We start from the raw sequence: 230,686 nt of genomic DNA, 5'->3' as shown, positions 1-230,686 counted from the left end.
AGCGACATCAGCAGGGTGGTGACCACGACCTTGAGCTGGATGTTGCGCCGCCACAGCCGCATGACGGGCAGCAGCGGACGCCGCACCCAGCGCATGAACAGCCGAAGCACCGGACTGCCCTGGACACCGCCCTGGAGCAGCCCGCTCTCCAGGAACCGTCCCCAGCGGGAGCCCGCCGCCTTCCGGCCGACAGGCCGCCCCGCGCGGGCCCCGGACCTGCCGGGCGCCGAAGCGGCACTGTCACCCGACATGTCAGCTCGGCCCGGCCTTGTAACCGACACCACGGACGGTCACCACGATCTCCGGCCGCTCCGGGTCCTTCTCGACCTTGGAGCGCAGCCGCTGCACATGGACGTTGACCAGCCGTGTGTCCGCCGCGTGCCGGTAGCCCCACACCTGCTCCAGGAGCACCTCGCGGGTGAACACCTGCCACGGCTTACGGGCCAGTGCCACCAGCAGGTCGAACTCCAGCGGCGTCAGCGCGATCGACTGCCCGTCCCGCTTCACGGAGTGCCCCGCCACGTCGATGACCAGGTCACCGATGGCCAGCTGCTCCGGCGCGGGCTCCTCCGAACGGCGCAGCCGCGCCCGGATCCGGGCCACGAGCTCCTTGGGCTTGAACGGCTTGACGATGTAGTCGTCGGCTCCGGACTCGAGCCCCACGACGACGTCGACGGTGTCGCTCTTCGCGGTGAGCATCACGATCGGCACCCCGGACTCCGCCCGGATCAGCCGGCACACCTCGATGCCGTCCCTTCCGGGCAGCATCAGGTCGAGCAGCACCAGATCCGGCTTGGCCTCCCGGAACGCGGCCAGCGCCTTGTCGCCGTCGGCTACGAAAGACGGCTCAAAACCTTCACCACGCAGCACAATGCCGAGCATCTCGGCCAGTGCGGTGTCGTCGTCGACGACAAGGACTCGTCCCTTCATAAAAGGCATCATCCCATTCTCATAACGGTGAAGGCGGCGCAGGTGAGCAGGGTCACTGGCCAGTGACGATAGTCGTATGGGGTCACTACTGTCTGCCCTCGATCAGATGTCACGGCCCCTCTCCCCGCAGGACTCCGCAAGTCGAGGGGCCCGAGCCCGTGGATCAGGCCGACATCATGTCTCAGCCGATCGCCACTCCCCGCGACCTGTCACACATCTCCGCCAGCGCCTCAGCCGTCACCGGCGACACCACACCCTCCTCGGTGACGATCGCCGTGACCAGCTCCGGCGGCGTCACGTCGAACGCCGGGTTGTACGCCTGCGTCCCCAACGGCGCCACCGGAACCCCGCCGCCCGCGCCCGTCACCGGCACGTTGGGCGCCGCGACCTCGGTCACCTCGTACCCCGGCCGCTGCTCGACCTCGATCGACGCCCCGTCCGGGGTCTCCGCGTCCACCGTCGTCACCGGCGCCACCACGATGAACGGCACATGGTGATACCGCGCCAGCACCGCCAGCGGATAGCTCCCCACCTTGTTCGCCACCGAGCCGTCGGCCGCGATGCGATCGGCCCCGATCAGCACCGCGTCCACCTCCCCCGCCGCGAACAGCGAACCCGCCGCGTTGTCGGTGAGCAGGGTGTACGCCATACCGTTGCGCGCCGCCTCGTACCCCGTGAGCCGAGCGCCCTGCAACAAGGGGCGCGTCTCGTCCACCCACAGCCGCCGCAGCTGCCCCGCCCGGTGCGCCGCGAGCGCCACGGCGAACGCCGTCCCCTCCCCGCCCGACACCAGCGAACCGGAGTTGCAGTGCGTGAGGAGCCGGTGCCCGCCGCCGGGCAGCAACTCGTCCAGCAGCGCCAACCCGTGCTCGGCCATCCGGGCACTGGCCTCGGCGTCCTCCCGGTGCAGCTGCCGCGCCGCCGCCAACGCAGCCGCGGCGCCCTCCTCGGCGCCGGCCCCTCGGGCCACCGCCGCGTCGTATGCGGACCGGGCGCGGCGCACGCCGACGGAGAGGTTCACCGCAGTGGGCCGGGCGCCCGCCAGCGCGACCGCGGCCTCCTCCACGTCGAAGCCGCGCGCGGCGGCGAGCGCGACGCCGTACGCTCCCGCGATACCGAGCAGCGGCGCCCCGCGCACGGCGAGCGAGCGGATCGCCTCCACCAACGCGGGGGCGTCCGTACAGACCAGCTCGACCTCCTCGGCGGGCAGCCTCGTCTGATCGAGAAGGACCACGACCGGTCCTTCCGGGGGTTCGTCCCAGCGGATCGCCGGGATACCGGTCGGCTTGTCCTCGCGGGATTGCGCGTACTGATCAGCCATGCGGTCAGTCTGCCCGTTCTACGACGGACAATTGAAGGTGTGCGGCCCATACCGCGGCCGGTCACTAGGTGAACACCCCATGGCACGATGTCTGCCAACCTGCCGCCGCGACAGCGGACGGGCACCGTGAAGGAGCGACGATGAACGACACTCCGGGCTGGGCCTCGCCCGGATCCGCCCCGTCCAACGGGCAGGAGCCCGGCACGTCCGGCCCTGCCGAGCCGACCGACCGGCCCGCCCCCGCGCAGCCCTCGCAACCCGCGGACCAGCCAGGCCCCCAGGCGCCGCACCCCGGGGCGAAGTGGTCCAAGGAGCAGCCGCCACCGGCCCAGTGGTCCGCCCCCACCGGCCCGCAGAGTCCCGGCCAGACTCCCCCGCCCCCACCACCCGGCCCCGGCTGGGGCGGCACCCAGCCCCCCGGCGGACACGGCGGCGGGTACGGCAACTGGCGGGGCCCCGGCGGCTACGGCGGTTGGGGCGGCCAATGGGGCGGGCCCCCGCCCGCGGCCAAGCCCGGCGTGATCCCCCTGCGCCCGCTGGGCGTCGGCGAGATCCTCGACGGCGCCGTCTCCACCATGCGCACCTACTGGCGCACCGTGCTCGGCATCGCACTCACCGTCGCGGTCGTCACGGAGATCATCGTCATCCTGCTCCAGGGCTTCGTCCTGAGCGAGCAGACCAGCACCGATGCCCTCGAAGACCCCAGCGCCACCCTCGGCGAACTCACGCGCGCCATGGGCGACGCGCTGCTCAGCTCCGGTGTCATCTTCCTGATCACCCTGATCGGCACCGTCGCGGCGACCGCGCTGCTCACCAATGTCACCAGCCGCGCCGTCCTCGGCAAACCGGTCACCACCGGTGAGGCCTGGCGCGACGCGCGCCCGCGCGTGCTGAAGCTGTTCGGCCTGATCTTCCTGCTGCTCGTCATCGCCCTCGGCGTCGCCCTCGCGGGCGCCGTGCCCGGCATCCTCGTGACCCTGGCGGGCGGCGGCGCCGCCGGCGCCGCGCTCACCGTCCTGGGCAGCCTGTGCACCGGCATAGTCGCCCTGTGGCTGATGGTCCGCTTCTCCCTGGCCTCCCCGGCCCTGATGCTGGAGAAGCAGGGCATCCTGAAGTCGATGAGCCGCTCCAGCAAGCTCGTCCGCGGCGCCTGGTGGCGCGTGTTCGGCATCCAGCTGCTCGCCACGATCATCGCCAACATCGTCGCGGCGATCGTCGTCATCCCCTTCACGTTCCTCGCCGCGGCCCTCAGCGGCGACGGCGTCGGCGGATTCCTCGACGGCACCGGCGACTTCGGCTGGACGTTCCTGATCATCAGCGGCATCGGCTCCGTGATCGGATCGATGATCACGTTCCCGATCACCGCCGGCGTCACCGTGCTCCTCTACATCGACCAGCGCATCCGCCGCGAGGCCCTCGACCTCGAACTGGCCCGCGCAGCCGGTGTCCAGGGCTACGGCCCCGGCACCTCCGACGCCGCGCCCGGGAGCTGATGCGGTGAACCTGGCCGGGGGAGTCCTCACAGCCGCGCCACCGCTGCCACGCGCCGGCGACGCTGCCGTACGCGCCTGGCTGCGCGCCGGCGACCTGACTGCACGACCGCCGCACCGCACCGGCGGCACGTCCCTGCTGTCACTGCCTGGCTCCGACGACGAACCGCCGTTGACGATCCCCCGCGACCCGGCGCGGGAGGCGGCCCGCCGCGAGCTGTCCAAGCGCATGTACCACGAGGACGACCCCGGCCTGTTCCAACGCGCCCTCGACGCCTTCTGGGAGTGGCTCGGCAAGCTGCTCCGCCTCGCATCCGACGCGACCCCCGGAGGAACGCTCGGCCTCGTCGTCGTCATCGTCGCCGTCCTCGCGGTCCTGGGAGCCCTGTGGTGGCGCCTGGGTACCCCACGCCGCCAACCCGCCTCCTCCGCCACCCTGTTCGACGACCGCCCCCGCAGCGCCGCCGAACACCGCGCGGCCGCCGAGGCGCACGCCGCCCAGAGCCACTGGAACCTGGCCCTGCAGGAACGCATGCGTGCCATCGTCCGCTCGCTGGAGGAACGCGCCCTCCTCGACGCCCGCCCTGGCCGCACCGCCGACGAGGCAGCAGCCGAAGCGGGCCGCGCCCTGCCCTCCCACGCGGACCGACTGCACACCGCCGCCCGGGACTTCGACGACGTGACATACGGCGGACGCGCTGCAACCGAGACGTCGTACCGCCGCATCGCCGAACTCGACCGCGACCTGGAGCGCACCAAACCACAATTCACCAGCAGCAGCGCCCACAGCGCGGACCACAACACCCGCCAGGGAGCCGCCGGATGACCACCGAGGCCACGCTCCCTGCCACCTCGGCCTCGCGCACCCCACGCCAGGTGTGGACCCGCACGCGAGGCATCGCGCTCGCCCTCGTCCTCCTGCTGGCCGGAGCGATCGTGGTCGCCCTGGTCCGCTCCGACGCCCAACGCGGCAGCCTCGACCCGCGCTCCACCGCCCCCCAGGGCAGCCGCGCCGTTGCCGAACTCCTCGCCGACCGCGGCGTGTCCACCCGCGTCGTCACCACCCTGGAGGAAGCGCGCTCCGCAACCGCCCCCGACACCACCCTCCTGGTCGCCGTCCCCGACCTGTTGACGGACCGTCAACAGACCCTGCTGCGCTCCACGGTGGCCGAGTCCGGCGGACGGACGATCCTCGTCGCCGCGGGCAGCTCCTCCGTCGAGCAGCTCGCCCCCGGCGTCACCGCCGACCCCGCCACCAGCCTCCAGTCCACGCTCGAGCCCCACTGCGACTTCCCCGCCGCCCAGCGCGCGGGCGCCGCCGACACCGGCGGACTCCGCTACACCACCACCCACCTCGACGCCGACGAGTGCTACCCCAGCCAGCGCCTGGCAAGCCTGATCCGCGTCCCGGAGGCATCCGGAGCCGGCGACACCGTCGTCCTCGGCGCGCCCGACATCCTCTACAACGACCGCCTCGGCGAGCAGGGCAACGCCTCGCTCGCCCTCCAACTCCTCGGCTCCCGCCCGCATCTGGTCTGGTACCTCCCCTCACTGTCCGACGCCACCACCCCGGACGACGAGCGCGACTTCTTCGACCTGCTCCCCTCCGGCTGGCTCTGGGGCACCCTGCAGCTCTTCATCGCCGCCGCCCTCGCCGCCCTGTGGAGGGCACGCCGACTCGGCCCCCTCGTGCCCGAAAAACTCCCCGTCGCGATCCGCGCCTCCGAAACCGTCGAAGGCCGCGCCCGCCTCTACCGCAAGGCGAACGCCCACGACCGCGCGGCCGCCGCTCTTCGCTCCACCACCCGCACCCGCCTCGCTCCCCTCGTAGGCGTCCCCGTCGCTCAGGCGCACGCGCCCGAAGCACTGCTCCCCGCGCTGTCCAGCCACTTGCACGGCGACGGACAGTCCCTGCACACCCTCCTCTTCGGCCCGCCGCCCAGCGACGACGCGACCCTGATCGCACTCGCCGACCAACTCGACGCCCTCGAAAGAGAGGTACGCCGTCCATGATGGACCCGACCACTGACAACGCCGGGCAGACCGGGGACCCGGGCAACGCCCGAGCCGCCCTGGAGGCCCTGCGCGCCGAGATCGCCAAGGCCGTGGTCGGCCAGGATCCCGCCGTGACCGGCCTTGTCGTCGCCCTCCTGTGCCGTGGACACGTCCTACTTGAAGGCGTCCCCGGAGTCGCCAAGACGTTGCTCGTCCGCGCCCTCGCCTCCGCACTCGAGCTCGACACCAAGCGCGTCCAGTTCACCCCCGACCTCATGCCGAGCGACGTGACCGGCTCTTTGGTCTACGACACCCGCACCGCCGAGTTCTCTTTCCAGCCCGGCCCAGTCTTCACCAACCTCCTCCTCGCCGACGAGATCAACCGCACGCCCCCGAAGACCCAGTCCTCCCTCCTCGAGGCCATGGAGGAACGCCAGGTCACGGTCGACGGCATCCCACGCCCCCTCCCCGAGCCGTTCCTGGTCGCCGCCACCCAGAACCCGGTCGAGTACGAAGGCACGTACCCCCTCCCCGAAGCCCAGCTGGACCGTTTCCTCCTCAAACTCACCATCCCCCTCCCCTCCCGCCAGGACGAGATCAACGTCCTGACCCGCCACGCCGAGGGCTTCAACCCACGCGACCTGCGCGCCGCCGGCGTACGCCCCGTGGCGGGCGCGCCCGTCCTGGAGGCAGCCCGCGCCGCCGTCGCCAAGACCACGGTCTCCCCCGAAATCACGGCGTACGTCGTCGACATCTGCCGAGCCACGCGCGAATCGCCGTCCCTCACCCTGGGCGTGTCCCCACGCGGAGCCACCGCCCTCCTCGCCACCTCCCGTGCATGGGCATGGCTGACCGGCCGCGACTACGTCACCCCCGACGATGTAAAGGCCCTGGCACTCCCCACCCTCCGCCACCGAGTCCAGCTCCGCCCCGAGGCCGAAATGGAAGGCGTAACAGCCGACTCCGTCATCAACGCCATCCTCGCCCACGTCCCCGTCCCCCGCTGATGGCACTCACCGGACGCGCCGCACTCCTCGCGGCCCTCGGCTCCCTGCCCGTCGGCCTGTGGGACCCCAGCTGGACAGGCATCCTGGCCGTGAACGGCCCCCTGGCCATCGCCTGCGCCTGCGACTACGCCCTCGCGGCGCCGGTACGGCACCTGGGGCTGACCCGCTCCGGTGACACATCCGTACGCCTGGGCGAAACCGCGGACGTCACCCTCACCGTCACCAACCCGTCCGGTCGCCCCCTGCGCGCCCGTCTCCGCGACGCATGGCCGCCCAGCAGTTGGCAGCCGGGCACCGAGATCGCGGCTTCTCGCCACCGCCTGACGGTCCCCGCAGGCGAACGCCGCCGCATCACGACCCGCCTACGCCCCACGCGCCGCGGCGACCGCCAGGCCGACCGCGTGACGATCCGCTCCTACGGCCCCCTGGGCCTCATCGCCCGCCAGGGCACCCACAAGGTCCCCTGGACGGTACGCGTTCTGCCCCCCTTCACCAGCCGCAAGCACCTCCCGTCGAAGCTCGCCCGTCTCCGCGAACTCGACGGCCGCACGAGCGTCCTGCAACGAGGTGAGGGCACAGAATTCGACAGCCTGCGCGAGTACGTCCCCGGCGACGACACCCGCTCCATCGACTGGCGCGCCACAGCCCGCCAGTCCACGGTCGCCGTACGGACCTGGCGCCCCGAACGCGACCGCCATATCCTCCTGGTCCTCGACACCGGCCGCACCTCAGCCGGCCGAGTGGGTGACGCGCCACGCCTCGACGCCTCCATGGACGCAGCCCTGCTCCTGGCCGCCCTGGCCTCCCGCGCCGGCGACCGCGTCGACCTGCTCGCCTACGACCGCCGGGTACGCGCCCTCGTCCAGGGCCGCACCGCAGGCGACGTTCTGCCCTCCCTCGTCAACGCCATGGCGGCCCTAGAACCAGAACTGATCGAAACGGACGCCCGAGGCCTCGCAGCCACAGCACTCCGAACGGCCCCCCGGCGCTCCCTGATCGTCCTGCTCACCACCCTCGACGCCGCCCCGGTGGAAGAGGGCCTGCTGCCCGTCCTCCCTCAGCTCACACAACGCCACACAGTCCTCGTGGCTTCAGTGGCGGACCCTCATATCGCCCGCATGGCAACGTCTCGCGGACACCTGGAGTCGGTCTACGACGCCGCAGCCGCCGCCCAAGCCCAAGCGGAACGCCATCGCACCGCCGAACAACTCCGTCGACACGGCGTTACGGTCGTGGACGCGACGCCCGAAGAATTGGCGCCGACGCTGGCGGACGCGTATCTGGCCCTCAAGACATCGGGACGCCTGTGATCCCCGGCAGGGCATTCGGGAGCCCGGGGGCTCGGGCCCCTGAAAACTCCTGAAATGCAGAAAACCCCGCATCCGAAGATGCGGGGTTTTCTCAATAATTGTTCGGCGGCGTCCTACTCTCCCACAGGGTCCCCCCTGCAGTACCATCGGCGCTGTAAGGCTTAGCTTCCGGGTTCGGAATGTAACCGGGCGTTTCCCTCACGCTATGACCACCGAAACACTATGAAACTGACAACCGGAAACGGCTGTTCGTGGTTTCAGAACCAACACAGTGGACGCGAGCAACTGAGGACAAGCCCTCGGCCTATTAGTACCGGTCAACTCCACACGTTACCGTGCTTCCATATCCGGCCTATCAACCCAGTCGTCTACTGGGAGCCTTACCCCATCAAGTGGGTGGGAGTCCTCATCTCGAAGCAGGCTTCCCGCTTAGATGCTTTCAGCGGTTATCCCTCCCGAACGTAGCCAACCAGCCATGCCCTTGGCAGAACAACTGGCACACCAGAGGTTCGTCCGTCCCGGTCCTCTCGTACTAGGGACAGCCCTTCTCAAGACTCCTACGCGCACAGCGGATAGGGACCGAACTGTCTCACGACGTTCTAAACCCAGCTCGCGTACCGCTTTAATGGGCGAACAGCCCAACCCTTGGGACCGACTCCAGCCCCAGGATGCGACGAGCCGACATCGAGGTGCCAAACCATCCCGTCGATATGGACTCTTGGGGAAGATCAGCCTGTTATCCCCGGGGTACCTTTTATCCGTTGAGCGACGGCGCTTCCACAAGCCACCGCCGGATCACTAGTCCCGACTTTCGTCCCTGCTCGACCCGTCGGTCTCACAGTCAAGCTCCCTTGTGCACTTACACTCAACACCTGATTGCCAACCAGGCTGAGGGAACCTTTGGGCGCCTCCGTTACCCTTTAGGAGGCAACCGCCCCAGTTAAACTACCCATCAGACACTGTCCCTGATCCGGATCACGGACCCAGGTTAGACATCCAGCACGACCAGACTGGTATTTCAACGACGACTCCACACGAACTGGCGTCCGCGTTTCAAAGTCTCCCAGCTATCCTACACAAGCCGAACCGAACACCAATATCAAACTGTAGTAAAGGTCCCGGGGTCTTTCCGTCCTGCTGCGCGAAACGAGCATCTTTACTCGTAGTGCAATTTCACCGGGCCTATGGTTGAGACAGTCGAGAAGTCGTTACGCCATTCGTGCAGGTCGGAACTTACCCGACAAGGAATTTCGCTACCTTAGGATGGTTATAGTTACCACCGCCGTTTACTGGCGCTTAAGTTCTCAGCTTCGCCCCACCGAAATGGAGCTAACCGGTCCCCTTAACGTTCCAGCACCGGGCAGGCGTCAGTCCGTATACATCGCCTTACGGCTTCGCACGGACCTGTGTTTTTAGTAAACAGTCGCTTCTCGCTGGTCTCTGCGGCCACCCCCAGCTCCAGCAGCAAGTGCCGTCACCGGATGTGGCCCCCCTTCTCCCGAAGTTACGGGGGCATTTTGCCGAGTTCCTTAACCATAGTTCACCCGAACGCCTCGGTATTCTCTACCTGACCACCTGAGTCGGTTTAGGGTACGGGCCGCCATGAAACTCGCTAGAGGCTTTTCTCGACAGCATAGGATCATCCACTTCACCACAATCGGCTCGGCATCAGGTCTCAGACACATGCCAGGCGGATTTACCTACCTGACGTCCTACACCCTTACCCCGGGACAACCACCGCCCGGGATGGACTACCTTCCTGCGTCACCCCATCACTCACCTACTAACCGCTTGGTCCGGCGGCTCCACCACTCCGTGCTTGTCCGAAGACGCACACGGCGGTTTCACGGCCTTAGCATCACGATGCTCAGTGTTTGACGCTTCACAGCGGGTACCGGAATATCAACCGGTTATCCATCGACTACGCCTGTCGGCCTCGCCTTAGGTCCCGACTTACCCTGGGCAGATCAGCTTGACCCAGGAACCCTTAGTCAATCGGCGCAAACGTTTCTCACGTTTGTATCGCTACTCATGCCTGCATTCTCACTCGTCAACCGTCCACAACTCGCTTACGCGGCTGCTTCACCCGGCAGACGACGCTCCCCTACCCATCAACACCCTCGTTGGAGGTACATGTGTCAATGACACGACTTCGGCGGTACGCTTGAGCCCCGCTACATTGTCGGCGCGGAATCACTTGACCAGTGAGCTATTACGCACTCTTTCAAGGGTGGCTGCTTCTAAGCCAACCTCCTGGTTGTCTGTGCGACTCCACATCCTTTCCCACTTAGCGTACGCTTAGGGGCCTTAGTCGATGCTCTGGGCTGTTTCCCTCTCGACCATGGAGCTTATCCCCCACAGTCTCACTGCCGCGCTCTCACTTACCGGCATTCGGAGTTTGGCTAAGGTCAGTAACCCGGTAGGGCCCATCGCCTATCCAGTGCTCTACCTCCGGCAAGAAACACACGACGCTGCACCTAAATGCATTTCGGGGAGAACCAGCTATCACGGAGTTTGATTGGCCTTTCACCCCTAACCACAGGTCATCCCCCAGGTTTTCAACCCTGGTGGGTTCGGTCCTCCACGAAGTCTTACCTCCGCTTCAACCTGCCCATGGCTAGATCACTCCGCTTCGGGTCTTGAGCGCGCTACTGAAACGCCCTATTCGGACTCGCTTTCGCTACGGCTACCCCACCCGGGTTAACCTCGCAACACACCGCAAACTCGCAGGCTCATTCTTCAAAAGGCACGCAGTCACGAGACACAGCAAGCTGCATCCGACGCTCCCACGGCTTGTAGGCACACGGTTTCAGGTACTATTTCACTCCCCTCCCGGGGTACTTTTCACCATTCCCTCACGGTACTATCCGCTATCGGTCACCAGGGAATATTTAGGCTTAGCGGGTGGTCCCGCCAGATTCACACGGGATTTCTCGGGCCCCGTGCTACTTGGGTGTCTCTCAAACGAGCCGCTGACGTTTCGACTACGGGGGTCTTACCCTCTACGCCGGACCTTTCGCATGTCCTTCGCCTACATCAACGGTTTCTGACTCGTCCCACGGCCGGCAGACCGTGGAAGAGAGATCCCACAACCCCGCATACGCAACCCCTGCCGGGTCTCACACGCATACGGTTTGGCCTCATCCAGTTTCGCTCGCCACTACTCCCGGAATCACGGTTGTTTTCTCTTCCTGCGGGTACTGAGATGTTTCACTTCCCCGCGTTCCCTCCACACTGCCTATGTGTTCAGCAGTGGGTGACAGCCCATGACGACTGCCGGGTTTCCCCATTCGGAAACCCCCGGATCAAAGCCTGGTTGACGACTCCCCGGGGACTATCGCGGCCTCCCACGTCCTTCATCGGTTCCTGGTGCCAAGGCATCCACCGTGCGCCCTTAAAAACTTGGCCACAGATGCTCGCGTCCACTGTGCAGTTCTCAAACAACGACCAGCCACCCATCACCCCGGACCAACAGACCCGAGTGCACTGGGACCGGCAACTGAGGAAAGTTCATTCCCTCAGACACCCAACAGCGTGCCCGACACCCTCGCCCCTCCTCGTTCCGTTCCACGCCGAAGCAGTACTAGGAAGAGAAGCAGGTCAAGTGTGCCGAGTAGTCAACGTTCCACCCATGAGCAACCAGCATCAGACGTTCGCTGATGTACTGGCCTCTGAACCGGGCAAGCCCGGCTGAGAAGTGCTCCTTAGAAAGGAGGTGATCCAGCCGCACCTTCCGGTACGGCTACCTTGTTACGACTTCGTCCCAATCGCCAGTCCCACCTTCGACAGCTCCCTCCCACAAGGGGTTGGGCCACCGGCTTCGGGTGTTACCGACTTTCGTGACGTGACGGGCGGTGTGTACAAGGCCCGGGAACGTATTCACCGCAGCAATGCTGATCTGCGATTACTAGCGACTCCGACTTCATGGGGTCGAGTTGCAGACCCCAATCCGAACTGAGACCGGCTTTTTGAGATTCGCTCCACCTCGCGGTATCGCAGCTCATTGTACCGGCCATTGTAGCACGTGTGCAGCCCAAGACATAAGGGGCATGATGACTTGACGTCGTCCCCACCTTCCTCCGAGTTGACCCCGGCGGTCTCCCGTGAGTCCCCAGCACCACAAGGGCCTGCTGGCAACACGGGACAAGGGTTGCGCTCGTTGCGGGACTTAACCCAACATCTCACGACACGAGCTGACGACAGCCATGCACCACCTGTACACCGACCACAAGGGGGCGACCGTCTCCGGCCGTTTCCGGTGTATGTCAAGCCTTGGTAAGGTTCTTCGCGTTGCGTCGAATTAAGCCACATGCTCCGCCGCTTGTGCGGGCCCCCGTCAATTCCTTTGAGTTTTAGCCTTGCGGCCGTACTCCCCAGGCGGGGCACTTAATGCGTTAGCTGCGGCACGGACAACGTGGAATGTTGCCCACACCTAGTGCCCACCGTTTACGGCGTGGACTACCAGGGTATCTAATCCTGTTCGCTCCCCACGCTTTCGCTCCTCAGCGTCAGTATCGGCCCAGAGATCCGCCTTCGCCACCGGTGTTCCTCCTGATATCTGCGCATTTCACCGCTACACCAGGAATTCCGATCTCCCCTACCGAACTCTAGCCTGCCCGTATCGACTGCAGACCCGGGGTTAAGCCCCGGGCTTTCACAACCGACGCGACAAGCCGCCTACGAGCTCTTTACGCCCAATAATTCCGGACAACGCTTGCGCCCTACGTATTACCGCGGCTGCTGGCACGTAGTTAGCCGGCGCTTCTTCTGCAGGTACCGTCACTTTCGCTTCTTCCCTGCTGAAAGAGGTTTACAACCCGAAGGCCGTCATCCCTCACGCGGCGTCGCTGCATCAGGCTTTCGCCCATTGTGCAATATTCCCCACTGCTGCCTCCCGTAGGAGTCTGGGCCGTGTCTCAGTCCCAGTGTGGCCGGTCGCCCTCTCAGGCCGGCTACCCGTCGTCGCCTTGGTGAGCCATTACCTCACCAACAAGCTGATAGGCCGCGGGCTCATCCTGCACCGCCGGAGCTTTACAGAACCAAGGATGCCCAAGGTTCTCATATCCGGTATTAGACCCCGTTTCCAGGGCTTGTCCCAGAGTGCAGGGCAGATTGCCCACGTGTTACTCACCCGTTCGCCACTAATCCACCCCGAAGGGCTTCATCGTTCGACTTGCATGTGTTAAGCACGCCGCCAGCGTTCGTCCTGAGCCAGGATCAAACTCTCCGTGAATGCTTACCGGTAATCCGGTGACACACACGGGAGCGGAACGCCGGGAGGAATAATCCCGACGCTCACAGCGTCCTCGCTGTGTTTTTTCAAAGGAACCTCGCCTCGGTCATGATGACCGGAGACGGGGTATCAACATATCTGGCGTTGACTTTTGGCACGCTGTTGAGTTCTCAAGGAACGGTCGCTTCCTTTGTACTCACCGGAGATTCTCTCTCGCGGCTTTCCTCCGGGCGCTTCCCTTCGGTGTTTCCGACTCTATCAGATCTTTTCTCGATCCGATTTCCTCGGTGCTTTCCAGGTTCCGGCTTTCGCGTTTCCCTTTCCGGCGGTTCCGACTTTATCAGAGGTTTCCGGCCGAGTTGACCGACCGTCCATTCCGATTCATCGGGGAGCTTCTTCGAAAGCGATGTTCGTAGAAGCGGTAGGTCCTCAAGGTGCCGACCGGATGAGCTCCAGTCCAGGCAACTGTTTGAATCTACCTCCCCACATGGTCCGTGTCAACGGCTCCCGTGGGGCGAAGAGGAGACTAGCAGTCCCGCAGGCCTGTCCGCACATCAGGCCGCAGTCGGCATCGTGTCGCTGCGCTCGGCCGCGTCCAAGTCCCCCGTCTCGCCGACATGGGCGGCACGCCGTCCGAGCACGTAGACGTACGCGAGGAAGGCGAGCTCGGCGACAACGCCGATGGCTATGCGGGCCCAGGTCGGCAGGCCCGACGGGGTGACGAAGCCTTCGATGGCGCCGGCGACGAAGAGGACCAGGGCAAGGCCGATCGCCATGCCGATGGCAGCGCGGCCCTCCTCGGCGAGGGCCCTGCGGCGCGTACGTGGTCCTGGGTCGATCACCGTCCAGCCGAGCCGCAGTCCCGTGCCGGCGGCGACAAAGACTGCTGTCAGCTCCAGCAACCCGTGCGGGAGGACGAGACCGAGGAAGGTGTCGAGTCGGCCTGCCGAGGACATCAGTCCGAAGCCGATGCCCAGGTTGAGCATGTTCTGGAAGAGGATCCAGAGGACAGGGAGGCCCAGGAAGACGCCGAAGACCAGGCACATGGTGGCTGCCTGGGCGTTGTTGGTCCACACGCGCGCCGCGAAGGATGCCGCGGGGTGGGTGGAGTAGTAGCTCTCGTACTCGCCACCGGGGCGGGTGAGCTCGCGCAGTTCGCTGGGTGCAGCGATGGTGGCCTGGACTTCTGGGTGCGTACCGATCCACCAGCCGAGGAGCGCCGCGACGAGAGTCGACAGCAGAGCGGTGGGAACCCACCAGTGGCGGGATCGGTAGACGGCGGCTGGGAAGCCGTAGGCGAGGAAGCGGGTGACATCGCGCCAGGAGGCGCGTCGGGTGCCTGTCACCGCACTACGCGCGCGTGCCACCAGTTGGCTGAGGCGCCCCGTCAGCTGTGGATCGGGTGCGCTGGACTGGATCAGGGAAAGATGAGTGGCAGTGCGCTGGTAGAGCGCGACGAGTTCGTCGGTCTCGGCGCCGGTGAGGCGACGCTGGCGCCGGAGCAGGCCCTCCAGGCGGTCCCATTCCGCTCGGTGGGCGGAGACGAAGACGTCGAGGTCCATCGGTTTGCCTGCTCCTCGGCTGCTCGTCGGCGGGCCCGTCGTGAGTATCGGCTTGTCGTACTGCGATGCTCGGTGCCCTCAGCTTGGCAGACTGACGGTTCTCGGGGCAGGCCAGGGGAAGGACGACGGGCGTGAGTGAGCTGGTGACGGGCGAGGCGGTGGCTCTGGAGTTGCGCCCTGCGAGGTTGCCCAGCAGGGCGCTGGCAGTCCTGCTCGATCTGGTTGTGGCCCTTACCGCGTACATGATCGTGACCATGGTGCTGGTGATCTCGACGGCCTCCCTGGACGAGGCTGCTCGGATCGCGATCTCCATCGCAACGTTTCTGCTGGTTCTGGTGGGTGCGCCGATCGCCGTGGAGACGCTCAGCCACGGGCGGTCGCTGGGGAAGATGGCGTTCGGGCTGCGGGTGGTACGTGACGACGGCGGGCCGATCCGTTTCCGGCATGCGCTGGTGCGAGGGGCCATTGGCGTGGTCGAGATCCTGCTGACGCTCGGTGTCATTGCCTGTATCGCTTCGCTGGTGTCGGAGCGAGGGCGTCGGCTCGGGGATGTCTTCGCGGGGACTCTGGTCGTAAGGGAACGGATACCCACTGCCCGCATGCGTTTTGTGCCTCCGCCGCCGCCTTGGCTCGCCGGACGCTTTTCGGGGCTTGATCTGTCGGCGGTTCCTGACGGGCTGTGGCTGGCCATACGGCAGTACCTGACGCGGATGCAGCAGCTTGACCCCCAGGTGGGCGGTGCCATGGCGGAACGGCTCGCCGCCGATCTCGCGGAGCGGACGGGCGCTCCGGTGCCGCCGGGGATACCGGCGGCCGCCTATCTAGCGGCGGTGGTACAGGAGCGACAGGCGCGGGAGATCCGGCGTGCCCACGCGAACGGGGCTGCCGGCGCCCATGGGCCTGGCGGTGATGGGCAGTACGGGGGTGGCGCAGCGCCCTCGTATCCCTCCATCGCCACTCCTGCCACTCCTACCGCTCCGCCATCTGTCGGGCAGGTCTCTGCGGCAGCGCAGCCCCGATATGAAGCAGTGCAGTCCGACCGCCGTCCCGACAGCCCGGCGCAGGCGTCGCCGCCCGGGTCGCAGCAGAACGCGCAAGACGGGCAGTCGGCCGACACGGATCCTCCCGCGACCGGATTCGTGCCGCCCGCGTAATCCCGCCGAGGCCGCACAGTCCGGGCCTCGGTGCACTGCGTGAGTTCAGTGCCTCAGCTCCTTTCTAAGCCTTCTGGTCTCAGCCTTCTGGCCGTTCTCGGGCCGCTCAGCACGCCAAACCATCCCAACAACCCGACCGAGCCCGACCTCCACCTCCCCATCGGGCAGCCCGCTCACGAGAACACAGACGGCGGTGAGTCCAGGTCCTCAAGCTCGATGCCGGGAGCCGCGAGCACCACGTCTCCGGCGATGTGCACGACGTGCTGCTCGCCGGTATCCAGGGCTGTGACCTGGTACTCGTCCACGGTCAGGGGGTCGTTGTCAGTGCCGTGTGCTTCTCTTTTCAGCAGCGCCCAGGACTGGTCCACGGTGCGCGGGGCGAGGACCGGGTCTGTGAAGGCGACGAGGCGTACGCGGGTTGCGGAGCTGGAAGGGGTGAGGCGCAGCAGACGGGTGGTGGCGATGAGGAACGCGGGGGAGGTGCCGGTGAAGGCGTGGGCGCGCACATTGCCTTCTGTGGCATCGGTGCCGGTGGGGTCGGTACGGACCCAGGTGACGCCGTCGAGAGCGGCACCGCGCACCTGCCAGCCTGCCGCGTGGAGTTCGAGACGGATGGGGCGGCCGAGTTCGTCGAGGGCGAGGTCGACGGAGCCGCGGTGATCGCCCGAGGGGGTGGTCAGCTGGGAGACGTAGCGCCAGCCGGACGGGCCGGGGGCGCAGTGGAAGTGTTCTTCTGCGAGGGGGGTGTGATCGTGCGGATCGTGGAGCGAATAGCGGCCGCGGGGCATGAGGGTCCTGGGGTGTGACGGGCTGGCCGGTGCCGCGACAAGTCGGTGACAGCTGGTTCCGTGACAGCTGGTCCGGACAAAGAGGCAGGCCCCCGGCACGGGGGTGCGGGGGCCTGCCTCCAAGGACCTGCTGCTGAGCCGTGCGTCAGTGCACGGGCGCGCGGCTCAGCGGGCCGGCTGTGGACTCAGTAGCGGTAGTGGTCCGGCTTGAACGGGCCCTCGACCTTGACGCCGATGTAGTCGGCCTGCTCGGGGCGGAGCGTGGTCAGCTTCACGCCGAGCGCGTCGAGGTGGAGACGGGCGACCTTCTCGTCCAGGTGCTTGGGCAGCACGTAGACGTCGGTCGGGTACTCGTCGGGCTTGGTGAACAGCTCGATCTGGGCCAGGGTCTGGTCCGCGAAGGAGTTGGACATCACGAACGACGGGTGACCGGTGGCGTTGCCCAGGTTCAGCAGGCGGCCTTCGGAGAGGACGATGATCTTCTTGCCGTCCGCGAAGGTCCAGGTGTGGACCTGCGGCTTGATCTCGTCCTTGACGATGCCGGGGAACTTGGCGAGGCCGGCCATGTCGATCTCGTTGTCGAAGTGGCCGATGTTGCCCACGATCGCCTGGTGCTTCATCTTGGCCATGTCCGAGGCCATGATGATGTCCTTGTTGCCGGTCGTGGTGATGAAGATGTCGGCCTTGTCGACGACCTCGTCGAGGGTCGTGACCTGGTAGCCGTCCATCGCGGCCTGGAGGGCGCAGATCGGGTCGATCTCGGTGACGATCACGCGGGCGCCCTGCCCGCGCAGGGACTCCGCGCAGCCCTTGCCCACATCGCCGTAGCCGCAGACGACCGCGGTCTTGCCGCCGATCAGGGTGTCGGTGGCGCGGTTGATGCCGTCGACCAGGGAGTGGCGGCAGCCGTACTTGTTGTCGAACTTCGACTTGGTGACCGCGTCGTTGACGTTGATCGCCGGGAACAGGAGGGTGCCGTCGCGGTGCATCTCGTACAGGCGGTGGACGCCCGTCGTGGTCTCCTCGGTCACGCCGCGGATCTCGGAGGCCAGCTGGGTCCACTTTTGCGGGCTCTCGCTCACCGTGCGGGTGAGCAGCTCGAGGATGACGCGGTGCTCGTCGGACTCGGCGGTGTCGGGCGAGGGGACCTTGCCGTCCTTCTCGTACTCGACGCCCTTGTGGACGAGGAGGGTGGCGTCACCGCCGTCGTCCAGGATCATGTTGGGGCCGCCAGTGGGGGTGTTCGGCCAGGTCAGGGCCTGCTCCGTGCACCACCAGTACTCCTCCAGGGTCTCGCCCTTCCAGGCGAAGACCGGGACGCCCTGCGGGTTGTCGGGCGTGCCGTTCGGGCCGACGGCGATGGCGGCGGCCGCGTGGTCCTGGGTGGAGAAGATGTTGCAGGACGCCCAGCGGACCTGCGCGCCCAGGGCGACCAGGGTCTCGATGAGCACGGCGGTCTGCACGGTCATGTGCAGGGAGCCGGTGACGCGGGCGCCCTTGAGGGGCTGTGCCTCGGCGTACTCCCTGCGGATCGCCATCAGGCCCGGCATCTCGTGCTCGGCGAGGGTGATCTCCTTGCGGCCGAACTCGGCCAGGGAGAGGTCGGCGACCTTGAAGTCCTGTCGGTTCTCGACAGTGGTCATTACGGGCTGCTCCTCGGTGGTTGGGTCGAGGTGGGTACGGCTGATCTGCGCGGCGGCGGACACAAGGGTGCCCGAAGAGCACCCAGGCATGCCCGCGTGCGCGCAGCGCAGTCCGTCGGAGGCCCTCTCTCCCTCGGCCGGTCCACTGGGGACCGCCCGACCGCCATCAGCAGCGACGTCTGACTCCGTCCCAAGCTACACCGGGCGGTCCAGCCGCCCCCAGCCCACCTACGAACAATTCACGCCGATCAAGGCAACTGGTCACGGCGGGCAACGGAGTGCCGTGACGGCGGCGACAGTGCAGAAATGAAGGAGGGGATATTCAGCGACATAGAGGGACAAGCAGGGCTGTTCGCTTCGGGTGCGGGCCTTGGAGTGGTGGGGCGGGTGTTGCAGGATGCGGGGTGATCGGGGCATCCGGTCGAACGTGCGGGGCGTCCGGGACGACGTTCCGTGTGACGAACGTGTAAGGAGAACGACGTGACGAGTCCGGCCGGCCCTCCCCCCACGGGCGGCGGTGACGAGCGCGGGCAGCTGAGGCTGCTGGCGGTGACCGCGTGCCCGACCGGGATTGCACACACGTACATGGCGGCGGAGAAGCTCGCACAGACTGCCGAGAGCCGCGGTGTCGAGATGAAGGTGGAGACGCAGGGTTCCATCGGGGCTGAGAACGTCCTCGATGACAACGATGTCAGACTCGCTGACGGCATTATCGTCGCCGCGGACAAGGACGTGGATCTGAGCCGATTCGTCGGCAAGCGGGTCCTGACGGTCGGGGTCGCGGAGGGCATCCGGCATCCCGAGCGGCTGATCGAGCAGGTGCTCTCGGCTCCGGTGCACACCGGGAGGGGCGACGCCGCGGCGGAGTCGGCCGGTGGCGGCAAGGAGCGGAGCGTCGCGTACAAGGCGCTGATGAACGGGGTCAGTTACATGATTCCGTTCGTGGTGGTCGGCGGGTTGCTGATCGCGATCTCGCTCTCGTTGGGCGGGAACACGGATCCGTCCGGTGGTCTGGTCATCCCGGAGGACTCCTTCTGGATGGACGTGAACAACATCGGTGTCATCGGCTTCACGCTGATGGTGCCGATCCTCTCCGGCTATATCGCCTACGCGATCGGCGACCGGCCCGCGCTGGTGCCCGGCATGATCGGCGGTTGGATCGCCGACACCGGTGAGTTGTACGACTCCAAGGCGGGGGCGGGCTTCATCGGAGCGATCGTGACCGGGTTCCTCGCCGGGTATCTGGTGTTGTGGATCAAGAAGGTCCGGGTGCCGAAGTTCGTGCAGCCGATCATGCCGATCATCGTGATACCGATTGTGGCGACCTCGGTGCTGGGGCTGTTCTTCATCTATGTCATCGGCCGGCCGATTTCCTGGGTGTTCGAGCATCTGACCAGCTGGCTCGGCGGGATGACCGGTACGAGCGCGATCCTGCTCGGCGCGATCCTGGGGCTGATGATCGCGTTCGACATGGGTGGGCCGGTCAACAAGACTGCGTTTCTGTTCGGCGCGGGGCTCATCGCGACCGGCAACCAGGCCGTGATGGGCATGTGTGCGGCGGCGATCCCGGTGATGCCGCTGGGGCAGGGGCTCGCCACGCTGATACGTAAGCGGCTCTACACCGAGCAGGAGCGGGAGACCGGGCTGGCCTCGCTGTTCATGGGCTGCTTCGGCATCTCCGAGGGCGCGATCCCGTTCGCGGCGGCACGGCCGGCGCAGGTGATTCCGGCGAACATGCTGGGTGGCGCGGTGGCCGGTGCGGTCGCGGGGCTGGCCGGGGTGGAGGACGCGGTGCCGCACGGTGGGCCGATCGTGGCGGTGCTGGGTGCGGTGAGCGGGGTGCCGATGTTCTTCGTGGCGGTACTGATCGGAACCGCGGTGACCGCGGTGACGACTGTTGGCCTGGTCGGTATCGGCGAGCGCAAGCGAGGGCAGGAGGCGCGGCCCGGAGAGGCGCCGGGTGGGGGCGGGTTCGCCGCCGGGCCCGAGGCCGCGCTCGTCGGGGCGGGCGTGGCGACGCCGGGTGCGGGGGGCGTCGTATCCGGAGAGGCAGTGGCCAAGGCCCCGGCTTCGGGTGGGAGCCGGGTTGCCGAGCCGACGAAGGGCTCCCGTCCGGCGGAGACGGGCGGGTCCGGCGAAGCGGAGGCCGAGGCGTCCGGCGATGCACACACCTCGGAGGCAGAGCCGTCCGGCAGCCCACACGCTGCGAAGGCCGAGCCGGCCGGCAGTGCACACGCCGCGAAGACCCAGCCAGCCGGCAGTGCACACGCCGCGAAGCCCGAGCCGGCCGGCGATGCACACACCGCGAAGACCGAGCCAGCTGGTGATGCGCACGCTGCGAAGACCGAGCCTGCTGGCGATGCACACGCCGCGAAGGCCGAGTCGGCCGCCGGTGCGCATGTCGCGGAGGGCGAGGTCCTCTCCGGCTATCTGACCGGGCAGACCGTTCGGGTGCGGCTCGACGCGGCGGACAAGGACGCCGCCATCCGTGAGATGGCGGGGCTGCTGGGGCGGAGCGGCAAGGTTGCCGACGTGGACGAGCTGGTGCGGACGGCGCTGCGGCGCGAGGAGCAGGGCACGACCGGGCTCGGTGAGGAGATCGCGATCCCGCACGCCAAGACGGACGCGGTGACCGCGCCGGTCGTCGGTTTCGCACGGTCGGACGAGGGCGTGGAGTGGGGCTCGCTGGACGGTACGAAGGCGAGGCTCGTGTTCATGATCGCCGTACCCGAGGCTGCGGCTGGCGATGAGCATCTGCGGATTCTGGCGCTGCTGTCGCGGAAGCTGATGGACGCCGGGTTCCGGGAGCGGTTGCTGGCGGCGCCGGATGAAGGGGCGGTACTGGGCGTGCTGCGCGAGGTCGAGTAGCTGCGGCTTTTGTCGGGGCGGGCGGCGCCGAGTCCCGTACAACAAGCCCTGCACAACAAGCCGTACAACCGTACAACCCGTACAACCCGTACAACCCGCACGACAAGTCCTGCACAACGAATCGGGGGCCCGCCGAACACTCGGCGGGCCCCCGGGGCGTAATAACGCCGAAGAGGTCAGTGGCCGGGGGCCTGGGTCGGGCCGCCCGGCGTCGCTGCCCGGTCCGGGCCCTTGGCTGCCTCGGCCTCGCTGTAGATGTCCGGCTCCAGGTAGATGACGCGGGCGATCGGGACGGCCTCGCGGACGCGGGCCTCGGCGGCGTCGATGGCGGAGGCGATCTCGGTGGCCGTGCCGTCGTGGCGGACGGCGATCTTGGCGGCGACCAGGAGCTCCTCGGGACCGAGGTGGAGCGTGCGCATGTGGATGATGCCGGTGACCGTTTCGCCGTCGACGACCGAGGTCTCGATCTTCTTGACGTCCTCGACGCCGGCCGCCTCGCCGAGCAGCAGCGACTTGGTCTCGGCGGCCAGAACGAGCGCGATCAGGATGAGCAGGACGCCGATGCACAGGGTGCCGATGCCGTCCCAGACGCTGTCGCCGGTGATCAGGGCCAGGCCGACGCCGCCGAGGGCGAGGATCAGGCCGACCAGCGCGCCGAGGTCCTCCAGCAGGACGACCGGCAGCTCGGGCGCCTTGGCGTGGCGGACGAACTCCTTCCAGGACTTCCGGCCGCGCAGAACGTTGGACTCCTTGATGGCCGTCCGGAAGGAGAACGTCTCGGCGATGATCGCGAAGACCAGGACGCCGACCGGCCAGTACCAGTGCTCGATCTCGTGCGGGTGCTTGATCTTCTCGTAGCCCTCGTAGATGGCGAACATGCCACCGACGGAGAACAGGACGATCGAGACGAGGAAGGCGTAGATGTACCGCTCGCGGCCGTAGCCGAACGGGTGCTGCGGGGTCGCCTCGCGCTGGGCCTTCTTGCCGCCGAGCAGCAGCAGGCCCTGGTTGCCGGAGTCGGCCACCGAGTGCACCGACTCGGCCAGCATCGAGGACGAGCCACTGAAGAGGAACGCCACGAACTTCGCTACCGCGATCGAGAGGTTGGCGAGCAGTGCCGCCACGATCGCTTTGGTGCCGCCTGACGCGCTCATGTGTTCGCGTTGTCCCTTCGTACGCCGTCCACCAGGGCCTCGCCCGCTCGCGGGCTTTGCCGGTCCTTTGCCGGTGGGCCATTGTTGCAGCCCGGTCCGACAACGGCGCGCCAGGTCTCCACACCCGTTGGATCAGGCCACGACGGTCGCCCGGAACAACGTGCCCGTACCGGATACTTCGGCCTTTTCGCCTGCCGCTACGAAGACGGACTGGCCGGGCTTCAGCTCGTGCTCGCCCGTCCGGACCGAGCCCGCCGTGCAGAGCAGGATCTGCGGGGTCGCGCGTGTGAGGTCGTGGGTGCCGCCGCCCTCCGGGAGGACGTACCGCGACAGCCGGAACTCGTCGATGGGGGTCTCGTAGACCTCCTCGCCGTCCGGGGAGGCTTCGGGGCGCAGCACCCCGGGGTCGCTCGGCTCGAAGCGGACGATGCGCAGGAGTTCGGGGACGTCGATGTGCTTGGGGGTCAGGCCGCAGCGCAGGACGTTGTCGGAGTTGGCCATGATCTCCACGCCGAGGCCGTTGAGGTAGGCGTGGGGGATGCCGGCGCCGAGGTACAGGGCCTCGCCGGGCTGCAGGCGGACGTGGTTGAGCAGCATCGCGGCGATCACGCCGGGGTCGCCCGGGTAGTGGTGGGCGAGGTCGGTGTACGGGGCGTAGGCGCCGCCGAGACGCGCGCAGGCGGCGGTGGTCTCGGCGACCGTGCGGGCCATCTCCTCGGGGTCCGCGGTGAGGACGGCGGTGAGGACCTCGCGCAGCGCCGCGTCCTCGGGGTGGGCGTGCAGCAGGTCGACGTACGGCTTGAGGGAGTCGACGCCGAGGCCGTCGAGCAGGTCGGCGGCCTGGCGCGGGTCGCGGAAGCCGCACAGGCCGTCGAACTCGGTGAGCGCGCAGATCAGTTCCGGCTTGTGGTTGGCGTCCCTGTAGTTGCGGTGCGGGGCGTCCACGGGGACGCCCCGGCGCTCCTCCTCCTCGTAGCCGGCCCTGGCCTGCTCCAGGTCGGGGTGCACCTGGAGGGAGAGCGGGGCGCCCGCGGCGAGGATCTTGAGGAGGAAGGGCAGGCGCGGGCCGAACTTGGCCACGGCGGCCGCGCCGAGCGCCTTCTCGGGGGCGGCCGCGATGACGTCGACGAGCGTGCCGCGGTCGGTGCGCGAGGGTGCGCCCGGGTGGGCACCCATCCACATCTCCGCCTGCGGTTCGCCGCTCGGCTCGACGCCGAGCAGCTGCGGGATCGCGGTGGTGGAGCCCCAGGCGTAGGGGCGGATGGTGTTGTCGAGGCGGTCCATGCGGTTCTCTCTGCCGTTCTCAGTACGTAGACGTGCGTTCTCAGTACGTAGGACGTGCGTACGACGTTCGTACAACGTCGGTTTTCTTCGCGTACGGGCGCCGGTTCTCCTCGCGTACGGAGGTCGGGGCGTCCTGAGCCAGATCAGGCCCTCGAGGCGAGCGCCAGGTAAACGGCGGCGAAATCCGTGATGGCGATCAGTTCGGAGAGGGTCTCCAGTTCGCCACCGGCGTCCGGTTCGAGTTCGCTGATCGGCGTGTCGTGGCTGAGGGCCAGGTCACGGGCGCCGGGGGCGGCGGTGAGGCCTCCGATGGGGCGGTCGCGAAGCAGCACCACGCGCGCGTGCAGGGCGGGCGGCTCCTCCACGCGGTCGCGGAAGAAGTCGTCGGGGTCGGCGCTGGCGGCGAGCGGGCCGGCGAGCAGGGCGCTGTGCGCGGCGAGCGCCTCGGGGAGTTCGGCCACGACGGCGGGACGGCCGGACAGTTCGGCGAGCGCGGCGGCGAAACGGCGGCCGGCCGGGCCGGCGGACGTGCCCTCCGTCCAGATCACCGGGAGTGCGTCGGCGAGTTCGGCGGCGAGGGTCTTGGCAGGGTTGCTGTACGTCGCGATGGCCGGCCCGCAGCGTTCGGCGATGTGGTCGAGGCGGTCGGCGACCTTCTCCAGCGCGTCGGGCCCGGCGGTGAGCAGCCCGATGCGGTCCAGCAACGCGAGCAGCGGGGTGAGCAGCGCCCACAGGACGCCGGGGGCGGACGCGGCGAGGGGTTCGTCCTGCTCGTACGGGGCGGTCGCCATCGGTACGAAGAGGCCGTGGGCGGCGCCTGCGACGGCATCGGCGAGCGGGGTGCCGGCCGGGGCGACGGCGGCGACCGCGCAGCCGCGGCGGTAGGCCTGGTCGGCGAGCAGGGACAGGCCAGGTTCGGTGCCGTCCGGGGTGGCGATCAGCAGGAGGTCGACCGAGCCGGCCCAGCCGGGCAGCTCCCAGCGCAGGGCGCCCGCGGCGGGAGCGACGCCGGTGGGGGCGAGGCGGGTGACCGGGCTGCCGGGGCCGGCCAGCGTGCCGAGCAGGTCGGCTGCGTGGGTGGCGGCGGCGCCGGGGCCGGCGATGAGGACCGCGCGCGGCCGGCCGTCGGGTTTCAGCTCCCCGACTCCGGCCTCGGTGGCGTGCCGCGCGGCGGTGCGGACGCGGGCACCGGCCTCGGCGGCGCCGCGCAGCAGGCCGCGCTGGTCGGCCTCGGCGAGGCCCTCCGGGGAGTCGAGCAGCGATTCGTCGAGCATGGGCGGCAGCCTCCGAACGCCGGGTCGTCGGTTGTGCGGGCGGCGGGTCCTGTCCTGCGCGGGCCGGGCCGCGCGGGCGTCTACGGGGGTTTACGCCGGGCGGCGGGCCTCGTCGACGAGGAGGACGGGGATGCCGTCGCGGATGGGGTAGGCCAGGCCGCAGTCCTGGCCGGCGCAGATCAGCTCGGCGTCCTGCTCCGTGAGGGGGGCGTGGCAGGCGGGGCAGGCCAGGATCTCAAGGAGGCCGGCTTCGAGCGGCATGGGAATTCCTTCAGGGTGGGATCGGGTACGACGGTCGTGGGTTACGCCTGGTCAGGGTACCGCCGCAGGGGTCGCCGCGGCGGTGTTCCGGTGGGCCGGTGCTGCCATGTGCACGGCATTACCGTGTGGGGTGGGTCGGGCCGGCCGCAACACCCCAGGGAACCGCCTGACCAGCCACCGATCACCCGCACCCGGTCGACTCGCCGCGCGGCGCACAGTCCCGCCGCGGCGGCTGAACCCACCCCGGCGAAACTCAGCCCCTGATGATCGCGAGCGCCTCGTCGCGCACCTTCGCCATCGTGGCCTCGTCGCGCGCCTCCGCGTTCAGCCGCAGCAGCGGCTCCGTGTTGGAGGGGCGGACGTTGAACCACCAGTCGGCGGTGGAGACGGTGAGGCCGTCCAGGTCGTCCAGCGTGACACCCTCGCGGCCCTCGTAAGCGGAGCGGATCGCGGCGAGGCGGGCCTGCTGGTCGTCGACGGTGGAGTTGATCTCGCCGGAGCCGGCGTAACGGTCGTACTGGTCGACCAGGGAGGACAGGGGGCCCTCCTGACCACCGAGGGCCGCCAGGACGTGGAGGGCGGCCAGCATGCCCGTGTCGGCGTTCCAGAAGTCGCGGAAGTAGTAGTGCGCGGAGTGCTCGCCGCCGAAGATCGCGCCGGTGCGGGCCATCTCGGCCTTGATGAAGGAGTGGCCGACGCGGGTGCGGACCGGCGTACCGCCGCTCTCCTTCACTACCTCCGGGACCGTCCACGACGTGATCAGGTTGTGGATGACGACGCCCTCGCCGCCGTGCTTGGCCAGCTCGCGCGCGGCGACCAGGGCGGTGATCGCGGACGGCGAGACCGGGTCGCCGTTCTCGTCGACGACGAAGCAGCGGTCGGCGTCGCCGTCGAAGGCGATGCCGAGGTCGGCGCCCTCGGCGCGCACGCGCTCCTGGAGGTCGACGATGTTGGCCGGGTCCAGGGGTTGGCCTCGTGGTTGGGGAACGTGCCGTCCAGCTCGAAATACATCGGCACGAGGTCAAGGGGCAGGCCCGCGAAGACCGTGGGGACCGTGTGGCCGCCCATGCCGTTGCCCGCGTCGACAACGACCTTCAGAGGGCGGGTGGAGGTCAGGTCGACGAGCGAGCGCAGGTGGGCCGCGTAGTCCTCCAACGTGTCGCGCTGCGTGATCGTTCCCTGCTTCTCCGTCGGCTCGGGGGCGCCCGACTCGCTCCACTGCTCGGCGAGTTCGCGGATCTCGGTGAGGCCGGTGTCCTGGCCGACCGGGGCGGCGCCCGCGCGGCACATCTTGATGCCGTTGTACTTGGCCGGGTTGTGCGAGGCCGTGAACATGGCGCCCGGCAGGTTCAGCGCGCCCGAGGCGTAGTACAGCTGGTCGGTGGAGCACAGGCCGATCTCGGTGACGTCGACGCCGCGTGCCGCCGCCCCGCGCGCGAAGGCGCGCGACAGACCGGGGGACGAGGGCCGCATGTCGTGCCCGATCACGATCGCGTCGGCGCCGGTCACCTGGGCGAAGGCCGCCCCGAAGAGCTCGGCCAGCGGCTCGTCCCACTGGTCGGGAACGACTCCGCGGACGTCGTACGCCTTCACGATCTGCGACAGATCAGCAGCCACGGCCAACCCTCCTGGAAGTCCTATCGGTGACCCCAAACTACCCGCCCCCGCTGACAACGACCTGTGCTGACCGAAACTGGACTCCCAGCCGTAACCCTCAGGTCAGGGCAGCATCCAGCCGAGCACCGGTGAACTCTGACCGACCACGATCAGACACATCACGAGCAGCAGCGCCAGGCTCCAGGGCAGTACCTTGCGCAGCAGGTCCCCCTCGCGGCCCGCGAGCCCGACAGCGGCGCAGGCGATGGTGAGGTTCTGCGGGGAGATCATCTTGCCGAGGACGCCGCCCGAGCTGTTGGCGGCTGCCAGCAGCTCCGGTGACAGCCCCGACTCGCGCGCGGCGGTCACCTGCAGCGCCCCGAAGAGGGCGTTGGCCGAGGTGTCCGACCCGGACACGGCGACCCCGAACCACCCCAGGACCGGCGACAGAAACGCGAGCCCCGCGCCGGCGGCCGCGACGAAGTGACCAATGGTGGCCGCCTGTCCGGAGAGGTTCATGACGTACGCGAGGGCCAGCACGGAGGTCACCGTCAGGATCGCGAAGCGCAGTTCGTACACCGTCGCGAGCCACTCCTTGACCGCCACGCGCGCGTGCACCCCGATCACGACCGCCGTGCACACTCCCGCGAGCAGCACGAGCGTGCCGCCGGTGGACACGATCGGCCAGGTGAACACGTTGCCGCCGACCCGCTCCCCGTCCGGGTCGACGACGTCCAGGAAGGGCCAGTCGTAGGCCTGCGTCGCCCGGGCCAGCCAGTCCTTCACCACCGGGATCTGCGCCACCGAGAAGACGGCCACGATCAGCGCGTACGGCGCGTAGGCCCGCACGACCTCCGCGCGCGGGTCCTGCTCGTCCAACTCCTCGCTCCGAACGCCGGTCAGCACGGACGCGCGTACGGGCTCGGTGGCGGGTCTGCGCGCCTGCGGTACGGCGACCAGGGCGCCCGCGCCCGCCAAGGCGGCGGCGATGTCGGCGAGTTGCGCGGAGAGGTAGTTCGAGGCGGCGAACTGCGCGACGGCGAAAGCGATTCCGCACACCACGGCCGGGACCCAGGTCTCGCGCAGCCCGCGCCGCCCGTCCACGAGGCCCACCAGTACCAGCGGCACCACCAGGGCCAGCAGCGGGGTCTGACGCCCCACCACGGACGCGACGTCCTCCAGGGGCAGCCCCGTGACCTGAGCGAGCGTCACCACCGGCGTGCCCATGGCGCCGAAGGCAACCGGCGCGGTGTTGGCGACCAGCGCGACGATCGCGGCCCGTACCGGTTCGAAGCCGAGGGCGACGAGCATCACCGAGCAGATCGCGACCGGCGCGCCGAACCCGGCAAGCGCTTCCAGCAGGGCACCGAAGCAGAAGGCGACGACGAGCGCCTGGATGCGCGGGTCGTCGGACAGCCGCCCGAACGACCGGCGCAGGATGTCGAAGTGCCGGGTGCGGACGGTCATCCGGTACACCCACAGGGCGTTGACGACGATCCACAGGATGGGGAAGAGCCCGAACGCCGCGCCCTGGGTGGCGCTGGAGATCGTCTGCTCCAGCGGCATGCCGTACGCGAGCCAGGCGACGAGAACGGCCGCCAACAGGCCCGTGAGGCCCGCCAGGTGGGCCTTCATGCGGACGCCGCCGAGCAGGACCAGGACGATCACGAGGGGTAGGGCAGCCGCCAGGGCGGACAGGCTGAGTGAGTCGGCGACGGGCTCCAGTTCCTGCACGTACACAAACGCCTCCCCGGATTCCGCGATGCGGAAAGCGATTTCTCACGGGTGACGGAATGGTCGTGTCCGCGACAAGCCCGAGTCAATGGGGCGTGCAGCATTCAACAAAATGAGGGGGGACCGAACCAGGCGCTCAGTTGTCGGGCGAACGCAGAACCCGCAGGTGGCCGCGGCGCGCGACCTCCATCGGGTCCGCCGCGCGGCCACCGCCGCCGGCCTGCGCGGCGCGCTCCTGGGGCCGGGCGGCCTCGCGCACGGCGTTGGCGAGCGCTTCCAGGTCGTCGCCGCTGGGGCGGGCCGGAGCGGAGCCGTCGAGGAGCCGGACGACCTCCCAGCCGCGGGGGGCGGTGAGGCGCTCGGAGTGCTCGGCGCACAGGTCGTAGCAGTGGGGTTCCGCGTAGGTGGCGAGCGGGCCGAGGACCGCGGTCGAGTCGGCGTAGACGTACGTCAGCGTCGCTACGGCGGGACGGCCGCAAGCGGTGCGCGAACAGCGACGTACAGGGCTCACGACGTTGGACGGTACCGCACTCTTGAGCGGGCCGCGACGACTCTCCACCAGGTCACTCCACCGTGTCGTGCTGTGAATCGTCCCACAGGTCTCTTCCGACACACCCGGCTGACCTGCGCGGACACGCCTGCCCGGTGTCTCGTACGAACACGAAACCGGTCAACACCGCACACAAACACCACCAATTGCCTCGTGATCGCCGGTCTTGGAGGGATAAGGAATCGAGCCCAATCTTGGCTGGATTGGTCATCCTGCGACATGCCGTACGGAGGCGGGTGAAGGTCCGGAATGCCGTGTGGAGGCCGGGCACACGCCTCGCGCGAGGACTACGCTTCACCAGTGATGGACAACCGAGTACCGCCCCGCGCCGCCGCCCCCGGGCCCCGCCGCCGTGATCGTCACGGACGGGGCATGCGCGGTCCGATCGCGCCCCCTCAGGTGCCGCTCGCGGCGAGCCGTGCCGAGGCGTTCGCGGATCTGGTGCAGGACTCCGTGGAGCGCCTGGAGCGGCGGTGGCCGCAGCTTGCCGAGATCGATTTCCTCGTCCTCGAAGTACCGAGGCTGGACGGGCCCGGGAGGGCCTGGAACGACGAGGCGGTACCGCTCGGCGGCACGATTCCGGCCCGTGAGGGGCGTCCCGCGCGGGTCGTCGTCTACCGGCGTCCCGTCGAGATCCGCACCAAGGGCCGCGACGAGCGGGCCGCGCTGGTCCACGAGGTCGTGGTCGAACAGGTCGCCGAGCTGCTCGGTCTGACGCCGGAGACGGTGGATCCGCGGTACGGCGAGGACTGACCGGACGCGGCACGGGCGACCGGCGTCGCCTACTTCTGCAGCACCGACAGATCCTGCTCCGCCTCCGGTACGGCCACCATCCCCCGGTCGTCGGGCAGGGTCTGGACCGTGAAGGCCGGGACGTCACCCTGGGGCGCGGTAAGGGTCCGGGACGCGTAGACGAGGCCGCCCGACACCCGCTCCACCGTGAGCGCGTACGTTCCCTTCAGGCCGCTCGGCACCGGTACCTCGACGTCCTGCGTCGTGCCCGACTTGACCGAGTACGTCTTCGACACCGTCGTGCCTCCCTCGGTGCCCGCCGACGCCGTGACCTTGACCTGCGCCGACTCCCCCGGGGCGGCCAGCGACAGGGTCACGCCCTTCACGGTGTTGCCGGCCGACGTCGCGCGCGTGCCCACGGCTCGCGCGGCGGGGATGAACGCCGTCTCCTGGTCGTCGCCCTTCCCCCGCACCACCTGTACGGCGGCCACCACCGGCACCCCCTGGTCCGTGGGCGTCAGCACCAGTGACCCGGCCTCGCCACGCGTGACGTCCCCGAGGTCGACCGCCGTCGTACTGCCCGACTTCACGTGCAGGGTCTCGTGCCCGGCCGGCGTGATCAGCCCCGTCGGCGAGGCCAGCCGCACCTTGAGGTCCGCGTCGGCGTCCCCCGGCGTGAACGCGACCAGGCGCACCGCCGTCGCGTCCTTCGGAATGCCCGGCATCACCAGGCTGCCCGCCGGATCCGCGGCCGCCGACAGCCAGTCGCCGCCCACCTTGTCGTCCAGCGCCTGCACCGCGGCCCCTACCCGCCCGCTGCGGACGTTCACGTGGACGGTGAGGTCGGTCTCCTTGGCGTCGGTCAGCGTCGACAGCAGGATCGGCTCACTGGACCGGGGCGCGACCGTGATGCCCTCCCCCACCGTGGACTCCAGCGCCCCGTCCTTGCCGTACAGCTCGATGTCCACCACGGCGGCGGAGTCGTCCGGGTTGGTCAGGTGCACGTAGTCGGTGCGCCCGTCGGCCGTACTGGCCCCCGGGAACCAGAAGTCGGTGTCCGGCGCCGAGCAGTTGACCCCCAGCAGCCCGCGCCCGGCACCGGCCGCGACCTCGGTCGTCTCCTGCACGGTCCATCCGGGCGCGAACTTCCCCTCCGCCGTGCCGATCAGCGCGGGCGTGTCACTTCCCGAACTCTCCCCGGACGCGGGCGCGCCGGGCTCCTTCGGCTCCAGCACGGGCTTCCCGGCCTTGCCGCCACCGGCCGACCGCAGCTCGCCCTTCCCGTCGCTCCCCGTGCCCTCGGTGACCGGCGTGAAGGACGCGTACGTCGTCTCGGCGAGGTCGGACGTGCTGGGCGCGGGGCAGGCCAGGCTGGTGCGCTCAACCGGCAACTGGGCCGCCGCCTTGGCGGTGTCCGTGCCGGTCGCCTCCGGGGCGGACAGCGCCGCGAACCCGGTGACGGCGGCGAGCGCGCCGACACCGGCGATCAGGGACAGGGTGGTGCGGTTCACTGCTGACTCCCGTCGGGGCGCTCACTGCCGCTGCCATGCGGGCCTTGCTGCTGCGCCTGGTCGTACGTCGCGTCATAGCCCTGCGGGTACTGGTCGTACGTCTGCTCGTACGCGCCCGGCTGCGCCGAACCCCCGTACGCGTACGGGTCGTACTGCCCACCCTGGTAGGGGTCCGCCTGGTACTGGTCGTTCTGGTACGGCTGCCCGTACGCACCCGCCGGGTACTGCTGGTCGGCGCCCTGGTACTGCTCCCCGCCGTACGTGCCGTACTCGGCACCGGCGTAGCCGGCGGTGTCCCACTCTCCGTACGACGGCTGCTGGGGAACCGGCACCGGGGTCTCCTCCTGCGGAGGAGACGGGAACTCCTCGTCCCGGGCGGCCTCTTCGGCAGCGGCCTGGGCCCGCAGGCGGCGGGCGCGGCGGCCCTCCCCGGCGACGGCCTCTGCGGGGATCGCGGGCTCCTCGGGGAGGTCGTCGTCGACGTCGCGGCGGCGCCCGGGCAGGGCGAGCACGACGAGGACGACGGCGAGGAAGCCCTGCGCCCACAGCCAGGCGGTGTGGCCGATCGGGTCGTCGTAGGTGACGTCCAGCGTGCCGCCGCCGGTGGGGAGTTCGAAACCCTGGGCCCAGCCGTCGACAGTGGTGCGGGTGAGCGGCTTGCCGTCCACGGTGGCGGTCCAGCCGTCGGACGCGGTGTCCGCGAGGCGCAGGATCCGGCCGTCGGCGCCGGCGGGGACCTTGGTGTGGATCTCGACGGGTCCGGCGGCGACCGGCTGCGGGTCGCCCGAGCCGGAGGCCGGGACGATGACCGCGCGCGCGACCTGCCGGTCGACCCGCCACAGGGCGCTGCCGTCCTGCTGGCTGAGCCGGCTCAGGCCGGGTGTGGCGTCCAGGACGCGGCTGACCTCGCGGGGCGCGCCCTTGTGCACCAGGACGTAGCGCACGGCGAAGTCGCCGAGCTGGTCGGCCTGGTCGGCGCCGGAACCGGCGACGAGGTTGGCGACGACCTTGTCGAGTGCGGCGTTGCCGCCGTCGGCGGCGGCGAGTTCGGCGTCGCCGAGGCGGGCGCCGGAGCCGCGGACCAGGGTGTAGCCGACGTGGGCGGTGGAGTCGCTGTCGAGAACCAGGGTGCGGGCCTGGTCGCGGGTGCTGCTCTCCTCGGCGACGAACGCGGGCACCTGCACGGGGTCGCGCCGCTCCACCGGGCCGTCGGCGCCTCGGATCATCCAGCCGGCGGCGACGAGCAGCGGGCCCGCGGCCGAGGCGAAGACGATCAGCGCGGCGACCGGCTGGCGCCAGCCGAAGCTCTGCTCGGCCACACGCGCGCGTGCCCCGTCGGCGCCCAGCACGGCGGCCGTGAGGAGGGCGATGCCGTAGACGAGGGTCGCGGGTCCGGCCCAGGCGGAAGTGTTGGACAGCACCGCGAAGACGAGGCCCACCAGGGCCACCGCCCAGGCCGCCCAGATCCCCCACTGACGCTCGGTGCGCAGCAGGGCGGCCAGCGCGGCCAGCACGATGCCGATCAGCATCAGCCCGCTGACCGTGCCGGGCCCGCCCGGGCTCGCGCCGAGCAGGTCGAGGGCGGAGGCTGCCGAGTCGCCGTACTCCAGACCGGCTTCGCGGAAGAAGCCGAACGGCAGCAGGGACAGCGACCAGGGGGCGAGGACCAGCAGGGGGGTGCCCAGCTGAGTCAGGAAACGCAGGCCGTAGGCGGTGATGTCGCCGCGGCGCACGGCGAGCAGGCCGATGCCGAGGACCAGCGCGACGGGCCACACGATCGGCGTGAACGCGGTGGTGACCGTCAGCAGCAGGGCGTAGGCCCAGGTGGCGCGCCAACTGCCGCGCGCGCCCGAGGGGTTCGCGAGGCCGCTCGCCGCGAGGGCCGCGCGCGCGAGGAGCGGCAGCAGCACGGCGAGGACGGCGGTGCCGAGCCGGCCGCCGGCGAGGGCGCCGGTGGCGGCGGGCAGGAAGGCGTAGACGACGGCGGCCCAGGCGCGCAGCAGCCGGGACTCGACGAGCGGGCGGGAGGCGAAGTACGCGGTGAGCCCGGCCAGCGGCACCGAGCAGACCAGCAGCACCGTGACCGCGAGGCCCGTGGAGCCGAGCAGGACGGAGGCCAGCATCGCCACGAGCGCGAGGTACGGCGGCGCGGACGCGTCGCCTCCGGCGCCCACCGGATGCCAGGAGTCGAGGTAACGCGACCACAGCTCACCGGAGTCGGCGGGGGCGGGCAGCAGGGCGCCGCCCGCGAGGGAGCCGCCGCCGAGGAGTTCGCGGCAGGCGACCAGTGAGACGAACAGCAGCACCAGGAAGAGCATCGGGCCGGGGTTGCGGGCGATGCGCTTCAGCCGGGCGAACTGCTCGATCTCCAGGAAGTCGGCGTCGTCGCCGCCGGGCCCGGACTCGACCGCGCCGCCATGCCGTCCGGCGCCGGAGGTGACCTCCGGGTCGGAGCGGCCGATGACGCTGCCCGCCACCTGTTCGACCGTGGCCCGCACGGTCGCGCCGGGCGGCGGGAACAAGGGCCTCAGCTCGCCCTTGTCGACCATCGGCCGGCCACGCCGTCGGCGGCCCGCGACGATCCGCTCGGGCCGCAGCAGCACGCTCAGCAGACCCCGGATCTCGTCGACCGCCTGGCCCGGCACCTTGCCGACCAGATAGGCGACGGTCCGCAGCAGCGTGCCGAGGACCAGCCGCAGCAGCACCCAGGGCAGCGTGGCCGTGCGGGCGTTGACGAGCAGGGTGTAGACGGCGCCGGCCTTGTCGACCTTGTGTGGGGAGGCGGTGGTGCGGCCCGCGCAGTCGACGGTGCGGCGTTCGCGGGAGGCCGCCTCGGCGTGTCGTACGACCGCCTCGGGGGCGACGAGGACGCGGTGCCCGGCGGCGTGGGCGCGCCAGCACAGGTCGACGTCGTCACGCATCAGCGGCAGGCGCCGGTCGAATCCGCCGAGCTGTTCGAAGACATCGCGCCGGATCAGCATGCCGGCGGTGGACACGGACAGCACGGGCCGTACGTGGTCGTGTTGTCCCTGGTCCTGTTCGCGGCGGTCCAGGCCGGTCCAACGGCGCCCGGAGTTGGCGATGGTGACGCCGACCTCGAGGAGCTGCCTGCGGTCGTACCAGCCGCGCAGCTTGGGGCCGACGACGGCCACGTCGTCGCGGCCCAGTTCGAGTTCGTTCTCCACCACCCGCAGCAGCTCGGCCAGGGCGTCGGGGTCGGGGGCGCAGTCGTCGTGCAGCAGCCACAGCCACTGCACCGGCTCCCCGTGCGGCAGCTCGGGCATGTCGTAGGCGTCGTCGCGCCAGGTGCGCGTGACGGGGTCCCAGCCGCTCGGCCGCTTCAGGTAGGGCAGGTCCTCGGGGGTGAGGACGGGGGCGGTGCGGTTGGCCTCCTCGACGGCCTGGCCGAAGCCTGTTCGCCGGGCGAGGTGCAGCACGCGGTCGGGGCCGAGCGCGTCGGTGACCAGCTGGGCGGAGGCGTCGGCGCTGCCGGTGTCGGCGGCCACGACGTACTGAACCGGCCGCTCCTGGCCGAGCAGCCCGGCGAGCGCGTCGGGCAGCCAGCGGGCGCCGTCGTGGGAGACGAGGACCGCGGTCACCACATGACGCGGGAACTCTGGTGTGGCAGCGGCATCGTGATGGGCTGCCGTGTGGCTGTGCACGGACATCGAGGTACGGGCCCCGGTTCGGTGGACTGCGGTGGACACCTGTGCCGTATGGGGGCGGCGGGGTGTCTCGGACGAGCGACCACACTATCGGCTGCCCATGACGGCGGCCCGCCGCCTGTGGATAACCCACCCGCGACGGGCCGTTCGCCCCGTATGTACGAAGACGATGTGTGCCGTTCGGTCAGACGGCCGCCTTCTTCAGGCGTCGGCGCTCCCGTTCGGACAAACCGCCCCAGATGCCGAATCTCTCGTCGTTGGCCAGGGCGTACTCAAGGCATTCGGAGCGGACCTCGCAGGCGAGACAGACCTTCTTGGCCTCGCGGGTCGAGCCGCCCTTCTCGGGGAAGAAGGACTCGGGGTCGGTCTGGGCGCACAGCGCGCGCTCCTGCCAGCCGAGTTCCTCGTCCGCGTCGTCGACCAGCAGTTGCTGCACCAGCTCGGTCATGTGCGCCCCTCGTCTGTCTTTCGCGTCCCCGTGATGTAGCCGTTACCGATTCCGGCTGAACGACACGAGTGAAATTACAAGTGTGCTGCTCCGGGCGAGTCAAGCCGAGATCTGCTATTGAGCCCCTTATTCACTCTGCGGAACCAAGGCCGTGCGGAAAGTGTTCAAATCGCCATAAACCTTGACACGCTGTCGGGGCCCGGGAGGCCACTGGCCTCACTCAGACCCTGTACGGAGAAGGACGCCCAGTGGCTCAATCTCGTTCCGACGCGCGCATCGAAGCGAACCGGATCACAGTCGGATCACGGGATCGCAACGAGGCTTGCGCGCCCGGTTGTGCGCCATGTGTCCCGGTGAAGGCCTGAGCAAACCTTTCACCTGGGCGATGAACCGGAAGAGGTGAAACATGTCCCACATTTCGGGCGCCGAGTTGACAGTGACGGGTGTGAGCCGCTGTCCTTGTGGGCATGCTCGCGAACTTGGCGCCCACCTCGACCCGCTCCGCCGGGTCCTTCGGTGCTGCCCACGCTCGCTGTAGCTGTTGTTGCTGTCCCAGCTGTTGAGCCCAACGCGCTCCGGCTGCCCCTGAGTCCATCGCGACTCGGCTGCTGTTCCCCACGCCCGCACCAGGGCGCCCCTCCCGCCCGCGACCCGGGCGGACGGTACGTGACTCCCAGCCCCCCGCACTTCTCTCCGCCGAGGAACCACCGCACCCATGAACAGCGACAGCGACCTTCAGATCGCCGGCGACATCCTCGAAGTCCCGCACCTGCTCCAGGCCCCGCGCGAGCACCCGGCCACCGTCGCCGAGTTCGTCGGCCTGGCCCGCTCGATCGCCGCCGACCGCTCCCAGTGGGAGCACCTCGTCGAGTACGACGCCACCAGCCGCTGGTACCACCGGCTGCGCACCGGCCCCGGCTACGAGGTCTGGCTGCTGTCCTGGGTGCCCGGTCAGGGCAGCGGCCTGCACGACCACGGCGCCTCCTCCGGCGTCCTCACCGTCCTGGACGGCACCCTCACCGAGCGGACGCGGCGGGGCACGCGTGCGTTGGTGCCGGGCGCGCAGCGCGTGTTCGCACCGGGCTATGTGCACGAGGTGGTGAACGACGCCCTCGAACCGGCGGTCAGCCTGCACATCTACTACCCGGGCCTCACAGAGATGCCCATGCACACCACCCACCACTGCGAGGCCCGAGCTGTGACTGCGTGACGTGTTGTCGTAGCCGCCTGCAACACTTGCTCCCATGCGCATTGTGGTTCTGGCAGGCGGCATCGGCGGTGCCCGGTTCCTGCGCGGTCTGAAGCGGGCCGTGCCGGACGCGGACATCACCGTCATCGGCAACACCGGTGACGACATCCACCTCTTCGGGCTGAAGGTCTGCCCGGACCTCGACACGGTGATGTACACGCTCGGCGGCGGCATCAACGAGGAGCAGGGCTGGGGAAGAGCCGACGAGACCTTCCATCTCAAGGAGGAACTCGCGGCGTACGGCGTGGGGCCGGAGTGGTTCGGCCTCGGCGACCGGGACTTCGCCACGCACATCGTCCGCACCCAGATGATCGGCGCGGGCTACCCGCTGAGCGCCGTCACCGAAGCCCTGTGCGACCGCTGGCAGCCCGGCGTCCGCCTCATCCCCATGACGGACGACCGCGTCGAGACGCACGTGGCCGTCGAGCTCGACGGCGAGCGCAAGGCGATCCACTTCCAGGAGTACTGGGTACGCCTGCGGGCCTCGGTCCCCGCCGAGGCGGTCGTGCCGGTCGGCGCCGAACAGGCCAAGCCCGCGCCCGGCGTGCTGGAGGCGATCGCGCAGGCGGACGTCATCCTCTTCCCGCCCTCCAACCCGGTCGTGTCGGTCGGCACGATCCTCGCCGTGCCCGGCATCCGGGGGGCGATCGCCGACGCCGGGGTGCCGGTGATCGGCCTCTCCCCCATCGTCGGGGACGCGCCGGTGCGCGGGATGGCGGACAAGGTGCTCGCGGCGGTCGGCGTGGAGGCCACGGCCGCGGCGGTCGCCGAGCACTACGGCTCCGGGCTGCTCGACGGCTGGCTCGTGGACACCGTGGACGCGGGCGCGGTGGAGCGGGTCGAGACGGCGGGCATCCGCTGCCGGGCCGTACCGCTGCTGATGACCGACGAGGAGGCGGCTGCCCAGATGGCCCGCGACGCGCTGGCGCTGGCGGAGGAGGTGCGGGCCGCATGACCGGCTACCGGGTCTGGGCGGTCCCCGGCCTCCCCGAGGTGGCGCCCGGGGACGACCTCGCCAAGCTGATCGCCGCCGCCGAGCCGGGCCTGACCGACGGGGACGTCCTCCTCGTCACCTCGAAGATCGTCTCCAAGGCCGAGGGCCGGATCGTCCAGGCGGACGACCGGGAGGCCGCGATCGACGCCGAGACGGTACGGGTGGTGGCCCGGCGCGGGGCTCTGCGCATCGTCGAGAACCGCCAGGGCCTGATCATGGCGGCCGCTGGCGTCGACGCCTCGAACACCCCCACCGGCACGGTCCTGCTGCTCCCCGAGGACCCGGACGCGTCGGCGCGGACGATCCGTGAGGGCCTCCGGGACACCCTCGGCGTCAACGTCGGCGTGATCGTCACCGACACCTTCGGACGCCCCTGGCGCTCGGGGCTCACGGATGTGGCGATCGGCGCCGCCGGCGTGCGCGTGCTCGACGATCTACGTGGAGGCACAGACGCGTACGGCAATCCGCTCAGCGCCACCGTCGTCGCCACCGCCGACGAACTCGCCGCCGCGGGCGACCTGATCAAGGGCAAGGCGGCCGGACTGCCGGTCGCCGTCGTACGCGGCCTGCCGCACACGGTGGCCGAGGAGGACGGGGAAGGAGCGCGGGCACTGGTACGGGACTCACGTGACGACATGTTCCGGCTCGGCACGTCGGAGGCGGTACGCGAAGCGGTGACCCAGCGGCGTACGGTCCGGTCCTTCACGGACGAGCCCGTGGACCCCGGCGCGGTACGCCGGGCCGTGGCCGCGGCCGTGACAGCACCGGCGCCGCACCACACGACGCCGTGGCGTTTCGTCCTCCTTCAGACGCCCGAGTCGCGGACGGAACTACTGGACGCGATGCGAGACGCGTGGATCGCGGACCTGCGCCGGGACGGCAAGACAGCCGAATCCATCGCCAAGCGGGTGCGCCGCGGGGACGTCCTGCGCAACGCGCCGTACCTCGTGGTCCCCTGCCTGGTCATGGACGGCTCCCACACCTACGGGGACGCCCGGCGGGACGGGGCCGAGCGGGAGATGTTCGTGGTCGCCGCCGGGGCGGGCGTACAGAACTTCCTGGTGGCGCTGGCCGGCGAGCGGCTGGGCTCGGCGTGGGTGTCGTCGACGATGTTCTGCCGGGACGTGGTGCGCGAGGTGCTGCGACTGCCGGCGGACTGGGACCCCATGGGCGCGGTGGCGGTGGGCCACCCGGCGGAGCAACCACGACCGCGACCGGAGCGGGACGCGGGAGGGTTCATCGAGGTGCGGTGACCAAGACCCTCCGACGCCTACCCTCATAGAGCAGCCCTTCCTCCTCTACTCCCGGGATCACATTCGTGGCAGGACGTTTCGCTCCCCGGCCCACGCGTACGACGGTGCGCGGCGGGGAGGTCGCCGTACCCGCGGGCGTGCCGCGCCAGGTGGCACGGACGGCCGGCCGGGTCCGGACCTGGGCACCGGACGGACCACTGGACCTCGGACTCGTGCTCGGCCCGTTGCGGCGAGGCCCGGGGGATCCGACCTTCCGGACAACTCCGGACGGGTCGGTATGGCGCGCGTGCCTCACGCCGGCCGGACCGGGCACATTGCGGGTGTCGGCGCAGTCCGGGCAGATCCGGGGCGAGGCATGGGGCCCCGGCGCGCAATGGCTCCTCGACCAGCTCCCTGACCTCCTCGGAGCCTCGGACGACCCTTCCCTCTTCGCGCCCCGCCACCGCATCGTCGCTCTGGCCCGGCATCGGCGGCCCGGCTTGCGGCTGACGCGGAGCGGGCTGGTCCTGGAGTCCCTGATTCCGTCGATCCTGGAGCAGAAGGTCACGACCGACGAGGCGTATCGGGCGTGGCGATTGCTCGTACGGAAGTTCGGCGAGCCGGCGCCGGGCCCGGTGCAAGGCCGGATGTATGTAATGCCGGCGCCACGGACCTGGGCCCTGATCCCTTCCTGGGAGTGGCACCGGGCCGGCGTCGACGACAAACGGGCGTCTACGATCCTGCGGGCGGTACGGGTCGCTGCGCGGCTGGAGCAAGCGGTGGCGATGGAACCCGGGGCTGCTCGTGCCCGGTTGGAACTCGTGCCGGGCGTGGGGCCATGGACGTCGGCGGAGACCATCCAACGCAGCCACGGAGCTCCGGACGAGGTGACCGTGGGGGATCTGCATCTGCCGGGGATCGTAGGGTGGGCGCTGGCCGGGGACCGGGATGCGGACGACTCCGTGATGCTGTCCCTGCTGGAGCCCTACGCCGGGCAACGGCACCGCGCGGCTCGCCTGATCCTGCTGAGCGGGAGGGTACCGCCGAGACGGGCCCCGCGAATGCCTCGCGGAGACATCGGCCTGCTGTAAACGGCCCGGCGCAACAAGGCCCCGCCAGCTGCAGCCAAGCCCGGCACGTCACGCAGCCCGGCGCAACGGGTGCCACCCACGCCCACCCGCCCGCACCAGCGGGGCACGACTACCCGCAGCTACGCGCGCTGCAACCGACCCGAAGGGCGTCACGAAACCCAGCGCAACGGGTGCCACCCACGCCCACCCGCCCGCACCAGCGGGGCACGACTACCCGCAGCTACGCGCGCTGCAACCGACCCGCAGGACGTTACGCAGCCCGGCGCTGCGGGGTGCCGCCCGCGCCCACCCGTGCCGCCCTAGGCGGCACGACTGCCCGCGACTGAGCGGCACCAGGTGCCCGCGACTGAGCGGCACCAGTTGCCCGCGACTGAGCGGCACCAGTTGCCCGCGGCTGAGCGGCACCAGTTGCCCGCGACTGAGCGGCACCAGTTGCCCGCGGCAGGGCGGCGCCGCGGCCCCGCAGCCAGGAGGCATGTGCGGCAGCCACCACAGCGATAGCCGCACTCGCGTACGCACGGAAGGGGCCGTGTCGGGGGGTGTCCGCCCGCAGCGGTTGGCGCGTCAACCCGGCTGCGTTGGTGAGTGACCGATTCCGCGCCGTTCCGAGGACGGACACCCCCCGACACGGCCCCGCCCCACCACCCCGCAGATGGCGCTACCGCAACCCGCACCCACCCGAGCAGGCCGCCGCAGGCCCCCTACTGATCCGACGAGAACCGCACCGCACCCCCCGGAATCCGAGCATCGCACCACACCCGCGCCCCATCGCGGAGCTCATTGTCGGGCCCCACCACCGCCCCGTCCCCGATAACCGCGCCGGTCAGCACGGACCGCTGCCCGACCCGAGCCCGCGTACCTATGAGCGAGTCCGTGATGACCGCGCCCGGCTCGATCACCGCCCCCGGCAGAATCGTGCTCCCGAAGACCCGCGCCCCCTCCGCCACGAACGCCCCCTCGCCCACCACCGTGCCGCCGGCCAGTTTCGCGTCCGGCGCCACCCTCGCCGTAGGCAGCACCAGTCGGTCACCACACCGCCCCGGCACCGCCGGAGACGGCGCCCGCCCCAGCACCAGGTCCGCCGACCCACGCACGAACGCCGCCGGCGTACCCAGGTCCAGCCAGTACGTGGAGTCGACCATCCCCTGCAGATGTGCCCCCGCCGACAACAGATCCGGAAACGTCTCCCGCTCCACCGACACCGGCCGGCCCACCGGAATCGCGTCGATGACCGACCGCCGGAACACGTACGCCCCCGCGTTGATCTGATCAGTGACGATCTCCTCCGGCGTCTGCGGCTTCTCCAGGAACGCCGTCACCCGCCCCGTCCCGTCCGTCGGCACCAGCCCGTACGCCCGAGGGTCCGTCACCTGCGTCAGATGCAGGGACACATCCGCCCCCACCGACTCGTGCGTCCGCACCAACGCCCTGATGTCCAGCCCCGTCAGAATGTCCCCGTTGAAGACGAGCACCGGATCGTCAGGACCGGAGTGCAGCCGCGACGCCACGTTCCGGATCGCCCCGCCCGTACCGAGCGGCTCCTCCTCCGTGACGTACTCGATGTGCAGCCCCAGGGACGAGCCGTCCCCGAAGTACGGCTCGAAGACCTCCGCCAGATAGGACGTGGCGAGCACGATGTGCTCCACCCCCGCCGCCCTCGCCCGCGCCAACTGATGCGTGAGGAACGGCACCCCCGCCGCCCTGACCATGGGCTTGGGCGTGTGCACCGTGAGTGGGCGCAGCCGGGTGCCCTTGCCGCCGACCAGGAGGATCGCTTCTGTCACCTGTCGTCTCTGCTTCCTGCCGGGACCGGCCGAACTCTCTTTCGGCCGGCCAGTGTATGCAGACCGTTGTCCGGTGCCTTCGACGGCAGTACGCCCCACCGAAAGCCCCCCGCCACACCTCCCGACCCTCAGGGCCGCCCCTGGAGACGTGACGCATCCGACCGGACGGATCCGAGCTTGCCGTACAGAAGCCGTCCTGGGCAGTCCGTCAGGAAACCGTCCTTGTGACCGGAGATCACATTGAGTCGCACATTCGTACCCTTTTTATAGAGGTTGCCTCCTCCGGACTTCAGATATGTCTTGCCCCCCGGATCGCCTCCGAAGAGACCCAGCTTCCAGGCCGCCAACTGCCCGATGGCCTTCACCGTCGTCGCAGGCGGTGAGGCGGTGTTGAACGTGCCGAGAGCGGCGATCCCCATGCTGTCGTTGTTGAAACCGAGCGTGTGCGCCCCCATGACCGCCTTCGCCGCGCCCCCCGCACGCCCCTCGTAGATGTTTCCGCACTTGTCTACGAGGAAGTTGTAGCCGATGTCCCGCCAGCCGTTGCTCACGACGTGGTAGCGGTAGATACCGCGAATGACGGACGGGGCCTGCGCGCAGGTGTAGTTGTTCCCGGTCGCCGTGTGGTGCACGAAGGCCGCCTTGACCTGCTTCGTGTAGAGGAAACCCTTCTCCCGCAGACTCTCGTCCGCACCCCACCCGTGCCGCGTGGTGATGCGCGGTCGCGGGCCGATGTACGGCTGGGCCATCTGCTCCGCCGTCATGTCGGCGGCGCGCAGCACGAACAGCTCGTCCTCGGTGTCCGCCCGGCCCAACGCCGGGATCTCCGTGGCACCGAGTGGCGCGAGCAGGACGTTGGCCTCCGAGGCGGCGGCCGTTTCGGCACTGAGCGGGCCGGTGAGCGGGGGGTCGTCGTCGGTACGGCGGGCGGCGGTTGCGCCGGTGGCCGCCGGGCCGGGGTCCACGAGTTCGAGGCGGAGGCCGGAGGGAAGCGGCGCGGCCGTACGCGCGGAGCTCTCGGGCTGGACCCGCACCTCCACGCCGTCCGAGTCCCCCACCCACAACGGCGCCGTGGCGCCACGGAGGCGGCCGGAGGAGCTTTCGGGTGTGCCCGGGTCGGGGCCGTGGTCGGCGTTGTGGGTCTCCAGGTCCTGCCAGCCGGACCAGGCGCCGGTGCCGGCCGCGCGGGTACGGACCTGGACGCGGCCGTGGAGTTCGGTGTCGGGGTCGTCCCAGACGACGCCGAGGAGCGAGAACGGCCGTACGTCCCGAGGGGACAGCCCCTGCGCGCCCGACGCGCGGTCACCGGCCAGCGGGACCAGCGGGAGCGACTGGGTGCTGCCGGGGACATCGGACCGGTCGGAACGGTCGGAACGGTCGGCGGCGGCCTTCGCCCCCGCTCCGGCCCCCGCTCCCGCACTCGGTGCCGGTAACGCGTTCGCCATGGTCGTGGGCAGGGTCAGCGGTAGGGCGAGGGCGGCCGCACAGGTCACGCCGATGGAGGAAGCAAGGAATCCACGCATACCCCCGATAGTGGACATAGCGATACAGGTCTGTCCATCGGGGAATTGACACGCTGTCGGGGCGGATTCGCCCGATCCGGTGGCCCGGCCACTCGATGCGCCCCGGCCGCGCGCGTACGCTTGCGCAGGTGAACGCCACCGATCGCACCGCTGCCGACCTGCTGCGTTCCGCGCTCGCCGCGGACCCCGCGCGCCCCCTGGTCACCTTCTACGACGACGCCACCGGAGAACGGGTCGAACTGTCCGTGGCCACCTTCGCCAATTGGGTGGCCAAGACGGCGAACTTGATCCAGGACGGGCTGTCGGCCGAACCCGGCGACCGGGTGGCGCTGTTGCTGCCCGCGCACTGGCAGACGGCGGTGTGGCTGCTGGCATGTTCGTCGGTGGGCGTGCTCGCCGACATGGACGGCGATCCGGCGCGGGCGGACTTCGTGGTGGCCGGGCCCGGTCGGTTCGAGGACGGGCTCGCCTGCCGCGGCGAGCGGTACGCGCTGTCGCTGGCCCCGCTGGGGCGGCGCTTCCCCTCACCGCCGGAGGGCTACGCCGACTACGCGGTGGACGTGCCCAGTCACGGCGACCGGTTCGCGCCGTACGCGCCGGTGGACCCGGAGGCGCCGGCGTTGATCGTGGCCGGGGCGGAGTACACCGGGGCCGAGGTCGTGGAGCGGGCGGCGGCCGACGCGCCCGGGCTGGATCTGACGGGGCCCGGTTCGCGGCTCCTGTCCGCACTGCCGTACGACACCTGGGAGGGCCTCAGCGCCGGGCTGTACGCGCCGCTCGCCATCGGGGGGTCCGTGGTGCTGTGCCGGAACCTGGACCGACTGGACGGAGAGTCCCTGGCCAAGCGCATCGAGGCCGAGCGCGTCACGGCAACGGCCCGGTAGGCCCGCCGAACCACCCTCCCGAACCGGGCACCCGACCCTCCGGCCCCACCCGCCAGACCAGCCCCCAGAAGCCCGACACCCAAACCCCCGGCCCCCCTCACCGAACCACCCTCCCGAAACCGACGCCCCAATCCCCGCCCACCCCTCAGACCAACCCCCGAAAACCCAACGCCCCCAAACCCCGGGCCCCACCTGCCGAACCACCCCCGAAACCCGACACCCCACACCCCGGGCCCCACCCGCCGAACCACCCCCCGAAACCGACGCCCCAAACCCCCGCCCACCCCTCAGACCAACCCCCGAAAACCCAACGCCCCCAAACCCCCGGCCCCACCCGCCGAACCACCCCCCGAAACCCGACACCCCAAACCCCCGGCCCCACCCGCCGAACCACCCCGAACCACCCTCCCGAACCCCAACGCCCCAACCCCCCGCCCCACCTCTCAGACCCCCCGAAACCCAACGCCCCCACACCCCCGGCCCCACTCACCGAACCACCCTCCCGAAACCCCGGCACCCGCCCCCCACCTCACCCGTTCAGCCCACCCCCACCCGCGCCCGCATCCCATCCGGGTCATGGTCGTAACAGCAGTAAGGGCAGCGCACGACACGCTCGGACCGTTCGTACACGCTCGTACTCCATGAGGGGTGGATTCCGTCGTGAGGGACACCGCAGGCATGCCATCCGGGGGTCCGGACGACAACACGCCGGCGGGGGTTTCCGGGTCGGGCGCCGGGGCGTCGGCGACCGGCGACGGGCTCATACGCCGGCGCCGGCGGCGCCTCATGCGGTGCGGCACGGCGGGGGTCGCGGGGATCGTCGCGGCCGCGCTGGCCGCCGGGTGGATCGTGTACACCGAGCTCGACGGGAACATCACGCCCGACGAGGCCGCGGCAGCCGAACTCGCGCGCTACGAACGGGAGCGGCCCACCGCGCTGGTGCGGGGCGCGCAGAACATCCTGCTCATCGGGTCGGACACACGGGCGGGGAAGGCGAACCGCAAGTACGGGCGGGACACCGGGACCGAGCGGTCCGACACCACCATCCTGCTGCACCTGTCGGCCGGGCGCGGCAGCGCCACCGCCGTCTCGATCCCCCGCGACCTGATGGTGGACGTCCCGAGCTGCCGCCGCCCGGACGGCAGCCGCACCGACCCGGTGTTCGCGATGTTCAACTACGCCTACGAGACGGGCGGTTCGGCCTGCACGATCCGCACCGTCGAGCGGATGACGGACATCCGGATCGACCATCACGTGGTCGTCGACTTCAGCGGATTCAAGAAGCTGGTCGACGCCGTCGACGGCGTACGGATCTGCCTGGCCGAGCCGATCGTCGACAAGGAGGCCAAGCTGCGGCTGCCCGCGGGCGAGGTGACGCTCGACGGCGAGCAGGCCCTCGGCTACGTCCGCGCCCGCAAGTCCCTCGGCAACGGCAGCGACACCGACCGGATGGAGCGCCAGCAGCGATTCCTCGCGGCCCTGGTGCAGAAGCTGCGCAGCAACGACGTACTGCTGAACCCCGTGAAGCTGTATCCCGTCCTGGACGCGGCCACGTCGTCGCTCACCACGGACCCGGGACTGGCAAGTCTGCGTGGTTTGTACGACCTTGTCCGCGGCCTGCGTGCCATTCCCACGGAACGTGTGCAGTTCCTGACGGTGCCGCGGGAGTCGTACGCACGCAATGCCAATCGCGACCAGCTGATGGAGCCCGAAGCCGAGCGGCTCTTCGAGCGGTTGCGCGCCGACGCCCCGGTGGAGGTCTCCGGGAAGACCGTGCTGGATTTCAGCGAAAGCGCGTACGACGGGAGCGGGGGTGCGGATTCGCAGTCGAACGGTTACGGGGAGTACGCCCATTCCATCCTGTCCCCGGTTTCCCCGGCACCCACGTTCAGCGGGAAGACCGCCGCCGACAACGGCTGCCGGTAAAGCGCGCGCCAAGTCGGCGAACTTTCGTTCTGGGAAATGGGCGGATTGCCCAGTTGTAGGGACGTGGAATTTGTCACCGTCGTCGCTTGACGCTGAACTGGCCGGATAGTGTGAGCGCTTCGGTGCGTCCGTCCCCCGGCCACGCAGTCCCTTTCCGGGGTCGCGCACTGTGTACGAGGTTTGTACGAGACCGAGCGCCTCAAGGGGGAAGGCGCCGCGTGGCCCCGACGGAGGATTCAGACAACCGTGGACGCGCAAGGCCGTGGGCGGGCGGAGAACATCGATCCCGCAGACCAGTGGGTACTCAATCCGAACACCGGCGAATACGAACTGCGACTGAGCCCTTCCGCACCGCAGTCGACCGTTCCCGGCCCGCGCAGAGCGGGATCCCGTGGCTCCGGTGGAGCACCCCGCGCCCGTACGTCGGCCCCCGGCCGCGCGAAGCAGGACGCCCCGGGCCCTGAGGTCCCGGCCCAGCGCAGGCGGCGCGGCGCGCCCGCCGAACCCCCGCCCGGACGACGCGGCCGTCGGCCCGCGAAGAAGGCGAAGGCGAAGAAGGCCGTGCTGTGGACCGGCGGCACCATGGCCTTCGTCGTCCTCGCGGCCGCGGGTGCCGGATACCTCTATATCGAGCACCTCAACGACAACATCACCTCCGTCGCCGACGACGGTGCCAGCACCGGTGGCTTCCAGAAGGACAAGGCCATCAACATCCTGCTGATCGGCACCGACAAGCGCACCGGCGCGGGCAACGAGTCCTACGGCGACGCGGGCAGCCCCGGCCACGCGGACACCACGATCCTGCTGCACGTCTCCAAGGACCGCTCCAACGCCACCGCGCTCAGCATCCCCCGCGACCTCATCGTGGACATCCCGGACTGCCCGACCACGCAGGAGGACGGCAGCACCGAGGTGATCCCGGGCTCGACGGGCGTCCGTTTCAACACCAGCCTCGGCCAGGACGGACGTACGCCGTCCTGCACCATGCGCACGGTGACCGAGCTGACCGGGATTCAGCCGGACAACTTCATGGTCGCCGACTTCAACGCGGTCAAGACGCTGACCACGGCGGTCGAAGGAGTCGAGGTGTGCCTGGCCAAGGACATCAACGACCCCGACTCCAAGCTCAACCTGCCGGCCGGCACGCACACCATCGAGGGCGAGCAGGCGCTCGCGTACGTCCGTACCCGGCACTCGGTGGGCACCGGCGGCGACCTGAGCCGGATCAACCTCCAGCAGCAGTTCCTCAGCGCGCTGATGCGCAAGCTGAAGTCCAACGAAACGCTCACCAACCCGTCGAAGATGCTGAAGCTGGCCGAGGCGGGCACCAAGGCGCTGACCGTCGACTCGCAGCTGGACAGCATCGGCAAGCTCAAGGACCTCGGTCTGGAGCTGGGCAAGCTCGACACCAAGAACCTGACGTTCACCACCGTGCCGGTCATCGACAACCCGGCGGAGACGGTGAAGGCCACGGTCGTGCCCAACCCGACGACGGCACCGCAGGTCTTCCAGATGATCAAGGAGGACATCTCCTTCACCGAGGTCAAGGAGCAGAAGGCGAAGGAGGCGGCCGCGGTGGCCGCCCGGCTCAAGGGCAGCAAGGCCGACCCGTCCGAGGTGCGGGTGCAGATCCTCAACGGGGGCGCCCCGGCGGGCAGCGCGCAGGAGACCCTCAGCTGGCTGCAGAACGACGAGGGTGTCACCAAGTCCGAAAACGCGGGCAACGCCGACGAGGAACTGAGCAAGACCACCCTGGAGTACGCGCCCGAGCAGGCGGACCAGGCCCGCAGGCTGGCCGACATCATGGGCCTGTCCGGGTCCGCGATGAAGCCCGGCGAGAGCGTCGAGAACTCGCAGGGCCTGCCCACGATGACGCTGACGCTGGGCAAGGACTTCAAGGGCGCCGGTGTGTCGCTCACCGCTCCCACGAAGGCGCCGGAGGGCGTCGAGAAGTCCACGGCCGACAAGGTCGAGTGCGCCAAGTAGTGGATTGGGGGGTAACCCAACGGGTCCCTCGCGCGTCTGACTTGTCGCGGGGCTGACCCGTGTGTGCAGGCGCAGGGGTGGGAGGGCAGGCAGGTGGCGCAGAGCAGTGTGCGCGGGGACGTGCCGGCGGTGGAGGACACGACGTCCCCCGCCACGCGGACCGAGGAGGCCACGGACAGGACGGAGGCCCGCGGGCGGCACGGCGGCGGTGGGCGGCGCGGGGGGCGCCGCGGCACCGCACGGCGGCCGCGCAGGCGGCGGGCGCTGCGCTGGTCGGCGACGGTGCTGTCGGTGGTGATACTCGGCACCGCGGGCGCGGGCTACCTCTACTACCAGCACCTCAACGGCAACCTGGAGACCGGTCGGCGCAGCGGCGGTGACTCCAAGGCCGAGAAGCCCCAGCCGAACGCGGCCGGGCAGACGCCGCTGAACATCCTGCTGATCGGCTCCGACAGCCGGAACACGGCGGAGAACGTGAAGCTCGGCGGTTCCAGGAGCAGCGTCGGCAACAAGCCGCTCGCGGACGTGCAGATGCTGGTCCACCTCTCGGCGGACCGCAAGAACGCGTCGGTGGTGAGCATTCCGCGCGACACCCGCGTCGACATACCCGCGTGCACGGACCTGGAGACCGGCGACACCTACCCGGCGACCAACCGCATCATCAACGAGTCCCTCGCCCGTGGCGGCGCCGGCTGCACGCTGACCACCTGGGAGAACCTCACCGGGGTCTACATCGACCACTGGATGATGATCGACTTCGCGGGTGTGGTGAGCATGGCCGACGCGGTCGGCGGCGTCGAGGTCTGTGTGGAGCAGAACGTGTGGGACCGCCCCCTGCCCGGCGTGCCCGGCGGCTCCGGGCTGAAGCTGAAGGAGGGCAGGCAGAAGGTGCAGGGCAAGGAGGCGCTGCAGTGGCTGCGCACCCGGCACGCCTTCTACAGCGACGTGGGCCGGGCCAAGGCCCAGCACATGTACATGAACTCGATGATCCGCACTCTGAAGCAGCAGAACGCCTTCACGGACACCGGTCGGCTGACGGCCCTCGCCGAGGCGGCCACGAAGGCGCTGAAGGTCTCGGAGGAGATCGGTACGGTCAAGCAGCTGTACGACCTCGCCATGCAGCTGAAGACGGTGCCGACGAACCGCATCACCATGACGACCATGCCGACGGACACCGACCCGCAGAACGCCAACCATCTGGTGCCGGCCGGGGCGGACGCCGAGAAGATCTGGTCGATGGTCCGGGACGACGTGGCCTTCGACAAGAACGGCAAGCCGTCCTCGAAGAAGCCCGGAAGCACGGACGAGAGCAAGGAGAAGTCGTCCGGCGATCCCGCCGCCGCCGACTCCGAGATCGGGGTGCTGGTGCAGAACGGCACCCGGTCCGACGCCGAGGGCGCGGTCGACGGGCGGGCGAGCGCTCTCGCCGGCGCGCTGGTGGAGAAGGGCTTCGCGCGGGCGGCGGCGGACACGACGACCGCGCCGTCCGTGGAGAAGACCGTCGTCCGCTACCCGAGCGCCGAGCTGGAGGGTGACGCCCAGCGGGTCGCCAAGTCCCTTGGGATACCGACGAGTTCGGTGCAGAAGTCGACCGATGTCACGGGGGTCACGCTGGTCGTGGGCGCCGACTGGCGCACCGGTACGACGTACCCGAAGCAGCAGGCGCCACAGGCCGGGGACGTGCCGGAGTCGGCGGGCGCGATCAACGGGTCGGACCGCAGCCAGTGCATGGACGTGTACGAGCCCTACCGCTGGTAGGGCCCGCCCTCTGCAAGACGCTTACGCGGTGGCCGAGTCCCGCACGGCCGGCCGCCGCGACGCGATGACCCGCCTCGCCAGGGACCTGGGGCTGGTCAGGAAGCCGTACCCCCACGACATGTGCATCGTGGCGAGGGCGAGGGGGATCTGGAGCCGGGCCTTCAGGGGCAGGCCCTTGCCCGCCGGTACGGAGCCGAGGGCGATCGCCGCCAGATAGCCGCCGGGGATCACGAACCCCCACGGCGTGAGCGCGGCGCCCACGACCAGCCCGGCCGCGATCGCGCACACGGCGGTCGGCGGGGCGAGGTAGCGCAGGTTGATGGACCCGGCGTGGTAGCGGGCGACGACGTGCCGCCAGCGGCCGTAGTCCTTGTACTGCTTGGCCAGCGCCCGCACCGAAGGCCGGGGCCGGTACGACACCTTCAGCTCGGGCGAGAACCAGATCAGCCCGCCCGCCTCGCGGATCCGGAAGTTCAGCTCCCAGTCCTGGGCGCGGATGAACTCCTCGTTGTACCCGCCCTGCTGTTCGAGGGCCGCGCGGCGGAAGACGCCGAGGTACACGGTCTCGGCGGGCGCCGCCTGTCCGCCGGTGTGGAACGCGGCGTTGCCGACGCCGATCTTCGAGGTCATCGCCGCGGCGACGGCGTGCTCCCAGTCGTTCTCGCCCTCGGCGTGCATGATGCCGCCGACGTTCTGCGCGCCGGTCTCCTCCAGCAGCCGTACGGCGGTCGCGATGTAGTTCGGGGAGAGCATGCCGTGGCCGTCGACGCGGACCACGATCGGGTGCCGGGAGGCCTTGATCGCTGCGTTCAGCGCGGCGGGGGTCCGGCCGGTGGGGTTCGGGACCGTGTGCACGCGGGGGTCCTCGGCGACCAGCTCGGCGGCGATCTCGTCCGTGCGGTCCGTGGACGGGCCGAGGGCGATCACGACCTCCATCTCGCCGGCGTACTCCTGGGCGAGGATCGCGTGGACGGCGCCGCGCAGATGCCGCTCCTCATTGAGGACGGGCATGATCACGGACACGGCGGGGAGCTGCACGTCGGGCTTCGCGTTCATAGGGGGCTCACGTTACCGCGAACGGGGGACAGCGAGACGCCCCGCCCGTGGCGGTGCACCGGGCCACAGATCGTATGGGCCTACGGTGCTGATGATCCCACGTACGGCCGCAGCGCCCGCTCCAGCGGAGGTTTTTCCATGCCCGCCTCGCCGCCTCGGTCCCCGGCCCGTCCGCAGCGCCGCCCGCAGCCCCGCCCGGCGGTACGCCCGCCCGTACGGCGGAAAAAGCCGCGGTGGGCCATGCGGGCGATCACCACGCTGTCCGTGGTGATCCTCGCCTCGGCAGGGATCGGGCACGCGGTGGTCACCAGCCTGGACGCGGGCATCGCCCGGGTCGACCCGTTCAAGGACATGAAGAACCGGCCGCGCGCCGGGCACGGCATGAACGTACTGCTGGTCGGCACCGACGGCCGGGACAAGATCTCCCAGGCCGAGCGGCGCAAGTACCGCCTCGGCGGGGCGCCCTGCCACTGCACCGACACGATCATGATCGTGCACATCTCGGAGGACCGGGAGCGGGCCAGCGTGGTGAGCCTGCCGCGCGACTCCTACGCCGAGCTGCCCGCGCACATCGACGGCACCACCGGCAAGCGGCACGCGGCGCATCCGGTCAAGCTGAACGCGGCGTACTCGGAGGGCGGGCCGCAGCTGACCGTGCGGACGGTCGAGCACATGACACGCGTGAAGATCGACCACTATCTGGAGATCGACTTCACCAGCTTCATGCGGACGGTGGACGTGCTCGGCGGTGTGAAGATCTGCACCGCCCGCCCGCTGAAGGACTCCCACACCGGCCTGAACCTCCCCGCCGGCACGCACCGGCTCTCGGGCGGCCAGGCCCTGCAGTACGTCCGCGCCCGGTACGTCGACGGGGCGTCGGACCTCGGCCGGATGCAGCGCCAGCAGCACTTCCTGGCCGCGCTGATCGACCAGTCGACGTCGTCCGGGGTGCTGCTGAACCCGATGAAGTTCCGGGACGTGACACGGGCGGTGCTGGGCTCCGTACGCGCCGACAAGGGCTTCGGCACGGAGGAACTGCTGGACCTGGGCCGGGCGATGCGCAACTTCTCCCCGTCCTCCTCGGAGTTCGCGACGGTCCCCATCGGCCAGATGGGATACGCCGTGAAGGGCATCGGTTCGACCCTGAAGTGGGACCCCGTCAGGTCCGGCCGCCTCTTCCAGTCCCTGCGCGACGACAAGCCGCTGGCCGCCCATCGCCCCAGGGACACCTCGGTGCGCGTCGACGTGGCACCCCAGCAGATCCGCGTCCAGGTCCAGAACGGCACACCGACCCCGGGCCTCGGCCGCCGCGCGGACGCCGCCCTGGCGGCCATGGGCTTCAGCACCACCCGCCGGCCGACGAACGCCGCCACCAAGTCCGTACGCCGGACGGTCGTCGCCTACGACCCCCGCTGGGACCGCTCCGCGAAGTCCCTCGCGGCGGCCCTGCCCGGCAGCGAACTGCGACCGGTCAGGGGGCAGGGCGCGACACTCAAGGTGATCGTCGGCACGGACTACCGGCAGGTACGGAAGGTGAAGGCGAGGGATGTGCGGGAGGGGGAGTTCGGGGTGGTGCGGGGGGACGAGGTGAAGTGCTCGTAGATCGTTCGTGTCCGCCCGGATGGCGCGGCTCGGCGGGGAGGCGTACGACGGAAGGGCATGGGGTTCGACCACGGACCCCTTCCACCCCCCAGGAGGAGCCATGACCCAGCCCGGAACCATGACCGCGATGAGTAAGGCGATGCAGGACTGCGTGCAGGCCTGCATGTCCTGCCACTCCGTGTGCGAGGAGACCATGAGCTCCTGCATGCAGATGGGCGGGCAGGCCCAGATGCAGATCATGCGGGCACTGATGGACTGTTCCGAGATGACCCGCATGTGCGCGGACATGATGATGCGCCGCTCGCCGATGTCGGCCGAGATGTGCGCGATGTGCGCCAAGGCGTGTGACATGTGCGCCGAGGCGAGTATGTCCATGCCCGACGACCAGCAGATGATGCGCTGCGCCGAGGCCTGTCGCCGCTGCGCCGAGGCGTGTCGCGCGGTGGCGTGACCCCGCCGACGGGCCCTGGCGTCGCTCAGAGCAGCGGCGCCAGGGCCCGTTCCAGGTCGGCGGGTTCACGGAAGTGGACGGTCGCCATGCCGAGCGCGGCCGCCGCCCGAACGTTCTCCAGGGTGTCGTCCACGAACAGGCACCGGTCGAGCGGTACGCCCGTCAGGCCGGCGGCGATGCGGTAGATCCGCGGGTCCGGCTTGACCAGCCCGACCCGGGCGCTGCTGACGACGTGGTCGGCGAGATCGGACAGGCCGAGCGAGTCGAGGTCCGTCTCCAGGGTCACCGAGGCGTTGCTGACCAGGACCAGCGGCATCAGGGCCCGGATGCGGCGCAGTAGCGACACCACCGTCTCGTCGGCGTGGAAGGGCGCCTCGGCGAGCGCGTTGGCCAGTTCGAACGCCACCGCCTGCGGCGCGAGTCCGGCGAAGCCCGCCACGATCGCCTCGACCCACTCCCGCATGCCGATCCGGCCCAGCATCAGCGGCAAATCGGTCTCCGGTGCGAACGCCACCTTCATCGTGATGCCCTCGGCCAGCCCGGCGGCCCGCTCCAGGGCGGTCACCTCGGAGGCGTCGTAGAACCGGATCACGTTGTCGACATCGCAGAGCACCGCGTCGAAGGGCCGCCCGCCCCGGGTCTCAGTCACCCGAGACCGTGACCGTCTCGTCGTTCTTCAGCTGCTCGACGAGCGTCTTCACCTTGTCCTTGTCCCACAGCAGGTTGCCGCCGGAGCTGCCCGCGAGGGGCATGTTCATCGACTTGCCGTCGCCGCCGCTGACGCCCTTCATCGCCCAGAACATGTCCGCCAGGTCGAACAGGCCCATGTCCTTGTCGACGATCAGGGAGTCCAGGCCCGCCCCCATGGTCGGGTACAGCTTGAACGGGTTGAGGATCGTGCTCGGCGTGGCCACCTGGTTGGCGAGCGCGGAGAGGAACTTCTGCTGGTTCTTCGTGCGGTCCAGGTCGGAGCCGGCCAGCGCGTAGCGGGTGCGGACGAAGGCGAGGGCCTGCTGGCCGTCGAGGGTCTGCTTGCCTTTCTTCAGGTCCGCGCCGGACTTGGAGTCCTTGATGTCCTGCGGGATGTCCATCTCGACCCCGCCGACCGCGTCCACGATGTTCGCGAAACCGGCGAAACCGATCTCGACGTAGTGGTCGATGTGCAGTCCGGTGTTGAACTCGACGGTACGGACCAGCAGTTCGGGCCCGTCCTCGGCGTACGCCGCGTTCAGCTTCACGTGCCGGCCGGTGCCCTGGTACGTCTTGCCGGACTCGGAGCCGACGAACGTCGGGATCTCCACGTCCGAGTCGCGCGGCAGGGAGATCAGCGTCGGGGCGCCGCCGCCGGTGTGCAGGATCATCATCGAGTCCGTGCGCTTGCCCTCGGAGGACCCGGTGTGCAGTTCCTTCTTCTGCTCGTCGGTCATGCCCTCACGGCTGTCGGAGCCGACGATCAGGTAGTTCGTGCCCTCGCCCGCCTCCGGGCGGTCGATCACCTTCGACAGGTCGACCTCGCGCTTGAGCTTGGAGTCGGCCCAGAAGTACGTCCCTACGAGGGTGACCACCAGCACGGTCACCACCGTGATCGAGATCACCTTGATACGGCGCCGCCAGTTCGGCGCGGGCCGCGGCGCACGCCCGCCGTAGCCGTCGCCGGGTCCGCCGGGGCCCCGGCCGCCCGGGCTGCCGTAGACCTGGCCGGTGTTGTAGCCGCTGTCGTAACCGTCGTATCCCTGTCCGTCGACATACGACGGCTGCTGCGGAACTCCGTACGGCGGTACGGCCTGGCCGCCGCCGGGCGGTGCCGTCGGGCCGCGCCGCACCTGGCGCATCACGCGGGCGCCATCAGGCTGCGCGCCTGCGCTGCCGCGTCCGTACCTGGTGCCGCGGTTGTCGTCGGACCATCCCTGGGGCCAGTCATTCATGCGCCCCAGTGTGCAGGGCGCGGATGTGTGCCTTACAAGGTTCGGCGGAAAATCACAGCGGTGCTGTTGCGAAGCCGACACAAAATCCACGGCCTCCACCTCGGCATAAGGTGGAGGCCATGACAGACCAGGCCAGCGCCCCGGAGCCGGAAACCCCGGACACTCCGGACATCCCGGGTAAGCCCACCTCCGCGTCCCGGACCACTCTCAGCCACATCATGACCCACAACCACACGAACCTCCTGGGCACCGTGCACGGTGGCGTGATCATGAAACTGGTCGACGACGCGGCGGGCGCGGTGGCCGGCCGGCACAGCGGCGGTCCCGCCGTCACCGCGTCCATGGACGAGATGGCGTTCCTGGAACCGGTCCGCGTCGGTGACCTGGTCCACGTCAAGGCTCAGGTCAACTGGACCGGCCGGACCTCGATGGAGGTCGGCGTCCGGGTCCTGGCCGAGCGCTGGAACGAGTCCGCCCCGCCCACCCAGGTCGGCTCCGCCTACCTCGTCTTCGCCGCGGTCGACGCCGACGGCAAGCCCCGCCGGGTCCCGCCGATCATACCGGAGACGGAGCGCGACAAGCGCCGCTACCAGGAGGCCCAGATCCGCCGCACCCACCGCCTGGCCCGCCGCCGGGCGATCATGGAGCTGCGGGAGAAGCGGGCGGCGGAGGGGTTCGAGGACTGACGCGCGCGACCGCACATCGCTGCCGGCTTGCATGAATACCAAGATCATTTATGCCGGAACGGGAATATTTCCCGGTCGGCATAGACGAGGGGCGATGCGCTCCGTAGCGTCGTCGGGCGGGTCCCAACCGGGGCCAGACGAGAGGGGGCACCATGGCGCGCAGCGAACTGACGCGACTGACGGGCAGCTTGAACGGGCCCGACTGCGACGATGACGACTGCCCGAACGTCTACCGCACGGCTGACGGCTCCATCGTTGTCCAGGGGAACCTGTCCAACGCCTTCCAGCCGCCGGAGGGTGAGGCCCTGGTGGAAATCCCGGAAGCAGTACTCAGGGAGGCTGTGCGTGCTCTTGGATGGTGACGACTGGCGCAGGACGTTCGACGCGTACGAGCGTGAGGCATGGCGCTTCGAGGCCCAGCCCACCTACGCCATGCCCAGGGAGGCTGAGAACGTCGCTCGCTTCCTTCGCGGGGAGCCGAAGCCCGTTGACCACAATGCGCGGTGGCAGGAGCGCGTGCGCGGCTTCGTGGCGTCGGGGCGCACCATCGGGCGAGTAAGGATCGTTCGGCAGCCTTTGACGGACTACCAGCGATACCAATTCGCATGGGGAATTCCCGGCAACATCGAGGCCGGGGAAGACATCCGCATTCTGGACATAACCCGGGATGACTACGGCCTCCCCCTCTCAGGTGCCGACTGGTGGATGTTCGATGAGTCCAGAATCGTCCACTTGAATTACCGGCCGGACGGGACGCAGATCAATCGAGAGTTGTTCACGGGCGACATCACTCCTTACCTGGAGTGGAAGCGCGACGCCCTGGCTCACTCCGTACCGTTCGCTGAGTACGTGAAAGAAGCCGAGTGACATTCGAGCCTGAACAGCTAGGCCAGTCCAGGACTGACCTGGCAGAAAAGCTCCGCGAACTGCGCAAGCGAGCCGGTTTCACAGGGGACCGGCTCGCTCGGCGTTGCAACATGTCTCAGAGCCAGATCAGTAAGTTCGAGACAGGCAAGAAGACCCCGAAGATCGTGGACGTTGAGCGTATCCTTCAAGCGCTTGATGCTCCGCCTCAAATCGTGGCGGAGATTACGGCTCTCGCGCGCCTCGTGAATACCGAGTGGCAGGACAAGCGCTCTTCCTGGCGTCGCGGTATGGAGAAGCGGCAGGCGGAGTTGGCTTCACTGGAGTCCGAGGCTACGGAGCTTAGGTACTTCCTGCCCTCCATGATTACCGGTCTGCTAGCCACACCGGAGTTCATTCGCGCCAGCCTGAGTCACACGCCGGGCGATCCTTCCAAGACGGTGGCCCGCAAACTGGAGCGTCAGGCGGTCCTCTACGACACCTCCAAGTCATTTACCTTTCTCATTACCGAGCAGGCCGCAAGGTGGGCGATCGTTCCGGCCCCCGCTATGGCAATGCAGATCGACCGTCTCATATCACTGTCTCGGCTGCCGAATCTTCGCATCGGCGTCATACCGACCGGGACCGTCATGTCTCGCGGTCCCATGAACACGTTCACGGTCTATGACGGCCGGCTCGCCACGGTCGAGAACTTCACTGGCCGAATGGTCTTTCGGGATGCCCGTGACGTCTCCGAGCACCTGGCCGTGTTCTCACTCTTTGAAGGCCACGCCCACTTCGACGAAGAAGCAAGGATGCTGCTTCAGCAATGGGCAGAGGCTTACCGGTGATCTTTAGTCCAGAACGGGAATAACGCTCGGCGGAACCCTTCGCCCGGTAGATCATGGATACGTCATGAGCCGGGGAGGATTGATGGCGGATACGCAGAAGCCTCAAGGGTACGAGCTGATGGGACTGCCGCCGGAACCGAAAGCAGTACCTGGGTGCAGTGCCTGTCTCAGCATTTGTGTAAGCCGGGAGAATGCGCGATCCAGAGGCAACTTCAGCGCCACATCTGACGCAAACGTGGAACTGCGCCGACACCAGGACGAGGCGCACGCATCGTGAGCGGGGAAACCTACGCACAACTCTTCGCCGAACGGCCGTTGATGACGCTTCGGGTGTCACATGACTCCGGTCAGACGTGGGGTTCCGAGCGGGCCGTGTTCGCTACCGACGATCTCCCGCCCCTGATGACCACCCAGTGGCCGCCCTGCCAGTGCTGGCGTTGCATCGAACCCGGCAAGCGCTCAAGCCGCTGAGGCCAGTGGGGCCTAGTTCGTCCAGACGTGCGGCGGCCCCTGCACCGAGGGCTTGCAAGACCCTGGCCCGGATCGGCGAGGACGCCTGGGCCGCTGAACCGGCCCAGAGCTCGCCGGACCAGCCCTACCCCGAACGCCCCGCTCACCAGGAGCCCTCCGGCCGCCCGTGCGACGGTGACCGTACAGCGATCGCCCGCGCACGTATGGAGCCCGACATGGCCGATCTCCAGAACGACCTGCCCACTGAGGTCGGCGAGCTCGACGCCCTGTCCCTGGACCCCCCGTTCCCGGCGGGTCCGTACGCCCTCGTCGACGATGCGGACGCCGACCTGCTGGACCGTGCGCACGCCCTGCTCGCCGCCCACCCGGTCGCCGACGGCTACAGCGGGCTGCCGTGGGCACTGCGGCATCTGCCCTGGTACGACCTGGAGCTGGGCGAGATCGCCGTCGACACTGACGTCCCGCGGATGCGGCAGGGCCATGTCGGCGCGCTGTTCTGCTCGCTGCACCTGCCCGAGGGACTGGCCGCCGACCGGGCGGTCGCCGCGACCCTGGAGCAGCTGGACCTGGTCCGCACGGTGATCGGCAACCACCCCGAGGGCCTGCGCCTGGCCCGCACCGCCGGCCAGGTCGTCGACGCCCGCAACTGCGGCCGCACCGCCGTCCTGCTCGGCCCCGCCACCGCCGCCGCGCTCGACGACTCGGTGAGTCTCCTGCGCGTCCTGCACGCGCTCGGCCTGCGCATCCTGACCCTCACCGGCACCTCCTGGGCGAGCGAGGCGGGGCTGACCCGGTTCGGCGAGGAGGTCGTGCGCGAGATGAACCGCCTCGGTGTGCTCGCCGACCTCTCCGGCGCCTCCGAACGCACGATGGAACGCGTCCTCGCCGCCTCCAAGGCGCCCGTCCTGTGCACCCGCTCCGGCGCCCGCGCCCTGCGCCCCCACCCCGCCAACCTCCCCGACGACCTGCTGGCCGCGCTGGGCAGGGCGAACGGGCTGTGCCTGGTGCCGCTGACGGCGGAGCAGACCGGGCCGACGGTCCGGGACGTCGCCGACCACCTCGACCACGTCCGCACCGTCGCCGGGCCCGGCTGCGTGGGCCTGTCCGGCACCTACGACGCCGGCTGCGCCCATCCACAGGAGCTGACCGACGCCTCCTGCTACCCGCACCTCGTCGCCGAGCTGCTGCGACGGGGCTGGCCGAAGACCGACCTGGCGCTGCTGACCTGGGGAAACGTGCAGCGCGTACTGCGCACGGCGGACGTCACCGCCCGGGCGGCCCAGGAGCGACGCGAACCGTCGACGGCACGGATCGCGGAGCTGGACGGCTGATCAGGAAGAAGCAGGACGAAGGGCGACTCTCAATGTCAGGCGTGCTCGATCCGTCAGGTGTCCTTGGTCCGTCAGGCGTGCTCGCTCCGTCAGGCCTGTTCGACCCGGCAGAGACAGAACGGATGCCCCGCCGGGTCGGCGTACACCCGGAAGTCCTTGCTCTCGTAGTCCTCCGCGTCCAGCACCCGCGCGCCCAGCCCCAGCACCCGCTTCTCGGCCATGTCCACCCGCTCCCAGGTGGACCCGGCATCGAGGTCGATGTGGAACTGCTGGGCGTTGCGGTCGGCGCGCGGCCACTCCGGCGGCGTGTAACCGTCCACGCGCTGGAAGGCCAGCCGCGGACCGCCGGGGACCTGCAGGACGACCCAGTCGACGTCCGTGTCGTCCGGAGTCCCGCCCACGATCTCGGCGTAGAAGCGGGCGAGCGCGCGCGGGTCGGGGCAGTCGAGGACGACGGAATGGAAACGTGCCGCGGGTGCCATGGTGTTACCTCCCGGCTCAGCAGGCGCAGAGGCAGAACGGGTGCCCCGCCGGGTCGGCGTACACACGCCTACTGCGTGAGCGGTCCTCGGCGGCCGGCACCCGCGCGCCCGGCGCCGGCCCGCCCGCCTCGGCCGCGTCCAGGTCCTCGACCGTGAGATCCGGAACCGCCGCGAGCGCTCGGCGGACGGGCGCTTTGGCGGCGAAGGGCGCCTGAGGGACGCGCCGGTGGTGCAGAATGCGTGAAGACGTCGGTTCGGCCGACTGAGCCTCGGCCGAACCGGCGTCGCCGTGACGCTTATGCGGTGGGCCGCCCCATCGCCCGGTACGTCCACCCGGCCCGCCGCCACAGCTCCGGGTCGAGGGCGTTGCGGCCGTCCAGGATCACGCGCGACTTCACGACCTCGCCCAGCGCGGCCGGGTCCAGCTCGCGGAACTCCCGCCACTCCGTCAGGTGCAGCACGACGTCGGCGCCGCGCACCGCCGCCTCGGCGGAGTCGGCGTACCCGAGCGTCGGGAAGATCCGCCGGGCGTTGACCATGCCCTTCGGGTCGTACACCGTCACCTGGCCGCCCTGGAGGTGGATCTGCCCGGCGACGTTCAGCGCGGGCGAGTCGCGGACGTCGTCGGAGTCGGGCTTGAACGCGGCGCCGAGCACGGCCACCCGCTTGCCCAGGAAGGACCCGCCGCCGAGCGCCTCCCGCGTCATCTCCACCATCTGCCCGCGCCGCCGCATGTTGATCGAGTCGATCTCGCGCAGGAAGGTCAGCGCCTGGTCGGCGCCCAGCTCACCGGCGCGCGCCATGAACGCCCGGATGTCCTTCGGCAGACAGCCGCCGCCGAACCCGATCCCGGCCCGCAGGAACTTCTTCCCGATCCGGTCGTCGTACCCGATCGCCTCCGCCAGCTTCACCACGTCGCCACCCGCGGCCTCGCACACCTCGGCCATGGCGTTGATGAAGGAGATCTTGGTCGCGAGGAATGAGTTCGCGGAGGTCTTCACCAGCTCGGCGGTCGGGAAGTCGGTCACCACGAACGGCGCCCCGTCGGCGACCGGCGTCGCGTACACCTCGCGCAGCAGCTTCTCGGCCCGGTCGCCGCGCACGCCGACCACGATCCGGTCCGGGTGCAGGGTGTCCTGCACGGCGAAGCCCTCGCGCAGGAACTCCGGGTTCCAGGCCAGCTCGGCGTCCGCGCCGGCGGGCGCGTGCTCGGCGAGGTAGGCGGCGAGGCGGTCGGCGGAGCCGACGGGCACGGTCGACTTGCCGACGACCAGGGCGGGACCGGTCAGGTGCGGGGCGAGGGAGGCGAAGGCGGAGTCGACGTAACTCATGTCGCAGGCGTACTCGCCGTGCTTCTGCGGGGTGTTCACACAGACGAAGTGCACATCGCCGAACGCCGCCACCTCGGCGTAGTCCGTGGTGAACCGCAGCCGGCCACTGGACCCCTCGATCCCGGCGACGTGCTTGCGCAGCAGCTCCTCCAGCCCCGGCTCGTACATCGGGACCTCGCCGCGCCGGAGCATCTCGATCTTCTCCGGGACCACGTCGAGCCCCAGCACCTCGAACCCGAGTTCGGCCATGGCCGCGGCGTGCGTCGCGCCGAGGTATCCGGTACCGATCACGGTGATCTTGAGGGCCATGAGGGACTCCACTGGGTAGCGTCGGTAGTGCGGGGCCGAGCATAACCGTCGACCCTGACGGGCAACTTTCCCGCTGTCGTCAAGCTCACGTACCCCTGGCGTGGGCGGACCCCTAAAATTTGGGTTACTTAACGGTAATTAGCGCCAGCAGCATCACAGCGTCTTCCTTGGAGCGTGAGAGACCTTGGCCGGATCGGCTGACTTCGACCTGTACCGCCCGTCCGAGGAGCACGAGATGCTCCGCGACACCGTTCGCGCGCTGGCCGAGGCGAAGATCGCGCCGTACGCCGCCGCCGTGGACGAGGAGGCGCGCTTCCCGCAGGAGGCGCTGGACGCGCTGGTCGCCAATGACCTGCACGCGGTGCACGTGCCCGAGTCGTACGGCGGCGCGGGCGCGGACGCGCTGGCCACGGTGATCGTCATCGAGGAGGTGGCCCGCGTGTGCGCGTCCTCCTCCCTCATTCCCGCCGTGAACAAGCTGGGCTCGCTCCCGGTGATCCTCTCCGGCTCCGAGGCGCTGAAGAAGAAGTACATGACGCCGCTCGCCAAGGGCGACGGAATGTTCTCGTACTGCCTCTCCGAGCCGGAGGCGGGCTCCGACGCGGCCGGCATGAAGACGCGCGCGGTCCGCGACGGCGACCACTACGTCCTCAACGGCGTGAAGCGCTGGATCACCAACGCGGGCGTCTCCGAGTACTACACGGTGATGGCCGTGACGGACCCCGAGAAGCGCTCCAAGGGCATCTCGGCGTTCGTCGTCGAGAAGTCCGACGAGGGCGTCTCCTTCGGCGCTCCCGAGAAGAAGCTCGGCATCAAGGGCTCCCCGACCCGCGAGGTCTACCTCGACAACGTCCGCATCCCCGCCGACCGCATGATCGGCGAGGAGGGCACCGGCTTCGCCACGGCGATGCAGACCCTGGACCACACCCGCATCACCATCGCCGCCCAGGCCCTCGGCATCGCCCAGGGCGCCCTCGACTACGCCAAGGGTTACGTCAAGGAGCGCAAGCAGTTCGGCAAGCCGATCGCCGACTTCCAGGGCATCCAGTTCATGCTCGCCGACATGGCCATGAAGATCTCGGCCGCCCGCGCCCTGACCTACCAGGCCGCCGCCGCCTCCGAGCGCGGCGACGCCGACCTCACCTACCTGGGCGCGGCGGCGAAGTGCTTCGCCTCGGACGTGGCGATGGAGGTCACGACGGACGCGGTCCAGTTGCTGGGCGGCTACGGCTACACCCGCGACTACCCGGTCGAGCGCATGATGCGCGACGCCAAGATCACGCAGATTTATGAAGGCACGAACCAAGTTCAGCGGATCGTGATGGCAAGGAACCTGCCTTAGCAGGGTTTTTGCAGGTCAGCAACGCAGCCCCCGGGGTGATACCGGGGGCTGTTCAGGCCGAGCCCTGGACGGTCACCCGTCGAGCGACTCGATGGTGGCGTTGGACGGGGCGCGCGTCGCCTGGAGGTCGCGGGCCACGTCCTCCGCCGCGCCCAGCACGCGCACCGCGTTCTGCCAGGTCAGCTTGGCCAGGTCGGACTTGGACCAGCCGCGGTCCAGGAGTTCCGCGATCAGGTTCGGGTAGCCGGAGACGTCGTTCAGGCCCTCGGGGGTGAACGCGGTGCCGTCGTAGTCGCCGCCGATGCCCAGGTGGTCGATGCCGGCCACCTCGCGCATGTGGTCGAGGTGGTCGGCGACGGTCGCCACGGTCGCGAGCGGGCGCGGTTTGCGCTCCTCGAAGGCCCGGTGCACCTTCATCGCCTCGGCGGTGGTGTCGAGGTGGTGGAAGCCGTGCGCCCGCATGTTGTCGTCCGCCTCGGCCGTCCAGTCGACGGCGGCCTGGAGCACGAACTTCGGGACGAAGGTCACCATCGCGATGCCTCCGTTGGCGGGAAGGCGTTCCAGGACGTCGTCGGGGATGTTGCGGGGGTGGTCGCAGACCGCGCGGGCGGAGGAGTGCGAGAAGATCACCGGCGCGGAGGTGGTGTCCAGCGCGTCCCGCATGGTCGTGGCGGCCACGTGCGAGAGATCCACCAGCATGCCCTCGCGGTTCATCTCCCGCACCACCGCACGGCCGAAGGCCGACAGGCCGCCGACGCCGGGCTCGTCCGTGGCGGAGTCCGCCCAGGCCACGTTGTCGTTGTGGGTGAGGGTCATGTACCGAACGCCGAGCGCGTACAACGCCCTCAGCGTGGCGAGGGAGTTGGCGATGGAGTGGCCGCCCTCGGCGCCCATCAGGGAGGCGATACGGCCTTCAGCGCGCGCCGCCTCCATGTCGGCGGCCGTCAGAGCGGGCGCCAGATCGTCGGGGTACCGGGCGAGCAACTGCCGTACACAGTCGATCTGTTCCAGCGTCGCGGGCACCGCGTCGGGCAGGTCCGCGCGGACGTACACCGACCAGTACTGGGCACCGACCCCGCCCTCGCGCAGCCGGGGCAGGTCGGTGTGCAGGTGGGCGCCCTGGGGGGCGGCGATGTCGCGGGCGTCGAGGTCGTAGCGGACCTGCTCGCGCAGCGCCCAGGGCAGGTCGTTGTGCCCGTCGACCACCGGGAACTCGCGCAGCAGCTCCCGGGCCTCGTCCAGTGTCGTCATCGCCGTCCCCCAGTCTCGTGCCGTCACTTGCCGAAGCCGAAGCCGTTGCCCGCGCCCTCGACCTTGGCGCGCAGCCGCTTGCCCTTCTCGGTGGCCTGGTCGTTCAGCTCCTGCTGGAAGTCCCGCATCCGGCCGAGGAGTTCCTCGTCGTGGGCGGCGAGGATACGGGCCGCGAGCAGTCCGGCGTTGCGGGCACCGGCGACGGAGACCGTGGCGACCGGCACACCGGCCGGCATCTGCACGATGGACAGCAGGCTGTCCATGCCGTCCAGGTACTTCAGCGGCACGGGCACGCCGATCACCGGCAGCGGGGTCACGGACGCGAGCATGCCGGGCAGATGGGCGGCGCCGCCCGCCCCGGCGATGATCACCTTGAGTCCCCGGTCCGCGGCCTGCTCGCCGTACGTGACCATCTCGCGCGGCATACGGTGCGCGGAGACGACGTCGACCTCGTAGGCGATCTCGAACTCGTCGAGCGCCTGTGCGGCGGCCTCCATGACGGGCCAGTCGGAGTCCGACCCCATGACGATGCCAACAACGGGGCTCATTCGGTGATCGTGCCTCTCAGGTAGCCGGCAGCGTGACGGGCGCGGTCCAGCACGTCGTCGAGGTCGTCGCCGTAGGTGTTGACGTGGCCGACCTTGCGGCCGGGCTTCACGTCCTTGCCGTACATGTGGATCTTCAGCTGGGGGTCGCGGGCCATGCAGTGCAGGTACGCGGAGTACATGTCGGGGTAGTCGCCGCCGAGGACGTTGACCATCACCGTCCACTTCGCGCGCGGGCGCGGATCGCCGAGGGGGAGGTCCAGGACCGCCCGGACGTGGTTGGCGAACTGGGAGGTGATCGCGCCGTCCTGGGTCCAGTGGCCCGAGTTGTGCGGGCGCATCGCCAGCTCGTTGACGAGGATGCGGCCGTCGCGGGTCTGGAACAGCTCGACGGCGAGGTGGCCTACGACGCCGAGTTCCTTGGCGATGCTCAGCGCCATCTCCTCGGCCCTGAGGGCGAGGGACTCGTCCAGGTCGGGTGCGGGCGCGATGACGGTGTCGCAGACGCCGTCGACCTGCTGGGACTCGACCACCGGGTACGCCACGGCCTGGCCGTGCGGGGAGCGGACGACGTTCGCCGCGAGCTCCCGTACGAAGTCGACCTTCTCCTCGGCGAGGACGGGGACGCCGGCGCGGAACGGTGCGGCGGCCTCCTCGACCGAGTCCACGACCCACACGCCCTTGCCGTCGTAGCCACCGCGGACGGTCTTGAGAACGACGGGGAAGCCGTCGCCCTCGGCCGCGAACGCGGCGACGTCCTGCGGGTCGCTCACGATGCGGTGCCTCGGGCACGGCACGCCGATCGCGTCGAGCTTCGCGCGCATGACGCCCTTGTCCTGGGCGTGCTGAAGCGCGTCGGGTCCCGGGCGTACGGGGATGCCGTCCGCCTCCAGGGCCCGTAGGTGCTCGGTGGGTACGTGCTCGTGATCGAAGGTGATCACGTCACAGCCGCGTGCGAAGGCGCGCAGCGTGTCCAGGTCGCGATAGTCGCCGATCACGACATCGCTGACCACCTGCGCCGCGGAATCCTGCGGGGTGTCACTGAGGAGCTTGAACCTGATGCCCAACGGGATGCCCGCCTCGTGCGTCATACGCGCGAGCTGACCCCCGCCGACCATGCCGACTACCGGGAACGTCACGCCCCCAGGGTATCGGCCACGCGAGGTCGGCCGGTTTCCACCTCATTCGACGGCCGTGACGTCATACACAGGCGATCACAGAAGTGCGGTGGTTAGCATGGCCGGGTTGACGACACCGACCGACTGGGGGCCTGTACGACCATGGGACGTGGTTCCTCAGGGCTGGGCAGGCTCGTGCGGGAAGCAGCCAGGTTCGGGGCGGTGGGCGGAGCGGGTCTCCTCGTCAACCTTCTCGTGTTCAACCTGGTACGGCATGTGACCGACCTCCAGGTGGTGCGCGCCAGCGTGATCGCGACGGTCGTGGCGATCGCCTTCAACTACCTGGGCTTCCGCTACTTCACCTACCGTGACCGCGACAAGAGCGGCCGGACGAAGGAGCTGACGCTGTTCCTGCTGTTCAGCGCGGTCGGCCTGGTGATCGAGAACGGTGTGCTGTACGCGGCGACGTACGGGTTCGGCTGGGACAGCCCGCTGCAGAGCAACTTCTTCAAGTTCCTCGGCATCGGTGTCGCGACGCTGTTCCGGTTCTGGTCCTACCGCACCTGGGTGTTCCGGGCGCTGCCCGCCCGGGAGGCCGTGGCGAGCGCGGAATCGTTCCTGGAGGCCTCGGAGCCGGTACGGCCGCCGCAGCGGGCCCGGGTCTGACTCCGAGGGAGTCCTACCGGACCGTGCGCTCCTCCTGCGAGGACTTCTGCACCGGCGTGCGCGACAGGAACAGCCCGAAGACCGGCGGTTTGGCCTGGAGCATCTCCAGGCGGCCCCCGTCGGCCTCCGCCAGGTCGCGGGCGACGGCCAGGCCGATGCCGGTGGAGTTGCGGCCGCTGATCGCGCGCTCGAAGATGCGGGCGCCGAGGTCGGCCGGGACGCCGGGGCCCTCGTCGGTGACCTCGATGACGGCCTGGTTGCCGGTGACGCGGGTGCGCAGGGCTACCGTGCCGCCGCCGTGCATGAGGGAGTTCTCGATCAGGGCCGCCAGCACCTGGGCGACCGCGCCCGGTGTGCCCACCGCCTCCAGATGCCGTTTGCCGGAGCTGACGATGGCGCGGCCGACGCCGCGGTAGGCCGGGCGCCACTCGGCGAGCTGCTGCTGGATCACCTCGTCGAGGTCGAAGGTGACCGCGGAGCCGGTGCGTGGGTCGCGGCTGTTGGTCAGCAGCCGTTCGACGACGTCCGTGAGGCGTTCCACCTGCCCGAGCGCGATGGCCGCCTCCTCCTTCACGGTGGCCGGGTCGTCGGTGAGGGTGATCTCCTCCAGCCGCATGGACAGCGCGGTGAGCGGGGTGCGCAGCTGGTGGGAGGCGTCGGCGGCGAGGCGGCGCTCGGCGGTGAGCATGCGGGCGATGCGTTCGGCGGAGGCGTCCAGGACGTCGGCGACGCGGTCCAGCTCGGGGACGCCGTACCGCTTGCGGCGGGGCCGTGGGTCGCCGGAGCCGAGGCGTTCGGCGGTCTCGGCGAGGTCGGTGAGCGGTGAGGCGAGGCGGTTGGCCTGCCGCAGGGCGAGCAGCACCGCGGCGACGACCGCCATCAGCGCCACCGCCCCGATGATCAGCAGCGTCCGGCCGACCTCCCGGGTCACCGCGGAGCGCGGCTCCTGGACGGTGACCGTCTCGCCCTGCTCGCCCCGCCGGGTCGACTCGATGACGTCACCGGTCGGCTTCTCGCCGATCTCGATCGGCGGGCGGCCGGGCATGTGCACCACGGCGTAGCGGTCGTCGCCGACCTGGTCGACGAGGATCTCGGGGGTGATGTGCTCGTCGCCGAGGATCCGGCTGTCGACGATGCCGGCCAGCCGTACCGCCTCGGACTCCACCCGTTCCTGGGCGCTGGTGCTGATCGTCTTGGTCTCGACGATGACGAGGGAGACGCCGAAGACGGCGATCACGACGAGCACCACGGCGAGCGTGGACTGGATCAGTCGGCGGCGCATGTCCTCTTACCCGTGTATTACCCGCGTCTCACCCGGCGGGGCGTGGCGCGGTGCTAGCTCTTCTCGAAGCGGAAGCCCACGCCGCGCACCGTCGCGATGTACCGGGGGTTCGCCGCGTCGTCGCCCAGCTTCTTGCGCAGCCAGGAGATGTGCATGTCGAGGGTCTTGGTGGACGACCACCAGGTGGTGTCCCAGACCTCGCGCATCAGCTGGTCGCGGGTGACGACCCGCCCGGCGTCGCGCACCAGGACCCGCAGCAGGTCGAACTCCTTGGCGGTGAGCTGGAGCTCCTCGTCGCCCATCCAGGCGCGGTGCGACTCGACGTCGATCCGCACCCCGTGCGTGGCGGGCGGCTGCTGGGGCTCGGCGGCACCGCGCCGCAGCAGGGCCCGGACCCGGGCGAGCAGCTCGGCGAGCCGGAACGGCTTGGTGACGTAGTCGTCGGCGCCGGCGTCGAGACCGACGACGGTGTCCACCTCGTCGGCGCGCGCGGTCAGGATGAGGATGGGCACGGTGTGGCCTTCGGCGCGCAGTCGGCGGGCCACCTCCAGGCCGTCCATACCGGGCAGCCCGAGGTCCAGCACGACCAGGTCGACGCCGCCCTGGATGCCCGCGTCGAGCGCGGCGGGGCCGTCCTCACGCACCTCGACCTCGTAGCCCTCCCGGCGCAGTGCGCGCGCCAGCGGCTCCGAGATGGAGGCGTCGTCCTCGGCGAGCAGTACACGGGTCATGAGGTGATGGTAGTCCGCCTGTGGCCAGAGCCGGGGGGCTATGGGAAGGCCGGGATTCTTACCCTGGAGTGCGATGGTACGAACCTGGGTACATGGCGTGGGATTCTCGTAAGGACCTTGGAAAGGGCGACTGCGGTTCCCGCGACACCTGTGATCCCGATCTCAAGTCCTTCCTTTTCCGGCAGTGTCCTGCCGTATGGTGATTGGACGCCTGTAGCAACCAAGGGGACCTTTGGCAGACGTCTTGACGCCGAAGGTCGCTTTTGTGTGCGGGCCGGCTCCGGCCGGCCTTGAAGGAATGACCTCTGGCCGGGCCGCGCGACCGATCCGCCGGCGCCGGCCGTCCCCCACCGGGCGCGCATCGCTGTTTGAGCGCGTCCCGACCAGCAAGGATCGACCATGGCGTCCAGCCTGACGAAGGACTCGGCCTCCCCGGGCACCCCCGGTTCCGAGAAGACCTTCTTCGGCCACCCCCGCGGTATGGCCACGCTCTTCATGACGGAGATGTGGGAGCGCTTCTCCTGGTACGGAATGCGCGGCATCCTCGTCCTCTACCTGATCGCGGGTGTCCTCGACGGTCCCCTGGCGGGCCGGGAAGCCCTGGCCGCCTCGATCTACGGCGTGTACAACGCGGTCGTGTACATGGCCGCCATGCCCGGTGGCTGGGTCGCGGACCGCCTCTGGGGTGCCCGCAAGGCCGTGCTGGTCGGCGGCATCGTCATCGCTCTCGGTCACTTCACGCTGGCGATCCCCGCCGACGTGGCCTTCTTCTGCGGTCTCGGCCTGATCGCGATCGGCACCGGTCTGCTGAAGCCGAACATCTCCGCGATGGTCGGCGGCCTCTACGAGGGCCAGCCCAGCGCCCGCCGCGACGCCGGTTTCACGCTGTTCTACATGGCGATCAACATCGGCGGCATGGCCGCCCCGCTGGTCGTCGGCTACCTCGGCGAGAACGTCGACTGGCACCTCGGCTTCGGTGTCGCCGGTGTCGGTATGACCCTGGCCGTCATCCAGTACGTCCTCGGCGGCCGTCACCTCGGTGACATCGGCAAGGAGCCCGGCACCCCGGCCTCCCCGGAGGAGAAGCGCGCCGCGCTGCGCAAGGTCGCGCTCTGGGGTGGCATCGCCGTCGTCGCGCTGGTCGCGGACATCGCGCTGGGGACGTACGACATAGAGCACATCGTCAACGTGCTCGCGGTCCTCGGCATCGTCGTCCCGATCGTCTACTTCGTGACGATGTACCGGAACCCGGCCCTGAGCAGCGCGGACAAGCCGAAGATCCAGGCCTTCGCCTGGTTCTTCGCCACGGCCGTGCTGTTCTGGATGATCTACGACCAGTCCGGTTCGCTGCTGACGATCTTCGCGGACACCAAGACCGACCGCATGATCGGCGGCTGGGAGTTCCCGGCATCCTGGTACCAGTCCGTGAACCCGGCCATGGTCATCGTGCTCGCCCCGATCTTCGCCGCGGTGTGGGTGAAGCTGGCCCAGCGCAACCGTGAGCCCAGCACGCCCATGAAGTTCGCCCTGGCGATGCTCCTCATCGGTGGCTCGTTCGGCATCATGGGCCTGGCCGGCGCCGCCGCCGCGAACAGCGACACGGGCAAGGTCACCGTCTTCTGGCTGCTGAGCGTCTACCTGGTGCAGACCCTCGGCGAGATGTGCCTGTCGCCGGTGGGGCTGTCCCTGTCGACGAAGCTGGCGCCGAAGCAGTTCGTGGGCCAGATCATGGGTCTGTGGTTCCTGGCCACCGCGACGGGCAACGCCCTCAACGGCTGGACCACCAAGTTGAACGCTCCGCTGGGTGACGCCGTCTACTACACGATGTGGGCGATCATCGCCGTCGCGGCCGGGCTCGCCTTCATGGTGGCGGGGCGGAAGATTCGGGCCCTCATGGGCGACGTGAAGTAGCGCCGGCTCGAGTCGACGGGGCCGCTGGAATCCGGGTGGGTTTCAGCGGCCCCGTCGGTTTTGCCACCGTGCGCGGTTCTCCGCGCCCCTAGAGGCGTTGCTCAGCGCGTCCTTCGTTTTGGCATGAACGTGAACACCGCGCCGCCCAGCAGGACCGCCGTGCCTGCCACCAGGCCCAGGGCCTTCAGGGTGCTCTGGTCGTCGGCGCCGGTTTCGGCGAGGCCGCCGTCCGGGGTCGTGCCGCCGGATGACGAGCCGCCCGCCGAGCCGCCGCCCGAGGACGAGCCTCCTGACGCTCCGCCCTCCTGTTCCGTGGTGTCCAAGGTCAGCGAGACCTCGGTCTTCGCCGGCGTGCAGGTCGTCGTCGTGCCCAGGGCCTCGATCGTCAGCACGCCCGGCGACAGGGTGGACTCACCGCTCGCGCCCGGCTTGTAGGTGCCGGTCAGGTCGGGGATCTCGATCGGGTCGCCCGCCTTGATGGCCTCGGCGTTGGTGGGGCCCTCGACATGGACCGTGCCGGTGTCGGCGCCGCCGAGCACCACCTCCATCGACGGCTTGACCGAGTCCTTCGGGATCTCGGCGGGACTGTCCATCACCGACTTCTTGAACTGCACGGTGAGATCGAAACTCCCGCCGTTCCTACGGGCGTTGATCTGCACCGGCGAGGTGGCGTTCTTGTCCCCGATCGGCGTCTTGCACTCGTAGGGGACCTGGACCTCGTTGCCGGTGAAGTCGGTCTGGCCACTCGCCGTGGGGGCGGGGCTGGTGCCCGTCGGCGTGGTCGTCGGTGTGGTCGTCGGCGGCGTCGTCGGGGTCGGGGACCCGGTCCCCGTGGGAGTGGGGCTGCCCGTACCAGAACCCCCGTCCCCCGGCGTGACATTGATCGTCGCCGCCGACTTCACCGCTTCCTGCGGAGTGCACTTCGTATCCGTCGACATGGCGTTGATGGCGTACGCGTCGGGTGTGAGCGTCACCGCGCCGGGTGCCGTCAGTTTCAGGGTGCCTTTCATGGCGGACAGCACCATGGCGGCGCCCTTGGGAATCGGCGGATTCTCCCTCGGCCCCTGCATCGCGATGTCCGCGACCTGGGCGCCGGCCGCCTTCAGAGTGCCGCTCGGCTGGACCGAGTTGGCGGGCAGATCGACGATGTCGGGGTTCTTCGAGGCGGCCTGCACGAACGTCCAGACCACCTCCACCTCGTCGCCCACCTTCGCGGTCGCCGGCGCGCTGATGTCCACCGTCGTGGTGCCCTGCACCGGCGGCAGCCCGGAGATGGCGGGTGGGATGCACTCGGTCTTGTACGACACCTCGGCGGCCTGCGCGGGCACCGCGGCCAGGCCGAGCAGCATCCCGGCGCCGCCCACCAGCATCGCGAGGCCGGCCGGTGTGACTCTCCTTCGCGTTCTCACGTGGGTCCCTTTCTGAGCGGAGTCGTACGACTCGGCGGGCTGTCGTCGTGCGGTGCGGAGAGCCGACCGGCCGTGCCCGGATCGGCGTCCGGGGTGAACCACGGCAGGGTCGAGTTCGAGGGGGCGGGGTCAGGCTGACGAGGGGTCATACGGCGGACGGCGAGACGTCGGTGGCGGACGCCGCCCGGCCGGGGTGGTCGTACCCGGTCCACCACGGCCATCCCGGCACGGAACACGGCCGCCGGCACCACCAGGCACACCAGGACCCAGAACAGCGTCACGCCCCAGGGCCGCCCCACGGCCCACGGCTGCTCGGCGAGGACCTTCCCGCCGTACTTCAGCGAGACGGTGTAGTCCCCGTGCGCTCCCGCCGCCAGCTCGGCGGGCAGCCGGATCTGCGCCTTGCGGCCCGGTTCGATCGTGCCGCGCCACTGCCGTTCCTCCCACTCGGGCGCGAACACGCCGTGCGAGGTGCCGATCTGGAAGACGGGGTTTTTGACCGCCGAGGTGCCGACGTTGCCGACGGTGAAGACGAGGGTGCGGGCGGGGGGTGCGCCGAACCAGGTCAGCAGGCCGCTGGAGCCGTCCAGCCGGGTGTCGTTGAGCACCGAAAGACGTCCCCCGGCCGGTTCGGCGGGCAGCGGTTCGACGGCGTGCCCGGCGACCTGGAAGACCGCGTCGGCCTGCGCCTTCGGGCCGGTGACGGAGGCGACGTGCACGACACACGGGCACGGCACGGGCGGCTCGGCAACCGGCAGTTCCTTACGGAAGCGGCCCTCGGCGTCGGCGGTGACGGCCCGGCCGTCCGCGTTGGCGCAGGAGTTGGTGCCACCGATCACGCCCCGGGACGGCACGGACTGCCCACAGATCAGGATCATCAGCAGCGTCCGCTCCCGCCACCCGCTCCCGCTCACGGTGACCGAACCGCCGGTACCCGCCTGTGCCGTGGACAACTTCACGCTCGGCCCGTCCACGGCGACGGCGGGCAGGGGCACGACGAGGAGCAGCAGCAGCGCCGCGAACACCGAGACCGGAAACCGCATCCTCACCTCGCCGCTCCCGTCAACTCAACCTGCTCCCGCGCGGGTTCAGGCGCGGGTTCGGGGGTCGTACGGCGCCTTCGCCGTCGAACGACCGCCAGAGCCGCCGTGCCGACGACCAGGGTGCCGCCCGCCGCCGCCCCGACCCACGGCACGAATCGCGCCGACGCCCGCGCGGTGTCCCGCGCCCCGCCCGCCGCCGTCACCGTCAGCCGTACGTCGACCGCGTCCAGCGCGGGCCGGTCCGGCCAGGGTTCGGTGAGGTGGAGGCGGCGGCCCGGGGGGAGTTCGACGGGGAGGGTGCGCGGGGCGCGGTCGAGGAGGGTGCCGAAGACGCCGTCGACGTGCACGGCGAGGGTGGGGACGAGGTCGGTGGTACCCCGGTTGACAAGGTCGTACGTGATGCGGTCACCGCGCACCGCGACCCGCTCGACGGTGAGGGCGGACAGCTCGGGTCCGCCGATCCGGAGCAGCAGGGGTACGGCCTCGGACCTGCCGTCGCCGTCGCGTACGACGACCGTTCCCCGGCGGTCGCCGGGCGTGGCCCGGTCGGGCACGGTCACAGTGAACGGGATGTCGGCGCGGGTGCGGGCCGGGACGCGTATCTCGGCGTCGGCGAACGTGACCGGAACGCCGGTGCCGGTCAGCCGGACGGTGAGCGGGTGCCGTGTGCGATTGGTCACGGAGACCGTGTCCCGCAGGGCTGTGCCGGGCGCGCCCTCGGCGTAGAAGGAGGGCCGGCCGCCTCCGGCCGGCGCGACGGACCAGCCCTCGCCCGCCGCGGTCGCCGCCGGGGCGGCGCACAGCAGGGCGAGGAAGCAGAGGCACACGGCGTGGGCGGCGCGGGTGGGATACGACATCGGCGGCTCCAGCGGTCGTACTCCGGGGTGGTCGGCGGCGAACCGTCTGCTTGCGGCGGCTCAGCGGCGTACCCGCACCGGCTGGTTCCGGCGCGTCAGCCACAGGGCGCCCGCCGCACCCGCCAGCAGGATCGTTCCGCCGAGCGTGCCGAGGGCGATCGCGGAGTCCTCGGGGCCGGTCTGCGGGAGCTGCCCGCCGGAGTCGCCGCCACCCTGGGGCGCTCCCCCGCCGGCCGACGCGGTGACGTCGAGCGTGAGGGACGGCCCGGGGTCGTTGCTCGGGGTGCAGGTCGTCGTCGTACCGAGGGCCTTGATGGTGAGGATGCCCGCTGTGAAGGTGACCTTGCCGGTCTTCTTCGGGGTGTAGGTGCCCGACAGGTCGTTGATCTTGATGGGCGTGTTGGCGGGGATCGCGGCCTGGTTGGCGGGCCCGGAGACGCTCATCGTGCCGCTGTCGGCGCCGCCCAGCTGGATCGTGGCGCTCGGGTTCATCGCGCCCTTGCCGAGTTCGACCGGGCTGGAGGAGACGCCCTTCTGCCAGGACATCGTGATCTTGTAGCCGGAGCCGCTCCGGACGCCCTTGATGTCGATCGGAGAGACGGCACTCTTGTCGCCGATCGGCGTCTTGCACTGGTAGTTGACGTCGACGACCTCGGCGTGGGCTGCGGGAGCGGCCATCAGTACGGCCGCGCCGGCCAGGGCGGCGGCCGACGTGAGCGCGACGGTTCGCTTCTGGTACGACACGGTCCCCTCATTCCTGACGGCATATCAGATCGGGCCGTCAAGGTACGCCCGGGGGATGAGGAAGGAAGACGCGGGGCGTGTTGGAAGTGTGGGGATGTGAAACGCCCCACAGGGGCGCGGGGAACTGCGCGACCAGCCACGAACAACCCGCGGCCGACGAACAACCCGCGGCCGACGAACAACCCGCAGCCGAGGAACCACACAAGGCCGCGCGGCGCTTACGCGGGCGCCCCCAACTCCGCCCACACCGTCTTACCGGCGACACCAGGGGTCCGTACAACCCCCCAATCCAGACAAAGCCGCTGGACGATGAACATCCCATGCCCCCGGGCCGCCCGGCCCGATGCGGCGTCCGCGGCGCCGGCTGTCCCGCCCCCCGGTCGGAGACCTCGATCCGGATCACCTTGTTGTCGCAGGCGATGAACATCTCGTCCGGCCCCTCCGCGTGGAGACACGCGTTGGTGACCAACTCGGACACCACGAGCAGCACATCCTCCGCCGCGGCCCGCTGGTCCGCGGTCGCGGCGGGCAGCCAGCCCCACGCGTACAGCGCCTGACGGGCGAAGTCGCGGGCCAGCGGCACGACACCGCTCTCGCCGTCGAAGGCCAGCCTGCGGACCTGACGCGCCCTCGACGACACGGCTGCGTCCCCTTCGGGCGCCCCGGTCCCTGGAACGCCCCCCTCGGACGCCCCGGAAGCGCCGCCGGGCTCCGGGCCGCGGTCGCCCGGCGAGTAGGGCCGGGTGGTGCTCATCAGCGCTTCACCTCACCGATTCACCAGTTCACGATTCAAGAGTTCAGTTACGAATAGGTCGGTGCTCGGTACTCAGTGTCCGTGCGCCCAGTGCTGCGCGTCCGCGCGCTCGTCACGATTGCCGCCGACATGTTCAGGATGTCTCCTGCCCGACCGATCCAGGGGAACACCCCCCACTTCGGGACGGCCCGGCACTTCGGACACCCGGGGGCGCTCAGTCGGCCTCGTCCTCGCCGGACAGGGCGGCCTCGACCGTGTCGTGCACGGTGAAGACCGCCTCAGCCCCTGTGATTTCGAACACACGAGCCACCACGGGCTGCATCCCGGCCAGATGCACTCCGCCCCCGGCGTCCTCCGCCTTCAGGCGGGCGCCGAGCAGCACGTTGAGTCCCGTGGAGTCGCAGAATTCCAGCCGTGAGCAGTCCACGACCAGACGGCTGAAACCTTTGGCGAGGCATTCGTCGAGTGGTTCGCGCAACAGATCGGCGGTGTGGTGATCCAGCTCACCCGCCGGAGTCACGACGGCGCTGGAGCCCGCTTCCCGCACCTCCACCAGAAGCCGGCCCGACTGTGCGCTGCCGACCGTCCCGTGGTCCATGCCGTCTCTCTCTCCCGAGGTCGTGGCTGCTGACTGTCGCCCTCGAACACTACGCCTTCCCTACACCCTTCGACAGCCGAACATCCGCCCAGAAACGGACATATACCCACAGAACGCACTTGCGGTGGGCTTGCGAAAGCGGGTAGGGCTAGTAGAGACACGTAACCAACACGGCCGGCTTTGGAGGCGCCGCACACCGCAGTGCACGTACTGGCTTCGGCAGCCATATGCCGAGAACGATGGAGGACATCATGTCACCCCGGCTCGACGCATCGCATACCCGGACGGCGACGTCGACACCCCCTTCGGAACATCTGGATCCCATCGCGCAGGACAGCGAGACGTTCGCGGCCCACCAGGACGACCTCGGCGTCCAGGACGACGTACTGGCCGGACTTCCGGAGATCCCCCCGTACGACGAGGTCGGTCCCGTCGATGCGCGGGCCCTGTCCAAGACCCTCTTCGAGCGGCTGGAATCGCTCGAGGAAGGCACGCACGAATACTCCTACGTGCGCAACACGCTCGTCGAACTCAACCTCGCCCTGGTCAAGTTCGCCGCCTCCCGCTTCCGCTCCCGCAGCGAGCCGATGGAGGACATCATCCAGGTCGGCACCATCGGCCTTATCAAGGCGATCGACCGTTTCGAACTCAGCCGTGGCGTCGAGTTCCCCACGTTCGCCATGCCAACCATCATCGGCGAGATCAAGCGTTTCTTCCGTGACACCTCGTGGTCCGTGCGCGTCCCGCGCCGGCTGCAGGAGCTCCGGCTCGACCTGGCCAAGGCCGGCGACGAGCTGGCCCAGAAGTTCGACCGCGCACCCACGGTGGCGGAACTGGCGGAGCGGCTCGGGCTGTCCCACGACGAGGTCGTCGAGGGCATGGCCGCGTCCAATGCCTACACGGCCTCCTCGCTGGACGCGCAGCCCGAGGAGGACGACAGCGAGGGCGCCCTCGCGGACCGGATCGGCTACGAGGACCACGGGCTCGAAGGCATCGAGTACGTCGAGTCCCTCAAGCCCCTGATCGCCGAACTCCCGCACCGGGACCGGAAGATCCTCTCCCTGCGTTTCGTCGCCAACATGACCCAGTCGGAGATCGGCGAGGAGCTGGGTATCTCGCAGATGCATGTGTCGCGGCTGTTGTCGCGGACGTTGGGGCGACTGCGGAAGGCGCTGACGGTCGAGGAGTGAGCGGGGCTCCTCGGTAACGAGTTCCTTCATCACGGCTCGTCACGACTCATCACGGCTTTCTGTCCGGCGCCCTTGGGGGTGCCGGACAGTCGTGCTTGTGGGGGGGTGGACGGCCGGGCTTGTGAGGGTGCCGGACGGCCGTGCTTGTGAGGGTGCTGGACGGCCGGGCTTGTGAGGGTGCTGGACGGCCGGGCTTGGGGGCGGCGCCCGGCGGGGTGCCGGGCAGTCGGGCTTGGGGGCCGGGTGCGGCGCCCGGCGGGGTGGCGGACAGTCGGGCTTGCGGGGGTTGCCGGGCAGTCGGGCTTGGGGGTGGGGTGCGGTGCGGCCGGGTCCGGACATGGCCGGGCGCGGACGGGGGGAATCGTTGCCCGCGGGCCGGGCGGGGCGGAAATCTCGTGGCGTGACCACAACTGACGCTGTCAAAACCGCCGTGCCCCCGCTCGTCCGCTCCTTCGCCCAACTCTCCGGCCTGGACCCGGACCGCCCCGTCGTGACCCTGTTCAGCGGCGGGCTGGACAGCTCGTATCTGCTGCTCCGGCTGCGCCGGATGGGGCTGCGTGAGGTGCACGCCGTGAGCGTGGACATCGGCGAGGACGAGTCCGGCCCCTACAAACGCCGGGTGGCGCAGGCACTGGGCGCGCGGATCCATCTGCTGGACCGGCGGGCCGAGTTCGCCGACCGTTTCGTCGCCCCCGCCATCGCCGCGCAGGCCGTCTACCTCGGCATCCACCCGGTGAGCTCCACCCTCAGCCGCCCGCTCATCGCGCAGTCGGCCGTGGAACTGGCCCGCTCCCTGGGCGCCCAGGCCGTACTGCACACCGCCAACCGCTCGCAGAACACCCTGCGCCGGCTCAACGGAGCGCTGCGGCTGCTCGGTTACGAGGGCGCCTACGGCAGCCCGTACGACCTGGACCCGGTCACCCGCGACGACAAACTCGCCGCGCTGCGCGCCGCCGGGGTGGACCTGCTGGCCGGGCGGATCGTGAGCGGCGACTCCAACCTGTGGTGCCGTGAGTTCGAGTCCGGGATCCTCGACGATCCCGAACTGCACGAGGTGCCCGAGGAGATGTACGCCTGGAGCCGGCCCACCGTCGCGCCGGACGACTCCGAGCTGCTGACCCTCACCGTCGAGCGGGGCCGCCCGGTCGCGCTGGACGGCGAACCGCTGCCGCTGACCGAGCTGATCGAGCGGCTCAACCGGCGCGTCGGTGCGTACGGCCTGGGCCGCTACTCCGGTCTGGAGCACCTGGACCACGGTGAGAAGGTCCTGGAAATCCGCGAGATGCCGGCCGCCTGGCTGCTGCTGAGCAGCTACCGGCACATCGAGTCCGCCTGCCTGGACGCCGAACTGATCAGGGAGAAGCGGCACCTGGAGCAGGTGTGGGTACGGGAGGCGCTGGAGGGGCGCTGGTTCGGCGAACTGCGGCTCGCCGTCCAGTCGTTCGTCGACTCCTGTGCGCTGCGCACCAGCGGCAGCGTCACCTGGCGGCTGCGCGCCGGGGGCGCCGACACCCGCTCCATCACCGCCGGCCGGCCGCTGTATCTGCGGGCGCGCGAGGAGTGGGAGGACGAGGCAATCGCGGCCGAGTCCGCACCCTTCGCGCACCGCGCCGAGCCACTGCTCACGGCGGCTGCCTGAGCCCCCTTTCAACAGCGGCTCACGAATCCCTTCACCGACTCATGGGCCCCTTCACTGACACATGGGTCCCGACACCGACTTACGGATCCCTTCACCGACTCACGGGTCCCATCACCGACTCATGGGTCCCGACGCCGTCTTACGGATCCCTTCACCGACTTACGGAGTTCCCTCATGACCACCGCTCTCGCGCACCCCGCCGCCACCGACGCCGTCGCCGCCCTGTCGGGTCCCGGTGGGCATCTGATGCCGTCCGCCGCGCTGTCCTCGCTGGTCGGTGTGGACGCCGGTGACTGGGCACGGTTCGCCGCGCACTGGGACGAGCTGACGCTGGACACCCACATGGCCGACGGCGGCACCTACCGCTTCCGCCGCTACGGCCAGTTCGACCTGGACCCGGCCGCCGGTGAGCTGACGCTGCTGCCGCACGCGCCGTACCGCCAGGAGATGGACATCAACCCGCTCAACGGCGGCGTCGAACGAGTCTTCGACCCGCTGACGGAGTCGTTCACCGCGGACCCGCTGCTGCGGTCCGTGCTGGTGGCGCTCGGCCGGATCTTCACCGAGGTCGACGGCACCCCGCGGTGGAACGTCAAGCTCCACCCGTACCGGATCAGCGCGTCCACCGAGCAGGAGGGCCAGCCCGCGCCCGAGGGCCGTCACCGGGACGGGGTCACCTTCATCACCTCGCTGCTGATCGACCGGGTGAACGTCAGCGGCGGTGAGAGCGGGGTGTACGCCGACTCCGACGAGCATCTGCTGACCACCACCCTGTCCGAGCCGGGTGACCTGCTGCTGGGCGACGACCGCCGGACGCTGCACTCGGTGACGCCGGTACGACCGGTGGACGCGGCCCGGCCCGCACACCGTGACGTGCTGGTGATCGCGTACACCGCGCGCTGAGCACTAGCGTTCACCCTCGTGTCCGTATTCATATTCATAGGTTCGTATTCATAAAGGAGCGCCGATGAGCGTCACCGCGGCCGGGCGTGGCCGACTGACCGATCTTCCCGTCCTGCTGGTCGCGGTGGTGTGGGGCTCCAGCTACCTGGCCGCCAAGGGAGTCACCACGGCACAGACGGTGCTGGCTGTGCTGGTGCTGCGGTTCGCCGTGGTGCTCCCGGTGCTGGTGGTGGCCGGGTGGCGGCGGCTGCGGGCGCTGAGCGCCGCCCAGGTGCGGGGCGCGGGGCTGCTGGGGCTGATCCTCGCCGGGATCTTCCTGCTGGAGACGTACGGCGTGGTGCACACGTCGGCGACCAACGCCGGGCTGATCATCAGCCTGACGATGGTGTTCACGCCGTTGGCGGAGAGCAGAGTGCGGGGCACCCGGTTGCCGAGGTCCTTCATGGCGGCCGCGGGGCTGTCGGTCCTGGGAGTGGCCCTGCTGACGCAGGGGGCCGGGTTCACGGCGCCGTCCGGGGGCGATCTGCTGATGCTGGGGGCCGCCGTTGCCCGTACCGTGCATGTGCTCGCGATGTCCCGGATGAAGTCGGTGCGCGACGCGGACGCGCTGTCGCTGACCACGGTCCAACTGGGCAGCGCGGTGGTGGTGTTCGCCGCGCTGTCGACGCTGCCCGGAACCGGCGCGTCGCCGTGGGCGGCCGCGGCCGCCTTCGGGGCCTGGGACTGGCTGGGGCTGCTGTATCTGTCGGTGTTCTGCACGCTGTTCGCCTTCTTCGTGCAGATGTGGGCGGTGCGGCGGACGTCGCCGTCGCGGGTCAGCCTGCTGCTGGGGACGGAGCCGGTGTGGGCGGCGGCGGTGGGCATCGCCCTGGCCGGCGACCGTCCCGGGTGGCTCGGTCTCGTGGGGGCGGTGCTGGTGCTGGTGGGGACCGGATGGGGCCGCGCTGTGGCGGACCGGCGGCGGGACGGGGACGCGGCACGAACGAGTCCGCCTCCCGCTGACACGTCCCCGATCCCGGAACCCGCAGCACGCCCCGGCGGCTGAGCCGACCGGCGTTTCGGGAGGGCAGCCGGTGGGCGGGGTGGGGCGGATGTCCCGGTCGGGCTGTCGGAGGGTCGGGGCGGACGGTCCTGGTGGCTTGTCGGTCGGGATGGGCGGCTGGGGTCAGCTGTCCAGCCAGCCCAGGCGTACCGCGCTGGCTCCCGCCTGGAAGCGGCTTGCCGCGCCCAGGCGTTCGGTGAGTTCGGAGACGAGGCGGCGGACCGTGCGTTCGGAGACGCCGAGCTTGCGTGCCATCGCCTCGTCGGTGAGGCCGCCCGCGAGCATCCGCAGCACCTCGCGGTGCCGACCCTCCGGGCGCCACTCCCCGTCCGGCCCGGCCGGCACGTCGCTCAGCGCGTTCGCCGCCTCCCAGCAGTGCTCGAAGATCTCCCGGAACACCCCGACCAACGTCTCGCCCCGCAGAATCACCGCCGCGATCCCGTCCTCGCCCGCCGGCGGCGCCGGCACGATCGCCGTCGAGCGGTCCACCACGATCAGCCGCAGCGGCAAGGTGTGCGCGGTGCGCACCTGCGCCCCCGCCGCACTCAGCCGCCGCAGATACGACGCCATGTGCGGCACGGCCGCCGCCGCTCCGAGGTGAACCGTCCGAACCCGCACCCCACGCCCCAGCGCCGCCAGGTCCCGTTCCAGGCCCGCCTCCACCATCTCGGCGGGCAGCGCGCGCCCCGGGTGCAGCGACAGCACCTCCTCCTCGACGCGCCGCGCCACGTTCTCCAGCGCTGCCGAGACGTTCGCGGCGCCGGTCACCACCTCCATCCGTACGGAGAGCAGCTCACGCGCGTGCACCGGCTGGAAGTCGGCAAGGATCCGGGTGAACGCCGACCGCGTCTGCTGTACGGAGTGCAGCAGGGCGGCGGTGTTGCGCTCCTCCTCGGTGAGCAGGTTGCGCAGCGCGGTGTCGGGCGACAGCGCCGTCCAGCCGTTGCGGTTGTCCGGCGCGGGCACGAACAGCCGTAGCCGACTGAGGAGTTGGAGCGCCTCGGCGAACTCGGTGTCGCTCCAGCCGTACTGCCCCGTCACGGTCTCCCGGCGCCAGGTCGCGTCGTCGAGCGCGACGCGGTACAGCTCCTGGGCACGCTCTCTCACATCCACGGAGTCCCCCCGATCCATGTGCCCCGGCGCCCGCTCCCCCGTCGACCGCCGAACGGATCTTAGGAAGGCGCCCCTGACCTGGCCAGACGCGGTCCGCCATACGGACGCGGCAGCCGTGCCGAAGCAGAGGCGGAGGGCGACGGTGCCGAGGGGCGCGACGCGTCCGGGCCTGGCCATGACCGGTCCCGGAACCCCCTCAGGCGTAGCCGACGGTGATCGGCCCGGCACATCCTGAACGCACCGCACGCCGACAACCTGGAGGTTTCCGTGCCCACCGTTTCCGTGCCCACCGTTTCCGTGCCCACCGTCCTCCGTACCCGTACGGCCCGTACGGCCCGTACCGCTCGTACCGCTCGTACCGCTCTTCGCGCAGTCCTGCCCGCCGCCCTCGCCGCCCTCGTGCTCGGCGCGGCGGCTGTGGGCGCGCCGGAGGCCGGTGTGGTCGTCGCGGCCGGCTCGTCCGACTCCCTCATCTGGGGCTGACCGTCGTGCCTGCACCGGTCGTCGCCGTCGTCGCCCCCCTGACCGGACCGCACACCCCCTCGGGGGCGGTGCTGCTCGCCGAGGTGGAGCGGATCCGCACCACTGCCCCGGGGACGGCCACCTGGCAGGTGCACCATGAGGCCGAGGGCGTCGGAGAGGCGGTCGCCGACGGCGCGTACGCGGCGGTCATCGGGCACGCCGACCCACTCGTCGCCGAGGCAGCCACCGTGGCCTACGAGCGGGCGCACCTGGCCTGCCTGCTGCCGTTCGTCCGGGGCCGCGCGCCCGCGGTGAGCTGGGCGGCGGACGGCACACGCCTCGCCCGTACCCTCGCCGAGAGCGCGGCGGCGCTGGGAGCGGCGTCGCTCACGGTGGCGTACGAGGAGAGCACCACGACAGACGAGGCGGGCGGCGCGCCGCCGGCCGAGGAGGTCGTCGCCCGCGCGCGGGAGGGCGGGATGACGGCGTGCACCGCGTCGGCGGCCGACGCCCCGAGCAGCGACGCGCTCGTCCTGCTCGCCCCACAGGACCGGCTGCCGTCGCTGCTGCGGTCGGTGGGCCACGGCCGGTACCGGGCCGTGCTCGTCGTCGCGGACTGCGGGATGCCGTCGTTCACCGCGCTGACGGACGCGGCACGGGGGCTGCCCGTGTGGGCCGTGCACGCGGAGCTGTGCCGGGTCCGCCGGGCCCGGGTGGCCATCACCGCGCTGAACGACGCCCTGACCGGCCAACCGGCGCTGCGGGGGCCCCGGTTGGCCGCCGCCGTCATGGCGCGTTCGGCCCATCTGCTCGGCGCGGGTGGGGGTGTGCTGGGCGAGGGACTACGGGTGTCACGGCTGTCCGCGGTGTGCCCGGTCCGGACGGCCGTACCGGAACCGGAACCGGTGCCGGTACCGGAGCCGGGGCCAGAGCCGGAGCCGGAGCCGGTGTCTGCGGCGGCCCTGGTCGCCTGACATCTGATCGCCTGACAGCGGTGTCTCAGACGACCTGACAGCGGCTTCTCAGACGACCCGTGCGCCCCGCCGCCACACCTCGGTCACCAGCGGCACGCCCGGCCGGTAGGCGAGATGGACATGGCTGGGGGCGTCGAGGAGGGCCAGGTCGGCGTAGGCGCCGGGGCTCAGACGGCCGATGTCGTCGCGGCGCAGGGCGCGGGCGCCCCCCGCCGTGGCGGACCAGAGGGCCTCGTCGGGGGTCATGCGCATGTCCCGTACGGCGAGGGCGATGCAGAACGGGACGGACGACGTGAAGGACGAGCCCGGGTTGCAGTCCGTCGACAGGGCCACGGTGACGCCCGCGTCCAGCAGACGGCGGGCGTTCGGCCACTCGGCGCGGGTGGAGAACTCGGCGCCGGGGAGGAGGGTGGCGACCGTCCGGCTGTTGGCCAGGGCGTCGACGTCCTCGTCCGCGAGGTGGGTGCAGTGGTCGGCGGAGGCCGCGTCCAGTTCGACGGCGAGCTGTACTCCGGGCCCGTACGTCAGCTGGTTGGCGTGGACGCGGGGGTGCAGGCCCTTCGCCTTGCCGGCGGTGAGGATCGCGCGGGCCTGGTCGCCGTCGAAGGCGCCCTTCTCGCAGAAGACGTCGATCCAACGGGCGTACGGCGCGCAGGCGTCGAGCATCTCGCCGGTGACCAGGGCGACGTAGGCCGCCGGGTCCTCGGCGTAGTCGGGGGAGACGATGTGGGCGCCGAGGTAGGTGACCTCGTCGGTGTGGGCGGCGGCGATGCGCAGGGCGCGGGCCTCGTCCTCGACGGTGAGGCCGTAGCCGGACTTGGTTTCGAAGGTCGTGGTGCCCTGGCGGAGGGCTTCGGCGAGGTAGCGGGTGAGGTTGGCTTCGAGTTGGGCGTCCGTCGCGGCGCGGGTGGCGGCGACCGTGGTCCGGATGCCGCCCGCGTTGTAGGGGCGGCCGGACATACGGGCGTTGAACTCCTCGGTGCGGTCGCCCGCGAAGACGAGGTGGGAGTGGGAGTCCACGAAGCCCGGGATCACCGCACGGCCGCCGGCGTCGACCCGATTGTCAGTGGCGGGTGCTTTGCTTGATTCACCGGTCCACGCGACGCGGTCGCCGTCGATGACGACGGCCGCGTCCCGGACCAGGCCCAGGGGGGATCCGTCACCGAGGGAGGGGTCGTTGGTGACCAGCGTGGCGATGTTGGTGATGACGGTGCTGCTCATGATGTCCTCGCGAGTGGCCGGGCTGGGGGCGTTGGTCAGGCACGCAGGGCGTCGACGGCCCGCGCGAGTGCCTGCGGCACATCGGGTACGAGGGTGTGCGCCCCGTCGCGTACGACATGCCGCCCGCCGACGACCGTATGGCGTACGTCCGCTGCCGTCGCGGCGAATACGGCCGTCTCGGCGCCCAGCCTGGGCAGCGGCCCCGCTGTTCTGACCGAGTCGAGCGCGATCGTCGTGAAGTCGGCGAGCGCGCCGGGCTCCAGGCTGCCCGCGTCCGCCCAGCCGAGCGCGGCATGACCGTCCGCCGTGGCGGCCCGCAGCAGGGCGGCGGCCGTCCAGTGGCCGCGGGTGCGGGTGCGCAGCCGCTCGTTCAGCTCCATCGCGCGCGCCTCTTCGAGCAGGTCGATGACGGCGTGGCTGTCGGAGCCGAGGGAGAGGGGGGAGCCTTCGTTCTGGAGAGCGGCGGCGGGTCCGATGCCGTCGGCGAGGTCCCGCTCGGTCGTCGGGCACATGCAGGTGCCGGTGCCGCTGCCACCGATGAGGGACATGTCCTCGGCGGTGAGGTGGGTGTTGTGGACGCCGGTGGTGCGCGGTCCGAGCACGCCGTGCAGGGCGAGGAGCTGCGTCGGGGTGCAGCCGTGGACTTCCCGGCAGGCGTCGTTCTCGGCGGTCTGCTCCGACAGGTGCACATGCAGCGGGGCCCGCCGTTCCTCGGCCCACTGCGCCACGGTCGCCAACTGGTCTGCGGGCACGGCCCGTACGGAGTGGATCGCCGCCCCGATCCGTGCGTGATCCCGTTCCTTGAGAACTGAACAGCGTTCGGCCCATGCCTCAGCCGTCCGGTCGGAGAACCGCAGCTGGTGGGTGTTGGGCGGCTGTCCGAAGCCGGAGGAGAGGTAGCAGGTGTCGAGGAGGGTGATACGGATCCCGGCTTCGGCGGCGGCCGCGATGAGGGCCTCGCCCATGGCGTTGGGGTCGGCGTAGGGGGTGCCGCCGGGGGCGTGGTGGACGTAGTGGAACTCGCCGACGGCCGTGACGCCGGTGAGGGCCATCTCGGCGTAGACCGCCCTGGCCAGCGCGTGGTACCTGTCCGGGGTGAGCCGGTCGGCGGTCGCGTACATGACCTCGCGCCAGGTCCAGAAGGTGCCGGAGCCGACCTGGACGGTGCCGCGCAGGGCGCGGTGGAAGGCGTGGCTGTGGGCGTTGGCCAGGCCCGGGAGGGTGAGGCCGCGGAGGGGTTCGGCGCCCGGGGGCGGGGTGTCCGTGCCCTGGTGAACGGCGGTGATCCGGCCGTCCTCGACGTCGACGGCGACACCCGGCTCGACATGGGTGCCGAGCCAGGCGTGCTCCAGCCAGTACGTCCGTGTCACGTGCGGGCCAGCCCTTCCAGTACGTCGGCGAGTGCGGTGACTCCGGCCACGCAGTCGTCCTCGGCGGCGAACTCGGCCGGGGAGTGCGAGACGCCGGTGGGGTTGCGCACGAACAGCATGGCGGTCGGGATCGTCCCGGACAGGATTCCGGCGTCGTGTCCGGCGCCCGTACCCAGGACGGGGACCTTGAGGTCGGTGTCCTTCCCGAGGATGCGGGCCAGTTCGTCGCGCAGGGCGTGGTCGAACTCGACGACCGGCGTGAACGACTCCCGTACGACGTCCAGGTCGACGCCGTGCGCGTCGGCGTACTCGCGGGCCGCCTGCTGGATGCCGGTGACGACGGTGTCGAGAGTGTGCTGGTCGGCGGCGCGGGAGTCGAGCCAGCCGCGCACCAGGGAGGGGATGGCGTTGACGCCGTTGGGCTCGACGGCGATCTTGCCGAAGGTGGCGACGGCGTCCGCGAGCCGGGCCTCACGGCGGGCGGCGAGGACGGTCTCGGCGTACGACAGCATGGGGTCGCGCCGGTCGGCGAGCCGGGTCGTGCCGGCGTGGTTGGCCTCGCCCCGGAAGTCGAACCGCCACCGCCCGTGCGGCCAGATGGCGCTGGCGATGCCGACCTGGTCGCCGGACAGGTCGAGCGCGCGGCCCTGTTCGACGTGCAGTTCGACGAAGGCACCGATGCGGGCGAGCCGTTCGGGGTCGGGGCCGATGGCTTCGGGGTCGTACCCGGCAGCCTCCATGGCCTGCGGGAGCGTGATTCCGTCGCCGTCGGTCAGCCGGTGCGCCTGCTCGACGGTGAGCTGCCCTGCGGCGAGGCGCGACCCGACACAGGCGAGCCCGAAGCGGGCGCCCTCCTCGTCGCCGAAGTTGACGATGCCGAGGGGCTTGCCGAAGCGCACGTCGCGGCCGCGCAGTTCGTCGAGCGCGGCGAACGAGGACACGACCCCGAGGGGCCCGTCGAAGGCCCCACCATCGGGGACGGAGTCCAGATGCGACCCCGTGACGACGGCGTCCCCCTGGGCGGGATCGCCCAGCCAGGCCCACTGGTTGCCGTTGCGGTCGACCTCGTAGGCGAGCCCGCGTGCCTCGGCCTGCGCCCTGAACCAGTCCCGGCACTCGGCGTCGGCGCCGGTCCAGGCGTAGCGGCGGTAGCCGCCGGAGGCGGAGCTGCGGCCGATCGGCAGCAACTCCGCCCACATGCTGTGGAAGGTCACGCCTGGTCACCCTCACGCATCGGCACCCGCACGCCCCGCTCGGACGCCACCGACTGCGCGATGTCGTAGCCCGCGTCCACGTGCCGGATGACGCCCATCCCGGGGTCGTTGGTCAGCACCCGGCGGACCTTCTCCCCGGCCAGCGCCGTGCCGTCGGCCACGGTCACCTGGCCGGCGTGGATGGAGCGTCCCATGCCGACGCCGCCGCCATGGTGGATGGACACCCAGGAGGCGCCCGAGGCCACGTTCACCATGGCGTTCAGCAGCGGCCAGTCGGCGATCGCGTCGGAGCCGTCGAGCATGGCCTCGGTCTCCCGGTAGGGCGAGGCCACGGACCCGCTGTCGAGGTGGTCGCGCCCGATGACGATCGGCGCGGCCAGCTCCCCGCTCGCGACCATGTCGTTGAAGCGCTCACCGGCCTTGTCGCGCTCGCCGTACCCGAGCCAGCAGATCCGGGCGGGCAGGCCCTGGAAGTGCACCCGCTCCCCGGCCATGCGGATCCAGCGGGCGAGGGACTCGTTCTCGGGGAACAGGTCGAGGATGGCCTTGTCCGTCTTGGCGATGTCGGCGGGGTCGCCGGACAGGGCCGCCCAGCGGAAGGGGCCCTTGCCCTCGCAGAACAGCGGGCGGATGTAGGCGGGGACGAAGCCCGGGAAGGCGAACGCCCGGTCGTATCCGGCGAGTCGCGCCTCGCCGCGGATCGAGTTGCCGTAGTCGAAGACCTCGGCGCCGGCGTCCATGAAGCCCACCATCGCCTCGACATGCCGGGCCATCGACTCACGCGCCCGCGTGGTGAAGCCGGCCGGGTCCTTCGCCGCGTACGACGCCATCTCGTCGAAGTCGACGCCGAGCGGCAGGTAGGACAGCGGGTCGTGCGCCGAGGTCTGGTCGGTGACGATGTCGATGGGGGCGCCCATGGCGAGCAGCTGCGGCACGAGTTCGGCGGCGTTGCCGAGCACGCCGATGGACAGCGGGCGGCGCGCGTCGCGGGCCTCGGTGGCGAGCTGGAGGGCGTGGTCGAGGGAGTCGGCCTTGACGTCGAGGTAGCGGTGCTCGATACGGCGGTCGATGGCCCGCGGGTCGCAGTCGACGCAGATCGCCACACCGTCGTTCATGGTGACGGCGAGCGGCTGGGCGCCGCCCATCCCGCCGAGCCCGGCCGTCAGGGTGATCGTCCCGGCCAGCGAACCGCCGAACTTCTTCGCGGCGACGGCGGCGAAGGTCTCGTAGGTGCCCTGGAGGATGCCCTGGGTGCCGATGTAGATCCAGGAACCGGCGGTCATCTGCCCGTACATGGTCAGGCCGAGGGCCTCCAGGCGGCGGAACTCCTCCCAGTTGGCCCAGTCGCCGACGAGGTTGGAGTTGGCGATGAGCACCCGCGGCGCCCACTCGTGGGTCTGCATCACGCCGACCGGGCGGCCGGACTGGACGAGCATCGTCTCGTCCTGCTTCAGCCCCTTCAGGGTCCGCACCATGGCGTCGAAGGACCGCCAGTCCCGCGCCGCCTTGCCGGTGCCGCCGTAGACGACGAGCTTGTCGGGGTGCTCGGCGACCTCGGGGTCGAGGTTGTTCTGCAGCATCCGCAGGGCAGCCTCCTGCTGCCAGCCCAGGGCGCTCGGCTCTGTACCGCGCGGCGCTCGTACGGGGCGGGGTCCTGACATGGTCTGCCTCCCTGATGACTGCTCTCTCGGAGCTCGCTGCGGACTGTTGCTGCGGGATGTAGCTACGGCAATGTTGCTGCGGTTATTCATATCCTGACGAGATGAATAGAGCTAGTCAATAGCGGCGTCCCCCGACACGGCACCGCCGCGGATGTTTGGCTGGATGTATGGGCTCAGGCATCGACAGGACGGGGGACGACGTGCACGACGTTCATGAAGGTCAGGCGGGCGGCGCCGAGCGGTCGGTGCGGCGCGACGAGGCGGTGCGGGCCGCCGTGGAGCAGGGGCTGCTGGGGCCGGACACCCCCATCGCCGGGCTGCTCGACGTCACCGGCATCCGGGAGTCGGCGGCGCGGTTGCGTGCGGCGTTCGACGCGGTGGTGGCGCCCGGCACGCCCGTGCTGCACGCCTTCGCGGTGAAGGCGACCCCGCTGGTGCCGGTGCTGCGGCTGCTGCGTGACGAGGGCATCGGCGCGGAGGTGGCCAGCCCCGGCGAGCTGGCGCTGGCCCGGGCGGCCGGGGTGGCGCCGGAGCGAACGGTGCTGGACTCGCCCGCGAAGACCCCGGCGGAGCTGCGGGAGGCGCTCGCACTGGGGATCGCCGTCAACGCGGACAACCCGCAGGAGCTGGCCCGCATCGACGCCCTGATGCGGTCGGCGCCGAGCCGCTCCCCCATCGGGCTACGGGTGAATCCGCAGGTCGGCGGCGGTTCCATCGAGGCGCTGTCCACCGCCACGGCGACCTCGAAGTTCGGGGTGGCACTGCGGGACGAGGGGGCGCGCGAGTGGGTGGTACGGGCGTACGCCGAGCGCCCCTGGCTGACGCGGCTGCACGCGCACACCGGGTCGCAGGGCATCCCGCTGTCGCGGATGAGCGAGGGGGTGGCGGCGACGCACGCGCTGGCGGAGGAGATCAACCGGCGGATCGGGCGGCCGCAGGTCGACACGATCGACATCGGCGGCGGACTGCCGGTGAACTTCGCCTCGGAGGCGACGACACCGACGTACGCGCAGTACGCGCGGATGCTGAAGGAGACGGTGCCGGGGCTGTTCGACGGGCGGTACGGGCTGGTGACCGAGTTCGGCCGGTCGCTGCTGGCCAAGCACGGGACGGTGGTGGCGCGGGTGGAGTACGCCAAGAGCGCGGGCGGGCGGCCGGTGGCGGTGACGCACGCGGGCGTGCAGGTGGCGACGCGGACGGTGTACGCGCCGGGGTCGTGGCCGCTGCGGATCGCCGCGTACGACGGCAAGGGGCGGCCGAAGGAGGGGCCCGCGGTGGTTCAGGACGTGGCGGGACCGGCGTGCTTCGCGGGCGACCTGCTGGCCGAGGGGCGCGCGCTGCCACTGCTGGAGCAGGGCGACTACGCGGCGGCGCTGGACACGGGCGCGTACTACTTCGCCCACCACTACGCGTACAACTCCCTCGCCCGGCCGGGCATCTACGGCTTCGCCCCGGACGGGGCCGGTGGCGTGGCCTTCGCGACCGCGCGGACCGCACAGACGATCGACGAGATCGTGGCCGAGTCGGGCGGGGCGCACGCGGGCACGCTCACCGCGCTGCCCGAGCGGTGATCAACTCGCCTGCACATGGCGTCAGTTGACCCACCCTAGTCACTCGTCGCATGTTCCACTGGAAAATGCCAGAACGCTCACCTCTCGCACACACGTTGCGTAGTCTCAGGGTCACTCAGCCGAACCCAGGCAGGAGGGGAGTCCAGGGTGCCCGGAATCGACGAGTGCTTACTGGAGGCCATGCGGCTGCCCGGAGCCCGAGGAGCCGCACTGGTCGACTGGACGAGCGGACTGGCCCTGGGCACCGTCGGCGAGCCGCCCGGCGGCGACCACGAGGCGGCGGCCGCCGAGGCCGCTGAGCTGGCCCGGCTGGCCGCCGAACAGCGGGCGTTCGCACCGGGGGACGCCGAGGAGGGGGAGGCCGATCCGCCGGTCGAGGACCTGATCCTCAGCAACCGGGACAGCTACCACGTCCTGCGGTTCGTGCGGACGTCGTTCGACAGCAGCGTCTTTCTGCACCTGTGGCTGGCCCGGGCGGACGGCAACCTCGCACTGGCCCGGATCCGGCTGGGCGAGACGGCCGGACGGCTGGTGCTGGGATGACCATGGTCGGCACCACCCCGCCGCCGAGACTGCCGGTACGGGAAAAGACGGTCCGGCACCGGGCCGGCGGCGTCTCCCCGATGCTCACCCGCCTCGCCGCCGAGCGCGCCACCGGCGTCCTGGTCCGCGCGACCGGCACCCTGTACCTCGCCGAGGGGCGGGTCGTGCACGCCGAGAGCCCCCTCGCACCCGGTCTCGACGTGCTCCTGACGGCCCACGGCACGCTCGACGCGCAGGCCTGGCAGGACGCCGTCGACCGGGCCGACGAGCCGGACACCGCCGACCGCGTCCTCCTCGACGGCGGCCGAATCGCCCCGGGCGCGCTGGAGTTGTGTCACCTCAGCGCGCTGTACGACGCCGCGTACTTCGCGCTCGCGCCCAGCAGCACCCCGGGCCGCTTCCGGTACGGCACCACTCACTGGCTCGGTTCCGTGCACCCGGTCCCGGTCGGCGCCGTCGAACACGAGACGCTCCGCCGCCGCGCCCTGCTGCACCGCATCTGGCCGGACCCGACGACCGACAGCGCGCCCCTGGAACGCCTCGACACCGCCGCCGCCCCGGCGGTCGCACCCCGGCAGAGCGCGGTGCTGGCCCGCGTGGACGGCCTGCGCACGGCGGCGGACATCGCCCGCGACCTGGGCAGACCGGCCTTCCACACCCTGGTGGCCATACGCCGCCTGGCAGCAGCCGGCCTGGTGGCCCCCCGCCCGGCACCGCCGGACACGGACGCCCCCTGGCCGAAGCAGCCCCGCCCGGCACCACCCGGCACGGACGCCTCCTGGCCGAAGCAGCCCCGCCCGGCACCACCCGGCACGGACGCCCCCTGGCCGAAGCAGCCCGAGCACCCGGACCCGGACCCGGGCCCCGGTGCCCCCACCCCGCCCGGCCACCCCGCCCCCACAACCCCGGCCGACATCACACCCGTCGGCCCCCACTCCGCCCAACACTCCGCCCAACACCCGGCCCAACAGCCCGACATCGAACTGCTGAAGAGGGTCAGGGATGCGCTGGAGGCCCTTTGAGCGGCAGCAACCGCGACAGCCCGCACGCCGGCCGACGCCACCACAGCCGACGCCACCGCACCAGACGCCACCGCACCCCACGCCGCCCGCACCCACACCCCGACAACCGCCTCGACCGCCCGCCGAGAGGAGAGCCCTGATGGCGGTGGAACCCCCGATCCTCGACGAACTCCGCCGGCTGAGAGCCCGCGTCCCCCAACTGACCGGCGCCCTCGCCGCCAGCGTGGACGGCCTGGTCATCGCCCACGACACCCCCGGCGTCGAACCGGAGGGCCTCGCCGCGCTCACCGCCGCCGCACTCGGCGTCGCGGTCCGGGTCACGGACGCGACCGGCCGGGGCGAGCTGCGTGAACTGCTGGTCCGCGGCGTCCGCGGCTACGTGGCGACGTACGCCGCGGGCCACACCGCCGTACTGACGCTGCTCGCCGAGGACCGCGTCAACGTCGGCCGACTGCACCTGGAGGGCCGCCGCACCGGCGCCCGCATCGGCGAGCTGGTCGACAGCCTGCCCCCGGCCCCGCCCGTTCTCCCCGCCAAGCCCGCGACGGCCCCCACCACCCGCCAGAAGCCCGTCCGCCGAACTCCCCGCACCCCCACGAACGCACCCACCACCACGGAAAGTTGAGAGGAACCCAACCACCATGGCCAACACCGAGACCGCCCTGAAGGAAGCCCTCGCCTCCATCGAAGGCGCCACCGGAGTCGCCCTCGTCGACTACACCAGCGGCATGGCCCTCGGCACGATGGGCGGCAGCAAGAGCTTCGACCTCAACGTCGCCGCCGCGGGCAACACCGACGTGGTCCGCGCCAAGATGCGCACGATGGAACACCTCGGGCTCAAGGCCCAGATCGAGGACATCCTGATCACGCTGTCGGACCAGTACCACCTGATCCGCCTCCTCAGCGGCCGCGGCGGCAACGGACTCTTCCTCTACCTCGTCCTGGACGCCAAGCGCGCCAACCTCGCGATGGCCCGCCACCAGCTGCGCCGAATCGAGGAGCAACTCGAAGTCTGAGGCCCGCCGCTCAGACCAGCGCGGCGGTGCGGCGACGGGAACCGCCCGGCGCCGCGTCGCCCGCCGCGATGCCCGTGCTGCGGAAGGCCTTCACGGCCTTGCCGACCGGACGGCCCCCGCCACCGCCCAGGCCCCCGCTCAGCCAGTCGACGCGCACCCACAGCAGCTCCTCGGCGGCCCGCTCGCGCCGCCCGAGCCACGCCGCCTTCAGCCACAGCCCCACACCGCACCCGGCGAGCAGCATGCCGCCCGCGGCGGGCACGGCGAAGGAGCCGCCCAGCGCGGTGAGGAAGGCGAGCAGCAGCCACCAGCGGTGCCCGCGCCGCCAGTTGCGCACGGTCACTGCGCGGTCCTGGAGCACGTCCTGCTTGGCGGCGCGGGCGGCGCCGCGGGCGAGGGCGACATACCGTCCGCGGCGCGCGTACGCCACGAGGGCCGCCGCCAGGATGAACAGCACGGCCCCGGCCATGACGCCGATCCGGCGCCCCGTCAGGCCCGGCACCAGTACGCCGATGCCGGCCGCGAACACGCCCAGCCACCACAGTGGTGCGGCCCCGGCCCGTACGACGCAGGCCACCCGAGCCAGCCCCTGTCCTCCGCGCACCACGTTCAGCCTCCCGTCTCACGTGTCCAACGTTGCCTCAGGTCTGAAAACCTCAGAACCCTTAGACCTCTAGAACAGGCACGCTAGCGAGGCAAGGTGAGACGAGTCTGAGAAGCCGGCGGCGGCAACGTCACTCCACGAACAGCCCCCGCGCCGCCGCCCGCGCGTCGAACTCCTCAAGCCGGGCCTGCGCGTCCGGCAGGTCGTCGCACATCGCCTCCAGCAGCACCCGCCCCAGCAGCATCGGCGCGCACGCCGTGTCGAAGGCGAGCCCGGTGCCGACGGCGGCGGGCAGCAGCAGGTCGGACACCTTGGCGACCGGCGCGAAGGCCGAGTCGGCGACGGTCACCACCGTCAGCCCGGCCTCCTTCGCGTAGGCCAGGGTGTCCACGACCTCCCGGGGATGCCGGGGCAGCGCGAAGCACAGCAGCGCCGAGGCGCCCGCCCGTGCGGCGCCGTCGATCCGGTCGTGGATCATCGTGCCGCCCTCGTTGAGCAGACGTACGTCCGGATGGACCTTGGCGGCGAAGTACGCGAAGCCGTAGGCCTGGGAGGCGGCCGCCCTGAGGCCCAGCACCGGCAGCGGGCGGGAGGCGGCCAGCAGCCGCCCGGCGTCCTGCACGGGCCGGGGGTCGGCGAGCAGTTCGGCGAGGTGCTTGAGGTTCTCGATCTCGGCCTCGACGGCCTGCTGGTACTCGTTGTACGACGCCGCGTCCGCCGGTTGTTCGACGGGCGCGACCTCGCGCAGGTGCCTGCGCAGGGCGGGGTAGCCGTCGAAGCCGAGGGCGACCGCGAAGCGGGTCACGGACGGCTGGCTGACCCCGGCCAGTTCGGCCAGCTCGACGCTGGACAGGAACGGCACGTCGGCGGCCCGCCGCACCATGCTGTGCGCGATACGCCGCTGGGTCGGTGTCAGCCGGTGCCCCTCGAACAGCGCCTGCAACCGCGCCGCCGGGCTGTCCGGCACACCCGTGTTCGTGTCCGCGCTCATGACGTGCTCCCCCTCCAGATGTCCGTGAACCGGTCGAGCAGTTCGGCGGCCAGCGTGACGTCGTGCGTGAGCGGCCGGTCCGCCGGGTCCGCGTCCAGCACCGACTCGGCGAGTTCCAGCGCCCGGCCCGCCGGGAGGTCCGGTTCGGGCCGCAGGTCGCGCTGGCGCAACGCCCGTACGGCGGCGACGAGTTCGCAGCCGACGACGAGACGGTACGCGCGGCACGCGCGCAGTGTCTGACGTGCGGCGAGCGAGGCGAAGCTGGCCTGTTCCTCGACGCCTCGGGAGAGTACAGCGTGGCCGAGCGACGCGGGCGCGGAGAAGGCCCGCAGATCACCGAGGGCGGCGCCGGCGGCGTACTCCAGGATCATCACCCCGGAGGAGGCGGGCTCGTGGTCGGCGAGGAAGGGGCGCAGGCGGGTGAAGGCGGGCTCGTTCAACGTCGACAGCCGGGACGTCGACAGGCGGGCGACCTGCGTTATGGCGAGCCTGAAGTGGTCCAGGGCGAGGGCGAGTTGGGCCTGGTAGAAGCCGCCGTGGTGGTAGGCGGCCATGTCCTCGGGGGAGATCAGCGGGTTCTCGGCGGCCGCGTTGATCTCGACGGTGAGGACGTCTTCGAGGGCGTCGGCGGCGTCGTGCGCGGGGCCGTGGATCTGGGGCAGGCAGCGGAAGCCGTACGGGTCCTGGATGCGGCCGAGCGGCGGGTGCGGCCGATCGGCGGCGCCGATCAGCTGCCGCATCCGGCGGGCGACGTCGGCCGTGCCGCGGTGCGGGCGGGCGGCGTGCACGGGCGCGGCGTACGCCTCGTGGGAGCCGTCGACGGCGAGCAGGGACAGCGCGGCGACGACCTGGGTGGCGGCGAGCAGGCCCCGCAGTTCGTGCAGGGCGAGCGCGGACTGGCCGAGGGTGAGGGCGTTGCTGCTGATCAGCGCGAGCGCGTCGTTGTTGTCCAGCGGCTGCGCCTCGGGCGCGCCGACGCCCCGCCAGGGGTGCTCCCCCGCCAGCGCCAGGCCGACCTGCGCCAGCGCGGCGATGTCGCCGGTGCCGACCGACCCGAACTCGTTCACCACCGGGTACGCCCCGGCCGTCAGCGCCTCGCACAGCGCGGTGACGACGGAGGGCCGCAGCCCTGCGCCGCCCGCCAGCAGCTGGTTGGCGCGTATGGCGAGCATGGCCCGCACCTGCCGGGCGGGCAGCTCCTCGCCGATGGCGCCGGCGTGGCTGCGCAGCAGCCGCAGTCCGTGCGCGGCGGCGTCCTCGGTGGGCACGGGCTCGTTCCGGTTGGCGCCGACGCCGGTGGAGCGGCCGTACACGCGTCCGGTCGCGGCGATCATGCGGGCGGCGTCCCAGGACTCCTCCGCGCGCTTCAGCGCCTCGGTCCCGGGCACCGGCCGTGCGTGCCCGTCGGCCAGCCGGACGACGTCCGCGACACCCGCCCCACGCCCGTCGAGGACCACGAGGTCCGTCGCGGCACTCTCCGGGGCGTCCACGATTCGAGACGACATCACGCGCGAACCCTCCTCAATCCGGACACTTGATCTTGCCCACCGGTCATCCGTAACCACGGATTAACGTCGGAGCATTGACAACCTATTCAGACACCAAGAACTCTGCATGACGTTATACAGGCCGGGCAAGGGACATCTCATGATCCAGTTCGACGCGGTCCACAAGCGCTTCCCCAACGGCACCACAGCAGTTCACGACCTCACCCTCCGGATGCCGGAAGGCGGCGTGACCGTGCTCGTCGGATCCTCCGGTTGCGGCAAGACGACCACCCTGCGGATGATCAACCGGATGGTCGAACCGACCTCCGGCACCATCCGCGTCGGCGGCAAGGACGTCCAGCGGCAGGACGCCGCCGAGCTGCGCCGGTCCATCGGCTACGTCATCCAGCAGTCGGGCCTCTTCCCGCACCGCACGGTGCTGGACAACATCGCCACCGTGCCGCTGCTGCTCGGCTGGGGCCGCCGCAAGGCCCGCGCGAAGGCGGCCGAACTCCTCGAAACCGTCGGCCTGCCCGCCGAGACCGGCCGGCGCTACCCGCACCAGCTCTCCGGCGGCCAGCAGCAGCGCGTCGGCGTCGCCCGCGCGCTGGCCGCCGATCCGCCCGTGCTGCTGATGGACGAGCCGTTCGGCGCGGTCGACCCGGTGGTCCGCACCCAGCTCCAGGACGAACTGCTCAGGCTCCAGAAGGAGTTGAGCAAGACCATCGTCTTCGTCACGCACGACATCGACGAGGCCGTCCGCCTGGGCGACCGCATCGCGATCTTCCGCACCGGCGGCCACCTCGTCCAGTGCGCCCCGCCCGCCGAACTCCTCGCCCGTCCCGCCGACGACTTCGTGGCGGACTTCCTCGGCGCCGAGCGCGGCCTGAAGCTGCTCTCGCTCAGGGCCCTGGCGCCCGTCCCGCAGGGCGCGGCACCGGAAGGCGGCACCTGGACCCTCGTACTCGACGAGGCCCGCAGGCCCCTGCACTGGGCCGCCGACGACACCCGGCTCCCCGTACGACCACTGCGGGACACCGACTCCCTGCTGTCCGCGCTCAACGAGTCGGTCGCCTCCCCCACCGGCCTCGTCGCCCGCGTCGACGCGGACGGCGTCCTCACCGGCGTCTCCTCCCGCGACGACATCCACGAGCACGCGAACCGGGCGCACGGCGAGGTACTGGCCGCATGACCATCGACTGGTCGTGGATATCCGACCACACCGACGACCTCACCGCCCTGACCGTCTCCCACCTCCAGGCGGCCCTCACCGCGGTCCTCCTCGGACTGCTGATCTCGCTCCCGCTGGCCGTCGTGGCCCACCGGATCCGCCCCCTGCGCGGCTTCCTGCTCGGCCTGTCGAACGTCCTGTTCACCATCCCGTCGATCGCGATCTTCGTGCTGCTGCTCCCGGTCAGCGGCCTGACCCGCACCACCACCGTCATCGGCCTGACGATCTACACCCTGGTCGTCCTGCTCCGGAACACCGTCGAAGGCCTGGACTCGGTCCCGACGAAGACCAAGGAAGCGGCGCAGGCCATGGGCACCCGCCCCCTGCGCACCCTGCTCACGGTCGAGTTCCCGCTGGCCCTCCCCGTGATCATGGCGGGCGTCCGCATCGCCACCGTCATGTCGATCTCCCTCGTCTCCGTGGCGACCTACATCGGCGACGGCGGCCTCGGCCAGCTCTTCACCGACGGCTTCCAGCGCAACTTCCCGACCCCGGTGATCGCGGGAGTGGCCCTCACGCTGCTCCTCGCGGTGGTCGCGGACGCGCTGCTGGTGGCCGTGCAGTACGTACTGACCCCGTGGACGAGGCGGCGAGCCTGAGATGTACGAACTCCTCACGAACCTCGGCACCTGGCTGACCAGCGGCGAACAGTGGTCGGGCCCGGACGGCATCGCGCACCGCCTGGCCGAACACCTCCAGTACTCGTTGCTGGCCACCCTCATCGCCGCCGCGATCGGCCTCCCGCTGGGCCTGCTCATCGGCCACACCGGCCGGGGCGCCTTCCTCGCCATCAACCTGGCGTCCTTCGGCCGCGCCCTGCCCACCGTCGGCCTGGTCGTGCTGGTCTTCCTGGCCAGCGGCCTGTCCATGTGGCCGGTGTACGTCGCGCTGGTCGCCCTCGCGGTCCCGGCGATCGTCACCAACACGTACGCGGGCATGACGGCGGTGGACCCCGACGTCCGCGACGCCGCCCGCGGCCAGGGCATGCGCGGCCACCAGGTACTGCTCCAGGTCGAGTTGCCGCTCGCCCTGCCCCTGATCATGACGGGCCTGCGCCTGGCACTCATCCAGGTCGTGGCCACGGCGACCATCGCCGCGTACGTCTCCTTCGGCGGCCTCGGCCGGTACGTCTTCGACGGCCTCGCCCAGCGCGACCTGGTGCAGGTGCTCGGCGGCGCGGTGCTGGTCGCCGTCGTCGCCATCGCCCTCGACCTCGCGCTCTCCGCCCTCCAGCGCGCCCTCTTCCGACACCGCACCGCGTAGGGAACCCCGACATGAACCGTCGTACGCTCCTCGGCGGCCTGTTCGCCGCAGGCTCCGTCACCGCCCTCTCCGCCTGCGCCGGCGGCATCACCTCCCTCGAAGGCGAGGGCACCACCACCTCCGGCGGCGGCTCCAGCAAGGGCGGCCTCACCATCGGCACGGCCAACTTCACCGAGAACCAGGTGCTCGGGTATCTGTACGCGGCCGTCCTGGAGGCCGCCGGGGTGAAAACGACCGTCCGCCCCAACCTCGGCACCCGCGAGATCCTCATCCCCGCCATCCGGGGCGGCGACATCGACCTCCTCCCCGAGTACCAGGGCGCCCTGCTGCACTACGTCGACCCCAAGGCGACGGCGACGGAGGAGGGCGAGATGCAGAACGCCCTCACCATGGCTCTCCCCGCCGGCCTCCAGGTGCTGCCGTACGGCAGGGCGGAGGACTCGGACGCCTTCGCGGTGACCCGGGAGACGGCCCAGAAGTACGGCCTGACCTCCCTGGCCGACCTGAAGAAGCAGAACGGCAGGCTGGTCATCGGCGCGGCGCCGGAGGTGAAGAAGCGTCAGGTGGGGGTCGTCGGCCTCAAGGACGTATACGGCGTCGAGTTCAAGGAGTTCAAGTCACTCGACTCCTCCGGACCACTGGTCAAGGGCGCCCTGAAGAAGGGCGACGTCGACGTGGCCAACCTCTTCACCACCGACACCGACATCCAGGAGAACGACTGGGTGGTCCTGACCGACCCGAAGAACCTCGTCCCCGGCCAGCACGTCGTCCCCCTCATCGCCGACCGCAAGGCCGACTCGACGGTCCGCAAGGCGCTCGCCGAACTCGGCAACGTCCTCACCACGGCCGACCTCACCGAGCTGAACCGCCAGGTCGACAAGGACAAGAAGGACCCGGAGGAGGTGGCGAACGCCTACGCCGAGCGCAAGGGCCTCGCGGCGACCGGCTGACCCGTCGCCGACACGGGGGCTAACCCCAGTGCGGTCGGCGTCCGCGCTGCCTACCGTGAAGGGCATGAGCGGAATGGACGCGCGGGACACCGAGCTGAAGAGGGAACTCAACGCCACCCTGCAGGCGCGCAGGGAACTGGGCGAGGAGTACGAGTCCGCGCTGGTCGACTCGTTCCTGGAGAAGGTCGATCAGCGCATCGACGGGGCCGTGGAGCGCCGGCTGCGGCGGCAGCTGGCCGAGCAGCAGATGGTGGTGGCCCGGGACTCGCGGTCGTCGAAGCCGACGGACTCCTGGGGCGAGCGCTTCGGCTTCGGCATCGTCTCGCTGGTCCTGGCGGTGCCGCTCTCCGCGATCGGCGGCGGCGTGGCCGACCTGCCCGGCCTGCTCGTCGCCTGGGCCGGCATCGTCGGCGTCAACGCCTTCCAGGCCGCCCGCGTCAACCCGGGGCTGTTCGGCAGGCGCCGCCATGCGAACAAGGACAGCGACTGGGAAGACTGACCCCGGAGACACAGCGGGGGAAAAAGCTATGCGCGGGGACCGCCGCACCCCCGTTGCCGGGGGGCGGGACGACGGCGGTCCCCGCGAGGGACGCGGGCCGGGTCAGGGCCAAGCCTGCGCGTCCGTGGCGTCCATGGAGGTCCGGGAGCCGCTCCGGAGGTCCTTGGCGCCTTACGGGCCGGCCTGGGCGGGGAGCCGCTCCCGCCCTGCCGACACCCACTAATGTGCAGGACCCGTGTTAAGCGGGTGCTGCGCGAACGTGACGCGCTCGTACCACTTCCGAGAAGACCAACAAACGCGCACGTCACCGCAAGTTCGCCGCCAACATGGCCCGTTCACCGGCGGTTTGCCGCTACTTCGCGGTCTTGGCGAGGAAGGCCAGCAGGTCCTGCCGGCTGATCACACCCTTCGGCTTGCCCTCCACGAGGACGATCGCCGCGTCCGCCGTACCGAGCACGGACATCAGGTCCCCGACCGACTCGCCGGAGCCGACCTGCGGCAGCGGCGCCGACATGTGCTTCTCCAGCGGGTCGTCGAGCGAGGCGCTCTTGGTGAACAGCGCGTCCAGCAGCTCCCGTTCGACGACCGAGCCCACGACCTCGGCGGCCATCACGTCCGGGTGACCGGCGCCCGGCTTGACGATCGGCATCTGCGAGACGCCGTACTCGCGCAGCACCTCGATGGCCTGGCCGACCGTCTCGTCCGGGTGCATGTGGACCAGGGACGGCATGGCGCCGCCCTCCTTGTCGTTGAGCACATCGCTGACGCGGGCGCTCGGACCGGTGTCCTCCAGGAAGCCGTAGTCGGCCATCCACTCGTCGTTGAAGATCTTGCTCAGGTACCCGCGTCCGCTGTCCGGCAGCAGTACGACGACCACATCGTCCTCGCCGAGCCGCTCGGCGACCCGCAGCGCGGCGACCACGGCCATCCCGCACGAGCCGCCGACCAGCAGTCCCTCCTCCTTGGCGAGACGCCGGGTCATCTGGAAGGAGTCCTTGTCGGACACGGCGACGATCTCGTCGGCGATCGTCCGGTCGTACGCCGTCGGCCAGAAGTCCTCACCGACGCCCTCGACGAGGTACGGCCGCCCGGACCCGCCCGAGTACACGGAACCCTCGGGGTCGGCGCCGACGACCTTGACCCGGCCGTCGCTGACTTCCTTCAGGTAGCGCCCGGTCCCGGAGATGGTGCCGCCGGTGCCGACGCCGGCCACGAAGTGGGTGATCTTCCCCTCCGTCTGGTCCCACAGCTCGGGGCCGGTCGAGTGGTAGTGGGACAGCGGGTTGTTGGGGTTGGAGTACTGGTCCGGCTTCCAGGCGCCCGGCGTCTCGCGCACCAGCCGGTCGGAGACGTTGTAGTACGAGTCCGGGTGCTCCGGCGCGACGGCCGTCGGGCAGACGACGACCTCGGCGCCGTACGCCCGCAGCACGTTGATCTTGTCCGTGGACACCTTGTCGGGGCACACGAAGATGCACTTGTAGCCCTTCTGCTGCGCCACGATCGCCAGCCCCACCCCGGTGTTGCCGCTGGTCGGCTCCACGATCGTGCCGCCGGGCTTGAGCGCGCCGCTCTCCTCCGCGGCCTCGATCATGCGCAGCGCGATGCGGTCCTTCACGGAACCGCCGGGGTTGAAGTACTCGACCTTGGCCAGGACGGTCGCCCTGATGCCCTTGGTCACGTTGTTGAGCCTCACCAGCGGGGTGTTGCCGACGAGACTGATCATCGAGTCGTGGAACTGCACCGTTGTCTCCGGATGCTGCAGAAGAGGTGGTCGTGGTAGCGCCAGCCTATGGCCTGGCACCGGCGTTCACTCGCCGTTGAGATTGGCGGGGGCTCGCTTCGGGGCAAGGAGTGGGTGTACGGGTGCGAGGAGGTGTCGGCGACGCATGACCAGGATGTCGAGGGCGAGAGTGGCCCGGCGCATCGCAGCCGGTGCGGCGTACGGCGGTGGCGGCATCGGCCTGGCCGGTGCGGCGGTCGTCGGCCTGGTGCTGGCCGAGGTGCAGCTGGCGCGGCGCCAGGTGGGCAACGGTTCGACGCCGTACGTGCCGAACGCGAACGGGCGGTACGGACGTGCGTACGACACCCCGGCCGTCCCGCCCCTCCTGCTCACCCTGCTCGGCGACTCCACCGCCGCCGGCCAGGGCGTCCACCGCGCCGGCCAGACCCCGGGCGCGCTACTCGCCTCGGGCCTCGCCGCGGTCGCGGAGCGCCCCGTCGACCTGCGCAACGTCGCCCTGCCCGGCGCGATGTCCGACGACCTGGACCGCCAGGTGACGCTGGTCCTCGCGGACCAGGACCGGATCCCCGACATCTGCGTGATCATGGTCGGCGCGAACGACGTCACCAACCGCATCCCGCCCACCCGCTCGGTGCGCCACCTGTCGGCGGCGGTACGGCGCCTGCGCACGGCCGGCGCCGAGGTGGTCGTCGGCACCTGCCCCGACCTGGGCACGATCGAGCCGGTGCAGCAGCCGTTGCGCTGGCTGGCCAGACGCGCCTCCCGCCAGCTGGCGGCCGCCCAGACGATCGGAGTCGTCGAGCAGGGCGGCCGCACGGTTTCGCTGGGCGACATGCTGGGCCCCGAGTTCGCCGCGAACCCGCGCGAGCTGTTCGGCCCGGACAACTACCACCCCTCCGCCGAGGGCTACGCCACCGCCGCGATGGCCGTCCTGCCCACGGTCTGCGCCGCCCTGGGCCTGTGGCCGGCGGAGGAGGAGCGCCCCGACGCCACCCGCCGCGAGGGCTTCCTGCCGGTGGCCCGGGCGGCGGCGGAGGCGGCCTCGGAGGCCGGTACGGAGGTCACGGCCGCCATGCCGACGGGCCCGCGCGGGCCGTGGGCCCTGCTGAAGCGCAGGCGCAGGCGGCGGGTGACGGAGGCGGAGCCGTCACCGCAGCCGTCGTAGCGCCGACTCCGGCGGTAGAAAAGCAAGCGCTTAGAAAATTGCGGTCCGTGTCACACCACGACACCAGTGACCTCGCGCATACGTACGGGTAACTTCCCAACCAGCCCTGCCCATCCCGTACGCCAATGGAGCCGTGATGCCCGAAGCCGTGATCGTCTCTGCCGCCCGCTCCCCCATCGGCCGCGCCTTCAAGGGCTCCCTCAAGGACCTGCGCCCCGACGACCTCACCGCCACGATCATCCAGGCAGCCCTCGCCAAGGTCCCCGAGCTGGACCCGAAGGACATCGACGACCTGATGCTCGGCTGCGGCCTGCCCGGCGGCGAGCAGGGCAACAACCTCGGCCGGATCGTCGCCGTGCAGATGGGCATGGACCACCTGCCGGGCTGCACGATCACCCGCTACTGCTCCTCGTCGCTCCAGACCTCCCGCATGGCCCTGCACGCCATCAAGGCCGGTGAGGGCGACGTCTTCATCTCGGCCGGCGTCGAGACGGTCTCCCGCTTCGCCAAGGGAAACTCCGACAGCCTGCCCGACACGCGCAACCCGCTCTTCGCCGACGCCGAGGCCCGCACCGCCGCGGTCGCCCAGTCCGAGGGCTCGACCTGGCACGACCCGCGCGAGGACGGCCTGGTCCCCGACCCGTACATCGCGATGGGCCAGACGGCGGAGAACCTGGCCCGGCAGTGGGGCGTGACCCGCCAGGAGATGGACGAGTTCGGCGTCCGCTCGCAGAACCTCGCCGAGGAAGCCATCAAGAAGGGCTTCTGGGAGCGCGAGATCACCCCGGTGACGCTCCCCGACGGCACGGTCGTCAGCAAGGACGACGGCCCCCGCGCCGGCGTCACCCTGGAGGGCGTCGCGGGCCTGAAGCCGGTCTTCCGCCCCGACGGCCTGGTCACCGCCGGCAACTGCTGCCCCCTCAACGACGGCGCCGCGGCCCTGATCATCATGTCCGACACCAAGGCCCGCGAGCTGGGCCTGACCCCGCTCGCCCGGATCGTCTCCACCGGCGTCTCCGGCCTCTCTCCCGAGATCATGGGCTACGGCCCCGTCGAGGCGTCCAAGCAGGCCCTCGCCCGCGCCGGCCTGACCATCGACGACATCGACCTCGTCGAGATCAACGAGGCCTTCGCCGCGCAGGTGATCCCCTCCTACCGCGACCTGAACATCCCGCTGGAGAAGCTGAACGTCAACGGCGGCGCCATCGCCGTCGGCCACCCCTTCGGCATGACCGGCGCCCGGATCACCGGCACGCTCATCAACTCCCTGCAGTGGCACGACAAGCAGTTCGGCCTGGAGACGATGTGCGTCGGCGGTGGCCAGGGCATGGCGATGGTGATCGAGCGCCTCAGCTGACCCTCGTACCCCCTGGGTGACCGGCACACCACCCGCCGTCACGCATTGGCCCAGAACTCCGCAATCACCGGGGTTCTGGGCCGTTTTGTGACCCAATCTCCCCCAGGATGTGACCTATCTCCCTCGCCACAGGGATCACCGCAGGTCAGAGCAGTTCCAGCCGAAACACCTGACGCAAAGTCCTGTCCGTTTCGTGACGTTACGCACTGACAGCTGGTTAGTTCACCCATCAAGCTGATGTAGGAAGTCGGGGGTCGACCTTGAACCGGGAGTACGTCAGTGAGCGCCATGCCGATCGCCTTGCTGGTCACCACGGCCGCCACGGGCGCCGTGGGCGTAGCCGTCCTGCGCACCCTCATGCAGTTGCGCCGCCAGGTCGCGGCCCTGCACACGGAACTCGCCGAAGGCCGCGCCGCCGCCCGCAAACTGCTGCCCGCCGCCCGCACCGCCGCCGACACCGAGGAGATACGCGCGGCCGTGGCCGAGGCGCTGGCCGAGGAGCGGGAGCGGGAGCTGGCCGAGGCGCGCGCCTTCTGGGCCGCCCAGGAGGCCCGTGACGTCTCCGACGCGCCCTCGCTGCTGGGCGGCCTGACCGACCACGACCTCTTCCTCCCCCGGCAGGCCGACTTCGCGGGCCTGGAGCCGTTGGAGCCGGTGACCGAGCCCGGCGCCGAGCCGGACGAGTTCGCCGGCGAGTCCCCCGAACTGGCCGCGGCCCGCCGCCGCCACCCCTCCCACCCCGACTTCACACCGACCCCGTCACCGGTCGTGGGCGACCACGAGCGCACGGTGTCCATCCTGGAGGAACTGGCCGCGTCCGGCGTCGAACTCACCGACGTCCGCCCCGGCCCGCTGGGCACCCTCGACGTCTACGTCTTCGCCGACGGTACGACCCTCTGCATGACCCCGGGCCACCGCGAAACCGCCGAACGCCTCGCCGCGGCCCTCCGCTCCGGCGAGACCCCGGCCCTCCTGGGCGGCTCGGGCCTCTCGGGCGCGTACACCCTGACGTTCACGTGCGGCGGGGAGACGGTGTACATCCTGGCGGACAGGGTCATAGCGTCGTTCTAGAACGCAGAGCAGGGCGACGCCATCAGGGGCGCGGGGAACTGCGCGAGCAACCCGCCACGCACCCGCACCCGCGACCAAGCCGTCACACCCCTGCCCGCTTCTGCGCCTCCCCCACCACCCGCACGGCCTCCTCCACCTCAGCCTCACTCGTCAGCACAACGGCCAGATCCCGCCCCGCGACACTGATCTGGTCGGCCGCCGCGAACATCCCCGCATCCGGCATCTCCCGAGGCTCGCTCCCCGGCGCCTCCACCGACTGCGCCCGCCGGGCCAGCTCCCTGGCCAGCGCCAACGCCTCAGCGGCAGCGCCCCGCTGCAACCGACTCTGCGGCGCCGCCCTCAACCGATCCGCAAATTGATCAACCGCACTGATCAGACGCGTCGTATCAACCACGCCGGCAGGCTACCCGCACTGTTGCCAACAGACGAACGCTCAGGCACGGTGACCTGAAGGACCGGCTTACACCCGATTGCTTCCGGAGGCGCCGATGTCCCAAGTCTTCTCCGAGGAGACCCATCGCAATCTGCTCGCCCGTATCCCCCACTGCACCGGTCGTGAAGTCGCCGACTGGCTGCGCACCGTCGAAGAAGGGCCCGCTCTCCGCTTCGAGGAGAAGGTCAGCTGGCTGCGTCACGAGTACGACCTCGCGTACGGCCACGCCAAGGCGATCATCCACGAGTACGACCTGAGGAGGGCCGCGCGCAAACTGCTCTGAGCGCGCACAGAGACAGCGAAAAGGGCCCCGGGTGAACCCGGGGCCCTTTCATGCGTTCACGCGTCGGCGTTCAGCAGCGCAGCGCCGCTCAGTCGTCGCCGCTGAAGATGGCGACCAGGCGCAGCATCTCGATGTAGATCCACACCAGCGTCATGGTCAGACCGAACGCGGCCAGCCAGGACTCCTCGCGCGGCGCACCGTAGGCGATGCCGTCCTCGATCTGCTTGAAGTCGAGGGTCAGGAAGAACGCGCCGAGCACGATCGCGATGATGCCGACGATCGCACCGAGCGGGCCCATGCTGCGCAGACCGCCGTCCTCGGCGACACCGAAGGCGACCAGCAGCAGGTTGACGGCCATGACCAGGACGAAGGCGATGGCGATCGCCATACCGATCCGGGCGTACCGCGCGGTGACGCGGATCCAGCCGGCCTTGTAGATGAGCAGCGTGGCGCCCGTGACCGCCATCGTGCCGAGCACCGCCTGGAAGGGCGCGCCGGACCAGCGGCTGTTGAACATCTCGCTGAACACGCCGAGGAAGACACCCTCGAACGCGGCGTAGGACAGGATCAGCGCGGGCGAGGCCTTGCGCTTGAACGACTGGACCATCGCCAGGACGAAGGCGATGAGCGCGGCGCCGATCGCCAGGCCGTAGCTGCTGGACGACACCGGCAGCAGTGCCCAGGCGAGGACGGCACCGACGACGACCGTGCCGAGCGTCATCGCCGAGCGCATGACGACGTCGTCCATCGTCATCCGGCCGGTGCCGGCCGGAGCCTGCGGCGGGGCGCCGTACTGCAGGTCCTGCTGCGCGTACGGGTTCTGGGCGTAGGGGTTCTGCGCGTACGGGTTACCGGCGCCGGGCTGGGCGTACGGGTTGCCCTGGGTGCCTACAGCTGCGCCCCCGGCCTGCGGCGCGGTGTTGAAGCCCGCGTAGCCGTTGTCGCGGCTGAACCCCCGTCGCGAGAAGACCGGGTTGCTGCTCCTCATTTCACTCCTCCATGGCCACCCTGCGTGGCTCTGGCCCAAGAGTAATGGACAGGCAAAAGAATCACCCTAGTGCTTGGGGAGGATCTTTCCCCCTCGTGCTGCGCAACACGCTAGCCGGGTGCGTGATTCCCGCCAGCGGAGGGCGTCATTCCTGACGAACTCGGTACATGGCCGGAACCGGCCGGTGATCAAGCCTCACAGGTGAGCGGGGGTCAGTGCAACGGGAACCCCGTGTAGGCCTCGGCGAGGTCGGTCTCCGCGGCCCGCGAGGTGGCGATCCGTTCCAGCCGGGCGAGCTGGAGCCGGTCCTCGAAGGGGCTGGCGTCCGGGGCCCGGTGCAGGAGCGTCGTCATGTCGTACGAGAACCGCTCGGCCTGCCAGACGCGGCGCAGGCAGGTCTCCGAGTAGGCGTCGAGCAGCTCGGCCGAGCCCGTCTCCTTATGGTGTGTCAGGGCCCGCGCGAAGGTGACGACGTCACCGACGGCCAGGTTGAGGCCCTTGGCCCCGGTCGGCGGCACGATGTGCGCGGCGTCGCCGGCGAGGAAGAGCCGTCCGTGTCGCATCGGCTCGTGCACGAAGGACCGCATCGGCGTGACCGACTTCTGGGTGATGGGCCCGCGCCGCAGCCGCCAGTCGTCGGCGGTCTCGAAGCGTCGCTCCAGCTCCGCCCAGATCTCGTCGTCGTCCCACTCCTCGGCGTCCGTGCCGTCCGGCACTTGGAGGTAGAGACGGGACACGGACGTCGACCGCATGGACAGCAGGGCGAAGCCGCGGTCGTGCCGGGCGTAGACCAGCTCGTCGTGCGAGGGCGGTACGTCGGCGAGGATGCCGAGCCACCCGAACGGGTACGTCCGTTCGAACACGCGGGACAGCGAGGCCGGCACCGCCTTACGGGCGACGCCCCAGAAACCGTCGCATCCGACGACGTACTCGCACTCCAGTACGTCTTCCCTGCCCCCGTGCCGGAAACGCACGCGCGGCCGCTCGCTCTCCGCGTCCTCGACCGCGAGTGCCTCCGCCTCGAACAGCAGCGGGCCGCCCTCCTTGGGCTGCAGGGCGATGAGGTCCTTGCACACCTCCGTCTGCGCGTACACCATCACGGACCGGCCGCCGGTCAGGGCGGGGAAGTCGACGCGGTGGCGGCGTCGGTCGAAGCGCAGTTCGATGCCGTCGTGGCGCAGACCCTCCCGGTCCATCCGCTCCCCGGCCCCGGCCGCGCGCAGTACGTCCACCGTCCCCTGTTCGAGGATCCCGGCCCGCTGCCGCCGTTCGACGTAGGCCCGGTCGCGGCATTCCAGCACGACCGAGTCGATCCCGGCGTTGTGCAGCAGCCGCGCGAGCAGCAGGCCGGCCGGGCCGGCTCCGATGATGCCGACGGTGGTGCGCATCGGGTGTTCCCTTCGGGTGGGCGACACTGCCACGTTTCCTTGTTCGTCGAGTGAAATTTACTTCACAAGCGTCGTATGAGGTCCGAGTCTGCGTCGGCGGGCCACGGGTGTCAACGGTCGAGCGCGAAAGCCCCGTGCCCAGCACGAGCCGCGTGGAATCCAGTACCCGGCTTTTCGCTGCCCGGCGCCTTGTTTTCTTTCCGGAGGACGAACAGACCCCCGGCTCCCCAGCACAGGGGACGGGGGTCGGCCAGACGGCGTGGTGCCCGGAGCCGGACTCGAACCGGCACGCCCGCGAAGGGGCAGCGAGGTTTAAGCTCGCCGTGTCTGCGTTCCACCATCCGGGCAGGCCATGGGCTCCGCGTCGAGGTCCCGAGCCTATCGGGATACATCCCCCGAACAGCGGAAGCGCGGACCGATGTTGTCTTATTTTATTGACGTCTGAGGGCCCATCAGCACTCGGCACGCGCCGTCCGCACTTGCCAGTAGCCTTGCGTGCGAGAGTCGGCCGCGCATGCGGAATGACGGAATTTCACCGCCCGAACGAGGGGGCTCCACCTGTTCTCGACAGCTGCCCCCGTCCGGGATCCCGTAGGGCCCGTCCGTCATCCCCAGGTATGAGTCGGGCGCCCGCAGTCCGACCGCAGTCTGTCCCCGGAACCGGAACAACGGCTGACTACACGACGCCGGACGGCCGAGACGATGGAGCACGTCCCAAGCACAACCCGTCGTCCCGACAGGAGCGCCACCCCGTGACCACCACACCCGTCGCCGGCCGGACCACCACCGTGGCCGCGCGCGCCACGGATCTGTCGAAGATCTACGGACAGGGCGAGACCCAGGTGGTCGCCCTGGACCGGGTCTCCGTCGAGTTCCGGCAGGCCGAGTTCACCGCGATCATGGGCCCTTCAGGCTCCGGCAAGTCCACCCTCATGCACTGCGTCGCCGGCCTGGACACCTTCTCCTCCGGTTCGGTGCGCATCGGCGACACCGAGCTGGGCTCCCTGAAGGACAAGCAGCTCACCAAGTTGCGCCGCGACAAGATCGGCTTCATCTTCCAGGCGTTCAACCTGCTGCCGACGCTGACCGCCCTGGAAAACATCACCCTTCCGATGGACATCGCGGGCCGCAAGGCCGACAAGCAGTGGCTGGACTCGGTGATCCGGATGGTGGGCCTCGCCGACCGGCTGAGCCACCGCCCCTCCCAGCTCTCCGGCGGCCAGCAGCAGCGTGTCGCCGTGGCCCGTGCGCTGGCCGCCAAGCCCGAGATCATCTTCGGCGACGAGCCGACCGGAAACCTCGACTCCCGTTCCGGCGCCGAGGTGCTGGGCTTCCTGCGCAACTCCGTACGGGAGTTGGGGCAGACGGTGGTGATGGTGACCCACGACCCGGTGGCGGCGGCGTACGCGGACCGGGTGGTGTTCCTCGCGGACGGACGGATCGTCGACGAGGTGTACGGGCCGACGGCGGACTCGGTCCTCGACCTCATGAAGCAGTTCGACGCCAAGGGCCGCACCAGCTGACGACCGCTCACCCTTCGACCCCGGACTGAGACTTCCCATGTTCCGTACCGCCTTGCGCAACGTACTCGCGCACAAGGCCCGGCTCCTGATGACCGTGCTCGCCGTGATGCTCGGCGTGGCCTTCGTGTCGGGGACCCTGGTCTTCACCAACACCATCTCCGACGCCTTCCAGAACAGCTCCGCCAAGGGCTTCGACCACGTCGACGTGGCCGTGACGCCCGAGTACCAGGACAGCGAGGGCAACCAGGTCGGCAAGAGCGCCGAGCTCACCGACGCGCTGCTCGACAAGAGCGCGAAGGCTCCGGGCGCCGCCGGCGCGATCGGCGTCGTCACCGGCTTCACCGCCATCGCCGACAAGGACGGCAAGCTGATCGGCGACGGCTTCCAGTCGCAGGGCGGGAACTACTGGGGCGACAAGGACCCCCGGTATCCGCTGAAGTCCGGCAGCGCACCGCAGGGCAAGAACGAGATCGCCATCGACTCGGAGACCGCACGCCGCGCCGGCTACGAGGTGGGCGACACCCTGCGCCTCTCGGTCGACGGCCCGGTACTGACGCCGAAGATCACCGGCATCTTCACCACCGACGACGGCAATGTCGCCGCCGGCGGCAGCCTCGCCCTGTTCGACACGCCGACGGCCCAGCAGCTGTTCGGCAAGACCGGCACGTACGACGAGATCGACGTCCAGGCGAAGCCGGGTGTCACCCAGGCCGCGCTGAAGTCCGCGCTGGACAAGGCGCTGCCGAAGGACCTCGTCGAGACCACCACCGGCAAGACGCTCGCCGACGACCAGGCCGAGCAGATCGCCTCCGGCATGAGCGGCATGCGCCAGGGCCTGCTGGTGTTCGCGGGTATCTCGCTCTTCGTCGGCACGTTCATCATCGCCAACACCTTCACGATGCTGGTCGCCCAGCGCACCAAGGAGCTGGCGCTGCTGCGGGCGGTCGGCGCCTCGCGTCGGCAGGTCACGCGCTCGGTGCTGATCGAGGCGTTCGTGGTCGGCACGGTCGCCGGCGTCACCGGTCTGGTCGCGGGCATCGGCATCGGGGCCGGGCTGCGGTCGCTGATGGGCACGCTGGGCGCCACCGTGCCGGACGGGCCGCTGGTCATCACCCCCGGCACGATCGGCTCGGCCCTCGCGGTGGGCATCGTCATCACCATGCTGGCGGCGTGGCTGCCGGGCCGCCGGGCGGCGAAGATCCCGCCGGTCGCCGCGATGAGCAGCCTGCACGCGCAGGCGACCACCAAGTCGCTGGTGCTGCGCAACACGCTGGGCGCCCTGATCAGCGCGGCGGGCGTCGCCACCGTCCTGGCCGCGACGACGATGAACGGCTCGGACGGCCAGGCGCCCATGGGCCTCGGCGCCGTCCTGCTGATCATCGGCGTGTTCATCCTGACCCCGCTGCTGTCCCGCCCGCTGATCGCGGCGGCGGCTCCGGTGCTGCGGATCTTCGGGGTGTCGGGCAAGCTGGCCCGGCAGAACTCGGTGCGCAACCCGCGTCGTACGGCCGCTACGGCCTCCGCGCTGATGATCGGCCTCACCCTGATCACCGGCATGACGGTGATGGCGGGCAGCCTCCAGAACGGCATCGACAAGATGGCGACGGCGGCGATCCGCGCGGACTACGTCGTGTCGATGGCCAACGGCAACCAGCTCTCGCCGGACGTCGAGAAGGAGCTTCAGCGGGTCGACGGCGTCACCGACATCAGCTCGCTGAACAACGCGATCTCCCGAATCGACGGCGAGACGGAGTTCCTGACCGGGGTCAACGGCGCCGCGATCGGCAAGCTCACGGACCTCAAGGTCGACGACGGCTCCTTCACGGTCGGCGGCACCAAGGTCGTCGTGGACGCGGACACGGCCGAGTCGAAGGGCTGGAAGGCCGGTTCGGACTTCACCGCGCACTTCGAGGACGGCGAGGCGCAGCGGCTGACGGTCGCCGGGGTCTACGAGGGCAACGAGCTGATCAGGGGCATCCTGCTCGACAACGCCGTCGTCACCCCGCACCAGGAGGACAACTTGGCCATGCAGATCATGGTGAAGACGTCCGACGGGGCCTCCGACGCGACGAAGGACAAGCTGGAGAAGGCCCTCGGCGCCAACCCGGCGATCAAGGTTCAGGACAAGAAGGACCTCTCCAACGAGATCGCGCAGATGTTCACGCTGATCCTGAACATGGTCTACGGCCTGCTGGCCATGGCGGTGATCGTCGCGGTCCTCGGCGTCATCAACACCCTGGCGATGAGCGTCTTCGAGCGCTCGCAGGAGATCGGCATGCTCCGCGCGATCGGCCTGGACCGCAAGGGCATCAAGCGGATGGTCCGCCTGGAGTCCCTGGTGATCTCCCTGTTCGGCGGCGTCCTCGGCATCGGGCTCGGCGTGTTCTTCGGCTGGGCGGCCGGTGAGCTGCTGGGCACCCAGATGGCCACGTACGAACTGGTCCTGCCGTGGGGCCGGATGGCGCTCTTCCTGCTCCTGGCGGCGACGGTGGGCGTCCTGGCGGCCCTGTGGCCGGCCCGCCGGGCGGCCCGCCTGAACATGCTCACGGCGATCAAGTCGGAGTAGTTCGTCAGGGCGTACGACGATCAGGGCCCCGCTTCCTTCGGGAGGCGGGGCCCTCGGTCGTTCAGACGGTCCAGGTGCGCGAGCGCAGCGGCATTCCGGAGGCGCCGGAGTCGGGGGTCCGCACGGCCAGGACCTGGTTGACGCCGATGCGGTTGCGCTCGAAGGACAGCGCCGAGGCGGCCATGTACAGCCGCCAGACGCGGGCGCGGCCGGGGCTCGTGAGCCTGACCGCGCGGGCCCAGTCGGCCTCCAGGTTGGCGACCCAGCGGCGCAGGGTGAGGGCGTAGTGCTCGCGGATCGACTCCACGTCGCGCACCTCGAACCCGGCGCGTTCCAGCTGGGTGACGGTGGCGCCGATGGGCTGCAGCTCGCCGTCGGGGAAGACGTAGGAGTCGATGAACTCGTCGACGTGGTAGGCGGACTCGTCCTGCTGCGGCCGGCGCGCGATCTGGTGGTTGAGCAGCCGGCCGCCGGGGGCGAGCAGGGCGTACAGATCGCGCGCGTACCGCACATAGCGTTCGGCGCCGACGTGTTCGGCCATGCCGATGGAGGAGATGGCGTCGTACGGCCCGTCCTGGACGTCCCGGTAGTCCTGCACCCGGATCTCGACCCGGTCGGTCAGGCCCTCGTCGGCGACGCGTTTACGGGCGTACGCCGCCTGCTCCTGGGACAGGGTGATGCCGACGACGCTCACGCCGTGCTCGCGGGCGGCGTGGATGGCCATGGAGCCCCAGCCGCAGCCGACGTCGAGGAGGCGCTGACCGGGGGTCAGGGCGAGTTTGCGGCAGATGAGTTCGAGTTTGTCGCGCTGGGCGGCCTCCAAAGTGCCGTCGGGGGCGGGCCAGTAGGCGCAGGAGTACACCATGGACGGCCCGAGGACGATCTCGTAGAAGTCGTTGCCCACGTCGTAGTGGTGGCTGATGGCGCGTTTGTCGCTGCGGCGGGTGTGCAGCTGGCCGCGGCTGCGGCGGACCTCCTCGACGGGCGGGGCGGGCGGCAGTGGGGGCCCGGCGAGTCTGAAGAGCCCGCGCACCGCGGCGCGCACCTCGGGGTCGCGCAACGCCTGGGCGAGGGTTCTGGCGTCCTCGCCGCGCTCCCAGATCAGCCCGGCGAGCTGTTCGAGCACGGCGTACAGGTCGCCGTCCACGTCCAGGTCGCCCGCCACCCAGGCGCGCGCGAGGCCGAGTTCGCCCGGTTTGAACAGCAGACGGCGCAGGGCGCGGCGGTTGCGCACGACCAGCGTGGGGGCTTCGGGCGGACCGGCCTGCGAGCCGTCCCAGGCGCGGATACGGACCGGGAGCGGTGCTCCCACCATCTGCTCGAGCAGGCCCTTCAGCCGCGACGCGGCGTCAGCCATGGCGCACACCTCCGTGACAGCGATCCCGGAATGTCGGTCACCACGTAAACACCAGAATGCCCGCGACGCCGTCCCGCCACGGCGTCACGTTTGGGCAAATTGTCAGAGCACCCGGGCGTCGCTGTCCAGAACGGCGTCGGCATCGCGGTCCGTGTCAAGTCCCGAGTTTCCCTGTCACGAAAGGCAGTGGCATGACGGGCCTCGGGCGGCGGGCCCTAATGGACGTATCCGCTTCCCCTACTTCTTACGGATGTGAACAGCCATGACTCGTCTTTCCCGCTTCCAGCGCTTCGCCCTGCTCACCGCTTCGACAACGGTGATCACCGGAGGAGCCCTCCTTCCGGGCACCGCGTTCGCCGCCCCGGCGCCGCAGGCCCCGAGCATCGCCGTGGCGGAGGCCGAGGCCCGATGGGCGGAGACCAAGGACGCTCCGAGCGGCATCACCGCCGAGCTTCCCGCGAAACCCAAAGCCGAGAAGGTACCTGGTGGCCATACGTACATAGCGACGACCGACTCCGCTGTCGCTCAGTTCACGGTCATCGACGCGGACGGTGTCGATCAGAACGATCTCGACTTCGTCCTCAAGGGCTACCTGTTCGGCTACAACGAGACCGTGGAGTCCCCCGACGAGAAGATCAAGAGCACCAACCTTCGTACGGGGACCACGGCTGACGGCCATCACACGCTCCACGCCGACTTCACCGCCCCTGACGGCACCGTCGGCAGTATCGGCCTGATCCACACGGGCGACTATGTGGTCCAGGTCGCGACGATCGGCTTCGACGTAGAGCCGGACACCGTGCGAGCGGACTACAAGCAGCTCCTCGACAGCGTCCAGCTGCCCGCCGACAAGGAGCCCGGCCGGGCTACCTGACCGGCAAAGCCCTCGGAGCGCACACACGCCGAAGGGGCCGCCCGCACCACGGATGGCGGGCGGCCCCTTCGGGGTGGTGATGACAGGCCCGAGGGTCAGGAGGCCTTGGCCTTTTCCTCGGTCTTGGTCGCGGCAGCGACCGGCGCCGGCTTCGCCGCCTCGTAGAACTCCTCGCGCGGGGACTCCAGCGCGCCGAGGGCGACGACCTCGCGCTTGAGGAACATGCCGAGCGTCCAGTCGGCGAAGACGCGGATCTTGCGGTTCCAGGTCGGCATCGCCATGCCGTGGTAGCCACGGTGCATGTACCAGGCGAGCCGGCCCTTCAGCTTGATCTTCATCTTGCCCATGACGATCATCGCCACGCCCTTGTGCAGGCCGAGACCCGCGACCGCGCCCTTGTTGGCGTGGCTGTACTCCTTCTGCGGGAAGCCCCGCATCCCGGAGACCACGTTGTCGCCGAGCACCTTGGCCTGGCGCAGCGCGTGCTGGGCGTTCGGCGGGCACCAGGCGTTCTCCACGCCGGCCTTGCGGGCGGCGATGTCGGGCACCTGGGCGTTGTCGCCCGCGGCCCAGATGTAGTCCGTGCCGTTGACCTGAAGCGTCGGCTCGCAATCGATGTGACCGCGCGGGCCGAGCGGGAGGCCGAAGCGGGACAGCGCCGGGTTCGGCTTGACGCCGGCCGTCCAGACGATGGTGTTGGCGTCGACCTCGAGGCCGTTCTTCAGCACCACGTGACCGTCGACGCAGGAGTCCATGGACGTCGAGAGGTAGACCTCCACGCCCCGGCTCTCCAGGTGCTCCTTGCCGTACGTGCCGAGCTTGGGCCCGACCTCGGGAAGGATCTTGTCGGCGGCGTCGACGAGGATGAAGCGCATGTCCTCGCGGGACACGTTGGTGTAGTACTTGGCCGCGTCCCGGGCCATGTCCTCGACCTCACCGATGGTCTCCGCACCGGCGAAGCCACCGCCGATGAAGACGAAGGTGAGCGCCTTGCGGCGGATCTCCTCGTCGGTCGTGGAGTCGGCCTTGTCGAGCTGCTCGAGGACGTGGTTGCGCAGGCCGATGGCCTCCTCGATGCCCTTCATGCCGATGCCCTGCTCGGCGAGGCCGGGGATCGGGAAGGTCCGGGAGACCGCGCCGAGCGCGACGACGAGGTAGTCGAAGGGCAGCTCGTACGCCTCGCCGACCAGCGGGGAGATGGTGGCGACCTTGCGGTCCTGGTCGATGGTGGTGACCCGGCCGGTGAGGACCTCCGCCTTCGGCAGCACGCGTCGCAGCGGGACGACGACATGGCGCGGGGAGATGTTGCCGGCGGCGGTTTCGGGGAGGAAGGGCTGGTAGGTCATGTACGACCGGGGGTCGACGACCGTGACGGTCGCCTCGCCGTAGCGCATCTTCTTCAGGATGCGCCGAGCGGCGTACAGGCCTACGTACCCACCGCCTACTACGAGGATCCTGGGACGCTCCGTGGTGCTCATGGCATCGAGTATCCACCCGTCCCCGAGGGGGAGCTCGTGCGCCCCTTCACAAGCATCTCCAGGGCCTGTGCTACACTCCCCGGCCCGCGTGACGCAGGTCATGGTCATCGACGGGAACCACGGCGCGATGCGGCCCGTTGTCAATGCCGCGTGAGCTGCCTCTCTGGCTCGCGGAAGCCCTTGTGAGTGGACGGAAGCAGGCTCCGGGGAGGGGTCTTCGTAGCCTCCTTACACCTCCCGTCCGGACACGTTCAAGGGCCTGTTCATCCCTCGGAAGGACCAACCGGCACCTATCCGTAGTCCCACAGGGCCGAATTCCTTGTGAAGAACTTCACGAACTTTCTTGAGCGGGCAGCCGGGAGGGATGGGCGAGGGGCCTGAAAGTGCCTCTCGGAGCGCTCATACGCTAGCCGACCTGCTCAGCCGATAGCTACCGATCGGTAGCAAACGAGACCCGGACCACCCCGCGGACACGCCCCGCGTCGCCCGCCGCGGCCCCCGTCACCCGGTAGCCACGCTCCGCGCGAAATTCGCCAGAACCGTGCATAGCGTGCAGGCATGATCACCTCACAGAAGGCCCTTCTGCGGGCCACTTCGCGCATAATTTCGGTCGGCGCTGCCCTGGGCATCGCTCTTGGCGTGGGCGTCGTGACGGCCGCATCCGCTGCGGCGGCCACACCCGTCCACCACGTCACCACGAAGGCCACGGCCGTCGAGTCGAGTCCAACTCGACACAGTTACGGCGGAGGCGGCGACGAGGAATGCACCGGCATCCTCGTCCTGCTCTGCAACTGACGGACCGCACAGGCCGAAACGAACGGCCCCGGTTCCTCTCCACGAGGAACCGGGGCCGTTCCGCGTCACGGCGGGTCAGCCGTGCGCATCCGCTTCCGCGTCCTGCGTCACCCGCCCGCCGCAACGGAGAACGCGATCCCGTCGAGGATGTCGTGCTCGCTGACGACGACCTCCTCGGCGCCTATCCGTTCCATGATCGACAGCAGTACGAGGGCCCCGGCGGCGATCACGTCGACGCGCCCGGGGTGCATGGACGGCACCGCCGCCCGCTCGGCGTGGGTGGAGTGCAGCAGCCAGTCGGTGATCTCGCGGACCCGGTCGCGGGTGACCCTGGAGTGGTGGATGCGGGTCGAGTCGTACTCGGGCAGGTCCTGGGCGATCGCCGACACCGTGGTGACCGAACCGGCCAGCCCCACCAGCGTCCTGGCCTCGCGCAGCGGAACCGTCTCCTCGGCGAGGTCGAGAGCCGCCTCGATGTCGGCCCGCATCGCCGCGATCTGCTCCTCGGACGGCGGGTCGGAGACGACGCCGTCGCGGACCAGGTGGCGCTCGGTCATCCGCACACAGCCGACGTCCACGGAACGCGCGGCGCGGACGTGCTCCTCGCCGACGACGAACTCGGTCGACCCACCGCCGATGTCCACGACGAGGTAGGGCCGGTGCAGGTCCGCACGCCCCGCCAGCTCCTTCGTCGCGCCGGTGAAGGAGAACTCGGCCTCCTCGTCGCCGGTGATGACCTCGGGCTCGACGCCGAGGATGTCGATGACCCCGCGCACGAACTCGTCCCGGTTCTCGGCGTCCCGGGAGGCGGAGGTGGCGACGAAACGGACCCGCTCGGCGCCGTGCTCCTTGATGATCGCGGCGTACTCCCGGCAGGCCGCGAAGGTCCGCTCCAGCGCCTCGGGGGCGAGCCGTCCGGTGCGGTCGACGCCCTGGCCGAGCCGCACGATCGTCATCCGGCGGTCCAGGTCGACCAGTTCGCCGGTGGCCACAGCGCCGGAGGCGCTGTTCAACACTGTCGCGTCGGCCACGAGGAGCCGGATGGAGTTCGTACCGCAGTCGACGGCGGCCACACGGGTCATTTGTCGTCCTCCTCGGCCTCGGCGTCGGCATCGGAGTCCACGGGCCGCGCGGCGAAGTAGCCGGACTCGTCACCGTCGACTTCCCAGCCCTCGCCCTGCGGCGGCCCCGCGAGCGTCACGCACGGCCCCTTGCGCCACCACTCCGGCAGCATGGCCAGCGCCTCGTCGCCGAGCGGGTTCACGCCCGGTCCGGCGGCCAGGCTGTGCGCCACGAGCACGTGCAGGCACTTCACCCGGTCCGGCATGCCGCCCGCGCTCGGGAAGCCCTTCAGCTCCTCGATCTCGTCCCGGCGCCGGATGTAGTCCTCGTGCGCGACGCGGTACGCGGCGGCGAGTTCCGGGTCGGTCTCCAGCCGGGCCGTCATCTCCTTCATCACGCCCTCGGCCTCCAGCGTGCCGATGGCCGACGAGGCCCGCGGGCACGTCAGGTAGTACAGCGTCGGGAAGGGCGTGCCGTCGGGCAGCCGCGGGGCCGTCTCCACGACGTCCGGCTGCCCGCACGGGCAGCGGTGCGCGATGGCGCGCAGCCCGCGCGGCGGCCGCCCGAGCTGCTGCTCGAAGGCCTCGACGTCCGCGTCGGTGGGCTCGGTGCGCGCGGTGGGCGGCGGGGGCGTGTCCATGTCTGTACGAGAGTCTTTCTGTCTTTGTCTCTGGTCGGCGTCACTGGTCGGCGGCATCGGACTTGTCGACGCCGTCCCAGACGTTCGCGTACCAGGGGCGGTCGGCCGCCTCCGAGTCGGCACGCGACTGGCGTGTCGCGTCCGGGTCGATCACTACGTAGCCGGTCTCCCCGGGCATCACATAATGCAGCCGCTGCCGGATCTGCTGCTCCGCGTACGCGTCGTCCTGCCAGCGTGCCTTGAGGTCGCGCAGTTCCTCGACCCGCTGCTGGGCCTGCTGCTTCTCCCGCCGCAGGTCGGCGATCTCGGCGCGCTGGGCGACGTACTGCCTTATCGGATAGGCGAGGGCGACGACCAGCGAGCAGACGACGAGCGCGAGCAGTGCGGCGCGGCCGGTCAGCCGGGAGCGGCGGGCCTGGCGGCGGGTCTGGGAGCGGTAGACGCGGGCCGCCGTCTGTTCGCCGAGCAGCCGGATCCTGGTCGCGGTGGAGAAACGGTCCCGGTCCTTCACGGCCATCTGGTTTCCGCCTCCCGTCCACGCGCGTACGTCCCCGCACACGGTACGGGACCGAGTACGGGGACGTACGTACGACGCTTCCTACGAGGCGGTGATCACTCAGCCCTTGAAGCGGGGAAAGGCCGAGCGGCCCGCGTACACCGCGGCGTCGTCGAGGATCTCCTCGATGCGCAGCAGCTGGTTGTACTTGGCGACACGCTCGGAGCGGGCCGGGGCGCCGGTCTTGATCTGGCCGCAGTTGGTGGCGACGGCGAGGTCGGCGATGGTGACGTCCTCGGTCTCGCCGGAGCGGTGGGACATCATGCACTTGAAACCGTTGCGCTGGGCCAGCTCGACGGCGTCCAGGGTCTCGGTCAGCGAGCCGATCTGGTTGACCTTGACCAGCAGCGCGTTGCCGGCGCCCTCCTCGATGCCGCGGGCCAGGCGCTCCGGGTTGGTGACGAACAGGTCGTCACCGACGAGCTGGACCTTGTCACCGAGCTTGGCGGTGATGGTCTTCCAGCCCTCCCAGTCGTCCTCGAACAGCGGGTCCTCGATGGAGACCAGCGGGTACGCGTCGACCAGCTCGGCGTAGTACTCGGTCATCTCGGCGGCCGAGCGCTCCTTGCCCTCGAAGACGTACACGCCGTCCTTGTAGAACTCGGACGCGGCGACGTCGAGGGCGAGGGCGATCTGCTCGCCGGGGGTGTAGCCGGCCTCCTTGATCGCCTCCAGGATGAGGTCGAGGGCGTCGCGGTTGGAGCCGAGGTTCGGGGCGAAGCCGCCCTCGTCGCCGAGGCCGGTGGCCAGGCCCTTGTTCTTCAGGACCTTCTTCAGGGTGTGGTAGACCTCGGCGCCCCAGCGCAGGGCCTCGGAGAAGGACTCCGCGCCGATCGGGGCGATCATGAACTCCTGGATGTCCACGTTGGAGTCGGCGTGCGAGCCGCCGTTCAGGATGTTCATCATCGGCACCGGCAGCAGGTGCGCGTTGGGGCCGCCCAGGTAGCGGAACAGCGGCAGGTCGCTGGCCTCGGAGGCGGCGTGCGCGACGGCCAGCGAGACGCCGAGGATGGCGTTGGCGCCGAGGGAGCCCTTGTTGTCGGTGGCGTCCAGGTCGAACATGGCCTGGTCGATCAGGCGCTGCTCGGTGGCGTCGTAACCGACCAGCTCCGGGCCGATCTGCTCGATGACGGCCAGGACGGCCTTCTCGACGCCCTTGCCGAGGTAGCGGTTGGGGTCGCCGTCGCGGAGCTCGATGGCCTCGAAGGCGCCGGTGGAGGCGCCGGACGGGACGGCGGCACGACCCGTGCTGCCGTCGTCGAGGCCGACCTCGACCTCGACCGTGGGGTTGCCTCGGGAGTCCAGGATTTCCCGGGCTACGACGACGTCGATGGACGGCACGAGCATCTCCTTCGTGGATGTGACGCGGTTCAGCAGGACCGCAGCGGCTCTGCGAGACGAGCCTAACCGGCTCCGTGCGATCGGCCAGCCGGTCGCCCATCTCGTGGACGGAACCGAGAGTAAATTGTTTCCGAACGGAACAAAGACGTCGATGCACAACGGTGACATAAAAAGCCCCGCCCCGGTGCGTACGGGGGAACACGCACCGGGGCGGGGAGCCCGTGGGGACGGGGGGACCCTCACGGGGGTCTGTCCCTCGGACCGTATCTGGACCCGTATTACTTCAGGTGCAGCTGCTGGCCCGGGTAGATGAGGTCGGCGTCCTCGACGATGTCCTTGTTCAGCTGGAACAGCTTCTCCCATCCGCCCTTGACGTCGTGCTCGGCGGCGATGGTGCTGAGGGTGTCGCCCTCGACGACCTTGTACTCGCCGTCACCCTTCTCGACCTTCTCGCCGGTCGGGGTGGTGACCGTCTCCTTCGCGGCGGGGCGCTCCTGTGAACGGGAGGCCGACTGCTGCTCGGTGGCCCGGGAGGCGGTGTCCTCGGACGAGGTGTCGGTGGAGCCGCCGCCGGCGTAGGCGGCGTTCGACAGGCCCTTGCCGCAGACCGGCCAGGCGCCCTTGCCCTGACCCGCGAGCACCTTCTCGGCGATCTGGATCTGCTGCTCCTTGGAGGCCTGGTCGGCCGTGGCGGCGAACTGCGTGCCGCCGTACGCGGCCCAGGTCGAGGCGGAGAACTGCAGACCGCCGTAGTAACCGTTGCCGGTGTTGATGGACCAGTTGCCGCCGGACTCGCACTGGGCGACGGCGTCCCACTCGGAGGCGGTGGCTGCGGAGGCGCCGCCGGCCGCCATCAGCGGGGCGGCGACGGCGGCGGCGCCGGTGACGCCGACGGCGGCGATGGCGCGAACGGCCTTGGACGGACGACGGTGCTTGCCCTTGCTGGAAAACAGCATGGTTGGATCCCCTCACCGACGCCTGCGAGGTGAGCTGTCGGGTTCGGGCCGGATGAGTTGCCCGGCCACACCTCCGTAGAAGGCATGGCTTCACCCCAAGCCGGTGCCGGCGCTGAGTCGCCTCAACTGCCGGGCCCGGCACTTACCTTGGGTCCCCCGCTCCTGCCTACGGCGCTTGACGCGACGACTGTTCCCGGGCAGCCGCTGGCAGGATTCGGCGTTGCGGCAACCGGGGCTCGCGTTGGCGAGCGGTCATGACCGTAGACACGCGATCGGCGGAATTTCAAAGACGATCAGGGCTTCTGAGACTCATCCCACACTTTCGCCAAAACGGACATTCAGCGCGAAATGTGACGTGAACTCCCGCTGTTCGTGGGCGATTTCCCGCGACCGCTAGTCGCCCGACTCGACGCCGACATCGAGCGTCTGACCGGGGAGGATGCGGTCGGGGTCGGTGCCGAGGGCGTCCTTGTTCTCGGCGTAGAGCGCGGACCATCCGCCTTGCACACCAAGGGAGTCGGCGATCCCCCAGAGGCTGTCGCCCTCCCGGACCGTGTACGAACCGTCGACGGCCGCACGGGTGGTGGCCCCACCGCGCGAGGCGTGCCGCCCTGAGGATTCGACGGTACGACCGTCGGCCGCACCCTCGTCCGCACTGTGCCCGCGGTGCTTGCCGGAGCCGAGGAGAGCCCCCGTGTCGGTGAGGCTGGAGGTGTTCGGCGAGGTCGACGACACGCCAGGAAGCAGGGAAGTTGAGGGGGATTCGCCCGATTCGGGGGATTCGCTGGAGCCGGGGGACGTGGCGGATCCGCTGGGCCCGGAGGAGGGGTCGGACGGAGAGGTGGTGGGGGTGGCGGGGGTGGCGGAGCCGGAGGGTGAGGTGGATTCGCCCGATTCTGTGGGTTTGGTGGAATCTGTGGGTGCATCGGATCTGCTGGGCCCATTGGAACTGTTGGCCCCATTGGAGCTGTTGGAGTCGTCGGTCCCGTTTGAGTCGTCGGAGCTGCCGGTGTCGCCGCCGTAGGAGCTGCCGGATGAGTTGGACAATCCAAGCGAGTTGGACAGACTTCCTGAATCGCTGGATCTCGTATCCAACGGCGTACTCGACGCATCACCGGCCACGCCGGTGTCGACGCGGGCCGCCGAGGAGTCCGTGTCGAGCCCGACGAGCGGACCGCAGGTCGCCCACGCGCCGACGCCCTGGTTCGCGAGGACCTTCTCGGCGACGGCGATCTGCTGCGAACGGCTGGCCCGGTCCGCGCTCGCCGCATAGGTGAGGCCACCGTACTTCTCCCAGTCCTCCTGGGAGAGTTGCAGCCCGCCGAAGTACCCGTTGCCCGTGTCCGCGCTCCAGGAGCCACCGGTCTCGCACTCCGCGACCCGGTCCCAGGTCGTCCCGCTGGCCGCACTCGCGCCGGTGGCGCCGAGGAGGGGGATGGCGATGGCGGAGCCGGTCACACCGGCCGCGACGACGAGAGCGGGTGCCTGGCGGGGGCGACGGTGACGACCGTTCCCGGAGAGCATGCGGCGGCCTTTCGCGAGACAGCAGGGACCTGCGCGGCGGGTGATGCGGGGGGCCGCGCTGATGGGTGAACGTATCGGCAGTCGATCACTTGTCACAAGTTAATGCCGCGCAGATCACGTGAAGATCACAGAGTTGAGTGCGTGTCATGTTTACGCTGGTCCCCGGGGTTTGTGCCGCGCCTTTGTGTTGCCCGGGTTTGTGCTGTTCCTTTGCCCTGGGGTCGTGGCGCGCCTTTACGCCCGGGTTGTGTCGGGCGGCTCGCCCGGGTTGTGTCGGGCGGCTCGCCCGGGTTGTGTCGGGCGGCTCGCCCAGTTTGTGTCGGGCGGCTACGGAACGGGCGTGAACTCCACCGGCAACGTCCGCAGTCCGCGCATGATGAGCCCGCCACGCCACCGCAAGTCGCCCGGATCCACCGCGAGTCGCAGGTCCGGGAGGCGGGTCAGGAGGGTGGCGAGCGCGGTCTGGCCCTCCAGGCGGGCGAGCGGCGCGCCGAGGCAGTAGTGGATGCCGTGGCCGTAGCCGAGGTGCTGGTTGTCACGGCGGGCGAGGTCGAGGGTGTCCGGGTCCGCGAACCGCTCCGGATCCCGGTCGGCGGCCGCGAGTACGACGAGGACGGGGTCGCCGGGTGCGATGTCCTGACCGCCGATGGTGAGCGGCTGTGTGGCGAACCGCCAGGTGGCCAGCTCGACCGGGCCGTCGTAGCGCAGGAGTTCCTCCACGCCGGTTTCGAGCAGGGCGCGTTCGCCGTCGGCGAGGGACCGCTGGAGGCGGGTGCGTTGCTCGGGGTGGGTGAGGAGGGCGTAGGTGCCGTTGCCGATGAGATTCACGGTGGTCTCGAAACCGGCGAACAGCAGGATGAAGGCCATGGCCGCGGCCTCGTTCTCTGTGAGGTACTCGCCGTGGTCGGAGGCGCGGATGAGGCCGGAGATGAGGTCCTCGCCGGGGGTGGGTTCGGCGGGAAGCGACTCGCGCTTGCGGTGGATCAGTTCGGAGAGGTAGCCGCGCATCATCTTCACCGACCGCGCGACACCGCCCCGGGGGCCTCCGCCGTGCCGGATCATCATGCCCGCCCAGTCCCGGAAGTCGTCCTGGTCCTCGCGGGGGACGCCGAGCATGTCGCAGATGGCGTAGATGGGAAGCGGGAAGGCGAACTCGTGGATGAGATCGGCGGAGCCGCTGCGGGCGAACCGGCCGATGAGGTCGTCGGTGAGCTCCTGCACACGGGGGGCGAACTCGGCGACACGGCGCGGTGTGAACGCCTTCGAGACGAGCCGCCGCAGCCGGGTGTGGTCCGGCGGGTCGATGTTGAGCAGATGCGTCATCAACTCGGCCTTGCGCTCGCCGGGGATACCCGTCTTGCCCTTGGCGTGCGCGGGCTCGTCGTGATGCGCGGGATTCTTCGACAGCCGCTGGTCGGCCAGGGCCTGCTTGGCATCGACGTAACGGGTGACCAGCCAGGCCTCCACCCCGCTGGGCAGCTTCGTCCTGTGCACGGGGGCATGCTCACGGAGCCAGGCGTAGGCGGGGTAGGGGTCGCTGGCGAACTCCCAGGTGAAGAGCTCGGGCGCGGGAGCGCCGTGGGCGCCGGGGTGGAGGTGGTCGGTCACTCCTCGACGGTATCCACAGTCGGGTGCGCCTCGGCGTCCTGGTGGTCCGCACCGACCTCCCGTAGCGCCTCCGAGGCCACCCCTTCGGCCGCCCTGATCGCGTCCCGGTAGGCCCGGGCCGCCGCCCGCAGTGCCGCCTCCGGGTCCACGCCCTCCGCCTCGGCGCGTATCGCGAGCGTGAGCAGCTCGTACCCGATGCCCGGGCCCAGGGGCGGCGGCACGTCCAGTCCCGCTGTGCGCACCCGGGACGCCAGCTTCGCCGCGAGGGCCAGGCCGGGCTGGTGCAGCGGGATGCCCTCGGTCACCGAGGTCCGTTGCTTCTCCTGGGCTTTGGTGCGCAGCCAGTGTTCCTTGACCTCCTCGGGGGTGGAGGCGGTCTCCTCGCCGAAGACGTGCGGGTGGCGGTGGATGAGCTTGGCGACGATGGTGGCCGCGACGTCGTCGATGGAGAAGGGGGCGTCCGGGTCCTCCTCGGCTATCCGGGCGTGGAAGACGACCTGGAGCAGCACGTCGCCCAGTTCCTCGCGGAGCTCGTCACGGTCGCCGTCCTCGATCGCCTCGACGAGTTCGTACGCCTCCTCGATGCCGTACTTCGCCAGGCCCTGGTGGGTCTGCCGGGACGACCATGGGCACTCGGCGCGGATGCGGTCCATGACCTGGACGAGGTCGAGGAGGCGGGCGCCGGGCAGGTCGTAGGAGGCGGGGAGCAGCTCCAGCTCCGGCATACGCAACCGCCCACCGCCGGCGAGCCGTGCCAGACCGTCCGTCAGGGCCGGCTCGCCCTCGCCGGTGGCGACGACGACCACGGTCCGCCCGCCGGCGCACACGTCGACCAGCTCCTCGGCGGTCGGGGCGGTCTCCTCCACCGATATCCCCGCCTCCCGCAGATACGGCAGCTGGGGGTGCGCCCCGTCCGCGCACAGCACACGGTCGGCGGCGTGCAGCGCCTGCCAGGCGGGCCAGGAGAGCAGGCCGGGGGCGACGCGGTGGCTGGTGGTGAGCAGGACGATACGGCCGGGGCTGTCGAAGCTGGTTGCGTTCACGATCCGAACGTAACCCACGGCGCCGACAAGGCCGTGAGTTATCCACAGGTGGGGGTGCGATCATCGGATGAACGGTGTGCGAGGTGGTGAGCGGTGCGTGGGGCAAGGACGTCCGCCGCCCCGCTACTACGCCGTCCGCCGCCCCGCTACTACGCCGTCTGCTGCCCCTGCCCCGTCGTGATCTCCCGGACCCACGGCGTCTCCGCGTCCACGCGGCTGCTCTTCTGGACGTCCCAGCTGCCGTATCGCGGGTTGAGGTCGACGTTCAGCTTCTGGGAGGCATCGGAGAGGGCCTTCCAGAAGGCCGGCTGGCTGGTGTCGGTGCCGAGCTTCGCGGCGAGCTTCTGCGCCTCCAGCTGGAGGCGGAGGTTCTCCTCGAGGCGCTGCGGAGCCACGCCGTACTGCTGCAACCAGGTCGTCTCCAGCGCCTTCGCGCCGCCGACCTGCTCCTCCAGGCCGTCCCGCATCTCCTGGACCTCGCTGCGGCTGACGGAGATGCCGGCGTCCTGGGCGGCGCGGTGCAGCACCCGGTCGAGGACCATGCCGTGCAGGGTGTCGCGGGTCAGGCTGCCGGTCTTGGCGATCACCTGCGCGTACTGCGCCTCGCCGCTCACCGCCGCCCGCTGCGCCTCGCGCACCTCGTTGACCCTGGTCTCCAGCTGCGCCACGGTGATCCGCTGGCCGCCGACGACGGCCGCCGCGCCCGGATGCGCATCGTTTCCGCATGCGGTGAGGACGGGCGCCACGGCGATGGCGGCGGACAGGAGGAGCGCGGTGCGGCGACGGCGGTGCAAGGGAGCCTCCCGAGGAGATTGCAATAACAGGTGCGGCGCGCAGCGCCTCCACCAGGGGTGGTGGTCGGGCGACGGGCGGGCGCACAAAGTCTTGCGGTGATCGATGGTAGGCAGCAGCCCAGCTTTGGCCAACCCATTCGACCAACGATTCACCAGGACTTCGGGCACCGCCGCGCCACTCGGCCGCAGGGGGACTACCCGCGCACCTGTCCCAGCCACTGCAACGTCCGCCGCACCTCCACCGCCAGCGGATGCCCCGGCCCGTTCAGCCGTTCGACGTCGTGCAGCAGTCTCACCAGCGTGTCGTGCGCGGCGGCGCGGTCGCCGAGGGCGAGCAGGAGGTGCCCCATGCGGCGGCGGACGTCGTGGGCGAGCTCGGGGTCGCCGGAGACGTACTGGTTCTCGTAGTACGGCAGCAGCGCCCGGTACGCGGCGAGCGCCGCCGCCGGTTCGCCGAGCTGTTCGAGGCACTGGGCGGCCTCGTAGCGGAACCGCAGGGACTGCGGGTCGGCCTGGCCGGCCTCGGCGGCGCGTTCGTCGGCGAGGCGGCGCAGTTCGGGCAGCGCGCGCCGGTACTGGCCGTCGTCCATGAGCGTGGCGGCGTACTGCTTGCGCAGCGTGCGCACCACCGGGGAGTGCTCGCCGTGCTGCTCGGCCGCGGTCGGCAGGATCGCGCCGAGGATGTCGACGGCCTGGGTGATACGGCCCTCGCCGAGGAGTCGCTTGACCTCGTCGACGGCGCTCGCGACGTCCGGTTTCTCGGTGACCGGCGCCACGGGGGCGGGCTGGGGCGCGGGCGTGCGCGCGCGGTCCGGCCAGGGGGCGTGCGGGCGCAGGAAGGGGCGCGTGGGGTCGAGAGGCGCACCGCTGGGGATCCCGCGCGCGGGCAGCAGCAGCGCCAGGTCCTCGTACACCTCCTGCGCGGAGCCCGGCCGGTGCTGCGGGTCCTTGGCGAGCAGCCGCAGGACCAGCGCTTCGAGCGCCTCGGGGACCTCGGGGCGGATCCGGCGCACGGGCGGCGGCGGCTCGTACAGATGCCGGTGCAGCACCCCGAGCGCCGTCGAGCCCGCGAAGGGCACCTCGCCGCTGAGGAGCTCGTGCATCAGTACGCCGAGCGCGTACAGGTCCGTGTACGGGCCGACCGCGCCGCCCATCGCCTGCTCGGGTGCCATGTACGCGGGCGAACCGATCGGCGAACCGGTGTGCGTCAGGCGCGTGGTGTCGGTGTCCATGACCGAGGCGACGCCGAGGTCGAGGACCGTGACCGTGCCGTCCTGCTTCACCATCACGTTGCGCGGCTTGAGGTCGCGGTGCACGATCGGCACGGCGTGCACGGCGCTCAGTACGGCGCACAGTTGCGCGGCGACCGCGACCGCCCACTGCCAGGGGTACGGGTCGTGCTCGGCGAGATGGTCGGAGAGGTCGGCGCCGTCGACGTACTGCATGACGAGGAACAGTTCCTCGCCCTCACTGCCCGCGTCGTGCACGGTCACCAGCCCCGGGTGGTCGACCTGCGCGGTCACCCGGCACTCGCGCACGAAGCGCCGCCGCAGTTCGTCGGCCTCCTGACCGGCCACCTTGTCGGGGCGCAGCAACTTCACCGCCACGCGCCGGTCCAGCCGCCGGTCGTACGCCGTCCAGACCTGGCCCATGCCGCCCTGCCCGATGAGCGTGGCCAGTTCGTAGCGGCCGGCGACGACACGTCCTGTCGTCACGGTCACCTTCCGCCCTCGTGTTCGCCGTCGCGCTGACCGCCCTGCTTACGCAGGTAGTCGCTGAGCTCGTCCAGTTCGGCCCGCACCTGGTCGATGCGCGCGGGCGCGGGGCGCTGTGGCGGCGGGGTGGGGGGTGTCTGCGGCACGGTGGGGGGTGTCTGCGGCACGGTCGCCACGCTGCTGTACGGCGTCGGCGACTGCGGGTAGCCGTACCCCTGGCTCGGCGGCGGCACGTACCCGCCGCCGCCGTGACGGAGCTGGTGGAAGTGGCGTATCTCAGCGGCGAGGTAGTACGCGATCATCGCCACCAGTGTGCCCAGCAGCAGCGCTACGCCGATCCAGCCGCCCGCGGTGTGGATCTCCTCGCCGGGTTCGGTGCCGAGGAGCACCATGGCGAGGATGTCGATGGCCAGCACCGCCACGAACAGACCCCAGTCCAGCGACCTGCGCGTGACGATGGCCAGGCGCAGCGGCATCGTCCAGGTCAGGAAGCCGAGGCTGAGGATGGAGATCACCACGAACAGCACACGCACGAGCACCAGCCACGCCGTCGGGGGCGGCTGCTTCACCGGCTGCGGGTAGCCGTGGCCATGCATGACTGCTCCTGGTGCCTGAAGTGCTCGTACGGATCGACCGGCGTCGGGCAACGCCAGTCGTGTGATGGTCGCTTCGAGCGTATAGGTCGACACCGACAAGCGGTCCCGGGTTGCACCGAACCGTTGTCACACTGATCACTTCGTACGACCCCGGCGGCGCGGCGGGGCCAGGTGGGTGGCGTCGGAGGGGGTAAGCGGGAGCGGCGGGTGGGTGTGAGCGACGGGGGTGGTTACTCAGGCGCGACCGTGCCGTCCGTCAGGCCGTCGTACATCCCGCGTACGAGCTGTTCCCCGAGGCGGCTCGCGTGCCTGAGCACCCGCTCGAACTCGTCGAGGGCTCGGAACCGGGCACCGTAGCGCCGCTGTTCGTCGAGCGCGAGCCGGGGCAGTTGCAGGCGGCGTACGTCGAGGCGGGTGGCCGTGGAGGCGTAGCTGCTGGCCTGGCGGTTGTTGGCGGTGCCGCGCAGGAACCCGGCGAGGAACCACGGATCGAGCGCCGTGGGATCGGGGCGCAGCAGGACGAGGTTGCGCCCCAGGGCGGCGCCCCCCGTCGCCTCGTCGATGACGCGCGCCACCGCGCCCCCACCGAGCACCGGCACGACGACGTCCCCCACCTCCGTCAGCACGGCCTCCTCGTCGCTCTCGGGAAGCGTGCCGGAGGGTGCCGTTCCGGCGAGGACGTCGTGGTCGGTGAGCACGGGCACGCGCGCGTGGCCGCTGTTTCCACCGGTACGCATCACCAGCGCGCCCCCGCGCGCGAGTTCCCCGACGGTGGTGAGCGGCCAGCGCGCGGGCGATGCGGTGTGCGTGGGCGATGCGGTGTGCGGGGGCGGCGGGGTGAGGCCGACGGTCAGTCGGAGGGTCTCGCCGAGGCGCTCGCGCACCACCGTGAGTTGCTCGGCACCGTCGGCCGCGGTGGGCGGCGGCAGGTGCCGGGCCGGGGCGAAGTCGACGTCGTCGTCCAGGAGTTCGATGACCGGCACGGAACGCGCCAGCCCCGGCCGCTCCGCCAACGAGCCGGCCCGGTCGAACTCCCGCCAGGCGTCGAGTACCGCGTCACGCACGGCCCGCCAGTCCGGCCCGCCGCGCCCCTCGGTCGCGAACTGCCCCGCGTCGGCAAGCAGCAGCTCCGGCTGCGCAGGTGCCTTCTCGGGCCTGCGCAGTACCCAGAGGTGCAGGGGGATGTTGTACGGCGGTGCCGCCCCGACCGGCAACGCGATGACGGCGCGCAGCGCCCCGCGGCGCAGCAGGTCGGCGCGGATACGACGGCCGGAGCGGCGGGAGGTGGCGGCGGGCGGCATGAGCAGCACGGCGGTACCGCCGTCCGTCAGCCGCGCGAGCGCGTGCTGCACCCAGGCCAGCTCGGACTCGGTGCGCGCGGGGAAGCCGTACTCCCACCGGGGGTCGTACGCCAGTTCGTCATGCCCCCAGTTGCGCTCGTTGAACGGCGGATGACACAGGACGGCGTCGGCGTGCAGCCCGGGGTGGGCGTCGGCGCGCAGGGTGTCGCCCACGGCAGCGCGGACCGTGGCCCGCCCGTGCAGCGCGAGCCGGAGCGCGGTGAGCGCCGCGAGGTCGGGGGCGCTGTCCTGGGCGTACATCTCCTGGTCGGGGGCTGCGGCGGCGGCGCGCAGCAGGGCGCCGGTGCCGCAGGCGGGGTCGAGGACGGTGCGGGCGGGGCCGGCGAGGTCGGCCATGAGGCGGGCGAGTTCGGTCGGGGTGAGCGTGTACTGGCGGGGGTTGGCATCGAGGTGCCGACCGAGCAGGAACTCGAAGGTCTGGCGGGCGCCCAGCTCGGCGGCGAGTTCGGCGGCGCCGCGGAGGAGGGGGGCGGAGGGGAGGAGGGCGGGGCCGTGGGGGATGTGAACGGCGGGGGCAGTGTTCACAGGGGGCGGAGTGTTCACGCCGGGCGCGGTGTGAACCGCTGATGTGGCGTTCACAGGAGTATCAGCATTCACACTGACTGACCTCGTCGCGCCGCCGTGAACCCGTCGCCCACCGAACCGAGGCACGAGCATCTGCTCCAACGCCCCCGGCAGCATCGCCGCCAGCCGCTCGTCGGAACCGGCGCTCACCTCCAGCCACACCGTCGGCCGGTCATGGATGAGCAGCAGTACACAGCCGGCGTGCGTGAGGGCGACGACCGGGCCCTCGGGGTGGCCGACGAGGTGTTGCCAGACCCGCTCGCGTAGGGGGACTTCGGCGAGTTTGCCCTGTCGGCGCAGCCAGGCCTCTACTTCGCCGAGGGCGAAGGCAGGGCTGGTCTCGGTGCCGCCGACCGGTTTGGGGAAGTCGGCGTGGCGGCGCCGCCAGTTGCTCACGGCGGCCCGGCCGACGCCGGCGAGCCGGGCGATTCCGGCGGCGGTCACCTCTGTCGCGTTGTCATGCACCCGCGTGACTCCCCTCGTCCGGTGCTCGTCCCCAGTGCTCGTCCGGTGTTCATCCGGTGCCTGAGGCCGAGGATAGCGGCGTTGCGGAAGATCCATGCGTTCACGCCGTGTACCGGCCCGACCCCGTGAATCGTGTTGACTCGGTTCACAAGCTCTGCTCTTATTGACCCCGCGAACGGATGAACTGCCAGACGGGGCCAGTCAACACGCATCGGGGAGGGGTACATCCATGGGCATGGCGGGGAAGATCACGCTCCGCATCATCCTGGGGGTCGTCGTCATCGGGGCCGTATCGGCGAACGCCGGTGACGGCAGCGGCGGCGACTCCAGCGGCGACAAGGGCGGCTCTTCGGCGTCCGCGGAGCGCACGTCCGCCGGCGAGCGGGGCTCGGGTGCCGCGAAGGCCGCCGAGGAGAAGGCCGCGTTCGCGGGGGACGGCGACTTCCAGGTCGGTACCGACGTCAAGCCCGGCACCTACCGCACCACCGGCAACACCGACGGCATCTGCTACTGGGAGCGCGCCAAGGACGCCGAGCACTCCGTGGACTCGATCATCGCGAGCAACCGCGTGAACGGCACGGCCGTCGTCACGATCAGCGCTTCGGACGCGTACTTCAAGACGTCCGGCTGCCAGGACTGGGAGAGGACCGGCTGACCCTGGTCGCCACGGGGGCGTGCGCGGCGCAGCGGGTCAAGTGCTCCGCGCCTGAGCCGCCTTCCACGCAACCCTCCGCGCGCCCCGCCACCAGCGGGCTCCGAGGCGCGCCGCTGCGCGCCACAACGCACCTGGCGCGCCCACCACCCGACGCGCTCCCCCACCTCACACGCGCCTGCCACCCGACGCACTCCCCCCACCTCCACGCGCCCCCGCACCTCCACGCGGCCGCGTCTCGACACGCCTCCGCACCTCACTCGGCTCGCGTCTCAACATGCCTCCACACCTCCACGCGGCCATCTCTCCACGCACCACAACCACTCCGCAAAACCCACCCAAGGCGCCTCTCACCACGCGCCCCCTCATCACAACCGAGGAACTCCCATGCGTCGTACCACCCTTGCCGCCCTCTGCCTCGCCGCCAGTGCCGCCGTCGGCCTCACCGCCTGTCTGCCCGGACAGGGCGATGCGGACAGCAAGTCGAGCAGCTCCGCCGGGGCCGACGGCTCTGGGACGGCGGGCGGGACGAAGGAACCGTTCGCCGGGCTGACCGGCAGTGAGATCGCCGACCGGGCCCTCGAAGCCACGACTGCCGCCTCGTCCCTGCGCGTGACCGGTGACATCCCCGACGACCAGACCGGCGGCACGATCCACCTGGACATGGCCCTGAACAAGCGGAGCGAGTGTGCCGGCAGCATGCGTCTGGGCGAGGGCAAGGCCGATCTGATCAAGACGGGCGACACCATCTACATGCGGTACGACGAGGCGTTCCTGCGTGCCCAGAGCGGGGGCGAGGCAGAGGCGGAGGTCGACGCGGTGGTGGACATGCTGGCCGGGAAGTGGACGAAGACGTCCGCCAAGGGCGAGGACGCCATGGACATCGCCGGCTTCTGCGACCTGGACACGATGCTCGGCGGCGCCGAGGACGTGAACTCGGACGCGGCCCGCGGAAAGACCACCACCATCGACGGCACACCGGCGATCACCCTGCGGGAAAAGGACGGCAAGGACCGTTACACGGTGTATGTCGCCACCGAGGGCAAGCCGTATCTGCTGCGGATCGACAGCACGTCCGTCGGCGACCGGAGCACCCTTGCGTTCAGCGACTACGACAAGCCGGTGCCGGCGCAGAAGCCCTCCGGCGAGATCCTGGACCTCGACGAACTGGGCTGAGCCGCCCGCCCGAGCCAAGGCCGACCGACGAGGGGTCCCCGATCCGGGGGCCGACCGATCCGGGACCGCCCCCCCCCCGGCCCGGCTGGGTTCAAATGGCGTGCCGCATCCACACGTTGGGCTCGACATACACCGCGTACCCGTGCTCCGGTTCGCACCGCACCGGCACCAGCGCCCCCGGTACCTCGATGTCACCCGCCGTGTCGAAGGGCAGCCCGGTCCAGCGGCGCCAGTCCTCCAGCGGGGCGGCTACCGTCATCGACGCCGGTGCCACGGAGTGGAGGGTGGCACCGGCTCGGGCGTGCACGCGCAGCCAGGGGTCGTACGGGAGCCCGTCGGGGCGCACGCGGCGGGCGTACTCCTCTATGGGCGTACGGGGTTCGAGGTGCTTGGCACTGGGGCGGACGGGGGCGACGACCTCGCGGTAGCCGAGGGCGTGGGCGTTGTCGCGCATCGCCGCGACCATCCGGCCGGACAGGCCGAGCCCCTGGGCGTGCGGGGCGACGACGATCGAGATGGCACTGACCGTGTCGGGACGGACTCCGTGGCGCAGGTCGGAGAACGCCCACACGAGCACCTCGTCCCAGCCCCGGGCAGGCAGTTCGCCGCGACCTTCGACGGCGAGTGCGAAGGGCACGCTGTGCGCGTGCGCGACGACCTCGCCGTGCTCGTCCTGCGCGAACTGCACGTACTGCGGCAGTTCGGCGGCGATCCGCGGGTAATGAGCGTTGCCCACCGGGTCGTTGACGACGAACTCAGGCCAACTGTCGGCCATACCGAGCACCTGGTCGACCATGTCAGGTCGCTCGGCGAGGCTGGACATCTTCAGCTCCATGCCTCAACGCTAAGCCGCCTCCCCGCCTCCCCGCCCGGCGAGCCACCCCCTCAGTCCGCGCGGAAGCGCGGCGGCGCCTGTGTGGGATTGCCGCCGGTGGGCAGTCGTTGGCCGGGGCAGTCGGAGAGGACTCTCGTCATCGCGGACTTCTCGGCGGACGTCACCCACAGCCCGTACTTCTTCTTCACGGCGACCTGCGCGGCCACGTACGTGCAGCGGTAGGACCGGTTGGGCGGCAGCCAGGTCGCGGTGTCGCCGTCGCCCTTGGCACGGTTGGTGCCTGCGTCGACGGCGATGAGGTTGAGGGGGTCGTTCGCGAAGGCTATGCGTTTGCTGGGGTCCCACTTCTGGGCGCCCTTCTGCCAGGCGTCGGACAGGGCGACCACATGGTCGATGTCCACCTGGCTGCGGCCGCGCACGAAGGTGACGTCCCTGCCGCTGTACGGGTCGGGGTCCAGGCTGCCGGAGGCCACCTTGCAGCTGCCGTCCCTGAACTCCACGTCGTCGAGGTCCCGTTTGAGTATGTCGTCCCGGGTGTCGCAGCTGTTGGAGTCGGTGTCCGCCCAGGGTGAGCCGAACCGGTCCCGGTCGTACCCCGTCCTCGGCGCACGCCCCTTCACGGGCAGCGACTCCACGGCCGCGAGGGCCGCGCCCCCGTCGGCCGTTCCCTCGGGACCACCCTTCCCGGTGGTCTGCTCTGTGCAGCCGGCCACGGCGAATAGCGCCACAGCCGCGGCGGCCGCCGCCCCGCCCCTCAGACGCATCACGGTGCGCCCTCCCCCTTGCCTTGCTCGTTCCGCCCCGCGTTCAGCCTGCGCGCAGGCGAGTTGTGCCTGGTGCCACGGTAGCTGCCGAGAGGTCCAGACCATAGCCTGCCTTAATGCGCATACCTCTCATCTCCGGCGTATCGTCGGTTTTGAGTCACCTCCGGAAGGAGCTCTGGATGGGCATCTTCGACAGGTTCAAGAACAGGGCGGCGCAGGACAAGGCCCGGAAAATGTCCGATGCCGCGGAGAAGAAGGCCAACGAGAAGACGGGCAACAAGTACGAGGGCCAGGTCGACGACGCCCAGCAGAACATCGAGGGCAGGCTCGGCATGGACCGCGACAGGCCCGACCAGCCGTAGGCGGGAGACTCACGGAGGACGCCTGTGCCGACCGCGCGGGGCTCGACGCCCCGGCGGCGGCCTGCTGAGCCACCTCGGAACAGAAGCCGTCCGCGACCCCCACCATCCGCGGGCGGCTTCACATCTCGCCTGTCCCGCCTCAGACCTTCCCGATCCCCAGCGTCGTCTCCGACGGCAGCAGGCCGGAGCCTATGACCGCGACCCAGTAGTCGCCGAGCAGTTCGGCAAGGCGGGTGGCGGCCTCGGCGCCGAGGGAGTTCCAAGGGGCGGCCGCCAGTTGGTCGGTGTGATGCTCGACCTGCCGGCGCAGGGCCCTGCCGGCCTCCGTGGCCGTACCGTCCTTGTCCGTCAGCCCGCGGGACGCCAGGCGTTCGCGTGCCGCCGCCCACTCGTCGGCGCTCCAGCCACGGCTCGCGAAGCGTTCGACGGAGGCGGCGCGTATCGCGGCGAAGGACACGAGGGCCTCTGCCCCATCGAGGCCGGCGACGAGCAGGGCGGCGAGGTGGCCGTCGCCACGGTGTTCACGAAGGATCGTCGCCGCGAGCCACAGCTGAAGATGCGGGGCGTCCGGCCAGGGCAGCGCGGCATTGGCCGCGGCGAGCGGGCGGCCCGCTGTGTTCGCCGCCTGGGCCGCGCTCCGGGCGAGGGCGGCGGCTTCCGCCAGGTCCGGGCTGTGCAGGCGATCGCCGAACAGCGTCCGGTACGCCCGGTCGATCGCCCGCTCCCGCGCCGCGAGCACGGACTCGGGGCTTGCGATGGTCCATGCACGGTCGATGTGGTCGGCGACCATGCCGGGGGCGAAGCTGTAGAAGGCCGAGGCAGCGGCGCGGCTGCCGACGGGACCCAACGGTGCGGCACGGAACGGGAAGTAGCTCGGCCAGCGTTCCTCTGTGGCGTATCCGAGCGCAGCGGCCTCCTCGAACGCCTCCGGCGCGTAGTACAGCACCGCGTGCAGCGGCTCCAGCAGATGCCACAGCTGCCGTACCCGCGCGGGCTCGACCCCGCCTGCATCCGTACCAGCCACCTCATCGACGTGCTTCGACATGACATGACCCCCGTATCACTCACGCGACAGAACTAGACAGTGCCAAGATTGCCGGAACGCCCGCGAACTTGTCAATGGCTAGATCGTGCGTACGCTGCTGACCATGACAGAAAAGCCCCCTCGCCCCTACCACCACGGCGACCTGCGCCGCGCCGTCCTCACCGCCGCGCTCGACGTCATCGCCGCCGACGGCCCCTCCGCGCTGAGCCTGCGTGACCTCGCCCGCCGCGCCGGTGTCTCGCACGCCGCCCCGGCCCACCACTTCAAGGACCGCACCGGCCTGCTCACGGCCATCGCCGCCGAGGGTTTCGGGATGCTCGCGGAGACGATCAGGGACGCGGCCGACCTCAAGGACGCGGGCGTGCGCTACGTCCGCTTCGCCCGCGAGTATCCCGCCCACTTCCAGGTGATGTTCGCGCCCGATCTGATGCGCGCCGGCGACCTGGAACTCACCACCGCCCGTGCCCTCGCCGGTGACGCCCTGCGCGAGGCCGTCACCGCAGTGAGCCCCGACGACCGCGGCACCGACGCCCGCCTCGCCGGTATCGCCGCCTGGTCCCTGGCCCACGGCTTCGCCACTCTGCTCCTGGGCCACAACCTGGACGACCCGGTGGGCGACCGGGACCCCGAGGAGGTGTTCCGGACGCTGGCGACGATGCTGTTCCGCTCCGCCTGACGGCAGGGACCTGGACGTACCTGACGGCAGGGACCTGGAGGAGAGGGGGCCCGTTCCGGCAGCCGCTCGGCGAGCCCTGCGCCCCTGAACCCCAGGCCCCCCGAACCTACGACCCCAGAATCGACGCCAGGAACTCGCCGACCCAGCCCAGCAACTCCCGCCCGACCAGCGGCTTCCCGCCCACCTTCGCCGTCTTCGGACGCGGCACCAGCACCTGGTGCACAGCCGGCTTGATGACCGTCCCCGGGTAGAGCCGCTTGACCCGCAGCTCCTGCGACTCCCGCAACTCCACCGGCGCGAAGCGGATGTTGTTCCCCTGGAGCACGATCTCGCCCACGCCGCACGCGCGCGCGAGCATGCGCAAACCGGCCACGAGGAGCAGGTTCTCCACCGGCTCGGGCAACTTGCCGTAGCGGTCGACGAGTTCCTCCCGTACGGCCTTGATGTCCTCCTCGGAGTTGGCGGAGGCGATCGAACGGTAGGCCTGCAGGCGCAGCCGCTCGCCCGGCGCGTAGTCGTGCGGGACGTGTGCGTCGACCGGCAGCTCGATCTTGACCTCGAGCGGCGGCTCCTCCTCGATCTCGCCGGTCTCCAGCTGGCGGCGGTAGTCCGCGACCGCCTCGCCGACCATCCGGACGTACAGGTCGAAGCCGACGCCCGCAATGTGGCCGGACTGCTCGCCGCCGAGGAGGTTTCCGGCGCCGCGGATCTCCAGGTCCTTCATGGCCACGTACATGCCCGCGCCCATCTCCGTGTGCTGGGCGATGGTGGCGAGCCGCTCGTGGGCGGTCTCGGTCAGCGGCTTCTCCGGCGGGTACAGGAAGTACGCGTACCCGCGCTCACGGCCACGCCCGACGCGCCCGCGCAGCTGGTGCAGCTGCGACAGACCGAAGGTGTCGCCGCGCTCCACGATCAGTGTGTTCGCGTTGGAGATGTCGATGCCGGACTCGACGATCGTCGTCGACACCAGCACGTCGAACTTCTTCTCCCAGAAGTCGACGACGACCTGCTCCAGCGCCGACTCCGACATCTGCCCGTGCGCCGTGGCGATGCGCGCCTCGGGGACGATCTCGCGCAGCCGGGCCGCCGCGCGGTCGATGGACTCGACCCGGTTGTGGATGTAGAAGACCTGGCCCTCGCGCAGCAGTTCGCGGCGGATGGCCGCGCCGATCTGCTTCTCCTCGTAGGGGCCGACGAAGGTCAGCACCGGGTGCCGTTCCTCCGGCGGGGTGGTGATCGTCGACATCTCGCGGATGCCGGTGACCGCCATCTCCAGCGTGCGTGGGATCGGGGTGGCGGACATCGTCAGTACGTCGACGTTGGCGCGCAGTTTCTTCAGCTGTTCCTTGTGCTCGACGCCGAACCGCTGCTCCTCGTCGACGATGACCAGGCCCAGGTCTTTGAACTTGGTCTCGGAGGAGAACAGGCGGTGCGTGCCGATGACGACGTCCACCGAGCCCTCCCGCAGGCCTTCCAGGACCCCCTTGGCCTCGGTGTCCGTCTGGAACCGGGACAGCGCTTTCACGCTCACCGGGAACTGCGCGTACCGGTCGCTGAACGTCCCGAAGTGCTGCTGCACCAGCAGCGTCGTCGGTACGAGGACGGCCACCTGCTTGCCGTCCTGGACGGCCTTGAAGGCGGCGCGGACCGCGATCTCCGTCTTGCCGTAGCCGACGTCGCCGCAGATCAGGCGGTCCATCGGGACCGACTTCTCCATGTCGTCCTTGACCTCGGCGATGGTGGTCAGCTGGTCCGGCGTCTCCGCGTACGGGAAGGCGTCCTCCAGCTCGCGCTGCCACGGGGTGTCCGGCGCGAAGGTGTGCCCGGGGGCCGCCATCCGCGCGCTGTACAGCTTGATCAGGTCGGCCGCGATCTCCTTGACGGCCTTCTTCGCGCGTGCCTTGGTCTTCGTCCAGTCCGCGCCGCCCAGGCGGTGCAGCGTGGGCGCCTCGCCGCCGACGTACTTGGTGATCTGCTCCAGCTGGTCGGTGGGGATGTAGAGGCGGTCGCCGGGCTGGCCGCGCTTGGCGGGGGCGTACTCCACGACCAGGTACTCGCGGGTGGCGCCCTGCACGGTCCGCTGCACCATCTCGATGTAGCGGCCCACGCCGTGCTGCTCGTGGACGATGTAGTCGCCCGGCTCCAGGGTGAGCGGGTCGATGGTCTTGCGGCGGCGGGCGGGCATGCGGGCGCCGTCGCGGCCGGCCGCCTTCTGCCCGGACAGGTCGGTCTCGGTGAGCACGGCCAGCTTGAGTGCCGGGTCGACGAACCCGTTGTCGATCGAGCCGCACGCCACGTGCACCACCGACGGGGAGATGCTCCCCAGGTCGGCATCCAGCCGGGCCGCGATGCCCTCGCCGCCGAGCACCTCCACCGTACGGGCGGCGGGGCCGTGGCCCTCGGTGACGAAGACCGTGCGCCAGCCGTCGGCGAGCCACCCCTTGGTGTCGGCGAGCGCCTTGGCGGTGTCGCCGCGGTAGGTCTCGGGGGCGTGCATGCCGAGCTTGAGCGTGTCCGCGTCGAGCTCTTCGTCTGCGGCGAAGGGTGAGACGGACCACCACATCATGTCCAGCTCGCGGGCCCGGTCCCGGACGGCCGCGATGGACCACAGGGAGGCCGCGCCGACGTCGATGGGCGCCTCGCCGCCGCCGGCGGTGGCCGCCCAGGAGGCCTGCAGGAACTCCTGCGACGTCGCGACGAGATCCGCCGCACGCGTGCGTACCCGCTCCGGGTCGCACACGACGGCCATGGCGCCCTTCGGCAGTACGTCGAGCAGCAGCTCCATGTCGTCGACGAGGACCGGTGCGAGCGACTCCATGCCCTCCACGGCGATGCCCTCGGCGATCTTGCCGAGCAGCTCGCCGAGCTCCGGATGCTCTTCGGCGAGGGCATGCGCGCGTGCGCGTACGTCGTCGGTGAGCAGCAGCTCACGGCACGGCGGCGCCCACAGCCCGTGCTCGGCGACTTCGAGGGAGCGCTGGTCGGCCACCTTGAAGTAGCGGACCTCCTCGACGTCGTCGCCCCAGAACTCGATGCGCAGGGGGTGTTCCTCGGTGGGCGGGAAGACGTCGAGGATCCCACCGCGTACGGCGAACTCGCCGCGCTTCTCGACCAGCTCCACGCGCGCGTACGCGGCGGCGGCGAGGGCGTCGACGACCTGGTTCAGGTCGGCCGTCTGCCCGGTCCTCAGCGCCACCGGCTCCAGGTCGCCCAGGCCCTTGACCTGCGGCTGGAGCACGGACCGCACGGGTGCTACGACGACGGAGACCGGGCCGGTCTCGGGGTCGTCGAGGCTGGGGTGGGCCAGCCTGCGCAGCACGGCGAGGCGGCGGCCCACGGTGTCGCTGCGGGGGCTGAGCCGCTCGTGGGGGAGCGTCTCCCACGCCGGGTACTCCACGACGCCCTCCGGCGGCAGCAGCGACCGCAGGGCCGCCGCCAGGTCCTCCGCCTCACGTCCGGTCGCCGTCACCGCCAGCACCGGGTGGCCGCTGTCGCGGGCCAGCGCGGCCACGGCGAAGGGGCGGGCCGCCTGGGGGCCGACCAGGTCGACGTGCATCCGGTTGCCGTCCGTGGCCGCCTTGATCGCTTCCGCGAGTGCGGCGTCCTTGACGACGGCGTCGAGCAGACCGTGCAGGCTCATGGGGGGGTTTCCGTCCGGGATGACAGGGGCTGGCTGATGGCAGACGTGGGCAACGCGAACCACCCGACACGCGGGGCGGGCCGGGGGTCTCCAGAGTACGTCGCCGCCGCCGCTGCCACTCGGGAGAGTGAACACGCCGGCGGCCCGCACCCTGACCGACGGCGGCGGCCCGGCGCCCTGGAGTCCGCTGACTCCCGGCGCCGGGCCACTCCCCCGCAACCCCCGTATGCGGTGGCTACTCGGTGGCGATGGCGTTGAGGACGTTCATGCGGCCCGCCCGGAAGGCCGGTATCAGGGCGGCGAACAGGCCCACGAAGGCCGAGCCGACGAACACCGCGCCGATGGTCGGCCAGGGGATCTCCAGCACGTTCAGCCCCTCCAGGGCGAGCAGCTGCTGCGCCGTGGCGCCCCAGCCCATGCCCAGCCCCAGGCCCAGCAGGGCACCGAAGAGGGCGATCACGACCGACTCCAGGCGGATCATCCGGCGCAGCTGCCGGCGCGAGAGGCCGATCGCCCGCATCAGGCCGATCTCCCGGGTCCGCTCGACCACCGACAGGGCGAGCGTGTTCACGACGCCCAGGATCGCGACGATGATCGCGAGGGCCAGCAGGCCGTAGATCATGTTGAGCAGCTGCCCGATCTGGTCCTTCAGGGCCTCCTTGTAGTCGGTCTGGTCCCGGACGGTGTACTGCGGGTAGTCGTCCAGAGCCGCCTTCAGCGCGGTGTACGCCGCGGTCTCCTGGCCGTCCTTCGCCGAGACGAACAGCAGCGAGTCGAGCGGCATCTTGTCGGCCGGGACGTACTTGGCGAGGGTGTCGATCGACGTGTACATCGCGCCCTGGTCGATCACCGCGTCGCTGCTGGTGATCGCCCGGACCGTCAGCTGGGCGGTGGAGCCGTCCTTGAAGTCGACGGCGACCTTGGAGCCGAGGCTGATGCCATGGTCGTTGGCGTACTCCTCGTGGACGGACATCGAGTCGGGTCGGTAGGCGTCGGCGAGGTTGCCCGCGACGGTCTCGACCCGCAGGTCCTGCGCGTACGTCGGGTCGGCGGCCGTGATGGCGGTGCCCTTGGACGTCTTGCCGTCCGGGGTCTTGAAGTCGGCCTTCATCCACTTGTACTCGGTGACGCGGCCCACACTGTCGGCCGCCTGCACGGCCTCGACCGCCTGCGGGGTGATCAGCTGCCCGCTGTCGGACTGGACGATGAAGTCCGTACCGACGCTCTTGTCGAGTTCCTCCGTCGCCGAGGCGACCATCGAGGAGCCGACCACCGACAGGCAGGCCACCAGCGCGAGCCCGATCATCAGCGCGGCGCCCGTGGCGCCGGTGCGGCGCGGGTTGCGCAGCGCGTTGCGCTCGGCCATCCGGCCCACAGGGCCGAATATCCGCAGCACGATCGCGCCGAGCACCCGGACCACTCCGCCCGCCAGCAGCGGGCCGATGACGACGAAGCCGAGCAGCGACAGCACCACGCCCGCGCCCAGCCACAGGGCACCCTCGCTCGCCTTGTCGGCGGCGGCCGCCAGGTACAGGCCGAACCCGCCCGCGCCCGTCAGCAGCAGGCCGAGCACCGCCCGGACGACGCCGGCCTTGGCGTCGGCCGGGGCGCCCGCGTCGCGCAGCGCGGCCATCGGGGAGATCTTTCCGGCGCGGCGGGCCGGCAGGTAGGCGGCCAGGACGGTGACCACGACACCCAGGACGAGGCCGACCGCCGGGGTGGTCCACACGACCGTCAGGTCGTCCGTCGAGAGGTTCATGCCCATGGCGCCCATGAGCTGCATCAGCCCCACCGCGAGCCCCACGCCCGCGCCGACGCCCAGCACGGAGCCGACGACGCCGAGCAGCAGCGCCTCGATCAGCACGGAGCGGTTGACCTGCTTGCGGCTCGATCCGATGGCCCGCATCAGGCCGATCTCACGGGTGCGCTGGGCGACCAGCATGGAGAACGTGTTGATGATCAGGAAGACGCCGACGAGGAAGGCGATCCCGGCGAAGCCGAGCATCGCGTACTTGATGACGCCCATGAACTCCTGGACGTCCTTCGCGTTGGCGTCCGCGACCTCCTTGGCCGTCTGCACCTTGTAGCCGCCGTCGAGCGCGGTGGAGACGTTCTTCTTCAGCTGGGCGTCGCTGATGCCGGCCGCGGCGGTGACGTTGACGTTGGTGTACACCCCGGTCTCACCGACCAGGGTCTGCTGGGCGGTCTTCGTGTCGAGGTAGAAGATCGCGGCACCGGGGTTGGTGACGGTGAAGTCGGCGATGCCGGAGACCTTCGCCCGGTGCGTGCCGACGGCGGTGATGATGCCGATCTCGTCGCCCAGCTTCAGGCCGTGCTTGTCGGCGGTGTCCGCGTCGACCATCACCTGGTCGGCGCCTTTGGGCGCGGAACCGGAGGTGATGTCCATGGTGCGGGCGTCGTTGGAGTTCCAGTTGCCGACGATGGTCGGCCCGCCGCTGGTCGGGGAGAGGCTGTCCTTGTCGGCGTCGATGACGGTCACCGACGTCGAGAAGACCGTCCCCTCCGCCGACTTCACACCGTCCGCCTTGCCGACCTCGTCGACGACGGAGGCCGGCATGACCGGCGGCTTGCCGTTGTCCGCGGTGGTCTCGCCGGTGTCCGACGAGTCCTTGGCGCTGACCGTGACGTCCGAGGCGGTGGCCGCGAACAGCTTGTCGAAGGTCGTGTTCATCGTGTCGGTGAACACCAGCGTGCCGCACACGAAGGCCACGGACAGCAGCACGGCGACGGCCGACAGGGCCATGCGCCCCTTGTGCGCGAGGAAGTTGCGCATGGAGGTCTTCAGCACGGTCATGACGTGCGCCCCCGGGCGTCGAAGTCCTTCATGCGGTCCAGGACGGCTTCGGCCGTCGGCCGGTACATCTCGTCGACGATCCGGCCGTCGGCGAGGTAGAGCACCCGGTCCGCGTACGACGCGGCCACCGGGTCGTGCGTGACCATCACGATGGTCTGCCCCAGTTCGTCCACGGACCGGCGCAGGAAGCCCAGCACCTCGGCGCCCGCGCGCGAGTCGAGGTTTCCGGTCGGCTCGTCACCGAAGATGATCTCCGGCCGTGCGGCCAGCGCCCGCGCCACGGCGACGCGTTGCTGCTGACCGCCGGAGAGCTGCGTCGGCCGGTGCTTGAGCCGCCCGGCGAGCCCGACGGTGTCCACGACCCGGTCCAGCCATGCCTTGTCGGGCTTGCGGCCGGCGATGTCCATGGGCAGCGTGATGTTCTCCATCGCGTTCAGCGTCGGCAGCAGGTTGAACGCCTGGAAGATGAACCCGATCCGGTCCCGGCGAAGCTGCGTCAGCTTCTTGTCCTTCAGGCCGGTGATCTCGGTCTCGTCGAGGTAGATCTTCCCGCTCGTGACGGTGTCGAGTCCGGCGAGGCAGTGCATCAGTGTGGACTTGCCGGACCCCGAGGGACCCATGATCGCGGTGAACTGGCCGCGGGCGATGTCCACGTCGACATGGTCGAGGGCGACGACGCGGGTCTCCCCGGCCCCGTATGCCTTGACGACCTGCCGCGCCCGCGCGGCAACGGCCGTACGTTCTCCAGTGCCCCCGTGCCTGGGAATGGTTACAGCCGATGTCACCGTATGTCTCCTATGTCGGTCAGCAGTTGGCCTGTAAGGACTCGTACGAGCACGTCGGGCTCGCCGGGACCGTCGGGCTCGTACGAAGTCGTGCGAAGTGGTACGCGATGAGTCTCGCCGCAGGAGGGGGCGCGGCTCGATGGTGTACAGCCCCCTCTTTCACTGAGGAAAACCCCACCCCCGAAAGTGCGGTGCACCGCCCCCGACAGCCCTCCCGGCGGCGCCCCCAGCGGCGTAAAGCCAGGTTAAGGACAGCCTGGACGCCCCTCGTCCTCCGCCGGGACGAACCCTCCCCGAGCCGTAGTACGGAGAACCCCCTAGGGGCAGTCCTCCCCCGGGCGGAGTCCGTCTCAGGGTCGGTCCCCCCTGCGGCCCACTCAGGCTGCGCCCTGCCGTCACGTGAGGGTCAAGTGGGAAGCTGTCGCACGGCAGATAGGTGCAAGGGGAAGGAATCTGCGTGGGCAGCACCAGACCCGCCGTGCATGGCACGGCACGGCGCGCCGCAACCGACAAGCGGGGAGCGGTCGTAGCGGCACTGATGCTCTCCATGGCTCTGGCGGCACTCGACTCCACCGTCGTCTCCACGGCCGTACCGCAGATCGTCGGCGACCTGGGCGGTTTCTCCGTCTTCTCCTGGCTGTTCTCCGGCTATCTGCTCGCCGCCACCGTCACCCTCCCCGTCTACGGCAAGCTCTCCGACACGTTCGGCCGCAAACCGGTCCTCATCGCGGGGGCGTCCGTCTTCCTCCTCGGCTCCCTGCTGTGCGCGCTCGCCTGGAACATATGGGCACTGATCGTCTTCCGCATCGTCCAGGGTCTGGGCGGCGGCGCCCTGCAGGGCACGGTCCAGACACTCGCCGCCGACCTGTACCCGCTGGAGGAACGCCCGAAGATCCAGGCCAGACTCTCCACGGTGTGGGCGGCGTCGGCGGTCGCCGGCCCGGCCGTCGGCGGAGTCCTCGCCGCGTACGCGGACTGGCGCTGGATCTTCCTCGTCAACCTGCCGATCGGCGGACTCGCCCTGTGGCTGATCGTCCGTCACCTGCACGAGCCGCAGCGCGAGACGGCCGCACGCGCGCGTGTGGACTGGTGGGGGGCGCTGGCCGTGTTCGCCTGCGGCGGGGTCCTGCTCACGGCGCTGGTGCAGGGCGGAGTGGCGTGGCCGTGGCTGTCGGCGCCGTCGCTCGCCCTGCTGGGTACCGGACTGGCGCTCGTCGCGCTCCTCGTGGTGATCGAACGCCGGGCGGCCGCACCGATCATCCCGGGCTGGGTCTGGCGCCGCCGTACGATCGCCGCGGTCAACCTCGCGCTGGGCGCACTGGGACTGCTCATGGTCGCCCCGGCCGTCTTCCTGCCGACGTACGCCCAGACCGTGCTCGGCCTCGGCCCGGTCGCCGCCGGGTTCGTGCTCAGCGCGTGGACGTTGAGCTGGCCCGTCTCGGCGGCGTTCAGCCAGCACGTCTACCGCCGGATCGGCTTCCGGGACACGGCCGTGCTCGGCATCGGCGCGGCCACCCTGATCCTGCTCGCCTTCCCCTTCCTGCCCTACCCGGGCGAGGCCTGGCAGCCGACGCTCCTGATGCTCCTCCTGGGCGCCGCGCTCGGTCTGTTCCAACTCCCTCTCATCGTCGGCGTGCAGTCCACCGTCGGCTGGTCGGAACGCGGCACGGCCACCGCATCGATCCTCTTCTGCCGGCAGACCGGCCAGACCATCGGCGCGTCCGTCTTCGGCGCCGTCGCCAACGGCGTCCTCGCCGGCCGCCTCGGCAGCGCGGACCTCGACGCCGTCGCCCACGGCCTCGACACCGGCACCGCGTCCGAGGCGACCCGACGGGCCGTCGCGGACGCGGTCCACGCCGTGTACCTGGGCGCGGCGTGCGCGGCCGCCCTCGCCTTCCTGGTGCTGCTGGTACTGGCGCCGCGCCGCTTCCCGGTCATCGACCAGCGCTGAGCAACACCCGACCGGTTGTCGCGGCGGCTCGATACGCCGGACTGCGGCAGGGACTGACGGCGCGCCAAAAGTCGGAGTTAACGTCGGTAACAGCGCAGGTCATTCACGGTTTGCCGAAGTAAGCGCATACCGACCACTCAGTTTGGCCAAAACGCCTCGCGTTCATGGCCCGCCGAGTAGCGTGCGTGGCCCGCCCCCCCCACCTCCCTGCGGTCCGCCGCCACGGACCCGAGCCGCGCAAGGAGCACGGGATGTCCCACGACCCGTTTTCGTCGTACCCGCGCCATCCGTCGTATCCGCCGCCCGACCACTCCTTCTCGCCGCTCTCCCCCGACGTCGCACCCGCGTCCCCGACGTACCCCACCTACCCCTGGCAGCCGGAACCGCAGCCCGAGCCCGCCACGCGGCGTGCGCCGGTGCACGCGCCGCTCGGGCACCACAGCGACCTGCGCGTCCTTCGCAGCGCCTACCGCTGGCAGCGGCGGGTGGCGACGCTCACCGCGCTCGGGTACTTCACGCTGTTCCTGGTGCTGTCGGCGTTCGCGCCGGGGTTCATGACGGCCGAGGTCGCCGGTGGACTGCCGGCCGGGCTGCTGCTCGCGCTGGCGCAACTGCCGGTCACCTGGCTGGCGATCGCGCTGTACGAGCACACCGCGCGTGTGCGGGTCGATCCGCTCGCGGACCGCATCCGCCGACAGGCCGCGCTGGACGCCAAGCGGGGTGCGCCACGGTGACGGGGTTCAGTGAGTCGGCGGAGACGATGTCGCTGGTCGCGTTCACCGTCGTCGCCACGATCACGCTGCTGCTGTGCGTGATGACCGGCCCGGACCGGGACGACCTCGACGAGTTCTACACCGGCTACAGCTCCCTGTCCCCGATGCGCAACGGACTGGCGATCGCCGGTGACTACATCTCGGCGGCCACCGTGCTCGGCACGGGTGGGGTGATCGCGTTGTACGGCCATGACGGGATCGTGCTGGCGCTCAGTACGGCGCTGTCGCTGATGCTGCTGATGTTCCTGCTGGCGGAACCCCTGCGCAACGCGGGCCGTTTCACGATGGGAGACGCCTTCGCACGCCGTATGCCGGGGCGGTGTGTGCGGGTGACCGCGTGTGTGGTGACGCTGGCCGCGCTGTTGCCGATGATGCTGGTCCAGCTCGCCGGCACAGGACAGTTGATGGCCTTTCTGCTGGGGCTTTCGGGCACGGAGGTGGAGACGGGCTGCATCGTCGGGCTGGGCGCCCTGATGATCAGTTACGCCGCGATCGGGGGGATGAAAGGGACCGCACTCATCCAGATTCTGAAGATGGTGATGCTGCTCGGGTCGGGCGCGGTGGTCGCCGTACTGGTGCTGAACAAGTTCGACTGGGATCCCGTCGCACTGTTCGACACGGCGGCGGAGCGGAGCGGGGTGGGCGCCGCGTTCCTCTCCTCCGGGCTGCAGTTCGAGGGCGGGCCGTTCCCCCGCCTCGACATGATCACCGCCGAGTTGTGCGTGGTGCTGGGCGGCGCCTGCCTGCCGCACGTCACCATGCGCATGTACACCGCGTCCAGCGCCCGTCAGGTACGCCGGTCGATGTCCTGGGCGGTGTCCAGCGTCGCGGTGTTCGTGCTGATCATCACGGTCGTCGGCATCGGCGCGACCGCGCTGATCGGCCGCGAGGCCATCGCCGGCGCCGATCCGCAGGGCAACTCCGCCTATCTGCTGGGCTCCCAGGCGGCGTTCGGACCGGAGGTGACCGCTGCGGAGACGTTCCTGTTCACGGCGGTCACCACCGCCGTCTTCCTGACGGTGCTCGCCTCGGTCGCCGGGATGATCCTCGCCTGCGCCAACTCCCTCGCCCACGACGTCTTCGCCGGCCGCGTCCAGGACCTGTCCGCCCGCCGCGAGATGACGCTGGCCCGCCTCTCCGCCGTCGCGATCGGCATCCCGACGATCCTGCTGGCCACGCTGGTCCAGCACCGCAGCCTGCAACCTCTGGTGACGCTGTCCTTCTCCCTGGGCGCCTCCGCCATCGCGCCCGCCCTGGTCTACGGCCTCTTCTGGCGCCGCTACACCCGCACCGGCCTGCTGAGCACCCTCATCGGCGGCTCCCTCGCGGTGGTGATCCTGATGCCGGGCACCAACCTGGTCTCCGGATCGCCCGTCTCCGCCTTCCCCGAGGCCGACTTCACCTACTTCCCCTTCACGACGACGGGCCTGGTCTCCGTACCCCTGGGCTTCGCCTTCGGATGGCTGGGGACGATGGTTTCCGGCCGGCGCAAGGCGGAGGAGCAACGGCGGCAGTACGAGGCGGTGGAGGGGTGGATTCTGGCCGGGGCGGTACGCAGGAAGAGCTGACCGCACCCGGGGACACCCCGGCGGCGGTCACTCCGCCGGGGCGTGCCCTCCCGTCAGTTCCGCGAGGCTGTTGCCTACGCAGTCCATGTGCGCCTGCACGTCGTCCCGGCGCTCCGCGTGCTCCCGCAACACCCGCTCCGTCTCACAGGCGATACGGTCCTCATGCAGCCGCGCCTCCGCGAGCACCTCGGCGGCCAGCACCCGCGCCTCCTCCTGCTGACGTCCGACGGCCTGCTCGGCGTCGGCGAAGTCCTGCGTCGCCTCGGACAACGCGGCCTCCGCGCGCGCGAACCGCTCGGTGTACGGCGCGCCGAGGGCGGCGACGCCCTCCACGACCTCGCGTTCCGCCACGGCCCAGCGCTCGACGTGCTCCTTCTCCTGCTCGGCCAGCATCGCGTCGGTGCGCTGCCGGACCTCGCGCAACGCCGAAAGCGCCTCCGTGCGCCCCTCCTTCACCTCACGCCGGGCAACGACGCGGATCTCGTCCGCCTCGGCCTGCGCCGCGAGCAACCGGTGACGGGAACGTTCCTCGACCTCCGCCAGCAGCGCGTCCGCCTCGTCCTGCGCCGCCCGGCGCACGCTCTCGGCGTGCGCTTCGGCCTGCGCAAGCTGTTCGTGCGCCTCGCGCCGCGCGCGCTCCCGTACCGCCGCCGCTTCCTCCTGCGCCATCTGGAAAAGGCGCCGCGCGCCCTCCCCGAGCGCCTCGTACGTCTGCGGCGGAAGCTCGGCCAGCGTCTCCCGCAACCGCTCGGCCTCCTCCTCCATCTCCCTGGCGAGGACGGTGAGGCGGGCGGCTCGCTCCCAGGCGGCGTCACGATCCTCGGACAGGGCGTCGGCGTACGCATCGACCTGGTCGGGGCGGTAACTGCGCCCGCGGACTGTCACGAAGCCATGCGGCGACACGGATGCGCTGCTCATTCCGGAACCCCTCGCGAGCGACGTTGATTCAGCGCATATTTTGATGTATCGGACATAAGCGGTCATAATCTGACACTCCGTAGCCGACACTCGTATGCAGAACGGTCGGGCATCCGGAAAGCAGAAAGGCCGGGCCAGGTCACGCGACCTTCAGTTCGAGTGGTCGTTGCAACACCCCAGTTCAGGGGTGGCAATGGACTTCGAGATTCGTGGGGACCGGACGGCTCAGGGGCCTGTGAAGCTGAGCCGGGAGCGGACGGAATACTCCCGGCTCGTGCAACAGGGCTACAGCAACAAGGAAGCTTGCCGGCTGGTCGGTATCGACGAGCGGACCGGCAGAAAGTGGCGTAACGGCCGCAGCGCCGACCGTAGGCAGAAGGCGGCACCACCGATCAACGCGGTGGTGCCGCCTTCTGGTCCGTCCCGGTATCTGCGTGAGGCCGACCGGATCTACATCGCTGACCGGCTGCGGGAGAAGGCCACGCTCCGGGCGATCGCGGCCGAGCTGGGCCGTAGCCCGTCCACCGTCAGCCGCGAGATCCGCCGTAACCGGCATCCGGGCAACGGCCAGTACCGGCCGCACGCCGCCCAGGCCCGCGCCGATGCCCGCCGGCCCCGCCCCAAGCCGGGAAAGATCAGCCGGAACCGTGAGCTGCGGGACTTCATCCAGGACCACCTGCATCTACGGTGGAGTCCGGAGCAGATCTGCCAGGCTCTGCGGGCACAGTTGCCCGAGCGGCCGGAGATGCATGTGGTCCACGAGACGGTTTACCAGGCTCTCTACGTCCAAGGACGCGGAGAGTTGCGCCGTGAGCTGGCCCGCGCCCTGCGGACCGGTCGCGCCCGGCGCAAGCCGCGTCGCCAGGCCCAGCAGCGCCAGCCACGGTTTTCCACCCCCATGGTGATGATCAGCGAACGGCCCGCCGAAGCGGAAGACCGGGCCGTGCCCGGCCACTGGGAAGGCGACCTCATCATCGGCAAGGACGGTAAGTCGGCCATCGGCACCCTGGTCGAGCGCGCCACCCGCTACGTCATGCTCCTGCACCTGCCCGGCGACCACGGCGCCGAGAGCGTCCGGGACGTGCTGGTCACCACGGTCCAGACCCTGCCCTCGCACCTCACACGGTCCCTGACCTGGGACCAGGGAAGCGAGATGGGCGCCCACGGCGCGTTCACCGTCGCCACCGGCATCCCGGTCTACTTCTGCGACCCGGCCAGCCCCTGGCAGCGAGGCTCCAACGAGAACACCAACGGCCTGCTGCGGCAGTACTTCCCCAAGGGCACCGACCTCTCGGTCCACACCCGCAAGCACCTGGACGCCGTGGCCGCCGAACTCAACGGTCGCCCACGCAAAACGCTCGGCTGGGAAACCCCAGCCGAGCGCCTGCATAAACTGCTCGCGGCCTGATCAACACGACCACGTGTTGCGACGACCCCTAGAAAGCACCGACCAGGCCCGGCCCTTCCCGCAGCGGATGTCAGTTCGGCATACGCCTCACAGCAACCCGTCCCACATCTGCTCCAGCAGCACCGACCACCAGCTCTCCGGCGAACCCAGCGCCGCCGGATCGAGCGAGGCCAACTGGGCCTGGAAGTCGACGGTCCAGCGGCCCGCCTGCTCCTGGTTCAGCCCGAACCGCAGACGCCACATCCGGCCGAGCAGCGCCAGACAGCGCACGAACTCCGGCAGCCCGGTGTTCACGAACTGCGGCGGCACCGGCGCACCGCCGGGCCCCGCCTCCACCGGCACGGCCACGATGTTCGCCGTGCCGTACTGCACACAGATCGCCTTGCCGAAGTCGCTGCCCATGACGAGGTACGACCCCGCGTCCGACGCCGGCTGCACCCCCCGCTCCTGCGCCAGCTCGGCGAGCGTCGGCACCGGCCGCCCCGGCTGCGCCTGCGCCCAGAAGAACGGCCCCATGTCCAGCGGCAGGCCGGCCGCCACCAGCGTGTGCGCCACGACCGGCGGCACGCCCTGCCGGGACACCGCCGCCTGCTCGAACCGGAACACGCCCGGCCCGAACGCCCCCGCCAGCTCCTGCGCCACACCCTCCGGCGGAATCGGCGGCACCGGCTGCACCGGCGGCAACGGCGCACGCACCGGCGCGGGGCGCGCGGGACCGTCCGCCACCTGATGCAACTCACCATGGTGCGCGAGCAGTTGCCGCATGCCCTGCTGGCGGCTCGCGTGGTCCGTGCCGTACGGCGCGATGCTCGTGATCCGCGCCTGCGGCCACTGCTCGCGGATCATCCGCGCACAGTACGCGCCCGGCAGCTCGCACGACTCCAACTCGGTGTGCAGCTCCAGCACCTGGTCCGGCGGTACGTTCATCGCCCGCAGCTCATGGAAGATCTGCCACTCCGGGTGCGGCGTACCCGGCGCCGAACGCCGGATCAGCTGCTGCTCGGAACCGTCCTGCGCGCGGTAGCGCAGTACGGCCTGATAGCCCGGTCCGACGGTCGGCTGACCCTGGTGCGGGTAGCCGTACGCAGGCGGCTGACCGGGAACAGGCTGCCCCGGCATCGGCTGCTGACCGGGCGCCGGCGGAGCGACAGGCGGCGGCATCGCGCCCGGCGCCTGCGGCATCGGCTGCGGGGCACCCGGAGGCATGCCGGGGACACCCGGGGCCTGCGGGGGCGGGGGCGTGCCGGGGGCGCCCACGGGGGGCGCGGCCAGCACGGTCTCCGCGTGGTGTACGGCACCATGCGCGCCCCCAGCGGAGCCGTGCGCGCCGGGCACGCTCGGCGGCTGAGGCGCACCCGGGGCACCTGGCGCACCCGGGGCACCCGGGGCACCCGGAGGCTGAGGCGCGCCCGGAGGCTGCGGTGCACCCCCACCCGGGCCCGTCTGACCGGGGTCGGCCAGCATCGTCGCGGCATGGTGGACACCGCCGGGAGGCGTACCGCCCGGCGTGCCCGGAGTTCCCGGCGGGTTCACAGGCCCGGGCGGAGTCGGGGTACCCGGCGCCTGCGGTGCGCCCGGACCGGCCGCAGGTCCCCCAGGGCCGTCGGGCCCGAGGGACGACACAAGCTGAGTGGGCACGTACGCGCCCGCCGACGCCCCCGGCGTACCCGGCGCGCCGGGCGGCGGAGGCGTACTCCCCGGGCGCGCACCCGGCGTGCCTGGAACTCCGGGCGGCGGGGGCGGCGTCGCGCCTCCGCCCCGCCCACGACGCGGCGGAGGCGCCGCCTTGCTCGTCGCGGCATCGGCGATGTCCCCGGCGTTCGGAGCGAGCGGCCGCCCCCCACCGGCCGACGGCTGGGGCGCACCCGGCGCCTGCGGATAGCCGTACGCCGGGCCACCCGGGCCACCCGGGCCACCTGGAGCACTTGGAGCACCTGGGACACCTGGAGCACCCGCCGCACCCGCCGCACCCACCGCACCCACCGCACCCGACGACGGCGTACCCGGCACCGGCGGAGGCGTCGGCGTACCCGGCACCGGCGTACCCGGCACCGCCGCACCCCCCGAACCACCCACAACACCCTGCGGGTACCCATACGTCGGCGCAGGCGGCGCCTGCGGAGGCGTACCGCCCACCGACGAGCCCCCCTGCACGGCGCCCGCGCCCGGCGTACCCACCGCCTGCGAGCTCACTCCCTGCGAGCCGGCCCCCCGCGAGCCCGTCTCATCGACCGCCGGCGCAACCGCCGTAGGCGGAAGCTGGCTGCCCCCCGCCATCAACGCCGTCTGCGCCTCCGGAGGCGCCACCGGCGACTCCTCCTCATCGGCCCCACTCAACGGCGGCGCGAAAACCGTCGCCGGCAGCGGCACGGAACGATCCTCACCGGCATCGGCGTTGGTATCCGTCCCGGCCCACGGAGTCGCGCCCGCAGGCACCCCCGGCGCACTCCCCGCCCCGGACTCCGACGACAACGCCCCGTCAGCACCACCACCAGCAGCAGGCCAAGCGGCCCCACCACCAGCACCAGCGCCACCACCACCAGCACCACCACCAGCACCAGCACCAGCACCAGCACCAGCACCAGCACCAGCACCAGCACCAGCAGGCCCACCCTCACCGCCACCGGCCCCAGCAGAAGCAGACGCCCCCCGCCGATCCGGAATCCCCAGCTTGTCGGCCGCTTCCTGCAACCACTCCGGCGGACTCAACAAGAACGACGTCTGATTCAGATCCACCCGCTCCGCACCCGCCGGTGCCGGCGACTCGGACGCCCCGTCAGGACGCCCGTACTCCTCCTCGTACCGCCGAACGACCTCCCCCACCGGCAGCGACGGCCACAACGTGGCCTCCCCGCTGTCCCGTGCGATCACCAGCCGCTGCGTGCCCCCGTCCGAACGCGGCCCGTCCGCGCGGTCCTCGGCCCACACCACGAACCCGAGCTCGAACTCCCGTACCCGCACCTCGCGATGCTGGTACGACGGCACATCCCCGTTGATCCACTCCTCGGCGCGCTCCTGCGCCTGCGCGAAGGTCACCATCGTCAGCTCACTCCCCCGCAGACACCGAGGACGAGACGTCGACCGCCCGCGCGAACCCGCCGTCCACCATCAGATTCGCCACCGTCTCCAACTCCGGCGGCGACCCCGCCAACCGCGACAGAAAGACGTCGAAGTCCTCACCGCACGGCAGCAACAACCGCTCCACCCGCTCCGCGGGCGACCACGAAGGATCGACATCCCGCGCGTCGTCGTACGCGCAGAACCACACCGAACCGATCCGCTCGCCCTTCACCTTCACGGCCAGCAGACCACCCTGCACAAACCCAACACCCAAGTAGTCCTTGGTCAGATGGTCCCGCAGGCACTTGTTCACATACACCAGGTCATTGACCGCCGCCTCGTCCCGCACCGTGAAGAACGGCTGGTCGATCAACAGCCCCAACTCCGCGTCCAGCGCGGTCCCGACGGGCGCACACCCACCCGCCGCCTTCAAGAACGAGCGGTACGCGCCCGGCAACCGGTACCCGAGGTCCTCCTCGACCCCCTGCACCTGCGTCTCTGTCACCGCCAACCCCGACTTCGGCAACCCGAAATGCGCCGGCCGCGTCTCCTGAAGCGGTCGCGTCCCCCGCTTCGCCTGCTCCACCGCCGCCGTCGCGATCCCACCGTGATGCCGCAGCAAGGCCTTCACCTCGACCGGCACCAACTCCAGCCGCCGCGAACCCGCCACGTGATGCCACGTCCACCCGTGCGGGGTCGCCACCGGCACCACCGTGTCCCACAGGTCGTGCCCCGACGCCGACAGCACCGCGTTCGCCGACACGTAGTCCGTCAACCGCAACTCGTCCACACCGAAACCCGCCGGCGGCTCCGCGATCTCCGCGACCGCACGCGCATAGGGCGAGAAGTCGGGGTAGCCGCGCTCGTCCACCCGTACCCCTCTCGGGTGACGGGCCGCCCGAACCGGATCCGGGAAATGCACGACCTGCCCGGCGTAGGCCGCGTTCGGCGGCGCGGCTTGCTGCCCGAGCCGACCTGTCGTCATGGCGGTTGCCCCCTGCGGCACTCTGGTACGACCCGTAGCGAACCCTTGGACCCCTTGGAACCCTTCGGCCCACTACGCCCCGTATCGACTGTCTCCAACGCGTTGACCGCGCATCGTGGTGCCGACAGCCTATGCGGTACGACGAAACCGGTCACCGGCGCACGTCACAGCACCGGAAACCCTCACTCCGCCCACGGTGACCAGCCGTCACCCCACCGTGACAGCCCTACCGATCCCGGGCGTGTCGCAGCGCCCCAGCTTCCGCACCGGCCACGGCATTTGGCACTCTGTGTCCGCCGGGGGGATGCACGGGAGGGGAAATACGATCATGAACGCGACGCAAACGGGACCACACGCCAGCACATCCGGCGACCCGCGCATCGGCTGGAGCGCCACCGACACCCGCACCGCGCCCACCCTCCGCCACCGCCGCGACGGCATACTCCCGACCGTCGCCGCCGCCCTCTCCGTCCGCGGCGCCACCCTCACCGGCACCGCCGCCCGCGGCGACCAACCCCCACCCCTCCACCACCTCGTCCAGGACTTCCTGGACACCCTCACCAGCGCCCAACGCGACCGCTTCACCGGCCGCTGCGCCGAAGCCATCCTCATCTCCCGGCACATCACCGCCGCCGACGCCGCCCGCAGCAAACGCGCCGCCCGCAAACCCATGACCAACGGCGAAGCCCGCAAAGCGCTCAAACAGGCCAAACTCACCGCCCGACGCATCCGCGAGGACGGCGACCCCCTGCACGGCGGCTTCGCCACCCCGTGCCGCGCCTGCACCGCCCTCAGCGCCCACTTCGGCGTCCGCATCGTCGACCCCGCGGCAACAGACGACTGACCCGCATCACAGACACACACGCACGCACGACGAACGAAGGGCAGATGCACACCGACCGCACCTCGACCACCCGCTTCGCCGTACCCGTCGACGCCGCCCTGCGCGCCGCCGGCTGGCAACCCGGACGCTGGGACATCAAACAAGCCGAGATCTGGGCCGACACCCTGCGCGACCACACCTCACCGGCGGGCCACCGGCATGCCGTCTTCCCCGCCGCCGTCGAGGCCTGGGCCGAATTCGGCGGCCTGCACATCACCCCCACCGGCCCCGGCCGCCAGATCGCCCCCGCCACCCTCCACCTCGACCCGCTGCACGGCCTCCACATGGCCCGCACCCTCGGCGACCTCGGCCGCGCCCTCGACACCGAGGTCAGCCCCCTCGGCGCCGAACCCGACACCCAGGCCCTCCTCGCCATCGACACCGAAGGCCGCGTCTACGCCCTCGACCACACCGGCGACTGGTACCTCGGCCCCGACATCGACAAAGCCCTCACCGGCCTCGTCTCCGGCATGGCACCGGTACGCCTGACAGCAGGCTGAGACCGTCTCCCCACGACTTTCCTACGCCGCCGAAAGCCAGGCCGCCGGGCCTACACCGCCGGAAGGCATGCCGCCCGACCTACGACGCCGGAAGCCAGGCCGCAGGAACCTGAGCCGCCGGACCCACGCCACCGAAAGCCAGGCCGCAGGAATCTGAGCCGCCCGACCGACGCCACCGAAAGCCAGGCCGCAGGAACCTGAGCCGCCCGACCCACGCCACCGAAAGCCAGGCCGCCGGAACCTGAGCCGCCCGACCCACGCCACCGGAAGCTTCAGCGCCGGCTCTACGCCGCCGGAATCACCGCCGACACCCGAAAACCCCCCGCGTCCGTCGGCCCCGACACAAACACCCCACCCAACCCGACGACCCGCTCCTTCATCCCCACCAGCCCATTGCCCCCCGAAGGCAACCGGGCCGAGGACGCGGACGCGGCCTCCGGCGGCGGCTCGTTCTCCACCTGCATCGCGATCTCCGACACCCGATGCGCGAGCCGCACATGCGTCTTCGCCCCCGCCGCATGCTTGTGGACGTTCGTCAACGCCTCCTGCACCACGCGATACGCCGTCTGCTCCACCGCCGGCGCATACGCCCGCGCCTCCCCCTCGACCGACAGATCGACCACCATCCCCGCGGCAGCCGACTGCCCGATCAACTCATCCAACTCGGACAGACAGGGCCCGTCCCCCACCGAGCCCTCCTCGTCCGCGGCCGCCCGCGAAGCCGCCGCAGCGGCAGCCGCGGCCGCGCCCACCGCCGCCAACGGCACCGAGGCACGCTCACTCCGCCCCGCGCCACCGTCCCCACTGCGCAGCACCCCGAGCATCTCCCGCAACTCGGTCAACGCCTGCCGCCCCATGTCCCCCACCAGCGCGGCATTCCGCACCGCCTTCTCCGGATCCTTCCGAGCCACGGCCTGCAACGCGGCGGCATGCACCACCATCAGACTCACCCGATGCGCGACCACGTCATGCATCTCCCGCGCGATCCGCGTCCGCTCCTCGTTACGCGCCCACTCGGCCCGCTCCTCCGCCCGCTCAGCGAGCAACTGAAGCTCCCGCTCCAAACTGTCCGCCCGCTCCCGGAGACTCTCCATCAGCCGGCGCCGAGCACCCACATACAGGCCCAGCAGCAACGGCGGCGCGGTCACACCGAGAGAAGCGGTAATGGAAATAAAGGGGACAAACCACTCCCCGACGCCGACATCCCCCCGCGTCATGTCCTGCTGCGCCCGTACGAACGTGACCACCAGCGTGCCCACCAGCGACATCCCCGCCAGTGCCGCGATGATCCGGCGCGGCAGTTCCGACGCGGCGAGCGTGTACAGGCCGACAACCGTCAGCAGGAAACCCATCTGCGCCGGCGAGATCGCGATCGACACCAGGACGACGGCAATCGGCCACATCCGACGCAGCAGCAACGTCGAACCGGCGAGCACTCCGAAGACCACCCCCGCGGCCATCGGAATCCCCGCGTCCCGCGCGAACGGCACCCCCTCGACACCGCACTCCACCGCGGACAGCAGCGCAAGCGTCCCGTCCAGCACCGCACTACGCCATCGCGCCCACCACCACGGCCCGGTCAGGCCCTCGGCGCGCTCTTCCCCCGTCGTGGTCATGCCTCCAGCCTACGGGCGGTGGCCTTCGCTTTTCCGGCGAGTTTCGACGACTTGGCCACACCACACTCCGTATCCGAACAACAACGAAATCGACCGGAATCCCTCGAACTACTGAACCCAGAACGTTCACCCCTGGAATTGACCATTCCGGCCGGACGGTATGCGCATGGCACATTCCAACGGCAAGTACACGGACTTCGAGGGACTTCGAGAGCGGGCGGTGGCGCTGCGGCGGGCGGGACTCAGCCGTCGCCAGATCCGCGACCGGCTGCGCGTCGACAACAACGACATCCTCAACCGGCTCCTGGAGGGCGAGCCGCCCCCGGCATGGACGAAGCGACCGAACGCGAAGGACGACCTGCGCGAGAAGGCGCGCGAGCTCCGACTTAAGGGCTGGACGTACGACCAGATCCAGGTGGAGCTGGGGTGCTCGAAGAGTTCGATCTCGCTGTGGGTACGGGATCTGCCGAGGCCGGAGCGCCGCGATCCGACGGAACAGGCGAAGTTGGCGGCGCGGAAGCGCTGGGAGCACGAGTTGGCGGTGCGGGACGAGCGGCGCAGGCAGACCAAAGAGACCGCGGCAGCGGAGATCGGGGAACTATCGGACCGCGACCTGTTCCTCACAGGGGTCGCCCTCTACTGGGCGGAGGGCACGAAGGACAAACCGCATGCTCGACGCGAACGCATCGTTTTCGTCAATAGCGACCCGAACATGATCCGCCTCTTCCTGGCCTGGCTCGCCCTGCTCGAAGTCAGGCGCGAACACATCACCTACCACCTGATGATCCACGAATCGGCCGATGTCGAGGCGGCCGAGCAATACTGGGCGGACGTCGTTCAGGCGGAACGCGGCACCTTCGGCAAGACGACCCTGAAACGGCACAATCCGAAGACGGTGCGCAAGAACACCGGTGGCGACTATCACGGCTGCCTCGTAGTCACCGTGCGCCAGAGCGCAGAGCTGTACCGTCGCGTCGAAGGCTGGTGGTACGGCATAGTAGGGGCTGCCACCGCATCCGATCTACGAATTCGGACATAGCGGCAATCCCGGGTCGTCTAAGGGCAAGACGTCAGATTTTGGTTCTGATCATGGGGGTTCGAGTCCTCCCCCGGGAGCACATGCTCAGTTCGGGCCCTGACCGCCCACACCCCCGGTCAGGGCCCGCTCTCATCTCCCCCCACACCCACCCCGGTATCCTGCGGTTGTCCACACCCCCTCCACAGCCGAAGGGCATCCCGTGAGCGCCATTCGCCCGGCAGCCGTCGTCGTACTCGCAGCGGGTGAGGGCACCCGTATGAAGTCGGCCACACCCAAGGTCCTGCACGAGATCTGTGGCCGTTCCCTGGTGGGCCATGTGCTCGCCGCCGCCGGTGAGTTGAAGCCCGAGCACCTCGTCGTGGTCGTCGGGCACGCCCGCGAGAAGGTCACCGCTCATCTCGCCGAGGTCGCCCCGGACGTGCGCACCGCCGTCCAGGCGGAGCAGAACGGCACCGGTCACGCCGTCCGGATGGGCCTGGAGGAGTTGGGGGGTGCCGTCGACGGGACCGTGGTCGTCGTCTGCGGTGACACTCCCCTCCTGACCGGCGAGACCCTCAAGAACCTCGCCCGTACGCACTCCGAGGACGGCAACGCCGTCACCGTGCTGACCGCCGAGGTGCCGGATGCCACCGGGTACGGGCGGATCGTGCGGGACCCTTCCTCCGGGGCGGTCACCGCGATCGTCGAGCACAAGGACGCCACTGACGAGCAGCGGGTCATCCGGGAGATCAACTCGGGGGTTTTCGCGTTCGACGGGCAGTTGCTCGCCGATGCGCTGAAGAAGGTCCGGACGGACAACAGTCAGGGTGAGGAGTATCTGACCGACGTCCTCGGGATCCTGCGCGAGGCCGGGCATCGCGTCGGCGCCTCGGTGGCCGGTGATCATCGTGAGATCGCCGGGATCAACAACCGTGTGCAGCTCGCCGAGGCCCGCCGGATTCTCAACGAGCGGCTGCTGACCGCCGCCATGCTGGCCGGCGTCACTGTCGTTGATCCCGCCTCCACCTGGGTCGATGTGACCGTGTCCTTCGAGCAGGACGTCGTCGTGTATCCGAACACCCTGCTGCAGGGGTCCACGCGTCTCGGCGAGGGTTCGGAGGTCGGGCCCAACAGCCGGCTGAAGGACACGCGTGTCGGTGCCGGTGCGCGCGTCGACAACACGGTGTCCGACGGGGCGGACGTCGGGCCGGAGGCGAGTGTGGGGCCGTATGCCTATCTGCGTCCGGGGACGCGCCTCGGGCGGAAGGGCAAGATCGGGACGTACGTCGAGACGAAGAACGCGTCGATCGGTGAGGGCACGAAGGTGCCGCATCTGTCGTATGTCGGTGACGCGACCATCGGTGAGTACACGAACATCGGTGCCGCGAGCGTGTTCGTGAACTATGACGGCCAGGAGAAGCACCACGCGACTGTCGGGTCGCACTGCCGCACTGGTTCGGACAACATGTTTGTGGCTCCTGTCACGATCGGGGACGGCGCGTACACCGCTGCCGGGTCCGTGATCACGAAGGATGTGCCGCCCGGTTCGCTGGCCGTGGCCCGTGGTCAGCAGCGGAATATCGAGGGTTGGGTGGCTCGTAAGCGTCCGGGGAGCGCGGCGGCGAAGGCGGCTGAGGCGGCGTCCCGGGAGCCGGAAGGCGAAGGCTGACCGGAAACAGGTGCGTCTGGGACGGCGTACCGTGATAAGTGCACACCCGCACCCCACCAGCTGAGACGACGTATCTCGTCCGGTGGAGACGTCGTGTCGACACCCAGCTGAGACACCTCTGAGGAGACAGTGCTGTGACCGGGATCAAGACGACCGGCGAGAAGAAGTTGATGTTCTTCTCCGGCCGCGCCCACCCCGAGCTTGCCGAGGAGGTCGCCCACCAGCTGGGTGTCGGGGTCGTCCCGACGAAGGCCTTCGACTTCGCGAACGGTGAGATCTACGTCCGGTATCAGGAGTCGGCGCGTGGCGCGGACTGTTTTGTGATCCAGAGCCACACGGCTCCGATCAACCAGTGGATCATGGAGCAGTTGATCATGATCGACGCGCTGAAGCGTGCGTCGGCCCGCTCCATCACGGTCATCGTGCCCTTCTACGGTTACGCACGGCAGGACAAGAAGCACCGTGGGCGTGAACCGATCTCGGCGCGTCTGATCGCCGACATGATGAAGACGGCGGGTGCGCACCGGATTCTGACCGTCGATCTGCACACGGACCAGATTCAGGGCTTCTTCGACGGGCCGGTGGACCACCTGTTCGCGCTGCCGCTGCTGGCCGACTACGTGGGCGCGAAGGTGGACCGGGAGAAGCTGACGGTGGTCTCGCCGGACGCGGGCCGGGTGCGGGTCGCGGACCGCTGGTGCGACCGGTTGGGTGCGCCGCTGGCGATCGTGCACAAGCGGCGTGACAAGGATGTGGCGAACCAGGTGACCGTCCACGAGGTCGTGGGTGAGGTCAAGGGTCGTGTGTGTGTGCTGGTCGACGACATGGTCGACACCGGCGGCACGATTTGCGCCGCTGCGGACGCGCTGTTCGCGCACGGTGCCGAGGACGTCATCGTCACCGCCACGCACGGTGTGCTGTCGGGTCCGGCGGCGGACCGGTTGAAGAACTCCCGGGTGAGTGAGTTCGTGTTCACGAACACGCTGCCGACGCCGGGTGAGCTGGCCCGGGACATGGACAAGATCACGGTGCTGTCGATCGCGCCGACGATCGCGCGGGCGGTGCGTGAGGTGTTCGAGGACGGGTCGGTGACGAGCCTGTTCGACGAGCAGTGAGCCGCTAGCTCTGCTTGATCGATTTTTCTGCGGCCTCCCCCGCCGAGTATTCTGTTGCAGTTGCTCGGCGAGGGAGGCCGTGGTCCGTTCTGGGACGGGGTACGGCGTCCGTTATCGACGCGCTCTTCGTAGCAGGCCGTTCGTGGCCGGGTGACCACGTCCGTTCCTAGTTCCTACGAGGAGTGATCTGTATGTCCGAGGTGAAGCTCAGCGTCGAGACGCGCAAGGAGTTCGGCAAGGGTGCCGCGCGTCGTATCCGTCGTGACAACAAGGTTCCCGGTGTGCTGTACGGCCACGGTTCCGAGCCGCTGCACCTGACCTTCCCGGGCCACGACCTGCTGCTGGCGCTGCGTACGCCGAACGTTCTGATCTCGCTGGACATCGACGGCAAGACGAACGAGCTGGCGATCCCGAAGTCCGTGCAGCGTGACCCGCTGAAGGGCTTCCTGGAGCACGTCGACCTGCTGCTGGTGAAGCGGGGCGAGAAGGTCACCGTCGAGGTTCCGGTTGTCGCCGAGGGCGAGCTGGCGCCGGGTGGCAACCTGCTGGAGCACGTGCTGAACGCGCTGCCGGTCGAGGCCGAGGCCACCCACATCCCGGAGAGCTTCACGGTGTCGGTGGAGGGTCTGGAGGCCGGTGCCTCGGTCCACGCCAAGGACGTCAAGCTTCCGAACGGCGTGACGCTGGCCGTCGAGGAGGACGCGGTGGTCCTTCAGGTCCTGGCCGCGCAGGCCGAGGAGGCCGCGGAGGGCGAGGCGGCCGAGGGCGAGGGCGAAGAGGCTTCTGCCGAGGCCTGATCCTCAGCTTTTTCGTTTCGTCAGCCGCTGTTCCCTCCGGGGGCAGCGGCTGGCGCGTATCAAGGAGACATGGACGACGTGACGACCGACGCGGGTGCCCCCTGGCTGATCGTGGGGCTGGGGAATCCGGGGCCCGAGTACGCGATGCACCGGCACAACGTGGGGTTCATGGTGGCCGATCTGCTGGCGGAGCGGATCGGGGGCAGGTTCAAGCGGGCGGGCAAGGCGCAGGCGCAGGTCGTCGAGGGCCGGATGGGTCCGCCGGGGCCGGCGAACCGCCGGGTGATCCTGGCGAAGCCGATGTCGTACATGAACCTCTCCGGTGGCCCGGTGAACGCGTTGCGCGACTTCTACAAGGTGCCCCTCGCTCATGTCGTCGCCATCCATGACGAGCTCGACATCGGCTATGGCACGCTGCGGCTGAAGCTCGGTGGTGGGGACAACGGGCACAACGGGCTGAAGTCGATGACGAAGGCGATGGGGCCGGACTATCACCGGCTGCGGTTCGGGATCGGGCGTCCTCCGGGGCGTATGCAGGTCGCCGACTTCGTGCTGAAGGACTTCTCCTCCGCCGAGCGCAAGGAGCTGGACTACTTCGTGGACCGGGCGGCGGATGCGGTGGAGTGTCTGGTGTCCGAGGGGCTGGAGCGGGCGCAGAGCGCCTACAACTCCTGATCAGCCCTACGACTCCTGATCAGCCCTACGACTCCTGATCAGCCCTACAACTCCTGATCAGCCCTACGACTCCTGATCGGCCCTACAACTCCTGATCCCGGACAACTCCCCACTTGTCTCCCACCCCGGTTGACTGACCGTGCAGGCATGGCCAAGGATCGCCGCCATGCCTTCTGCCGTCGTCTCCAGTCAGGGCGCGTTCGTCGCGCTGCGGTTCGGGCGGCTCGCGGCGATGGGTGTCGTCGCGGCGCTGATACTGATCGCGGGGGTGTGGGCGTCCTGGAGTTCCGCCCAGTACGTGATGCTCACCAAGGGGCGGGAGAGCGGGACGATCAAGGTGACCGGCTGCGGGGACGCCACCTGCTCCGGCCCGTACACGCCGATCTCCGCGGGGTCGCAGGCCCGTGACCGGGTCGTCATCGAGAACACGGCCGCCGTGCGGGACGGGCAGACGTACACCGTCGTGATGAAGCCCGGCGGCAGTGAGGTCGTGCGGTCGGGGCCCGGTGGGGTGCTCTACTCCTGGGTGCCGCTGGGTGGGGCGCTGTTGCTGGCCTCGGTCGTGGTCGCGGGCGGGCTGAGGCGGACCCGGGCGGCCTGGGTGCTGGCGGGCTCGGGGTTCGCGCTGATCACCGCCGCCTTCATCGCCGTATGACCGCCTTCATCGCCGTACAAGCGTGCCCCCGTGTTCGTCCGAAGCACGGGGGCACGCTCATGTCCGCGGGTGTCAGCCGGTGTTGCGCAGGCCGGCCGCCACGCCGTTCACGGTCAGGAGCAGGGCCCGGGCGAGCAGCGGGTCCGGCTCGGCGCCCGTCGCCGCCGCGTCGCGCTGGCGCTTGAGGAGGGCGACCTGGAGGTAGGAGATCGGGTCCAGGTAGGCGTCGCGGATGGTGAAGGTCTGCTTCAGTACCGGCTGGGCGTCGAGGAGTTCGTCCTCGCCGGTGATCCGGAGGATCTCGCGCACGGTCAGGTCGTGTTCGGCGCGGATGGTGTCGAAGACGTGCTTCAGCTCGTCCGGGACGAGGGTGTCGACGTAGTGGCCGGCGATCCGCAGGTCGGTCTTGGCCAGCGTCATCTCGACGTTGGAGACGAAGTTGCGGAAGAAGTGCCACTGCCCGTACATCTCGTCGAGCACGGTGTCCAGGCCCGTCTCGCGCAGCGCCTTCAACCCCGACCCGACGCCGAACCAGCCGGGGACGATCTGCCGGGACTGGGTCCAGCCGAACACCCACGGGATGGCCCGCAGGCCGTCGAGCCCGGCGCCGGAGTCGGGCCTCCTCGAAGGCCTCGAACCCAGGTGCAGGTCGGCGAGCTGGTCGACGGGTGTGGAGGCGAAGAAGTACGCCGGCAGGTCCGGGTCCTCCACGAGCCTGCGGTACGCGGCGTGCGCGGCGTCGCTGACCACGTCCATGGCGGCGTCCCAGCGGGCGAGGGCCTCGACGGACTGGCGGGGTGCGGTGTGCAGGGCGGAGGCCTGCAGGGTGGCCGCGACCGTCAGTTCCAGGTTCTCCCGGGCCAGGGACGGGATCAGGTACTTGTCGGAGATGACCTCGCCCTGCTCGGTCACCTTGATCTCGCCCTCCAGGGTGCCCCAGGGCTGGGCGAGGATCGCGTCGTGGGTGGGGCCGCCGCCGCGGCCGACGGTGCCGCCGCGGCCGTGGAAGAGGCGCAGGCGGACGCCGTAGCGGTGGGCGACGTCGCGCAGGCGCCGCTGGGCGCGGTGGATCTCCCACTGGGAGGTGGTGATGCCGCCGAACTTGGAGGAGTCGGAGTATCCGAGCATGACCTCCTGGACGTCGCCCCGGAGCGCGACGAGGCGCCGGTAGGACGGGTCGGCGAGCATGTCCTCGAGGATGGTGTCGGCGGCCTTGAGCTCGTCGGTGGTCTCCAGTAGCGGCACGATGCCGATCCTGGCCCAGCCGGCGTGCAGGTCGATCAGGCCGGCCTCGCGTGCCAGCACCGCCGCCGCGAAGACGTCGTCGGCGCCCTGGCACATGGAGATGATGTACGACTCGATGACCTCGGGGCCGAAGACCTCAAGGGCCTTCTTGACCGTCTGGAAGACGCCGAGGGTCTTGGCGCCGGCCGCGTCGACGGGCGCCGGGGTGGGCGCCAGCGGCCTCCTGGAGCGCAGCTCCTTGGCGAGCAGCTTCGTGCGGTAGTCGCGCGGCATGTCGGCGTACCGCCACGACTCCTCGCCGAGCCGGTCGAAGAGCTGGCCGAGGGCGTGGTGGTGGGCGTCGGCGTGTTCGCGTACGTCCATGGTGGCGAGCTGGAGGCCGAAGGCGGACAGCGTGCGGATGGTGCGGTCCAGGCGGCCGTCGGCGAAGAGGCCGCCGCGGTGCTCGCGCAGGGAGGCCTGGATCAGCTTGAGGTCGTGCAGCAGCTCGCTGGTGCCGAGGTAGTCGCGGCCGGCCTCGTGCGGGATGCCCTTGGCGAGGCGCTGCTTGGTGTTCTCCAGCTTCTGCCGGATGCAGGTGGCCTTGAGGCGGTAGGGCTCCTCGGCGTTGAGGCGCTTGTAGCGGGGGCTGATCTCGGGCAGGCGTTCGAGGTCGGCCTGGAGGGATTCGAGGAGTTCCTCGGTGGCTCCGGTGTAGCGGATGGAGTTCGACAGGAAGCCGCGGAGTTCGTCGATCATCTCCAGGGCGTCGTTGATGCCGTGTTCGTGCTGGAGGATCAGCACCTCCCAGGTGACCTCGGGGGTCACGTTGGGGTTGCCGTCGCGGTCGCCGCCGATCCAGGTGCCGAAGGTGACGGGGCGGGTGTCGTCGGGGAGCTTGACGCCGACGCGCTCCAGTTCCGCCGTCAGGTCCTCCAGGACGTCGCCGACGGCGCCGGCGTGCAGCTCGTCGAGGTAGTAGATCGCGTTGCGGGCCTCGTCGGCGGGTTCGGGGCGTACGACGCGCAGCTCGTCGGTCTGCCAGACGAGGTCGATGTTCTCGGCCAGTCGGGTGTCGTGGCGGCGGCGGTCGGAGTCGATGACCGGGGTATCGAGGAGCTTGGCGATGCGCCGGAGCTTGTTGAGGACCGAACGGCGGGCGGCCTCCGTGGGGTGGGCCGTGAACACCGGACGAACATTGAGGTGGCGGACGGTCTCCCGCAGGTGCTCGGGGTCGGCGTCCTTCAGCCGGTCGGCGGTACGGGAGAGCAGACCGCCCTCGGCGGCGCGCTTGGCGCGCAGTTCGCGGCCGCGGTGCACCTGTTCGGTGACGTTGGCCAGGTGGAAATACGTGGAGAAGGCGCGGACCAGCTTGGCCGCGGTCTCCAGTTCGGTGCCGCGCAGCAGCTCGGCGGCGGCCTCGCCGTCCTCGCGGGTGAGGCGGCGTACCTTCTCGACGAGTTCCAGCAGCTCAGGGCCCTCCTGGCGGACGAGCGTCTCACCGAGGAGGTCGCCCAGCCGGCGGATGTCGGCGCGCAGCTCGGGGCTGGTCGTCGTGGTCTGGTCGTCGGCACTGCTCACAGGTGCGGCTCCTTGCAGTGTTGAAGCTCGTCTGAAGCTCGTCTGAAGCTCGTCTGGGAGGGAACCCGGTGACCGTCGCACGGCTGGCGCCGCATTACGGGCCGGACTTCCGGGGAAGGAATCAGAGCGGACCGCGCTGTCCGACCGACTCCAGGATATGTGTCGGCCGGGACGCGCAGTCTCGCGGGCTCTTGCCGCCGGGCGACGCGCTGCCATACTTACGACGCCGTAGGTTACGGAACCGTAGGGAGGTCTCGTCCGAGCCGTACACCCGTTTCCGCTACCCCTCGGCACCTGTCTCAACCCACGACCCCACAGGGGACGCACCCATGACCACGAGCTCCGATGTGATCGACGACGCCCCGAAGTCGACCTCGCAGGCCACCGCCGACCGTCTTCCGCCCGGGTCCGCCACGCTCGGCGGCGACCGAAAGGGTTCTCTCGAGCAGGGTGCGCTCCTGCTCTTCATCATCGTCCCGTTCCTCGCGCTGATCGCGGCGGTCCCGCTGGCGTGGGGCTGGGGGGTGAGCTGGCTGGACCTGGGTCTGCTGGTCTTCTTCTACTTCCTTGGCTGCCACGGCATCACGATCGGTTTCCACCGGCACTTCACCCACAGTTCGTTCAAGGCCAAGCGGCCCCTGAAGATCGCGCTGGCGATCGCCGGGTCGCTGGCGGTCGAGGGCCCCCTGGTGCGCTGGGTGGCCGACCATCGCAAGCATCACCAGTTCTCCGACGCGGAGGGCGACCCGCACTCCCCGTGGCGGTACGGCGAGACCGTCCCGGCCCTGATGAAGGGCCTGTGGTGGGCGCACATCGGCTGGATGTTCGACGAGGAGCGCACCCCGCAGGACAAGTACGCGCCGGATCTGATCAAGGATCCGACGCTGCGGGCGATCTCCCGCCAGTTCATCGTCTGGACGGTGGTGTCGCTGGCGCTGCCGGCGCTGATCGGCGGTCTGGTGACGATGTCCTGGTGGGGCGCGTTCACCGCGTTCTTCTGGGGGTCGCTCGTGCGGGTGGCGCTGCTGCACCACGTGACCTGGTCGATCAACTCGATCTGCCACGCGGTGGGCAAGCGGCCGTTCAAGTCGCGGGACAGGTCGGGCAACGTGTGGTGGCTGGCGGTGCTGTCCTGCGGTGAGTCCTGGCACAACCTGCACCACGCCGACCCGACGTCCGCGCGGCACGGGGTGGAGCGCGGCCAGATCGACTCCTCCGCCCGGCTGATCCGTTGGTTCGAGCTCGCCGGGTGGGCGTACGACGTGCGCTGGCCGTCACGCTCGCGTATCGATTCCCGCCGTAAGTCCGGTGGGGACGGCGCCCGGCGGGGGAGGGAAACCGCCGAGGCGGCATGATTGACGCCGTGGCGACCGACTCCAGCAGCACCCCCAGCAACGACAAGCCGCGGCGTGCGCGCCGTACCCGTATGACCGGTGCGGAGCGTCGCCAGCAGCTGCTGGAGATCGGTCGCACCCTCTTCGCCGCGAAGGGCTTCGAGGGCACGTCGGTGGAGGAGATCGCCGCGAAGGCGGGGGTTTCGAAGCCGGTGGTGTACGAGCACTTCGGCGGCAAGGAGGGGCTGTACGCGGTCGTGGTGGACCGCGAGATGCGGCGTCTGCTGGACATGGTGACCAGCTCGCTGACGGCGGGCCACCCGCGCGAGCTGTGCGAGCAGGCGGCGTTCGCGCTGCTGGACTACATCGAGGAGTACACGGACGGTTTCCGCATCCTGGTCCGTGACTCGCCCATCCCCCAGTCGACGGGGTCGTTCGCGTCGCTGATCTCGGACATCGCCACGCAGGTGGAGGACATCCTGGGCCGCGAGTTCAAAAGCCGCGGCTTCGACCCCAAGCTGGCCCCGCTGTACGCCCAGGCGCTGGTCGGCATGGTCGCGCTGACCGGGCAGTGGTGGCTGGAGGTGCGCCGGCCGAAGAAGGCGGAGGTGGCGGCGCATCTGGTGAATCTGGCGTGGCACGGGTTGGACGGGCTGGAGCAGAAGCCTCGGTTGATCGGGCACCGGAAGAGCTGAGCGCTCCGCTGAGGTGCCGGGATGCGGTTCGTGTCTGTCCGCGGCTCCGTGGTGGCTGGTCGCGCCCGCGCGGCGGAGTCGCACATTGATGCGGCCCCGCGCCCCTTTTCCCGGCGCTGCCGGACCGGCGTGCCCTTTGGTCCGCTCTGGTCTGGTCCGCTCTGGTCTGGTCCGCTCTGGTCTGGTCCGCTCTGGTCGTCATGGCTCCTTGCGGGCGACTGCGAAGATGCGGCGGAAGGGGAAGGGCGTGCCGTGTGCTCGCGGGGGATAGGCCTCGCGGAGGGCGCTGCGGTACTCGTCCTCGAAGGCCCGCGCCGCCTGGGTGTCGTCGGCGAGGGCGGTGAGGACGGGGCGCAGGCCGGTGCCCTTCACCCAGTCGAGGACCGGGTCCTCGCCGGTGAGGAGATGGATGTACGTGGTCTCCCAGACGTCGGCCGTGCAGCCCAGGGCGGTGAGGCGTTCGAGGTAGGCCTCGGGGGTGAGGACGGCGTCGTCGTGCCGCAGGGTGCTGGCCAGGCGGTCCCGCCAGCGCGGCGAGGCGGCCAGTTCGCGCATCAGCCGGTGGCTGGGGGCGTCGAAGTTGCCGGGGACCTGGAAGGCGAAGGTGCCGCCGGGGACGAGCCCGGCGATCCAGTCGGCGAAGCGGTCCGCGTGACCGGGGATCCACTGGAGCGTGGCGTTGCTGAGGATCAGGTCGTACGGCTCACCGGGCGCCCAGGTGCGCACGTCGGCGTGGGCGAAGTCGAGGCGTCCGGCGTCCGCGTGCTCGGCGCGGGCCCGCTGGAGCATCTCCGGGGAGTTGTCGTAGCCGGTGACGTGGGCGGTGGGCCGGCGGGCGGCGAGCAGCGCGGTGAGGTTGCCGGGGCCGCAGCCGAGGTCGGCGATGCGGGGCGGGTCCGTGGGCAGGTCCGGGACCTGGGCCAGGAGGTCGGTGAAGGGGCGGGCACGGTGTCCGGCGTGCCGGAGGTACTGGGAGGGGTCCCAGGTGGGGTCGGCCATGCCCTCAGCTTGACAACCCCGGTATCTCGACGTCAAGAGACTTCACGTCGACACAACCACTACACTGATCGCCATGGAGGACGAGGTCGATCGGCTGGTCGCAGCGTGGCGCCGGGAGCGCCCGGACCTCGACGTGGAACCGCTTGAGGTTCTCAGCCGGGTGAGCCGGCTGGCCCGGCACCTGGACCGCGCGCGGCGGCTGGCCTTCTCCGAGCACAATCTGGAGCCCTGGGAGTTCGACGTCCTGACGGCGCTGCGTCGGGCGGGGACGCCGTATCAGCTCTCGCCGGGGCAGTTGCTGACGCAGACGCTGGTCACGTCGGGCACGATGACGAACCGTATCGACCGTCTGGCGAAGAAGGGCCTGGTGGAGCGGCTGCCCGACCCGAGCGACCGGCGGGGTGTACTGGTCCGGCTCACGGACGAGGGCCGGGACCGGGCGGACCAGGCGCTGGCGGGGCTGCTGGATCAGGAACGTGCGATCCTCGCGGAGCTGTCTCGCGCGCAGCGGATTGAACTGGCGGCGCTTCTGCGTCAGTTGACCGCGCCGTTCGACAATATCCCCGGGTAGGCGCGGCGCGGGCCTGGTCGTTCGTCGTGTGCGGGGCGGTGGGGGCTGGTCGCGCAGTTCCCCGCGCCCCTTTGCGGCGTTGTCCGGCCGGATCCGGTCAGGTGCCTCGCCGACAGCACTGCGCTCGGTCGTTTGTCGGGTGCGGGGCAGTGGGGGCTGGTCGCGCAGTTCCCCGCGCCCCTTTGCGGCGTTGCCCTGCCGAATCCGGTCAGGTGCACGCACCTTCAGCACTGCGCTCGGTCGTTCGTCGTGTTCGGGGCAGTGGGGGCTGGTCGCGCAGTTCCCCGCGCCCCTTTGCGGCGTTGCCCGGCCGGATGCGGTCAGGTGCCCGCGCACCCTTTGCGGCGTTGTCCGGCCCGATCCGGTCAGGTGCCCGCGCACCCTTTGAACGGCCTTGTCCGGACGGATCCCGTCAGGCGCTGTTGCTTTCTTCTGGTGTGAGGCGGGCTGTGGGGCCCAGGTCGACCGGGCCCACGCCCGCCCGGCGGGCCAGGGCTACGGCGGCGAGGGTGGAGTGGACGCCGAGCTTGCCCAGGACGTTCTGCATGTGGGTGCGGACGGTGTGCGGGGAGAGGTACAGGCGCTCGGCGACGGCCTTGCGGCCCAGGCCCGCGACCATGCAGCGCAGCACCTCCCGCTCGCGCGGGGTGAGGGACTCCACCAGGCGTTCGCTCTCGGTGCGATGCCTGCGCGCGGCGGTCAGCTCGCGCAGGACGCCGGTGAGCAGGGCGGGCGGCAGATGCGTCTCGTCGCGCAGCACGCCCCGGATGACGGTGAGCAGCCTCGACAGCGAACAGTCCTTGGCGACCCAGCCGCTCGCCCCGGCCTGCAGGGCCAGCGCGGCACGCCGGGGATCGTCCTTCTCGGCGAGTACGACGACCCGCACCCCGGGCTGCGCGGTACGGACCCCGGCGACCAGGGAGATACCGTCCACCACCCCGTCCACGCCGCCCTCCTGCACGGGCACGGCGGGCCGTATCCCGGGGACGTTGCCCCCCAGGTCGGCGTCGACGAGCAGCACGTCGAACCGGCGGCCCTCGGCGGCCGCGCGCTCCAGGCTGCGCAGCGCGGCGGGACCGCTGCCGGCCGCGGAGACGTCGACGTCCGGCTCGGCGGCGAGCGCCGCGGCGAGGGACTCGGCGAAGATGCGGTGGTCGTCGACGACCAGGACTCGGATGCGAACCACGAAACCCCCTTCCCCGAGCTCTCGAAGAGCAGGGGAACGCCCATGGACGGGAGCCGGTGACCGGTGCGGGTACGACGCCCTGAGCAGTCCTGGGTTGTTGTGCCTGCCGTTCCCCCAGGACGGGGTCGCCGCAGCCGCACGGCCGCCGCCGTGCAGAAACTGCTACCCCCACTTCGGGCGTCGTACCCGACTTGTCTCGCCCCCTGAACAGCACCGGCCCCCACCGGTGCTGTTCATCAGAGTACGGACGGGGGGCAGGAGCGGAAGGTAATTTGCAGAACTGGTTGTCCGGCGCGTTTATGGTGAGCCGCATGTTTCGTATTGAGACAGAAGTCGACAGGACCCGGCGCGATCTTCTCCGTTCCCGGCTCCGCGACACCAATACGGCAGCCTCCCCCGTCCTGCGCGCCCTGCGCGGCACCCCCGCCGCGCGCGAAGCCCCCCTGCACATCTGGGCGTTGGACAGCGCCGACGACCTGGCGGGCGGCTTGGTCGGGCACACCTGGACGACGTGGCTGCACGTGACGTACCTCTGGGTCGACGAACGTCACCGTGGTACCGGCCTGGGCTCCCTCCTGCTGGCCGAGGCGGAGCGCGTGGCCCGCGAGGAACGCCGCTGCACCGCCGTGCGCCTGGAGACCTGGGACTTCCAGGCGCCGGACTTCTACCGGAAGCACGGGTACGAGGTGGTGTGCGCGATCCCCGACTACCCGCCCGGCGTCACGGAGTTCACACTGACAAAGCGCCTCGGCACGGACTGACCGCAGCCGCCCTACCGCAGCCGCCCTAGCGCACCCGCCGCGCCCCCGCCGAAGGCACCGCCTCGAACACCCGGGGCGCCGTGAAGCCCGCCGCCGCGAACGCCTCCTCCACCGCCTTGGTGACGGTGTCGACGTCAGTCACCTCCGCCAGCACGATCGCCGAGCCGCCGAAGCCGCCGCCCGTCATCCGGGCGCCGAGGGCCCCGGCCGACAATGCGGTGTCGACGACCAGGTCCAGCTCCGGGCAGGAGATGCGGAAGTCGTCGCGCAGGGACGCGTGCCCCTCGGTGAGAACCGGGCCGATCGCCCGCGTCTCGCCCGACTCCAGCAACGAGACGACGCGTTCGACGCGCTCGTCCTCCGTGACCACGTGCCGCACCAGCCGGCGGACCTCCTCGTCGTCGCCGAGACGGTCCAGCGCCGCGTCCAGCTCGGCGTACGGGATGTCGCGCAGGGCGTCGACGCCCAGCAGGGCCGCGCCCTTCTCGCAGCCGACCCGGCGCTTGCCGTACTCGCCGGTGCTGTGCTCGTGCTTGACCTGGGTGTCGACGACCAGCAGGCGCATGCCCTCGGCGGCGAGGTCGAAGGGGATCTGACGCTGGGAGAGGTCGCGGGTGTCGAGGAACAGGGCGTGGCCGGCGGTGCAGCAGGCGGCCGCGGTCTGGTCCATGATGCCGACCGGGGCGCCGACGTAGACGTTCTCGCCGCGCTGGCACAGCCGGGCCAGCTGCCAGCCCTTCAGGCCGAGGTCGTACAGATCGTTCAGGGCCAGTGCGACGACGACCTCCAGCGCCGCCGACGACGACAGGCCCGCGCCCGCCGGGACCGTCGAGGTCAGGTGGATGTCGGCGCCGGTGACCGGGTGCCCGGCCTGCACCAGGGCCCAGACGACACCCGACGGGTACGCCGTCCAGCCCTGGTCGGACTCGGGCTCCAAAGCGTCCAGGCGGAGCTCCACGACGCCGCCGTCGACGTCCGCCGAGTGCAGCCGCAGCACACCGTCGTCCCGGCGGGACACCGCCGCGACCGTGGTGTGCGGCAGCGCGAACGGCATCACGAAGCCGTCGTTGTAGTCGGTGTGTTCGCCGATGAGGTTGACCCGTCCCGGCGCGGCCCACACGCCCTGCGGCGCGGCCCCGTACAGCTCCTCGAACTGCTCGGCCACAACCCGTGCGGCAGCCTCGCTCATACCCTGACCCCTGACTCTTGCGTACGTTCTACTTGCCGCGCCGCTGCGCGAACTCCCAGGCGTCGGCGACGATCCCGGCGAGGTCCGCGCGGGACGGGTTCCAGCCGAGCCGCTCGCGGGCCGCCCGCGCCGACGCCACCAGCACCGCCGGGTCGCCGCCCCGGCGCGGGGCCACCACCTCGGGGATCGGGTGGCCGGTGACCTGCCGGACCGTCTCGATGACCTCGCGGACGGAGAAGCCGTTGCCGTTGCCGAGGTTGCAGATCAGGTGCTCGCCCGGGACGGCCGCCTCGACGGCCAGCAGGTGCGCCTCCGCGAGGTCCGCGACGTGGATGTAGTCGCGGACGCAGGTGCCGTCCGGCGTCGGGTAGTCGTCGCCGTAGATGGAGATCGCGTCGCGCCTGCCCTGGGCCACCTGCAGGACCAGCGGGATGAGGTGCGACTCGGGGTCGTGCCGCTCGCCGAACTCGCCGTAGGCGCCGGCGACGTTGAAGTAGCGCAGCGACACCGCGCCCAGACCGTGCGCCGTCGCCTCGCCCGTGATCATGTGGTCGACGGCGAGCTTGGAGGCACCGTAGGGGTTGGTCGGCGCGGTGGGCGCGGACTCGACGATCGGCGTCTCCTCCGGCTCGCCGTACGTGGCGGCAGTCGACGAGAAGACCAGCTTGCGCACCCCGGCCGCACGCATCGCGGCGAGCAGCGCCATGGTGCCGCCGACGTTGTTGTCCCAGTACTTCTCCGGCCGTACGACGGACTCGCCGACCTGGGAGAAGGCCGCGAAGTGGAGCACCGCGTCGAACGACGAGTCCAGCCACTTGGCGGCGTCGCGGATGTCGCCCTCGATGAAGGAAGCACCGGAGGGCACGCCCTCGCGGAATCCGGTGGACAGGTTGTCGAGTACGACGACCTCGTGGCCGGCCTCCAGCAGATGCTGGGCGACCACGCTGCCCACGTATCCCGCACCACCGGTGACCAGGTACTTCCCGCTCATCAACTTGCTACCTCTCGCAGTCGCTCGGCCGCGCGCTCCGGCGGCACGTCGTTGATGAACACGCTCATGCCGGATTCGGAACCCGCGAGAAACTTCAGCTTGCCGGAAGTACGGCGGATGGTGAAAAGCTCCAGGTGGAGCGCGAAGTCGTCACGGCTGACGCCCTCGAACTCCTCCAGCTGGCCGAACGGCGCCTGGTGCCAGGCGGCGATGTACGGCGTCGGAGGCTCACCCTCACCGAAGATACGGTCGAAGCGCCTCAAGAGTTCCAGATAAACCTGGGCGAACTCCGACCGGGCCCCCTCGTCGAGCGCGAGCAGGTCGGGCACCCGGCGACGCGGGTACAGGTGGACCTCGTACGGCCAGTGCGCGGCGTACGGCACGAAGGCCACCCAGTGTTCACCCTCAAGGACGACCCGCTCGCCGGCGAGCTCGCGCTCCAGGACGGCGTCGAAGAGGTTCTCCCCGCCCGTGGCGTCCTTGTGGGCCGCGAGGGACCTCAGCATCAGGGCGGTGCGGGGGGTGGTGAAGGGGTAGGCGTAGATCTGCCCGTGCGGGTGACCCAGGGTCACACCGATCTCCTGACCCCGGTTCTCGAAACAGAAGACCTGCTCGACGGAGGGCAGATGGGACAGCTCCGACGTACGGTCCGTCCACGCGTCCAGGACCAGCCGGGCCTGCTCCTCGCTCAGATCCGCGAAGGACGCGCGGTGGTCGGACGTGAAACAGACGACCTCGCAGCGCCCGGAGTCCCCGGCCAGCGAGGGAAAGCGGTTCTCGAAAACGACCACGTCGTACGACGAGTCCGGAATCTCACTCAGCCGCTCCCCCTGCGACGGGCACAAGGGGCACTCATCGGCCGGCGGGTGGTAGGTCCGCCCCTGGCGGTGCGAGGCGACCGCGACCGAGTCGCCCAGCAGCACATCGTGTCGGATCTCGGAGGTCGTCACGGTCCGCTCCAGCGGACGGCGGTCGACCGCGTCACGCACGGCGTCGTCACGCAGGTCGTAGTAGATCAGCTCACGACCGTCGGCCAATCGGGTCGAGGTCTTCTTCACCGCGGACTCCCCATTCCGAGCCACCCACCCATCCAACAGAACTCAACACACCAAAACACAACTCACCACGTCAGTCAACATCACAATCAATCAAAGCTCCACAACAGAAGTGTTCAATTAGCGAACGCCCAGGCGTAGGTTCCGCTCCGGATCAGTTCACGCAACGAAGCGAGTGCGTATGGAAACCCCCACATATCTGTCCGCAGAGCTACGGCTCCCCACCAACTGGCTCGACTACACGATCCTCGGCATCTACTTCGTCGTCGTCCTCGGCATCGGCTTCGCCGCCCGCCAGTCGGTCAGGACCAGCCTCGACTTCTTCCTCTCCGGCCGCTCCCTGCCCGCCTGGGTCACGGGCCTCGCGTTCATCGCGGCCAACCTGGGCGCCACCGAGATCCTCGGCATGGCCGCCAACAGCGCGCAGTACGGCGTCTACACCACCCACTGGTACTGGATCGGCGCCATCCCCGCCATGGTCTTCCTCGGCCTGGTGATGATGCCCTTCTACTACGGCAGCAAGGTCCGCTCGGTCCCCGAGTTCCTGCTCCTGCGCTTCGACAAGTCGGCGCACCTGCTCAGCTCGATCCTGTTCGCCTTCGCCGCCATCCTCATCTCGGGCGTCAACCTCTACGCCCTCGCCATCGTCGTCGAGGCACTGCTGGGCTGGCCGCAGTGGCTGGCGATCGTCGTGGCGGGCTTCTTCGTCCTCGCCTACATCACCCTCGGCGGCCTCTCCTCCGCGATCTACAACGAAGTCCTGCAGTTCTTCGTGATCCTCGCCGCCCTGATCCCGATCACGGTGCTGGGCCTGAAGAAGGTCGGCGGCTGGGACGGCCTGTCCGACACCCTCACCGCCAGCCACGGCGACGACTTCATGACGGCCTGGAGCGGCACGGGCATCGGCGACGCCAACCCGCTCGGCGCGAACTGGCTCACCATCGTCCTGGGCCTGGGCTTCGTGCTCTCCTTCGGCTACTGGACCACGAACTTCGCGGAGGTCCAGCGCGCCCTGTCCGCCAAGAACCTCTCCGCCGCCCAGCGCACCCCGCTGATCGCCGCGTTCCCGAAGATCTTCATCGTCTTCCTGGTGATGATCCCCGGCCTGGTCGCCGCCGCGCTGATCCCCCGGTTCGGCACACCCGAGTCGGGCTACCAGTACAACGACGCCATCCCGTACCTGATGCAGGACCTGCTCCCCAACGGCGTCCTCGGCATCGCGGTGACGGGCCTGCTGGCGGCGTTCATGGCAGGCATGGCGGCCAACGTGTCATCGTTCAACACCGTCTTCACCAACGACATCTGGGCGCGCTACGTAGTCCGGGGCCGCGACGACACCTACTACGTCCGCTTCGGCCGCATCATCACGGCAGTCGGCGTCCTGGCCTCCATCGGCACGGCGTTCCTGGCGGCGTCCTTCTCGAACATCATGGCGTACCTCCAGACGCTGTTCTCCTTCTTCAACGTCCCGATGTTCGTCGTCTTCATCATCGGCATGTTCTGGAAGCGCGCGTCGATGAAGTCGGGCTTCTGGGGCCTCCTGGCAGGCACCACAGCGGCAATGATCAACTACTTCGTCATCTACAAGGAGGGCATCATCGACATCCCCTCCGACCAGGGCGCCAACTTCGTCTCCGCGATCGCGGGCTTCGTCGCCGGCGCGGTAGTCATGGTGGCGGTCTCCCTCTTCACAGCCCCCAAGCCCATGGCCGACCTCCAGGGCCTCGTCTACGGCACCCGCTCCCCCGGCATGGCCGAGCCGCCCGCCGAGGGCGACGACGCCTGGTACCGCAAACCGGCACTGCTCGGCTGGGGCGCGGTAATCCTGGCCGCCGCCTGCTACATCCCGTTCTCTTTCTGACCGCGGGAGGATCGAGAAAACCATGTCAGAGCACCACGAGTACTCCGAACGTGACGTCCAGCGCGAAGTCACCGAACTGGAGAGCAAGTCCGCGACGGCCGCCCGCCTCTTCGACATCCGCCGCATCATCGGCGGCCTCTTCGTCGTCTACGGCGTCATCGTCACGATCGTCGGCCTCACGGACGACCAGGCGGCGATCGACAAGGCCGAAGGCGTCAACATCAACCTCTGGACAGGCCTGGGCATGCTGCTCCTAGGCCTCTTCTTCCTAACCTGGCTAAAACTCCGCCCCACGGCTCCGCCACCCCCACCGATCACTCCGGAGGACACCCCCAAGGAGTAACCGCAGGCCAGTCCCCGCCCCACCCGCTGACCCGCCCCCGGCACTGCGGCTGAGGCCGGGGGCGTGGCGCAACCCGGCGCAACGGGGTGCCGCTGCGCCCACCCGTGCCGCCACGGCGACAGCGCACTCGCCCACGCACGGAAGGGGCCGTGTCGGGGGGTGTCCGCCCGCAGCGGTTGGCGCGTCAACCCGGGCACCTTTGTAGATGACCGATTCCGCGCCGTTCCGAGGACGGACACCCCCCGGCGCGGCCCCGACCCACCACCCGGCGCCAGGCGCTACAGCACCCCGCACCCACAACCACAGGCCGCCGCAGGCACGGCACCCTCACCCCTCACCCCTCACCCCTCACCAGCCCCACGCGCCACCGACCCCGCCCGATCCAGCAACCCCGTACGCGCAGCCAACGCCGCCGCCTCCAACCGCGACCCCACCCCCAACTTCATCAGCACCCGCTGCACATGCGTCCGAGCAGTCGACGGCGCGATCCCCATCCCCGCGGCGATCAGCCGCGTATCCTCCCCGTCCGCCACCCGCACCAACACCTCCACCTCCCGAGGCGTCAGCATCTGCAACAACCGCTGCCCCTCATCATCCGGCTGCGCCGCAGGATTCAGCAGCTCCCCGAACGCCCCCTGCAACAACTGCGGCGCCACCGCCGCCTCCCCCGCCCGCGCCTTCATGATCGCCCGCTCCACCCCCTCGATCCGCTCGTCGTGCCGCACATAGCCGGACGCCCCCGCAGCGAACGCCGCCGCGATCCCCCGAGGACTGGGCACCGGCCCCAGCACCAGCACCGCCACCTGCCCCCGCTCCCGCTTGACCCGCACCACAGGATCGAACGCCCCCGCCTCCGCCGGCGTGGCCGTCCCCCACAGACACACCTCCGGCGCCCGCGCGATCACCAGCTCCGCCGCCCCCGCGGCCGGCGCCGCCGCGGCCAGCACCCGGTGCCCCCGCAGCTTCAGCGCCGAGGCCAACGCCTCGGCGAGCAATCGGTGGTCGTCGACCACCATGAGCCGCACTCCCATCGAGCAACCCCCCAGTCCCCCCAATGGACGCCCACTATGGATGCCCAAAGGTCCCCACGGACAGACCCAGAACAAACACCGAACACACCACGTACAGCCCCCCGGACGACAGCCCCCCGGCTTCGACGCCCGTCATGACCCCGGAAGCTACACGCTTGTTCGACGTCGCGCTGCCCCTACTCGTGAGAAGTGCCCCAGATCGCCGAAATTCCTCTCATTCCAGGGTGTTGAGGGGCGTTGAACCGAACGCCCCTCAGCCCCCAGCCCCCAACCCCTCAGCCCTTCACCCCGAACGCAATGGCAAGGTACTTGTCCCCCGAACTCGACCCACTGGCATACACCTCGGACATGTACAACCGCCCCTGCGAGTAGAGCACTTCGCCGTACCCCGGCTCCTTCCCCGACTCCACGTCCCGCACCGAATCGGTCCCCGGGTTCTCCATCAGCTTGACCTGCTCGAAGCTACCGCCGTCAATGCTGACGATCTGCCCACCCTTGTCGTACGGCCCGCTCTTGTACGCGATCACGTTCCCGCCGTCCATCCGCAACGGCGTCATCGTGTACCCGTCCCCCGCGTCCGCCCGCTGCCCGGTCTGCTTCCCGCTCGCCAGATCGAACACGACGACCGAGTTGGTCCGGCCGAGGTCACCGGAGCTGTCCTGCTCCTCCGTCGGCACATACAGCCGGTCGTTGCCGACCGCCAGCCCCGAGCACTCCTCGATCCGCGAGATCCCGTCGCACTCGGCGGCATAGGAGTCACCCGGCGCCGAGATCCGCGCCCGCAGCTTCCCCGTCTTGTTGTCGACGGAGAAGAAGTCCGAGATGCCGCTGCCGTCCCCGGCCGAGTCACCCACGTCGGCCGCCACCACCAGCGGATCGGTCGACACCACACTGGCGTACTCGATGCCCTTGGCCATCTTGTACTCCGAGATCACCTTCCCGGACTTCGGGTCGATGGTCTGGATGTGAATCTCCCGCGCCTCGAACTGCCCGCACTTGCGCACCGCGACCAGCTTCGCGCCCCCGCCGTACCCGGCGTCGTAGCAGGTGTCCGCGGGCTTCGGCGTCCACAGAGACTTGCCGCTGCTGATGTCGAACGCGGCACCGCCACTCGTGCTGCCCACGGCGACCGTGCTCCCGCTGACGGTGACGTTGTCGAAGTGGATCGGCTGGTCACCGGACGTGGCGATCTCTGTCCACAGCTTCTTGCCCGCGTTCAGGTCGATCGCCGCGACCTGGCTGCACCCCTCGGAGGAGTTCTTTGCGGGCATCTTGGGCTGGAAGACGACGGCCGTCCTGCCGTCCGCGGTCACGTGCTGAGTGGCCTCGCACACCGGCCCGGGCAGCGGAATCGTCCACAGCTTCGTGCCCTTGTCCCGGTCGTAGCCGACGATCTCGGCGACACCGGTCTTGGCGTACACCTTGTCGGTGAGCCAGGAGCCGGTGACGACGACGGAGTCGTCCTTGTCGACCTTGGGCCGCGGAATCTGGAACAGCACCTCGGAGTTCGGGTCGGCCGGCACCTTCTCGGTGCCCTTGGACGGGCCCTCGGCACCGCCCTTGCCGTCGCCGGTTCCCCCGCTGGAGCTTGCGGTGTCGTCCTTGCCGCCCGCACCGGACGACTTCGAGTACCAGACACCCCCGCCGATGATCAGCGCGATCGCCACGACGGCGGCCACGATGATGGCCACCTGCGCGTTGAACTTCCGCCCACCGCCCGCCTGCCCGGGCTGACCCGCCTGCGGGTGCAGCGGCACGGTCGGCTGCTGGTAGCCGTAGCCGGGCTGCTGCCCGTACGGCCCCGGCGGCTGCGGCGCCCCCGGATAGCCGTACCCGGCCTGCTGCGGAGGCGACGGCGGGGCCTGCGGATACCCGTACCCGGGCTGCGGCTGCCCCTGAGGCGGCTGGGGATATCCGTAACCGGCCCCCGGCTGCTGCGGCGGCCCGGGCGGCGTACTCGGCGGCTGCGGCGCACCGAAGGCGGGCGGCTGCTGCGGCGGCTGGTCCTGGGGCTGGGGCTGGGGCGAGCCGAACCCACCCCCCTGCGGGGGCTGGTTGGGCGGCGGGGGCGGCGGCTGGGTCATGACGTGGGTACCTCGGGGAGATGGGGACGGAACGAGTGGGCGGGGCGCGTCACTTGCCGTAGGCGAGCATGAGCTTCTCCTTGGCCTCGTCCTCGCCGGACAGCCGGGTGGTGGAGATGTAGAAGCGGCCGTCCACCCACGCGATGTCCCGCGAGAAGAAGCCGTCCTCGACCTCCGCCGCGCTCGTGGGGTTCTGCAGCAGCTTCGTCGGCTGGTGGCTACTGCCGGTCGTCGGCACGGACACGATCTGGCCGCCCGCGTCGTACGACGGCTCGACGTACGCGATGAGCTTCCCGCCCTCGACCCGCAGCGGCAGCATCGTCTCGTCGGCGGGGGACTTCACCCGCCACTTCTCCTTGCCGTCGGCGAGGTTGATCGCGACGACCTCGTTGGCGCCGCCGGTGGCCTCGGTGGGCAGGTAGAGGGTGCCGGCGTCGGCGGCGACGCCCTTGCAGCCGGTGAGGTTGCGCTGGAGCACGGACCAGCCGCAGTCGGGCGCGAAGTCCTCGTCGACCTTGACCTGGGAACGGAAGGCGCCCTTGGCGTCCAGGGTGGAGATGTTCCAGGCGTTCTTGTCCTCGTTGGTGCTGTAGACCACCAGCGGGTCGAGGGAGTACGTGCGCATGACCCGCCAGCCCTTGTCGAAGGCCCGGGTCCACTTGACCTTGCCGGTCCTCGGGTCCAGCTCCTGGATCTCGTCGTGCTCGTTGTCCGTGGCCGCGCCGCAGGACGCGACGGAGACCAGTCGGCTGCCGCCCGCGAACGCGGTCGGGAAGCAGGCGTCGCCGTACTTCTTCTTGTCGAACAGCTTCTTGCCGTTGGTGACGTCGTACGCCGTGCCGGACTGCGAGCGGCCCACCATCAGCGTGTTGCCGGCCAGGGTCAGCTCGACGGTGAGCGTGCTGTCGAACAGCGCGCCGTCCTCGACCTCGCCGCTCCAGCCCTTCTCACCGGTGTTGAGGTCGATCAGCTGAAGCTGGTTGCACTCCGCGCGGCTGCTGGAGCCGTTCTTGTACGCCACGACGATCTTGTCGTCGGCCGTCTTCTGCTGGGTGACCGCGCAGATCTCCTGCGGGAAGGCGATGGTTTCCCAAGTAGGGTTGCCGTCGCCGACGTTGTAGGCGACGAGCTCCTTGTACGCGGCCTTCACCGCCGTCTTGTCGGTGATCCACATGCCGGGGGCGTTGGCGCCGGAACCGGGCGCGTCGGGCGCCTCCTTGTACCAGAGCACCCGCGCCTCGCCCGGCTTGCGGCCCTCGTTGAGGTTGTCCGGGTCGGCGCCGCCGTCGCCGCTGCCGTCACCGGGGTTGACCGGGGCGTCGGAGGCTGAGGGCTTGGCGTCGTCGCTCTGCTCGGCGACCGGCTTCTTGTCGTCGCCGCCGCTGGTCACGGCGTAGACGGTGCCGCCGATCACCAGCAACGCGGCCACCGCGGCACCGACGGCCAGGGCGGGCTTGCCCCGGAAGGGGTTGCGCGAGCCGGAGCCGGGGGGCGTGCCGGGGGCGCCGGGGTACTGGGGCTGCGGGTAGCCGTAACCGGGCTGACCGTACGGCCCCGGCGACTGCGGCTGACCGTACGGGCCCGGGGTGTTGTACGGCCCCGGCTGCTGGGGCTGCCCGTACGGACCGGGCTGCTGCGGATAGCCGTAACCCGGCTGCGGCGGGCCCTGCGGGGGCTGCGCCGGAGGCTGGGGCGGCGGTGGGGGTGTGCCCTGCCGTGGGTCCTGCGGCGCACCGAAACCGCCGGCCTGCCGCGGATCCTGCGGAGCGCCGAAGCCGCCGGCGGGCGGCTGGTCCTGTGGCGCGCCGAAGCCGCCACCCGGCGGCTGATTGGGTGGCTGGGTCATCAGCGGTTCCCCCTTGTGACCGATGTGGCGCCGCGCCCGACGGCGCTCCGTTTCCGCCACACCCATGCTTCTCAGACGGCCCTTTGTATCACCCGGCACCGACAGAGCACCGGGCCGGATCCGCCCCTGTTCCCAAGGGAGGACCGGCCCGTGATGCCCTCGTTACGCTCCTTCACGCCCCCTTCACGGGGTTTACGCGTCCTCGGCGAGTTCCAGCCAGCGCATCTCCAGTTCCTCCCGCTCGCCCGCCAACTGCCGCAGCTCGGCGTCCAGTTCGGCGACCTTCGCGAAGTCCGTGGCGTTCTCGGCGATCTGGGTGTGCAGCTTGGTCTCCTTCTCGGAGATCTTGTCCAACTGCCGCTCGATCTTCTGGAGTTCCTTCTTCGCGGCCCGCTGGTCGGCCGCGCTCTTCTCGGCCACCGGCTTCGCGGCAGCCGCCGGGGACGCGGCGGCAGCGGCGGCCTCCTCCATCTTCCGGCGCCGCTCCAGGTACTCGTCGATCCCGCGCGGCAGCATCCGCAGCGTGCCGTCGCCGAGCAGGGCGAACACCCGGTCGGTGGTGCGCTCGACGAAGAACCGGTCGTGGGAGATCACGATCATCGAGCCGGGCCAGCCGTCGAGGACGTCCTCCAGCTGGGTCAGCGTCTCGATGTCGAGGTCGTTGGTCGGCTCGTCGAGGAAGAGGACGTTCGGCTCGTCCATCAGCAGCCTCAGCAGCTGCAACCGGCGCCGCTCGCCGCCGGACAGGTCCCCCACCGGCGTCCACTGCTTCTCCTTGTTGAAGCCGAACGTCTCGCACAGCTGCCCCGCGGTCATCTCGCGGCCCTTGCCGAGGTCGACGCGCTCCCGCACCTGCTGCACGGCCTCCAGGACCCGCCAGTCCGGGTCCAGCTCGGCGACCTCCTGGGAGAGGTAGGCGAGCTTGACGGTCTTGCCGACGGCGATCCGCCCGCCCGCCGGCTGCTCCTCGCCCTGCGTCCGCGCCGCGTCCGCCATGGCGCGCAGCAGCGAGGTCTTGCCGGCGCCGTTGACGCCGACCAGGCCGATGCGGTCGCCGGGGCCGAGCTGCCAGGTGACGTGCTTGAGCAGCACCTTGGGTCCGGCCTGGACGGTGATGTCCTCCAGGTCGAAGACGGTCTTGCCGAGCCGGGACGAGGCGAACTTCATCAGCTCGCTGCTGTCCCGGGGCGGCGGAACGTCCTTGATCAGCTCGTTGGCGGCCTCCACGCGGAACCGCGGCTTCGACGTACGGGCGGGCGCGCCGCGGCGCAGCCAGGCCAGTTCCTTGCGGACCAGGTTCTGCCGCTTGACCTCCTCGGTGGCGGCGATCCGCTCGCGCTCGGCGCGGGCGAAGACGTAGTCGGAGTAGCCGCCCTCGTACTCGTGGACCGCTCCGCGCTGGACGTCCCACATGCGGGTGCAGACCTGGTCGAGGAACCAGCGGTCGTGGGTGACGCAGACCAGCGCCGAGCGGCGCTCGCGCAGATGCCGGGCGAGCCAGGCGATGCCCTCGACGTCGAGGTGGTTGGTGGGCTCGTCGAGGACGATCAGGTCCTGTTCGTCGATGAGCAGCTTGGCGAGCGCGATCCGGCGGCGCTCACCGCCGGAGAGCGGGCCGATGACGGTGTCGAGGCCCTGCGGGAAACCGGGCAGGTCGAGTCCGCCGAACAGGCCGGTGAGCACGTCCCGGATCTTGGCGTTGCCCGCCCACTCGTGGTCGGCCAGGTCGCGGATGACCTCGTGGCGGACGGTGGCCTCGGGGTCGAGGGAGTCGTGCTGGGTGAGGACCCCCATGCGCAGGCCGCCGGAGTGGGTGACGCGGCCGGTGTCGGCGTCCTCCTGCTTGGCGAGCATCCGGATCAGGGTCGTCTTGCCGTCGCCGTTGCGGCCCACGACGCCGATGCGGTCCCCTTCGGAGACGCCGAGGGAGATGCCGTCGAGCAGGGCGCGGGTGCCGTACACCTTGCTGACGTTCTCGACATTGACCAGGTTGACGGCCATTTCGCTCCTGCTCGCGGGGATCGGTCAGCCTCCCAGCCTAACGGTCGAAGGAGGCTGACCGATCCGCGCAGGTCAGCGGGTGGCTGCCAGGCGTACCTCGGTGAGGAGGTCGTACATGGTCTGCCCCGGGCAGTCGGTCTGGAGCCAGTCGCGGTGGCCGCTGACCAGCGGCACGTCCCTGGTCACGCCGTTGACCGGGTTGACGAAGGTGGTCCTCGCCCGCGGGTCCAGGCCCTTGAAGCGGGCGATCACCTTGATCAGCCGGGTGAGGGAGGCCTTGGCGGCGTGCGTGGGGCCCCGGGTGTCGAGGGTGCCGAGGAGGGCGATGCCGAGGTTGCCGGAGTTGAAGCCGGCGGTGTGGAAGGCGGTGACGAGCCTGCCGTCCGGGTCGAAGGCGGGGATGCCGTCGTCGCCGGAGTAGCGGCCCTCGTAGATGACGCCGGCCTCGTCGATCAGGAAGTTGTAGCCGATGTCGCCCCAGTCGTTGGTGATCGCGTGGAACTCGTAGATGCTCCGCACGGTGGCCGCCGGGTCGGGGTCGGCGTTGGGGGTGGCGGTGTGGTGGACGGTGATCGTCTGCAACGGGTAGTACTGCTCGGGCGAGTTGACCTTGCCGTCCTTGTAGCGCTTGGACTCGTCGGCGCCCCAGGCCGGGCGGGAGAGACAGCGCACGCCGCGCAGGCGCGTGGGCTGCGACGGCACCTCGAAGGTGCGGTCCGGCCCGTCGGTGGGGTCGATGGCCAGGGAGCGGACCCGTTTGGCGCCCCTCGGCGCCTTCACCTCGTACGAGGTGGCCGCCCCGGCCGGGACGAGTGCCGTACCGCCGTCCTCGACGGTGGCGCAGCCGGCGGTCAGCGGCTGCCAGGAGCCGTCCGGGAAGCGGATCCCGGCGCCGTCCCGGTCGCCGGTCCAGCGGACGGCGACGTAGGAGGCGGCGAAGGGGAGGGAGTCGGTGCCGGTGGCGGCGGCGGTGCGGGTGGCCGGGAAGGTCTCCGGGGTCGTGCCCGGCTCCGGGTGGGGGGTGGGGGTGTCGGGTTCGGTGGCCGCGAAGACCGCCGGGGTCAGCGCGGTCCCGGCGGCCACGGCTCCGGCGGCGCCGAGCATGCCGCGGCGGGAGAGGGGGTTCTGCCTGCGGTGGGAGGAGGCTTGAAACACAAAACAAAGCTATTGACCGCCACAGCCCCACCAGCACCACAACTCTGCCAACTCCTCGTGGAGATCGGGCAAAGGAGATCAACCGGCGTTTGACTCACGCCCCGCCGAGCACCTTCGCCCCCGGCACCGGCCCCGACGCCGTGCGCACCGTCCGGCACGTCCCCGACGCGCGCAGCACCTGAGCCACCCGCGCCGCGGACTCGGGGTCCCGGGTGAGGAACGCGGTGGTCGGGCCGGAGCCCGAGACCAGCGCGGTGAGGGCGCCTGCGGCGCGACCCGCCGCGAGGGTGTCGGCGAGGGCCGGGAAGAGGGAGAGGGCGGCGGGCTGGAGGTCGTTGGAGACGGTGGCGGCGAGCGCGTCGGGGTCGCCCTTGGCGAGGGCGTCGATGAGGTCCCGGGAGGCGACGGGCTCGGGGATGTCCGTGCCCTCGCCGAGCCGGTCGAACTCCCGGAAGACCGCCGGGGTGGACAGCCCCCGGTCCGCCATCGCGAACACCCAGTGGAAGGTGCCGCCGGCGTCGAGCGCCGTCAGCCTCTCGCCCCGCCCGGTGCCGAGCGCCGCCCCGCCGACCAGGCTGAACGGCACGTCACTGCCCAACTCGGCGCAGATGTCGAGGAGCTCGTCGCGGGACGCGCCCGTGCCCCACAGCGCGTCACAGGCGAGCAGCGCACCCGCGCCGTCCGCGCTGCCGCCCGCCATGCCGCCGGCGACGGGGATGTCCTTGGCGATGTGGATGTGGACGTCGGGGGTGCGGCCGTACCGCTCGGCGAGCGCTTCGGCCGCGCGGGCCGCCAGGTTCGTACGGTCGAGGGGGACCTGGTCGGCGTCGGGCCCCTCGCAGGTGACCCGCAGCTCGTCGGCCTCGGTGACCGTGACCTCGTCGAAGAGCCCGACCGCCAGGAAGACGTTGGCCAGGTCGTGGTAGCCGTCGGGGCGGGCGGCGCCGACCGCGAGCTGGACGTTGACCTTGGCGGGGACGCGTACCGTCACGCTCACTGTTTGCTCTCCGCGATCCGTGCGAACTCTTCGACTGTCAGGGACTCTCCGCGCGCCTGCGGCGAGACGCCCGCCGCGACGAGCGCCGCCTCGGCGGCCGCCGCCGACCCGGCCCACCCGGCGAGGGCGGCCCGCAGGGTCTTGCGACGCTGGGCGAACGCCGCGTCGATCACGGCGAAGACCTCGCGCTGGGAGGCGGTGGTCTTGATCGGCTCGGCGCGGCGGGTGAGCGAGACGAGCCCGCTGTCGACGTTCGGCGCGGGCCAGAAGACGTTGCGGCCGATGGCGCCGGCCCGCTTGACCTCGGCGAACCAGTTGGCCTTCACCGACGGCACGCCGTACACCTTCGAACCGGGCGGCGCCGCCAGCCGGTCGGCGACCTCGGACTGCACCATCACGAGGGTGCGCTCGATGCTCGGGAAGGTGTCGAGCATGTGCAGCAGGACGGGGACGGCCACGTTGTACGGCAGGTTCGCCACCAGCGCGGTCGGCGCGGGGCCGGGCAGCTCGGTGAGGTGCATCGCGTCGGAGTGCACCAGCGCGAACCGGTCGGCGCGCGCCGGCATGCGCGCCGCGATGGTGGCGGGCAGCGCGGCGGCGAGTACGTCGTCGATCTCGACGGCGGTGACCCGGTCGGCCACCTCCAGCAGCGCCAGCGTGAGCGACCCGAGCCCCGGCCCGACCTCCACGACCACGTCGTCGGGCCGGACCTGCGCGGTGCGGACGATACGGCGGACGGTGTTCGCGTCGATGACGAAGTTCTGGCCGCGCTGCTTGGTGGGCCGGACGCCGAGGGCTGCCGCGAGTTCACGGACGTCGGCGGGGCCCAGGAGGGCGTCGGGGGTGGGGCTGCTCACGGCGACAAGCCTAACCGTGGGTCACCGATGCAACCGCGCCCCGCAGTGTGGCCAGGGGCTGGTCCCGCGTCGGGTGTACAACTTCTTCGCCCGGTACGTCTGTTCCGCCGCCGAGGCGTCCTGGGGGCGGCCGGTGCCGCCGAGGCTGCGCCAGGTCCCGGGATCGAACTGGTAGAGGCCGCCGTACGTCCCCGAGGAGTCGACGGCGTCGGGGCGGCCACCGGACTCGCAGGTGGCGAGGCCCTGCCAGTCGAGATTGTCGGCGCCCCGGACGGAGGCCGGCAGCGGCTTGGTGCCGACCTTCACGATCCGCGCGGTCGGCTCACGCACCAGCTCGGTCCTGAGCCTGCGCGGCTTCTGCCGGACCCCGTTGACGGTCCGCACGGAGTACGTGACCCGGCGCAGCCCCGGCTGCCCCGCCTGCTCGACCACCTCGGTGCCCTTGAACACCGTCGGGTCCTCGATCCGCCGCACCTCGAACGGGATCTCCTCCTCGCGGGTCTCGTTGCCGCCGGTGATCCGCAGCACGGTGACCGTCTGACCGTCGCGCGGGAAGCTGTCCTGCGGGACGGAGGTGGTGTCCTGGCCGCGCAGGGTGATCCCGGCCTCCTCGACAACCTCGCCGACGGTGGCGGCGTTGGTGCGGATGGTGCGGGCCCGGCCGTCGGCCATGACGGTGACCGACCGCTCGGTGCGCACATCGAGCGCGAGACCGGCACGTCCGATGCGCTGGGAGCGCGAGGTGGACAGGTAAGCGCCCTCCGCTCGCACCCCGAGCTGTCTGAGCGCCCCCTCGACCGTCCGCGCCGTCGTCCACACCTCACGCCGGTGACCGTCGAGGGTGAGCCGTACGGGACGGCCGTAGTGCACGGCGATCTCGTCGCCGCTGTCCAGCTCCGTGCCCTGCGCGGGCGCGACCACGTCGTGCGCGCCGACCTCGACGCCCTCCTCGGCGAGCAGCTCACTGACGTCGTCGGCGAAGGTGTGCAGGCGACGGGGCTCGCCGTCGATGTTCAGCTCGACGGCCTTGTCCTCGGCGACGAAGGCGGTGGTACCACCGGCGAGGAACGCGACGACCAGCGCCCGCGGCAGCAACCGGCGCACGGAGACGTCCGAGCGCTCGGCGAACCGCCCCCTGCGCCGGCGTGCGGCACGCCGGTCCACTCGGGGGCGCGCGACGGACGCGGGGGCCTCCGGCGCGCTCTGCCGGGGCAGCAGGACTTCGGCCGTCTCATAAGCGGGCCGGTAGGTGTCCACGTGCGAGTCATATGAGTCATACACGTCGTACACGTCATACACGTCAGGCTCGGAATGAGCGGCATGGGCCGCATAGGCCGCATATGTGGTGCCGTAGGGCAGTGTCGGCGCGCCGTGCACGTCGAACCCGCCGTGGACCGGCGAGGGCTCATACGTCTCGAAGGTCTCGTACGACTGGTCGGTCCCGTATGTCTCGAACTGCGAGTTGCTCACGCCGACACGCTCCAGGGGGCCGGAGGGGTCCAGGGGGGTCCGGATCGGGCCCCCAGAACCTAGCGGAGCGTTCGTCACTCTCCAAAGCGACTCGACTACACAGAGTGGGGCGTGTCGTGGGTCAGTAACCGAAGGCGCGCGCCGTGTTCGCGCCGAGTGCGGTGGCCATCGCGTCCTCGTCGATGCCGCGCACGGCGGCCATCGCACGCACCGTGACCGGAACGAGATACGGGGCGTTGGGCCGTCCGCGGTAGGGCGCGGGCGTCAGGAAGGGCGCGTCGGTCTCCACCAGGACCAGCTCCAGCGGGGCCACGGCCAGCGCGTCGCGCAGGTTCTGGGCGTTCTTGAAGGTGACGTTGCCGGCGAAGGACATGTAGTACCCGGCGCGGGCGCACACCTCGGCCATCTCGGCGTCCCCGGAGTAGCAGTGGAACACCGTCCGCTCCGGCGCGCCCTCCTCCTTCAGGATGCGCAGCACGTCCGTGTGGGCCTCGCGGTCGTGGATGACCAGCGCCTTGCCGTGCCGCTTGGCGATCTCGATGTGCGCGCGGAACGACCGCTCCTGCGCCGCCTTGCCCTCGGGCCCGGTACGGAAGTGGTCCAGCCCCGTCTCGCCGACCGCTTTCACGTGGGGCAGCGCGGCCAGCCGTTCGATCTCGGCGAGCGCCTCGTCCAGCGCCGCGTCCCCGCCGGGCTCGCGCGCCCCCTGCCGGGACCAGCCGTCGGGGTCGCCGTGGACGATGCGCGGGGCCTCGTTGGGGTGCAGCGCGACGGCCGCGTGCACGTTCTCGTACGCCGTCGCCGTCTCGGCCGCCCACCGGGAGCCGTTCACATCGCAGCCGACCTGCACGACCGTGGTGACACCGACCGACGCGGCCTTCGCGAGGCCTTCCTCCACCGTGCCGGACTGCATGTCGAGGTGCGTGTGCGAGTCGGCGACGGGCACGGCCAGGGGCGGCGGGAGGGGCGGTGCGGTGTTCTTGCCGGAGGTGGGCTCGGAGGAGGGCATGCCCCGATCCTACGAAAGGGGCACGCCCCACCGTTCAGCTCGCCCGGCGCTGGAACGCGTGCAGCAGATCGGACAGATGCCAGTGGTGCCGCTGGCGGGGGACCGCCGACACCTCCACCGGCGGAGGCGGCTGCTGCTGCCGTCGCGCCGCGTCGCGCGCCGACGACACCCGGCCCGGCCGCATGATCCGCACGACGTGACCGCCGCACCGGGCGCACGCCGGCCGGCTCAGCGGCGACGGCACGACCCGCCCGTCGGCCACGTACAGGACGAACTCGTGGCCCTCACCATCGACGTGGTGCTCTATCTCGTACGACTGCTCCCACCCGTGCCCGCAGCGCATGCAGGCGAAGGAGTACGACTCGTTCACGACGGCGGTCGCCCCGTTGCGAAGGCCGGTCTGCCCTGTGATCTCGCTCATACCAGCTCCTGTGGTCCGCTGGAGGAACGGTTTCCGTTCCGCCACCCAGTGGACTGCTGAACGAGCCCGAAAGCACGGGATCTGTCCAGTAATGGACGGGACTTGGACGTCCCTTGCCGAACGCCCCGGCACCCTTTACCGGCGGTTGGCACAACACCCTCAGGGGCGCGGGGAACTGCGCGCCAAGCCACAAACCCACCCGCACATCACAACGCACGTTTCGCGGCAACCACAGCATCAAAGACAACCCGCTTGGGAACCCCCGCCTCCACAGCCACCGCCGCGATCGCCTCCTTACGCCGCTCCCCCGCCTCCTCCCGAACCCGCACCCGCCGCACCAACTCCTCCTCGTCGACGACCTCCGCACCCCTCTCCGGAGCCCCCTCGACCACGACGGTGATCTCCCCCCGCACCCCCTCGGCGGCCCACGCCGCCAACTCCCCCAGCGTCCCCCGCCTTACCTCCTCATACGTCTTGGTCAGCTCACGGCACACAGCCGCCCGCCGCTCCACCCCGAATACCTCGGCCATCGCGGCGAGGGTGTCATCGAGCCGATGCGGGGCCTCGAAGTAGACCAGCGTCCGCCGCTCGCCGGAGACCTCCCGCAGCCGCGACAACCGCTCCCCCGCCTTGCGCGGCAGAAACCCCTCGAAGCAGAACCGGTCCACCGGCAGCCCGGACAGCGCCAGAGCGGTCAGCACGGCGGAGGGCCCCGGCACGGCGGTGACCCGGACGTCCCGCTCCACCGCCGCCGCCACCAGCCGGTACCCCGGGTCCGACACCGACGGCATCCCGGCATCCGTGACGAGCAACACACGCGCGCCCCCCACGAGCTCCTCGACAAGCTCCGGCGTACGCGCCGCCTCGTTCCCCTCGAAGTACGACACGACCCGCCCCTTGGGGGTCACCCCCAGCGCCTGGGTCAGCCGCCGCAGCCGTCGCGTGTCCTCGGCGGCGACCACGTCCGCCCGCTCCAGCTCCTCGGAGAGCCTCGGCGGCGCGTCCGCGATGTCGCCGATGGGGGTGCCTGCCAAAACAAGGGTTCCTGTCACGTTTCCATCCTCGCAGGGGCGGTCCACGGGACTCCCACAGAAGGGTTCCCTACGATGGCGCGGTGACCAGTACCGCGTCCTCCACGGACATCCGTCAGGACCAGGCCCCCCACGAGCCGCGGCCCTCGTGGCAGCAGCGGCTGCGCCGTTTCGGATACGCGCCGGCCGGACCACGCGGCGACGTCCGGGACCGGCTCGTGCCGCCGTACGCGGAGCCGAGCCCGCGGATGTGGGCGGCGCTCGGCATCGGGTATCCGCCGGCCGAGCGGATCACCCGCTGGTCGGGCTGGGTCGGGCCGCTGCTGGTGACGCTGTTCGCGGGGGTGCTGCGGTTCTGGAACCTGGGCAGCCCGAAGGCGGTGATATTCGACGAGACGTACTACGCCAAGGACGCGTGGGCGCTCGTCCACCGCGGGTTCGAGGTCAACTGGGACAAGAACGTCAACGACCTCATCCTCTCCTCGAACGGGAACGTCCCCATCCCGACGGACGCGGCGTATGTCGTGCACCCGCCGGTCGGCAAGTACGTCATCGGGCTCGGCGAGCTGATGTTCGGGTTCAACCCGTTCGGCTGGCGCTTCATGACCGCCCTGCTGGGCACGCTGTCCGTCCTTCTCCTCTGCCGGATCGGCCGCCGTCTGTTCCGCTCCACGTTCCTCGGCTGCCTGGCGGGCGCGCTGGTGGCGGTGGACGGGCTGCACTTCGTGATGAGCCGCACCGCGCTGCTGGACGGCGTGCTGATGTTCTTCGTGCTGGCGGCGTTCGGCTGTCTGCTCGTGGACCGGGACCGGGCGCGCGCGAAACTGGCCGCCGCGCTGCCCGTGGACGCCGAGGGCCGGGTCCGCCCGCACGCGCACACGGCGGAGCACACGCGCATCGGCCTGCGGCCGTGGCGGCTCGCGGCGGGCCTGATGCTGGGCCTGGCCATCGGCACCAAGTGGAACGGCCTGTACATCCTGGCCGCGTTCTGCGTGATGGCGGTGCTGTGGGACGTCGGCGCCCGGAAGGTGGCGGGGGCCCGGCACCCGTACAAGGCGGTGATCAGGCGCGATCTGGGCTGGGCGTTCCTGTCGACGGTCCCGGTGGCGATCGTCACCTACTTCGCGTCGTGGATCGGCTGGATCCTCTCCCCCAGCGACGGCTCGGGCGGCTACTACCGCAACTGGGCGGCGACCGACGGCAAGGACAGCGCCTGGTCGTGGCTGTTCCCGGACTGGTGGCGCAGCCTGTGGCACTACGAGACCCAGGTGTACGAGTTCCACGTCGGCCTGTCCTCGCCGCACACGTACCAGTCCAACCCGTGGAGCTGGATCGTCACCGGCCGACCGGTCTCGTACTTCTACGAGTCCCCCGCCCCCGGCACGGACGGCTGCCCGGCGGACGCGGGCGAGAAGTGCGCGCGCGAGGTACTGGCGCTGGGCACGCCGGTGCTGTGGTGGGTGGGCTGCTTCGCGCTGCTGTACGTGCTGTGGCGCTGGTTCTTCCGTCGTGACTGGCGGGCGGGCGCCATCGCCTGCGGCATCGCGGCCGGCTACCTGCCCTGGTTCCTCTACCAGGAGCGGACGATCTTCTTCTTCTACGCCGTGATCTTCGTGCCGTTCCTCTGTCTGGCGGTCGCGATGCTGGTCGGCGCCCTGGTCGGCCCACCCGGCTCCACCGACACCCGCCGCGTGGCCGGCGCCACGGGCGCGGGCGTCGTCGTCCTGCTGATCGCCTGGAACTTCATCTACTTCTGGCCGATCTACACCGGTCAGACGATCCCCATCGACGACTGGCGTTCACGGATGTGGCTGGACACATGGGTCTGAACACATACGTGGGGCTAACAATCTGAGAAACTCCCGCCCCGTTCGTCACGGCGCGCGCTTAGAGTGCGGAGGTCTGTGACCGGGGAGGGGGCGCATCGTGCGCAAGGGGGTCAAGGCTGCCGTCGTCGGCAGTGTGTTCGCGGTGATGGTGGGAGGGGCCGGGTACGGCGCCTACAACTTCGTCTCCGCACTGAGCGGTGACGGCGGAACGGCGGCCGCGAGCGAGCCGGACCCGGTGCGGACCGGGCCGCCGAGCAGTGCGGAGGTTCAGGAGACGTCCCGCGCGTTCTTCACGGCCTGGGAGCAGGGCCAGGGTGTTAAGGCGGCGTCGTACACGGACTTCGCGGAGGCGGCCGAGCCCGTGCTGACGTCGTTCGGGCAGGACGCGCACCTCACCGACGTGAAGATCACGCCGGGCGCGGCGCAGGGCCGTACCGTGCCGTTCTCGGTGAAGGCGACGGTGTCGTACGACGGGAAGTCCAAGCCGCTGGCGTACGAGAGCCGGCTCACCGTGGTGCGCGGGGAGACCACCGGGCGGGCGCTGGTCGACTGGGAGCCGTCCGTCGTGCACCCCAGCCTGAAGGACGGTGACATCCTTGTCACCGAGGAGGCGGCGAGCCCGCCGATCGAGGCGGTGGACCGCAACGGCACCGTGCTGGCGAAGGACAAGTACCCCTCCCTCGGCCCGATCCTGGACGAACTGCGCGCCCGCTACGGCGACAAGGCCGGCGGCACGCCCGGCGTCGAACTCGCCGTCCGGCACACCGCCACCGAGGCCGCCGACACCACCCTGCTCACCCTCTCCGAGGGCGAGCCCGGCAAGCTGCGCACGACGCTGAGCGCGACCGCGCAGGCGGCCGCCGAGAAGGCGGTCGCGCAGTACGACGAGTCCTCCGTGGTCGCCGTCAAGCCGAGCACCGGCGAGATCCTGGCCGTCGCCAACAACCGGGCGGACGACTGGAACGCGGCCTTCCTCGGTGAGGTGGCGCCCGGCTCGACGATGAAGATCCTCAGCGCGGCGATGCTCATCGACAACGGGCTCACCAGCATGAACGGTCCTGCGCCCTGCCCGGACTCGGCGATCTCGGAGAGCCAGACGTTCCACAACCTCACCGGTATGACCCCGAACGAGAACGCCACCCTCTCGGAGAGCTTCGCGCGTTCCTGCAACACCGCCTTCATCAAGTTCGCGGACGAGGTGCAGGTGGACTCCCTGACCCGGGAGGCGCAGGAACGGTTCGGTATCGGCCGCGACGACTGGAAGGTCGGCGTCCCCTCCTTCGACGGCTCGGTCCCCGCCGCCGGCGGCCCGGACACCGCCGCCAACCTGATCGGCCAGGGCCAGGTGCAGATGAGCCCGCTGAACATGGCGTCGGTCACGGCGACCGCGATGACGGGTGCCTTCCGGCAGCCGGTGATCGTGCCGCAGAGCCTGGACGGACGTGAACTGGCCAAGGCGCAGGGGCTGTCGGGGAACACCGTCGCCCAGCTGCGCGCCATGATGAACCGCACCGCCACCAGCGGCACCGCCGCCTCCGTGATGTCCGGGCTGCCCGGCAGCATCGGTGCGAAGACCGGGTCGGCCGAGGTCGACGGCAACGCCAAGGCGGACAGCTGGTTCACTGGCTACCGCGACGACATCGCCGCGGCGGCCATGGCCCAGCAGGGCGGTCGGGGCGGCGAGGCGGCGGGCCCGATCGTGGCGGCCGTGCTGCGCGCGGGTGGCTGACGTCACCCGCACAGGCGGGGACTCTAGGGTGGTGCCGTCGTTGGGGACTGTGAGGACCACGAGGCCGGTACGGCCGTAGGGCCGCGCCTCGTAGGGGCGGACCCGGGATTGCGCGGAGGATCGGGAAGCAGTGGGCAAGAGAAGGCGCGTCGCCGAGCGACGGAAGACGAGGCCCGCCGTGATCGGCGGTGTGATCGCCGTGGTCGTGGGCGGCGCCGGCGTCGGTGCCTACGCGCTGTTCGGCACCGGGGCCGCGGCCGAGAACGGCACGTCCATCGCGGCCGACGGCGAGCGGGAGAAGTCGGTGAAGACCGGTCCGCTGTCGGCGAAGGAGGTCACCACCGCCGCCCAGGCGTTCCTGACGGCCTGGCAGCGGGGCGAGACGACCGGCGCGGCGGCCGTCACCGACGACGCCACGGCGGCGAAGACACTGCTGGCCGCCTACGCCAAGGACGCCCACATCGAGAACCTCACGCTCACCCCGGGCGCGCGCACGGGCGACACCGTGCCGTTCACGGTGAAGGGCACGGTGTCGTTCGAGGACGTCAGCAAGCCGCTGACGTACCGGAGTTCACTGAAGGTCGTCCGCCGGGCCGCGGACGGCAAACCGCTGGTCGGCTGGCAGCCGTCCGTGCTCCATCCCGACCTGCGCGAGGGCGACCGGCTCGTCACCGGCGAGGCGGGCACGCCGCCGGTCAAGGCGCTGGACCGGGACGGCGACGAGCTGACCACCGAGCGGTACGCGTCGCTGGGGCCGGTGCTGGACGGGCTGCGCGAGAAGTACGGCAAGACGGCCGGCGGCAAGGCCGGCGTCGAGCTCCGGGTGGTGCGCGGCAAGGACTCTCAGCAGCAGAAGCTGTCCGACAAGACGGTCCTGGAGCTGAGCGAGGGCACGCCGGGCGAGGTGAAGACGACGCTCAGCGCGAGCATGCAGACGGCCGCGGAGAAGCAGGTCGCCTCCCGCGCGCGTGCCTCCGTGGTCGTACTGCGGCCGTCCACGGGCGAGATCCTGGCGGTCGCGAACTCCAACCCCGGCTTCAACACCGCGTTCCAGGGCTCGCTGGCGCCCGGCTCGACGATGAAGGTCATCACGTCGTCGCTGCTCATGGAGAAGGGCCTCGCCTCGCCGGACGAGGAACATCCGTGCCCCAAGTACTTCTCGTACGGCGGCTGGAAGTTCCAGAACGACGACAAGTTCGAGATCAAGGGCGGCACGTTCAAGGCGAGTTTCGCCCGGTCCTGCAACACGGCGTTCATCAGCCAGGCGCCCGAGCTGGACGACGACGACCTGACCAAGCAGGCGCAGCAGGTGTTCGGCCTGTCGCTGAACAACTGGGCGGTCGGTGTGCCGACCTTCGACGGTGCCGTGCCGGTGCAGTCGGCCGCGCCGATGGCGGCGTCGCTCATCGGTCAGGGCGGGGTGCGGATGAACCCGCTGAACATGGCGTCGGTGTCGGCGACGGTGAAGGCGGGCGTCTTCCACCAGCCGTACCTGGTCGCCCCGTCCGTGGACGACCGCACACTGGCCACGGCCTCGCGCACGATGTCCGGGGACACGCTGGCGAAGCTGCGCGAACTGATGGCCTACACGGCGGCGTACGGTACGGCGGCGGAGGCGATGGCGGGGGTCACCGGTGACGTCGGCGCCAAGACCGGCTCCGCGGAGGTCGACGGGCAGAAGAAGCCCAACGGCTGGTTCACCGCGTACCGGGGCGATCTCGCCGCCGCCGGTGTCGTCCAGTCGGCCGGGCACGGCGGGGAGACGGCGGGGCCGATCGTGGCGGCGCTGCTGAAGCAGGGCGGCTGACGGCGGCTTCCGGTCAGCCGCGTACGGGGGTGGGGGCGGCCATGTAGGTGCGCCGCAGGAAGCGGATCAGCGCCTTCATGTCGAACTGGACGACCGCGGTCCCCTGCGGGGAGTGGAACTCGATGACGGCCTGCACCCGCCCGCACGGCCAGACCCGGACATCTCCGGAGCCCGCCGGGGCGCGCAGGCCCTGTTCGAGGAGGTCCCGGGAGAAGGTCCACTCGTGCGGGCCGGGCAGGCCTATGCGGACCGCGCGCGGGTCCTGGTCCGGGTCGTAGCGCAGAACGACCGGAATCGCTCCCCGCTCGTCCAGTACCTGGACATCGGCGTCCGTGACGATATGGGCTCGCGCGTACTGCTCGACTACGGACATCGGGCGACCCCTTACCGTGCGTGACCTGTGCGGAAACTGTGAATCCGTTTCCCATCCAATGTCCCATATTTCCTGGCTTACGCCCGCTGGAGACTCTTATCTCATCTTCACAACGGGGACCGGCTCGCTCTTGCAAAGCGTTCGCATTAAGCCACATCATCGAACCGTGCATGTACCTGACGGATTCATCAACGCCCCGACCTCCGCCGTGGCCGGAGTCGTCGCCGCCGGCGCCATCGCCGTGAGCCTGCGCGGCGCGCGCCGGGAGCTGGACGAGCGGACGGCGCCGCTGGCCGGTCTGGTGGCGGCGTTCATCTTCGCGGTGCAGATGCTGAACTTCCCGGTCGCGGCCGGGACCAGCGGCCATCTACTCGGCGGCGCCCTCGCCGCGATACTCGTCGGCCCCTACACAGGCGCCCTCTGTATATCCGTCGTCCTGCTGATGCAGGGCCTGCTCTTCGCCGACGGCGGCCTGACCGCGCTCGGCGTGAACATCACCGACATGTCGGTCGTCGGCGTCGGCGTCGCCTACGTCGTCTTCCGCGCCCTGGTGAAGGTGCTGCCGCGCACCCAGCGGTCGATCACCGCCGCCTCCTTCGTCGCCGCGCTGATCTCGGTGCCGGCCGCCGCCCTCGCCTTCACGGCGTTCTACGCGATCGGCGGCACCACCGACGTCGCCATCGGCAAGGTCGCCACCGCCATGGTCGGCGTGCACATCCTGATCGGCATCGGCGAGGCCGCGATCACCGCGCTGACCGTCGGCGCCGTCATCGCCGTACGCCCGGACCTCGTGTACGGCGCCCGCGATCTGCGCCGACCGCTCAAGCTGCGGGTGGGCGGCGAACTCGTCGACGCCCCGGCACCCGAGGCGCCCGCGCCCGCCGCCCGGACCCCGCACCGCACCCTGTGGATCAGCGGCCTCGTCACCTCCCTCGTCCTCGCCGGGATCGTCAGCTTCTACGCCTCCGCCAGCCCCGACGGCCTGGAGAAGGTCGCCGAGGACAAGGGCTTCGCGGAGTCCGCCGAGGACCACCACTACGCCGACGGCCCGCTCGCCGACTACGGCGTCAAGGACGTCGACAACGCCCGCCTCTCCGGCGGCCTGGCCGGTGTGATCGGGGTGGGCGTGACCGTCGTCGCGGGCAGCGCGGTCTTCTGGGCGGTGCGCCGGCGCCGTATCGACGAGGCGCCCGACGCCTCGCCCTCCAGCACGAGCGTCTGACATGGGTGCGGGGCACGCCCACAAGCTCTACCGGCGGGCCTCGTCACCCGTGCACGCCCTCCCGCCGCACACCAAACTCGCCGCCACCTTCGCCTTCGTCGTGGTCGTGGTCTCCACGCCACGCGAGGCGATGTGGGCGTTCGGGGCGTACGCCGTACTGCTGGGCGTGGTCGCCGGGTTCGCGCGCGTGCCCCCGCTGTTCCTGCTGAAGCGGCTGCTGATCGAGGTGCCGTTCGTCGCGTTCGCCGTGCTGCTGCCGTTCGTGGCGGAGGGCGAGCGGGTCGAGGTGCTGGGCATGTCGCTGAGCGCAAGCGGACTGTGGGGCGCCTGGAACGTGCTCGCCAAGGGCACCCTGGGCGTCGCCGCGTCCGTCCTGCTGGCCGCCACCACCGAACTGCGGGAGCTGCTGCTCGGCCTGCAACGGCTGAAACTGCCGCCGCTGCTGGTGCAGATCGCGTCCTTCATGATCCGGTACGGCGATGTCATCACCGACGAGATGCGGCGCATGCGGATCGCCCGGGAGTCACGCGGGTTCGAGGCACGCGGCCTGCGGCACTGGGGCGTGCTCGCGAAGTCGGCGGGGGCGCTGTTCATCCGCTCCTACGAGCGCGGGGAGCGCGTGCACCTGGCGATGGTGAGCCGGGGGTACGCCGGCGTCATGCCCGTGATCGACGAGGTGACCGCGTCCCGGGCGCAGTGGTCGTACGCCCTCGCCCTGCCGTGTGCCGCCCTGATCGTGTGTCTGCTGGGATGGGTGCTGTGACTGACGTTTCCCTGGAGGTCTCGGGCCTCGCCTTCGCCTACCCCGACGGGCACCAGGCCCTGTTCGGCGTGGACTTCCGCATCGAGCGCGGCGAGCGGGTCGCGCTGCTCGGGCCGAACGGTGCCGGGAAGACCACGCTGGTGCTGCACCTCAACGGCATCCTCGGCGGCGGTACGGGCTCGGTGCGGGTCGCCGGGCTGCCCGTGGACCGCACCCACATGGCCGAGATCAGGCGCCGGGTCGGCATCGTCTTCCAGGACCCCGACGACCAGCTCTTCATGCCGACCGTCCGCGAGGACGTGGCCTTCGGACCGGCGGCGGCCGGACTGAAGGGGGCGGAGCTTCAGGCGCGGGTGGAGCGGGCGCTGGAGCAGGTCGGGATGGCGGAGTTCAGGGACCGCCCGCCGCACCATCTGTCCTTCGGGCAGCGCCGCCGGGTGGCGGTCGCGACCGTGCTGGCGATGGAGCCGGAGATCCTCGTCCTGGACGAGCCGTCGTCCAACCTCGACCCCGCCTCACGCCGCGAACTCGCCGACATCCTGCGCTCCCTGGACGTGACCGTGCTGATGGTCACGCACGACCTGCCCTACGCCCTCGAACTGTGCCCGCGCTCACTCGTCCTGAGCGAGGGCGTGATCGCGGCGGACGGCCCGACCGGCGAACTGCTCTCCGACGACGCCCTGATGCGCGCCCACCGCCTGGAGCTGCCCTTCGGCTTCGACCCGCGCTCGGTGCCGACGGGCGCGTGACCCGGCGCCGATCGGGGTTACCCCGGGTTGCTACCCCCTGGTAACAACAGCCGGACTGCTGGCCAGTACCTTGTGCTCGATGTAGTTGCCGGGTTCACGTTTTTTCCTGGGGGAGGCCACCTTGACCGACGAGGGCACCGCTGTCGACACCCGTCCGAGGAAGATCATGTACGTCGCCGAGGCCACCTCGCACGGCGGCCGTGAGGGCTATGTCACCAGCCAGGACGGGCAGATCGAGCTGAAGGTGGCGATGCCGCCGGAGCTGGGCGGTGACGGCAACGGCACCAACCCCGAGCAACTGTTCGCGGCCGGCTACAGCACCTGCTTCCACAACGCCCTGATCCTGGTCGGCAACCGGTCCGGCTACGACCTGACCGGCTCCACGGTCGCCGCGAAGGTCGGCATCGGCCCCAACAAGCAGCGCGGCTACGGACTCGCCGTCGCCCTGAGCGTCTCCCTGCCGGTCCTGGACGCGGACATCGCGGCGAAGCTGGTGGACGAGGCCCACGAGGTGTGCCCGTACTCCAACGCCACCCGCGGCAACATCGACGTCACGATTCTGCTGGGTTGAGTCAAACCGGCCGAAACAAAGGAATCGCAGGCTGTCCGTGCACGTTGCACCCACTGTCGCGGGTGAGTGAAGTGAACGGAGTACGGACGTGGACGTGAACGGCACAGTGGCCGACGGCTTCGAGCCGGTCAGGGAAGCGTTCATACGGAACTTCGAGGTGCTCGGCGACCGGGGCGCCGCCGTGACCGTCTACCGGGACGGGCGCAAGGTCGTCGACCTGTGGGGCGGCACGAAGGACGTCGACGGGACGGCGCCCTGGGAGCACGGCACCGCGCAGATCGTGCGCTCGGCGACGAAGGGCGTCGCCGCCGCCGTACTCCTGCTGCTGTGTCAGCGGGGCGAGCTGGACCTGGACGCGCCGGTCGGGGAGCTGTGGCCGGAGTACAAGGCGGCGGGCAAGGAGCGGACGCTCGTACGGCATCTGCTCGCGCACCGGGCCGGGGTGCCGGTGCTGGACCGGCCGCTGACCGTGGCCGAGGCCGCCGACCCGGACCTCGGCGCGGCGGCGGTGGCCGCGCAGGCGCCGGTGTGGGAGCCGGGGACCGCGCACGGGTACCACGCGCAGACGTACAGCTGGCTCGTCGGTGAGGTGGTACGGCGGGTCAGCGGGCGTTCGGTCGGGCGGTGGATCGCCGACGAGATCGCCGGGCCGGTCGGGGCCGAGCTGTGGCTCGGGCTGCCGGCCGGTGAGACCGCGCGCGTGGGGCGGGTCGGCAAGGTCGAGGCGCCGGAAGCGGCGAACGGGCTGAGGACGCGGCCCAAGCGGGCGGTGTCCGACGCGTACGCCGACCCGGACTCCGTCACCCGCCGTGCCTTCGCCGCGATATCCCCGCTGCCCGACGAGAACGACCCCGTCTACCGGGCCGCCGCCCTGCCCGCCTCCAACGGCATCGCGACGGCGGACGGACTCGCCCGCTGCTACGCCGCGCTGATCGGCGAAGTGGAGGGCGGGGTACGGCTGTTCACACCGGAGACGGTGGAGCTGGCGCGCGCGGAGGAGTCGGCGGGGCCGGACCGGGTGCTGGTCGTCGGCACCCGCTTCGGGCTCGGCTACATGCTGCACGGCAGCGCGTCCCCGCTGCTGTCCCCCACGTCGTTCGGCCACCCGGGGCGCGGCGGCGCGCTCGGCTTCGCGGACCCCGAGTCGGGTGTCGCGTTCGGCTATGTCACCAACGGCTTCCGCAAGAGCGTGACGGCGGATCCGCGGGCGCAGGCGCTGGTGGGGGCGCTGCGGGGAGTGCTGTCCTAGTAGTGCCTGGTCAGGTTCAGTCACTGGTGGCGTGTCCGTTTGATCGGGTGTGTCGTTGACCTGTTGTGATGGGTGGGGAGCTGGCCGCGGTCCGGTGCGATCTGGAGGACTTCGCGGCAGAGATGTTCGAGCCGTTCTCGCGGGCGGATCAACGCCGGTGGGGCCAGGTCTATCTGCGGGGCCTGCTGCTGGACGGCCGGCGCAAGTCGGTGGAACCGATGGCCGCCCGGCTGGGCGAGGACGGCAACCGGCAGGCCCTGGCGAACTTCATCACCACCAGCCCGTGGGACGCGGCGCATGTCCGCGCTCGCCTCGCCTGGCGGATGCAGCACGTGATCAAGCCGACCGCGCTGATCGTCGATGACACAGGCTTCCTCAAGGACGGGGACGCCTCGGCCTGCGTGGCCCGGCAGTACACCGGAACCGCGGGCAAGGTCACCAACTGCCAGGCCGGGGTGTCCCTGCACCTGGCCTCCGACGACGCGTCGGCTGCTGTCGACTGGCGTCTGTTCCTGCCCGAGAGCTGGGATCCCGCCTCGCCCAAGGCCGATCCGGGCAAGGTGGCCCGCCGCACCAGATGCGGCATCCCCACCGACGTCGGACACGTCGAGAAGTGGCAGCTGGCCCTGGACATGATCGACGAGACCAGGTCGTGGGGCATCGACGTCCCGCTCGTCGTCGCCGACGGCGGCTATGGCGATACCGCAGCTTTCCGCCTCGGCCTGGAAGAACGCGGGCTCGACTACGCGGTCGGCATCTCCACCACGACCACCGCCCACCCGGAAACGGCACGGCCGCATACCCCGCCCTACGGCGGTCGCGGACCCCGGCCCCAGCCGGTCTATCCCGAGGCGGCCAAGACGGTGAAGAAGCTGGTCATCGAGGCCGGCAAGCAGACAGCCCGGCCGGTGCAGTGGCGGGAAGGCTCCCGCCCGGGCAGCGGCCGCAGCGGCGTGAAGCGCATGTACTCCCGCTTCGTGGCCCTGCACGTGCGGCCCGCCGGACGCGAGATCCGCAAAGCCTGCGACGGCCCGGAGCTGCCCGTCTGCTGGCTGCTGGCCGAATGGCCCGCCGACCAGCCCGAACCCGTCCAGTTCTGGCTGTCCAACCTGCCCGCCGACACCCCACTGGCCACCCTGGTGCGCACCGCGAAACTGCGCTGGCGCATCGAGCACGACTACCGCGAGATGAAACAGGCCCTCGGCCTGGCCCACTTCGAAGGCCGCACCTGGCGAGGCTGGCACCACCACGTCACCCTCGTCTCCGTCGCCCACGCCTTCTGCACCCTCCAGCGCATCACCCGGTCCCCAAAAGAGACGGCGTCGGCCTGAGCCTCTACAAGGTCGCCCGCGAACTGCAGCTACTCCTCGCGGTCTGGACCGGCGCCTGCCCCACCTGTCACCGCAACATGCCAGAACCGATACCCACCTGACCAAGCACTACTAGGGCCTGTTGCGAAAGTGGCCTCGTCGCCCGGAGGGCGGCCGCGCGGCGTCCGGTGCGTGCTCTCGGCGTGCCGGGCGTCGCGCGGCAGAGGCCACTTTCGCAACAGGCCCTAGCGGGTGCCGGCGAGGGCTTGGCGGTACCAGGGGGCGCATTCCTTGAACGCCTCCATGAAGGGGGCTCCCGGGTCGGTGCTCAGCAGTGACCACAGGGCGCTGCTGTCGTACCAGCGGTCCACGGTGACCAGTGCCAGCGGGCGCCGGGCGCCGGGGCCGTGGGCGTCGAGTCGGTGCAGGGCCTCGTCGAGGGTGATCTCGCCGGTGGGCAGGGGCAGGTCCAGGGCCCCGCAGACGGTCGTGAGGAGTTCGCGCAGGGTCACCGGCTCGGGGTGCGCGGCGTGCAGGACGCGGCCCGCGGTCGGTGTCGGCTCGTGGGGCGCGAGGGCCAGTTCGGTCAGGGCGCGGGCGAGGACGGGCGCCGAGATCAGGGACAGGCGGGAGTCGGCGCCGTTCACCCAGTGGGGCAGGCGGCGCAGCAACCGCGCGAGGCCGGGGACGACCCAGGTGTCGCCCTCGCCGTAGACGAGGTACGGGCGTACGACGGTGCCGCCGGCGGCCAGGACCAGTCGCTCGCCGGCGAGGCGGGTCGCGCTGGTCGGGGAGACCGGCGCCTCGGTGATACGGCCCTCGCGCTCGCCGCGGTGCGGTCCGTCGCCGTACACGGCGGCGGTGCCGAGTTGCACGATCCGGCGTACGCCCGCCCGGGCCGCCTCGGCGAGGAGGGCGCGGGTGCCCTCCTCGTTGACGGTCCGGCACTCCTCGGGGGTGCCGCCGATGCGGGAGGCGAGGTGGAGGACGGTGGTGACGCCGTCGCACAGTCCGTGCAGCGAGGCGGGGTCGGCGAGGTCGCCGTGCGCGGTTTCCAGGCCGCCGCCGGTGGCGTCGGGGCCGGGGCGGTGGTGGGTGAGCAGGCGGAGGGCGGGGCCGTCGGGGGCGGCGGACGCGGTCCGCAGGAGGGGGACGACATGCGAGCCGATGAAACCGGTGCCGCCGGTCACCAGTATGCGTTCGGGGCTCAAGTGCGGCCTTCCGCCGGGGATCGGTGATCAGAAGTGTCGTGGCGTCACTTTTCTACAGGGACGGCGCGATGAGCAAGCGGCCCCGGATCCCCGGGTTCTCCCGGGACCCGGCACGGCAGCCGAGGGCGTGACGGCCCGTCTTCGCGGAAGTCGACCCGCTCCGGACGCCGCCACGCCCCTGGGTATCGGCGGTTCGGCCGTGAGGAATGCCGGTCAGACGTGAATCGGGTGGGACGTGCGCCCCGACGCCGAGTCGATCTCGTCGTGCGCCTTGGTCAGCAGGCGCATGGCGAGTTCGTTCAACGCCCTTGCCCCGGCGATCTCCTCGCCGACCCTCGGCTGATTCGCGTCGGTGTGGTGCCTGCTGGCCTGTCCGTGGGCCCGCACCTCGGAACCGTCGGGCAAGCGCACCAGCGCCGCCGCCTTCGTGTGGGTGTCGTCCTCCTGGAACTCGAGCTCGACATGCCATCCCACAGTGGTGTGCATCATGATGATCACCTCCGGATCACCTGGACTCCAGGATCATCTGCTCCCGGGATCACCTGTCTCCGGGATTGCTTCCAGGGTGCTCCTTGACTGCCCGACTTGTCGCGTTCCCGGCGCTCTTGCCGTGTTACGGACCTGCGGACGCCGCCGCGACCACGGCCGCCGTTCACTGCCGTGGGGCACCAAGGCGGCATGCGCTGTTGCCTGACCGCTCCCCAAGCCGCCCGCTCAGCCCTCGCATCCCTCTCCGCGCTCCCCGCTCCCCACCACGTCCTGCGCTCCGCCGCCCTCGTCACTCCCGTCGTCCTGCACGCCCTGCGCACCCGGCACTCCGGCCCAGTCGCCGCCGTCCAGTTGGAACTGGTCACGCTGGCCGAGGACCACGCCGTGCTCACCTGGTTCACCGGCGTACCCGGCACCGACGACGGGCTCGGCCAGATGATCCCGGCGATCACCGAGGGCGAGGTGGTGTACGGCACCCACCCGGCCCGACTGAACCGGGTCGCCGGCGAGGACCGCCCGACCGCTCACCACCAGGTCGAGCTGACCGGCCTGGAGCCCGGCCAGACGTACTACTACCAGGCCCGCTCCCGGGGCGTCCCCGCCACTCCGACGCCCCTGCACCTGGCCGGCGGCAACGCGGTGGGCACCTCGCCGCACGGCCTCGGCACTCCCGCGGGCCCCTACTCCTTCACCACACCCCAGCCCCCACCGGGCCGCCATCTCCTCTCGATCGCCCTCTGCAACGACCTGCACCTGGGCGAGACGACGGCGGGACTGGTGGCCGGACTCCCCCTCCTGCGCGGCGTCTCGCAGGCGCCGGGCCGGGCCCCTTACCCGGAGATCATGAGCCGGGCGGTGGTCGCGGAGGCCCGGCGGCGCGGGGCGGATCTGCTGCTGGCCGCCGGGGACATCTCGGCGGGCGGCGCGCCCGGCGACCTGGCGACGGCGAGGCGCATCCTGGACGGTTTCGGCGTGCACGGACGCGACTACTTCGTCGTACGGGGCAACCACGACCGCGCGGGCCCCGAGGACGACCCCTTCCACAGGGCGTTCCTCAGCGCCCCCGGGGATGCCACGTACTTCGCCCATGAGGTGGGCGGCCTGCGGATCATCGGCCTGGACACCTACGAGAAGGCGGGCAGCGGCGCCGACGCGGGCGGGATGGGGGCGGAGCAGCTGGCGTGGCTGCGGGCGCGGCTGCGGCAGGCGCGGGAACAGCCGACGCTGGTCTTCGGCCACCATCCGCTGACGGTACGGCACTCCCTGTTCCCGGTGAGCGCCGGCCAGCGCCTGGCCCGTCGGCAGGCCCGGGCGATCCTCGCGGCCTACGCGGCGGCGCGGGGCGTCTTCCTGCACCACGCCGGCCACACCCACCGCAACAAGCGCACGGTCCTGGACGAGGCGCCGCACGTGACGTTCCAGGAGGTCAGCGCGGTGAAGGACTACCCGGGCGGCTTCAGTCTCCTCCGTATCCACTCGGCCGGTTACGCCCTCAACCACTACACGCCCCGCGACACCCCGGCCCGCGTCTGGGCGGAACGCAGCCGCCGGATCGCGGGCGGCCTGTGGCCGCACCACGCCCTCGGCCACTCGGTGACGGACCGCAACAGCGTCGCGGCCCACGACCTCTCGGGCATCACCCGCCCCAAACGTGACGCGTTCACCTCATATCTTGCTCAAGTTCCCTTCCCCTCTGATCGGTTCAGGTGTTCTGATCAACCTGACCACACCGGCCCTCACCTGGGGCCGAACAAGCAACTGCAAGGTCGCTAAGCGTTCCGTCCCTGAGGAGAGTGCCCCATGGGCCGTTACGCCACGGCGCCCGCCCTGCTCGTCCTGATGTTCACCGCAGCCTGCTCGGGAGCCGGCGCCACGCAATCGGCGCTCGACCTGCCCGCCGATGCGGAGATTCTCATACCTGAGACCAGGGGCGGCGGCAGCACTGACCTGCCTGTTTTCAAACCAGAAACAGACGTATACACCATCTATGCCACCTGCACCGGCAAAGGCAGGATGACAATCGTCGACCGCAACAATCCGGGGGACGACCCCAGCAAGATCGGTTGCAACGGGCCTATCACCGTTGGGCGAGTCTTTACGGAAATCACCACCCAGAAGCTCTCTGTCCAGATACGCGGTGGCACCGCCAATTGGACACTTGCCGTTGTGTCCGGCGAGCACCCCGTGTGACGGGCACGGGGATTTCCCGGTAGCCCGGGTGGTTGGGCCTTGGGCGGGCGACTCAGCCGAGCATGAGGCCGATTCCCACCACCACCAACCCCGCGGCGGCGATCCGCGCCGCCCCGAAGCGCTCCTTGAAAACCACGGCACCGATGGCCGCGCCCACGATGACCGAGGACTCGCGCAGGGCGGCGATGGGCGCGAGTTCGGCGCGGGTCTGCGCCCAGAGGATCAGGGCGTACGCGCCCACGGACAGCGCGGCACCCAACAGCCCCAGCCCGAGGAACGGCCGCAGGCGCGCGACGGTCTCCGCGCGCCAGACGCACACCGCGTACGCCGGTATCACGACTCCCTGCACCGCCATCAGCCACGCCACATACCCGAGCGACGACCCCGACGCCCGCACGCCCAGCCCGTCCACGACGGTGTACACGGCGATGGACAGCCCGGTCGCCAGCGCCGCGCCGATCGCCCGCCAGTGGGGCTGCCGCCCGCGCAACCCCCACAACGCGGCGCCGGTCAGCCCCGCACAGCTCACCGCGATCCCGGCCACGACCCATCCGTCGGGCACCTCGTGCGCGAAGACCGCGGCCAGCACGGTGACGACGAGCGGCGCACTGCCGCGCGCGATCGGATAGGCCTGCCCGAAGTCACCGAGCCGGAAGGACTTCATCAACAGCGCGTAGTACGCCATGTGCACCGCGGCCGACAACAGCAGATACGGCCACGCCCGCGCCGCCGGCACCGCGACGAACGGCAGCAGCGCGAGCCCGATGACCAGGCCACCACCCGATATGAGCGCGAACCCGACGAGCTTGTCGGTGATGCGGTGGGCGATGGCGTTCCAGCTCGCGTGCGTCACCGCCGCGAGCAGGACGGCCGCGGTGACCAGTGGGGTCACGCAGTGCGCTCGCGGACGTCCACGAGGGTGCCGCCGGCGTGGGTGATCAGCGCCTTGGGTTCCATGGGGAAGACGGTGTGCGGCGTTCCGGCCGCCGCCCACACCACGTCGTGGTCGAGCAGCGAGCGGTCCGCGAGCACCCGCGTCCTGCTGCGATGCCCGAACGGCGGCACCCCGCCGATGGCGTACCCGGTCGTCTCCCGTACGACGTCGGCGTCGGCCCGCGTGACCTTCCCGGCGCCGAGCTCCTGCCGCACCAGCTCCACGTCGACCCGGGACGCCCCGTCCATCAACACCAGCACGGGAACCCCGTCGGCGGCGAAGACGAGCGACTTGCAGATCTGGCTGAGCTCGCACCCGATGGCCGCGGCGGCCTCGGCGGCGGTACGGGTGGCGTCGGGAAACCGGCGGATCCGCGCCTGCAGCTCACTGAGCCCGAGGGCGTCGAGCGCGGCGGCGAAACGGGGATGGGCACTGCTAGTGGTCATGAAGGGCACGCTAGCGACCCGTGTACGGCACATGCGACTGAGTTAGGCCGACCCACACGCTGAGCAGCTGCTCCGCGCGCCCCCGCCGATACGCCGTGGCGCTCCCCGATCATGGCCGATATGTCCCGTTACCTGTTCGACAACACCGACGCGCGCACGCCCGACCGCTTCTCCGTCCTGGAGTCCTGCTACGACCCCTTCTCGCGCCGCCAACTCCAGCTCACCGGCCTCGCGCCCGGCTGGCGGTGCCTGGAGGTCGGCGGAGGAGGCGGTTCACTGGGCGACTGGCTGGCCCAACAGGTCGGCCCGGGCGGCGAGGTCACCATCACCGACCTGGACCCTCGCTGGGCACAGTCACGCCCACACCCTCCCCAGGTGCGCCTCCTCCGCCACGACATCGTCAACGACCCGCTCCCGGGCGAGGGCTACGACCTGATCCACGCCCGCCTGGTCCTGCTGCACCTGCCCGAACGCCTGGACGTCCTGGACCGTCTGGTGGCGGCACTCCGCCCCGGCGGCCGGCTGGTCCTGGACGAGTTCGACTGCACCTGGACGCCGATCCTGGCCGCCCCCGACGAGGAATCGGCGTCCCTCTTCCAGGACCTCCATTCCGCCCTCCTCACCCAACTGGAGAAGGCGGGTGCCGACGTACGGTGGGGCGTGCGCACGCATGCCGCGATGACGAAGGCGGGCCTGCACGAGGTCACGTCCATGACGTACGGCGAGTCCTGGGCGGGAGGCGGCAAGGGCATCTCCTTGCACCGCGTGAACATGCAACAGGCGAGGGAGGGCCTGCTGGCGGACGGCGTCACGGAGGCCCAGCTGACCCGCTTCTACGCGCTGCTGGACGACCCGGCGTTCGTCGTCAACTCGTACCCCCTGATCAGCACGCGGGGCCGGGCGTAGGCCAGTCGGAGACGTGCGTCAAGAAGTCCGACCAGGCGGCGGGAGTGACGGTGAGCTGTGCAACGCCGGGCGCCTTGGAGTCGCGGATGTGGATAGTGGCGGATGTGATGGCTATTTCGACGCAGTCACTGGGGTTGCTGCTGTCGCTGTAGCTGCTCTTGAACCAGTGGAGTTCCGGCGTGCTCATAGTCTCCCCAGGGCTTGCTCGATGAAGGCCAGGGACTCCCTCGGCGTGAGAGCCTGGGCCCGGATGATGCCATACCGCAGCTCAAGGACCCGGAGGTGCCTCGGGTCCGAGACCGGCCGCCCACCGAACTCGTCGTCGGTGCGCCCCAATGCCGTACCGTCCCCGAACTTCAGCATCTGGATTCGCCCGCCTGTTCCCGGGTGGTCCGCGCACGACGTCGGCATCACCTGGAATTCGACGTTCGGCAACTGAGCCACCTCCAGCAAACGTTCGAGCTGTCGACGCAGGGTCATTGTCCCCCCGACCGGGCGTTCGAGCGTCACCTGCTCCTGGACAAAGCTGAGCTCAGGAGCAGGGACCCGCTCGAAGATCGACTGTCGAGCCACCCGTGCGGCCACGGCACGCTCCAGTTCGTCGTCCGACAAGCGGGGGCGCCACGTCTGCAGCAGCGCTCGCGCGTACTCCGGCGTCTGCAACAGCCCGTGGATGTTGTGGTTGCCGTACAGCTGGAGCTCCACCGCACGCCCCTCCAACTGCGCGAGCTCCCGCACCTTCTGCGGATACCTGGCCCTGCGCATGTCCTCCTTGAACGCCTTCAGATGTCCACCGGCGTTCAGCACCTCATCGGCCCGCTCCAGGAACTCCACCCGGGGAATGCGCGCTCCCCGCTCGATCTTGCGGATCATGTCCTCGCCGTAGCCGACCGCCCTCGCGAACTCGGCAACCCGCATCCCGGCTTCCTCCCGGCAGAGCTTGGCCAGGCGCCCTACCGCCTCCACCAACGGCGCGTTCTCGTCCCCCGGCTCGACGTCCCAACCGGCCTCGTCCACACCCTCGTTACTCATGCCCACCCACCTCCAACGGGCTTCCGTTCCCCCGCGACACCCGAGACAGCCAAGACAAAACGAGACAACGCCGAGACAGTCCCGGTACGCACAGGCGTCACCCCACGTCAAGGCAAGCACGTTCCGCCACGCTGAGTGACATGAACCAAGAAGCCGCCCCCGCCGAGCCCCAACTCGACCACCCCATCCGCAACTTCACCGTGCTCCTGTCCCCCACCCCACGCGGAGCCCGCCTCGCGCGCCTCCTCGGTGTCGAACAACTCCGCGCCTGGGGACTCCCGTTGCACCCGGCGGAGCACATCCTCGCCGAGCTCGCCGCGAACGCCGCCACCCACGGCCGCGTCCCGGGACGCGACTTCCGCCTGACGCTCTACGTCGTCGGCGACACCCTCCGCATCGAGGTCACCGACACCCGCGGTGACCGCCTCCCCCGGCTCACCCACCCCACCCCACACACCGACTCCGGCCGCGGCCTCCTCCTCGTCGACACACTCGCCGACCGCTGGGGCGTGACCCACGGCCCACAGCCACGCAAGACGGTGTGGGCCGAACTACACAAAGGACAATGTGTACACATGGGACGCGATGCACCTTTGGTGCATGACGCAGATGCCCATAGAGTCCATCCGTGACGTGCGCGCTCATCTGGCCGAGGTGGTCGAGCGGGCCGACCGCGATGACACGCCTACGGTCATCACCCGGCGCGGCAAGCAGGTCGCCGCCGTCGTGTCGATCGAGGTCCTGCGCAAGTACCAGGAGTGGGAAGAGCGCGAGATCAACCGGATCATCGACGAGCGGATGGCCAACCCGGCAGCCGGCATCCCGATCGAGGACGTCATGAGGGAGACGCTGGAGCGCAGTGAGTAAGTACCGCACTGTCTTCCGGCCAGAGGCTCAGGCAGAGCTCCCCAAGATCCCCCGGGACATGGCGCTCCGCATCCTGGTCAAGCTCACGGAGCTGGAAAGCGACCCGCTCGGCTGTAACACCACCGCCCTTGTCTCGCAGCCGGACCGACGCCGACTCCGCGTCGGCGACTACCGCATCATCTACACGATCGACAACGGAGAACTGGTGGTGTGGGTCGTTCACGTCGGCCACCGCTCCACGGCCTAGGACGCCTGAAAAAAGCCGGTGAGGGCAAGCCCCGTCCCCACGGTGCCCTCACCGGCCGGCTCTCAGGAAGCCGTCACCGCGTCATGCGCGGATCAGCTCCCGGTCCTCGTCCTTGGATGCGCGGTCCGCCGCCGTGCGCAGGCCCTCGCCCTCCACGTCGACGTTGGGCAGCGCGCGGTCCAGCCACTTCGGCAGCCACCAGGCCTTCTTGCCGAGCAGCGCCAGCACCGCCGGGACGATCGCCATGCGGACGACGAACGCGTCGAAGAAGACCGCGATCGCCAGGCCGAAGCCGATCATCTTCACCATCGACTCGCTGGAGCCGATGAAGCCCGCGAAGACCGCCATCATGATGACCGCCGCGGCCGTGACGACCCTGGCGCCGTGCCGGAAGCCCGTCACCACCGCCTGGCTGGGCTTCTCCCCGTGGACGTAGGCCTCCCGCATCCGTGTCACGAGGAACACCTCGTAGTCCATCGCCAGACCGAAGACCACGCCCACCATGAAGATCGGCATCATCGACATGACCGGACCGGTCTCCTCGACGCCCATCAGCCCCGACAGCCAGCCCCACTGGAAGACCGCGACCACCGCGCCCAGCGCCGCCATCACGCTCAGCAGGAAGCCGAGCGCCGCCTTCAGCGGGACCAGGATCGAGCGGAAGACCACGATCAGGAGCAGGAACGCCAGACCCACCACCAGGATCAGGTACGGGATCAGCGCGTCGTTCAGTTTCTCCGACACGTCGATGTTCATCGCCGTTGAGCCGGTGACCAGCACCTCCGCGTCCGTGTCGGCCTTGACCTGCGCGCCGGTGTCACGGATGGCGTGCACCAGGTCCTCGGTCGTCACCGACGACGGCTTGGAGTCGGGGATCACGGTGATCGTCGCCGTGTCGCCGCTCTCGTTTGGCACCGGTGGCGTCACCGTCACGACGTTCGCGAGGCCCTTGATCTCGTCGGTCACCTCACCGAAGGCGGCCTGCGGGTCGTCGCTCGTCTTGGCGTCGACCACCACCATCAGCGGGCCGTTGAAGCCGGGGCCGAAGCCCTCCGACAGCAGGTCGTACGCCCGGCGCTGTGTCGTCGACGTCGGCTGGGAGCCGTCGTCGGGCAGGCCCAGTTCGAGCGACGCCGCCGGGACGGCCGCCGCACCGAGGCCGAGCACGCCCAGCAGGAGCACGGCGACAGGGCGGCGTACGACGAAGCTCGCCCAGCGCGTGCCCATGTTCGGGCGCCCCCGCTTCGAGGCGCGCGTTCCGCCCAGCAGCTTGCTCTTCTCGCCCGCCGGACGCACCTTGCGGCCCGCGTAACCGAGCAGCGCCGGAATCATCGTCAGCGCGATCAGGACCGCGATGGCCACCGTGCCCGCCGCCGCGATGCCCATCTTCGTCAGCATCGGGATGTTGACGACCGACAGGCCGACCAGCGCGATCACGACCGTGAGGCCCGCGAAGACCACCGCCGAGCCCGCCGTGCCGACGGCCCGGCCGGCCGCCTCCTCGCGCTCGCGGCCCTCGGCCAGTTCCGCCCGGTAGCGGGAGACGATGAACAGCGCGTAGTCGATGCCGACCGCGAGGCCGATCATCGTGGCCAGGGTGGAGGTCGTCGAGCCCAGGTCCAGGGTGCTCGCCAGCGCCGTGATCGTCGCGACGCCGATGCCGACGCCGATGATGGCCGTCAGCAGCGGGAGTCCGGCCGCGAGCAGCGAGCCGAAGGTGATGACGAGGACGACCGCCGCGACCCCGATGCCGATGATCTCCGTGGCACCGGTCTCCGGCGTCGTCTGGAGCGCGTCACCGCCGATCTCCACGGTCAGCCCGGCGTCCCGCGCCTCCTGCGCGGCCTCCTGAAGGGCTTCTCGTGACGAGTCCTCCAGTTCCATGCCGGAGACGTCGTACTTGACCTGCGCGTACGCGATCGTGCCGTCCCTGCTGACGGCCTTCGCGGCGAACGGGTCGGCGACGGAGGCGACCTCGGAGCCGTCGGACAGCTCCTGGACGGTGTCCTCGACCGTCGACTTGTTGGCGGCGTCGGTCATCTTCTCGCCGGCCGGCGCCTTGAAGACGACACGGGCGGTCGCTCCGTCGGCGCTCATACCGGGGAATCGTTCCTCCAGCAGGTCGAAGGCCTTCTGGGCCTCGGTGCCGGGGATCGAGAAGGACGTGGTGCCGGGCGTGGGCGCGCTGGCCGCGCCGACACCGGCGAGGGTCAGCAGCGCCACCCAGATCAGGGCGACGAAGTGCCGTCGCCGGAAGGCGAGTCGGCCGAGTTTGTAGAGGAACGTGGCCACGAGGGCGTACTCCCGGTCAGTCGTGGGGTGTTTCAGGGCAGGGGAGATCAGCCCGACGAGTGAGCGGTCGCGTCAGGTGCTGGTACTGGCTGAGAGGGTGCTCAGGCGGTGGGGACGCCGAGAGCGGGGAGGACCACGGCGTCGATGTACGAGATGAGGAAGGCCTTCGTCGGCGGCAGGTCGTCGATCAGCGCCCGGGTGGCGAACGCGCCGAGCATCATGTGCACGACGTAGTTCAGCGCGGGGTTGTCCGCCCGGACCTCACCCCGGTCCACCGCCCGCTGGATCAGCTTGCGGAACTCCTGCGTTTCCGGCTCCACGAGCAGTTCCTTGAACGCCCGCATGAGGTCCGGGTTGGTGTGCGCCGCCATGGCCAGACCCCGCATCAGCGCGGCGTTCTGCTCCATGGTGCAGTCGTCCTCATGGGCCATCAGGGCGTGGAAGTCGCCCCGCAGGGACCCGGTGTCGACGTCGGCGATGTTGCCCGGTTTGTTGTGCCGGATCGCCCTGGCCACCAGCTCGGCCTTGCCGCCCCACTGGCGGTAGAGCGTCGCCTTGCTGGACTTGGTACGGGCGGCCACGGCGTCCATGGTCAGGGCGTCGTAGCCGACTTCCCGGAGCAGTTCGAGCACGGCCTCGTACAACTCGGCCGCTCGCTCGGGTGTGATCCGACTGCGACGCGCCGTTGCGACCTCAGTCATGCGACTCACCCTTCCCGCTCGGTCATCCGTCTCCGTACGACACGGTCTCGTACACGAACGAATGTAGCGCAGGACCTAGGGAAACGAAACCGTTTCGTACGTGTCTCGGGTCACGTGTCACACGTCGTCGTGCGGATCGCGGCCGGATCGCGCCCGGATCGCGGTCGGATCGCGGTCGGATCGTGGCCGGTATTTTCACGACTTGCTCCGGTACGTCCCGGGGGCAAAGCATGGGAAGGTGACCTATTTGCGTCTCCCCCACCTCAGCGGTGACCTGCTGTGCTTCGTCGCCGAGGACGACCTCTGGCTCGCCCCCCTCGACGGCCCGGGCCGCGCCTGGCGGCTCACTGTCGACCGCACCAAGGTCGGCCACCCCCGCTTCTCCCCCGACGGCCGCCGGATCGCGTACACGAGCTGGCGCAGCCTCGTGCCGGAGGTGCACCTGGTGCCGGTGGAGGGCGGTACCGGCCACCGCCTCACGTACTGGGGCAGTCCGGACACCCAGGTGTGCGGCTGGACCCCGGACGGCGACATCCTCGCCGTCGCCTCGCACGGGGAGCCGTTCTCGCACTACACATGGGCCTACAAGGTTTCCCCGGACGGCGACCCGGGCCGCAAACTGCCCTGGGGCCCGGTCGCGGACATCCAGGTCGCCGACATCGAGGACGGACACCGAACCCTGCTCCTCACCGGCACCCCACCCCACGAACCGGCCTCCTGGAAGCGCTACCGCGGCGGCGCGATGGGCCGCCTCTGGCTGCACGGGCAGCGCCTGCTCGACGACCTCGACGGCCATCTGCACTGCCCGATGTTCGTCGGCGGCCGGATCGCCTTCCTCTCCGACCACGAGGGCGTCGGGAACCTCTACTCGTGCGCCTACGACGGCTCCGACCTGCGCCGCCACACCGACCACGACGCCTTCTACGCCCGGCACGCCGCCGGCGACGGCACGCGGGTGGTGTACCAGTGCGCCGGGGACCTGTGGCTCGTCGACGACCTCGCCGCGGACTCGGCGCCCCGCCGTCTCGACGTGCGCCTGAGCGGTCCGCGCGCGGGACGGCGTACGTACCAGGTGCCCGCCGCCCACCACGTGGACGGCATCTCGGTCGACGAGACCGGGCGTGCGAGCGCGGTCGTCGTCCGCGGGAGTCTGTACTGGCTGACCCATCGCGACGGCCCGGCCCGCACCATCACCGACACCAAGGGCGTCCGGGTGCGGCTGCCGGAGATGCTCGGCTCGGGCGGCCAGGTCGCGTATGTGACGGACGCGGAGGGCGAGGACGCGATCGAGATCGCCTATCTGCCGCGCGCCACCGGCGACCGCCGGCCGCGGCGACTGGCCCAGGGGGAACTGGGCCGGGTGCTGGAGATGGTGTCCGACCCGGAGGGCGAGCGGCTCGCCGTCGCCGCGCACGACGGGCGGCTGCTGCTGATCGACGCAACGGAGGACTCGAACGGCGAGGTGACCGAGCTGATCCGGTCGATCAACGGGCCGGTGCGGGACCTCGCCTTCTCACCCGACGGCTCCTGGCTGACCTGGTCGCACCCGGGCATCGGCCGGACCCTGCGCCAGATCAAACTGGCCCGGATCAAGGACCGTTTCATCGTCGACGTCACCAACGGCCGCTTCGAGGACGAGAACCCGGTCTTCACCCGCGACGGCCGCTACCTCGCCTTCCTGTCCTGGCGCGGCTTCGACCCCGTCTACGACGTCCACACCGGCGACCTCTCCTTCCCGCTCGGCTGCCGCCCGTATCTGGTCCCGCTGTCCTCGGCCACCCCCTCCCCCTTCGCGCTCAACCCGGACGGGCGTCCCGCCGCCGGCGGCCTGGACCCGGTCGAGGACGAGGCCGGCGCCGAGGGCGGTGAGGGCGGCACGGTGACGGTCGAGGTCGAGGGCCTGGAGAGCAGGGTCACGCCCTTCCCGGTCGCCGCCTCCAAGTACTCCGGGCTGCTCCCGGTCGCGGGCGGCGGGCTGGTCTGGCTGCGCTGGCCGATCTCGGGCGCGCTCGGCGAGACCTTCGTCAACCCGGACGACACCAGCGGCCGCCCCACCCTGGAGTACTTCAACATCACCAAGGCGAAGAAGTCCGAACTCGTCGAGCACATCGACTTCTTCACCGTCAGCGGCGACGGCACCCGCCTCGTCGTGGTCGACGAGGGCGAGCTGCGCGCGGTGCCGTCCACCGAGGTCGGCGACAGCGACACGACGACCTGGATCGACGTACGCCGCATCATGCACGAGGTCGACCCGGGCGCCGAATGGCGTCAGGCGTACGAGGAGGCGGGCCGGCTCATCCGCGCCTACTTCTGGGAGCCCGGCATGTGCGGGATCGACTGGGACGCCGTGCTCGACCAGTACCGGCCGCTGGTCGAACGGGTCGCCTCGCCGGACGAGTTCGCCGACCTGCTCCGCGAGGTGCTGGGCGAACTGGGCACCTCCCACGCCTACGTCAGCGCCGCCCGCCGCAACGAGGGCCCGCCCCACTACCAGCGCCGACAGGGCCTGCTCGGCGCCAACTTCGTGCACCGCGAGGGCGGCTGGATGGTCAGCCGCATCCTCCCCGGCGACTCCTCCGACTCCAAGGCCCGTTCCCCGCTGGCCGGTTCGGGCATCCGCGAGGGCGCGGTCCTGACCCACGTGGACGGCCGCCCGGTCGACCCGGTGACCGGCCCCTACCCACTCCTCGCGGGCGCGGGCGGTACGACGGTGGAGCTGACGTTCACCCCGGCCGAGGGGGCGGGACGCTCCCGGCGGGTAGCCGTCGTCCCGCTCGTCGACGAACGCCCGCTGCGCTACCAGGACTGGGTGGCCAAACGCCGGGCCGTGGTACGGGAGTTGAGCGGTGGCCGGTGCGGCTATCTGCACATCCCCGACATGGGCGGCTCCGGCTGGGCCCAGTTCAACCGCGACCTGCGCATGGAGGTGTCCCGGCCCGCACTGATCGTGGACGTGCGCGGCAACGCGGGCGGGCACATCAGCGAACTGGTCATCGAGAAGCTGACCCGCACGATCCTGGGCTGGGACCTCACACGCAACGCCCAGCCGGTGTCGTACACCTCGAACGCGCCGCGCGGCCCGGTGGTGGCACTCGCTGACGAGGCCACGTCGTCCGACGGCGACATGATCACGGCCGCCTTCAAACTCCTCAAACTGGGCCCGGTCGTCGGCCAGCGCACCTGGGGCGGCGTCGTCGGCATGACCGGCCGCCACCGCCTGGGCGACGGCACGATCATCACCGTGCCGATGAACGCGGCCTGGTTCGACGCCTACGGCTGGTCCGTCGAGAACCACGGCGTCTCCCCCGACGTGGAGGCCCTGCGCACCCCCCTCGACTGGGCGGAGGGCCGCTACGCCCAACTCGACGACGCGGTCCAACTGGCCCTGAACCTCCTGGAAACAGAACCGGCGGCAACGCCCCCGGACTACAGCCACGTCCCAGACAGATCGAGACCGAAACTCCCCCCAAGGGCGTGAGGCTTTTCCCATAAGGCGCTTCGCTTTCCCAGGGGCGCCAGGGCAACTAACCCAGGGGCGCGGGGCTGTATCGATTTGCGGCTCCGCCGCGTGGGCGCGACCAACCCACCACAACCCGCACCCGAAAACACAACCCGCACCCGAACACGAAGAACGCAGGGCACCCTCGGAGAGCAAGGGCACCCTGCATTCACGGGCGAAGCCGATCAGACATCAGTCGTCAGGCGTCGTAGTCCTGATCGAACCGGTCCTGCTCCTCACGCCGCTGACGCTCCATCTCCTCGTCGTCACGCGGCTGGCGCCCCCGCTGCTGGCCACGCTCCTTGGCGTCGCCGATCTTCTGCTTGGCCTGCTCCTGCAGACGCTCCGACTTCTCCTGGAACTGGTCCTTCATACCCATGTGGGTTCACTCCCGTGGGGGGTGAGGGAATCTGGCACGACCAGATTCACACGGGCGATAACCCAGCGCATGTCGATCACTTACGCACCGTAGTTCTCTGCTGCTCATCGGCCGCGCCACCCGCGCCCACAAGTCCCGTACGCATCCCCGGCAACCGGGACGCGAACCGCCGCATCTCGCGCTGCCCCACGGTCCCGACGATCCCCGGCAAGTACCCCCGCACGCCCTGCATTCCGCGCAGCCACCACTGCCCGTACACATGGCTCGACCGCCGCTCGATCCCGGCCACGATCCGGTCCACCGCCGGTCCCAGCGGATACGTCTTGTTGGCCGGCCACGGCAGCCGCTGCCTCAACTCCCGCATGACGTCGTCCTGATCGGCCCCGCGCACCATGTCGGTGTCGGTCCAGGACAGATACGCGACGCCGACCTTCACGCCCTGGTGCCCGACCTCGGCGCGCAGACTGTGCGCGTACGCCTCGACGCCCGACTTGGACGCGCAGTAGGCGGTCATCATCGGCGCCGGAGTGATCGCGGCGAGGGACGCGATCTGCAGCAGATAGCCCCGGCTCTCGGTGAGCACCGGCAGGAAGGCGCGGGCGGTCACCGCGGAGCCGATGAGGTTGACCTCGATGACCCGCTGCCAGGCCCGCGGATCGGACTCGGCGAACGGCCCACCGGTCGCGACGCCCGCGTTGGCGACGACGATGTCGACCTTGCCGAACCGCTCCTTGACCTCCTGGGCCACCTTCGTCATGGCCACGTGGTCGGTGACGTCGGCGTACCAGTGCTCGCTCTCGCTGTGCAGCCGAGCGGAGACCTGCTTGAGCTCGTCCGGCTCCAGGCCGACCAGCGCCACCTTGGCGCCGCGCGCCGACAGCTTGCGGGCGAGCAGTTCCCCGACGCCCCGCGCGGCCCCGGTGACGACCGCGACGTGCCCCTCCAGGCTGACCCTGCTCATGCGCCCTCCTTGACCGGTTCCTCCGGCGCGTACGTGGTGACGAGTTCGCGTATCTTCCCGGTGACCAGCTCGGGAGCCTCCACCGGTGTCATGTGGCCGAGCCCGGGAAGCTCGGTGAGTCCGACGCAGCGCGGCAGCGCGGCGACCAGCGCACGGGCGTGCACCGGGGGCGTGAGGCGGTCCTGCGCGCCGACGACGACCGCCGTGGGCGCCTGCAACTGCCGTACGGCGTGGTCGAGATCGAGCAGGCTCAGTACGTGCGACCAGGTGTGGCGCACGGCGCGCGGGCAGGCGTGCACGATCCGCGCGCACGCCTCCACCATGTGCGGGGCGGAACCGGCGCCCATGGTGGCGTACTTGAGGATCCTGCGCGCCACGGGCGTGACCGGACCGAGGGGAGCGCGGGAGCCGAGGATGTGCCGGGTCAGCCAGGTCCGCAGGCGTCCCGCCCTGATCGGTACGACGGTCGACTCGGCGACCAGCCGCGAACTGCCCGTGCTGCACAGCAGGACGGCCGCCGCGTGCGCGCGGAAACGTTCCCGCTCGGCCGCCGCCATCACCGTCATGCCGCCCATGGAGTGCCCGGCGATCACGGCCCGCTCCCCGGGCGCGAGCGTCGCGGCGAGTACGGCTTCCAGGTCGTCGGCGAGGGCCTCCGTACCGCACGCGCGGCTCGCGGGGCTGCGTCCGTGGCCGCGCTGGTCGTAGGCGATGACGCGGTGGTCGACGGCGAGGGCGCGGATCTGCGCGGCCCAGAAGGCGGTGGAGCAGGTCCAGCCGTGCACCAGGACGACGGCGGGCGCGCGTTCGGGGCCGTGCACCTCGACGTGCAGGCGAGCGCCGTCGGCGGAGCTGACGGTCAGTTCGCGGGCGGGGACGGGTGGGGCGTAGGGGCCGGACGAGACGTGCAGCAGGCGGCTCATACGGCGGCCTCCCGCGCGGTCTCCTCGGCGGTCTCCCGCGCGGTCTCCTCGGTGACCCGTGCCGCGGACGGGCGCACTACCTCGTACTCGCCCAGATCCACCCGCCGCGTCGCGCGCCGGAACTCGCTCGTCGTACCGGGCCAGATGGTCGTGTTGCGGCCGCCCGCGTCCAGGTACCAGCTGGTGCAGCCACCGGTGTTCCACACCGTGCGCTTCATGCGCTCCTGCACCCGGTGGTTCCACGCGCGGACGGCGGAGGGGCGCGCGTCGAGTGCGACGCGTCCGCCGAGCACCTCCAACTGCCGTACGAAGTCGGCCATGTAGTTCAGCTGGGACTCGATCATGAGGATCATGGACGAGTTGCCGAGGCCGGTGTTGGGCCCGATGATCGTCATCCAGTTCGGGAACCCGGCGGCCGAGGCGCCGCGCAGGGCCTCCATGCCGCCCTTCCAGACCTCGGCGAGCGTCCGGCCGTCCGCCCCGACGACCCGCTCGGCGATCGGCATGTCGGTGACGTGGAAGCCGGTGCCGAAGACGATCGCGTCGACCTCGGCCTCGGTGCCGTCGGCGGCGACGACCGTCGAGCCGCGGATCTCGCCGAGCCCGCTCGCGACGACGTCCACATTGGGCCGTGCGATCGCCGGGTAGTAGTCGCTCGACAGCAGGATCCGCTTGCAGCCGATGCGGTAGTCGGGGGTGAGCTTGGCGCGCAGGGCCGGGTCCTTGATGGCGCGGGCCATGTTGCGCTTGGCCAGCTGCTCCACGAAGCCCAGCTCGCCCGGGCGCTTGGTGAAGGCCTGGACCTGCAACTCCCGGATGCCCCACAGCAGTCCGCGCCGGAGCTGGGTCGTCAGCGGAAGGGCGCGGTGCAGCCGGCGCTCGGCGCCGCTGATCGCGCGGTCGACGCGGGGCATCACCCAGGGCGGGGTGCGCTGGAAGAGGACGAGCTTCGACACGTCGGGCTGGATGGCGGGCACGATCTGGATGGCGGACGCGCCCGTGCCGACCATGGCGACCCGCTTGCCGCGCAGGTCGTAGTCGTGGTCCCAGCGGGCCGAGTGGAACACCTTGCCGGGGAAGGTGTCGAGCCCCGGGATGTCCGGGACCTTCGGGTCGGACAGCGGCCCGGTGGCGGAGACGACGAGGTCGGCGGTGAGGGTGCCGGACGCGGTCTCGATCTCCCACCTCAACTCGTCACCGTCCCAGGTCATCCGCTTCACCTCCGAGTTGAAGCGGATGTGCGGGCGCAGCCGGAAGACATCCGTGACGCGCTCCAGGTAGCCGCGGATGTGCTCCTGCCCGGAGAAGGTGCGCGGCCAGTCGGGGTTGGGCGCGAAGGAGAACGAGTAGAGATGGGACGGTACGTCGCACGCGCACCCGGGGTAGCTGTTGTCCCGCCAGGTGCCGCCGACGCTGTCGGCCCGCTCCAGGACGACGAAGTCGGTGATCCCTTCGCGGCGCAGCCGCACGGCGGCACCGAGCCCGCCGAACCCCGACCCGACCACCGCCACCCGTACATGCTCGTGCTCGGCCATACCGATGCCCCTCCATGCCGTTCCGCGACTCTGCGGCTCTGCGTACTGTGCGTACTCTGCGACTCTGCCAGTGAACACTGGCACAATCGGGAGACTAGAGGAGCGGCGTACTGATGGGTAGGGGTCGGTACGAGGAAAGTTACCGGCGGTACGACTTAGGGTTCGGACGTGGCAGACAAGCGTGAGTACCGCATGGAGGAGCTGGCCCGGCTGGCCGGCATCACGGTGCGCACCCTGCGCTTCTACCGCGAACGCAAGCTGATACCGCCGCCCCGCCGCGAGGGCCGTATCGCCTGGTACGACGACCACCACCTGGCCCGCCTGCGCACGATCGCGGCGCTGCTGGAACGCGGCCACACCCTCACCGGCATAGCGGAGCTGGCGGAGGCCTTCGACCACGGCCGGGGCGTCGCCGACCTGCTCGGCGTCGGCGCCCCCACCGAGGAGGAGCCGGTCCGCCTCACCCCCGAGGAGCTCGCCGCCCGCTTCGAGGGCGAGGTCACGCCCGAGAACCTGGCCGCCGCGATGGAACTCGGCTACCTCGGCACCGACGGCGACGAGATCGTCCACATCAGCCGCCGCCTGCTGGACGTGTCCTCGGCGCTGGTACGGGAGGGCATCCCGCTCGCGGAGGTGATCCGGGCGGGCAAGGAGGTCCGCTCACACGCCGACGCCCTGGCCGAACTCTTCGCCGACCTGGTCCTGCGCCACGCCTCGGAATCCGACCTGCCCCGCCTGCGCCCCCTGGCCCGCAGCGTGGTGGAGGCGGAGCTTTCGCTGGCGCTGGACCGGAGGATGCGCAAGGGCGCCTAGGACCGGTCGTAGACCACGGTCACCGGCGCGTGATCCGACCACCGCTCGCCATGGCTGGCGGCGCGCTCCACATACGCCTTGCGCGCCCGCTGGGCGAGCCCCGGCGTGGCGACCTGGTAGTCGATGCGCCATCCCGTGTCGTTGTCGAAGGCCCGCCCCCGGTACGACCACCAGGTGTACGGGCCCTCGACGTCCGGGTGCAGGGCGCGTACGACGTCGACGTAACCGCCGGACTGGGCGTCGAACACGGCGGTGAGCCACTCCCGTTCCTCCGGCAGGAAGCCGGAGTTCTTGGTGTTGCCGCGCCAGTTCTTCAGGTCCGCCCGCTGGTGGGCGATGTTCCAGTCGCCGCAGACGAGCACCTCACGCCCGTCGGCCGCGGCCCGCTCGCGCAGGCCCTTGAGGTGGGCGAGGAACTCGCCCATGAAGCGGACCTTCTCGTCCTGCCGCTCGGTGCCGACCTCGCCGGACGGGAGATAGAGGGAGGCGATCGTCACACCGGGCAGGTCCGCCTCGACGTAGCGCCCACTGCCGTCGAACTCGGCCGAGCCGAATCCGACCCGCACGGCGTCCGGTTCGCGCCGGGTGTACAGGGAGACGCCCGCGCGCCCCTTGGCGGCCGCCGGCGCGTGCACCACATGCCAGCCCTCCGGCGCCCGTACATGCTCGGGCAGTTGCTGCGGCTCGGCACGCACCTCCTGCAGGCAGACCACATCGGCCTGCGTACCGGCGAGCCACTCCACGAAGCCCTTCCTCGCGGCGGCCCGCAGCCCGTTCACATTCACAGAGGTCACAATGAGCACCGGGGCACCCTACCGGCACACTGGACAAAGTCCAGATTCCGATTTCGCATAGGTGTACGATCCCCGGCATGAATATACGTCGCGTCCCCTTCGACCACCCCGACGCCGTGAAGCTCAACGACGAGGTCCAGGCCGAGTACCACGAGCGCTACGGCGACGGCGGCGACGCCACCGCCCTCGACCCGTCGGACTTCCAGCCGCCGAACGGCGTGTACCTGATCGCCTACGACGACACCGACCGCCCCGTCGCCACCGGCGGCTGGCGCAGCCAGGACAAGAACGCCGAGGGCAACGAGGACGGCGACGCCGAGCTGAAGCGGATGTACGTGGTCAGGGAGCTGCGCGGCCGCGGCATCGCCCGGCGCATGCTCGCCGCCCTGGAGGACGACGCCCGCGCCGCCGGCCGTGTCCGCATGGTCCTGGAGACCGGCACCCAGCAGCCGGAGGCCATCGCCCTCTACACCTCCAGCGGCTACGAGCCGTGCGCCAAGTTCGGCTACTACCGCTCCTACGAGTCCAGCCGCTGCTACGCGAAGTTCCTCGCCTGACAAGGCCTCCGCACTCCCCTATCGACACCCTTGATGCGGGCATCGATTTCGTTCCCCACCGTGTTGTGGACCGGCTGTCACCCGAACTCGTAGGTTCCAGTACGTCAGCTTCGCCGACCTGCGGACGGGAGTAATGGACGAGATATCCCCGGCACGCTCCGGACGTTTCATCGTCACCAGCGTGTCATCAGATGCCCACATGTGGAACCTCGTATTTCTGCAGTTACTGCTGGAGGAACGAGGCGGGGAGGTGGTCAACCTCGGAGCGTGTGTTCCGGACGACGTGATCCTCGCCGAGTGCCGAAGAGTCCGCCCTGACGCGCTGGTGGTGAGCACCGTCAACGGCCACGGGCACCTGGACGGGCTCCGGCTCATCCAGCGGATCCGCTCCGATTCCGAACTGGCCGATCTGCGTGTGGTCATCGGCGGAAAACTAGGTATTCGAGGGTCCGAAAACGCTCGGTTCGGCACCGAGCTCGTAGCGGCCGGGTTCGACGCGGCATTCGAGGCGGAAGCCGGACTCGCCGAATTCGACGCCTTTCTCGGCGGGCTGGAAAAGGCACCTGCCCGTGAACTCGCCACGGCCGGCAGGGGGGCCTGAGATGAGCGGCTTCGAAAGCAACGCGCCTGCCCGGTCCGCTCCCGCCACGCCGTCGCCGATCGTGCCGGCCGGCGGCCGGTTCTCCCGCTTCGTCCGGCGCAGCCACGAACAGGGGCGCCTGGTGGTGCAGCCGCGGATGGGGTTCGCCGACTCGGCGACCATGCGGCGCGGTCTCGAGGCGGTGCGGGCGGTGCACGGGGCATCCGTCGGCACGGTCACCGTCGACAGCTACACCCGGGTCAACGACCACGACTCCGCCCGGCGGGCGCTGGAGCGGGGCGACGACCTCAACGGTTACCCCGTGGTGGCCCACGGCACGCAGGAGACCCGCCGCCTGCTGGAGGGTGTGGCCGGTGAGGACTTCCCCGTCCAGTTCCGCCACGGCTCCGCGCTCCCCCAGGAACTGTTCGCGGCGCTGGCCCGCGTCGGCGCGGACGCCACCGAGGGCGGCCCGGTCTCGTACTGCCTGCCCTACAGCCGGGTGCCGCTGCCGCAGGCGACGGCGGCCTGGGCCGAGTGCTGCCGCATCCTGGCGGACCAGCCGCGGACGGTGCACCTGGAGAGCTTCGGCGGCTGCATGCTCGGCCAGTTGTGCCCGCCCAGTCTGCTGATCGCCCTCAGCATCCTGGAGGGGCTGTTCTTCCGGGAGCACGGTGTGCGGAGCATCTCGGTCAGCTACGCCCAGCAGACCAGCCCCGAGCAGGACCTCGAAGCGCTCGCCGCGCTGCGCCGCCTCGCCGCGCAGTGGCTGGGGGACGTCGACTGGCACGTGGTGCTCTACACGTACATGGGGGTGTATCCGAGGACGCCGGTGGGCGCGTACCGGATGCTGGAGGACAGCGTCCGCCTCGCGGTCCGCAGCGGCACCGAGCGGCTCATTGTGAAGACCGCCGTGGAAGCGCACCGTATTCCGACCATCGAGGAGAACGTGGACGCCCTGGAGTTCGCGGCCGCCGTGGCCACCGACGAGGCACGCCACATCCCCTCAGAGCAAACGTTTCAGCAGACCGGCATCTACGAAGAGGCACTGCGGTTGATCACGTCGACGCTGGGCTTCGGCGGCGACGTCGGATCCGCGCTGGTGGGCGCCTTCGCCCACGGGCACCTGGACGTGCCGTTCTGCCTGCACCAGGACAACGCCAACCGCTCGCGGGCGGCCATCGATCCCGCGGGAACCCTGCGCTGGTCCGACCCGGGAGCCATGCCCGTGACCGGCTTCGGCGGACACGGCCGCGGACCGGTGACGGCGCACTCACTGATCGAGATGCTCGGCTACAACGAACGCCGCTTCGACCGCGAGGAGTTGGTCGGCGCCGCGGTGAGGGGGATGCTGTGACGACCGGAACGCACAACACTCTGAAAGCGGTGCGCGCGCACGGCAAGGTCCGGGCGGTGGTCAGCCAGGGAATCCGCGGCCTGTCCCTGCCCGACGCGCAGGGCACGTGGAGCGGGCTCGACGCCGACATCGCCCGCGCGGTGGCCGCGGCGGTGCTCGGCGACGCCGGTGCCGTGGAGTGGCTGCCGACGGACCCCGCCGAGCGGCTGGCACGGCTCACCTCGGGCGGAGCGGACGTGGCCACCTGCAACCTGTCGTGGACCCTGGGGCGCGAGGCCTCCCACCCCGTCCTGTTCGCCGGCGTCACCTGCTATGACGGGGAGGGCTTCCTGGTCCGGACGGCGGACGGGATATCCACCCCGGAGCAGCTGGCCGGGCGGCGGGTCGCCACCCAGGAGGGCACCACCACCGCGAGCAATCTGGCGGCGTGGTTCGGCGCGCGCGGGCTGAAGGTCGAGCCCGTCGCCTACGCCACCCCGGCCGAGGCGCTGGCCGGCTACGCGGACGGCGGGTGCGCGGCATACGTCCTGGACCGCATCGCGCTGGCCGGTGCCCGCGCCACGCTGCCCCGCCCCGCCGACCACACGGTGCTGGAGACCGCCATCTCCCGGGAACCCATGGCGCTCGCCGTCCGCGACGACGACCCGGCCTGGTTCCGGGTGGCCCGGTGGGTGTTGCAGTTCCTCGTCGCCGCCGAACACGCCGTCCGGGAGGACGGCTCGACGCAGGCGGCGTACGCCGCTGCCGAGTTGGCCGGCCGGCACGGACCCACGCTGGGTCTGGACGAGGGCTGGGCACGCCGTGTCCTCGACGCCGTCGGCACCTACGGCGACGTCTACGACCGCAACCTGGGCGCGGCCTCCGGCCTGGACGTCAGCCGTGGCACCAACGCCCTGTGGACCGACGGCGGCCTGCACTACCCCCTGCCCCTGCACTGACGTTTCGCCTGCTCGCACGCCCCGATCGACAGCCTTGATGCGGGCATCGATTTCGTTCCCCAGCCGGCCGTGGACCCGGACTGCCAGAAGTTCGTAGCTTGTTCGTAGGCCGGCTTCTCGGGGCCGGGCGATGCGGACCATCGCCGAGCCGCCGACCAGCACACCCCGCCTCACCGACCTCCACCCCGGACGCCGGGGAGACCCGTTTCCCCCCAGAGCAGGAGTATGACATGAGCACATCAGAAGCGACGGCACGTCAGGAGTCGCGTGGAGCAGTGGAACTGACGGCGGCCATGCTGCTGTCCGGCACCCTCGGCGTCTTCGTCGTCGAGTCCGGCGCCTCGCCGTTCAACGTGGTCTTCTACCGGTGCGTGTTCGGCACCCTCTTCCTCGGCCTGTACTGCCTGATCCGCGGCTTCTTCAAGAACCACGGCTTCACCGCGAAGAAGCTCGGCCTCGCCGCACTCGGCGGCGTGTTCATCGTGTTCAACTGGGCGTTCCTCTTCGAGTCCTACAGCTCGACGTCCATCTCCGTGGCCACCGTCGTCTACCACACGCAACCGTTCTTCGTGGTCATGCTCGGGGCCCTGCTGTTCAAGGACCGCATCACCGCGCACAAGGCGGGCTGGCTGCTCGTCGCCTTCCTCGGGCTCATCCTCGTCGCCGGCGTCTCGACGTCCGACCTCTCCGGCGGCAGCAGCTACCTGGTCGGTCTCGGATACGCGCTGCTGGCCGCCCTCTTCTACGGCCTGTCGACGATCATCACCAAGCGCGTCACCGGCGTGAAGCCCCACCTCGTCGCGCTGGTCCAGGTGCTGCTGGGCATCCCGCTGCTGCTGCCCTTCACCCAGCTCGACCAGAGCGCCGACTTCGGCACCGGCTGGGCCTGGCTCGTCGGCCTCGGCTTCATCCACACCGGCGTCATGTACGTGCTGATGTACTCCTCGTACCAGAAGCTGCCCACCTCGAAGATCGCCGTCCTGGCCTTCGTGTACCCGGCCGCCGCCATGATCTGCGACTGGGCCGTCTACGGACACCACGTCACCTGGACCCAGGCGCTGGGCATCCCGCTCATCGTGGCCGCCTCCCTCGGCATCAACCTCGGCTGGCGCCCCCGCCTCCGCGCGGCCTCCACCTCCGCCTCGGACTCCGACACCAGCACCCCGGCCCAGCCGACCCCGGCAGCCCGCAAGCGCACGACCGTCTGATCCCGGCGGCCCGCACCACACACCACCGCCTCGCCCGGCAGCCCAGTGCAACCACCGTCCGATCCCGGCACCCCGCACCGCACCACCGCCAGATCCCGGCAACCCCCCACCACACCACCGCCAGATCCCGACAGCCCAGCGCAACCACCGCCCGACCCCGGCAACCCCCACCACACCACCGCCAGATCCCGGCAACCCCCCACCACACCACCGCCAGATCCCGACAGCCCAGCGCAACCACCGCCCGACCCCGGCAACCCCCCACCACACCACCGCCAGATCCCGACAGCCCAGCGCAACCACCGCCCGACCCCGGCAACCCCCACCACACCACCGCCAGATCCCAACAGCCCAGCGCAACCACCGTCTGAAAGGAACCCCCGCCATGCCCCGCGTCACCGATCCCACCGCACCGCGCATCGCCCTGGTCGGCGCCACCGGAGTGGTCGGCACCACCCTCCTGCAGCTCATCGAGGAGCGCGGCTTCCGCTACCGCGACCTGCACCTGGTCGCCTCCGCCCGCTCGGCCGGGCGCGAGGTCACCGTGGAGGGCCACGCCTACCGCGTGCAGGACCTGGACGGCTTCGACTTCGCCGACGTCGACGTCGCCTTCTTCTCCGCCGGCGCCAGGGTGAGCAACACCTTCGTACCCAAGGCCGTCGCCCAGGGCGCCCTCGTCATCGACAACACCAGCGCCTTCCGGATGGACCCCGACATCCCGCTGGTCGTCCCCCAGGTCAACGCCCACGAACTGGACACCCGCCCGGCCGGCGGGATCATCGCCAACCCGAACTGCTCCACCATCCCGCTGGTCCGACTGCTCAAACCCATCGAGGAACGCTGGGGCATACGCCAGGCCGTGGTCAGCACGTACCAGGCAGCCTCCGGCGCGGGCTACTCCGGCATCGAGGAACTGCAAGCCGGCACCCGTACCGTCCTCGACGATCCCGACAGCGCCGGCGTGACCGGGACCTTCACCCCCTCCCTCGCCTTCGACGTCATCCCGAGCATCGACCGCCTCCTGGACGACGGCTTCACCTTCGAGGAGCAGAAGATGCTCCAGGAGTCCCGCAAGATCCTCGGCCTGCCGCACCTGGACGTCACCACCACCTGCGTACGGGTCCCCGTGGTCAACAGCCACTCGGAGGCGGCCTGGGTCGAGTGCCACAACCCCGTCGACCGCGACGAACTCGTCGGCCTGCTGGCCGAGCAGCCCGAGGTCACCGTCCACGACCCCAGCACCGAGGGCACCTTCCCCACCCCCCGCACCGCGGGCGACCCCAACCGGGTCCACGTCGGCCGCATCCGCGTGGCCGGCCACAACCCGCGTGGTCTGTGGCTGTGGATCGTCGCGGACAACGTGCGCATCGGCGCCGCCCTCAACGCGCTGCAGATCGCCGAGGCCCTCACCAGGCGAGGTGTGCTGTGACCACACCCGCCGTCCTGAAGTTCGGAGGCTCCACCTTCCCCACCCTGGGGGCCTACGCCGACCTCGCCACGGCCCTGCGGCAGCGGATCGAGGACGAGCAGCGGCCCATGGCCGTCGTCGTCAGCGCCATGCCCGGCGAGACCGAGAAGCTGCGCGGCCTGCTGCGGGAGACCAACCCGCAGCCGCAGGACGCCACCGTCGCCGGACTCCTCACCCTCGCCGACACCATCAGCGCCCACCTGCTCGCCACCGCCCTGCACCGGGCCGGAGTGACAGCCACCGTGCTCGCCGGCCACCAGCAGGGCCTCGTCACCGACAGCACGTTCATGTGGGCGAAGGTGGCACGGCTGGACGCCGCCCCGCTGCGGCAGGCCCTGGAGGAGCACGAGGTCGTCATCATCCCCGGCGGCCAGGCCGCCGACCAGCAGGGCCGCCCCACCTGGCTCGGCAAGAACAGCTCCGACCTGTCCGCGGTCCTCGTCGCCGCGGCGCTCGGCGCCGAAGCCTGCGAGATCCACTCGGACGTCGACGGCATCTACAGCGCGGACCCGAACGCGGTCACCGGCGCCCGTCTGCTGTCCGAGGTGACGTACGACACCGCCGCGCTGATGTCGCGGTACGGGGCGAAGGTCCTGCACCGCAGGTCGGTACGGACCGCCAAGCAGCACGGCATCACCCTGGTCTGCCGCCACAACCGGTCGCCCTTCCCCTCCGGCACGGTCATCAGCGCGGAGGGCGGCCCGGCGGCCGGAGTCGTACTCAACACGAAGTCCAGCGTCCTCGCCTACGACACCGCCGCCCAGGCCGATCTGGCGCACAGCGTCTTCCACACCGAGAACGTCGACACCGTGCGGCTGGAGGACGGACCGCACCTCGTGATCGTCGGCGGCTACCTGGACATCGAACACTTCCAGCGCGCCCACAACCTGCCCGAAGGCCGCGTCCTGGGCATCCCCGTCACCGAGATCACCGGGAGCCGGGCGACCACCCACATCGCCGCCGACCCCGAGGAAGCCCGCGATCTGGCGCAGAAGCTCCACGACGCACTGCCCGAGACCACCCTCGGGATCCGAGCCCTCTGACCCAACTCAGCGAAGGAGCAGTCACCATGACCACGACCACCGTCGAGACCAGCATCCGCACGCCGCAGACCCTGGGCCTGATCGAAGTTCCCGACGCCGCCCGGGACGCCATCGGACGAGCACTCGCCGCCGAGCCCGATCCGGCCCAGGACCCCGACCGGGCCATGGCGCGCTACCACCAGATCTTCGCCACCCTGCCACTCGAACTGCTCCAGCAGATACTGGACTTCGGCCGTCACAACGACGCCCCCGGCGTCGGCTACGTCCGCAACCTGCCCGTCGACGCGGAGCTGCCTCCCACTCCGGCCGACGGCGGCCCGGCCACCGGCAAGAAGACCTTCGTCGCCGAGGGCGTCCTGCTCGGCCTGTCCGGCCTGCTGGGCGAGCCGGTCGGATTCCTCACCGAGAAGAACGGTCAGCTCGTCCACGACGTCATCCCCGTCGAGGGCGGCGCGATGACGCAGACCAACCAGGGATCGACCGTCTTCCTCAACTTCCACAACGACATCGTTCACGACGCCATCGGCCGCTACGACGTCAGCAACCCCGACTTCCTCGTCCTCAGCTGCCTGCGCGCCGACCACGAGGGCATCGCCGCCACCCACTACGCGGACGCCCGGGACATCGTCCGCGCCCTCGACTCCCGCACCCTGGAGCTGCTGCGCAGCCCGCTGTTCCGGCTCAACGCGCCCGGCAGCTACGTACGCGACGTGGCCGGCGGACGCGAGGTGCTCTCCGACCCGGTCGCCATGATCAGCGGGCCCGAGGAGTTCCCCGAGATCTCCTCCTCCGCCAACGGCGTACGCGCCATGACCACCGCCGCCGAGGCGGCCCTGGACCGTCTTCAGGCCGCCTGCCGCGAGACCGCCCACCAGGTCCACCTGCGCCCCGGCGAGGCGCTGCTGATCAACAACCGCAAGGGCCTGCACGCCCGCACCCCGTTCA

At 70.5% G+C, this 230,686-nt stretch carries 197 protein-coding genes, 2 tRNA genes, 3 rRNA genes, 2 pseudogenes and 1 riboswitch (2 of these 205 only partly in view); of the genes and pseudogenes, 98 read left to right on the top strand and 106 right to left on the bottom strand.

What is annotated here, in order from left to right; translation table 11 throughout:
* The 3 genes from mtrB to mtnA form a co-directional block, all read right to left on the bottom strand.
* Positions 1–251 carry the 5' portion of an MtrAB system histidine kinase MtrB gene (gene mtrB / locus I2W78_RS24000; protein ID WP_196462335.1) on the bottom strand. Its footprint begins 1,825 nt before the window's first position, so the window shows 251 of its 2,076 coding nt (coding positions 1–251); it begins with the start codon at positions 249–251; its stop codon lies off the left edge, out of view.
* A 1-nt stretch (position 252) separates the two neighbouring features.
* On the bottom strand, positions 253–942 hold the full coding sequence (mtrA, locus tag I2W78_RS23995) for a two-component system response regulator MtrA (protein WP_196462334.1): 690 nt from the start codon (positions 940–942) through the stop codon (positions 253–255).
* A gap of 169 nt (positions 943–1,111) precedes the next feature.
* Entirely contained in the window at positions 1,112–2,251 is a 1,140-nt protein-coding gene (gene mtnA, locus I2W78_RS23990; RefSeq protein WP_196462333.1) for an S-methyl-5-thioribose-1-phosphate isomerase, read from the bottom strand.
* A gap of 140 nt (positions 2,252–2,391) precedes the next feature.
* On the opposite strand from mtnA, the gene I2W78_RS23985 reads away from it, so the two are divergent.
* The 5 genes from I2W78_RS23985 to I2W78_RS23965 are packed head-to-tail and all read left to right on the top strand — an operon-like array spanning position 2,392 to position 8,053.
* Entirely contained in the window at positions 2,392–3,744 is a 1,353-nt protein-coding gene (locus I2W78_RS23985; protein ID WP_196462332.1) for a proline-rich domain-containing protein, read from the top strand.
* Positions 3,745–3,748: 4 nt separating this feature from the next.
* The gene (locus I2W78_RS23980) at positions 3,749–4,567 is read left to right on the top strand and encodes a DUF4129 domain-containing protein (protein ID WP_196462331.1); all 819 of its coding nucleotides are present in this window, start codon (positions 3,749–3,751) and stop codon (positions 4,565–4,567) included.
* Positions 4,564–5,754, top strand: a complete 1,191-nt coding sequence (locus I2W78_RS23975; RefSeq protein WP_196462330.1) for a DUF4350 domain-containing protein — start codon at positions 4,564–4,566, stop codon at positions 5,752–5,754. The genes I2W78_RS23980 and I2W78_RS23975 overlap by 4 nt, the downstream gene beginning before the upstream one ends.
* The gene (locus tag I2W78_RS23970; protein WP_196464694.1) at positions 5,754–6,743 is read left to right on the top strand and encodes an AAA family ATPase; all 990 of its coding nucleotides are present in this window, start codon (positions 5,754–5,756) and stop codon (positions 6,741–6,743) included. Before I2W78_RS23975 ends, I2W78_RS23970 begins: the two co-directional genes overlap by 1 nt.
* Positions 6,743–8,053, top strand: coding sequence for a DUF58 domain-containing protein (locus I2W78_RS23965; protein ID WP_196462329.1), 1,311 nt, complete (start codon positions 6,743–6,745; stop codon positions 8,051–8,053). Before I2W78_RS23970 ends, I2W78_RS23965 begins: the two co-directional genes overlap by 1 nt.
* Positions 8,054–8,153: 100 nt before the next feature.
* Here the strand turns inward: I2W78_RS23965 and rrf are convergent.
* From rrf to I2W78_RS23945, 4 genes are all read right to left on the bottom strand, one after another.
* Positions 8,154–8,270: ribosomal RNA gene (rrf, locus tag I2W78_RS23960) — 5S ribosomal RNA — on the bottom strand.
* A 70-nt stretch (positions 8,271–8,340) separates the two neighbouring features.
* Positions 8,341–11,461 (bottom strand): 23S ribosomal RNA (locus tag I2W78_RS23955).
* Between the two features lie 300 nt (positions 11,462–11,761).
* Positions 11,762–13,286: ribosomal RNA gene (locus tag I2W78_RS23950) — 16S ribosomal RNA — on the bottom strand.
* The 16S, 23S and 5S rRNA genes sit together here, the layout of an rRNA operon.
* Positions 13,287–13,840: 554 nt before the next feature.
* On the bottom strand, positions 13,841–14,848 hold the full coding sequence (locus I2W78_RS23945) for a stage II sporulation protein M (RefSeq protein ID WP_196462328.1): 1,008 nt from the start codon (positions 14,846–14,848) through the stop codon (positions 13,841–13,843).
* Positions 14,849–14,979: 131 nt separating this feature from the next.
* Between I2W78_RS23945 and I2W78_RS23940 the strand changes: the two genes are divergently transcribed.
* A complete protein-coding gene (locus tag I2W78_RS23940) occupies positions 14,980–16,002 on the top strand; it encodes an RDD family protein (protein WP_196462327.1) in 1,023 nt (340 codons plus the stop codon).
* 173 nt (positions 16,003–16,175) lie between these two features.
* Here the strand turns inward: I2W78_RS23940 and I2W78_RS23935 are convergent, their stop codons facing one another.
* Both I2W78_RS23935 and ahcY read right to left on the bottom strand, forming a co-directional pair.
* On the bottom strand, positions 16,176–16,790 hold the full coding sequence (locus I2W78_RS23935; protein ID WP_196462326.1) for a hypothetical protein: 615 nt from the start codon (positions 16,788–16,790) through the stop codon (positions 16,176–16,178).
* A 185-nt stretch (positions 16,791–16,975) separates the two neighbouring features.
* On the bottom strand, positions 16,976–18,433 hold the full coding sequence (gene ahcY, locus I2W78_RS23930; protein ID WP_196462325.1) for an adenosylhomocysteinase: 1,458 nt from the start codon (positions 18,431–18,433) through the stop codon (positions 16,976–16,978).
* A 480-nt stretch (positions 18,434–18,913) separates the two neighbouring features.
* Here ahcY and I2W78_RS23925 point away from each other — a divergent pair, with 480 nt between their 5' ends.
* On the top strand, positions 18,914–21,301 hold the full coding sequence (locus I2W78_RS23925; RefSeq protein ID WP_196462324.1) for a fructose-specific PTS transporter subunit EIIC: 2,388 nt from the start codon (positions 18,914–18,916) through the stop codon (positions 21,299–21,301).
* A gap of 176 nt (positions 21,302–21,477) precedes the next feature.
* Here I2W78_RS23925 and I2W78_RS23920 read toward each other — a convergent pair whose 3' ends face one another.
* From I2W78_RS23920 to I2W78_RS23890, 7 genes and pseudogenes are all read right to left on the bottom strand, one after another.
* Positions 21,478–22,455, bottom strand: a complete 978-nt coding sequence (locus I2W78_RS23920) for a cation diffusion facilitator family transporter (protein ID WP_196462323.1) — start codon at positions 22,453–22,455, stop codon at positions 21,478–21,480.
* Between the two features lie 132 nt (positions 22,456–22,587).
* Positions 22,588–23,739, bottom strand: coding sequence for a mannose-6-phosphate isomerase, class I (manA, locus tag I2W78_RS23915; RefSeq protein WP_196462322.1), 1,152 nt, complete (start codon positions 23,737–23,739; stop codon positions 22,588–22,590).
* A 143-nt stretch (positions 23,740–23,882) separates the two neighbouring features.
* Positions 23,883–25,013: an SIS domain-containing protein gene (locus I2W78_RS23910; protein WP_196462321.1), complete on the bottom strand. Its 1,131-nt coding sequence runs from the start codon at positions 25,011–25,013 to the stop codon at positions 23,883–23,885.
* Positions 25,014–25,103: 90 nt separating this feature from the next.
* Positions 25,104–25,274, bottom strand: coding sequence for a Trm112 family protein (locus tag I2W78_RS23905; RefSeq protein WP_196462320.1), 171 nt, complete (start codon positions 25,272–25,274; stop codon positions 25,104–25,106).
* A 253-nt stretch (positions 25,275–25,527) separates the two neighbouring features.
* Positions 25,528–26,891, bottom strand: a pseudogene (locus I2W78_RS23900) (phosphomannomutase/phosphoglucomutase).
* A gap of 102 nt (positions 26,892–26,993) precedes the next feature.
* A complete protein-coding gene (locus I2W78_RS23895) occupies positions 26,994–28,610 on the bottom strand; it encodes an L-lactate permease (protein ID WP_196462319.1) in 1,617 nt (538 codons plus the stop codon).
* A 130-nt stretch (positions 28,611–28,740) separates the two neighbouring features.
* Positions 28,741–29,163, bottom strand: a complete 423-nt coding sequence (locus tag I2W78_RS23890; protein ID WP_053760356.1) for a DUF3499 domain-containing protein — start codon at positions 29,161–29,163, stop codon at positions 28,741–28,743.
* 294 nt (positions 29,164–29,457) lie between these two features.
* Between I2W78_RS23890 and I2W78_RS23885 the strand changes: the two genes are divergently transcribed.
* Positions 29,458–29,907: a metallopeptidase family protein gene (locus I2W78_RS23885; protein WP_196464693.1), complete on the top strand. Its 450-nt coding sequence runs from the start codon at positions 29,458–29,460 to the stop codon at positions 29,905–29,907.
* Positions 29,908–29,936: 29 nt separating this feature from the next.
* Here I2W78_RS23885 and I2W78_RS23880 read toward each other — a convergent pair whose 3' ends face one another.
* From I2W78_RS23880 to I2W78_RS23870, 3 genes are all read right to left on the bottom strand, one after another.
* Positions 29,937–31,397: a DUF5719 family protein gene (locus I2W78_RS23880; RefSeq protein ID WP_196462318.1), complete on the bottom strand. Its 1,461-nt coding sequence runs from the start codon at positions 31,395–31,397 to the stop codon at positions 29,937–29,939.
* A complete protein-coding gene (locus I2W78_RS23875) occupies positions 31,394–35,065 on the bottom strand; it encodes a glycosyltransferase family 2 protein (protein WP_196462317.1) in 3,672 nt (1,223 codons plus the stop codon). Before I2W78_RS23875 ends, I2W78_RS23880 begins: the two co-directional genes overlap by 4 nt.
* Positions 35,066–35,246: 181 nt before the next feature.
* On the bottom strand, positions 35,247–35,510 hold the full coding sequence (locus I2W78_RS23870; RefSeq protein WP_003975777.1) for a WhiB family transcriptional regulator: 264 nt from the start codon (positions 35,508–35,510) through the stop codon (positions 35,247–35,249).
* Positions 35,511–36,225: 715 nt separating this feature from the next.
* On the opposite strand from I2W78_RS23870, the gene I2W78_RS23865 reads away from it, so the two are divergent.
* From I2W78_RS23865 to I2W78_RS23850, 4 genes are all read left to right on the top strand, one after another.
* A complete protein-coding gene (locus I2W78_RS23865; RefSeq protein ID WP_196462316.1) occupies positions 36,226–36,720 on the top strand; it encodes a cysteine dioxygenase in 495 nt (164 codons plus the stop codon).
* 34 nt (positions 36,721–36,754) lie between these two features.
* Positions 36,755–37,714 carry a 2-phospho-L-lactate transferase gene (gene cofD, locus I2W78_RS23860; protein WP_196462315.1) on the top strand — a complete coding sequence of 320 codons (960 nt, stop codon included), beginning with the start codon at positions 36,755–36,757 and terminating at the stop codon, positions 37,712–37,714.
* Positions 37,711–39,006: a coenzyme F420-0:L-glutamate ligase gene (locus tag I2W78_RS23855; RefSeq protein WP_196462314.1), complete on the top strand. Its 1,296-nt coding sequence runs from the start codon at positions 37,711–37,713 to the stop codon at positions 39,004–39,006. Before cofD ends, I2W78_RS23855 begins: the two co-directional genes overlap by 4 nt.
* 65 nt (positions 39,007–39,071) lie before the next feature.
* Positions 39,072–40,076 carry a DNA-3-methyladenine glycosylase family protein gene (locus I2W78_RS23850; RefSeq protein ID WP_196462313.1) on the top strand — a complete coding sequence of 335 codons (1,005 nt, stop codon included), beginning with the start codon at positions 39,072–39,074 and terminating at the stop codon, positions 40,074–40,076.
* Between the two features lie 701 nt (positions 40,077–40,777).
* Here the strand turns inward: I2W78_RS23850 and I2W78_RS23845 are convergent.
* Both I2W78_RS23845 and I2W78_RS23840 read right to left on the bottom strand, forming a co-directional pair.
* Positions 40,778–41,860, bottom strand: coding sequence for a nucleotidyltransferase family protein (locus I2W78_RS23845; RefSeq protein WP_196462312.1), 1,083 nt, complete (start codon positions 41,858–41,860; stop codon positions 40,778–40,780).
* Positions 41,861–41,988: 128 nt separating this feature from the next.
* Positions 41,989–43,383, bottom strand: coding sequence for a peptidoglycan recognition protein family protein (locus I2W78_RS23840; protein WP_230885565.1), 1,395 nt, complete (start codon positions 43,381–43,383; stop codon positions 41,989–41,991).
* Positions 43,384–43,511: 128 nt separating this feature from the next.
* Between I2W78_RS23840 and I2W78_RS23835 the strand changes: the two genes are divergently transcribed.
* The 4 genes from I2W78_RS23835 (at position 43,512) to I2W78_RS23820 (ending at position 49,937) form a co-directional block, all read left to right on the top strand.
* A complete protein-coding gene (locus tag I2W78_RS23835; protein WP_196462310.1) occupies positions 43,512–44,267 on the top strand; it encodes a TIGR03089 family protein in 756 nt (251 codons plus the stop codon).
* Positions 44,268–44,945: 678 nt separating this feature from the next.
* Positions 44,946–46,193, top strand: a complete 1,248-nt coding sequence (locus tag I2W78_RS23830; protein WP_196462309.1) for an LCP family protein — start codon at positions 44,946–44,948, stop codon at positions 46,191–46,193.
* Between the two features lie 246 nt (positions 46,194–46,439).
* The gene (locus I2W78_RS23825) at positions 46,440–48,179 is read left to right on the top strand and encodes an LCP family protein (protein ID WP_196462308.1); all 1,740 of its coding nucleotides are present in this window, start codon (positions 46,440–46,442) and stop codon (positions 48,177–48,179) included.
* 93 nt (positions 48,180–48,272) lie between these two features.
* A complete protein-coding gene (locus tag I2W78_RS23820; protein WP_196462307.1) occupies positions 48,273–49,937 on the top strand; it encodes an LCP family protein in 1,665 nt (554 codons plus the stop codon).
* A gap of 21 nt (positions 49,938–49,958) precedes the next feature.
* Here the strand turns inward: I2W78_RS23820 and I2W78_RS23815 are convergent, their stop codons facing one another.
* Positions 49,959–50,993 carry a glycosyltransferase family 2 protein gene (locus I2W78_RS23815; protein ID WP_196462306.1) on the bottom strand — a complete coding sequence of 345 codons (1,035 nt, stop codon included), beginning with the start codon at positions 50,991–50,993 and terminating at the stop codon, positions 49,959–49,961.
* A gap of 138 nt (positions 50,994–51,131) precedes the next feature.
* Here I2W78_RS23815 and I2W78_RS23810 point away from each other — a divergent pair, with 138 nt between their 5' ends.
* Positions 51,132–52,595, top strand: coding sequence for an LCP family protein (locus I2W78_RS23810; RefSeq protein ID WP_196462305.1), 1,464 nt, complete (start codon positions 51,132–51,134; stop codon positions 52,593–52,595).
* 100 nt (positions 52,596–52,695) lie between these two features.
* A complete protein-coding gene (locus I2W78_RS23805; RefSeq protein WP_196462304.1) occupies positions 52,696–53,046 on the top strand; it encodes a four-helix bundle copper-binding protein in 351 nt (116 codons plus the stop codon).
* A gap of 25 nt (positions 53,047–53,071) precedes the next feature.
* On the opposite strand, the gene I2W78_RS23800 is transcribed toward I2W78_RS23805, so the two are convergent.
* Positions 53,072–53,695 carry an HAD family hydrolase gene (locus I2W78_RS23800; protein ID WP_196462303.1) on the bottom strand — a complete coding sequence of 208 codons (624 nt, stop codon included), beginning with the start codon at positions 53,693–53,695 and terminating at the stop codon, positions 53,072–53,074.
* A complete protein-coding gene (locus I2W78_RS23795; RefSeq protein ID WP_196462302.1) occupies positions 53,688–54,971 on the bottom strand; it encodes an LCP family protein in 1,284 nt (427 codons plus the stop codon). Before I2W78_RS23795 ends, I2W78_RS23800 begins: the two co-directional genes overlap by 8 nt.
* A gap of 119 nt (positions 54,972–55,090) precedes the next feature.
* On the opposite strand from I2W78_RS23795, the gene I2W78_RS23790 reads away from it, so the two are divergent.
* The 5 genes from I2W78_RS23790 to I2W78_RS23770 all read left to right on the top strand — a co-directional run bounded on the left by I2W78_RS23790 (position 55,091) and on the right by I2W78_RS23770 (position 59,153).
* Positions 55,091–55,657: an acyl-CoA thioesterase gene (locus I2W78_RS23790; RefSeq protein ID WP_196462301.1), complete on the top strand. Its 567-nt coding sequence runs from the start codon at positions 55,091–55,093 to the stop codon at positions 55,655–55,657.
* A gap of 152 nt (positions 55,658–55,809) precedes the next feature.
* A complete protein-coding gene (locus tag I2W78_RS23785; RefSeq protein ID WP_196462300.1) occupies positions 55,810–56,019 on the top strand; it encodes a hypothetical protein in 210 nt (69 codons plus the stop codon).
* Positions 56,003–56,524 carry a DUF6879 family protein gene (locus I2W78_RS23780; protein ID WP_196462299.1) on the top strand — a complete coding sequence of 174 codons (522 nt, stop codon included), beginning with the start codon at positions 56,003–56,005 and terminating at the stop codon, positions 56,522–56,524. The genes I2W78_RS23785 and I2W78_RS23780 overlap by 17 nt, the downstream gene beginning before the upstream one ends.
* Entirely contained in the window at positions 56,521–57,351 is an 831-nt protein-coding gene (locus I2W78_RS23775) for a helix-turn-helix domain-containing protein (RefSeq protein ID WP_196462298.1), read from the top strand. The genes I2W78_RS23780 and I2W78_RS23775 overlap by 4 nt, the downstream gene beginning before the upstream one ends.
* 686 nt (positions 57,352–58,037) lie before the next feature.
* Positions 58,038–59,153, top strand: a complete 1,116-nt coding sequence (locus I2W78_RS23770) for a dipeptidase (protein ID WP_196462297.1) — start codon at positions 58,038–58,040, stop codon at positions 59,151–59,153.
* Between the two features lie 89 nt (positions 59,154–59,242).
* On the opposite strand, the gene I2W78_RS23765 is transcribed toward I2W78_RS23770, so the two are convergent.
* The 3 genes from I2W78_RS23765 to I2W78_RS23755 all read right to left on the bottom strand — a co-directional run bounded on the left by I2W78_RS23765 (position 59,243) and on the right by I2W78_RS23755 (position 61,275).
* Positions 59,243–59,635, bottom strand: a complete 393-nt coding sequence (locus I2W78_RS23765; protein ID WP_196462296.1) for a VOC family protein — start codon at positions 59,633–59,635, stop codon at positions 59,243–59,245.
* 16 nt (positions 59,636–59,651) lie between these two features.
* Positions 59,652–59,870 carry a VOC family protein gene (locus I2W78_RS23760; protein ID WP_230886536.1) on the bottom strand — a complete coding sequence of 73 codons (219 nt, stop codon included), beginning with the start codon at positions 59,868–59,870 and terminating at the stop codon, positions 59,652–59,654.
* A gap of 61 nt (positions 59,871–59,931) precedes the next feature.
* Positions 59,932–61,275 carry a UDP-glucose dehydrogenase family protein gene (locus I2W78_RS23755; protein WP_196462295.1) on the bottom strand — a complete coding sequence of 448 codons (1,344 nt, stop codon included), beginning with the start codon at positions 61,273–61,275 and terminating at the stop codon, positions 59,932–59,934.
* Between the two features lie 184 nt (positions 61,276–61,459).
* Between I2W78_RS23755 and I2W78_RS23750 the strand changes: the two genes are divergently transcribed.
* A complete protein-coding gene (locus tag I2W78_RS23750) occupies positions 61,460–62,617 on the top strand; it encodes an acyl-CoA dehydrogenase (protein ID WP_196462294.1) in 1,158 nt (385 codons plus the stop codon).
* A gap of 72 nt (positions 62,618–62,689) precedes the next feature.
* Here I2W78_RS23750 and I2W78_RS23745 read toward each other — a convergent pair whose 3' ends face one another.
* From I2W78_RS23745 to I2W78_RS23735, 3 genes are read right to left on the bottom strand one after another with little or no spacing between them, the layout of a single operon-like run.
* Positions 62,690–63,868 (bottom strand): dipeptidase, encoded by a 1,179-nt coding sequence (locus I2W78_RS23745; RefSeq protein ID WP_196462293.1) that lies wholly within the window; start codon positions 63,866–63,868, stop codon positions 62,690–62,692.
* 23 nt (positions 63,869–63,891) lie between these two features.
* Complete coding sequence (gene purE, locus I2W78_RS23740; RefSeq protein WP_196462292.1) at positions 63,892–64,416, bottom strand: 5-(carboxyamino)imidazole ribonucleotide mutase; 525 nt, start codon at positions 64,414–64,416, stop codon at positions 63,892–63,894.
* Positions 64,413–65,552: a 5-(carboxyamino)imidazole ribonucleotide synthase gene (locus tag I2W78_RS23735; protein WP_196462291.1), complete on the bottom strand. Its 1,140-nt coding sequence runs from the start codon at positions 65,550–65,552 to the stop codon at positions 64,413–64,415. Before I2W78_RS23735 ends, purE begins: the two co-directional genes overlap by 4 nt.
* Positions 65,553–65,693: 141 nt before the next feature.
* Between I2W78_RS23735 and I2W78_RS23730 the strand changes: the two genes are divergently transcribed.
* Entirely contained in the window at positions 65,694–66,197 is a 504-nt protein-coding gene (locus I2W78_RS23730) for a GtrA family protein (protein ID WP_196462290.1), read from the top strand.
* Between the two features lie 13 nt (positions 66,198–66,210).
* Here the strand turns inward: I2W78_RS23730 and I2W78_RS23725 are convergent, their stop codons facing one another.
* Positions 66,211–67,479: an ATP-binding protein gene (locus tag I2W78_RS23725; RefSeq protein WP_196462289.1), complete on the bottom strand. Its 1,269-nt coding sequence runs from the start codon at positions 67,477–67,479 to the stop codon at positions 66,211–66,213.
* Between the two features lie 53 nt (positions 67,480–67,532).
* Entirely contained in the window at positions 67,533–68,210 is a 678-nt protein-coding gene (locus tag I2W78_RS23720) for a response regulator transcription factor (RefSeq protein WP_196462288.1), read from the bottom strand.
* 399 nt (positions 68,211–68,609) lie between these two features.
* Here I2W78_RS23720 and I2W78_RS23715 point away from each other — a divergent pair, with 399 nt between their 5' ends.
* A complete protein-coding gene (locus I2W78_RS23715) occupies positions 68,610–70,121 on the top strand; it encodes a peptide MFS transporter (protein ID WP_196462287.1) in 1,512 nt (503 codons plus the stop codon).
* A 101-nt stretch (positions 70,122–70,222) separates the two neighbouring features.
* Here the strand turns inward: I2W78_RS23715 and I2W78_RS23710 are convergent, their stop codons facing one another.
* From I2W78_RS23710 to I2W78_RS23685, 6 genes and pseudogenes are all read right to left on the bottom strand, one after another.
* Entirely contained in the window at positions 70,223–71,488 is a 1,266-nt protein-coding gene (locus I2W78_RS23710; protein ID WP_196464691.1) for a hypothetical protein, read from the bottom strand.
* A gap of 38 nt (positions 71,489–71,526) precedes the next feature.
* Positions 71,527–72,573, bottom strand: coding sequence for a hypothetical protein (locus I2W78_RS23705; RefSeq protein WP_196462286.1), 1,047 nt, complete (start codon positions 72,571–72,573; stop codon positions 71,527–71,529).
* A 2-nt stretch (positions 72,574–72,575) separates the two neighbouring features.
* Positions 72,576–73,430 carry a COG1470 family protein gene (locus tag I2W78_RS23700; RefSeq protein WP_196462285.1) on the bottom strand — a complete coding sequence of 285 codons (855 nt, stop codon included), beginning with the start codon at positions 73,428–73,430 and terminating at the stop codon, positions 72,576–72,578.
* Between the two features lie 60 nt (positions 73,431–73,490).
* The gene (locus I2W78_RS23695; RefSeq protein ID WP_196462284.1) at positions 73,491–74,174 is read right to left on the bottom strand and encodes an LPXTG cell wall anchor domain-containing protein; all 684 of its coding nucleotides are present in this window, start codon (positions 74,172–74,174) and stop codon (positions 73,491–73,493) included.
* A gap of 218 nt (positions 74,175–74,392) precedes the next feature.
* Positions 74,393–74,928 (bottom strand): annotated as a pseudogene (locus I2W78_RS23690) (ATP-binding protein).
* Between the two features lie 214 nt (positions 74,929–75,142).
* Positions 75,143–75,526: an STAS domain-containing protein gene (locus tag I2W78_RS23685; protein WP_196462283.1), complete on the bottom strand. Its 384-nt coding sequence runs from the start codon at positions 75,524–75,526 to the stop codon at positions 75,143–75,145.
* Positions 75,527–75,777: 251 nt separating this feature from the next.
* Here I2W78_RS23685 and I2W78_RS23680 point away from each other — a divergent pair, with 251 nt between their 5' ends.
* The 4 genes from I2W78_RS23680 to I2W78_RS23665 all read left to right on the top strand — a co-directional run bounded on the left by I2W78_RS23680 (position 75,778) and on the right by I2W78_RS23665 (position 80,303).
* Entirely contained in the window at positions 75,778–76,716 is a 939-nt protein-coding gene (locus I2W78_RS23680) for an RNA polymerase sigma factor SigF (RefSeq protein ID WP_230885563.1), read from the top strand.
* Between the two features lie 400 nt (positions 76,717–77,116).
* On the top strand, positions 77,117–78,355 hold the full coding sequence (locus tag I2W78_RS23675) for an argininosuccinate synthase-related protein (protein WP_307783763.1): 1,239 nt from the start codon (positions 77,117–77,119) through the stop codon (positions 78,353–78,355).
* A gap of 174 nt (positions 78,356–78,529) precedes the next feature.
* Complete coding sequence (locus I2W78_RS23670; protein ID WP_196462280.1) at positions 78,530–79,258, top strand: 2OG-Fe dioxygenase family protein; 729 nt, start codon at positions 78,530–78,532, stop codon at positions 79,256–79,258.
* Positions 79,259–79,322: 64 nt separating this feature from the next.
* Positions 79,323–80,303: a DMT family transporter gene (locus I2W78_RS23665; protein WP_196462279.1), complete on the top strand. Its 981-nt coding sequence runs from the start codon at positions 79,323–79,325 to the stop codon at positions 80,301–80,303.
* A gap of 120 nt (positions 80,304–80,423) precedes the next feature.
* Here the strand turns inward: I2W78_RS23665 and I2W78_RS23660 are convergent, their stop codons facing one another.
* Entirely contained in the window at positions 80,424–81,413 is a 990-nt protein-coding gene (locus I2W78_RS23660; RefSeq protein ID WP_196462278.1) for a helix-turn-helix transcriptional regulator, read from the bottom strand.
* A 267-nt stretch (positions 81,414–81,680) separates the two neighbouring features.
* Between I2W78_RS23660 and I2W78_RS23655 the strand changes: the two genes are divergently transcribed.
* Positions 81,681–81,896 (top strand): hypothetical protein, encoded by a 216-nt coding sequence (locus I2W78_RS23655; RefSeq protein WP_196462277.1) that lies wholly within the window; start codon positions 81,681–81,683, stop codon positions 81,894–81,896.
* A gap of 5 nt (positions 81,897–81,901) precedes the next feature.
* A complete protein-coding gene (locus I2W78_RS23650; RefSeq protein WP_196462276.1) occupies positions 81,902–82,849 on the top strand; it encodes a hypothetical protein in 948 nt (315 codons plus the stop codon).
* A 48-nt stretch (positions 82,850–82,897) separates the two neighbouring features.
* Here the strand turns inward: I2W78_RS23650 and hutI are convergent, their stop codons facing one another.
* Genes hutI through hutU form a run of 4 tightly spaced genes read right to left on the bottom strand, consistent with a single transcriptional unit; the run spans position 82,898 to position 88,315 of the window.
* Positions 82,898–84,070, bottom strand: a complete 1,173-nt coding sequence (gene hutI / locus I2W78_RS23645; protein ID WP_230885562.1) for an imidazolonepropionase — start codon at positions 84,068–84,070, stop codon at positions 82,898–82,900.
* Positions 84,071–84,105: 35 nt separating this feature from the next.
* Complete coding sequence (locus tag I2W78_RS23640; protein ID WP_196462275.1) at positions 84,106–85,440, bottom strand: formimidoylglutamate deiminase; 1,335 nt, start codon at positions 85,438–85,440, stop codon at positions 84,106–84,108.
* Entirely contained in the window at positions 85,437–86,654 is a 1,218-nt protein-coding gene (locus I2W78_RS23635) for an allantoate amidohydrolase (RefSeq protein WP_196462274.1), read from the bottom strand. Before I2W78_RS23635 ends, I2W78_RS23640 begins: the two co-directional genes overlap by 4 nt.
* Complete coding sequence (hutU, locus tag I2W78_RS23630; protein WP_196462273.1) at positions 86,651–88,315, bottom strand: urocanate hydratase; 1,665 nt, start codon at positions 88,313–88,315, stop codon at positions 86,651–86,653. Before hutU ends, I2W78_RS23635 begins: the two co-directional genes overlap by 4 nt.
* Before the next feature lie 167 nt (positions 88,316–88,482).
* On the opposite strand from hutU, the gene I2W78_RS23625 reads away from it, so the two are divergent.
* From I2W78_RS23625 to I2W78_RS23605, 5 genes are all read left to right on the top strand, one after another.
* Positions 88,483–89,886 (top strand): diaminopimelate decarboxylase, encoded by a 1,404-nt coding sequence (locus I2W78_RS23625; protein ID WP_196462272.1) that lies wholly within the window; start codon positions 88,483–88,485, stop codon positions 89,884–89,886.
* A 147-nt stretch (positions 89,887–90,033) separates the two neighbouring features.
* A complete protein-coding gene (locus I2W78_RS23620) occupies positions 90,034–90,429 on the top strand; it encodes a hypothetical protein (protein ID WP_196462271.1) in 396 nt (131 codons plus the stop codon).
* The gene (locus I2W78_RS23615) at positions 90,426–91,451 is read left to right on the top strand and encodes a transcriptional regulator (protein ID WP_196462270.1); all 1,026 of its coding nucleotides are present in this window, start codon (positions 90,426–90,428) and stop codon (positions 91,449–91,451) included. Before I2W78_RS23620 ends, I2W78_RS23615 begins: the two co-directional genes overlap by 4 nt.
* A 139-nt stretch (positions 91,452–91,590) precedes the next feature.
* Complete coding sequence (locus I2W78_RS23610; protein ID WP_196462269.1) at positions 91,591–92,076, top strand: roadblock/LC7 domain-containing protein; 486 nt, start codon at positions 91,591–91,593, stop codon at positions 92,074–92,076.
* A 16-nt stretch (positions 92,077–92,092) separates the two neighbouring features.
* Positions 92,093–92,467 (top strand): hypothetical protein, encoded by a 375-nt coding sequence (locus I2W78_RS23605; RefSeq protein WP_196462268.1) that lies wholly within the window; start codon positions 92,093–92,095, stop codon positions 92,465–92,467.
* A 10-nt stretch (positions 92,468–92,477) separates the two neighbouring features.
* Here the strand turns inward: I2W78_RS23605 and I2W78_RS23600 are convergent, their stop codons facing one another.
* From I2W78_RS23600 to I2W78_RS23590, 3 genes are all read right to left on the bottom strand, one after another.
* Positions 92,478–93,074 (bottom strand): hypothetical protein, encoded by a 597-nt coding sequence (locus I2W78_RS23600; protein ID WP_196462267.1) that lies wholly within the window; start codon positions 93,072–93,074, stop codon positions 92,478–92,480.
* Between the two features lie 127 nt (positions 93,075–93,201).
* Positions 93,202–94,062, bottom strand: coding sequence for a MurR/RpiR family transcriptional regulator (locus tag I2W78_RS23595; RefSeq protein WP_196462266.1), 861 nt, complete (start codon positions 94,060–94,062; stop codon positions 93,202–93,204).
* Entirely contained in the window at positions 94,059–95,567 is a 1,509-nt protein-coding gene (locus I2W78_RS23590; RefSeq protein ID WP_196462265.1) for an aromatic amino acid ammonia-lyase, read from the bottom strand. The genes I2W78_RS23595 and I2W78_RS23590 overlap by 4 nt, the downstream gene beginning before the upstream one ends.
* 142 nt (positions 95,568–95,709) lie before the next feature.
* Here I2W78_RS23590 and I2W78_RS23585 point away from each other — a divergent pair, with 142 nt between their 5' ends.
* From I2W78_RS23585 to I2W78_RS23565, 5 genes are all read left to right on the top strand, one after another.
* Positions 95,710–96,741, top strand: a complete 1,032-nt coding sequence (locus I2W78_RS23585) for an ABC transporter ATP-binding protein (RefSeq protein ID WP_196462264.1) — start codon at positions 95,710–95,712, stop codon at positions 96,739–96,741.
* Positions 96,738–97,379: an ABC transporter permease gene (locus tag I2W78_RS23580; protein ID WP_196462263.1), complete on the top strand. Its 642-nt coding sequence runs from the start codon at positions 96,738–96,740 to the stop codon at positions 97,377–97,379. Before I2W78_RS23585 ends, I2W78_RS23580 begins: the two co-directional genes overlap by 4 nt.
* A gap of 1 nt (position 97,380) precedes the next feature.
* Complete coding sequence (locus I2W78_RS23575; protein ID WP_196462262.1) at positions 97,381–98,043, top strand: ABC transporter permease; 663 nt, start codon at positions 97,381–97,383, stop codon at positions 98,041–98,043.
* Positions 98,044–98,054: 11 nt separating this feature from the next.
* Complete coding sequence (locus I2W78_RS23570; protein WP_196462261.1) at positions 98,055–98,993, top strand: ABC transporter substrate-binding protein; 939 nt, start codon at positions 98,055–98,057, stop codon at positions 98,991–98,993.
* A gap of 73 nt (positions 98,994–99,066) precedes the next feature.
* Positions 99,067–99,492 carry a hypothetical protein gene (locus I2W78_RS23565; protein ID WP_196464689.1) on the top strand — a complete coding sequence of 142 codons (426 nt, stop codon included), beginning with the start codon at positions 99,067–99,069 and terminating at the stop codon, positions 99,490–99,492.
* A 352-nt stretch (positions 99,493–99,844) separates the two neighbouring features.
* Here I2W78_RS23565 and I2W78_RS23560 read toward each other — a convergent pair whose 3' ends face one another.
* Entirely contained in the window at positions 99,845–101,233 is a 1,389-nt protein-coding gene (locus tag I2W78_RS23560; protein ID WP_196462260.1) for a cystathionine beta-synthase, read from the bottom strand.
* A 145-nt stretch (positions 101,234–101,378) separates the two neighbouring features.
* Between I2W78_RS23560 and I2W78_RS23555 the strand changes: the two genes are divergently transcribed.
* The 3 genes from I2W78_RS23555 (at position 101,379) to I2W78_RS23545 (ending at position 104,826) form a co-directional block, all read left to right on the top strand.
* Positions 101,379–102,398: an SGNH/GDSL hydrolase family protein gene (locus I2W78_RS23555; RefSeq protein WP_196462259.1), complete on the top strand. Its 1,020-nt coding sequence runs from the start codon at positions 101,379–101,381 to the stop codon at positions 102,396–102,398.
* Between the two features lie 136 nt (positions 102,399–102,534).
* Positions 102,535–103,755 (top strand): acetyl-CoA C-acetyltransferase, encoded by a 1,221-nt coding sequence (locus I2W78_RS23550; protein ID WP_196462258.1) that lies wholly within the window; start codon positions 102,535–102,537, stop codon positions 103,753–103,755.
* Positions 103,756–104,034: 279 nt separating this feature from the next.
* Complete coding sequence (locus I2W78_RS23545; protein ID WP_196462257.1) at positions 104,035–104,826, top strand: hypothetical protein; 792 nt, start codon at positions 104,035–104,037, stop codon at positions 104,824–104,826.
* An 82-nt stretch (positions 104,827–104,908) separates the two neighbouring features.
* Here I2W78_RS23545 and I2W78_RS23540 read toward each other — a convergent pair whose 3' ends face one another.
* The gene (locus tag I2W78_RS23540) at positions 104,909–105,220 is read right to left on the bottom strand and encodes a hypothetical protein (RefSeq protein ID WP_196462256.1); all 312 of its coding nucleotides are present in this window, start codon (positions 105,218–105,220) and stop codon (positions 104,909–104,911) included.
* A 94-nt stretch (positions 105,221–105,314) separates the two neighbouring features.
* Here I2W78_RS23540 and I2W78_RS23535 point away from each other — a divergent pair, with 94 nt between their 5' ends.
* Positions 105,315–105,542: a DUF4287 domain-containing protein gene (locus tag I2W78_RS23535; protein ID WP_196462255.1), complete on the top strand. Its 228-nt coding sequence runs from the start codon at positions 105,315–105,317 to the stop codon at positions 105,540–105,542.
* A gap of 88 nt (positions 105,543–105,630) precedes the next feature.
* On the opposite strand, the gene I2W78_RS23530 is transcribed toward I2W78_RS23535, so the two are convergent.
* From I2W78_RS23530 to I2W78_RS23520, 3 genes are all read right to left on the bottom strand, one after another.
* On the bottom strand, positions 105,631–106,530 hold the full coding sequence (locus I2W78_RS23530) for a Bax inhibitor-1/YccA family protein (RefSeq protein ID WP_196462254.1): 900 nt from the start codon (positions 106,528–106,530) through the stop codon (positions 105,631–105,633).
* 212 nt (positions 106,531–106,742) lie between these two features.
* Entirely contained in the window at positions 106,743–107,918 is a 1,176-nt protein-coding gene (locus I2W78_RS23525; protein WP_196462253.1) for a 4-hydroxybenzoate 3-monooxygenase, read from the bottom strand.
* A 260-nt stretch (positions 107,919–108,178) separates the two neighbouring features.
* Positions 108,179–108,265, bottom strand: a tRNA-Leu gene (locus I2W78_RS23520).
* 405 nt (positions 108,266–108,670) lie between these two features.
* Here I2W78_RS23520 and I2W78_RS23515 point away from each other — a divergent pair.
* Both I2W78_RS23515 and I2W78_RS23510 read left to right on the top strand, forming a co-directional pair.
* Complete coding sequence (locus tag I2W78_RS23515) at positions 108,671–109,441, top strand: ABC transporter ATP-binding protein (RefSeq protein WP_196462252.1); 771 nt, start codon at positions 108,671–108,673, stop codon at positions 109,439–109,441.
* 37 nt (positions 109,442–109,478) lie between these two features.
* Complete coding sequence (locus I2W78_RS23510) at positions 109,479–112,007, top strand: ABC transporter permease (protein WP_196462251.1); 2,529 nt, start codon at positions 109,479–109,481, stop codon at positions 112,005–112,007.
* Positions 112,008–112,068: 61 nt separating this feature from the next.
* Here the strand turns inward: I2W78_RS23510 and I2W78_RS23505 are convergent, their stop codons facing one another.
* Positions 112,069–113,364: an SAM-dependent methyltransferase gene (locus tag I2W78_RS23505; RefSeq protein WP_196462250.1), complete on the bottom strand. Its 1,296-nt coding sequence runs from the start codon at positions 113,362–113,364 to the stop codon at positions 112,069–112,071.
* A gap of 262 nt (positions 113,365–113,626) precedes the next feature.
* Between I2W78_RS23505 and I2W78_RS23500 the strand changes: the two genes are divergently transcribed.
* The gene (locus tag I2W78_RS23500) at positions 113,627–114,238 is read left to right on the top strand and encodes a hypothetical protein (protein ID WP_196462249.1); all 612 of its coding nucleotides are present in this window, start codon (positions 113,627–113,629) and stop codon (positions 114,236–114,238) included.
* 95 nt (positions 114,239–114,333) lie between these two features.
* Here the strand turns inward: I2W78_RS23500 and I2W78_RS23495 are convergent, their stop codons facing one another.
* Positions 114,334–115,716: an NAD(P)/FAD-dependent oxidoreductase gene (locus tag I2W78_RS23495; RefSeq protein ID WP_196462248.1), complete on the bottom strand. Its 1,383-nt coding sequence runs from the start codon at positions 115,714–115,716 to the stop codon at positions 114,334–114,336.
* Positions 115,717–116,274: 558 nt separating this feature from the next.
* Between I2W78_RS23495 and I2W78_RS23490 the strand changes: the two genes are divergently transcribed.
* A complete protein-coding gene (locus I2W78_RS23490; RefSeq protein ID WP_196462247.1) occupies positions 116,275–116,511 on the top strand; it encodes a hypothetical protein in 237 nt (78 codons plus the stop codon).
* Positions 116,512–116,618: 107 nt separating this feature from the next.
* On the opposite strand, the gene I2W78_RS23485 is transcribed toward I2W78_RS23490, so the two are convergent.
* The 12 genes from I2W78_RS23485 to I2W78_RS23430 form a co-directional block, all read right to left on the bottom strand.
* Positions 116,619–117,593 carry a Ppx/GppA phosphatase family protein gene (locus I2W78_RS23485; protein WP_196462246.1) on the bottom strand — a complete coding sequence of 325 codons (975 nt, stop codon included), beginning with the start codon at positions 117,591–117,593 and terminating at the stop codon, positions 116,619–116,621.
* On the bottom strand, positions 117,590–118,213 hold the full coding sequence (locus I2W78_RS23480) for a DUF501 domain-containing protein (protein ID WP_196462245.1): 624 nt from the start codon (positions 118,211–118,213) through the stop codon (positions 117,590–117,592). The genes I2W78_RS23485 and I2W78_RS23480 overlap by 4 nt, the downstream gene beginning before the upstream one ends.
* A 40-nt stretch (positions 118,214–118,253) precedes the next feature.
* A complete protein-coding gene (locus I2W78_RS23475) occupies positions 118,254–118,730 on the bottom strand; it encodes an FtsB family cell division protein (RefSeq protein WP_196462244.1) in 477 nt (158 codons plus the stop codon).
* A 99-nt stretch (positions 118,731–118,829) separates the two neighbouring features.
* Positions 118,830–120,110: a phosphopyruvate hydratase gene (gene eno / locus I2W78_RS23470; protein WP_196462243.1), complete on the bottom strand. Its 1,281-nt coding sequence runs from the start codon at positions 120,108–120,110 to the stop codon at positions 118,830–118,832.
* 278 nt (positions 120,111–120,388) lie between these two features.
* Positions 120,389–121,066: a transglycosylase family protein gene (locus I2W78_RS23465; RefSeq protein ID WP_196462242.1), complete on the bottom strand. Its 678-nt coding sequence runs from the start codon at positions 121,064–121,066 to the stop codon at positions 120,389–120,391.
* Between the two features lie 4 nt (positions 121,067–121,070).
* A riboswitch (cyclic di-AMP (ydaO/yuaA leader) is annotated at positions 121,071–121,250 on the bottom strand.
* 209 nt (positions 121,251–121,459) lie between these two features.
* Positions 121,460–122,590 carry a LysM peptidoglycan-binding domain-containing protein gene (locus I2W78_RS23460; RefSeq protein ID WP_196462241.1) on the bottom strand — a complete coding sequence of 377 codons (1,131 nt, stop codon included), beginning with the start codon at positions 122,588–122,590 and terminating at the stop codon, positions 121,460–121,462.
* A 327-nt stretch (positions 122,591–122,917) separates the two neighbouring features.
* The gene (locus I2W78_RS23455) at positions 122,918–124,198 is read right to left on the bottom strand and encodes a cytochrome P450 family protein (protein WP_196462240.1); all 1,281 of its coding nucleotides are present in this window, start codon (positions 124,196–124,198) and stop codon (positions 122,918–122,920) included.
* Positions 124,195–125,241, bottom strand: a complete 1,047-nt coding sequence (locus tag I2W78_RS23450; RefSeq protein WP_307783760.1) for a nucleoside triphosphate pyrophosphohydrolase — start codon at positions 125,239–125,241, stop codon at positions 124,195–124,197. The genes I2W78_RS23455 and I2W78_RS23450 overlap by 4 nt, the downstream gene beginning before the upstream one ends.
* Positions 125,242–125,390: 149 nt before the next feature.
* Positions 125,391–126,035, bottom strand: a complete 645-nt coding sequence (locus I2W78_RS23445) for a SurA N-terminal domain-containing protein (protein WP_196462239.1) — start codon at positions 126,033–126,035, stop codon at positions 125,391–125,393.
* Positions 126,036–126,229: 194 nt separating this feature from the next.
* Positions 126,230–127,714 (bottom strand): serine/threonine-protein kinase, encoded by a 1,485-nt coding sequence (locus I2W78_RS23440; protein WP_269066878.1) that lies wholly within the window; start codon positions 127,712–127,714, stop codon positions 126,230–126,232.
* A 38-nt stretch (positions 127,715–127,752) separates the two neighbouring features.
* Positions 127,753–128,346: a hypothetical protein gene (locus I2W78_RS23435; RefSeq protein WP_196462237.1), complete on the bottom strand. Its 594-nt coding sequence runs from the start codon at positions 128,344–128,346 to the stop codon at positions 127,753–127,755.
* Between the two features lie 230 nt (positions 128,347–128,576).
* Positions 128,577–130,736, bottom strand: coding sequence for an N-6 DNA methylase (locus tag I2W78_RS23430; protein ID WP_196462236.1), 2,160 nt, complete (start codon positions 130,734–130,736; stop codon positions 128,577–128,579).
* Between the two features lie 235 nt (positions 130,737–130,971).
* Between I2W78_RS23430 and I2W78_RS23425 the strand changes: the two genes are divergently transcribed.
* Together I2W78_RS23425 and I2W78_RS23420 are read left to right on the top strand one after the other, a co-directional pair.
* Complete coding sequence (locus I2W78_RS23425; RefSeq protein WP_196462235.1) at positions 130,972–131,391, top strand: hypothetical protein; 420 nt, start codon at positions 130,972–130,974, stop codon at positions 131,389–131,391.
* A gap of 384 nt (positions 131,392–131,775) precedes the next feature.
* Entirely contained in the window at positions 131,776–132,564 is a 789-nt protein-coding gene (locus tag I2W78_RS23420; RefSeq protein WP_196462234.1) for a hypothetical protein, read from the top strand.
* Positions 132,565–132,655: 91 nt separating this feature from the next.
* Here I2W78_RS23420 and I2W78_RS23415 read toward each other — a convergent pair whose 3' ends face one another.
* Together I2W78_RS23415 and I2W78_RS23410 are read right to left on the bottom strand one after the other, a co-directional pair.
* On the bottom strand, positions 132,656–133,399 hold the full coding sequence (locus I2W78_RS23415) for an N-acetyltransferase (protein ID WP_196462233.1): 744 nt from the start codon (positions 133,397–133,399) through the stop codon (positions 132,656–132,658).
* A gap of 50 nt (positions 133,400–133,449) precedes the next feature.
* Entirely contained in the window at positions 133,450–134,163 is a 714-nt protein-coding gene (locus I2W78_RS23410; RefSeq protein ID WP_196464688.1) for an HNH endonuclease family protein, read from the bottom strand.
* Positions 134,164–134,342: 179 nt separating this feature from the next.
* On the opposite strand from I2W78_RS23410, the gene I2W78_RS23405 reads away from it, so the two are divergent.
* Positions 134,343–134,525, top strand: coding sequence for an Rv0909 family putative TA system antitoxin (locus I2W78_RS23405; protein ID WP_196462232.1), 183 nt, complete (start codon positions 134,343–134,345; stop codon positions 134,523–134,525).
* Between the two features lie 139 nt (positions 134,526–134,664).
* On the opposite strand, the gene I2W78_RS23400 is transcribed toward I2W78_RS23405, so the two are convergent.
* Positions 134,665–135,570, bottom strand: a complete 906-nt coding sequence (locus I2W78_RS23400; RefSeq protein WP_196462231.1) for an SCO6745 family protein — start codon at positions 135,568–135,570, stop codon at positions 134,665–134,667.
* A 103-nt stretch (positions 135,571–135,673) separates the two neighbouring features.
* Between I2W78_RS23400 and I2W78_RS23395 the strand changes: the two genes are divergently transcribed.
* Entirely contained in the window at positions 135,674–136,246 is a 573-nt protein-coding gene (locus I2W78_RS23395) for a TetR/AcrR family transcriptional regulator (RefSeq protein ID WP_196462230.1), read from the top strand.
* A 106-nt stretch (positions 136,247–136,352) separates the two neighbouring features.
* Here the strand turns inward: I2W78_RS23395 and mfd are convergent, their stop codons facing one another.
* The 3 genes from mfd to I2W78_RS23380 all read right to left on the bottom strand — a co-directional run bounded on the left by mfd (position 136,353) and on the right by I2W78_RS23380 (position 143,486).
* Positions 136,353–139,886: a transcription-repair coupling factor gene (gene mfd, locus I2W78_RS23390; RefSeq protein WP_196462229.1), complete on the bottom strand. Its 3,534-nt coding sequence runs from the start codon at positions 139,884–139,886 to the stop codon at positions 136,353–136,355.
* A gap of 235 nt (positions 139,887–140,121) precedes the next feature.
* The gene (locus I2W78_RS23385) at positions 140,122–142,701 is read right to left on the bottom strand and encodes an ABC transporter permease (protein WP_196462228.1); all 2,580 of its coding nucleotides are present in this window, start codon (positions 142,699–142,701) and stop codon (positions 140,122–140,124) included.
* Positions 142,698–143,486: an ABC transporter ATP-binding protein gene (locus tag I2W78_RS23380; protein ID WP_196462227.1), complete on the bottom strand. Its 789-nt coding sequence runs from the start codon at positions 143,484–143,486 to the stop codon at positions 142,698–142,700. Before I2W78_RS23380 ends, I2W78_RS23385 begins: the two co-directional genes overlap by 4 nt.
* A 457-nt stretch (positions 143,487–143,943) precedes the next feature.
* Here I2W78_RS23380 and I2W78_RS23375 point away from each other — a divergent pair, with 457 nt between their 5' ends.
* The 3 genes from I2W78_RS23375 (at position 143,944) to I2W78_RS23365 (ending at position 147,778) form a co-directional block, all read left to right on the top strand.
* Positions 143,944–145,437, top strand: a complete 1,494-nt coding sequence (locus tag I2W78_RS23375) for an MFS transporter (RefSeq protein WP_196462226.1) — start codon at positions 143,944–143,946, stop codon at positions 145,435–145,437.
* A 251-nt stretch (positions 145,438–145,688) separates the two neighbouring features.
* Positions 145,689–146,171: a DUF485 domain-containing protein gene (locus I2W78_RS23370; protein ID WP_196462225.1), complete on the top strand. Its 483-nt coding sequence runs from the start codon at positions 145,689–145,691 to the stop codon at positions 146,169–146,171.
* Positions 146,168–147,778 (top strand): sodium/solute symporter, encoded by a 1,611-nt coding sequence (locus I2W78_RS23365; RefSeq protein ID WP_307783757.1) that lies wholly within the window; start codon positions 146,168–146,170, stop codon positions 147,776–147,778. Before I2W78_RS23370 ends, I2W78_RS23365 begins: the two co-directional genes overlap by 4 nt.
* A gap of 27 nt (positions 147,779–147,805) precedes the next feature.
* On the opposite strand, the gene I2W78_RS23360 is transcribed toward I2W78_RS23365, so the two are convergent.
* Positions 147,806–148,696 carry a cellulose-binding protein gene (locus tag I2W78_RS23360; protein WP_196462224.1) on the bottom strand — a complete coding sequence of 297 codons (891 nt, stop codon included), beginning with the start codon at positions 148,694–148,696 and terminating at the stop codon, positions 147,806–147,808.
* Between the two features lie 193 nt (positions 148,697–148,889).
* On the opposite strand from I2W78_RS23360, the gene I2W78_RS23355 reads away from it, so the two are divergent.
* The gene (locus I2W78_RS23355) at positions 148,890–150,104 is read left to right on the top strand and encodes an IS30 family transposase (RefSeq protein ID WP_230885458.1); all 1,215 of its coding nucleotides are present in this window, start codon (positions 148,890–148,892) and stop codon (positions 150,102–150,104) included.
* A gap of 87 nt (positions 150,105–150,191) precedes the next feature.
* Here I2W78_RS23355 and I2W78_RS23350 read toward each other — a convergent pair whose 3' ends face one another.
* Together I2W78_RS23350 and I2W78_RS23345 are read right to left on the bottom strand one after the other, a co-directional pair.
* Complete coding sequence (locus tag I2W78_RS23350) at positions 150,192–153,143, bottom strand: SUKH-4 family immunity protein (RefSeq protein WP_196462223.1); 2,952 nt, start codon at positions 153,141–153,143, stop codon at positions 150,192–150,194.
* Between the two features lie 7 nt (positions 153,144–153,150).
* Positions 153,151–154,149: an SMI1/KNR4 family protein gene (locus tag I2W78_RS23345; RefSeq protein ID WP_196462222.1), complete on the bottom strand. Its 999-nt coding sequence runs from the start codon at positions 154,147–154,149 to the stop codon at positions 153,151–153,153.
* Between the two features lie 328 nt (positions 154,150–154,477).
* Here I2W78_RS23345 and I2W78_RS23340 point away from each other — a divergent pair, with 328 nt between their 5' ends.
* On the top strand, positions 154,478–154,993 hold the full coding sequence (locus I2W78_RS23340) for a YwqJ-related putative deaminase (RefSeq protein WP_196462221.1): 516 nt from the start codon (positions 154,478–154,480) through the stop codon (positions 154,991–154,993).
* Positions 154,994–155,037: 44 nt separating this feature from the next.
* Positions 155,038–155,532, top strand: coding sequence for an SUKH-3 domain-containing protein (locus tag I2W78_RS23335; RefSeq protein WP_196462220.1), 495 nt, complete (start codon positions 155,038–155,040; stop codon positions 155,530–155,532).
* A 284-nt stretch (positions 155,533–155,816) separates the two neighbouring features.
* Here the strand turns inward: I2W78_RS23335 and I2W78_RS23330 are convergent, their stop codons facing one another.
* Positions 155,817–157,148: a sensor histidine kinase gene (locus I2W78_RS23330; protein WP_196462219.1), complete on the bottom strand. Its 1,332-nt coding sequence runs from the start codon at positions 157,146–157,148 to the stop codon at positions 155,817–155,819.
* Positions 157,149–157,314: 166 nt separating this feature from the next.
* Here I2W78_RS23330 and I2W78_RS23325 point away from each other — a divergent pair, with 166 nt between their 5' ends.
* The 7 genes from I2W78_RS23325 (at position 157,315) to I2W78_RS23295 (ending at position 163,077) form a co-directional block, all read left to right on the top strand.
* Positions 157,315–158,187 (top strand): hypothetical protein, encoded by an 873-nt coding sequence (locus I2W78_RS23325; RefSeq protein WP_196462218.1) that lies wholly within the window; start codon positions 157,315–157,317, stop codon positions 158,185–158,187.
* A 6-nt stretch (positions 158,188–158,193) separates the two neighbouring features.
* A tRNA-Gln gene (locus I2W78_RS23320) sits at positions 158,194–158,264 on the top strand.
* A 122-nt stretch (positions 158,265–158,386) separates the two neighbouring features.
* Positions 158,387–159,835 (top strand): bifunctional UDP-N-acetylglucosamine diphosphorylase/glucosamine-1-phosphate N-acetyltransferase GlmU, encoded by a 1,449-nt coding sequence (gene glmU, locus I2W78_RS23315; RefSeq protein ID WP_196462217.1) that lies wholly within the window; start codon positions 158,387–158,389, stop codon positions 159,833–159,835.
* Positions 159,836–159,969: 134 nt separating this feature from the next.
* Complete coding sequence (locus I2W78_RS23310) at positions 159,970–160,950, top strand: ribose-phosphate diphosphokinase (RefSeq protein ID WP_196462216.1); 981 nt, start codon at positions 159,970–159,972, stop codon at positions 160,948–160,950.
* A 191-nt stretch (positions 160,951–161,141) separates the two neighbouring features.
* The gene (locus I2W78_RS23305) at positions 161,142–161,747 is read left to right on the top strand and encodes a 50S ribosomal protein L25/general stress protein Ctc (protein ID WP_196462215.1); all 606 of its coding nucleotides are present in this window, start codon (positions 161,142–161,144) and stop codon (positions 161,745–161,747) included.
* A 69-nt stretch (positions 161,748–161,816) separates the two neighbouring features.
* Positions 161,817–162,422 (top strand): aminoacyl-tRNA hydrolase, encoded by a 606-nt coding sequence (gene pth / locus I2W78_RS23300; protein ID WP_196462214.1) that lies wholly within the window; start codon positions 161,817–161,819, stop codon positions 162,420–162,422.
* Between the two features lie 166 nt (positions 162,423–162,588).
* Positions 162,589–163,077, top strand: a complete 489-nt coding sequence (locus tag I2W78_RS23295) for a hypothetical protein (RefSeq protein ID WP_196462213.1) — start codon at positions 162,589–162,591, stop codon at positions 163,075–163,077.
* A gap of 72 nt (positions 163,078–163,149) precedes the next feature.
* Here the strand turns inward: I2W78_RS23295 and ppc are convergent, their stop codons facing one another.
* Complete coding sequence (gene ppc, locus I2W78_RS23290; protein ID WP_196462212.1) at positions 163,150–165,882, bottom strand: phosphoenolpyruvate carboxylase; 2,733 nt, start codon at positions 165,880–165,882, stop codon at positions 163,150–163,152.
* A 329-nt stretch (positions 165,883–166,211) separates the two neighbouring features.
* Here ppc and I2W78_RS23285 point away from each other — a divergent pair, with 329 nt between their 5' ends.
* Together I2W78_RS23285 and I2W78_RS23280 are read left to right on the top strand one after the other, a co-directional pair.
* On the top strand, positions 166,212–167,237 hold the full coding sequence (locus I2W78_RS23285; RefSeq protein WP_196462211.1) for an acyl-CoA desaturase: 1,026 nt from the start codon (positions 166,212–166,214) through the stop codon (positions 167,235–167,237).
* On the top strand, positions 167,234–167,911 hold the full coding sequence (locus I2W78_RS23280) for a TetR/AcrR family transcriptional regulator (RefSeq protein ID WP_141311476.1): 678 nt from the start codon (positions 167,234–167,236) through the stop codon (positions 167,909–167,911). The genes I2W78_RS23285 and I2W78_RS23280 overlap by 4 nt, the downstream gene beginning before the upstream one ends.
* Positions 167,912–168,109: 198 nt before the next feature.
* Here the strand turns inward: I2W78_RS23280 and I2W78_RS23275 are convergent, their stop codons facing one another.
* Positions 168,110–168,910, bottom strand: coding sequence for a trans-aconitate 2-methyltransferase (locus tag I2W78_RS23275; RefSeq protein ID WP_196462210.1), 801 nt, complete (start codon positions 168,908–168,910; stop codon positions 168,110–168,112).
* A gap of 73 nt (positions 168,911–168,983) precedes the next feature.
* On the opposite strand from I2W78_RS23275, the gene tamR reads away from it, so the two are divergent.
* Positions 168,984–169,481 (top strand): MarR family transcriptional regulator TamR, encoded by a 498-nt coding sequence (gene tamR, locus I2W78_RS23270; RefSeq protein ID WP_171108262.1) that lies wholly within the window; start codon positions 168,984–168,986, stop codon positions 169,479–169,481.
* 412 nt (positions 169,482–169,893) lie between these two features.
* On the opposite strand, the gene I2W78_RS23265 is transcribed toward tamR, so the two are convergent.
* Positions 169,894–170,667 carry a LuxR C-terminal-related transcriptional regulator gene (locus tag I2W78_RS23265; RefSeq protein ID WP_196462209.1) on the bottom strand — a complete coding sequence of 258 codons (774 nt, stop codon included), beginning with the start codon at positions 170,665–170,667 and terminating at the stop codon, positions 169,894–169,896.
* A gap of 299 nt (positions 170,668–170,966) precedes the next feature.
* Here I2W78_RS23265 and I2W78_RS23260 point away from each other — a divergent pair, with 299 nt between their 5' ends.
* The gene (locus tag I2W78_RS23260; protein WP_196462208.1) at positions 170,967–171,428 is read left to right on the top strand and encodes a GNAT family N-acetyltransferase; all 462 of its coding nucleotides are present in this window, start codon (positions 170,967–170,969) and stop codon (positions 171,426–171,428) included.
* Positions 171,429–171,453: 25 nt separating this feature from the next.
* On the opposite strand, the gene galK is transcribed toward I2W78_RS23260, so the two are convergent.
* From galK to galT, 3 genes are read right to left on the bottom strand one after another with little or no spacing between them, the layout of a single operon-like run.
* Complete coding sequence (gene galK / locus I2W78_RS23255) at positions 171,454–172,617, bottom strand: galactokinase (RefSeq protein ID WP_196462207.1); 1,164 nt, start codon at positions 172,615–172,617, stop codon at positions 171,454–171,456.
* 28 nt (positions 172,618–172,645) lie between these two features.
* Positions 172,646–173,608, bottom strand: coding sequence for a UDP-glucose 4-epimerase GalE (gene galE / locus I2W78_RS23250; RefSeq protein WP_196462206.1), 963 nt, complete (start codon positions 173,606–173,608; stop codon positions 172,646–172,648).
* The gene (galT, locus tag I2W78_RS23245) at positions 173,608–174,666 is read right to left on the bottom strand and encodes a galactose-1-phosphate uridylyltransferase (protein WP_196462205.1); all 1,059 of its coding nucleotides are present in this window, start codon (positions 174,664–174,666) and stop codon (positions 173,608–173,610) included. Before galT ends, galE begins: the two co-directional genes overlap by 1 nt.
* Before the next feature lie 178 nt (positions 174,667–174,844).
* Between galT and I2W78_RS23240 the strand changes: the two genes are divergently transcribed.
* Both I2W78_RS23240 and I2W78_RS23235 read left to right on the top strand, forming a co-directional pair.
* Positions 174,845–176,524, top strand: coding sequence for a sodium:solute symporter family protein (locus I2W78_RS23240; RefSeq protein ID WP_196462204.1), 1,680 nt, complete (start codon positions 174,845–174,847; stop codon positions 176,522–176,524).
* A 22-nt stretch (positions 176,525–176,546) separates the two neighbouring features.
* Positions 176,547–176,867: a hypothetical protein gene (locus I2W78_RS23235; protein WP_196462203.1), complete on the top strand. Its 321-nt coding sequence runs from the start codon at positions 176,547–176,549 to the stop codon at positions 176,865–176,867.
* A gap of 341 nt (positions 176,868–177,208) precedes the next feature.
* Here the strand turns inward: I2W78_RS23235 and I2W78_RS23230 are convergent, their stop codons facing one another.
* The 11 genes from I2W78_RS23230 to rsmI all read right to left on the bottom strand — a co-directional run bounded on the left by I2W78_RS23230 (position 177,209) and on the right by rsmI (position 190,790).
* Entirely contained in the window at positions 177,209–177,898 is a 690-nt protein-coding gene (locus I2W78_RS23230) for a helix-turn-helix transcriptional regulator (protein ID WP_196462202.1), read from the bottom strand.
* Positions 177,899–178,173: 275 nt separating this feature from the next.
* The gene (locus I2W78_RS23225) at positions 178,174–179,982 is read right to left on the bottom strand and encodes an outer membrane protein assembly factor BamB family protein (protein ID WP_196462201.1); all 1,809 of its coding nucleotides are present in this window, start codon (positions 179,980–179,982) and stop codon (positions 178,174–178,176) included.
* 49 nt (positions 179,983–180,031) lie between these two features.
* Positions 180,032–181,828, bottom strand: a complete 1,797-nt coding sequence (locus tag I2W78_RS23220; protein WP_196462200.1) for an outer membrane protein assembly factor BamB family protein — start codon at positions 181,826–181,828, stop codon at positions 180,032–180,034.
* Positions 181,829–182,020: 192 nt separating this feature from the next.
* Entirely contained in the window at positions 182,021–183,829 is a 1,809-nt protein-coding gene (locus tag I2W78_RS23215; protein ID WP_196462199.1) for an ABC-F family ATP-binding cassette domain-containing protein, read from the bottom strand.
* Positions 183,830–183,901: 72 nt separating this feature from the next.
* On the bottom strand, positions 183,902–184,984 hold the full coding sequence (locus tag I2W78_RS23210) for a peptidoglycan recognition family protein (protein WP_307783754.1): 1,083 nt from the start codon (positions 184,982–184,984) through the stop codon (positions 183,902–183,904).
* Between the two features lie 94 nt (positions 184,985–185,078).
* Positions 185,079–185,981, bottom strand: a complete 903-nt coding sequence (locus tag I2W78_RS23205) for a 4-(cytidine 5'-diphospho)-2-C-methyl-D-erythritol kinase (protein ID WP_196462198.1) — start codon at positions 185,979–185,981, stop codon at positions 185,079–185,081.
* Positions 185,978–186,838: a 16S rRNA (adenine(1518)-N(6)/adenine(1519)-N(6))-dimethyltransferase RsmA gene (gene rsmA / locus I2W78_RS23200; protein WP_196462197.1), complete on the bottom strand. Its 861-nt coding sequence runs from the start codon at positions 186,836–186,838 to the stop codon at positions 185,978–185,980. The genes I2W78_RS23205 and rsmA overlap by 4 nt, the downstream gene beginning before the upstream one ends.
* A gap of 21 nt (positions 186,839–186,859) precedes the next feature.
* Positions 186,860–188,308: a resuscitation-promoting factor gene (locus tag I2W78_RS23195; protein WP_196462196.1), complete on the bottom strand. Its 1,449-nt coding sequence runs from the start codon at positions 188,306–188,308 to the stop codon at positions 186,860–186,862.
* A gap of 121 nt (positions 188,309–188,429) precedes the next feature.
* On the bottom strand, positions 188,430–189,317 hold the full coding sequence (locus I2W78_RS23190; RefSeq protein ID WP_196462195.1) for a TatD family hydrolase: 888 nt from the start codon (positions 189,315–189,317) through the stop codon (positions 188,430–188,432).
* Positions 189,318–189,351: 34 nt separating this feature from the next.
* Entirely contained in the window at positions 189,352–189,738 is a 387-nt protein-coding gene (locus I2W78_RS23185; RefSeq protein ID WP_196462194.1) for a hypothetical protein, read from the bottom strand.
* Between the two features lie 206 nt (positions 189,739–189,944).
* Entirely contained in the window at positions 189,945–190,790 is an 846-nt protein-coding gene (gene rsmI, locus I2W78_RS23180; RefSeq protein WP_196462193.1) for a 16S rRNA (cytidine(1402)-2'-O)-methyltransferase, read from the bottom strand.
* A gap of 62 nt (positions 190,791–190,852) precedes the next feature.
* On the opposite strand from rsmI, the gene I2W78_RS23175 reads away from it, so the two are divergent.
* The 3 genes from I2W78_RS23175 to I2W78_RS23165 all read left to right on the top strand — a co-directional run bounded on the left by I2W78_RS23175 (position 190,853) and on the right by I2W78_RS23165 (position 196,134).
* Entirely contained in the window at positions 190,853–192,598 is a 1,746-nt protein-coding gene (locus I2W78_RS23175) for a dolichyl-phosphate-mannose--protein mannosyltransferase (RefSeq protein WP_196462192.1), read from the top strand.
* Positions 192,599–192,695: 97 nt separating this feature from the next.
* Positions 192,696–194,327 carry a penicillin-binding transpeptidase domain-containing protein gene (locus I2W78_RS23170; RefSeq protein ID WP_196462191.1) on the top strand — a complete coding sequence of 544 codons (1,632 nt, stop codon included), beginning with the start codon at positions 192,696–192,698 and terminating at the stop codon, positions 194,325–194,327.
* Positions 194,328–194,457: 130 nt separating this feature from the next.
* Positions 194,458–196,134, top strand: a complete 1,677-nt coding sequence (locus tag I2W78_RS23165; protein WP_196462190.1) for a penicillin-binding transpeptidase domain-containing protein — start codon at positions 194,458–194,460, stop codon at positions 196,132–196,134.
* A 13-nt stretch (positions 196,135–196,147) separates the two neighbouring features.
* Here I2W78_RS23165 and I2W78_RS23160 read toward each other — a convergent pair whose 3' ends face one another.
* On the bottom strand, positions 196,148–196,507 hold the full coding sequence (locus tag I2W78_RS23160) for an SsgA family sporulation/cell division regulator (protein WP_196462189.1): 360 nt from the start codon (positions 196,505–196,507) through the stop codon (positions 196,148–196,150).
* A 166-nt stretch (positions 196,508–196,673) separates the two neighbouring features.
* On the opposite strand from I2W78_RS23160, the gene I2W78_RS23155 reads away from it, so the two are divergent.
* The 6 genes from I2W78_RS23155 to I2W78_RS23130 all read left to right on the top strand — a co-directional run bounded on the left by I2W78_RS23155 (position 196,674) and on the right by I2W78_RS23130 (position 202,392).
* Positions 196,674–197,729, top strand: coding sequence for an energy-coupling factor ABC transporter permease (locus I2W78_RS23155; protein WP_196462188.1), 1,056 nt, complete (start codon positions 196,674–196,676; stop codon positions 197,727–197,729).
* A gap of 1 nt (position 197,730) precedes the next feature.
* Entirely contained in the window at positions 197,731–198,492 is a 762-nt protein-coding gene (gene cbiQ / locus I2W78_RS23150; protein ID WP_196462187.1) for a cobalt ECF transporter T component CbiQ, read from the top strand.
* The gene (locus I2W78_RS23145) at positions 198,480–199,241 is read left to right on the top strand and encodes an energy-coupling factor ABC transporter ATP-binding protein (RefSeq protein WP_196462186.1); all 762 of its coding nucleotides are present in this window, start codon (positions 198,480–198,482) and stop codon (positions 199,239–199,241) included. Before cbiQ ends, I2W78_RS23145 begins: the two co-directional genes overlap by 13 nt.
* Positions 199,242–199,407: 166 nt before the next feature.
* Positions 199,408–199,812, top strand: a complete 405-nt coding sequence (locus I2W78_RS23140; RefSeq protein WP_196464685.1) for an organic hydroperoxide resistance protein — start codon at positions 199,408–199,410, stop codon at positions 199,810–199,812.
* An 88-nt stretch (positions 199,813–199,900) separates the two neighbouring features.
* On the top strand, positions 199,901–201,061 hold the full coding sequence (locus I2W78_RS23135; RefSeq protein ID WP_196462185.1) for a serine hydrolase domain-containing protein: 1,161 nt from the start codon (positions 199,901–199,903) through the stop codon (positions 201,059–201,061).
* Positions 201,062–201,129: 68 nt separating this feature from the next.
* The gene (locus I2W78_RS23130; RefSeq protein ID WP_196462184.1) at positions 201,130–202,392 is read left to right on the top strand and encodes an IS701 family transposase; all 1,263 of its coding nucleotides are present in this window, start codon (positions 201,130–201,132) and stop codon (positions 202,390–202,392) included.
* Between the two features lie 224 nt (positions 202,393–202,616).
* Here I2W78_RS23130 and I2W78_RS23125 read toward each other — a convergent pair whose 3' ends face one another.
* A complete protein-coding gene (locus tag I2W78_RS23125) occupies positions 202,617–203,582 on the bottom strand; it encodes an NAD-dependent epimerase/dehydratase family protein (RefSeq protein ID WP_196462183.1) in 966 nt (321 codons plus the stop codon).
* A gap of 213 nt (positions 203,583–203,795) precedes the next feature.
* Positions 203,796–204,071 (bottom strand): DUF1876 domain-containing protein, encoded by a 276-nt coding sequence (locus tag I2W78_RS23120; RefSeq protein ID WP_196462182.1) that lies wholly within the window; start codon positions 204,069–204,071, stop codon positions 203,796–203,798.
* A gap of 189 nt (positions 204,072–204,260) precedes the next feature.
* Between I2W78_RS23120 and I2W78_RS23115 the strand changes: the two genes are divergently transcribed.
* The gene (locus I2W78_RS23115) at positions 204,261–205,844 is read left to right on the top strand and encodes a purple acid phosphatase family protein (protein ID WP_196462181.1); all 1,584 of its coding nucleotides are present in this window, start codon (positions 204,261–204,263) and stop codon (positions 205,842–205,844) included.
* Positions 205,845–205,871: 27 nt separating this feature from the next.
* Positions 205,872–206,261, top strand: coding sequence for a hypothetical protein (locus tag I2W78_RS23110; protein ID WP_196462180.1), 390 nt, complete (start codon positions 205,872–205,874; stop codon positions 206,259–206,261).
* Positions 206,262–206,313: 52 nt separating this feature from the next.
* Here the strand turns inward: I2W78_RS23110 and I2W78_RS23105 are convergent, their stop codons facing one another.
* The gene (locus I2W78_RS23105; protein ID WP_196462179.1) at positions 206,314–207,153 is read right to left on the bottom strand and encodes a DMT family transporter; all 840 of its coding nucleotides are present in this window, start codon (positions 207,151–207,153) and stop codon (positions 206,314–206,316) included.
* A complete protein-coding gene (locus tag I2W78_RS23100; protein ID WP_196462178.1) occupies positions 207,150–207,641 on the bottom strand; it encodes a YbaK/EbsC family protein in 492 nt (163 codons plus the stop codon). Before I2W78_RS23100 ends, I2W78_RS23105 begins: the two co-directional genes overlap by 4 nt.
* A gap of 120 nt (positions 207,642–207,761) precedes the next feature.
* On the opposite strand from I2W78_RS23100, the gene I2W78_RS23095 reads away from it, so the two are divergent.
* Entirely contained in the window at positions 207,762–208,547 is a 786-nt protein-coding gene (locus I2W78_RS23095; RefSeq protein ID WP_196462177.1) for a class I SAM-dependent methyltransferase, read from the top strand.
* Here I2W78_RS23095 and I2W78_RS23090 read toward each other — a convergent pair.
* Positions 208,525–208,734, bottom strand: coding sequence for a DUF397 domain-containing protein (locus I2W78_RS23090; protein ID WP_196462176.1), 210 nt, complete (start codon positions 208,732–208,734; stop codon positions 208,525–208,527). The two genes, I2W78_RS23095 and I2W78_RS23090, sit on opposite strands and share 23 nt — an antisense overlap.
* Positions 208,731–209,579, bottom strand: coding sequence for a helix-turn-helix domain-containing protein (locus I2W78_RS23085; RefSeq protein ID WP_196462175.1), 849 nt, complete (start codon positions 209,577–209,579; stop codon positions 208,731–208,733). The genes I2W78_RS23090 and I2W78_RS23085 overlap by 4 nt, the downstream gene beginning before the upstream one ends.
* 140 nt (positions 209,580–209,719) lie before the next feature.
* On the opposite strand from I2W78_RS23085, the gene I2W78_RS23080 reads away from it, so the two are divergent.
* The 3 genes from I2W78_RS23080 to I2W78_RS23070 are packed head-to-tail and all read left to right on the top strand — an operon-like array spanning position 209,720 to position 210,693.
* Entirely contained in the window at positions 209,720–210,211 is a 492-nt protein-coding gene (locus I2W78_RS23080; RefSeq protein ID WP_230885557.1) for an ATP-binding protein, read from the top strand.
* On the top strand, positions 210,180–210,446 hold the full coding sequence (locus I2W78_RS23075) for a type II toxin-antitoxin system Phd/YefM family antitoxin (protein ID WP_196462174.1): 267 nt from the start codon (positions 210,180–210,182) through the stop codon (positions 210,444–210,446). The genes I2W78_RS23080 and I2W78_RS23075 overlap by 32 nt, the downstream gene beginning before the upstream one ends.
* Complete coding sequence (locus tag I2W78_RS23070; RefSeq protein WP_196462173.1) at positions 210,439–210,693, top strand: type II toxin-antitoxin system RelE family toxin; 255 nt, start codon at positions 210,439–210,441, stop codon at positions 210,691–210,693. The genes I2W78_RS23075 and I2W78_RS23070 overlap by 8 nt, the downstream gene beginning before the upstream one ends.
* Positions 210,694–210,774: 81 nt before the next feature.
* On the opposite strand, the gene I2W78_RS23065 is transcribed toward I2W78_RS23070, so the two are convergent.
* Positions 210,775–212,985 carry an MMPL family transporter gene (locus tag I2W78_RS23065; protein ID WP_196462172.1) on the bottom strand — a complete coding sequence of 737 codons (2,211 nt, stop codon included), beginning with the start codon at positions 212,983–212,985 and terminating at the stop codon, positions 210,775–210,777.
* Positions 212,986–213,086: 101 nt separating this feature from the next.
* Entirely contained in the window at positions 213,087–213,686 is a 600-nt protein-coding gene (locus tag I2W78_RS23060; protein ID WP_196462171.1) for a TetR/AcrR family transcriptional regulator, read from the bottom strand.
* 238 nt (positions 213,687–213,924) lie between these two features.
* Here I2W78_RS23060 and I2W78_RS23055 point away from each other — a divergent pair, with 238 nt between their 5' ends.
* On the top strand, positions 213,925–217,164 hold the full coding sequence (locus I2W78_RS23055) for a S41 family peptidase (protein WP_196462170.1): 3,240 nt from the start codon (positions 213,925–213,927) through the stop codon (positions 217,162–217,164).
* Between the two features lie 220 nt (positions 217,165–217,384).
* Here I2W78_RS23055 and I2W78_RS23050 read toward each other — a convergent pair whose 3' ends face one another.
* The 4 genes from I2W78_RS23050 to I2W78_RS23035 all read right to left on the bottom strand — a co-directional run bounded on the left by I2W78_RS23050 (position 217,385) and on the right by I2W78_RS23035 (position 220,983).
* Entirely contained in the window at positions 217,385–217,564 is a 180-nt protein-coding gene (locus tag I2W78_RS23050) for a hypothetical protein (protein WP_196462169.1), read from the bottom strand.
* A gap of 76 nt (positions 217,565–217,640) precedes the next feature.
* Positions 217,641–218,525 carry an SDR family oxidoreductase gene (locus I2W78_RS23045; protein ID WP_196462168.1) on the bottom strand — a complete coding sequence of 295 codons (885 nt, stop codon included), beginning with the start codon at positions 218,523–218,525 and terminating at the stop codon, positions 217,641–217,643.
* Positions 218,522–219,448 (bottom strand): alpha/beta fold hydrolase, encoded by a 927-nt coding sequence (locus I2W78_RS23040; RefSeq protein WP_196462167.1) that lies wholly within the window; start codon positions 219,446–219,448, stop codon positions 218,522–218,524. The genes I2W78_RS23045 and I2W78_RS23040 overlap by 4 nt, the downstream gene beginning before the upstream one ends.
* On the bottom strand, positions 219,445–220,983 hold the full coding sequence (locus tag I2W78_RS23035; RefSeq protein WP_196462166.1) for a flavin-containing monooxygenase: 1,539 nt from the start codon (positions 220,981–220,983) through the stop codon (positions 219,445–219,447). Before I2W78_RS23035 ends, I2W78_RS23040 begins: the two co-directional genes overlap by 4 nt.
* Positions 220,984–221,151: 168 nt before the next feature.
* Between I2W78_RS23035 and I2W78_RS23030 the strand changes: the two genes are divergently transcribed.
* Positions 221,152–221,796 (top strand): MerR family transcriptional regulator, encoded by a 645-nt coding sequence (locus tag I2W78_RS23030; protein ID WP_196462165.1) that lies wholly within the window; start codon positions 221,152–221,154, stop codon positions 221,794–221,796.
* On the opposite strand, the gene I2W78_RS23025 is transcribed toward I2W78_RS23030, so the two are convergent.
* Positions 221,793–222,599: an exodeoxyribonuclease III gene (locus tag I2W78_RS23025; protein WP_196462164.1), complete on the bottom strand. Its 807-nt coding sequence runs from the start codon at positions 222,597–222,599 to the stop codon at positions 221,793–221,795. The genes I2W78_RS23030 and I2W78_RS23025 overlap by 4 nt on opposite strands.
* A gap of 68 nt (positions 222,600–222,667) precedes the next feature.
* Between I2W78_RS23025 and I2W78_RS23020 the strand changes: the two genes are divergently transcribed.
* The 8 genes from I2W78_RS23020 to I2W78_RS22985 form a co-directional block, all read left to right on the top strand.
* Positions 222,668–223,147: a GNAT family N-acetyltransferase gene (locus I2W78_RS23020; RefSeq protein ID WP_196462163.1), complete on the top strand. Its 480-nt coding sequence runs from the start codon at positions 222,668–222,670 to the stop codon at positions 223,145–223,147.
* A 133-nt stretch (positions 223,148–223,280) separates the two neighbouring features.
* Positions 223,281–223,748 carry a cobalamin B12-binding domain-containing protein gene (locus I2W78_RS23015; protein WP_196462162.1) on the top strand — a complete coding sequence of 156 codons (468 nt, stop codon included), beginning with the start codon at positions 223,281–223,283 and terminating at the stop codon, positions 223,746–223,748.
* A 1-nt stretch (position 223,749) separates the two neighbouring features.
* A complete protein-coding gene (locus I2W78_RS23010; RefSeq protein ID WP_196462161.1) occupies positions 223,750–225,084 on the top strand; it encodes a methylaspartate mutase in 1,335 nt (444 codons plus the stop codon).
* Positions 225,081–226,022, top strand: coding sequence for a transporter substrate-binding domain-containing protein (locus I2W78_RS23005; RefSeq protein ID WP_307783749.1), 942 nt, complete (start codon positions 225,081–225,083; stop codon positions 226,020–226,022). Before I2W78_RS23010 ends, I2W78_RS23005 begins: the two co-directional genes overlap by 4 nt.
* Positions 226,023–226,252: 230 nt before the next feature.
* On the top strand, positions 226,253–227,230 hold the full coding sequence (locus tag I2W78_RS23000) for a DMT family transporter (RefSeq protein WP_230885556.1): 978 nt from the start codon (positions 226,253–226,255) through the stop codon (positions 227,228–227,230).
* 385 nt (positions 227,231–227,615) lie between these two features.
* Positions 227,616–228,659, top strand: coding sequence for an aspartate-semialdehyde dehydrogenase (locus I2W78_RS22995; RefSeq protein WP_196462160.1), 1,044 nt, complete (start codon positions 227,616–227,618; stop codon positions 228,657–228,659).
* Positions 228,656–229,741 (top strand): amino acid kinase family protein, encoded by a 1,086-nt coding sequence (locus I2W78_RS22990; protein WP_196462159.1) that lies wholly within the window; start codon positions 228,656–228,658, stop codon positions 229,739–229,741. Before I2W78_RS22995 ends, I2W78_RS22990 begins: the two co-directional genes overlap by 4 nt.
* A gap of 26 nt (positions 229,742–229,767) precedes the next feature.
* On the top strand, positions 229,768–230,686 hold the 5' portion of the coding sequence (locus I2W78_RS22985) for a TauD/TfdA family dioxygenase (protein ID WP_230885555.1). It continues 110 nt past the right edge of the window; the window shows 919 of its 1,029 coding nt (coding positions 1–919); it begins with the start codon at positions 229,768–229,770; its stop codon lies off the right edge, out of view.

It is taken from the genome of Streptomyces spinoverrucosus (genome assembly GCF_015712165.1).
Taxonomy (GTDB): domain Bacteria; phylum Actinomycetota; class Actinomycetes; order Streptomycetales; family Streptomycetaceae; genus Streptomyces; species Streptomyces spinoverrucosus_A.
Note: the sequence above shows the minus strand (reverse complement) of the source record. Positions and strands in the feature narration are given on the sequence as shown.

Coding starts and splice junctions, on each gene's coding strand:
- I2W78_RS23755 (WP_196462295.1), bottom strand. CDS start 61,275: ATGGCCCTCAAGATCACCGTGATCGGTACCGGATACCTCGGCGCGACG.
- I2W78_RS23115 (WP_196462181.1), top strand. CDS start 204,261: ATGCGCTGTTGCCTGACCGCTCCCCAAGCCGCCCGCTCAGCCCTCGCA.
- I2W78_RS23360 (WP_196462224.1), bottom strand. CDS start 148,696: ATGAGCAGCGCATCCGTGTCGCCGCATGGCTTCGTGACAGTCCGCGGG.
- I2W78_RS23815 (WP_196462306.1), bottom strand. CDS start 50,993: ATGAACGCGAAGCCCGACGTGCAGCTCCCCGCCGTGTCCGTGATCATG.
- I2W78_RS23905 (WP_196462320.1), bottom strand. CDS start 25,274: ATGCCGCTCGAAGCCGGCCTCCTTGAGATCCTGGCCTGCCCCGCCTGC.
- I2W78_RS23160 (WP_196462189.1), bottom strand. CDS start 196,507: ATGTCCGTAGTCGAGCAGTACGCGCGAGCCCATATCGTCACGGACGCC.
- I2W78_RS23535 (WP_196462255.1), top strand. CDS start 105,315: ATGTCCCAAGTCTTCTCCGAGGAGACCCATCGCAATCTGCTCGCCCGT.
- I2W78_RS23295 (WP_196462213.1), top strand. CDS start 162,589: ATGCCTTCTGCCGTCGTCTCCAGTCAGGGCGCGTTCGTCGCGCTGCGG.
- I2W78_RS23340 (WP_196462221.1), top strand. CDS start 154,478: ATGAACGCGACGCAAACGGGACCACACGCCAGCACATCCGGCGACCCG.
- I2W78_RS23000 (WP_230885556.1), top strand. CDS start 226,253: ATGAGCACATCAGAAGCGACGGCACGTCAGGAGTCGCGTGGAGCAGTG.
- I2W78_RS23965 (WP_196462329.1), top strand. CDS start 6,743: ATGGCACTCACCGGACGCGCCGCACTCCTCGCGGCCCTCGGCTCCCTG.
- I2W78_RS23395 (WP_196462230.1), top strand. CDS start 135,674: ATGACAGAAAAGCCCCCTCGCCCCTACCACCACGGCGACCTGCGCCGC.
- I2W78_RS23095 (WP_196462177.1), top strand. CDS start 207,762: ATGTCCCGTTACCTGTTCGACAACACCGACGCGCGCACGCCCGACCGC.
- I2W78_RS23840 (WP_230885565.1), bottom strand. CDS start 43,383: ATGCGTGGATTCCTTGCTTCCTCCATCGGCGTGACCTGTGCGGCCGCC.
- I2W78_RS23910 (WP_196462321.1), bottom strand. CDS start 25,013: ATGCTCGACGAATCGCTGCTCGACTCCCCGGAGGGCCTCGCCGAGGCC.
- I2W78_RS23970 (WP_196464694.1), top strand. CDS start 5,754: ATGGACCCGACCACTGACAACGCCGGGCAGACCGGGGACCCGGGCAAC.
- ahcY (WP_196462325.1), bottom strand. CDS start 18,433: ATGACCACTGTCGAGAACCGACAGGACTTCAAGGTCGCCGACCTCTCC.
- I2W78_RS23080 (WP_230885557.1), top strand. CDS start 209,720: ATGAACCAAGAAGCCGCCCCCGCCGAGCCCCAACTCGACCACCCCATC.
- I2W78_RS23330 (WP_196462219.1), bottom strand. CDS start 157,148: ATGACCACGACGGGGGAAGAGCGCGCCGAGGGCCTGACCGGGCCGTGG.
- hutI (WP_230885562.1), bottom strand. CDS start 84,070: ATGAGCAGCACCGTCATCACCAACATCGCCACGCTGGTCACCAACGAC.
- I2W78_RS23570 (WP_196462261.1), top strand. CDS start 98,055: ATGAACCGTCGTACGCTCCTCGGCGGCCTGTTCGCCGCAGGCTCCGTC.
- galE (WP_196462206.1), bottom strand. CDS start 173,608: ATGAGCGGGAAGTACCTGGTCACCGGTGGTGCGGGATACGTGGGCAGC.
- I2W78_RS23565 (WP_196464689.1), top strand. CDS start 99,067: ATGGACGCGCGGGACACCGAGCTGAAGAGGGAACTCAACGCCACCCTG.
- I2W78_RS23680 (WP_230885563.1), top strand. CDS start 75,778: ATGTCACCCCGGCTCGACGCATCGCATACCCGGACGGCGACGTCGACA.
- I2W78_RS23795 (WP_196462302.1), bottom strand. CDS start 54,971: ATGAATGACTGGCCCCAGGGATGGTCCGACGACAACCGCGGCACCAGG.
- I2W78_RS23475 (WP_196462244.1), bottom strand. CDS start 118,730: ATGGCCGTGAAGGACCGGGACCGTTTCTCCACCGCGACCAGGATCCGG.
- I2W78_RS23280 (WP_141311476.1), top strand. CDS start 167,234: ATGATTGACGCCGTGGCGACCGACTCCAGCAGCACCCCCAGCAACGAC.
- I2W78_RS23425 (WP_196462235.1), top strand. CDS start 130,972: ATGGCGGGGAAGATCACGCTCCGCATCATCCTGGGGGTCGTCGTCATC.
- I2W78_RS23790 (WP_196462301.1), top strand. CDS start 55,091: ATGACAGACCAGGCCAGCGCCCCGGAGCCGGAAACCCCGGACACTCCG.
- I2W78_RS23765 (WP_196462296.1), bottom strand. CDS start 59,635: ATGGCACCCGCGGCACGTTTCCATTCCGTCGTCCTCGACTGCCCCGAC.
- I2W78_RS23500 (WP_196462249.1), top strand. CDS start 113,627: ATGACTCGTCTTTCCCGCTTCCAGCGCTTCGCCCTGCTCACCGCTTCG.
- I2W78_RS23400 (WP_196462231.1), bottom strand. CDS start 135,570: ATGTCGAAGCACGTCGATGAGGTGGCTGGTACGGATGCAGGCGGGGTC.
- I2W78_RS23575 (WP_196462262.1), top strand. CDS start 97,381: ATGTACGAACTCCTCACGAACCTCGGCACCTGGCTGACCAGCGGCGAA.
- I2W78_RS23235 (WP_196462203.1), top strand. CDS start 176,547: ATGTCAGAGCACCACGAGTACTCCGAACGTGACGTCCAGCGCGAAGTC.
- I2W78_RS23580 (WP_196462263.1), top strand. CDS start 96,738: ATGACCATCGACTGGTCGTGGATATCCGACCACACCGACGACCTCACC.
- I2W78_RS23040 (WP_196462167.1), bottom strand. CDS start 219,448: ATGAGCCGCCTGCTGCACGTCTCGTCCGGCCCCTACGCCCCACCCGTC.
- I2W78_RS23975 (WP_196462330.1), top strand. CDS start 4,564: ATGACCACCGAGGCCACGCTCCCTGCCACCTCGGCCTCGCGCACCCCA.
- I2W78_RS23460 (WP_196462241.1), bottom strand. CDS start 122,590: ATGCTCTCCGGGAACGGTCGTCACCGTCGCCCCCGCCAGGCACCCGCT.
- I2W78_RS23060 (WP_196462171.1), bottom strand. CDS start 213,686: ATGACTGAGGTCGCAACGGCGCGTCGCAGTCGGATCACACCCGAGCGA.
- I2W78_RS23715 (WP_196462287.1), top strand. CDS start 68,610: ATGGCGTCCAGCCTGACGAAGGACTCGGCCTCCCCGGGCACCCCCGGT.
- hutU (WP_196462273.1), bottom strand. CDS start 88,315: ATGTCAGGACCCCGCCCCGTACGAGCGCCGCGCGGTACAGAGCCGAGC.
- I2W78_RS23050 (WP_196462169.1), bottom strand. CDS start 217,564: ATGGGTATGAAGGACCAGTTCCAGGAGAAGTCGGAGCGTCTGCAGGAG.
- I2W78_RS23605 (WP_196462268.1), top strand. CDS start 92,093: ATGGCCAACACCGAGACCGCCCTGAAGGAAGCCCTCGCCTCCATCGAA.
- I2W78_RS23090 (WP_196462176.1), bottom strand. CDS start 208,734: ATGAGCACGCCGGAACTCCACTGGTTCAAGAGCAGCTACAGCGACAGC.
- I2W78_RS23985 (WP_196462332.1), top strand. CDS start 2,392: ATGAACGACACTCCGGGCTGGGCCTCGCCCGGATCCGCCCCGTCCAAC.
- galK (WP_196462207.1), bottom strand. CDS start 172,617: ATGAGCGAGGCTGCCGCACGGGTTGTGGCCGAGCAGTTCGAGGAGCTG.
- I2W78_RS23770 (WP_196462297.1), top strand. CDS start 58,038: ATGGCCGATCTCCAGAACGACCTGCCCACTGAGGTCGGCGAGCTCGAC.
- I2W78_RS23595 (WP_196462266.1), bottom strand. CDS start 94,062: ATGAGCGCGGACACGAACACGGGTGTGCCGGACAGCCCGGCGGCGCGG.
- mtrA (WP_196462334.1), bottom strand. CDS start 942: ATGATGCCTTTTATGAAGGGACGAGTCCTTGTCGTCGACGACGACACC.
- I2W78_RS23590 (WP_196462265.1), bottom strand. CDS start 95,567: ATGTCGTCTCGAATCGTGGACGCCCCGGAGAGTGCCGCGACGGACCTC.
- I2W78_RS23810 (WP_196462305.1), top strand. CDS start 51,132: ATGCCCGCCTCGCCGCCTCGGTCCCCGGCCCGTCCGCAGCGCCGCCCG.
- cofD (WP_196462315.1), top strand. CDS start 36,755: ATGCGCATTGTGGTTCTGGCAGGCGGCATCGGCGGTGCCCGGTTCCTG.
- I2W78_RS23625 (WP_196462272.1), top strand. CDS start 88,483: ATGGGCTCAGGCATCGACAGGACGGGGGACGACGTGCACGACGTTCAT.
- I2W78_RS23100 (WP_196462178.1), bottom strand. CDS start 207,641: ATGACCACTAGCAGTGCCCATCCCCGTTTCGCCGCCGCGCTCGACGCC.
- I2W78_RS23140 (WP_196464685.1), top strand. CDS start 199,408: ATGTACGTCGCCGAGGCCACCTCGCACGGCGGCCGTGAGGGCTATGTC.
- I2W78_RS23190 (WP_196462195.1), bottom strand. CDS start 189,317: ATGCCCTCCTCCGAGCCCACCTCCGGCAAGAACACCGCACCGCCCCTC.
- I2W78_RS23120 (WP_196462182.1), bottom strand. CDS start 204,071: ATGATGCACACCACTGTGGGATGGCATGTCGAGCTCGAGTTCCAGGAG.
- I2W78_RS23865 (WP_196462316.1), top strand. CDS start 36,226: ATGAACAGCGACAGCGACCTTCAGATCGCCGGCGACATCCTCGAAGTC.
- I2W78_RS23420 (WP_196462234.1), top strand. CDS start 131,776: ATGCGTCGTACCACCCTTGCCGCCCTCTGCCTCGCCGCCAGTGCCGCC.
- I2W78_RS23260 (WP_196462208.1), top strand. CDS start 170,967: ATGGTGAGCCGCATGTTTCGTATTGAGACAGAAGTCGACAGGACCCGG.
- I2W78_RS23945 (WP_196462328.1), bottom strand. CDS start 14,848: ATGGACCTCGACGTCTTCGTCTCCGCCCACCGAGCGGAATGGGACCGC.
- I2W78_RS23530 (WP_196462254.1), bottom strand. CDS start 106,530: ATGAGGAGCAGCAACCCGGTCTTCTCGCGACGGGGGTTCAGCCGCGAC.
- mfd (WP_196462229.1), bottom strand. CDS start 139,886: ATGAGCCTGCACGGTCTGCTCGACGCCGTCGTCAAGGACGCCGCACTC.
- I2W78_RS23665 (WP_196462279.1), top strand. CDS start 79,323: ATGAGCGTCACCGCGGCCGGGCGTGGCCGACTGACCGATCTTCCCGTC.
- I2W78_RS23875 (WP_196462317.1), bottom strand. CDS start 35,065: ATGTCCGTGCACAGCCACACGGCAGCCCATCACGATGCCGCTGCCACA.
- I2W78_RS23010 (WP_196462161.1), top strand. CDS start 223,750: ATGAGCGGCTTCGAAAGCAACGCGCCTGCCCGGTCCGCTCCCGCCACG.
- tamR (WP_171108262.1), top strand. CDS start 168,984: ATGGAGGACGAGGTCGATCGGCTGGTCGCAGCGTGGCGCCGGGAGCGC.
- I2W78_RS23385 (WP_196462228.1), bottom strand. CDS start 142,701: ATGACCGTGCTGAAGACCTCCATGCGCAACTTCCTCGCGCACAAGGGG.
- I2W78_RS23615 (WP_196462270.1), top strand. CDS start 90,426: ATGACCATGGTCGGCACCACCCCGCCGCCGAGACTGCCGGTACGGGAA.
- I2W78_RS23220 (WP_196462200.1), bottom strand. CDS start 181,828: ATGACCCAGCCACCCAATCAGCCGCCGGGTGGCGGCTTCGGCGCGCCA.
- I2W78_RS22995 (WP_196462160.1), top strand. CDS start 227,616: ATGCCCCGCGTCACCGATCCCACCGCACCGCGCATCGCCCTGGTCGGC.
- I2W78_RS23015 (WP_196462162.1), top strand. CDS start 223,281: ATGGACGAGATATCCCCGGCACGCTCCGGACGTTTCATCGTCACCAGC.
- mtnA (WP_196462333.1), bottom strand. CDS start 2,251: ATGGCTGATCAGTACGCGCAATCCCGCGAGGACAAGCCGACCGGTATC.
- pth (WP_196462214.1), top strand. CDS start 161,817: ATGGACGACGTGACGACCGACGCGGGTGCCCCCTGGCTGATCGTGGGG.
- I2W78_RS23465 (WP_196462242.1), bottom strand. CDS start 121,066: ATGCTGTTTTCCAGCAAGGGCAAGCACCGTCGTCCGTCCAAGGCCGTT.
- I2W78_RS23920 (WP_196462323.1), bottom strand. CDS start 22,455: ATGAGCGCGTCAGGCGGCACCAAAGCGATCGTGGCGGCACTGCTCGCC.
- I2W78_RS23725 (WP_196462289.1), bottom strand. CDS start 67,479: ATGCGCCGCCGACTGATCCAGTCCACGCTCGCCGTGGTGCTCGTCGTG.
- I2W78_RS23185 (WP_196462194.1), bottom strand. CDS start 189,738: ATGAGCGAGATCACAGGGCAGACCGGCCTTCGCAACGGGGCGACCGCC.
- I2W78_RS23525 (WP_196462253.1), bottom strand. CDS start 107,918: ATGCGCACCACCGTCGGCATCATCGGAGCCGGCCCGGCCGGCCTGCTG.
- I2W78_RS23490 (WP_196462247.1), top strand. CDS start 116,275: ATGATCACCTCACAGAAGGCCCTTCTGCGGGCCACTTCGCGCATAATT.
- I2W78_RS23730 (WP_196462290.1), top strand. CDS start 65,694: ATGGGACGTGGTTCCTCAGGGCTGGGCAGGCTCGTGCGGGAAGCAGCC.
- I2W78_RS23405 (WP_196462232.1), top strand. CDS start 134,343: ATGGGCATCTTCGACAGGTTCAAGAACAGGGCGGCGCAGGACAAGGCC.
- I2W78_RS23495 (WP_196462248.1), bottom strand. CDS start 115,716: ATGAGCACCACGGAGCGTCCCAGGATCCTCGTAGTAGGCGGTGGGTAC.
- I2W78_RS23145 (WP_196462186.1), top strand. CDS start 198,480: ATGGGTGCTGTGACTGACGTTTCCCTGGAGGTCTCGGGCCTCGCCTTC.
- I2W78_RS23035 (WP_196462166.1), bottom strand. CDS start 220,983: ATGGCCGAGCACGAGCATGTACGGGTGGCGGTGGTCGGGTCGGGGTTC.
- cbiQ (WP_196462187.1), top strand. CDS start 197,731: ATGGGTGCGGGGCACGCCCACAAGCTCTACCGGCGGGCCTCGTCACCC.
- I2W78_RS23610 (WP_196462269.1), top strand. CDS start 91,591: ATGGCGGTGGAACCCCCGATCCTCGACGAACTCCGCCGGCTGAGAGCC.
- I2W78_RS23885 (WP_196464693.1), top strand. CDS start 29,458: ATGGACAACCGAGTACCGCCCCGCGCCGCCGCCCCCGGGCCCCGCCGC.
- I2W78_RS23510 (WP_196462251.1), top strand. CDS start 109,479: ATGTTCCGTACCGCCTTGCGCAACGTACTCGCGCACAAGGCCCGGCTC.
- I2W78_RS23370 (WP_196462225.1), top strand. CDS start 145,689: ATGTCCCACGACCCGTTTTCGTCGTACCCGCGCCATCCGTCGTATCCG.
- I2W78_RS23335 (WP_196462220.1), top strand. CDS start 155,038: ATGCACACCGACCGCACCTCGACCACCCGCTTCGCCGTACCCGTCGAC.
- I2W78_RS23855 (WP_196462314.1), top strand. CDS start 37,711: ATGACCGGCTACCGGGTCTGGGCGGTCCCCGGCCTCCCCGAGGTGGCG.
- I2W78_RS23935 (WP_196462326.1), bottom strand. CDS start 16,790: ATGCCCCGCGGCCGCTATTCGCTCCACGATCCGCACGATCACACCCCC.
- I2W78_RS23550 (WP_196462258.1), top strand. CDS start 102,535: ATGCCCGAAGCCGTGATCGTCTCTGCCGCCCGCTCCCCCATCGGCCGC.
- I2W78_RS23350 (WP_196462223.1), bottom strand. CDS start 153,143: ATGGTGACCTTCGCGCAGGCGCAGGAGCGCGCCGAGGAGTGGATCAAC.
- I2W78_RS23555 (WP_196462259.1), top strand. CDS start 101,379: ATGACCAGGATGTCGAGGGCGAGAGTGGCCCGGCGCATCGCAGCCGGT.
- I2W78_RS23410 (WP_196464688.1), bottom strand. CDS start 134,163: ATGCGTCTGAGGGGCGGGGCGGCGGCCGCCGCGGCTGTGGCGCTATTC.
- I2W78_RS23285 (WP_196462211.1), top strand. CDS start 166,212: ATGACCACGAGCTCCGATGTGATCGACGACGCCCCGAAGTCGACCTCG.
- I2W78_RS23415 (WP_196462233.1), bottom strand. CDS start 133,399: ATGGAGCTGAAGATGTCCAGCCTCGCCGAGCGACCTGACATGGTCGAC.
- I2W78_RS23720 (WP_196462288.1), bottom strand. CDS start 68,210: ATGACCCGTGTACTGCTCGCCGAGGACGACGCCTCCATCTCGGAGCCG.
- I2W78_RS23670 (WP_196462280.1), top strand. CDS start 78,530: ATGACCACCGCTCTCGCGCACCCCGCCGCCACCGACGCCGTCGCCGCC.
- I2W78_RS23745 (WP_196462293.1), bottom strand. CDS start 63,868: ATGACGACACTGGACGAGGCCCGGGAGCTGCTGCGCGAGTTCCCGGTG.
- I2W78_RS23325 (WP_196462218.1), top strand. CDS start 157,315: ATGGCACATTCCAACGGCAAGTACACGGACTTCGAGGGACTTCGAGAG.
- I2W78_RS23785 (WP_196462300.1), top strand. CDS start 55,810: ATGGCGCGCAGCGAACTGACGCGACTGACGGGCAGCTTGAACGGGCCC.
- I2W78_RS23305 (WP_196462215.1), top strand. CDS start 161,142: ATGTCCGAGGTGAAGCTCAGCGTCGAGACGCGCAAGGAGTTCGGCAAG.
- I2W78_RS23045 (WP_196462168.1), bottom strand. CDS start 218,525: ATGAGCAGGGTCAGCCTGGAGGGGCACGTCGCGGTCGTCACCGGGGCC.
- I2W78_RS23230 (WP_196462202.1), bottom strand. CDS start 177,898: ATGGGAGTGCGGCTCATGGTGGTCGACGACCACCGATTGCTCGCCGAG.
- I2W78_RS23700 (WP_196462285.1), bottom strand. CDS start 73,430: ATGTCGTATCCCACCCGCGCCGCCCACGCCGTGTGCCTCTGCTTCCTC.
- purE (WP_196462292.1), bottom strand. CDS start 64,416: ATGAGCCCCGTTGTTGGCATCGTCATGGGGTCGGACTCCGACTGGCCC.
- I2W78_RS23345 (WP_196462222.1), bottom strand. CDS start 154,149: ATGACGACAGGTCGGCTCGGGCAGCAAGCCGCGCCGCCGAACGCGGCC.
- I2W78_RS23085 (WP_196462175.1), bottom strand. CDS start 209,579: ATGAGTAACGAGGGTGTGGACGAGGCCGGTTGGGACGTCGAGCCGGGG.
- I2W78_RS23240 (WP_196462204.1), top strand. CDS start 174,845: ATGGAAACCCCCACATATCTGTCCGCAGAGCTACGGCTCCCCACCAAC.
- I2W78_RS23830 (WP_196462309.1), top strand. CDS start 44,946: ATGCCATCCGGGGGTCCGGACGACAACACGCCGGCGGGGGTTTCCGGG.
- I2W78_RS23480 (WP_196462245.1), bottom strand. CDS start 118,213: ATGGACACGCCCCCGCCGCCCACCGCGCGCACCGAGCCCACCGACGCG.
- I2W78_RS23685 (WP_196462283.1), bottom strand. CDS start 75,526: ATGGACCACGGGACGGTCGGCAGCGCACAGTCGGGCCGGCTTCTGGTG.
- I2W78_RS23110 (WP_196462180.1), top strand. CDS start 205,872: ATGGGCCGTTACGCCACGGCGCCCGCCCTGCTCGTCCTGATGTTCACC.
- I2W78_RS23355 (WP_230885458.1), top strand. CDS start 148,890: ATGGACTTCGAGATTCGTGGGGACCGGACGGCTCAGGGGCCTGTGAAG.
- I2W78_RS23485 (WP_196462246.1), bottom strand. CDS start 117,593: ATGACCCGTGTGGCCGCCGTCGACTGCGGTACGAACTCCATCCGGCTC.
- I2W78_RS23435 (WP_196462237.1), bottom strand. CDS start 128,346: ATGCATGGCCACGGCTACCCGCAGCCGGTGAAGCAGCCGCCCCCGACG.
- I2W78_RS23805 (WP_196462304.1), top strand. CDS start 52,696: ATGACCCAGCCCGGAACCATGACCGCGATGAGTAAGGCGATGCAGGAC.
- I2W78_RS23215 (WP_196462199.1), bottom strand. CDS start 183,829: ATGGCCGTCAACCTGGTCAATGTCGAGAACGTCAGCAAGGTGTACGGC.
- I2W78_RS23275 (WP_196462210.1), bottom strand. CDS start 168,910: ATGGCCGACCCCACCTGGGACCCCTCCCAGTACCTCCGGCACGCCGGA.
- I2W78_RS23705 (WP_196462286.1), bottom strand. CDS start 72,573: ATGCGGTTTCCGGTCTCGGTGTTCGCGGCGCTGCTGCTGCTCCTCGTC.
- I2W78_RS23130 (WP_196462184.1), top strand. CDS start 201,130: ATGGGTGGGGAGCTGGCCGCGGTCCGGTGCGATCTGGAGGACTTCGCG.
- I2W78_RS23870 (WP_003975777.1), bottom strand. CDS start 35,510: ATGACCGAGCTGGTGCAGCAACTGCTGGTCGACGACGCGGACGAGGAA.
- I2W78_RS23585 (WP_196462264.1), top strand. CDS start 95,710: ATGATCCAGTTCGACGCGGTCCACAAGCGCTTCCCCAACGGCACCACA.
- I2W78_RS23020 (WP_196462163.1), top strand. CDS start 222,668: ATGAATATACGTCGCGTCCCCTTCGACCACCCCGACGCCGTGAAGCTC.
- I2W78_RS23225 (WP_196462201.1), bottom strand. CDS start 179,982: ATGACCCAGCCGCCGCCCCCGCCGCCCAACCAGCCCCCGCAGGGGGGT.
- I2W78_RS23505 (WP_196462250.1), bottom strand. CDS start 113,364: ATGGCTGACGCCGCGTCGCGGCTGAAGGGCCTGCTCGAGCAGATGGTG.
- manA (WP_196462322.1), bottom strand. CDS start 23,739: ATGGACCGCCTCGACAACACCATCCGCCCCTACGCCTGGGGCTCCACC.
- I2W78_RS23075 (WP_196462174.1), top strand. CDS start 210,180: ATGACGCAGATGCCCATAGAGTCCATCCGTGACGTGCGCGCTCATCTG.